The following is a 220,986-nucleotide window of genomic DNA, read 5'->3' as shown; positions in this document are numbered from 1 at the left end:
TGAGATGGCCTTATTCGACGGAATATGGCCATTCTACGAGAAATCATTGAATGGACAAGTTTTGCGTCTACGCCGTTGTTGACCGCACAAAGCATTGTGAGATCGCTTGGGGATCTCCACCTCCGAGTGGCCCTGCAGACGCCTAAAGTACCTGGAAATTCATACTCCGACATCCTGCGGGGCCACATTGCCGCCGTCAGACCCGGATTTGCTGGAATGAAAGGGTACCGGACGCCGCCATTGCCCATATCCACTCACATTTGACCCCAGGAGCCCTCACGAAGGCAGCCCCGGTCTCCCAATCCGGCTCACCTGCATTCCCAATCGATCTCACATTCATTCCCAACTGCTCTCACAGCGAATCCGGTAAGTGTCTGTCGGGATGGAGGAAAAAGGAATCTCAACTCTTCAATTCTCCAAGTGTTCAATGCAAACATACCAAGGCACGCGCATGATCCTCCTGTGAATTGACCAAATCACAATGTATAGGCATGATGTGAATCCACTTGATTGCCGCTCCACATCATGGTCGACGAAGCAGACTCACATTCGCGATCGCCGCCTCGTCAGCCGCCCACCGCAGAAGAACAGAGTGTCGCCAAGGCCAATGAGGCAATCGCGATTCGCCCCAAGCGGGGTCGCCTCACCCTGCTTTCCAGGCGAATCTATAACGCCTTGCTTTACCATTCCCAGCGCCAGGGCGTGGACGAGCCGGTGTACAGGCTCGCACTGAGCGAACTGATTGGGGACGCCCGTTTCAACTCCAACAACACCGAACTGCTGAAGTCCCATTTGCGCGACATGCAGGCGACAACCATCGAATGGTCGACCAGCAGCAGCTCGTTGAAGCGCTGGGTGTCCTCACAGCTGCTGGGCACTGTCACGATCGAGGAGCAGGGCAGGGGACGGCCATGCATAGTGACCTGGCGCTATCCGGACGAAATCAAGGAGCGACTCGTCAAGCCGCACCAGTACACACGTGTGCTGCTGGAGATGAGCAGTCAGATGCGAAGCTATTCGGCGGCCGTGCTTTACGAGATCGGTGCTCGGTATCTCACGTCGCCCGGGCGCCTGTCAATGCGCGAAGATGTGATCTGGTGGGCGGCCGTGCTGACGGGGCGCAGCGACATCAGGGAGGTTGACTACCGTTTTCTCAAACGCGACGTCATCAGCAAAGCGCTGGCTGAGATCGATGCGTTGTGCGAGGAGTTCGGGCTGGAGTTGATTGAACACAAACGCGGCCGCAAGATCGAGGAGATCCAATTCAGAGTTGTCCCCAAGGTCCAGCAGCGCTTGGGGGGCATCGACGCGCCGAACCGGAACGTCTTCGATCTTGAGCTGGTAGGGCGCCTGATTGCGCTGGGGCTCAAGCAGGACGAAGCGCAGGACCTCTACGCAACGACGGACGAAGGGCAGATTCGGGCCACCCTAGACCATGTTGATCAGCGTCTGCGCAACGCGTCGATGCCGGTGCTCAAGTCGCCGGCCGCGTACTTCAAGGACGCGCTGAAGAAGGGCTACGCCGGCGTTACGGCGGTGCCGCCCGTTGCAGGGCCGCCGCCGGCCGGCGCGCCGTCGGTTGCACTGCCGTCAGAGGCAGACCGGCTGCACCGCATCCGGGAGCTTTGGGAAAACGACCGGATGGGACAGGCCCGCGCGGTGTTCGCCGAGATGCTGGAGTCCATGAAGGTTGACGTGCGCGCGCGATTCGAAGCCGAGAAGCTCGATCAGGTGGCAGCGCCGATTGCGCGTGCTTGGCGGCGCGATGGCCCTGCGAGCCGGGTCGCAGCGACGACGTTTTTCAAATGGCTGGCGCAGGACACGTGGCCAGAAGAGCCGACCGACAAAGTGTTGCTGGACTTCGCGCTCAAGCGTGGCGTTGTTGGTGTCTAGGATTTAGGAGATTTGTGATAATAGTTGGCGCTTACTTAGATAGAAAATGTTGCTGACATTGTGCAGTTGCGCGACCAACAACATCAAAATCCGGAAGAGGGCGATTGGCAGGCTGCTTGCAGAGGCTGGCATCGGGAGTCGTAGATCCCCAGCCATCTTGCCGCGAGCAAGCTGGCATGAGTCGAGCTCAACGCTGGTCGATTGGTGCGCGCCCAGGTATGCCCCGGTTGATGAGGTCGCTCAATGACCAACATTCGCTCGCCGGCCATGCGGTATCTCGGGGATGTGTCCGAGATGGAGGTGGCTAGCTGTGAAGCGTCAAGAGGTTGTTTCTTGACGAGTTGAGTCTGGACATAGGCACGAGGCCTGCGATGCCGCTGTGTGGGCGATGCCAGTTGTAATGGTGCTGCCAGCTTGCCAGGGCATCGGTTCGATGGGCTGAGTTCAGGTAGGTCCAGCCATAGGCCCACTCACGCAACGCAGACTGGATGAACCTCTCGGCCTTGCCGTTGGTCTGTGGTCGGTAGGGCCGCGTGAAACTGTGCTTGATGCCCAGTTCAACGCAGCTCGCCCTGAACTCCCGCGAGCGGAACGCCGGACCGTTGTCCGTCAGCAGTCGCCGCACGATGCGCCCGAGCTTCTTGGTATCGATGTGCAGCAAATCGCCGGGAGCCTGATGCTCGTAGCGCACGACAGCTTCGACAGGCTCCAGGTCGCTCAACTTGGACATGCCCGCCCGCGCCAGAACGCGACTGACCGTGGACTCCGAGATCCCTACGCTGCGCGCGATGCGAGCCTGCAGCATTCGGCGCTTGCGCAGCTCGACGATAAGCAACGCCTTGCCTGTATCGATGAAGACCTGCCTCGGCCTGCCGCCGTGACCCAGAGTGACAACGATGCCCGGCTGGGGCTCGCCCTCGTCGAGCGCGGCACGGGCCAGAGCCTTGGAATGCTTCCCGCCGGGATCTACGTGAGGTCGGCCTCCGGATTCGCGCGGCTTGCTGGCCTGCGCTTCGACGACATGATCGTGGGTGTCAATGGGACGGCAGTCGCCAGTTTGAAGGACTTCGACTCCGCCCTCCAGGCCACGCAGGACGACGATGTCGTCGCCTTGCTGGTCAGGCGGGGCAAGCTGACCAACTTCATGCCGGTCCTGCGCCGCCCGCCCAAGACATAGGGTGCGGGACCAGCCTCCGCACTGCATCGCATCCACTCTCGAGTTCTGAAGGAGAACACCATGCAAACTCCGAAATCGATCCTGCTGCATCTGGACAGCTCGGCGCGAGTCGTCGAGCGGATCAAAGTTGCCCGGCAATTGGCCGAGACTTTCAATGCCGAAGTCACGGGTCTGCCATGCACGATGTCGGCGCTGATGCGCTACCCCTTCGCCTCCGGTCGGGCCGCAGGCGGGCGCTCGGCTCGGAATGTCTAGCAGGTCCAGCATGCTGCAGGTGACCATGAGCGGATGCGGCGGGCATCCCGGCACATGCAGGGTCGGCTTGAATTTCCCGAGGAAGCCAAGGTCCGTGGCGCAGGACCTTGCGCTTCCGAAATTGGCGCTGGCGCCAACCGCGATTACCGGCTATGGATCGAACATGGCGTCCCAGCACAGCTGCAGCGCGGGGGCCATGTTGCGGCTGATCGGCCAGATCAGCATCAGCCCGTCCGCAATTTGGCGTTCGATCAGTTGGTACCGACTTTGCCTTGCCAGCGCAACTCTTTTCCCCACCTGGCGTCATTCGCAGATCGAAGCGGCCATTTTGTCGACATGCAATCGCACGGAAATCTCCAGGCCCAACGACGCTGAGCGGCCGGCGACAACTCGGATCGCGATCCGAACATCGGGCCCCGCCAGCGCACTATGCCTTGCTGGTTTCGTCTTCTTCGTCGAGGCTGCCGCTGGGAACGAAGGTGACGCCATAGTGATTGAGGTAGTCCCGTATCAATCGGCGTACCACCTGCGACGGCGTCACGTCCTGCCGAGCGCAAAGCGACTCGAAGGCCCTCTTCTTCGAGGGGTCGATAAGCACCGTCAATCTGGCCGTCTTGAGTTCCATAAGTCCATCTCCGAATTAGCATGCAATGCTAATAATAATCTCATTCTATGCACCGAAGCGAACTATCCATTCATTACAGCCTCACCCTGCGGACGCGATGCCGGATGCCCGATGCCATCACGACCGCGCGAGCGTCGTGCCCGTACCATAAATGGTTTCCGTTGCACCAAACGCTGATTCGGAAGCTTGATGATGGATGGTGCTTGATGTTCATCGAATTCTGCGCAGCATGCTCCATGAGTTTCCGTTTTTACTGGTCGATCGCGTGCTCCGACTTGACAAGGGCGCGGCGATCCAGGCGCTGAAGAGTGTCACGGTCCCGAACCTTTCTATCAGGGTCACGTTCCGCATCGCCCCGTCATGCCGGGAGTTCTGGTACTGAAGGCGCTCGGACAGTCTGCCGCTCTGCTGGCGTTCGCATCGTTCGACGAAGTGCCGGACGAAACGAAATTCTATTATTTCGGCGCCATCGACGGGGGCGCGGTTCGAGTGACCCGTCGATGCCCGGCGAGCGGTTGATCATGGACGTGCGATTGGTGCGGCGAAAGGCGAGCGTCTTCAAGTTCGAAGCCATCGGCCCGGTCGACGGCGCGCTGGCGGTCAGGGCAGACCTCCTGTGCACCCACGTGACCTTGCCGTGAGCGTTGTTGGAGAGGAAGCGCGAGAGAGTCGAACGAAATCACCTCGACGGTCGCTCACTCGCCAAAGCACTGCAGCAGGCCTCGCCGGCAGCCTGTTCGCGTCGAACCCGTCGGCGACAATCACATCGCACCGTGCATTGCTGGTACGCACGAAATCGGCAGCATCCTCCAATAGCACATTGACGCGTTTGTCGTCGTCCGGCACTTCCAACTCGTGCCGCAGGGCGATCGCGTACGGGTTGATCTCCGCCACCTCGAGACGAACGGGCGTAGATGGGTGGAGGTGGAGGGGTTGCGGGTCATGTGAGTTGTGCATTGGGTGGTGACAAGAAGGAGGGCTGCATCAGAGCGCCTTGACTTGAATTAGGTGACGGTGAGCGCGAGCATGTTGAAGAGGCCCGCACTGTGGTTTGCGGCGTCATGGTGTGAACGGGATGCGCCGTGCCGGGCACGGATGGGCCCGATGGCCACGGCGCCGCCGAGACGGTCTTCAAAAGGCCGTACGAGATGAAGGCGGCGTCTTGGTTCGAGAGCACCGGCACCTGGCTGATGATGCCGAAGGCCGGCAAGATCATGATGTAGACCTCGGGGTGGCCGAAGAACCAGAAGATGTGCTGGTACATCACCGGGTCGCCGCCGCCGGCGGGATTGAAGAAGCTGGTGCCGAAGTGGCGATCGGTCAGCGTCATGGTGATCGCGCCGGCGAGCACCGGCATCACGGCGATCAGCAGGTAGGCGGTGATGAGCCAGGTCCAGCAGAACATCGGCATCTTCATCAGCGTCATGCCGGGTGCGCGCATGTTCAGGATCGTCACGATGATATTGATCGAACCCATGATCGACGACGCGCCCATGATGTGCATCGCGAAGATGCCGGCATCCATCGACGGGCCCATCTGCAGCGTGAGCGGCGCATAGAGCGTCCATCCCGCGGCCGGCGCACCGCCGGGCATGAAGAACGAGCCGACCAGCATCAGCGCCGCCGGGATCAGCAGCCAGAAGCTGAAGTTGTTCATCCGCGCGAAGGCCATGTCGGCCGCGCCGATCTGCATCGGGATCATCCAGTTCGCGAAGCCCACGAACGCCGGCATGATCGCGCCGAACACCATGATCAGGCCGTGCATGGTCGTGAACTGGTTGAACAGCTCGGGATTGACCAGCTGCAGGCCGGGCTGGAACAGCTCGGCGCGGATCAGCAGCGCGAGCACCCCGCCCGCCATCAGCATCGTGAAGGAGAACAGCAGGTACAGCGTGCCGATGTCCTTGTGATTCGTTGCAAACAGCCACCGCTGCCATCCCTGAGTTTTCCGTGACCATGCGCCGCGCGGAGAAGATCCGCATCGGGAACGGTAACTGCATTTATCGGTACACCTTTTAGGATAAACATGTGATCTGTATCATCACAATATAAACATGTGAGACGTATTGCGTATTCATGGCCGGCACGGTGGACCAAATTTCCGCTCTGAAGCAGGGGCAGGCGAATGGGTGGCGGCGCGCGGGGACGGCGGTGTGTCTCGGGGCCAGACACCCGGTCCGGGCCTTGGGTGCCAGGTGGGCCGCGGGCCATTTCATTTTGATCCCATGCCGATTGACGAGCCGCATCCTGTCGGCGGACCGAACCGGCCCTCTATTTGATTCGAGCTGGACCTGGCAGAGCGGTAGCAGGCGGCTCGATGCACCCGGGTAATCTCGAAGGTGCCTTGATCCGCACTTGCTTGTTGACGCTCTTTCGACCGAACACGACCTCGATGTCAGATCGCGACACGTCAAACTCGTCGGCCAGGAAACGCACCATGTGGTCCGTTGCGCGCCCCACGCGTGGCGGCTGGGTGACGCTGACTTTTAACTGATTGCCTCTGACCTTGCCGATGGCGTCCTTTGATGCGCCCGGCGTCCCGAGAATGTTGAGGACCAGGGTGTCCCCCTCCCACTTGTAGAACGAGCTCTTTTTCAACGGGTTATCGCGCGGTGGGTCAAGTGCACGACAGGCATCGACGCGTCACGCTATGACCACACGCGTGCACAGCAACTCGGCCTCAACGGCGAGGTGGCCGTCCACAAAGCCACCGCCTTTGAACTTGAAGACCCTCACCTTCCGGCGCACCAGTTGCGCGTCCATCATCAACTGATCCCCGGGTTCGACCCGTTTCTTAAATCACGCTGCATCGATTCCGCCGAAGTAGTACATCTTCGTGTCGTCAGGTGTTTCACCGAAAGTCTCGAATGCGATGCGGCCGTCTGCGCCAGAGCTTCTAGCAGCAACACGCCAGGCATTACGGGAAGGTGAGGAAAATGACCCTGAAACAACGCTTCATTGATCGTGACGTTCTTCAGCGCCTCGATCCGCTTGCCTGCCTCGAGCTTCAGGACGCGGTCCATCAACAGGAATGGATAGCGGTAGGGAAGCCTTCTCAGAATTTCGTGGATGTCTAGCTTCACGCAAGCCCCTCATCGTGGTATCGACGGCTCCTTTCGGCCAGATTCCAGCCATTTATTCTGCCACGCAGACACCCCAAACCACAGAAAGAACTCCACCGGCAACCCTCGAGGACGCTGAACTACTGGTGCTTGACCGCGAGGGGCGTGGCGCCGCGTGCCAAACATTCGAGCACCCTCTTCTATAGGGTTTCGTCAAACGCGTCGAAGGTGCGATGTTGGATGGGCACATGACATTTAGAGACGCCTGGATGGTATGTTAATCAGATGATCATTGCAATGATACGTCATGCGAACTATATTCGCGTTTCCGCCGCGGAGACTGACGAGCTTTCGACGACTCTTACCGTCCATGCGAGCGAACATTCTTCAAGAACTTTTCCAATTGGTCTGGACCCCACGAACAAGTCGCCAGCGCGGGAAGCGTGCTTGGGCTTACAGCCGGCGCTATCGCCGTCGCGGATGTGGGCGTTGCGGCGACAGTGCGCTTTGCGATCAAGCTGATGGCGTTAGATGCGCCGCCATGCTGCAGGACGTCAAGTCGATGAATGACAGATCTACAGGGGATGTTCCGTGAATGCCGCCGCAGGAACGAACCTTACCGTCAACCGGCGTATCAAGCTACTGCGCTACCAGCCTCCGTCGGGAGATGCAAGCCGTTCATTCGGTGTGGTTTGGCGACAGGGTGATGAAGTCCGGCGGGCGTCGCCGATCATACGGAGACTCGCCAACGTGTTGGACCCGGCGTTCTTCGTTGACCGGTTTCGGGAAGCGACATACGACTTTGATCACTTCTCAGGCGCCATCACGCTGTTGGCGTCGATTTGCAGCGGTGCGCGCGAACTGCTGGATGTTGCGCAGGCCTGCCAGGCAGAAGTGGGGCTGGGTTGAGCTTCGTTCTTTATGATGGTCCAGATCGCAGCGAGGAGCTCGCCAGCCTGCTGAAAGGAGAGAATCCAGCGCAGTTGTTGGATGTCGAGGTGCTTCGGGCCGTTGGGAGCCTGAGCTTGGAGTATCTCGTCAAGGAGCCTGCGGCTCTCAAGGGCCTTCCACTCGAGCTGATTTCTAACGCAGGTTCGAGCGAATGCGCGCGCCTCCTCCTTCCTGACGCTCAAGTAGTCCGCGTCTACTTCGGTCGCGATACTCGTCCGCCCTTTGTGATCCGCCAATTGCTCGCCGAGAGCGAACAACTCTTTCGCGTGCGCTCGGACTCGGAGGTTTCCTTCTTTGTATTCGCTCAGTTGAAGAGCGCCCTGCCTCTCCGGCTGACAAACCGAGTGCTTTCGACGGGGATGCGGCCGCCGCAAATCGCCAACGGCTTGGCCCAGCTGATGTGGGATACGCCACTGTCGTCATGAAGCTGCACAGACTTCAAAGACGAGTGCATTCGGTTGGTCGGGGAGCGCATCTCGGCTTTGAATCACAATCGGCTCTATCTTGCTTGGCGTAGCACGGTTCATTCATGTTTGACAGCCATTGGAAACGCTGGCGCTGCATCTTCAACACGACGGCGCTGAAAGCCGTCGTTCCAAATAGACAAGTTGTTCCCTCAAGGCTCCGGCGCGCGTCGGCCTCCACAGTTTTATCTCATTGAGTCATTGATGTCAGACCGCCTCGAATGCCATCGGCACCCGCGTCCTATTGTCGAGAGATCGCTGAGTTCGAAGACCTTGCGTTTTTCAATCTGCGACGTCCAAAGCCGAATGCAAGTTGGCCGGCCCCACGACCTCATGCTGGCGTATACGCGCCTCATGATGGGATTCCTGCTGTTTGCACCTGCGCCCCGGCGCATTGCCATGGTGGGTCTGGGCGGCGGGTCACTGGCGAAGTTCTGCTACCGATACCTACCAGATTCCCGCATCCAGGTGATCGAAATCAACCCCTTTGTCATCGCGCTTCGCGACGAGTTTGAGATACCTCGAGACGATCATCGATTTCATGTGTGCAAGGGGGATGCCGCCGACTATGTTCGTACCGTTCAGTCACGCTACGACGTCATCATGGCCGACGGATTCGATGCAGATGGGATACCGGCGGACCTTGGATCGCGCTCTTTCTACGACAATTGCTTTGATCTGCTGGAGGAGGCCGGTATTTTGGTCGTAAACCTCCACCTTCATCATGAATGCTTCCAAACTTACCTCGAGAGAATCAAAAGGAGCTTTGCCGGACATGTGCTCATGGTCAATGACTTTGACCTCAGCAATACCATTGTCTTCGCTTTCAAGCAAATGCCTACGGTATCGTTACTTACAAATCTAAAGCTTTGCGAAGACGCGCTGAACCCCGAAGCATGGCAACAACTGGCCCCCAGCTTCTCGCGGATCGTGCGATTCAGCAGATGGCATAGCCGAGTTTGATCGGGAAGGTCACATGGCATCTTTTCTCTCGCGGCTCCTGCGAGTGCGGCAGTAACCCTGATGCCTTGCACCGCCTGCTCCAGGAGTGGTTGCTCTAGTCGAAGAGTTCGACGCTAAGCCAACTTCCCCAGACGCGGAGCGCGGCGTAGCAACACCTAACAACGAAGGATCGAAATGGATGCGGAGAGTCTTCAGTCCTGAGTGTCGGCTGGAGTAAACCCCGGCAACTGGGCTACACCGGCAATGACGGGGGCAGACTGCGATCGGTCATGCGAGGCCTCGCAAATCGAACACGCTGCACGGGAAGGGCGACACGTTGCTCAGCAAGCGCGGCGGACGGCCCGGCCTCCCGTCGCCGCGAACGTGGCCCTATTCAATCAAACGCGCGCGTCTATAAATTGCGGTGTATCAGGAGGCGGCGCTTTGGAACACGCGCCAAAACCGGCGACATCCGGCGCGATGAGCACCGTTGCCGGGTGCCATATAGGCTGCTTTAAAGGTCATGTACGGGATGACCCGTGCATCCATGCAACGACGCACGGGGCGACGCGCTTTTGCAGCGGGCACCGGAATCCAGGGCTTGATGAGGAGTGGGTGGGCGGCCGGCGCAGGCGTAGCGCCGATCTCGGTGCCTTTCGCCGCAAGCAGGAACCCGTCGGCAATCTGCATGGCTAAGACTTGCCGGGCTGTGCCTGACGTTGTCGAACGGCGCTGAGGATCCCGCGCAGGATGTCGATCGGCGGCGGGGGACAGCCGGGAACCGCCACATCGACAGGAATCACGTTCGCAACCTTGCCACAGCTGGCATAGCTCTCACCGAAGATGCCGCCGGTGCAGCCGCAATCGCCAACGGCGACCACCAGCTTCGGATCCGGCGTGGCGTCATAGGTGCGCCGCAATGCCTCTTCCATGTTGCGCGACACCGGCCCGGTCACCAGCAGCATATCGGCGTGGCGCGGACTGGCGACGAACTTGATGCCGAGTCCCTCGATGTTGTAGTAAGGATTGTTCAGCGCTTGGATCTCGAGCTCGCAGCCATTGCATGAGCCGGCATCGACTTCGCGGATCGTCAGGGCCTGACCGAGGATGGCGAGGAGGTCGCTCTGGATTCGATCGACCGCCGCATATTCGGCATCGTCAACCTGCGGCGCTGGCTCGGTGACGATGCCGGTGCGCACGATCTGCTTGAGGATGTGCCACATCAGAGGTCGTGCCCCGAATAGCTCAGGTTGAAGGACTTGTTGATCAGCGGAAAGTCCGGAACGATGTTGCCGATGATGGCATGCTCGAGCACTGGCCAGTTCTGCCAGGACGGATCATGGCAATGACAGCGCATGATGCGGCCATCGCTCCCGATCTCCAGTGCGACGAAAACCTCGCCCCGCCAGCCTTCGACCCAGCCCGCACCCAGCGATGCCGACGCCTGAGGCTGCAGCTCGGCATGAGCGGCACCATCCGGCAAGCCAGAGCAGATGGCGCGGATGAGCCGCAGTGACTCGAATGCCTCTTCGAACCGCACCGTCACGCGCGCTGCGACATCGCCGTCGCGGTGCGTCGCGATCGCAACCTTGAGTCGGTCATAGGGCGGCCATGGGAAGTCGCAGCGCAGATCGGCCGTCTGCCCGCTGGCGCGTCCCGCAAGGCCCGTGAGGCCGAGTTGTGCGGCCAGTTGGGGCGTCACCCGCCCGGTACCCGCAAAGCGGTCCTGCAGGCCGGCATGTTCGTCGTACACACGCCGCAGCGCGCGCACCTCTCTCTCGATCACGTCGCACTGCATGCAAAGGTGATCCCGCATCGCTGGCGTCAGATCGATCGCCACGCCGCCGGGCACGACCGCGTCCATCATGAGGCGGTGGCCAAAAATCTCCTTGGACAGGCGCAGCCAGTCTTCACGCAAGCGCGAGAACTGCGCCAGACCAAAGGCCAAGGCCGCGTCGTTGCCCAGCGCGCCGAGGTCGCCCAGGTGATTGGCCACGCGCTCGCGCTCAAGCATCAGCGCACGCAGCCAGTTGGCGCGGTCCGGGACCTCGCCACCCGAGGCTGACTCCAGCGCCATGCAGTAGGCCCAGGCGTAGGCCACCGTCGTGTCGCCCGAGATGCGTCCCGCGAGGCGGTGCCCCTCGAGCGGCATCAGTTCCGTGAACCGGCGCTCGATGCCCTTGTGCGTGTACCCGAGGTGCTGTTCGAGCCTGAGCACCTTCTCGCCCACGACGGAGAACCGAAAGTGGCCGGGCTCGATGATGCTGGCATGCACAGGCCCGACGGCAATCTCGTGCACGCCGTCGCCGTCGACGCGCACGAAGGGGTAGTCGGCAGGAAGCGCGCTGGCGGCAGCCCCTTCGGGCTGGGGTTTCCGCTGCAGTGGCAGTGGTCCGGATGGCCACACCCCGTGGTCGAGCCAGGGGCGATCGTCACGACTACCCTCGGCTCGGATGCCTGACAGGTCGGCCACGGCGCGTTGCATGCGCTCCGCGCACGGGAATGCGACGACCAGATCAGGAAACCCTTGCGCTGCGCCGCCCAGCTTCAGTTCGAGCCAGGCCAGCCCCTCGGGGACCGCGTAGGCTGCACACACCGCCATTGCCTCGCCGGATGCGCTGCGATCAACGCCCCAGACTGAGATCAGGCGCCCACCCGTGTCCGCGATGCTGCGTGCCGCGGCACTCCAGGCGTCCCGACTCACCCACCCAAGCCAAATGGGAACCGGCGCAGACAGGCGCCGCAGATCGAGTCCGAGTTCCGGCAGCGCCATTTGATTAGTTCCCCAGCATCGCCGCCGCCTGGATGTACCAGGCGTTGAGATAGGGCGGGATGTAGACGCCGAGCATCAGGCCAAGCCCCAGATGGACGAACACCGGAACCAGGGCCGGCGGATGCGCCAGGGGCTTGACGTTGGTCTCGCCGAACACCATCGGCTGGATCTGGCTGAAGACGGATGCAAACGCCAGGCCCAGGGCGATCAGCAGGAACGGGGTCGCCCAGGGCTGCTCGCGCATCGCGGTCGTGACGATCAGGAATTCGCTCGCGAAGACGCCGAACGGGGGCATGCCGAGGATGGCGAGCGATCCGAGCATCAATCCCCAGGCGACTGTCGGACTGACCTTGATGAGCCCGCGGATATTTTCCATGATCTGGGTACCAGCCTTCTGCGTGGCATGACCGACGGCAAAGAAGATCGCGGATTTGATCAGAGAATGCACCGTCATGTGCAGCAGCCCGGCGTAGTTGGCGATCGGGCCGCCCATGCCGAAAGCGAAGGTCATCATCCCCATGTGCTCGATCGACGAGTAGGCGAACATGCGCTTCACATCCTTTTGCCGAATCATGAAGAACACTGCCGCCACCACCGACAGCAGGCCGAAGCCCATCATCAGCCGGCCAGCCAGAGGATAGTGCAGCGCGCCGTCGGTCAGGACCTTGCAGCGCAGGATTGCGTAGAGTGCGACGTTCAGCAGCAGGCCCGACAACACGGCCGACACCGGCGTTGGACCTTCGGCATGGGCGTCCGGCAGCCAATTGTGAATCGGCACCAGGCCGACCTTGGTACCGTAGCCGATGAACAGGAACGCGAACGCCAGCGTGATGATGTTCGGGTCGAGCTGCTCCTTCACCGCATCGAGGTTGGTCCAGAGCAAGGCGCCGCCTTCGGAGCCGATCACCTTCTCGGCCGCCATGTACAGCAACACCGTTCCGAACAGCGCCTGGGCGATGCCCACGCCGCACAGGATGAAGTATTTCCATGCGGCTTCGAGGCTGGCCGCGGTGCGGTAGACGCTGACCAGCAGCACGGTGGTCAGCGTGGCGGCCTCCATCGCGACCCAGATGATGCCCATGTTGTTGGTCGTCAGTGCCAGCAGCATCGTGAAGCTGAACAGCTGGTACATGCTGTGATACAGGCGCAGGCGCGGCGGCGTCATCTTGCCGTGGTCGCGCTCCACGCGCATGTAGGGGCGAGAGAAGATAGAAGTGGTCAGGCCAACGAACGCGGTCAGTGTGACGAGAAAGACGTTCAGCGGATCGATGTAGAACTCGCGGTCCCACACCAGCATCGGCCCGCTCTCGACGATCTGCGCTGTGAGCACGCAGGCGGCGACGAAAGTGCCCAGGCTGAAGGCGACATTGACGTCGCGCGCGTTGTCGCGATGGCCGACCAGCGCCAGCACCAGCCCGCCGGCCATCGGAGTTGCGAGGAGGAAGGCCAATGCAAGCAACTCAGTCTTCCTTCAGCTTCTCGAGGTGGCGGATGTCCAGGCTGTCGAACTGCTCGCGAATCTGGAACATGAAGACGCCCAGGATCAGCACGCCGATCAGCACGTCCAGCGCGATGCCCAACTCGACCACCATCGGCATGCCGTAAGTGGCCGATGTGGCGGCAAAGAACAGGCCGTTCTCCATCGCGAGGAAGCCGATCACCTGCGGAACCGCCTTCGCACGCGTGATCATCATCAGGAACGACAGCAGCACGCAGGCCAGCGCGATGCCCAGCGTGCCGCTCGCCAGCGCCGACGACAACTGGGAGATGGGTATCGCCAGATTGAACGCGAAGATCACGACCCCGATGCCGATCAGCATCGTTGTCGGGATATTGATCAGCGTCTCGACGTCCCAGCGGATGTCGAGACGGTCGATGACCCGGTGCAGGAGGTACGGGATCAACAGCACCTTGAGTACCAAGGTTAGCCCGGCCGACAGGTACAGGTGGTGCTGGTCGGTCGCATAGCCGACCACGGCGGTCGCGAGCGTCAGCGCTGCACCCTGCATCGTGAACAGGTGGATCAGGGTGAGGATGCGCCGCTGCGAGATCATCGCGAATGCGAGCATCAGCAGCACCGCGCCGAGCAGGTTGACAAGTTGGGTCAGGATGCTGCTGTTCATATCACTGGTTGAGCAGCACGTGCACCATCATGCCGATCACCGCAAGCAGGAAGGCGGTGGCCAGGAACTCGGGCACACGGAAGATGCGCATCTTGGCGCTCGCGGTCTCCAGCGCGGCAAGCAGAAAGCCGCCCACGGCGAGCTTGGCCACCAACACGGGCAGGGCCGGCAGCATCGCGAGCGGGGCCTGGGCCTCGGCAATGCCCCAAGGGAAGAACAGGGCCAAGCCAATGCACGAATAGGCAAACAGCTTCAGGCTGGCCGCCCATTCGATCAGCGCCAGGTGGCGGCCCGAGTACTCGAGGATGAGCGCCTCGTGAATCATCGTCAGCTCGAGATGCGTGGCCGGATTGTCGACCGGAACGCGTGCGTTCTCGGCCAGCGACACCATCGTGAATGCAACCCCGGCAAAAGCCAGGCCGGGATAAATCGCCAGTTCACGCTGAGTCAGCGTCTCGACAATCGTCGTGAGTGACGTCGACTGGGAAATCAGCGAGGCCGAGAACAACACCATTAACAGCGCAGGTTCGGCGAGGAAACCGACCAGCATCTCGCGCCGCGCAGCCATGGTGCCGAACGCGGTGCCGATGTCCATGGCGGCCAGCGAGATGAACACCCGCGCCAGGGCGAACAGGCCGACAAGTGCGATCGCATCAGCCGCTGGCGCCAACGGTAGATCGGTCGACAGCGTGGGGATGATGGCGCAAGCCAGCACCATGCAGCCGAACATCACATAGGGCGCGATGCGAAACAGTCGCGATGCATGGTCGGCAACCATCGACTCCTTGTTGAACAGCTTGTGCAGCATCCGGTAGGGTTGCCAGAGACTGGGCGCGGACTTGTTCTGAAGCCACGCGCGCCAAAGATTGATCCAGCCGGTGAGCAGGGGCGCAAGCCCGATCGCGATGACGATCTCCAGCAACTGCGACGTGAATCCGGCGAAGCTCATGCCGACCTCATCGCATCACCACGAGCAACGTGGCCACGAGCGTCAGGAAACTGTAGAGCAGGTACACCGAGATCCGCCCCTGCTGCATCAGGCCGATCAGTCGTGCGAGGTAAGCCGCCAGATCAGCGATGGGTACATAGAGCCAGCGCCAGAAGTGATCCTCAACCGTGACGCGATAGCGCGGTTTCGTATCGAAGGGCGTGGGCAGATCACGTTGCATTTGGAAGAAAGGCTCGAAGATCTGGCGGATCGGCTGGCCGAATCCTTCGGCGGTATCCTGCATGCGTGCTGTGCCCCATGGGAAGCCGCAGGCCCAGGGTAGGCCGCGACGCACGCGGCCGTGGTAAAGCTTCCGCACGAGCAGGAAGGCGAGCGCAAAGCTTCCCAGGATGCCGAGCAGGAAGATCACGGGGCCGTAACTGGCCTGCGCGAGACTGTTCGGCGCCAACAGCCAGCCGCTGGCTGCCGCCTTGGCGCCGAGACCCGATTCGACAAGCTGCTGCGTCACCGGATCGATCAACTGAATGAATTGTGTCGGGAGCAGCCCCAGCGCGATGCAGCCGAGCGCCAGCCACACCATGCCCGTGCGCTCCCAACGGCCCGCATCGTGGGCGTGGGCGAGCTTTTCCTCGCGCGGCTGTCCGAGGAAGACCACGCCGAAGAACTTGACCATCGTGTAGCCGGCCAGCGCGGCGACCAGGGCGATGAGCGCGGCGACGACCGGAATCAGCATGGTCAGCAAGGGCACCGGCAGCCCCGGCGTGAAGAGGAAGCTCTGCAGCAGCAGCCATTCCGACACGAAGCCCCCCAGCGGCGGCAGGCCCGCGCTGGTCAGCACGCCCAACAGGGTGAGCCAAGCGATCCAGGGCATGGTTCGGATCAGGCCCCCCAGCTTGCCGAGGTTTCTCTCGGAAGTGGCGTGAAGCACGCTGCCGGTGCCGAGAAAGAGCAGGCTCTTGAAGAAAGCATGGCTTGCCACGTGGTAGAGGGTCGCCGTCAACGCGAGCGCCGCCATCGGCTTCATGCCGTATGCCGAAAAAATCAAGGTCAGGCCCATGCCGACGAACAGCAGGCCCATGTTTTCGATCGACGAATAGGCCAGCAGCCGCTTCATGTCGGTCTGCACCGCCGCGAAGATCACACCGAACAGAGCTGTCGCCAATCCGACCGCCAGCAGCAGCCCGCCCCACCACCACAGTTGAGTGTGCAGGAGATCGAACGACACGCGCAACAAGCCGTAGATGGCCGTATTGAGCATGACCCCGCTCATCATGGCCGAGACGGGGGACGGCGCGGCGGGGTGGGCTTCTGGCAGCCATACATGCAGCGGTAGGATGCCGGCCTTGGCGCCGAAGCCGAACAAGGCCAGCAAGAAACCGGCCGAGGCCCAGAACGGAGTCAGTGCCTGAGCGCGCATGTTGGAAAAGGTGTAGTCGCCCGTATTGGCCTGCAGCACGCCGAAGCACAGCAGGACAGCGATCGCACCGATTCTCGCCATCGTGATGTAGAGATAGCCCGCGCTGCGCACTTCGGCCATGCGGTGGTTCGCGGTCACCAAGAAGAACGACGACAGCGCCATCGTCTCCCACATCACCATAAATGAATAGGCGTCGTCGGCGAGGATCACCCCCACCATGCTGACCAGAAACATGTGGTACTCCAGGCACAGCAGGCCGGGCGGCGTGCCTTCGCCCTTGCGGAAGTATCCGGCCGCAAATGTGGAGATCCCGGCCGAAGCGCCACCGATCACCATCAGGAAATAAGCGGACAGGCTGTCCAGGCGGAGATGGAAGGGCAGTGCCGGCAGCCCGATGGGCAACACGGCGACTTCGGGGCGATCGAGCAATGCGACGAGGGCCAGCCCGAAGAGCGCCAACCCGAGCAGTCCTCCGATGGGGAAGAGCACCAGGGACACTAGGCTGAACCGATGCAAGGCGAAGATACCGGCAGCCCCCACGATCAGCCAGGCAATCGTCACAACGAGTATCCAGTCGAGATGGATCCATTGCGCGACGGGGGGCACGCCGCTCATGACTCAGGTCTTGTGATGTAGGGCCCCCGCCTCGCGATCGAGGGAAGCAGTCTCCGGCGCGCCCGGCTTGGTTCGCGGCGCCGGAAGGTCGGAGGAAGCGGGAACTCGCTCACGCAACGCGCCAAGTACTGGACGCCGTGCTGCGAGAGGTAGTTGCGGGCAGGCTGCCGCACCACCTGCGACGCCGTCCGATCCTTGAGCGCACAAAGTCGCTCGAGGGCTTTCTTCCTATTCGAATCGATGAGCAGGGTCAACCGCGTATTTTTGAGCTCCATGGATCCTCAGCATGGCAATGCGATAAGTACCTGCAACACATAGTACATGAATGCCATGCAAACCACGCAGCCTAGATTCGTTGATCTTTCAGCACTGACGCGATCAGAGCAAACCCTGCGAGCAACTGGCTGGCGGCGCCTGCGTCGAGGTCTGGCGGCCTGCGAATCGCTCCCAAGCGGTACGTCAGGAGGGCATCATCTTTGCAGGCAAACACGATGCTATGACTCTCCTCGCCGTCATCGACCACAAGGACCGATCCATTGAAACTGCGACGGATTCGAGCGAGGTGCTCGTCGATTTCGGGGTCGCTATACTGCAAATTGACCACCATGATTCCATCGGGCCGGAGCGTCTCGCGGCAATCGTCGTAGAAGCTTTGAGAAGATAGCTGCGCAGGCAGTCCCTCAAGGTCATAGCCGTCGACGATCAACACGTCGAAACGACTTGGGCCACGGCGTACAAAATCCGCCCCATCGCTTTGAAAAACGATGAACCGCACCTCGTCGCGCGGTATATGGAACTCATCGCGCAACGCGATCACGAGCGGGTTGATCTCAGCGATCTGGATTCGGACTCGGCTCAAATAGTGGTAACAGAACTTGGCCAGTGACCCGCCACCCAAGCCGATCATCCCAATGCTCCGCGGTTTCGGCTTGAAAAGCAGGAAGCCCATCATGGTGCGCGTGTATTCGAGAGCGAGCGCGTATGGGTCATTGAGTCGCATGCTGCTTTGAATGTTGCTGATGCAGAAATGCAGCGTCTTGGAGTTGGGGGTTTCGTAGATGAAGGGTTTGATGTGCTGCACAGACGCTGGGCTATCGGACATGAGGCGAGGTCGGTCTTTTTGGGTTCTTGATTGAAGTCTCGGACTTCAGCGCTTGGTCATGTGTACCAGCGAGGTGCGAACGTGATCAGTGTCCATGTTGGTGATCACCACGCGCGGGGTGAGCAACGTCGGTTTCTTGATTTGGAGATTGGGCAATACAAGCAGGCACTGGGCCCGGGCATTGTTTGAGGAAATCATCCTGTGGTGAGCCAGGACCCCTTGACGCACGACGTCCGTCGAAGCGATGTTCGCGAGCAAGGTGACAACCACCGTTCGATCCAGCCCGAGGTCCAACGTCGCGACGTCGTCCCCCTTTTGAGAGGTCGATTCGATCTGTCCCGTCACCAGATCAAGGTCGTTCTTGAGGATCTGCCTGATCATTTCCAACAGACAATCGCGCATGAGCACCTCCGGGAACGGGTCGGCTGTCTCAGCAGCTTGAAAGAGGCCGGCCAGGCCCAACAGGTTGGCGTCGCTCCCCTCGTACCGCACGCACCGCAGTCGCCACTCGGGGTGCTCCTGACAGGCAGCATCAACCTCACGTGGATCGGCTGCGGCATAGCACGCTGCATCCAGCCAGGTCATGGTTTCCTCAAAAGTGTCGATCGAAGCTAAGGCGTCGGGAAACTGCCTTGCATAAGACTTTGGATCCCGAACGCCGCGGCGCGCACGCATGAGCGGCGATGCGAGGTGCACGTAGTTCCCCTCACGCCAGACTGCTGCACAAACCTGTGGTTTCCCCCCCGGTGGGAGGAATTGCACCAGTTTCAGGTGATGTGGGATTCCCGGCCGGCTAGCCGGCGATGGCATGTTGTAGTGGTGATGGGACATGGTGGCGCTTCAAACCCTTCGAACGACGTGGATCGGGGCCGTCTCCACAAGCACCGTGGACTAACTCGTTGTGCAACCGCCATCGTTGCCCGAACGACAACAAGAGCCAAATGATCGAACTCCACGGAATTAAGCCTCCGCAAAATAGATAGGAACGCGATTTCTCGATGCTGGGCTAGCAAACACACTCAAGGAAGCGTAAGATACAGACAAATGTAATGCGTTTGTCCTGCGGTTGCAATGATAATACGATTATCATATAGGATGGGACATCCTCGGGGATGCAGATGAGGGGCTGGCTGGGCCTCGGATCCCCACACCCTGAACAATCGGGAGTAGTGTTCGCTATCGAAGGAGATCTGCCATGTTTAAACGCATTCTTGTCGCGACCGACGGTTCCGCGCTGTCCGAACAAGCCGTCGCCAAAGCGATCGAACTGAGCTTGTTGACCGGAGCCGAGCTGCTCGCCGTCACTGTTGCTCACCTCGAAGCGCATAGCTATTTCGAAGGCTTGACTGTGTTGAATCAGCGGGAGACCGAAGAGGCGCAGCACCGGTTGACTGCCGCCGCCCAGAACACGGTGGACGCTGTCAAAGCCGCCGCCCTTGCCAAGGGGGTTTGCAATGCAGAGGCTGTGGTTATAAAGTCAAATTTGGTGGCCGAGTCCATCGTCGACCTCGCCAAGGCCCGCGCGTGCGACCTGATCGTGATGGCTTCGCGCGGGCGCCGGGGCGTCACGCGGCTGCTGATGGGCAGCGAGACGCTGCATGTCTTGACCCATACGCACACGCCCGTGCTGGTGCTGCGTTAGCCCTGCGCGGCAAATTGGTGGCTGCGAGAGCTTCCAGCACGTCTTACGAGACCGGCCCCGCGGATGCAGACCGTACCTCAACCAATGGCCGACCGCACTACGCAGAGGCCGCGGCGGCATGCATGGTCACACGCAAACAAGGCTCGGAATGCAGGATCTGGCGTTCGACCGTTTGAGAGAAGGACTGAGCGCATGATGTGCCTCGTAAAGGGGGCCTCCGCGCCGTCGTGTCCACCGCCAACCATTGTGAGCGGGTCGAACCGCAAGACTGCTGCGACGGTCAAGCGACCGCGAACATCCCGAGGCCGAACACAACAGCCACGCAAGCTATCGTCACGAGATAACCGGCAGCGACGGAGCGCACCTGCTGGAGGCTGCTCTTGAACGCAAACATCCGCTCTTGCGCCAGCGCGCACTGCCGCATGTGAGATGCAAGCGCTTCGACATCGCCACAGACCAAGTCGATCTGGGAGTGGGCGTGGGTGTGGGGGGAAGACATGGCGATGATTCCGGTAGACGACGCTCAAAACTGCCGTCCCCGTACGAGGGGCGAGAACTCGAAACGGGGCAAAAGGCATACTCCTCATCCGGGGTAACGTCCATTGCCGCCAATACTGTGGCACTGGCTGTCGGCGATATTCCTTAAGCCGCGAGTCAGCGAGGGATCTCAGCTCTTGATGCCCAGCAGATCAAGCACTCCGCAGACGAACGTGAGCGGGTGGGGCGGACATCCAGGCACGTATAGTGTGGGCTTGTATCGATCGAGGAAACTTCGCTCCAGGGCGGACGATCCCTCAAAAGGGCTGCTCGATATCGCGCAGGCTCCAACTGAGATCACGAGCTTGGGATCAGGCATGCCGTCCCAACATAGCTGTAGCGCCTCGGCCATGTTGCGCGTGATCGGCCCCGTCAACACCAGACCGTCTGCGTGCCGCGGAGATGCCACAATGTCGATGCCGTAGCGCCCGATGTCGAAGTTGACATTGGTGAGAGCGTTGACCTCGAGTTCGCAGCCGTTGCAGCCACCGGCCGAGACCGATCGGAGTTTGAGCGATCGACCAAAGCGCTTGCGTAGCGCTTCGGACACCTTGACGGGATCGGGCGCTGGCCGGGAGGCGCTGATGATCAGTCCGTCACGGTCGGTTGAGGCGAGCTTGAAGTCGTTCGTGAACGAGAGTTTGCCGCTTGGGCATGTGGGAGCACAGTCACCGCACATCACGCACCGCCCCAGGTCGATCTGCAACGGGTTGAGCGTGATCGCCTCGGTCGGACAGGCTTCCACGCAGGCTCCGCAACCCGTTTCGCAAGGGGCGGTACTGATGACAGGCTTGCCGCGGAATCCGACGGGATTTGCCCGGCGAGGATCGTCGATGTATTGCGTCCCCTGCGAGACCCTGACCCTGATCGATTTGAGCACCGGTGTTCCTAAAGATCGTTTCCACAATAGGAAAGATCAAAGCTCTTGTTGCAGAGGGGAAAGTCCGAGATCTCGTTGTCGCGCAGGGCGAGTGCGACTCCGAACCAATTCAACAGCGACGGATCCTGGACCTTGTAGTGGATGAGGTGCCCGTCGGTGCCCGTTTCCAAGGTTTGAACCACGGGTCCTCGAAAACCTTCGCGCACCGAGACGCACAGGGTGTCGGGCCATAACGGCCCCACCGGCACGGGCGTGATAGCCATTAGGTCAAGGTCCGGCGTCTCGAGGACCCGAGTCAACCAGCGGAGGGATTCGTCGATCTCACGCATGCGAAGCAGCAGCCGCGCCCAACAGTCGCCCGTCTCCTCTGTCAATAGCGCAACGGGATGGCCGGTGTACAGCCGCCCGGGCAGACTGACCCGCATGTCAACGGCAATGCCGCTGGCGCGACCCACCAGGCCTACAAGCCCGATATCCCGCGCCGCCCTGTTGCCGACGACACCCACTCCCTGGAAACGGGACTGGATGCTGCGCGCGCTGAGCATAAGGTCGTTGATCTCGGCAATGTCCTTCGCGGAGGCGGCGATAGTCTTGAGCAGATCCCGTCGCAGCTCGTCAGCGATCCCGAACCGCACACCGCCCGGTCGCAACCAACCCCGGCCGAAGCGACTGCCGCAGGCGCGCATGGATGCGTTAATGACCGCCGTGCGCAAGCGCCCATAGGTGGCGCCACCTTGCAAGAATGCAGTGTCAGTAGCTAGGCCGGTGAGGCCTGCAAGATGCATGGCCACGCGCTCGAGTTCCAACGCCACGCCGCGCACGAGATCGGACTCGATGGTCACCTGGGCACCAGACAGCGCTTCCACCGCGGCGCAATAGCCCCATGCATAGGCGACGCTGCTATCGCCAACGATGGACTCGACCAGCGACGCAAGCGCGAGAGGCGGGCGGCGCAACAGCAATGCCTCGACGCCGCGGTGCTGGTAGCCGAGCTGGATTTCCAAATGGTGTACCTGCTCGCCGTGGCACATGAAGCGGAAATGTCCCGGCTCGATCACGCTTGCGTGAATCGGGCCTACTCCCACTTCGTGAATTTCCTGCCCGCGCACCTTGAAAAATGGATGCTCGGTCATGTGCTGCTGGCGAAGCCCCTCGTAACGAACCGGCTTAAGCCAGGGATGCCCTACGGGCGTGAGTCCGGTTTGCTCCCACAACTCCCGCTCGAACATCTGCACGGCAGGATGTCGCGGAGTGAGCGACGGAAATGCTTCATGGCGCTTCGCTCGGCCGCGCACCACGCCGAGCCGCCCGGCGTCGCTTTGCAGAATCGCCGTGATGACAACCTCATCGTCCGCGTCAGGGCGGCCGAAGAGCGTGATCATGCGATCACCGGCGCCGAGAGCCTGCGCGCACTGGTCTGCCCACTCAGTCAAGCCGAGGGGCGCAATCTCGCGTGTCAGCACCATGGCGAGGGGCTTAGCGGGTCCCATCATTGGCCGCCTATCGATTGCGCCACTTGCAGCAGCAATTGGCTGATGGGGGCCGGCGTGTAGACGCCAAGCAGGACCAGGACAACGACGAAGCCGAGCTTGGGCACTGCAGTCAACCAGCTTTCGTTGATCAACGGACGTTGTCGATCGGACGGTCCCCACAGCATCGGAAAAATCGAGCGGCCGGTCGCGACGAAAATGATGGTCAGCATCGTACACATCATCGTGAACGCGATCAGGTTGCCCGACTGCACGATGCCCGACAGGATCAGCATCTCCGCCATGAAGCTGCCGAAGGGCGGGAAGCCCAGCAGGGCGAAAGTGCCCACCGCAAACAACAACCCTGAGAACGGTAGCACCCGGATCACCCCGCTCAGTGACTTGACTTCGTTGGTGCCGTAGACGGCTCGCAGCCGGCCCGCGGTGAGGAACAACAGCGCCTTGACGAAGGCGTTGCTGATGACATAGAGCAGCACGCCATACGTCGCCGCCTTGCCCACCGACAACCCGATCGCGATCACGCCGGACGAGCTGACGCACGCATAGGCAATCAGCCGCTTGTAGCTGCGCGCGGCCATGACCTGAATCGCTGCCACCACCAGCGACAGACAGCCCATGATCAGCAGCTGATGTGCCACGAAGCTGGTGTCCTGGGCACGAAAGACCTGCAGGATGCGAAACACCGCGACCACGCTGATGTTGAACTGCACAGCGGCCAGCAGGGCGCTAGTGCTGCTTGGCGCTGCTTCGTAAGTCTCCGGCATCCAGCCATAGAGTGGCGCGAGGCCGAGCTTGCTGCCCAGCCCGAACAGCATCAGACTCAGCCCAAGGTGCTGCCATGTGTCGCCGACGATCGATACGGCCGTCGCCATCTCGCCGAGCGCGAAATTGATCTTCACGCCCTGCAGATACGCCGACCGGGTGAGGCACATGATGCCCAGGAAAGTCAGCGCCAGTGACATGCTTGAGTACAGCAGGTAGTGCCACGCGACGCGACGCGGCGCCGACGCATTCCCCTGCGCGACCAGGGGTGCCAGGCACAAGGCGGTCAGTTCGATGAACGCCCACAGCAGCAGCAGGTTGTTGGCCATCACCCCCAGGTTCATCGCCACCATGAAAGCGAGCGTGAGCGAAACCCTGGACAACATGTCCCTGGCCAGCGAAGTCGACGTGCTGACGCGCGACGACATGTAGACGCTGATGCCAAGGAAGACGCTGTTGTTAACTAGCAGGAACAACATCGAGGTTGCATCAAGCACGAGATAGCGCTGCGCGAAGTAGCGAGGTAGCTCGGCGAGCGGCGTCACCACAAAGACGGTCGTCCAGAGCAACAGGCTGGCTAGCGCCACCGCAACCAGCGCCGGGCCCGCCCACGGATGGCGCGCAGGCGTGCGCGCATCCACCAAAATGAGCTCAGCTTGCGTCATGTGTGCGGTCTTCGCGTTGTGCGCAGTTCCTCCAAGCGTGAGCGGGATGGCGTCGAGAGTGCCGGGCGTCGGGCTCATGCGCGTTCCTCCGCCACTGGAGCTTCGGCGCTCGCCCCGCTCGAATCGGGCGTTCCGACAAGCCAGCCACCGACTCCGACCGTGAGCAGGTAGATGGCGCTCAAGGCAGCGTGGACCGGCAGCGGCCACGGCTCGGGAAGCAAGGATTCGAACAACGCGAGTGCGTTTTCCATGAAGAGCACGGAAACTAGCTGGGCTGGGGGCGAATTGTTGGTAGACAGCACCAACAGTGCCACGGCTACGGTGGCACCGACGACGCCAAGTGTGAGGGCGTGCTGGTCGGACATGGCAGGCGCGCCAAATTCGAACGCCAGCACGATGAGCGCGATGGCGATCGCCCAGGCAAAGAGGTTCGACGGCATCAAGTCCAGGTTCGGCTCGGCGCGCCGACGGATGGCCTGACGCAAGAGCAGGGGTGCGATGGTGCCGCGCGCGAGGATGACCTCGAATAGCGCCACGAGTGCATGGAAGGATAGCTCCCGATGATGCGCGATGCCGTCCCAGCCCAACGCCATGGCCTGCACCGCGAGCCAGACCGGCGCGGACCGGATCTTGCCGAGGAAGACCGGGATGACGGCGGCGACCAGGAAGACGACCAGTGGCAACGTCATCAGGATCTCGCCAGCCAGCCGGCGCCGACCAGGCACAGGGCGGCCATGGCTGACGCCAACATCAGGTACCTTGGCACCCAGCGTATGCGCAGCCGCGCGACCAGCGACTCGATGCATCCCACCGCCACTGCGACCCCGCCCATGATGAACAACGAGGCGAACACACAGGCGAGCGGCGCGCTCAGGGGGTCGAAGGGATTGAGCAGGGCTGCGATCAGGCCCGCATAGATGGTCATCTTAAGCGCCGCCGCGTACTGCATCGCAGCCAGGTCCGGACCACTGTGGTCTAGGACCATGACCTCGTGGATCATCGTCAGCTCCAGGTGCGTCAGCGGGTCGTCCACAGGCACCCGCGAGGCCTCGGCCTGCAGCAAGATAAAGAGAACGGCGATAGCGGGCACCACCAGCCAGCCGAACGACTCGGCCTGGTGCAGATGGCCGATCAGGCCGGCGAAGCTGGTGTGTCCGGTTGCCACGCTGGCAGCACCGATGAGCAGGAACAGGGCCGGTTCGACGAAGGCGGTGAACGATGCCTCGCGGGCGGCGCCCATGCCCTCAAAGGCGCTGCCGACATCCATGGCCGACAACATGAGAAAGAGGCGGGCGAGCGCGAGCGTATAGGCAAAGAAGATGAAGTCATGCTGAAACTCGAGCAGGGCGATACTGCCTAGAATCGGCGCAATCATCGCGGCGAGCACTGATGCCGCCAGTACTACCCAAGCGCCAAACTGAAACAGGGGCGTGGTGACGGCACTGAACACCGGCCGCTTGCGCAGCAGGCGCAGCAGGTCCCAGCCCAGTTGCATCAGACGCGGCCCCCTGCGCCCGGCCCACAGGGACTTGGTTCGATTCACGAGACCGATCATGAGCACTGGCATTCCGAGTGCGATCAACACGTGGGCGACTCCAAGCAGCGGCTTCATCGAAGCGGCCCGCTCGTCAGCACCAACACACCGGCGATCACGACGATGCCGATCAGAGCAGCCGCAAAGGCGACTCGCGGATCGTCTTCGCGCAACCTCCTGGACAGGTTGCCCGCCGACGCGTCTCCGTGACCGATGACGGAGAACAGCCGCCGCTCCACGGCGTCCACGCAGTCGGTGATCAGGTAGCTTTCGGTCGGAAAGTAGCCCGTTGGCGCCTTGTGCCGCCGCAGCATCACCATCATGCCGCGAAAGTGATGGCTGAAATCTGAAGAGAAACTGGAGCCGGTGTACTGCATGCGCGGGGTCGGCGCGCCATAGCCGCAGCCCCAAGTCAAATGGCTCGTGGCCAATTTGGAGGACGCAGCCCTCGACCGCATCCAGAGCAGCAGTTCAATCGCCAGGACCAGTCCACCGGAAATCGCGCCGATCCACATCAGGGTGTCGACGATTGGTTCTAGGGCACTGAGGGCCAGCGGCTTAGACAAAGACTCCAGCGCGATGACAGTCGAACCTTGCACCAGCTTGAAACCCAGCAACGGTATGATGCCGAGCACAATGACGCCCACCGCATGCACGCCCATGGGCACCAGCATCCAGCGGCTCACCTCGGCGGGCGGCGCCACACTGCTATCCCGCGGTACGCCAAGAAAGACCACGCCGAAGGCGCGCGTGATACTCAATGCGGAGACGGCGCCGACGAAGGCCAACAGTGCGCCGGCAACGCACAGCGCGACCTTGGCCCAGACGCCGATGGGCGCGTCACTGAACAGTCCCGAGTAGATGACGAACTCGCTGGTGAAGCCGTTGAGTGGCGGCAGCGCAGCGATCGCCACACCCCCAAGAATGAAGCTCAACGACGTCCAAGGCATCCAGCGCGATAGCCCTCCCAGTCTTTCCATGTCGACAGTGTGCGTTGCCTGGTAGACCGCGCCGGCAGCATAGAACAGTTGGCACTTGAAGAACGCATGGTTCAGCACGTGTAGCAGTCCACCAGCGAATCCGATCGCTACCAGCGATGCATTGCCCCAACTAAGCCCCAGGCAGCCGACACCGAAACCGATGCCGGCGATGCCCATGTTTTCGGTCGACGAGTAGCCCAGCAGGCGCTTGAGGTCACGCTGGCCCACCGTGTATAGGGCGCCGACCACCGCCGACAGACAGGAAAAACCGATCAGGAACCAGCCCATCCACTCGTCAGGCTTTCCGAGCAGGAAAACGAACCGTACCAGCGCGTAGAGACCTGCCTTGTGGATGACCCCCGACATCAACGCCGACACATGGGCCGGCGCCGCCGCATGGGCCCGTGGCAGCCATGAATGAAACGGAAAGAACGCGGATTTAAGACCGAAGCTCGTGACCAGCAGCAGGAAGACGAGATTGCGTTCCGAACCTGCGTTGTTGCGCAGCCATCGCCCGAAGCTTCCCAGGTCCCACGAGCCCGAGTGGGTGTACAGAATCATGAACGCTGCGACCAGGAAGATCAGGCCGATGTGCGTGGACACAAGGTAGTTGAATCCGGCGAAGCGAACTTTCTGGTTCGTGTAGTCCCAGATGACGAGTAGCCATGCGGCCAGAGCGGCGGTTTCCCAGCCAAGCAGGAAAATCAATGCATGATCCGCCGTGTAGACAAGCACGAACGACAAGGATGTCAGATTCAGCAGTGCGTAGTGGACCCCAAGATGCCGCGTCGATTTGAAGTGCGGCCGTAGATATCCGACCGCATAAATGCTGCCCAGCAGCGTCATCGGAAGCGACCAGGCGAGGAAGAAGGCACCCAGCGCGTCCAATCGCACTCGCAGCGTACCCACTGGATAGGCCCACGCGAGTTGGCCTACGACGGGCGCTCCACCGGCCAGAATGGGAGCCACCGTTGCCCACACCAACGCTGTGGCGACCACTTGCGAAAGTATTCCGATGCCAGCATGCGTGGCATTGCGCACGGGCAGTAGACAAGCTGCAGCTCCCACCAGCAAGACGAATACAGCAGCGCTGAGAGCCGTCATTGGAGTGCTATGGCAGTGGGCACCGCGAAACCAGGCACCTCCACCACGTCTCGAAAACGTCCGGTTACGCGCTTCGGTAACCCGGGTGGCCAAGCCAGGTGCGGCATGCAGGAATCAACGAGACAATGCAAATGAACGGCTCCAGGATCTCGGCCAAGCAGGATCGGACGCGCCCTGCTCAGTTTGCAATTCGATTGCGCTGGATGATACTGTTATTATCATGCAACCGACATAGGGATACCTCATGGAACTCAAGACAGCGCGCCTGACGGTGCTGGTCGATCCCTCGAAGAAGAAAGCCTTCGAGGCGCTTTGTGCCCGCCAGGACGTGACACCTTCGCAGGTTGTACGCCGTCTGATTCGCGACTACTTGGCGCAACACGGCGCCACCTTTGTTCCAAGCGGGTCGGAACAGGAAGAGGAACTGGCAACAAAGCTGTGAGGGACGCAGGCGCGAGCCCGGAGCCGGGGCGAACTTATGGACAGCGGCGTTAGTTCACGCGACTGGCCGTCCCACCGGTATCACCACACTTGCTTAGGGGAAGCGCCCGCCCGTTTTCAGGGGCCTGTCTTCCATCCAATATCAATGCCCCTGTTCGATACGTGCCGTCGGCCACAGAACCTGCGGACCCTCCCGGGCCGCTCGGCGGCGCTTAGTCGGCACCGAAGCCACTCAGCAATCATGACGGCTCGCTGCTTTCTGCGTGATGCCCACCATTGAAATCGCGAAGGCGCTGCAGGGGCCACCTCCGGCTGCGGTGACTCTTTGCGTTACCGGCTTACCGGGCATGAACCGCTCCTGCCGCACATTAGCGAACGCACAGACGTGAGTGACCACAATCCCTATAAGCTCACCGATGATCAATTAGCCGAGTTGGCTCGGGAATGGCGCAGTCGCGCTGCACGCGGAGATAAGCTTGCATTTGGGCTCGCACATGCTTTTGAGGCAGAACTACGCCGCCGCACGCGGGAGAGCGAAGGCGCGCCACTTGCGACACCGGAGGAAACGAACCGTCCTCGGCTGCGGCCGTGGTGGAAGTTCTGGTGAAGCACACCAGACGTATTTCCTTGTGCAGAGCCGCTCGCGCGAACAATGCTGTGCAGGCTGCCGTCCTGTATGGAGCCCGCTGATAGCCGTTTTCACGAAGCGAGCACCCTTGCTGCAACTCGCCCAAGTGAACGGCACGAACACGCGGCCGCGTGGATAGATCGGTTGCACAGTAGAACGGCACGCGCCACGAGTGGCCGTTGCCGGTGTCGACGGTGGCGGTTCTCTGGTTGATAAAACGGCTCTGGTGCAAATCGCGCCCCCGGTAGGCTGTGGCCCTTGAACAGTTCGTCCATGTTCTTCAGCCTGTGCGCCATCGGTCCCGCCTTCAGTTCAAAGACCACAGCTTACTGGAGGCTTGATTTGCACCGGAGCCCATGAGCCGGGCTTTTCGCCTAGCGGCGATCTTCCGGCACCGGCACGACGTGCTGCTTGGCCATGGGCACATAGCGCAGGTCCATTGTGCTCATCCCCAGAGGCGCCAGCCGGCCGCGGAACGCCGAGTCGAAGACCTGCGCGACATCCTCGAAGCGCCAGTCAGCGCGTTCGACGGCAGGGTGCATCACCGCCGGATGCGTCATGAGCTGCAGCGTGTTGCCGTGCACGCGAAGCACCTGGCCGGTGATATCGTGTGCGGCGTCGGAAAGCAGGAAGGCGATCGCCGGTGCATTGCAGCGGGGATCGACGGTCACGCGGGCGGCGGTCGATTGCCCGTGTTCGCGCATGTACGCATCTGTGCGGGCCGTGAGGGCAGTGGTCGCGATCGGCGATACGGCATTGACGCGCACGCCGTGCGGCGCGGCGTCGATGGCCCAGCAATAAGTCAGCGACGCCAGCCCGCCCTTGGCAGCGCCGTAGGCGGCGGCCGACCCGATGCCGGCCTGGGCGCCGGAGGTGATGTTGACGATAGCGCCGCGGCCGGCCTTGAACATGTGCTTCATCGCGTGGATGCCGGCGAAGTACGAGCCCATGAGGTTGACCTCGAACAGACGCCGCGAGCGCGCCTCGTCGTGCTCTTCGTCCGGCGCGCCGAAGTAGATGACGCCGGCGTTGTTGACCAGGCCGTCGATGCGCCCGTGAAGTTGGACGCAGCGCGCGATCAGCGTTTCGCAGGCCTGCCATGAGGAGACGTCGGCGACCTGCGCATCGGCCCGCGCGCCGGTGCGGGCGATCCCGGCCGCCACGCCATGCGCGGCGGCCTCGTCGATGTCCGACACCACGAGGCTCGCGCCGAGCTCGGCGAGGTAGTGTGCGCAGGCCGCGCCGATGCCCTGGCCTGCACCGGTGACGATGATGGCCTTGTCGGCGAGTGGCGTGGAAGCGGAGCGGCGCATACGGCGGGCCTTTGCAGGGGATGAAGGGCGCGATCTTGGACGCAGGGTCTGCGGCGCGGCAAGCGATCTCGGCGCCGACGCCGAATTCGGCATGTACATGATGCTTCGGCCAAGCCGGTTCCCTCCCGCAGCGCATCGGGCTACGCTTGTGCATTGCGGCACGGCCCCGAAGAACCAGGAGACCAGCGATGAGCGATTCGCCACATTCCGGATTGAGCGACGCGCAGGCGGCGGCGGTCCAGGCGGCCTGCGCCAGCGTGGTGGCGCGCTACTGCCATTGCGCCGATGCGCGCGAGCACGCGGCCTTCGCCGAACTGTTCGCACCCGACGGCGTGTGGACGCGCCCTGGCATGGCGATGCGAGGCCGCGACGAGATCCGGCGCTTCATGGATGCGCGGCCCACCGATCATGTCACTCGCCATGTCTGCGGCAGCATTCATGTCGAGGTGATCGATCAGGGCCATGCGCGCGGGCTCAGCTACACCACGGTGTACCGCGATCCGGCCTATGGCGGCACGGGGCCAGCGAAGCTCGTTCAACCGCAGATGGTCGTCGACTACCGTGACGAGTTCGTGCGCATCGACGGACGATGGCACATCGGCGCGCGGCATACCACGGTGGTGTTCTCGGACCAGGCATGACATACCCGGCTGCAATGACGGCCTGCAACCTCCAGGTACGGCTTCATTCGCTGCCGGACGGCGCGGTCGGCATCGGGAATTTCGAGCTGTCGCGCGCGCCGATGCCGGTGCCCGGTCCGGGGCAGGTCCTCACGCGGACCCTGTACCTGTCGCTCGATCCCTACATGCGCAAGCGGATGCAGGAGGCGCGGCAGGGCCGCGCCGCGCTGCGCCCCGGCGACCCCATGATCGGCCGCACGCTCGGCGTGGTCGAGGCCGGCGCGGCGGGCGGATTCGCCGCGGGCGACCTGGTGCTGGGATGGGCCGGCTGGCAATCCTTCGCCGCGCAAGACGCCGAGCGCCTCGTGCGCGTGACGCCGCTCGAGCCTTCCTCTTCGCCTTATCTCGGCGCGCTGGGGCGCCCCGGCATCACCGCATGGCTGGGGATGGTCCACCTCGGACAGGTGCGGCAGGGCGAGACGGTGCTGGTGTCCTCGGCGGCGGGTGCCGTCGGCAGCGTGGCGGCCCAGATCGCCCGCCGCTTCGGCGCCCGGGCGATCGGCATCGCCGGCGGCGCCGGCAAGTGCGCGTGGCTGAAGGGCGAGCTGGGCTTCGACGAAGCCGTCGACTACACGGCCTTCGACTTCGAGCGGCAATTGGAGCAGGCCACGCCGTCGGGTGTCGACCTGTGCTTCGAGTCGGTCGGCGCGGCCGTGCTCGACGCCGCTCTGTCGCGGATGAATCCGCGCGGCCGCATCGCGTTGTGCGGCCTGCTCGGACACTACCAATCCGATGCGGCGCACGCCTTCGCGAACTTCGCCCGCCTGCTCGATCGGGGACTGGCGCTGCAGGGCTTCCGGATCGACGACTTCGAGGCGCAGCATGCGCAGGCCGCTGCCGATCTGGCCCGGTGGTGGCACGAGGGCGCACTGCGCCAGCACGAAACCATGACCGAAGGGCTGGAGAACGCACCGGCCGCCTTCGTCGGCATGCTGGCCGGCCGAGGCTTCGGAAAGCACATCGTCCGGGTGTCCTGATCCGCCAGAGCCCGGCTGCGCAAGACCTGGCACCCAAACAATCACATGCATGTGATCTTCAGGCGATGTGCGCGTCAGGCGCAGGTCGCCGATAGACTTTTCGTGCACCAAGGAGACACCCATGCTCGCGACACGCGCCACGGCGCTCTTCGGCATCGCCGCGCCGATCTTCGCGTTCTCGCATGCGCGCGAGGTGGTGGCCGCGGTCAGCCGCGCCGGTGGCATGGGGATCTATGGTGCGAGCACCTTTTCTCCGGAGCGTGTGGATGCGGACCTGGCATGGATCGCGCACCATGTCGATGGCAAACCCTTCGGTGTCGACGTCATGATCCCGCTGAAGTCGGATGGCAAGGGCACCGGCACCGATGTCCGGACGCTCGAAGCCGCGCTCGAGCAATCGATCCCCCAGGACCACCGGGACTTCACGGAGAGCCTGCTTCAGCGTTTCGGTGTGCCGCTGCTCGCCGAGGCGCCGCCCAGGCCCGACGACGGCCGCCCGGGCGGGCCCGGCTGGCGCTCGTCCTGGTACGAATTCCGCCTGGGCGCCGTCGAAAGCGGCGCGCTGATGCATGTGGAGATCGCGCTGCGCCACCCGATCGCGCTGCTGGTCACCGCGCTCGGGCCGCCGCCGCCCGATGTGCGGGCGCGCGCACGCGAACGCGGCATCCGGCTCGGCGCGCTGGTCGGCAGTCCGCGCCATGCGCAGCAGCAGGTCGATGCCGGCGTCGATCTCATCATCGCGCAGGGCACCGAAGCGGCGGCGCACACGGGCGACATCTCGACCCTGGTGCTGGTGCCGGAAATCGTCGAGGCGGTGGCGCCGGTGCCGGTGCTGGCGGCCGGTGGCATCGGCTCCGGCGCACAGCTGGCCGCTGCGCTGGCGCTCGGTGCCGAAGGCGCATGGACCGGTTCCATCTGGCTCGCCTGCGCGGAAAGCGACGAGCCCGCCGCCGTCGTCGAGCGGCTGCTGGCCGCGCGTTCGACCGACACCCTGCGCTCGCGCTGCCGCACCGGCAAGCCGCTGCGGCAACTGCGTTCCGAATGGAGCGCCGCCTGGGAGGCGCCTGACGCGCCGCCGATGCTCGGGATGCCCAGCCAGCATCTGCTGACCGCGCAGGCCGAGGAGCGCATCCAGCGCCATGGCCGCGCAGACCTGACGACCATCCCGGTCGGGCAGGTCGTGGGCCGCATGAATCGCGTGCAGTCCGCAGCCCAGATCGTTTCGTCGATGGTCGAGGACTGCGAGTCCACGCTCGTGCGCATCCGGCGCATCAGCAGCAATTCCAACCAGGAGACTCCATGAGATTGAACAAGAGGCGCATCGTGATCACCGGCGCCGGCTCGGGCATCGGCCGCGAGACGGCGCGCGTTTTCATGCGCGAGGGTGCGCGCATCGCGATGCTCGACATCGACCTGCCCGCCATCCAGCAGCTGGCGGTGGACAACAGGGCCTGGGCCATCGGGACCGACGTGCGCGAAGAGGCGTCGGTGGCTGCGGCGATCGACCAGGCCGCCGAGGCGATGGGCGGCATCGACGGCGTGGTCAACTGCGCCGGCGTGGCCAATGGCCTGCCCTTCGAAAGCACCGACTATGCGTCTTGGAAGGCGCAGATCGACACCAATCTCAACGGCACCTTTCTCGTGTGCCGCGAGGCGACGCGGTGGATGCGCAAGGAAGAGACAGCTTCCATCGTCAACCTGGCATCGGCCCAGGCGCTGCTGCCGACTGGCAGCAGTTCGAGCTACACCGCCTCCAAGGGCGGCGTCGTCGCTTTCAGCAAGACGATCTCGTTCGAACTGGCGCCGAAGATCCGCGTCAACGTGGTGTGTCCTGGAACCACCGGCACACCGATGGTGCAGGCCATTCTGGACGGTCCCAATCCCGATGCCGTGAAGCGAAACATCGCCGCGGTGCCGATGGGCCGCCTTGCGGCGACCGCCGAGATCGCCGACCTGATCCTGTTCCTCATCGGGCCGGAGTCGACCTTCATCACGGGCACGGCGATCGCGGCGGACGGCGGGCGCACGCGCCACTGAAGCAGGCGCGGTCTCACGACGTTCCGGCAGCGCCGGCCGCCGCAGGGAGCCCTCGATGACCGCACAGCTCGATGAAGCGCTGCGCGGCCGGGTTCTCCATGCCTTCGATGTAGGCGAGCGCGAGCGTTGTCTCCATGGCCGGCGATGCCGCATCCAGGTCGAGATAGGCCACATGCTCCCCGCGGTGGCCGCGCATCACTTCAGGCACGAGCGCCACGCCCAGTCCGCTTTCGACGAGTGCGAGGACGGTGGCGATCTGGACCGCCTCCTGGCTGATGTCGGGAACGAAGCTGGCGGCCTGGCATGCGGCCATCGCCGAACCGTGCAGGCCCGGCGCGCCGGCGGCGCTGTACATGACGAAGCGCTCGCCGCGCAGCTCGGCCAGGGGCAGGCGCCGGCGCTGCGCCAGCGCATGGGTGCGAGGCAGCGCGGCGATGAAGCGGTCGCGCTGCAGGGCCACCAGGGTCGCCGCGCTCGGCTGCATCAGCGGCGCGCGCACCAGGCCGACGTCCAGTGCGTCCTCGTTCAACATCTGCACGATGCTCGTCGACGTGGCTTCGCGCAGGACCAGTTCGACGCCGGGATACTGGCCGCGAAAGAGCGGGATCAGGCTCGGGATCAGCTGGTAGATCGCCGAGCCCACGAAGCCGATGCGCAGGCGTCCGGAGGTCCCCTCGGCCGCCTCGCGTGCGGAGCGCGCCAGCTGTTCGCCCTGATAGAGCAGCCGGCGCGCCTCGGCCACCGCGGCTTCGCCGCTGGCTGTCAGCAGCACGCCGGTCGATGTGCGCTCGAACAGGCGGCTGCCCAGTTCGGTCTCCAGCTTCTGGATCGAAACGGACAGCGCGGGCTGCGCGATGTGCAGGCGCTCGGCGGCGCGGCTGACGTTGAGCGTTTCCGCCAGGACGACGAAATGTCGGACGCGTCGCAGGTCCATGTCGTGCTACTGCGGGAAGTACGCGGCCAGCGTCTCGCGCATCGTCACCACCAGTTCGGCGCGGCGCTTCTTCTGCACCTCGCTGATGCCGCCGAGGCCGATCACCAGCGCTTCGCCGCTGTCGGTGACCGGCAGTGGCATGGCCAGCACGGCACCGCCGGGCGTGACCAGGTCGGCGGTGAAGGCGTAGCCCAGGCGCCGGACTTCGCCCAGCGTGGCAAGCAGCCCTTCGGTGGCCACCGGTGCGATCGCGCCGGTGCGCGCCTCGGCATTGATGCGGTGTGCGATCTTCTTCACCTCGGTGTCCTCCATCGTGCCGAGCAGCGCGTAGCCAGTGCCCGATGCGGCGAGCGGGCGCAGCGCGCCGCGCGTCACCTGCAGGCGCGCCATGCTGGTGGCCTGCAGCACGTGGATGTACTGGGACCACACACCGTTGCGAATGGCCAGAACCACCGCGTCGCCGGTCTTGTGCTGCAGCTCCTCCATGCAGCGCAGGGCGGTGCCGCCGACGAACAGCGGGCTGTTGACCCAGTTGCCCAGCAATGCCACGCGGCAACTCGGCAGGTAGGTGCGCGCCGCGCGGTCGAAGTACAGGTAGCCCATCGCCACGAGGCTGCGCAGCAGGGCCGAACTGCTCGATTGCGGCAGCTTGAGGATGCCGGCGATCTCCACCACGTTGGCCGCACGCTGGATCTCGTCGAAGTATTCGAGGATGCGCAGCACGCGTCCCGCGGATTTGACGACCCCGTCGGGCAGCGGCGGCCGCGCGCCGACGACGTGCTTCGTCTCTGCAACCCATTTCTTTCGCATGCGGCGATGTTAGCGGCCGGGTGCGTGGCCCACCACACTTCGCATGGATGTGTTGATTGCGCGCGATGCGCCTGCCGACCTTGCCGCGCTGCGGCGCGCTGCCTACGATTTCGCCATGCCATTGAACGCCCAAGCCATCCTCGCGCATCCCTTCGCCGACATCGAGCAGGTGCTCGACGACAAGGCCTGCATGCTGTTCGCATTGTCCATCGGTGTCGGCAGCGATCCGACGGACCTTGCCGAGCTGCCGTACGTGTTCGAGGAAGAGCTCCAGGTGTTCCCGACACTGCCGATCGTGCTCGGCCATCCCGGTCCCTGGATGGCGAACCCTGCGATGGGCATCGATCGCCAGATGCTGGTCCACGGCACGCAGCGGCTGGAACTGCACGCGCCGCTGCGGCCGGGCGCGCCTTTCGTGGCGCGCAACCGCATCCTCGAGCTGGTCGACAAGGGCGCCGACAGTGGCGCGATCATCGTCACCGAGCGCACGCTGTGCGACAAGGCCAGCGGCGCGTTGCTCGCGCGCATCGAGTCGGGCACCTTCTGCCGCGCCGACGGCGGCTTCGGCGGACAGCGCGATCTCTCGCACGACTTCAAGCCCGTGCCCGATCGCGCCGCCGACCAGGAATGCCGCATGCCCACGCAGCCGAATCAGGCGCTTTGGTATCGGCTCAACGGCGACCGCAATCCGCTGCATGCGAGCCCCGCGTTCGCTGCCAGGGCCGGCTTCCCGCGGCCTATCCTTCACGGCCTGTGCACCTACTCCATCGCCGCTCACGCGCTCATGAAGATGGCCGGCGCCGCGGCCAGGCTGCGCTCGATCGAGAGCCGCTTCACCAAGCCTGTGTTCCCGGGCGAGACGATCCGCGTGCAAGCGTGGAACGAGCCGCACGGCATGGCGTTTCGTGCGCACGTGGATACGCGCCAGGCGATGGTGCTCGACCGCGGGCTCGCGACCTTCGCCTGAGCCCGCGTCGGCGAAGATCAGCCCTTCTTCGGCCGCAGCGCATCCCACTGTTCGGGCGTCCACTGCATCAGGTCGTCGACGCCGTTGGTGCGCAGGCCCTTGGCGCCGTCGATGGTGATGGCTTCGCCGGAAATGTAGGTCGCCAGGTCGGACATCAGGAATGCGTAGAGGTCGGCCAGTTCGCTGTGCCGGCCCACGCGGCCGAGTGGAATCATCGGGGCCGGATCCGCCGTGCGGCCGGTCTGCAGCTTCGCCGCCGCGCCGGGCGTGGGAAAGTTGCCCGGCGCCACGCCCACGGTGCGGATCTGCCTGGGTCCCCATTCGACTGCGAGCGTGCGCAGCAGCGTCAGCAGCCCGCCCTTGGCCAGCGTGAGCGGCAGCATGAAGGGTCGCCCGTCCTCGAAGCCCGCGGCCAGCGTGTACATCAGCAGGCCCGGCCGGCGGTCCGCGATCCAGCGCCTGCCGGCCTCGAGCGAGACGTAGGTCGCGCCGTGGAGCGACACGCGCAGCACCGCGTCCACCGCGCGCGAGGACAAGGTCTCGCTGCGCGCGAGCATGGTGCCGGCGGCGTTGTTGATGACCACGTCCTGCGGGCCGGCCTGCCACGCCTGGTCCATCATCTGCGCGACCGCCTCGCCTTCGCGGATGTCGCAGGCGATCGCCGTGGTCCTCTTTTGGCCCAGCGCGTCGAACTCCGCCGCCGTTTCGTTGAGCACCTCGGCGCGGCGGCCGACGATGGTGAGCTCGGCGCCCAGTTCGACCGCGCGCCGCCCGACCGTCTTGCCCAGGCCCGTGCCGCCGCCCGTGATCAGCACGCGTTTGCCCGCCAGCATGGATTCGCTGAACATCGATGTCTCCTTGAATGGGAATGCGGCGGCGGACTCAGCGCCCGCGAAAGACCGGCTTGCGGCGCTCGGCGAATGCGGAGCGCGCCTCGTGGTTGTCCTCGGTCATGGCCAGCAGCGGCTGCAGGCGCTGCTCTTCGGAGAAGGCCTGTTCCAGGCTGGCGCAGCTGCTGTTGGACAGCGACTTGATCGCCGCGAAAGCCAACGGCGCGATCTGCGCCAGGCGCTCGGCCTCGGCGCAGGCCATCGCGATGAGCTCGCCTTCGGGTGCCAGGCTGTCCACCAGGCCCGTGTCCAGCGCTTCGCCGGCCGGCACCACGCGCGCACTCAGCATCATGTGCTGCGCGCGCGCGGCGCCGACGCGGCGCGGCAGCGTGTAGAAGAGTCCGGCATCGGGGACCAGTCCCACCTTGCCGAAGGCGGCGCAGAACTGCGCGCCTTGCTGTGCGACGACGGCATCGCAGGCGGTCGCCAGCGACAGCCCGGCGCCGTAGGCCTTGCCATCCACGGCGGCCACCACGGGTTTGGGTGCATTGCAGATCACGCGCACCAACTCCTGCAGGCGGCCCAGCTTGTGGCGCAGCGTGCGCGCCAGCAACTCGGGTGCGGGTCGCGCGCTCTTGATGTCGCCGCCGGCGCTGAAGTTGCCGCCCGCGCCGGCCAGCACGACGGCGGAACACGCGTCGTCCAGGAAGCATTCGTGCAGCGATTCGATGAGCGCATTGCGCATCTCTAGAGAGACGGCATTCATCTTTTCGGGCGCGTTCATCGTGAGGACAGTGACACGGCCCAAGGCGGTCTTTGAAACGGGTTCGCTCATGAATTCATTGTAGGCAGGCACCTGCGCCGCAAAGGCCGATCCGAGGCGTGTGCGCGAGGGCGAAATGCCAATATGCACATATGTGATGAATAGCCGCGTGCGCTGCCGCAACCTCTGTTGCGTACGCTGCCCGATGCTCTAATCCCGACACCCATGGACCTGAACTTCAGCCCCGAGCACAACGCGTTCCGCGTCGACGTGCGGCGCTTTCTTGCCGACAGCCTTCCCGGCGACATTCGCGCGCGCACCCTGCGCGGCGAGAAGCTCTCCAAGGCCGACCACATCCGCTGGCAGCGCATCCTGGCGGCCAGGGGCTGGCTCGGCCACTGCTGGAGCAAGGCCTATGGCGGCACCGGCTGGGGCCCGATCGAGCGCTTCATCTGGGACGAAGAAGTGCACCTCAACGGCGCCCCGCGCGCCAACATCCCGGCCATCGACCTGCTCGGGCCGCTGATCATCCATTACGGCACCGAGGCGCAGAAGCAGCGCTTCCTGCCGCGCATCCTGGCCAGCGAGGACTGGTGGTGCCAGGGCTTCTCGGAGCCCGGCGCCGGCTCCGACCTCGCGGCCCTGAAGATGCGCGCGGTGCGCGCCGGCGACCACTACGTCGTCAACGGCACCAAGCTGTGGACCAGCTATGCGCACGATGCCAACTGGATCTTCTGCCTGGTGCGCACCTCGCTCGAGCAGAAGAAGCAGGCGGGCATCTCCTACCTGCTGATCGACATGGCGCAGCCCGGCGTGACGGTCTCGCCCATCATCACCGTCGGCGGCGTGCATGCCGTGAACCAGGTCACGATCGAGGACGTGCGCGTGCCGGCGGAGAACCTGCTGGGCCCCGAGGGCGATGCCTGGGCCATGACGCAGTACCTGCTGAGCTACGAGCGCATCGTCGGCGCGGGCCTGGGCGCGTCCACCCGCTACCTGGTCGAGGCGCGCGCGTTTGCCGAGCGCACGCTGCGCGGCGGCGTGCCGCTCGCGCGCATTCCGCGCACGGCGCAGAAGCTGGCGTCGCTCGAGGCCGACCTGATGGCGCTCAAGTTCACCGCCTACCGCGTGCTGGCCGACGAAGTGGCGGGCAAGGCCGAGGCCTCCATCGTCTCGGTGGTGAAACTGCGCGGCGCGCAACTGCAGCAGTCCATCACCGAGTTCATGATGGAAGAGGGCGGCCCGCTCTCGATCCCCGACGTGCAGACCTTGCCCGATGGCGGCCCGGTGATCCCAGAGGCCGATGCCTATCACGCGCAGCAGGCCATGGACCGGCGCAAGCTGACCATCTACGGCGGCAGCGCCGAGATCCAGAAGAACATCATCGCGCGGCGAATCCTGCGCATCTAGGCAACCGACGTGGATTTCAGCTATTCATCCGATCAGCAGATGCTGCGCGAGTCCGTGCAGCGCTATCTCCAGCAGGAGTACGACTACCAGCAGCGCGGCGCCATGCTGAAGGCCGGCGGCTTCAGCGCCAAGGCGTGGCGCGACTTCGCCGACTTCGGCTGGCTCGGTGCCGCGCTGCCCGAGGAAGCGGGCGGCTTCGGCGGCGGCGCTCTCGAGGCCGGCATCCTGATGGAGGCCTTCGGCCGGCGCCTGGTGCTGGAGCCCTACCTGTGGACCGTGGTGGTCGGCGGCGCACTGCTGCAGCATGGCCTGCAAGGCGCGACGCGCGATGCGCTGCTCGCGCAGATGGTGGCCGGCGAACTGCAGCTGGCGCTGGCCGCGCTGGAAGACGACGTGGGCCAGGACTTCGCGCGCGTCGACACCATCGCCGTCGCGAACGGCGAGAGCTGGGTGCTGAAGGGGCGCAAGCGCGTGGTGCCGAACGGCGCGATCGCGCACCGGTTCTTCGTCAGCGCGCGCAATGCCGAAGGCGTCAGCCTGTTCCTTGTGGCCAGGGACGCGCCCGGCCTGCGCATCCGCAGCTACCGCAGCAACGATGGCCAGACGGCCGCCGAACTGACGCTGGAGGACGTTCGGGTGCCGCGCTCGGACATCGTCGGCCGCCTCGGCGAGGCCGTGCCGCTGCTCACGCTCGCCGCCGATCACGGCAGCGCCGCACTGTGCGCCGAGGTGGTCGGCTCGACCGCCTACCTGGTGGACAGCACCTGCGAGTACCTCAAGACGCGCGAGCAGTACGGCGCGCCGCTGGCGAAGTTCCAGGTGCTGCAGCACCGGCTGGCCGACATGTACGTGGCGGTGGAACTGGCGCGCTCGATGGCCCTCGTCGCCGCGGCTGCGCTGACCGATGCCGGCAAGTCCGCGCGCGAGCGGATGCACGACATCTCCGCGGCGCGCGTGCAGGCCATCCGCTGCGCGCGCCTGGTGGGCCGCGATGCGGTGCAGATGCACGGCGGCATGGGCATGAGCGAGGAGCTCGATATCAGCGCGCATTTCAAGCGCCTCATGCTCGCCACGCTGCTGCTGGGCGACGAGGACTTTCATCTGGAGCGCATGGCCGCGCTCGTCTAGAGCGCGGGTTCGTCCTTGCTGTCGGGGGCCGCTGCGCGCGTCTCGGCATGCGCCTTCGCGATGTGCCGCGCCAGCGCCGGCAGCTTGTCGCTGCGGCGCAGGCGGTGGATGAAGTTGTCCGCGGCCGTCCATGCCGGAATCTCGGCAGCCGGCGCCTGCTCGCCCCAGAACTCGCGCCAAGCATCGAAGGGGTCGTGGAAGGGCGCGGCCGCGGGCGGCGTGTCCGGCCAGCGGTCCTTGAGCGGACCGGTGGGCGGATCTTCCAGCGCGGTGGCATAGAGGCGGTTCTGCACGCGGGCGCGGAAGTACCAGCGGCCTTTGTCGCGCCGGTAGCGGTCGTGGTAGAGGTTCTGCAGCACCACCCAGCGCGGCCCCTGCGTGGTCTGCACTTCGTGCTCGCAGCGGCAGGTGACCAGGCCCTGGGCGTTGTCGGCATCGTCGAACTCGATCACGTGGTTCTGCACCTGGTGCGAGGTGGTGGTGAAGCCGCGCAGCACGCGATCGAAGACGTCCTTGAGTGCGGCCCGCCCGCGCGGGCCGGGCCCGACGCGGATGTCCTCGACGTACAGGGATACCACGGCATCCAGGTCGCGCACGTCGATCGCCAGCGCGTACTTGCTGGCGAGCTGGCGGATGCTGTCGAGCGACTCCAGCCGGTCGAGGCGCGCCGCGAAACTTTCGCTCGGCGATGGATCCACGGAGGCTCTCCTGGTGTCTCTTCGGGTCGGTGCATTGTGCGCAGCGTCGCTGCGCGCAGCAACACAAGGAGCGCGCCGGCACCAATTCGACATGCATGTGATGAGTTGCCGCGCGCCCCTCGCGCCAGGCGCTCAAACAGGCGTGCTCTGTTAGCCTCGTTGCGTCCCGGCGCGCCCTCGGCGAGCCGCATGCACGCAGAGCGAATCCATTGAGTTCCACCATCATTCCTCCTTCCGCACCTTCCAGCCTCGACGCGCTCTTCGCGCCGCAATCGGTGGCCGTCGTCGGTGCATCGAACGACTGGCGCCGCTTCGGCGGGCGCGTGCTGCACTACCTGCGCCACGCCGGATTCGGCGGCCCGCTGTATCCGGTGAATCCCGGGCGCGACGAGGTGCAGGGCATCAAGGCCTACCCCAGCGTGAAGGCGATCGGCAAGCCCTTCGATTGCGCCATCCTTTCCATCACCGCCGAAGAGACCGTGCCGACCCTGCGCGATTGCGCGCAGACGGGCGTCAGGTCCGCCATCATCTACGGCGCAGGCTTCGCGGAGGTGGGCGGCGAAGGCCAGGCGCGGCAGGACGAGGTGGTGGCCATTGCACGCGCCAGCGGCATGCGCATCCTCGGCCCCAACTGCATGGGCCTGGTCAATGCCCGCGCCGGCTTCATCGCCACCTTCGCGTCGGCCTACGAACAAGGCCTGCCCGAGCCGGGCCGCATCGGCGTCGTCACGCAAAGCGGCGGCTACGGCGGCTACATCCTGCAGCACGCGCAACTGCGCAAGCTGGGCCTGGGCTATTTCGTCGCCACCGGCAACGAATGCGACGTCGACATGGGCGAGGCGCTGGACTGGGTGGCGCGGCGCGACGACGTGGACATCCTGCTGGGCTACCTGGAAGGCGTGCGTTCCCCGGCCCGGCTGCTGCAGGCGCTCGATACGGCGCGCAGCCGCCACAAGCCGGTGGTCATGATGAAGGTCGGCCGCACGCCCGAGGGCCGCGCCGCCGCCGCCTCGCACACCGCATCGCTCACCGGCGAGGACGCGGTCTACGACGCCATCTTCCGCGAGTACGGCGTGTACCGCGCGCGCACCACCGACGAGCTGCTGGACGTCGCCTACGCGCTGTCGCGCGGCAAGCGCCCGCACGGGCCGCGCACCGCCGTCATCAGCATCTCGGGCGGCGTCGGCGTGCAGATGGCCGACTTCATCGCCGACGCCGGCCTGCAGCTGGGCGAGGTGCCGGCAAGGACGCAGGCGCAGCTGCGCGAGATCGTTCCGTATTGCTCGCCGCACAACCCGATCGACATGACAGGCCTGGTCACGGCCAACCACGACATGCTGGGCCGCACGCTCGAGCGCGTGCTGGAGAGCGACGCCTTCGACGCCGTCATCCTGTTCCTCGGCATCGTCGGCATGGCGCCCAGCATGGCCGGCCCGATCTGCAACGTGCTCAAGGAAGTGGCGGACCATCACCCCGATCGCCTGCTGCTGCTGTCCGTCACCACGCCGCCGGATCTGCGCGAGACCTACCACGACGCCGGCTTCCTCGTGTACGAGGATCCGTCCGAGGCCGTGAAGGCGCTGGCGGCGCTGTACCGCTTCGAGCAGTTCTACCGCCGTCCGGCCGCGGCGGCCGAGACGCCGCCGTCCTTTGCGGCGGACCTGGTGCCCGCCGGCACCACGCCGCTCAACGAGGTCGAAGCAAAGCGCATCGTGGCCGCGTGCGGCATCCGCTCGCCCGACGAGATCGTCGTGCAGACCGCCGACGAAGCGGCTTCGGCGGCCGAGCGCATCGGCTTCCCCGTCGCGGTCAAGGTGGTGTCACCCGACATCCCGCACAAGACCGAGCACGGCGGCGTGGCCTTGCGCCTGGCCGATGGCCCCGCGGTGATCGACGCGGTGCGGCGGATGGCCGATGGCCTCGGCCGCGAGCTGCCGCAGGCGCGCATCGAAGGCTACCTGGTCTCCGAGATGGTGAGCGGCGGCACCGAATGCATCCTCGGCGTCGCGCCCGACCCGACCTTCGGCCCGGTCGTCACTTTCGGCCTCGGCGGCGTGGCGGTGGAACTGCTGCGCGACGTCGCGATACGGCTGGCGCCGGTGAGCGTGGCGCAGGCGCACGAGATGATGCGCGAGCTGCGCACCTGGCCGCTGCTCTCGGGTTGGCGCGGTGCGCCCGAGGGCGACATCGACGCCATGGCGCGGGCCATCTCCGCGCTGTCGCACCTGGCCGTATCGCGGCAGGACGACATCGGCGAGATCGAGGTCAACCCGGTGGTCGTGCGTGCGCGCGGACAGGGCGTCGTCGCACTGGACGCGGTCGTGCAGCGGCCCGCCCGCGCCAGGCACGAAGGCAATGAGAAGGAGCATCCATGACATCCAGCGCCGATTCGCCCGTGGTCACGTACGAGCGCGAAGGGCCGATCGTGGTGCTTGCGCTCAACCGGCCCGACACGCGCAACATGGTCAGCGCCGAGCTGACCGATGCATTGCTGGAGGCGCTGGGCCGCATCAACGCGGACGTGTCCATCAAGTGCGTCATCCTCACGGCCAACGGCAACGTGTTCTGCGCCGGCGGCAACCTGAAGGCGATGCGCGACAGGGAGCATCACTTCGCCGGCAGCCCGTCGGAGATCCGCCGCTACTACGACCGCGGCGTGCAGCGCCTGGCGCGGGGCTTCATGGCGGTGGAAGTGCCGGTCATCGCCGCGGTCAACGGACCGGCCATCGGCGCGGGGCTCGACATCGCGCTGATGTGCGACCTGCGCATCGCTTCCGAGAAGGCCCTCTTTGCCGAGAGCTTCATCCGGCTGGGCCTGGTCTCTGCTGCCGGCGGCAGCTGGCTGCTGCAGCGCGCAGTGGGTCCGGCCATCGCGGCGGAACTGACGTTGACCGGCGATGACTTCGACGCCCGCCGCGCGCTGGAACTCGGCGTGATCTCGCAGCTGCTGCCGCCGGACCAGCTGATGCCGCGCGCGCGCGCGCTTGCCGGGCGCATCGCGCGCCATCCCTCGCACGCGATCCGCATGAACAAGCGCTTGCTGCGCGATTCGGCCGAGCAGTCGCTCGAAGCCTCGCTCTCGCTCGCCGCCGGCCTGCAGGGCCTGGCCCAGCACACGGCCGATCACGCCGAGGCCGTGGCCGCGGCGCTGGACAAGCGCAAGCCGGTCTACACCGACAAGTAGCACCTGCGCCGACGACCCCTCGCAAAGGAAACGACGAATGATCAACCTGATGGACATGACCGGGCGCAACGTGATGGTGACTGGCGCCGCGCAAGGCATCGGCCTGCATGCGGCCAAACTGCTGCACGAACTCGGCGCCAATCTCACGCTGGTGGATACGAATGCGGGCACGCTGGCGCAGGCCACTGCCTCGCTCGATGCGCAGCGCGTGCTGGCCAAGGCCGGCAGCGTGACCGACCGCGGCTTCGTCGAAGCCGTCGTCAAGGAGGCCGCGGCGCGATTCGGCGGCGTGCATGCGCTGGTGAACAATGCCGGCATCACCCGCACCGCGATGATCTCCAAGATGACGCCCGAGCAATGGCAGGCCGTCATCGATGTCAACCTCACCGGCGTCTTCAACTGCCTGCAGATCGCCGGTGCCGACATGGTTCACCGCGCGGAGGCGGGCGACAAGGAGCCCGGCACCATCGTCAACATCTCGTCCGACGCCGGTCGCAAGGGCACGGTGGGGCAGATCAACTACGGCGCTGCCAAGAGCGGCGTGCTGGGCCTCACGATGAGCGCCGCGCGCGAGTGGGGCCGCCACGGCATCCGCGTGAACAGCATCGCCTACGGCGTGGTCGCCACCGAAATGACCGAAGTCGTGCGCAGCGAGAAGTTCCGCGACAAGTACCTGGCCAACATTCCGCTCGGCCGCTTCCTGGAGCCCGACGAAGCGGTCAAGGCCATCGCCTTCATGGTGTCGCCGGCCAGCAGCTTCATCACCGGACAGCATCTGTCGGTGAACGGCGGCTCGCACATCACCGCATGAACCCGCGCCTGCTTCATCCGCGTTCGGTGGCCGTCGTCGGCGCATCGCAGGACACCGGCAAGACACGCGGCAAGATGCTGCGCTGCGTGAAGGACGGCGGCTTCACCGGCCCGGTGTACCCGGTCAATCCCGGCGGCTACGCCACGATCCAGGGGCTGAAGGCCTACGCCTCGCTGGGCGCGTTGCCCGAAGTGCCGGACCTGCTGCTCATCGGCATTCCCGGCACCGGCGTGCCCGCGCTGATCGAGGAAGCCGCGGCCATGGGCTGCGCGGGCGCGATCGTCTTTTCGTCCGACGTTCCCGAGCCGGCGCTCGAGCGCGCAGTGCGGGCAGCGCGCGCCAAGGGTATGTCCATCCTCGGCCCCAACACGGAAGGGCTGTACCTGCCCGGGGCCGGCCTTGCCGCGACCTTCGCGCACGTGGTCGAGGAGTGCATCGACCATCCGCCGCGCCGCCATGCCTCGAAGCGGCCGGTGGCCGTGGTCTCGCAAAGCGGTGGCATCGGCTTCGCGCTGTTCGGACGCGCCCTGGCGGAGCACCTCGATGTCCACAGCGTGACGACCACCGGCAACGAGGCGGACCTCGAATGCCTGGATTTTGTCGAGCAGCTGGCCGATGGCGGCGAAGCCGGCGTGATCCTGCTGTTCATCGAGGGGTTGAAGAATCCGCGCCGCTTCGCCGCCGTCGCCGAGAAGGCGGCCCACCGCGAGATCCCGATCGTGGTCATGAAGATCGGCCGCTCCGAGGCCGGGCAGCGCGCCGCGGTGTCGCACACCGCGCACCTGGCCGGCGCCGATGCCGCCTACGACGCGGTGTTCGAGCGCCATGGCGTGATCCGCGTGTCGGACGCCGAGGAAATGCTGTCGGTCGCCGCGGCCTTCTCGCGCATGCCCTTGATGCGCGGCGGCCGCACCGCGGTGATCACCACCTCCGGCGGTGCGGGCGGCTGGGCGGCCGACCTGCTGTCGGCGCAGGGCCTCACGCTGCCACCGCTGAGCGCGCACGTGCAGCAGGAGATCAAGGCACTCGTGCCCGCGCTGTCGTCGGCCGCCAACCCGGTCGACACCACCGTCACCGCCACCGAGAACAAGGGGCGCGCGATGCTGGGCGTGATCGACGTGCTCGCGCGCTCCGGCGAGGTGGACGCGGTGCTGGTCAACATGGGCCTGTCGCCGCGCGGCCGCGTCCAGGGCATGGCGCCCGAGCTGAAACCCCTGCTCGAGCGCTGCGGCATCCCGGTGCTGTTCCATTCGCACATCGCGCCTTCGCAGGAAAACCTGCAGGCGCTGGCCGACATCGGCGCGCACGGCTTCGCGTCGTTTCGCGCCTGCGCCTGCGCGCTCGAGGCGCTGCGCCGCTATGGCAGTTTTCAGGCGCGCCGGTGCGAGGCCGCGGGCCGTCCGCAGGAGCAGGTGGCCGCGCCTTCATGGTTCCAGTCGAACGCGCTCGCCGCCGGCGTGCTGGGCGAGGCCGACACGCGCAGGCTCCTGGCCCACTACGCGATTCCCGTGCCGCCCGCCGCCGTGGCCACGAGTGCGGCGCAGGCATTGAAGCAAGCGCGCGAGATGGGCTTTCCCGTCGTGCTCAAGATCCAGTCACCGGACATCGCGCACAAGACGGAGGCCGGCGGCGTGGTGCTGGGCGTGGAAGAGCACGCGCTCGATGCGGCCTACGCGCGGCTGATGGGCAACGTGCGGCGCCACGCGCCGCAGGCCCGCATCGAGGGCGTGCAGGTGCAGAAGATGATGCCGCCCGGCCACGAGATGGTCGTGGGCATGGTTCACGATGCGGATTTCGGCCCGCTGGTGATGCTGGGCTTCGGCGGCATCTACGTCGAGGTGCTGAAGGACGTCGTGTTCGCGCCGCCGCCGATCTCGCGCGCGAACGCGCTGCGCATGATCGACGGCCTGAAGGCGGCGGCCATCCTCAAGGGTGCGCGCGGCCGTCCGCCGGCCGACCTCGACGCGCTGGCGAAGCTGCTGGGCGCCGTCGCGCGGCTGGCCGCGGAGGGCGAGGGCGTGGTGGACCAGATCGATTTCAATCCCGTGCTGGTCTATCCAGAAGGCCAGGGTGTGGTGGCCGTGGATTCGCTGATCGCGGTCCGGCCGCCGCAATGAAGAAGGAACAGACGATGAACCCAGAGAACGCCGCGCAGGCGCGCGCGCCGGCACGGACCGATGCGCAATTCCAGAAGCATCTCGACGAAGGCCGCTTCATGATCCAGCGGGCCGTCAAGTCGGGCCGCGCCTTCTTCTACCCGCGTGTGGCCGAACCGCTGAGCGGCGACACCGCGCTCGAATGGTTCGAGCCCAGCGGCCGCGGCATCGTGTACTCGACCACGGTCGTGCGCGTCAGGCCGCCGGCAGAGTCCTACAACGTCGCGCTGATCGACCTCGAGGAAGGTCCGCGCCTCACGAGCAGGGTGGTCGGCATCGCCGCTGCCGACGTGCGCATCGGCATGAGGGTGAAGGCGCGCATCGAGCCCGGCGACAAGGCGCTGCTGGTGTTCGAGCCGGTGGAAGGGGGCGCGGCATGAGCGGCCTGGGCTTTCCGCGCGGCAGGTCCGCCGTGGTGGGTGCGGCCACCTATGGCATGGGCTCCGCGCCCGGCAACGAGGCGATCGATCTCGCGGCGATGGCTGCGCTGCTGGCGCTGTCCGATGCCGGCCTCAAGCCGTCGGACGTCGATGGCCTGTTCACCACGCTGCCGCAGGACCCGCTGTCGTCGCTCACGATGGCCGAGTACTTCGGCATCCACCCCAAGGTCACGGACAACCTGCGCACCGGCGGCTCGTCGTTCCAGATCCAGGCCATGTGGGCCGCGCTGGCGCTCGATGCCGGGCTGTGCGACGTGGCGTTGATCACCTATGGCAGCAACCAGCGCTCCGCCGCGGGCGGCCTGGTCTCCGGCGGCGGCACGCCCGTCGTGTACGAGCACCGCTACAAGCCGATGAATCCGCCCTCGTCCTATGCGCTGGCCGCGGCGCGCCACATGCACGAATACGGCACCACGCGCCGCCAGCTGGCCGAGGTGGCCGTGGCTGCGCGCAGGTGGGCGCAGCTCAATCCCGACGCCTTCATGCGCGAGGACCTGAGCATCGACGACGTGTTGAATGCGCGCATGGTGTCGGATCCGCTGACGGTGCGCGACTGCTGTCTGGTGACCGATGGCGCGGCCGCGGTGGTCATGGTGCGCGCCGAGCGCGCGCGCGATTTTCCGCACCGGCCGGCCTACCTGCTGGCCTCCGCTTCGGCCACCTGGCATCGCTCGATCGCCAACATGCCGGACCTGTGCGTGACGGCCGCCACCGAGAGCGGCGCGCGTGCCTATGCCCAGGCCGGCCTGACGGCGAAGGACATCGACGTGGCCGAGCTGTACGACGCCTTCACCATCAACACCATCCTGTTCCTGGAGGACCTCGGCTTCTGCGCCAAGGGCGAAGGCGGCGCCTTCGTTGCCGACGGCGCCATCGCGCCCGGCGGGCGGCTGCCGGTCAACACGAACGGCGGCGGCCTGTCGTGCGTACATCCCGGCATGTACGGGCTCTTCACGATGGTCGAGGCCGTGCATCAGGTGCGCGGCACGGCGGGCGCGCGCCAGGTCGAGGGTGCGAAGGTCGCGATGGCCCATGGCAACGGCGGCGTGCTGTCGAGCCAGGCGACGGCGATCTTCGGGTCGGCGGACACGCTATAGCCGCCGCATGGTTGCACCAATGAATCACACATGTGCGCATTAGGTTTGTCCGGGGTATTCACGTTTGAAATGGCAAGAGCGCCCTTTTATCGTTGCAGATGAAATTCGCCACCACTCAAGATTCAGGAAACCTGATGTCCATGCATCTGAACCGATTGATCCTTAGGGCTGCCGCGCTTGCACTCGCCGCGGCTGCCGCCATGGCGGCTTGGCCGGCGGCAGCTCAGGACAACTATCCCAATCGCCCGATCAAGTTGGTCGTGCCCTACGGCGCCGGGGGAGGGACCGACCAGATCGCACGGTTGATGGCCGAGAAGCTTCAGCAGCGGCTCGGCCAGCCGGTGGTGGTCGACAACAAGCCGGGCGCCGGCACGGTGATCGGCTCCGAGTACGTCTCCAAGCAGCCGGCCGATGGCTATACGCTCCTGCTGACCACCTCGGGCCTGACCAGCGCGCCGGTCATGATGGCCAAGGTGCCTTTCGATCCGGTGAAGAGCTTCACCCCCATCGCACCGCTGGCCATCATGTTGATCTCGCTGACGGCTTCCAACGATGTGCCGGCATCGACGGTGCCGGAACTGATTGCCTACATGAAGGCCCATCCCGGCAAGCTCAACTACGCGTCGTATGGCGTGGCAACGACCAACAATCTGGCCATGACGCTGTTCAACCAGCGCGCGGGCGTGCAGTCGACACATGTCCCCTACAAGGCCGGTGCCCAGGCGCTTCCCGATCTGGTGTCCGGCCAGGTGCAGCTGATGTTCGATTCGATGCAGACATCCGGTCCGCTGATCAAGGCCGGCAAGCTCAAGACCCTCGCGCTGGCGACCTCCGCCCGCTCGCCGCTGATGCCCGACGTGCCGACGGTGGCAGAGGCTGGCCTGCCCGGCTTCGCGTTCGAACCCTGGTTCGGCCTGTTCGGGCCGGCCGGCTTGCCGGCGCCGATCGTCAACCGGCTCAACAAGGAGATCGATAGCGTCCTGAAAGAGCCGGAGGTGCTCCAGGCGATGCGCATCCAGTACCTGACGCCGATGCCCGGCAGTGCGGACAAGATGCGCGACCTGGTCCGAAAGGATTTGGCGTACTGGGCCGCCGCGGCCAAGGTGGCAGGTGTCCAGCCCGAATAAGGCCGGCATGGACATGAAGCGCGGCGCGAACGCAGACCGGCAACGCGCATGAGTCCTCGGATCGCATTGCCGCGCCGCATCTCCACCGGCCTGACGCTGGGCGACCTGATCGAGCGCAACGCGCGCTTCCTGCGCGACGGCGTGGCCTTCGACGACGGCACGCGCCGCCTGACGCATGGCCGCTACCACGAGCGGGTCTGCCGCCTGGCCGCGGCCCTGGAAGCGCGCGGCTGCGTGCACCAGGACCGCATCGCCATGCTGGCGATGAATTGCATCGAGTACTTCGAGTTCTATGGCGCCTGCGAGTACGCCGGCTTCATGGCGGCCACGGTCAACTATCGCCTCGCCGAGGCCGAGATGCTCGCCATCCTCCAGAGCGCGGCACCGGCTGCCTTCGTGTTCGAGAGCGAGTATGCGCAGCTGGTCGACCGCCTGCGCGAACAGCTGCCGCAGGTGCGCGCGTGGATCTGCATCGGCCCTGCGCCCGCCTGGGCCGAAGCGTACGAAACCGTGCTGGAGATTGCCATCGCGCAGGGGCCCGCGGGGCGTGCCGAGGAGGACGACATCGCCCACCTCATCTTCACCAGCGGCACCACCGGCAAGCCCAAGGGCTGCCTGCTGGCGCACCGCGACAGCGTCAACAAGGCGCAGATGCATGCGGCCGAGATGGGGATCTCGCCGGCCGACCGGATGCTGCTGGTCATGCCCTACTTCCACGTCGGCGCCAAGGGGCTGCAGATCGGCGCGCTGTGGCGCGGCGCCACGGTGCTGGTGCAGCGCCAGTTCGAGCCGGCGCGCGTGCTCGACGCGATCGAACGCGAGAAGGCCAGCATCCTGCACCTGGCGCCGACGATGGTGCAGTCGGTGCTCGACGAGCCGGACATCGCCCGGCGCGACCTTTCATCGGTGCGGGTGCTGTGCTATTCGGCCGCGCCGATGCCGATCCACGTGCTGCGCAAGGGCCTGGCCTTGATGGGCAATGTGTTCCACCAGGTCTACGGGCAGACCGAGGGCGCGGTCAGCGTGCTGTTGCGATCGCAGCATCGGCCGGACGGCAGCGCGCGCGAGCGTGCGCGCCTGGAGTCGGTGGGCCAGCCCTTGATCGGGACCGACGTCCGTCTCGTCGGCGAGGACGGCCGCGACGCAGCACCCGGCGAGGCCGGCGAGATCGTCTATCGCGGCGGCGTGATGTTCCGCGGCTACTGGAATGACATGCCGGCCACGCTGCAGGCCCTGCGCGGCGGCTGGATCCATTCGGGCGATGTCGGGCGTTTCGACGAGGACGGCTTCCTCTATATCGTCGACCGCAAGAAGGACATGGTGATCTCGGGCGGCGAGAACATCTACTCGCGCGAGGTCGAGCAGGCGCTGGTGCAGCACCCGGCGGTACGCGAGGCCGCGGTGATCGGCGTGCCCGACGCGCGCTGGGGCGAGGCGGTGCGCGCGGTCGTGGTGTTGCATGCCGGCGCCGGCGCCTCGGCGCAGGCGCTGATCGACCACTGCCGCACGCTCATCGCCAGCTACAAGAAGCCGCGCAGCGTGGTCTTCGCGACCGAGCTGCCCAAGCTGAACAACGGAAAGATCGACAAGAACCGAATCCGCGCGCTGCATGGCGCAGCCGCGCAAGACCCTGCGGAAAGCACTGCATGAACTACGACAAGTACCAGTACCTCCGGATCGAGATCGGCGACGACGGCGTCGCGATCCTGACCCTCGACCGCCCCGACACGCTCAACGCGGCGAGCGTGCCCATGCACCACGAACTCGAGCGCATCTGGCTCGACATCAACGACGACGAGCGCATCCGCGCCGTGGTGCTGACGGGCGCCGGCAAGGCCTTCTCGGCCGGCGGCGACCTCAAGGGCATGGCCCGGCGCGTGGGAACGAAGGACAACTTCCGCCACTCGCTGCGCGCGCCGGGCAACACACGCCGGCTCTGGCAGAACATGGTCGAGACCTCGCCGCCCGTGATCGCGGCCATCAACGGCGACGCCGCCGGCTTCGGCTGTTCGCTGGCGCTGTTCTGCGACATCACGGTCATGGCCGAGAACGCCCGCATCGGCGACAGCCACACCAAGGTCGGCCTCGTGGCCGGCGACGGCGGCGCGGTGGTGATGCCGCTGCTGATCGGCGATGCACGCGCCAAGGACCTGCTGATGCGCGGGCGTCTGATCACCGGGCGCGAGGCGCACGCGATGGGCCTCGTGACTCATGTATTCCCCCAGGAGCAGGTGCTGGCCGAAGCGACTGCCATCGCACGCGAACTCGCAGCGCTGCCGACGTGGGCCGTGCAGTGGACCAAGCTTTCGGTGAACAAGCGCGTGAAGGAGCAGCTCAATCTGGTGCTCGACACCTCCATCGCCTATGAGATGCTGACCATGAACAGCGGCGACCATGCGGCTGCGGTCACGGCCTTTGCGGAGAAGCGCAAGCCGGAGTTCAAGGGCGAATGAGCATGAACGAACAAGCGGCCGCCACGGATTGGAACGGCCTTGACGACGAGCACTTCCGGGCCCGCGCCGCCGCCTTCTTCGATGCGAATTGCCCGGCGGCGCTGCGGCACCGGCCGAAGCGGCTGCGCTGGCACTTGGTGAAGCCCTGGTTCATGACGCTCTCGCAACAGGGGTGGGTGGCGCCTTCGTGGCCCGTCGAATGGGGCGGCATGGGGCTGTCGCCGGTCAAGCAGCTGATCTACATCGAGGAGTACGAGCGCAGCGGCGCGCCGGTCATGCAGACCCAGTCGCTGACGAACTTCGGTCCGATCCTGATCGCGCGCGGCACCGAAGCGCAGCGCCGCAAATACCTGCCGCGCATTCTTTCGGGCGAGGACGTTTGGGTGCAGGGCTATTCCGAACCCAATGCGGGCTCCGACCTCGCCAGCCTGCGCACCGAGGCGCGGCTCGAAGGCGACGAGTTCATCATCAACGGCCAGAAGATCTGGACCACGATGGGTTTCGACGGCACCCACATGTTCGCGCTGGTGCGCACCGACAAGACGGTGCGCAAGCAGGCCGGCATCAGCTTCGTGCTGTTCCCCATGGACCAGCCCGGCATCACCGTGCGGCCCATCCGCGACATCTCGGGCGGCGAGGAATTCTGCGAGGTCTTCCTGGAGGATGTGCGCGCCCATCGCAGCGACGTGGTCGGCGAACTCCACGGCGGTTGGAACATCGCCAAGACGCTGCTCGGGTTCGAGCGCGTGTGGTCGGGCTCGCCTCGCCAGTCGCTGATCGCACTCGCGCGCCTGGAGAAGGTGGCGCGTGCCAACGGGGCCTGGACCGACCCGGTGTTCCAGGACCGCTACACGCAACTGCTCTTCGACGTGCGTGACCTGGCCGCGATGTACGAACGGCTCGTGCACTCGCTCTCGCTGGGCAAGGGCTTCGGTCTTGAATCCTCGCTGCTCAAGATGACCGCCACCGAAACCTGCCAGCGCGTGACCGAACTGCTGGTCGAAACCTCGGGGCAGGACGGTGCGACCGAAGGCGCGGTGGATGTGGGTGGCGAGTCCATCGACCTTCTCACGCCCTTCCTCGAGTCGCGCGGGCCGACGATCTACGGCGGCTCGAACCAGATCCAGCGCAACATCCTGGCCAGGCAGTGGCTGGAACTTCCGGAATGAAGGAGCCGCCGATGAACGCAGAAGATCAAGGCGGCGACATCGCGACCCTGCTGCGCGACAGCGCGCGCGACTTCGCGGCCGGCGAGCGCGACCATGGCGCCATGCGCGCACGCGCATGGCACCCGGCGCTGCCCGGCTTCGATGCGGCGGCCTTCGCGCAGATGCAGGCGCTGGGCTGGCGCGGCATGCTGGTCGCCGAGGCACAGGGCGGCGCAGGGCTCGGCCTGCGCGAGGCGGCAGCGGTCGCGCAGGAGCTGGGGCGCAGCCTGCTGGGCGAGCCCTTCGTGGCGACGGCCGTGCTGCCGGTCACCGCGTTGCTTCACGCCGCGGTGCAGCCGCAGGCCGGTGCGTTGCTCGGGGACGTGGCCTCGGGCGCCGCCACTCTCGCGCTGGCGTGGCAAGAACAGGCCGCATCGATTGCGGTCGATGCCATCCGCACCGAGGCCCGGCGCGAAGGGAACGGATTCGTGATCTCGGGCCGCAAGGGATGGGTGGCTGGCGGCGCGGCGGCCACGGCCTTCCTGGTGTCGGCGCGCATCGACGAGGGTGTCGGTGTGCTCCATGTGCCGCGTGATGCCCCGGGGGTGCACGTGTCGAATACCTGGCAGACCGATGGCACGCCTTCGATCGCGGTGGCGCTGGACCACGTGGCCGTCAAGGCCGACGCGCTCATGGCCGCGCCCGCGCACGGGCGTGCCGTGCTCGCGCAGGCGCTCGACGCGGCGACCGTGGCCGCGAGCGCCGAGCTGTTGGGCGTGGCGCACGAAGCCTTCGACATGACGCTGGCCTACATGCGCACGCGCGTGCAGTTCGGCCAGCCCATCGGCAGCTTCCAGGCGCTGCAGCACAAGGCGGTCGATCTGCTGGTGCAGCGCGAGCTCGCGGCTGCGGTGCTCGACGAGGCACTGGCCGCGTTCACGGACGACGCCTGCACGGGCCCCGAGCGCAGCCGCGTCGCGAGCCGATGCAAGGCACGTTGCAGCGATGCGGCACTGCGCATCACGCGCGAGTGCATCCAGTTGCATGGGGCCATCGGCTACACGCACGAATGCGATATCGGCCTTTACCTCAAGCGCGCCCTGGTGCTCTCGGCCTGGCTGGGCAATGCGGCCCAGCACCGCCGGCGTCATGTCGAACTGGCCGCTGCGGGCGAGTGAAGATCGTCGGGGCGGACCCGCGCGGCAAGGCCATTGCCCGGTCGACGCGCGGGCCTTGCGCGTCCCTCAAACGACCTTCGGCTGGCTGCGCCCGCGCGTCGGCCAGCCGATTTCCGCCAGCACTTCATCGGTGTGTTGCCCCAGCGTCGGCGGCGGCGAGGGCGTGCGCACCGGCGTACCGCTCATGCGCAGCGGCGAGCTGACCAGGCGGATGGAGCCGGCCGTCGGATGTTCCACCTCGCTCACCATGCCGCGCGCCTGCGCTTCCGGTGATTCGAGCGCCGCGCCGACGGTGCGCACGCGGCCGGTCGGAATGCCGGTGGTCGCCAGGCGCGCCTGCCAGTGCGCCGCATCCTGCGTGCGCAGGATGTCCGACAGCAGCGGCACCAGCGCCTCGCGGTGGCGCGCGCGGTCGGCATTGGCGCTGAAGCGCGGGTCGGCCGCGATGTCGGGACGTTCCAGCACCTGCTCGCAGAACAGCCGGAACTGCCGGTCGTTGCCGACCGCGACGACGATCTCGGCGTCGCGCGTGGGAAACACCTGATAGGGCACCACGGCCGGATGCCCGTTGCCGTAGCGCACGGGTTCCTTGCCCGAGACCAGGTACGAGCTGCCCACGTTGGCCAGCATGGTCAGCTGGCAGTCGAACAGCGCCATGTCGATCCGCTGGCCCAGGCCGTCGTTGCGCCGCGCGATGATGGCCGCCAGAATGGCCTGCACCGCGTACATGCCGGTGAACAGGTCGGCGACGGCCACGCCCACTTTCATCGGCTCGCCCTCGGCCTCGCCCGTGATGGACATCAGCCCGCCTTCGGCCTGCATGATGTAGTCGTAGCCGGCCCGGTCCGCCAGCGGCGAGCTGCGGCCGTAGCCGGAGATGGAGCAATAGATCAGGTCGGGCCGGCTCGCGCTCAGGCTTTCGTAGTCCAGTCCGTAGCGCTGGAGTGCGCCGGCGCGGAAGTTCTCCACCACCACGTCGCAATGCGCGAGCAGTTCGCGCACCAGCGCCTGGCCTTCGGGCTGGCTGATGTCGACCGCCACGCTGCGCTTGTTGCGGTTGGCGCAGAAGAAATAGGCCGACTCGCCGCCCACGTTGGGCGGACCCCAGCCGCGTGTGTCGTCGCCGCCGGCGGGGTTCTCGATCTTGATCACGTCCGCGCCCAGGTCGGCCAGCGTCATGGTGCACCAGGGACCCGCGAGCACACGCGACAGGTCGAGGATGCGGACGCCGGCGAGGGCGGGCTTGCGCGGCTGCGCGGGTTGCGCAGTGCTCATGGCGCCGTTCATTCGCCGGTGAAGCTCGGCTTGCGCTTTTCGATGAAGGCGCTCACGGCTTCCTGGTGGTCCTTGGTGATGTTGGACAGGCCCTCGTACGCCATGCCCACGTCCAGCGCGGCCTGCGCGGCCTGGCGCAGCGGCAGGTTGATGGTGATCTTGGTGCCGGCAATGGATTGCGTCGCGCCCTCGGCGAACTTCTGCGCCCACTCTTCGGTCAGGCGGTCCACCACGTCCATCGGTCCGGCTTCGGCGATGAGGCCGATCTCGGCGGCCAGCTTGCCGGTGATGAGATCCCCGCCCAGCAGGTACTTGCGCGCACGCGCATAGCCGATCAACTGCGGCCAGATCAGCGCGCCGCCATCGCCGGCCACCAGGCCCATGCGCACATGCGGGTCGCCGATCTTCGCGTCCTCGTTGGCGATCACCACGTCGCACAGCAGCGCGATGGTCGCGCCCAGGCCGATGGCGTGGCCGTTGACGCGGCAGACAACAGGCTTGGGACAGTCGAGCATGCTGAACACCAGCTGGCGCGAATGGATCACGCCTTTGTAGAACAGGCTGGGGTCGTCGATCTTGGTCTGCATGCCCACGATGTCGCCGCCGGCCGAGAAGCTGCCGCCCGCGCCGGTGAGCACGATCACGGCCACGCTGTCGTCGCTGGAGGCGGTCTGCACGGCACGGATCAGCTCCAGGCTCATGGGGCCGCCGACGATGTTGCGCTTCTCGGGCAGGTTGAGGGTGATGCGAAGGATCTTGCCGTCCTGCTGGATCAGCAGGCGTTCGTAACCGGAATAGCGGGACATGGTGCTCCTAGGGGGAAGTGGATGTGGGGGTGGTGCCGGCGGTGCCGATGGCGCGCACGAAATCCGCCGCCAGGGTGTGCGGGCTGTCGATCAGCAGGCGGCCGAGCACGCGGTTCCAGTGTGTCTCCGAACCGTGGGCCATGCGCCATTCGTGCAGGCGGCGGGTGTAGAGCTGCAGGTCGTATTCCTCGGTGATGCCGATCGCGCCGTGCAACGCGTGCGCGATCGAGGCCACCAGCTGCGCCGCCTCGCTGGTGCGGGCCTTGGCCATGGCACAGGCGCCATCGGCAGGGATGCGGGCCGCGCCCTGGAATGCGGCTTCGGCCGCGATGCAGCCGGCGGCCACGTGCTCCGCCATCACGCTCAACTGGTGCTGGACCGCCTGGAACTTGCCGATCGACTTGCCGAACTGCACGCGTTCGTTGCCGTAGGCCAGCGTCATGTCGAACACGCGCTTCATGGCACCGGCGAGCAGGCCGGCGTGCAGTGCGGCGGCCAGCGGCTGCAGGCCGGCGGCGGCGCCTGACGGCAATACGCGGCCTGCACCGGCGGGCCAGTGCAGCGATGCGGCGAGGCTGCCGTGCACGCCGGTCGGTACCCGCCGGGCGCCGGCCACGGGCAGCAGCCGCAGCGCATCGCCGTCGGCCGCGATCACATGCGCGGCGACGAGCGCGCACGGCACCGGCGCTGCGTGCAGCGCGCCGTCCGCGTCGCGTGCCAGCCCGGGCGCGAAGGTGATCAGGCCGTCGGGCAAGGCCTCGCGCGGCGCCAGCAGGCGCGCACCGAAGGTCTGCGCCAGCGGCAGCGGCACGGCATGCGCGCCGCACAGCGCGAGCACCGGATGGAAGTCGGACAGGCTGGCGCCCGCGCCGCCTTCTTCCTCGGCGGCCAGCAGTTCCAGAAAGCCGGCGTCGCTGATGGTCGCCAGCAGCGCGGCGTGGGAGCCGCCGGCTTCGATGGCGCGCACGTCGGCCGGCGTGCAGTGGTCACGGAGGATGGATGCGAGTGCTTCGGCGAACATGAAGGTCCTTCTGTTGTCAGCGCAGGCCGAGACCGCGCGCGATCATTCCGCGCAGGATCTCGCGGGTGCCGCCGCGCAGCGAGAAGGTGGGCGCCATCTGGCTCACGTAGGCCAGGGCGCGCAGCAGGTCGTCGTCGATCGCGGCGCCGGGGTCCGCGCCCAGCGCCGCCTCCAGGATCGCGGGGATGCTTTGTTCGAACTCGGTGGCGATGTCCTTCACCAACGCCGCTTCCACCACCGGGCTTTCGCCGGCCGCGAGCCGCGCCGTGACGGTGATGGACATGTGGCGCAGCGTGGCCAGGTGGGTGGCGAAGCGGCCCAGCGTTTCCAGGTGCGCGTCGGCGCCGCCTGTCTTGCGCAGCCATGCGATCCAGCGGTCGAGCAGGACGATGCTCGAGTAGATGCGCTCGGGCCCGCTGCGCTCGAAGGCCAGCTCGGCGGTCACCTGCTGCCAGCCCTGACCCTCGGCGCCGATCAGCGCGGCCTCGTCCAGCGCCACGTCGTCGAAGAACATCTCGCTGAAGTGCGCGTCGCCCGTCAGGTCGACGATCGGCCGGACGGTGACGCCGGGCAAGGACAGGTCGACGATGAACTGCGACAGCCCCGCGTGTCGGTCGGCGGCCGTGCCGGAAGAGCGCACCAGCGCGATCACGTAGTGGCAGCGGTGCCCGTTGGTCGTCCAGATCTTGCGGCCGTTCAGGCGCCAGCCGCGGCCGGTGCGGGTCGCGCGCGTGCCGACGGCTGCCAGGTCGGAGCCGGCGTTCGGCTCGCTCATGCCGATGCCGAAGAAGGCCTCGCCGCGGCAGATGCGCGGCAGGTAGAAGTTCTTTTGCGCTTCGCTGCCGTACTTGAGGATCAAGGGACCACTCTGGCGATCGGCGATCCAGTGTGCGCCCACGGGTGCACCGGCGGCCAGCAGCTCTTCCACCAGCACGAAGCGGCTGAAGGCGTCGAGGTCGGCGCCGCCATGGGCCTTCGGCAGCGTGACGCCGACCCAGCCCTGCGCCGCCAGCGCGCGGCTGAAGTCGGCGTCGAAGGCCAGCCATGAGCGCGAGCGCACGTCGGCCTGCGCGGGCGGCAGTTCGCGGCTCAGGAAGGTCTTGACCTTCGCCCTGAAGTTGTCGGCATGCGCGGGCAGCGTGGCCAGGCGCAGGTTGTCGAGAAGGTCTGCCATCGGGGCAGGTTATCGCCGGCCATGCGCACTGTCCAATAGCGAAGTGCAGCGGCGCCATATGAATACCGCATGGCCCGGCGGCCTTTGTGTATTGGACTTTTGGCGGCGTGCCCGCCAGACTCGCCGGCACCTGAGAGGACACCAGAGATGACAGACTTCTTGTTGTACGAGCAGACGGGCGCCATCGTCACGCTCACCATGAACCAGCCCGAGCAGCGCAACCCGCTGACCGGCAACACGGCGGTGGCGGAATTCCTGGTCGCGATCGATCGCATCCACGACGACCGCAGCGTGCGTGCCGTGATCCTGACCGGCAACGGGCCGTCGTTCTCGGCCGGCGGAGACATCCGCGAGATGCAGCGCCAGTCCACCGCCGAAGTGAGCGAGATGGACATCCGCCACGACTACCGCCGCGGCATCCAGCGCCTGACGCTGGCGCTGTTCAACCTCGAGGTGCCGGTGATCGCCGCGGTCAACGGCCATGCCATCGGCGCAGGCCTCGACCTGGCGTGCATGTGCGACATCCGCATCGCGTCCGACAAGGCGCGGTTCGCGGAGAGCTTCGTGAAGCTCGGCATCATCCCCGGCGACGGCGGCGCATGGCTGCTGCCGCGCACCGTGGGCCTGTCGCGCGCGGCCGAGATGGCCTTCACCGGCGACGCCATCGATGCCAGGCAGGCGCTCGAATGGAACCTGGTGTCGCGCGTCGTGCCGGCCGAAGAACTCATGCCCGCGGCACGCCAGCTTGCGGACCGCATCGCCGTCAACCCGTCGCACGGCGTGCGGCTGGCCAAGCGCCTCATGCGCGAAGCCATCCATTCGCGGCTGGACAGCATCCTCGAAATGTCCGCCGTGTTCCAGGCGGTCTCGCACAAGACCGACGACCATCGCGAGGCCGTGGCGGCCTTCCTCGAAAAGCGTCCGGCCAACTACGGCCGCTGAGGCCGCTGCACGCGCCCCTGCCGCTGGCCTACGGCGCGGCCATAGGCGATGGGCCAGGGCGCTGGTGCGCCGAGCGCCTCGGCCGCATGCACGGCCCAGAACGGATCGCGCAGCATGGCGCGGGCCAGGAACACGAGGTCGGCGCCGCCGCTTGCGATGATCTGTTCCGCCTGTGCGGCCTCGGTGATCTGGCCCACGGCGCCGGAGGCCACGCCGGCCTGCGCGCGCACACGGGCTGCGAAGGGCAACTGCATGATGGGACCGTCCGGCGGCATGGCGCCGGGAACGATGGCGCCGCTCGAACACACGACGAGGTCGACACCGGCTTCGCCCAGCAGCCCGGCCAGCCGCACGGCTTCGTCGGCCGTCCAGCCGCCCTCGACCCAGTCGGTGATCGACAGGCGTGCGGCCAGCGGCAGTTCGTCCGGCCAGGCCGCGCGCGCGGCCTTCGCCAGCGCGCGCGCGAAGCGCGTGCGGCCCTCGAAATCGCCGCCCCAGCCGTCGGTGCGCCGGTTGCTGAGCGGCGAGAGAAACTGGTGCGCCAGGTAGCCGTGGCCCAGGTGCAGTTCGAGGTACCGGAAGCCGGCCTCGAAGGCGAGGCCCGCCGCCGCGCCGAACTCGCCGATCGTGCGTGCGATGTCCGCCTCGCTCATCTCGCGCGGCATCGCGTTCAGCGGCGAAAAGAGAAGAGGCGAGGGCGCTTGCACCTGCCAGCCGCCTTCCGATTCGGGCACCGCATCGCGTCCGATCCAGGGGCTGCGCGTGCTGCCCTTGCGCCCGGCGTGCGCCAGCTGGATGCCGGGCACGCAGCCCTGGCCGGAGATGAATTGCGTGATCGGCGCGAGCGCGTCGGCATGCGCGCGCGACCACAGGCCGAGGTCCGCCGGCGAGATGCGCGCGTGCGGCGCGACGGCGGTGGCTTCCGCCACGACGAGCCCGGCGCCGCCCGGTGCGCGCATGCCCAGATGCACCATGTGCCAGGGCGTGGCCAGGCCGTCCGGGCCGCAGGCATACATGCACATGGGCGACACGCCGATGCGGTTGCGAAAGCGAACGCCGCGCAAGTCGAAAGGAGAGAAGAGCCGGGAAGCCGTGGGTTCCATCGGCCGACACTAGCCGACGGTCATGCGGCAGCACAAGCGGGCGCGGCGAAATATCACATGCATGTGCAATGCGCGGCGGGCTCGGCGCCGGCGTTGTCTCGTTCCGCCATGTGGCCATACTGGCGGCAAGGAATCCGGAAGGCAAGGCAAATGGAACGCATCGGTATCGTCGAAAGAAAGACCCGCACCCGCGTCTTCGATGAAGGCAACTTCCGCGGCTACACCGAGTACCTGATCGAGACCGAGGCCGGTCCGCGCCCCGCGCCGCAGGCCTTCCTGGTTCATCAGCAGCCCGGCTGGGTGCTACCCACGCACTTCCATCTCGAAGAGCAGTTCCAGGTGGTGACGCGCGGCGGCGGCACGCTGGGCGCGCATGCGCTCGACGCGGTGAGCATCCATTACGCTTCGCGCGAGGCCGGCTATGGCCCGCTCGTCGCCGGCCCCGAGGGCCTGGACTACCTCACGCTGCGCACCGTCACCGATCCGGGTGCGTGGTATCTGCCCGAGTCGCGCGAGAAGATGCGCAAGGGCCTGCGCAAGCGGCAGGAAAGCGTGGGCCCGATCCATGTGTCAACCTCGGCCTCGCTCGCCGGGCTGGCGCAGCCGATCACTGAAGTGCTGATCGCATCGGACGCCAGCGGCCTGGCCGCGTGGGTGGTGCGCGTGCCGCCGTGCGGCCGCGCCACCGCGCCTGCCCAGCGCGACAGCGGCGGGCGCTATCACGTGGTGGTGTCGGGCGCGCTCGTCGCGCACGGCGAAGCGCTGGGACCGCCGGCCTGTGTCTGGCATTCGGGGGACGAGGCGCCGATGGCGCTGCATGCCGGTGCCGCGGGCCTGGAAGTCCTGGTGTTGCAGTACCCGGCCTTCGCGCTCGACCCCGAGCCGCAGAGGATGCCGCGGCGCACGCCCGGCACCGGCGCCTGAGCCGCGGCCGCTCAGGCCTTCCGGCCGAAGCCCGCGAGCTGCCGCGAAGGGTCGGCCGCATAGCATTCGTGGATCGCGGCGAAGTCGCGCGATGCCTCGTCGCCCAGGCGCTGACGCTCCTTCAGGTCCACGCCCACGCAGAAGGCGCGCTCGCCGCAGGCGGTGAGCACGATGACGTCGATGCCCGCATCCGCCTCCATCGCACGGATGCCTTCGCGCAGCAGGCGGACACTGCGCATGTCCAGCGCGTTGAGCGCCGCGGGCCGGTCGAGCGTGACGAGGCCGACGCGGCCGGGCAGGGTTTCGAAATGCACAGGGTCTTCCATCCCCTCAGTGGGCCGCAAAGCGGGACGGCGCAAAAGCGTGGATGCGCGCACCGGCGCCATTCATCACATGCCTGTTGCTTTGCGCGCGCCGACGGCCCTTAGACTGAGGGCGGACCGGAGATCCCATGCCGCTTTCACACCCCCAGCCCCGCCAGCCGCTGAACGACCGCACCATCCGCTGCGAAGGCTTCCGGCGCGACGACGGCCTGTGGGAAGTGGAGGCCAGCCTGGTGGACACGCGCACCTACGAAAGCCCGACACCGTTTCGCCCCTCGGTACCGGCCGGCGGCAAATTCCACGAGATGTGGGTGCGCTTCGCGATGGACGATGCGCGCGCGCTGCGCGAGGTCGAGGTCCGCATCGACAGCCATCCCTTCCCCGAATGCCCCGGCGCCGTGCCGAATTTCCAGCGCCTGGTCGGGCTCAGGCTGGGCGCGGGCTTTCATCGTGAGCTGCAGGCGCGCGTCGGCGGCGAGGCCGGCTGCACGCATGTGCTGACGCTGTTCCAGACCATGGCGACGGTGGCCATCCAGACGCTGTCCAGCCAGATCCGATGGAACGATCGTGCCGCGGCCGAGCGCGTCTACGGCGTGCCGCCCGACGGCGGACCACCGCCGGTGGTCGGCGCCTGCCTGGGCTACGGCAAGAGCGGCGAGATGGTGCGCCGCATCTACCCCGAGCATTACGTCGCGCCGAAGGCCGGCGCACGGGATGCGGTCGGTGGGTGACGGCGGGTGAGGGCGCCGGTCAATCGTCCAGCTTGATGTTCGCACTCTTGATCACGCCCTGCCATTGCGCGATGTAGCGGCGCACGATGCGGTCCATCTCCGCCTGCGAGGAAGGCGCGGCTTCCATGCCCGCGCCGCGCAGCTTCTCGATCACGTCGGGCTCCCGCAGCGCGCGCCCCAGGTGTTCGTTGAGCTTCGCGGCCACCGGCGCAGGCACGCCGGCCGGCGCGAAGAAGGCGAACCAGGTGGTGATGTCGAAGTCCTTCATGCCCAGCTCGATCATCGTCGGCGTGTCGGGCAGCGCGGGCACGCGCCTGGCGCTGGTGACTGCCAGTGCGCGCAGCTTGCCCGACTTGATGTGCGGCAGCGGCCCGGCGATGCCGCTCATGGATACCTGGATCTGGTTGCCCAGCAGATCGGTCAGTATCTGCGCGGTGCCGCGGTAGGGGATGTGCACCAGGTGGATGTCCTGCGCCTGCTTGAACATCTCGAAGCTCAGGTGGGTGAGCGACGCCGTGCCGTCCGAACCGTAGCTGAGCTTGCCCGGGTTGGCCCTGGCATAGGCGATGAACTCCTTCATGGTCTTCGGCGGCAGCGCAACGTTCTCCACCACGACCAGCGGAATGTCGACGGCCTTGGAGAGCGGGATCAGGTCCTTGAGCGGATCGAAGCCGACGTCCTTGCGTACGTAGGGCGTCAGCGTGACGAGGCCGTTGCCGATCAGGCCGATGGTGTAGCCGTCGCCCTTCGATTGGGCCAGCGCCAGCGTGCCCAGCATGCCTGCCGCGCCGCCGCGGTTGTCCACGATGACCGGCTGGCCGAGCGAATGCGTGAGCTTCTCCGCCACCAGCCGCGCGGCCATGTCGGTCGGGCCGCCGACGGGGAAGGGGACGATCAGGTGGATCGGTTGTGCCGGCCATGCGGCCGGCTGCGCGAAGGCGAAGGGACTGACGGCAAGGGCCAGTGCGAGGCCCAGCAGATGGCGGCGAAGGGCACGCTGCGCGAAGGCGCCGCGCGGGATGGCTGGATTCATGGTCGTTTCCTCTGTGCGTGGGATCAGTCCCGTTGCGACGAATGCTACGGCCGCATGCGGCGTGTACCGTGCCGCGCACAGAGTCGGCGGCAATTCATCACGTATGTGGAAATCGTGCGCGGCAACTGGCGAATGCGAGGGCCCGGGCTTACGCTTCGCATCAATGAAACCTTCATCGATGTCGGACGCCGAATGGCAAGTGCGGCTGGACGTGGCCGCGTGCTACCGGCTGCTTGCGCACTACCGCATGACGGACCTGATCTACACGCACGTGTCGGGCCGCATTCCGGGCGAGGAGGAAGCCATCCTCATCAATCCCTACGGCCTGATGTTCCATGAGATCCGCGCCAGCGACCTGGTGCGGGTGGACCTCAGGGGCAATCCCGTCACGGAGATCAATGCGCCGATCAACCGCGCGGGCTTCTTCATCCACAGCGCAGTGCACGAGGCGCGACCGGACATCGCCTGCGTGATCCACACGCACACCACGGCGGGCATCGCCGTCGCGGCCCAGCAGGCGGGCCTGCGGATGATCAGCCAGCACGCGCTGCGCTTCCACGGCCGGCTGTCGTACCACGAGTACCTGGGCGTGGCCGACGACGATGCGGAACGCCGGCGCCTGGCGCACGACCTCGGCGACAACCTCTCGATGCTGCTGCGCAACCATGGCATCCTGGGTTGCGGGCGCAGCGTGGCCGAGGCCTTCATCGAGACGCACTACCTTGAGCGCGCCTGCCAGGTCCAGGTGGCCGCGCTCGCGGGCGGCACGCCGCTGTCGGTGCTGAGCGATGCCGTGTCCGCGACCACGGCCCAGCAATTCGATACCGCGCGCGACCGCCGCAAGACGCAGGACGGCCGCACCTTCACGCTGGAATGGACGGCGCTGCTGCGCATGCTCGACCAGATCGACAGCTCGTGGCGCGAATGAGCGTCGCATGGCGCGCCGTCGCGCCCGCACCTTCTCTTCTCGACCGTTCATGACCGTTTCTTCCCTGCACCTCGAACTGCCCGCGTTGCCCGGCGAGCTGATGGCGCTGCGCCGCGAGGTCCGCGGCTTCGTCGCCGCCGAGCGCGCCGCCGGCGGCCTGCCGTACCCCGACAAGGTCGGGCTCGGCTTCTCGCCCGAGGTCTCGCGCAGGATCGCCGCGCGGGGCTGGATCGGCATGACTTGGCCGCGCCGCTACGGCGGCCACGAGCGCACGGCGCTGGAGCGCTACGTGGTGACGGAGGAACTGCTGGCCGCCGGCGTGCCCGTCGGTGCGCACTGGATCTCGGACCGGCAGAGCGGACCGGTGCTGCTGAAGTTCGGCACCGAGGCGCAGAAGCAGGAATACCTGCCGCGCATCGCGCGCGGCGAACTGGCCTTCTGCATCGGCATGAGCGAACCCGACTCGGGTTCCGACCTGGCCTCGCTGCGCACCAGCGGCACGCGCGTCGACGGCGGCTGGCGCATCAACGGCGCCAAGCTCTGGACCACCAACGCGCACCGCGTCGACTACATGATCGCGTTGGTGCGCACGGCCAGGGCCGACGAAGGCAACCGGCAGTCGGGCCTCACGCAGATCCTCATCAAGCTGGACAGCCCGGGCGTGGCCATCCGCCCGATCCGCAGCATGGTGGGCGTGCAGGATTTCAACGAGGTGGTGTTCCAGGACGTGTTCGTGTCCGATGCCGACGTGGTGGGCCAGCCGGGCCATGGATGGAACCAGGTTAGCGCCGAGCTGGCCTACGAGCGCAGCGGCCCCGAACGCTGGCTCAGCAGCTTTCGCCTGCTGGCCGAGCTGGTGCAGGCCGCGGGCCCTCGTCCCTCGGACGCGAGTGCGATGGAGATCGGCCGGCTGTTCGGCCAGCTGATGGCCGTGCGGCAGATCTCGCTGTCGATCGCCAGCATGCTGCAGGCCGGCAAGACGCCGAACCTGGAGGCCTCGATCGCCAAGGACATCGGCACGCGGCTCGAGCAGGAGATCGTGCGCACGGTGCGCAGCATCGTCCATGCCGACGCGCTGTTCGAAGGCGCCGATCTGCCCGCGCTGCGGGCGCTGCTGGCCAGCGCGCAGCGCTATGCGCCGGCCTTCACCATCCGCGGCGGCACCGGCGAGATCCTGCGCGGCGTGATCGCGCGCGGACTGGGCCTGAGATGAACGACATGAGCCAGGACAACGACAACGATAACGATAACGACACGGCGCAGTTCGCCGACATGGCCGAGCGGCTGTTCGGCGACATCGCCATGCCGGCGCGCATCGAATCGGCCGAGGACGGCACGTTTCCGCAAGCGATCTGGACGGCGGTGGAGGAGGCCGGCATCGGCCTCGCGCTGGTGCCCGAGGACGCAGGCGGCATCGGCGCCGGGCTGGCCGGTGCCGCGGCGATCCTGCAGGCGGCCGGCCGGCATGCGCTGCCGGTACCGGTGCTGGAACTGATCATGGGCAACGCACTGCTGGCACTGGCCGGCCGCGAACCGGCGGCCGGGCCGCTGTGCCTCCTGTTCGCCGACGGCGAGGCCTTGCCGACGCGCATGCGTGGCGCGGCGTGGGCGGGTGCGTCGGCGCAGGTGCTGGTGGTCGCGCGCGCGGGCACCGGCGCCGGCGCACGGTTGGCCGTGCTGCCCACGTCCGGCCTGCGGCTGCAGGATTCGATCGCGGATGCGGCGGGCGAGCCCGCCTCCGATTTCGAGCTGCCGCCAGCCGTCGACTGGCTGCCGATCGACGGCATGGATTTCGATGCCTTGCTGCGCCGTGCGGCCCTGCTGCGTGGCGCGCAGATGATCGGTGCGATGCGCTGGTGCCTGGAGCGCACCACGGCCTACGCGCTGGAGCGCAAGCAGTTCGGCCGCGAGATCGGCAAGTTCCAGGTGGTGCAGCAGATGATCGCGGAACTGGCCTCGGCGGTGGTCGCCGCGCATGCGGTGCTGGATGCGGCGATCGCCGCCCCCGATGACCGGGTGATCGTGGCGGCGGCGCGCTCGCGCCTGGGCGATGCGGCCGACACCGTGTTCGCGCTGTCGCACCAGGTGCATGGCGCGATCGGCTTCAGCTACGAATACGTGCTGCACTTTCGCACCCGGCGCCTGATGGCCTGGCGCGACCAGTTCGGCAGCGTTCCCTACTGGCGGCGCCAGCTGGCCGCCGCGTTCGCCGGCTGTCAGGCGGACGAGGTCTGGCCCCTGCTGGCGGGGACGTGAAATGAATCTCAGCGGCCTTCGGCGCGGTGGGCTTCGCGCAGCGCCACCTTGCTCACCTTGCCGGTCGCCAGGCGCGGCAGCGCGTCGACGAAGACGAGTTGCTTCGGGCATTTGTAGCGGGCGATCTGCGTGGCGGCGAATTCGATCAGCTCGGCGGCACTGACGGCCGCGCCGGGCTTGCGCACCACGTAGGCCTTCACCGCTTCGCCCCAGCGCACGTCGGGGATGCCGATGACCGCCGACTCGGTCACGTCCGAGTGGCGGTGCAAGGCTTCCTCCACCTCGCGGCTGTAGATGTTCTCGCCGCCCGAGATGATCACGTCCTTCTTGCGATCGATCAGGAAGAGATAGCCCGCATCGTCGAGCACGCCGATGTCGCCGGTGCGCATCCAGCCGCCGGCGAGCGCCTCCAGCGTGGCCGCGGTGTTGTTCCAGTAGCCGTCCATCACCGATGCGTTGCGGAACCAGACCTCGCCGGGCAGGCCCGGTGCGCAATCGGCGCCGCGCTCGTCCACCACGCGCAGCTGGCCGTGCGGCAGCGAGTGGCCGACCGAGCCGATGCGCCGGATCTCCTCGGGCGTGCCGCGCGGGCGCAGCTCGTGGCGATAGAGGCTGGCGATCTGTCCTTCGGTCATGCCGTACTGGACCATGATGGCGCGGCCCATGCGCGCGATGGCGCGCTCCAGCAGCGGCACGGGGATCGGCGCGCCGGCCATGCCGACGGTGACGAGACTGCTCAGGTCGTGGCTGTCGATGTCGGGCTGGTCCAGCAGCATCTGCAGCTGGGCTGCGACGAGGAACATGGTGTTGATGCGCTCGCGCTGCACGAGGCCGGCCAGGCGCGACGCATCGAAGCCGCGCTCGATCACGCAGGTGCCGTAGCGCCAGGCCTGCGCCGCCCGCACATTCCTGGCGCCCACGTGGAAGAGCGGCGTGATCAGCAGCGAGCGACTGTGCGCCGCCATGTCCATCTCCTGCGCCAGCATTTCGGCCGTGGCCAGCACGGTGGCTTGCGTCGACAGCACGCCCTTGGGCCGGCCCGTGGTGCCGCTGGTGTAGATGAGCGAGGCGTAGTCGTCCGGCGTCGGCCCGAAAGGCGGGCCTGCCTCGTCGCCGCGGGCAAGCAGCGCCTCGCAGTCCTCGGCCCATGCCATGGCCTCGCCGATGCAGACGCAGCGCATGGCGGGCAGCGCAAGACGAAGCGTCGCCACCATCGGCGCGAAGGACGCCTCGAAGAACAGCACCGCGGGCGTGCTGTCGGCGAGGATCCATGCGATCTCGGGCGCGGCGAGCCGGAAATTCAGCGTGACGGCCATGAAGCCGGCCCATTCGCAGGCGCCGTAGATCTCGCAGTACGCGATCGAGTTCATCGAGAGCACGGCGACGCGGCCGTTGCGCGCGAGGCCTGTGGCGGCAAGCGCCGCGGCGAGCTTGCGCACGCGCTGCGCGTACTGGCGATGGGTGAGGACGCGCTCGCCCTGCACGTAGGCCTGGACGTCGGGGTACCAGCGCTCGTTGCGCTCGATGACAGTCTTGAGGGTCAGCATGAAGTGATGCCACTCTGAGGCGGCACGGGCCCGGCACGCAATGACGTTTGCCCTGCGAACGGCAATTCAGCACATACATGTTGAACGCAGCGCGTGCCGTCGAATGACGGCTGCGCGGCCTAAACTTTTGCGAGACTGAAGCGTGCCGCCGTGCGCGCGGCCCGGAGGTTTTTGTGAGGACAGTGCTGGACAAGTTGAGATTCCCCGAAGGGCCCGTCGTGCTGGACGACGGCAGCGTGCTGTGCGTGGAAGTCGGCGGCGGCGTGATCACCGGCATCGACGCGAAGGGCATGCGCCGCACCTGCGCCGAGACCGGCGGTGGGCCGAACGGCGCGGCGCTGGGTCCCGATGGCGCGCTCTACGTGTGCAACAACGGCGGGTTGAACTGGGTGCCGCGCGGCCGCTGGCTGCTGCCGCACGGCACCGCGCCTTCGTACGTCAGCGGATCGATCCAGCGTGTCGATCTGAAAACCGGCGCGTGCACCACGCTCTACGACAGCTGCAACGGCGTGCGGCTCAAGGGACCGAACGATCTCGTCTTCGACCACCACGGCGGCTTCTGGTTCACCGACCACGGCAAGGTGCGCGAGCGCGATACCGACCGCGGCAGCGTCTACTACGCGCGCGCCGACGGCAGCCTGATCCGCGAGGTCGTGTTTCCGCTCATCACGCCCAACGGCATCGGCCTCGCGCCCGACGGCAAGACCCTGTATGTCGCCGAGACCGACACAGCGCGGCTGTGGGCCTGGGCCATCGATGCGCCTGGCGAGATCGCGCCGATGCCCTGGCCGGCATCGCCCAACGGCGGGCGCCTGCTGCATGCCGCGTCCGAGTACATGCGCTTCGATTCGCTGGCGGTCGAGGCCGGCGGCAACGTCTGCATCGCCACCATCATCAAGGCCGGCATCACCGTCGTGTCGCCGCAAGGGCAGCGGATGGAACACGTGCCGATCGACGGCGAGACCTACGTGACCAACATCTGCTTCGGCGGTCCCGATCGGCGCACGGCCTACGTGACCCTGTCGGGCAACGGCGAGCTGGTGGCCCTCGACTGGCCGCGACCCGGCCTGGCGCTGGCCCACTGAATCAACTACCAGGAGACACCATGAAGAAATCCGCGACGAACCTCTCGCGCCGCGCCGGGCTTGCAAGCCTCGCCGGACTGGCGCTGGCCGCCGGCCTGTTCGCGCATGCGCCGGCATGGGCGCAAGCCCGCTTCACCAAGCCGATCCGTTTCATCGTGCCCTATCCGCCGGGCGGACCGACCGACCTCACGGGCCGCGTGTTCGCAGAAAGGCTCTCGACGATCCTCGGCACGCCGGTGATCGTGGAGAACAAGCCAGGGGCGCAGGGCGTGCCCGCCATGCAGCAGTTCCTGCAGATTCCGGCCGACGGGCATGCCATCTATTTCGGCACGCTGTCGACGCAGGTCGTGTTCCCGGTCATCAGCGCCTATCGCAAGCAAGCGTTGCCGTACGACGCGCGCAAGGATGTGGTGCCGGTCAGCCTGATGGGCGGCAGCGCGCTCGCCTTCGCCTCCAGCACCAAGGCCAACATCGGCAGCTTCAAGGAACTGATCGCTGCCGCCAAGGCGAACCCCGGCAAGCTCAACTTCGGCTCCGACGGCATCGGCAGCCTGACCCATCTGGGCGGCGAGATGCTCAACCAGATGGCCGGCATGCAGACCGTGCACATCCCTTACAAGGGCACGGCCGAGTTCACCCAGGCGCTGATCAGCGGCGACATCCAGTACGCATGCTCGGGCATCGTGGGCCTGTCCACGCTGCAGAAGTCGGGCAAGGCCAAGGTGCTTGCCATCGCCGGCGAGCACCGCAGCGACCTGTTCCCCGACGTGCCGACCACCGGCGAGCTGGGCTATCCGGGCCTGGACCTGACGTCCTGGTTCGGCGTGTTCATGAAGGCGGGAACCCCCAAGCCCTATGTGGATGCCGTCGCCAAGGCCATCGTGCAAGCCTCGCTCGAACCCGAAGTGATCCAGCGCCTGAGCGCGGCCGGCGTGACGATGGGCATGTCCGGCACGCCCGAGCAGTTCCAGACCCGGCTGGATACGGACTTCAAGCGCTGGAGCGGGGTGGTCGAGAAGGCCGCGATCAAGTTCGAGAACTGAACCCTTCAAGGAGCCCGACATGTCCGTGGCAACGTTGAACCCGGCCGAGCGCGACGCGATCTTCCATGTGCCCGAAGGCGCCTTCGACCGTGGGCTGGCAGAGGTGCCGCCCTGCCTCTTCGCCGACGAGCAGCGCAGGGCGCTCGGTCGCAACGCGCCGACCGGCCTGATCGCGATGGACCTGTCGTCCATGCTGGGTCTGGGCTGGCCGGCCACCACGCCGGCCATGCTGGCGCGCTATGTGGTGCTGCGTGGCGGCGATTCGATCTCGCATGCGTTCGAGGCCACGGGCGAGGTGTTCTACGTGATCCGCGGCGAGGGAGCGACGCAGGCCGGCGAGGCGCGCATCGAGTGGGCGGCGGGCGACCTGTTCGTGCTGCCCGGCGCCAGCGCCACGCAACACGAGGCCCGCGCGGACAGCGTGCTGTTCTGCGTCACCAACGAGCCCGAGATCTGCTATGGCGGCGTGCGGGCGCCCATGGCGGCCGACAACCAGGTCGTCGCGCCGGCGCTGTTCAGGTCCGCGAAGATCGATGAATCGCTGGGCGTCGTGCAGGCGCGCACCGGGCCGCAGCGCACGGCAGGCAAGTCGGTCATCTTCGCGACGACGCCGATGGCGCGCATGAAATCCATCCTGCCGACGATGACGGCCGCGGTGAACACGCTCGAGCCCGGCGGCAACCAGCGCCCGCACCTGCACAACGCCGCGGCGCTCACGCTGGCCATCGAGAGCGAAGGCGTGTACTCCATGGTGGCCGGCGAGCGCATCGACTGGATTCCCTTCGGCCTGATGGTCACGCCTGCGCGTGCGATGCACTCCCATCACAACCGCGGCGCGGGCATGATGAAGTCGCTGGTGCTGCAGGATGGCGCGCTCTACTACCAACTGAGGAATCCCGGCTTCGCCTGGACCGCCTGATCGCCGAGGCCCCAACAGAGAGAACGCAGCGACATGCACATGCCATTTCAAGTCAATCGCATACATCCGCTTTTCTTCGCCGAAGTGGTGGGATTGGATCTGCGCCAGGAGCTCAGCGAGGCCATGCGATCGGCCGTGACGGCGGCCATCGACACGCACGGCGTGCTGGTGTTCCGAGACCAGGCGATTGACGACGAGCAGCAGTTGCGCTTTTCCAGCTACTTTGGACAGCCTCAGCGCTCCATTACCTTGCAGCGCCAGAACCTCGAGCGACGCTTGCAAAGGGAAGAACTCAGCGACATCTCCAATGTGGACGAACACGGCTTTCCCCTGGGCGTCGATCATCCTCGCCGCCTCTACGCGCTGACGACCAAGCTCTGGCACACCGACAGTTCGTTCCGCAAGCCTTCGGGGAAGTACACATTCCTGTGCGCGAAAAGCCTCCCGGAGCAAGGAGGCAACACCGAGTTTGCCGACATGCGTGCGGCCTGGGATGCCCTGTCGCCGCAGAAGCAGCAGGTGCTTCGCACGCTGCAGGTGCAGCACTCGCTGGCCTTCTCGCGCAGCCTCATTCCCGGTTCGCCACCGCTGGACGAAGCCGAACGCAGAAGTTTCGTGCCGTGCGTTCAGCCGTTGGTGCGCGTCCATCCGGGCTCCGGTCGTCCCGGGCTCTACCTCGCCTCGCATGCCGAGCGCATCGTCGGTCTGCCTGACGACAAAAGCCGCCAGCTATTGGATGAGCTGATGGCCTTTGCCACTCGGCCAGAGTTCGTGCATGCGCACGTTTGGCGTCCAGGGGATCTGCTGATGTGGGACAACCGCTGCACCATGCATCGCGCCATGCCCTTCGACGAGACGAAATACGTGCGTGAACTCCGTCGCACCACCGTCGCGGAGGAGTTGCACGAACCTGGGACCTCGTAGGATGCCAGCCAGGTTCTGGTGCGAATTTCCAGCGATGTCGGACGACGTGTCGCGCCAGTCCAGCCGAAAGCACCGCGTTCCAGATCACGGGCGCAGCTTGGCTCGCAATGCGCAGTCGGTTGAGATTGCACTGGCCCTTGCGGATGCGATCTCAGCGGCGTGTCCTTCCAACCGGCGTTCTGCGCGGATAGTTCAATTCCCGCACGGCACGATGCGAGGCGGCGTAGCCGTCCAGCGTGATGCTCAGCCGGAAGTCGACGGTCTGACCTTCCCGATCGACGGCTCGGTAGAGATAGGTCCACTTGCCGCGGATCTTCACATAGGTCTCGTCGACGCGCCACGACCGACCGGCCTTGCGGGCAACGCGATTCCAACGCTTCTCTAATTCGGGCACGAAACGCTGGACCCAGCGCATGATCGTGGTGGGAGCGATGGCAAGGTCGCGCTCGGCCATCATCTCCACCAGGTCACGTAGGCTCAGCTTGTAGCGTAGGCATCCTTCTCCGGTTCCATCGTCAACATCCTCGATGCAAAGACGTCGACCTTCCTCCATCAACAATCCATTCGCAAGAACGCGGACGCTCGGACATTTACTTCGCACCAGAACCAGCCGCCGTCGAATCAGGAACCGACGGCGGCTTGCATCGATTCGCGGACGTGCGCCCGCTCAACGATCTGTTCGAAGTCGGCGGGCCGCGGATAGCGCCGATCAGCAGACCCTGCACGCCAGACCTGCCCGCGAATCTCGTGACCGACGATGCCGGGCAGTTCCGCCGCGCAATCGATGAGTGCCTGCAGATCGACGCCGGTATCGCAGCCGACCGCCTCGAGCATATGAACCAGGTCCTCGGTGCAGATGTTCCCGCTGGCGCCCGGCGCGAAGGGGCAGCCGCCCAGACCGCCCAGCGAGGCATCGAAGCGCGTAATGCCTGCCTCCAGCCCCGCCAGGGCATTGGCCAGACCCATGCCGCGCGTGTCGTGCAGATGCAGTGTGAGCGCAACACCGGGCCAGCGCCCGGCCAAACCGGCGCAGGCCTTGCGAACCTGCGCCGGGTCGGCCATGCCAGTGGTGTCGCACAGCGTGATTCCAGCAACGCCGCTGCCGACGAACTCGTCGGCAATGTCCAGCACGTCATCAAAGAGCACCGCGCCTTCCATCGGGCAGCCAAAGGCGGTGCCGATGGACAGCGCTACTTTGGCGTGCTCGCCCGCAAGCCGGCAGACCTCGCGCAGCGCATGGCGCGATTGCCGCCGCGTCATGCGCGTGTTGGCCAGGTTGTGGGTCTCGCTGGCCGAGACCACGAGGTTGAGTTCGTCGGCGCGCGCATCCAGGGCGCGCTGCGCACCGCGCAGATTGAGCACGAGGGCGGCATAGACGACGCCCGGCCGACGCTCGATGCGTTGCATCAGGGCATCGGCATCGCGCAACGCCGGGATGGCACTGGCGGAGGTGAAAGAGGTCACCTCGATCTTGGTCAGGCCGGTTCGCGAGAGCGCATCGACCATGCGCGCCTTCTCATCCGTCGGCACGAACACGGCCTCGTTCTGCAGACCGTCGCGCATGAAGACCTCGTGGACGTGTACCTTGCGCTTCGATTCGCTCACGCGATCACTCCTCGCGCGCGCAGGGCCTGCAATTCGACATCGCCGACGCCGGTCGCGCGCAGTACCGCATCGGTGTGTGCGCCTAGAGCGGGTCCGCCGCCGCTGAAGCCTCCTGGCGTATCGCTGAGCTTGGGCACTACCCCGGGCACGGTCAGCGCGCTGCCATCGGGCAATTGCAGCTTCTGCAGCATGCCGCGCGCCTGGTAGTGCGGGTCCCCGACGATGTCCTTCACGGTATAGGGCTTGCCCGCCGGGACTTTGGCGTCGGCCAGAGCGACGAGCGCCTCGTCCAGCGTCCGCGTTCGGGTCCAGGCGCCGATCGCCTCGTCGATCGTCTCCACGTGCTTCACGCGGCCCGGGTTTCCCACGAGCGCCGTGTCCCGGCCCAGGTCGTCGCGGCCGATCAGATCCATCAGCCGCTTGAAGATGCTGTCGCCGTTGCCGGCGATCAGCACGTAGCGGCCATCGGAACAGGGATAGGCATTGGTCGGCGCCACGCCGGCCAACGCGCTGCCCGCGGGCTCGCGCTGCAGGCCGTAGCGGTCGTATTCGGGAACGGCTCCCTCCATCATGTTGAAGACCGACTCGAAGAGCGCCACGTCGATGACCTGCCCGCGGCCGTCGCGCGTGCTGCGGTGATAGAGCGCGAGCAGAACCCCGATGACGCCGTGCAGTGCCGACAGCGAGTCGCCGATGCTCACGCCGGGCCGCACCGGCGGCTCGCCAGGCATTCCGGTGATGTGGCGCAGCCCGCCCATGGCCTCGGCGATCACGCCGAAGCCCGGCAGGTCACGCAAGGGACCGGTCTGGCCGTAGCCCGAGATCCGCAGCATGATCAGGCCCGGATTCACGGCAGAAAGGGCCTCGTAGCCCAGGCCCCAGCCTTCGAGCGTGCCGGGGCGGAAGTTCTCGACAAGCACGTCAGCCGTCTCGACCAACTTGCGGACCAGCGCCTGGCCCTCGGCCTGACGCAGGTCGACCGCAACCGACTTCTTGTCGCGCGACTGCACGTGCCACCAGACCGCCGTCTCGCCTTCGGGTGCACGCCAGACGCGCAGCGGATCGCCGGTGCCGGGTGGCTCGATCTTGATGACTTCGGCACCGAAGTCGGCAAGCGTCTTGGCCGCGAACGGCCCCGCGATGAGGCTTCCGAGTTCGACGACGCGGATGCCGTCGAGCGGTCGCGTGGCGGTCGTGTTTGCGGTGCTGCTCATGCTTCGAAGCGGCCTGCCCACGCGTCGATCAGGTTCACGGCATGGGTCAGATGTTCGGGCTGGCCCTGGAAATAGTGATTCGCACCCTGGATGCAATGCATCGTCTTGTCCTTGCTCGCGCAGGCACGAAACACGCGGCCAGTGTCGGGCTGGGGCACGGCGTCGTCGGCACTGTGCTCGATCGCCAGCAGCGGCACGCTCATGCGCGCGGCGCAGCGTTCGCTGTCGGCACGCGAATCGTCGATCGACCATTGCGATAGCCAGCCCCGCAGCGTGGAGAAACGCGCGAGGCCCACGGGGCCGGTGTTGGCGGTCTCCGGCACGCCGAGATAGCAGCGCCCGATCGGGCGGTCGTTTTGCTCGATGGTGCCGTCGAGGAAGCGCGGCTCGGCCAGCGTGCGATGGGTGACGAAGCCGCGCTCGAGCTCGGCGCCACCCCGCCGCCGCAGGTCCTCCAGGGTCTCGCGGACGCGGGCCGTGATGTTGCGCACGCGCTGCTCCTGCGCCTGCCGGTAGGCACGCAGCCAGTCGGCGGGGTAGGGCGGGCGCACGGGCAGATTCGGCGAGTACAGGTCGAACTCGGGGTTGCGATCGTCGGGGTTCGACTCGTCGCGCACCGACGGGTCGATCCAGTCGCACAAGGTTCGCGCGCGCGAAAGGTGAGCGGCCTCCACGATCACGCCATCCGCGGGCATCAGCTCGGCAACGGTCAGATCCACCGGATCGCCCGCCGGCGTCTGCTTGATGTCCGGACGCTCGGCCTGCGACTGGTAGAACAGCGCGAGCGATCCGCCGCCGGACCAGCCGAGCAGCACGACCTTGCGGTAGCCCAATCGCTCCTTCGCATGGCGCACGCAGGCGCCGAGATCGAGCGCGACCTTCTCGTAGATCAGCGGCGCATCGTTCTTCACGTAGCGGCTGCCCATGCACAGCACCGCGTGGCCGGCGCAAGCGAGCGCAGACGGCAATGGCAACAACTGCAGCGTGGTGCTCGGATGCATCAGCAGGAACAGCGTGCGGCTGTGCTCGCCGACCGGGCGGATCAGCACGCCCTCCAGGTTGACGGTGCCCTGGCTGCCGGCGAAGCCGTAGGTTTCGGTGAACTGGGTCTTCTCCTCGAAGGCTACGTGGATCCATTGATGTTCGATCGGTTGCATCGTCGTCCTCGCAGTCAGAAGTGCAGCATGGAGGCCACGCGATCCGCGTGGAAGTCGCAGTCGCCCAGCAGCGCGCCGGCCACGCGTGCCCGCTTGAGGAAGAGGCCGACGTCGAGTTCATCGGTCATGCCGACGCCGCCGTGCATCTGCACGGCCTCCTCGGTGACTCTGCGAGCCGCTTCGCCGGCCTTGCATTTCGCCACCGACGCGTGAAGGCCAGCACGCGGATCGCCATGGTCGCGCAGGCGCGCGGCCTGCATCACGGTCGATCGCGCCAGTTCGATCTGGCAATACAGATCCGCCGCGCGATGCTGCAGCGCCTGGAAGCTGCCGATCGGCTGGCCGAACTGCCGACGCTGCTTCAAGTAGTCTGTCGTGCGCAACAGAACTTCGTCGGCCATGCCTGCCAGCTCGGCCGCCAGTGCCAGGCGGCCGGCGTCCAGCACGTCTTCGAGCAGCGACCACGCCTGGTCGACTTTGCCGATCACGTCGTCCGGACCTGCGCGAACGCCGTCGAAAGCGACAGAGGCCGCGGCACGGCTGTCGATCATGTCCAGAGGCTGCACCGTAATGCCGGGCTGCCCGGCCTCGACCAGGAAAAGACTCAGGCCGTCTGTATCGCCCGCGCGCTTCGACGTCCTGGCCGCCACGACGAAGGCGTCGGCAGCCTGACCGTCGACGACGAAGCGCTTCTCGCCTCGCAAGATGAAGCCATCGCCATCGTGCGTTGCCGTGAGTGCGGTCCGGGTCGGTGCATGCTGCTGGCTTTCATCCACGGCCAAGGCGACGATGGCCTTGCCGTCGGCGATCCGTTGCAGCCAGCGATCGCGAAGGCTCGGCACCGCGCCTCGCATTGCGATCGCGCCCATCACCGCCGTCGATACGAATGGCGAGGCCGACAACTGCCGCCCCATCTCCATGCAGAGAAGGCTGCTGCCGAAATGGCCGAAGTCCGAGCCGCCATGCTGCTCATCCACCAGCATGCCGGCCCAGCCCATCGCAGCCATCTCCTGCCACACCTCGCCGCGGAACGCGGCCGCCACGCGCTCGTCGCGCAGGGCGCGCAAGTCCCGCGGCGAAGCGCGCCGCGCAAGAAACTCGCGCGCGCTCGCTGCCAGCATCGCCTCTTCATCTGTCGGTGTCAGTGACATCGTTTATCAACTCCCCGGAAGATCGAGCAGTCTCTTGGCCACGATGCCGAGCATGATTTCGGCCGTGCCGCCTTCGATCGAATTCGCTCTCGACCGAAGCCAGTCCTGCGCCACCGGACCGCCGTCGCGACGCGTGAAATCCCATCGCAACCCGTCCATCCCGGCCGCTTCGACGATAAGCCCCTGGCGGCGCTTGGCGATCTCGGCATTGCAATACTTGAGCACGGAAGAGCGATCGCCGATCTCCTGACCGCGGGCCGCTTCGTCGACGAAGCGCGCGATGGTCGCTTCGAGCGCCATGGCATCGATCTCCGCATGTGCGACGCGTGCGCGCAGTGCTGGATCGGCGATCCGGCCATCCTCGGCGCCCGTGAGTTCCTGCACGATGCTGCGCAGCGCGCGGCCGTCGTGCAGTCCGCGCGCACGGCCCGAGATCATCTCGCGCTCCTGCGTCAGCAGGTACTTGGCCACCGTCCACCCGCCGTGCAAGGGACCCACAAGGTTGTCCTTGGGCACGGCGACGTCGTCGAAGAAGGTCTCGCAGAAGGGCGACTTGCCCGATATCAGCTTGATCGGGCGCGTCGTCACGCCCGAGGTTGCCATGTCGAACATCAGGAAGGAGATGCCCCGGTGCTTCGGCGCAGCACTGTCGCTGCGCGCGAGGCAGAAGATCCAATCGGCCTGGTCGGCATAGCTGGTCCAGATCTTCTGGCCGTTGACGACGAAGTGCTCGCCGCGGTCTTCGGCCCGCGTGGACAGGGACGCGAGGTCCGATCCCGCCCCAGGCTCCGAATAGCCCTGGCACCAGCGGATCTCGCCCCTGGCGATGCGCGGCAGGTGCAGACGCTTCTGCGCTTCCGTGCCGAACTTCAGCAGCGCCGGCCCGAGCATCCAGATGCCGAAGCTCTCCAGCGGCGAGCGCGCATCGATGCGCATCATCTCTTCATCGAAAATGCGCAACTGCTCCGGCGAGAGACCGGCGCCGCCATAGGCGCGCGGCCAGCCCGGCACAGTGAAGCCGACGGCAGCCGCTCGCTCCATCCACAGGCGCTGCGCGTCGCAGCTGAAGACCCATCGCCGGCCGCCCCAGCAGATGTCGTCCTCGCCGAGCGGCGGGATGCGCATCTCCGGCGGGCAATTGCCCTGGAGCCAGTCGCGGATCTGTGCGCGGAACGCATCCGGCGCGTCTTCGAAGTTCATCGAGTCACCATGTCATAGACGACGCCGATCACGGCGCCTCCCTGCGGCTGGGTGAAGTCGCCTGCGAATTCGCCTGCCAGCGCGACCACCGATGTCGTCGTGACGCCGGCCGCGGCCAGGCGCCGGAATGCCGCGTCCTCGGACCGCGTGCTCAATCCGCCGCACGCATCCTCGACCACCAGTACGCGATAGCCGTTGGCAGCGGCCGAGAGGCTGAGCAGCTGCACCGCGATCTCCGTCGCGACGCCCGAGATCAGCAGCGTCTTGCGCCCGCTCTTCTCGATGGCCTGGCGGATGGCGTCGTTGGTCCAGGAGTCGGGCGCCGAGCGTTGCAAGGGCCGGTACTTCGCCACGACCTCGGCGAGTTCGGCGATCGGTTGGGCGGGGCCGCCACCGTGGTCGGGAATCACCGAGACGACCACCGGGATGTCCAGCGTCCTGGCCAACTTGGCGAGACCGCGCACGCCGCGGCGCAGGTCGTCCTTCTCGATGGTGAGTGGCAGGTCGACGATGCCGGCCTGCAGGTCGGCGAACACGATGAGCACGTCCGAAGGAGACAACTTGGGGTCTTTCATGGGCAGCGTTTGAGGTTGGTGGTTGTTGAGAGCGAGGGAGTCGATTCAGTGCTCGGCGGCGATCTCGCGCAGCCGGGTCTTGAGGACCTTGCCGCTCCCGTTCTTCGGCAGCTCGTCGACGAAGCGGACGACGCGCGGCACCTTGTAGTTGGCCATGCGCCCTCGCGCCCATTCGATGAGATCGGCCTCCGTCGGATCGGCAGCAGCGCGGCGCACGACGAAGGCCAGACCGACTTCGCCCAGGCGCTCGTCCGGGATGCCGATGACCGAGACTTCCGCCACGTCCTCGTGCTGCAGCAGCATGTTCTCGATCTCGGCCGGATAGGCATTGAAGCCGCCGGCAATGTACATGTCCTTGAGCCGGCCGACGATGCGCAGGTTGCCCTGCTCGTCCAGTGATCCGAGATCGCCGGTGAGCAGCCAGCCATCGGGCGTGAGCGTGCTCGTGGTCGCCTCGGGATCCTCGAAATAGCTGTCCATCACGACGTAGCCGCGCACGCGGATCTCGCCTGACTCGCCCGCGGGCAGTTGCCTGCCGTCGGTGGAGAAGATGGCGACCTCGCAATCGGGTATGGCGCGCCCGCTCGTCTCGCACAGGATGCGCGTCTCGTCGCCCGGCCGGGTCATGGTCGCGAGGCCGGAGCATTCGGTCAGACCATAGCCAGTCAACATGGTTTCGAAGCCGAAGGTGACGCGGATGCGGTCGATCAATGCTGGAGGCAAGGTGGTGGAACCGGTCACGCAGGCGCGCAACGAGCTCAGATCCGTCTGCGAGAGACCCGGCTCGGCCAGCAGTGCGAAATAGATCGTCGGCGGGCCCGGCAGGATCGTGATGCGCTCGCGCTCGACCAGCGACAGCACCTGCTTCGGATCGAAGACCGCCATCGGGTAAGTCACGGCACCCATCAGGATCGACAGCAGCCAACCCAGCTTGTAGCCCAGCGCGTGGAAGAAGGGATTGACCAGCATCAGCCGGTCGCCCTGCCGGAAGCCGCCGAGGCGGCCGAAATCGTGGAAGGCCCTGAGCACCTGACCGTGCCGGCCGACGACGCCCTTTGGATGGCCGGTGGTGCCCGAGGTGAACATGACGTCGCAGACGTCGTCGGCCTTCACGGCGCGGGCGATCGCCGTCACTTCTTCCGGGGATACGGACTCGCCGTCGGCCACGAGCTGCGACCAGCTGATGCCCTTGTCCAGCGGCACGTCGTCGAGGCTGACCACCTCGTACTGCAGGCCGGTGCAACCCTGGGTCAGCATGGCCTCGTAGTCGGTGTCGAGGAAATGCCGGTGCACGAACACCACCTTGGGCCGCGCGCGGCCGACGATGTAGCCGGCCTCGTCGGCGCGGAATCGCGTGTTGAGCGGGACGATGGCCGCACCCAGGCTCTGCGTTGCCAGTGCGGCGACGATCCAGCGCCATCCATTCGGCGCCCAGATCGCGACCCGATCGCCCGGTTGCACGCCGTGCGCGCGCAGGCCGCGCGCGGCGCGCTGCACCTGCTCGCCGAGGCCGGCATAGCTGAGGCGCAGATCGCCCTCGACCACGGCCAGCGCCGTGCCGTGGCGCTCGACCGCGTCTTCCAGCAGGTGCGGGATGCTGCGCCAGATGGCGCTAGCCGTCATACGCTCTCTCCGGCTGAGCGTCCCGCGGCTGCATGCAGGGTCACCATGCCATCGCCGAAAGGCTCGTCCCGGTTGCGCAGGGCCACCTTGAGCCCGTGCTGCGTGAGGTCGCTCGCGAACTGCGCGCGACGAGGGCCGTTGGCGGTGTGCGAGCGCGCGTTCATCTCGACGGCCATGCGCTGCAGCGACCGCGCACCGGCCAGCTCCATCGCGATGTTGACGATCCGCTTCTGCGTGGTCAGCAGCTCGTGGTCGACGAAGCCGAGGCGATTGGCGAGTTCGTCGACCGCCGCATCGAGCCTGTCGGCGGGCACCGCATCCATAACCAGGCCGATGCGCGCGGCATCGCGGCCCCAGACGCAGTCGCCGCTCAGCAACAGCCGCTTCGCCCACTGCGGACCCACGTGATAGAACCACATGTTGTTCGGCGCGGTGCCGTTGGCGCGCGTGGCCGGAAAGCCGATGCGCGCATCCTCGGACGCAATCACCATGTCGCACATCAAGGCCAGGTCGGTGCCGCCGGCCAGGCAGTTGCCGTGCACCTTCGCAATGACCGGCTTGTGGATGTCGAACAGCACCGCTGTGAGCGCCTGCGTGCGCTCGAGCTGCCAGGCATCGTCGTCCAGCGTATCGCCAACCGAGCGATAGCGTGCTGCCTCGGCCGCCTTGTCGGCATCGACGCCGCCGCTGTAGACGTTCGAGAAATCGTAGCCGGCGCAGAAGTCCTTGCCGGCACCGTCGAGCACGATGACATTCACGTCCACCAGATCGTCGGCCTCGAGCAACGCGGCATGCAGCTCGACCATCATCGGCTCATGCAGCGCGTTGCGCTTGTCCGGCCGGTTCAGCGTGATGCGCGCGACCTTGCGTTCGACCGCGAATGCGATGAAATCGGACGATTTGATCCATTTGGCCACTTTCAACTCCTTTTGAACGAGCCGGTGGCCTTCGCGATCCCGGTCGGGGTCCGCGGTGTCGCGGCGCGAGTGTCATCGGCGATGAACTGCGAGCGCAGGGTCACTTGGTGCGCGGCAGACAAATGGCTCCGCATGACCGAGCCTGCCCAACCCGGGTCGTGGCTGCGGAAGGCAGCCACCAGTTCGCGGTGATGGTCCATGCTGCGCATCAGCTCTTCACGGCTATAGGCTGCGAAGGTGCGCATGACCATCGACAGGTCGACCAGCGTCTTCACGATATTCGCCAATCGCGGCTGCCCGCACTCTTGCAGGATCAGGCGATGGAACTCCTCGTTGAGCGCCGTCAGCTTGTCGGACCGTCCGGCTGCCGATGCGGCGGCCACCCCGTCCATCGACGCGCACAGCGCCTGCATGCGGGCGATAGCCTCCGGCCCGATGCGCATGGCCGCGTGCTCGCAGGCGTGGCCTTCGAGCAGCACGCGCAGGTTGAACACCTCGTCCACATCGGTGCGGGTCCACGAGGCGACGAAAGCGCCGCGGTTGACATGCAGCTCGACCAAGCCTTCCGCCTGCAGCCGCCGCAGCGCGCCGCGTACGGGGGTGCGGCTCACGCCGAGCGAGCTCGCGAGAGACTCGGTCGACAAATGCGTGCCGCCCGGATATTCGCCATCGACGATCCGCTTGCGCACGCTGCGATAGACGAGCGACTCGGCGTCGCTCTCCTGCGCGCTCGCGGGAACCTTGTCGGGTCCCATCAGCGGATGACCTCGAAGTTGCCGTCGACGCTGATCGTCTGGCCGCTGATGTTGCGGCCGGCCGGCGACAACAGGTACACGGCGAGCGCCGCCACCTCCGAAGACTTCACCATCCGACGCAGCGAGATATCGGCGAGGAAGCCGGCTTCGATGTCGGCCTCGCTGCGACCGGTGGCCTGGGACCTCGCAGCGATCACCGAGCGGATGCGCGGACCTTCCACCAAGCCAGGCAGGATGGCGTTCACGCCGATGTCCGAAGGGCCCAGCTCCATCGCCCAAGTCTTGGTCAAACCGATCAAAGCCCATTTGGAACCCACATAGGCCGAACGCAGCGGAAAGCCGAGGCGCCCGGCGACCGAGGCGATGTTGACGAGCGAGCCGCCTCCGGCACGGCGCAGATGCGGGACCGCGGCACGCGTGCAGAAGAAGCTGCCGTGCACGTTGATGGCGTAGGTGCGCATCCAGTCGTCCGTGGGCGTGAGCTCGATCGGGGACGTGGGTCCGGAGATTCCGGCGTTGTTGACCAGCGCATCGACGCGGCCCAATCGCTCGGCCGCCTCGTCCACCATGCGCACGACTGCCGCCTCGTCCGCTACATCGCACAGGGACACGCCCACCGACGGATGCGCCGCGGCGAAGGCATCGAGCCGGCCGCGATCGATATCGCAGACGTGCACGGCCGCGCCCGCCTCGATCAGGGCTGAAGCGATTTCGGCGCCAATGCCGGAGGCGCCGGCTGTCACCACAACGCGCCGTCCGCTGCATTGGAAATTCATCGGGAAGACCTCTCGCTAGATGCCGGCCAAGGGCCTCTGAGCCGCTGCAGGAGCACTGCGGCAATGACGCGAGGTTCACATGGATTGGATGCAATGTCAATAAATGGATCCAAGATAAATTGCCAAAAATATAAAGTTCATAGGAGATACAGGGGAAACCCTGGATCTGGCCATCCGTAATTGGATACAAAATTGACCGCAGCTACGCGAGCGCCGCTCGTGGGCCCAGGCGCTTCCGGAGTGATGAAACATGGTGTTTGAGATGCGGACGTATTCCTTCCATCCGGGTGCGCTCCCGACCTATCTGCATCTCGCGCAGGTACTCGGCCGCCCGGTGCGGGGCAACGATTTCGGCATCTGCTGCGGCTACTGGATCGCCCAGACCGGCCGGCTCGATCAGGTCTGGCATCTGTGGAGCTACGACAGCCTCGACGAGCGCACGCGGCTTCGCGCTATCCTGATGCAGAACGATCGGTGGACGAAGGAATACGGCGGCGCCGTGCTTCCGCTTCTCCAGCGTCAGGACATCCGGCTCCTGGGTCCGGTGCGCCCGATGAGCGCACCCGAGACGGGCGGTCTGTTCGAGCTGCGCCTGCACCGGGCCCGTCCCGGCCACGCGAAGCCCTGGCTCGACGAAGCCCTGTCGCGCGAAGAGGCTGACACGGCTTCATCGTCGCGGACCGTTGGCCTGTGGACCGGCATTTCCCCGCAGCCGAACGAGGTCGTGCAACTGCTCAGCTTCTCGTCCTGCGACGACTGGCTGCGCGACCGCGCCGCGCATCAATTGCCTCGGGCCGAAGGCTCTTCCGAGCAAGCGCAGGAATCGAAGCTCGTTGAAGTCGAATCGATTCTCCTGAAGCCCACGCTCTTTTCACCCATGCAGTAGGACTGGCCTCAGTCCCGCATCCCCTCCATCGAACCCAACGGAGACATCACAGATGATGAGCTTGAAGAAACTCCTTCGCATCACGGCGACACTGCTGCCCACGCTCGGCGCGATCACGAGCGCCTGGGCGGTCGATCCGGGCACTTACAAGATCGGCTTCGTTGCCGACCGCACCGGCGTGGTGGCCTTCGCCGGCATCTCCTATGCGCAAGGCGCGCAACTGGCCGTCGAACAGATCAATGCCTCCGGCAGCATGGGCCAAGGCGCGAAGCTCGAGATCGTCGAGCGCGAAGGCGGCAGCGACGTAGCCAAGAGCATCCAGGGCTACAACCAGCTCATCGCGGACCGCAGCGTGATCGCCACGAGCTGCTGCATTTTCTCGAACATCGCTGGTGCACTGAAGGCCATCGCCGTGCCCAACAAGGTGCCGCTGGTCTTCTACGGCGCGACGATGCCGAACTTGCCGTCGCTGCCCTGGGCCTACAACGTCACGGGCCTGCCGGGGCTGCAGGAGATCGCGTTGTCGAAACACCTGGTCGAGGTCCTGAAGCCGAAGACCGTGGCCTACTTCGTTCTGTCCGACAACGATGCATTCCAGGCCCGCTACAAGGCCAGCCGGGAAATCTTCGAAGCCTCCGGCGCGAAGACCGTCGGCGTCGTCACCGCGCTCGGCGCGGACACCGACTTCACCGCGCAGGCCACCGAGGTGATCTCGTACAAGCCTGACTTGATCATGGTCTACGTGACGCAGATTCCGGCCTCGAGCTTCATCGCTGCGGTGCGCGCACGCGGCTGGGCCGGGCGCATGGCCACCAATGAAGCGGTCTCGCCGGCCGCGGTGTTCAAGAAGGTCGGTCCGGCCCTCGCGGGCGTCCCCTTCTCGGTCGGGTTCGCGTCCGACGTGGCGGACAGCGATGCCGGCAAGGCCTTCGTCTCCAGCTACAACAAGAAATTCGGGGCCGATCCCGACGTGTACGCCGCGCAGGGCTTCACCGCGATGCAGCTGATCGCGCAAGGCATGCAGACACTCTCCGGCAAGCCGACGCGCGAGCAGCTCGCCGAAGCCATGGCCAAGCTGCCGACGATCCGCGACGACGTCTACGGCGGCGTGAACCTGGTCAATGGCCAGGTCCAGACCAAGCAGAACCTCTTTCTCGCCTGGTCGCCCGAAGGCAAGATCGTGCGCTGGAAGCCCTGATCGATGGAGCTCTTTGCTTCTCAGCTCCTCAACGGCCTCGCACTGGGTTCGCTGTACGGCCTTTTCGGCATCGGCTTCGGGCTCGTGTTCGCCACGCTCGGCATCCTGAATGCAGCGCAGGGCTGCTACGCGAGCTGGGCCGCGATCGCGGGGCTGATCGCGGCCGAGCGCGCGGGTCTGCCCTTTCCGCTCATCATGCTCGCGGGCATGGGCGGCGCCGCTGCGGTGGCGGTGATCGTGGACCAGATGGGCTTCCAGCCGCTGCGCGCACGCGGCGCCGACATGTTGGGCGCATTGATCACGAGCATCGCGTTCTGGATGATCCTCGACAGCTTGGCCGGCTTCGCCACCGGACAACAGAGCCTGAGCTTCCCGCCTCAGAGCTACCCTGGCCAGATGCTGCTGACCCAGCCGGTGCCCCTGCCGGCGATGCAGCTCATCGCAATCCTGGCGCTGGTGGTGGTGGCCGTCGGCACGCATCTGCTCATGACGCGCTCGGCGGTCGGCTCGGCCATCCGCGCCGTCGGCTGGAACCCGGTTTCGGCCGCACTGAGCGGCGTCAACAGCCGCTACGTGATCGTGCTGACGGCTGCGCTCTCGGGCGCCATCTCGGGCACGGCGGGCATCCTGGGCGGCGTGCTCACGGCCAACGTGTCGTTCACGCTCGGGCAGGGGCTGATGCTCAAGGGGTTCGCGGCCGTCGTGGTCGGAGGCTATTCCGATGTGCGCGGCACGGCGATCGCCGGCGTGGTCCTGGGCATCCTCGAAGTGTTCGTCGGCCAGTACTTCTCGGCCAGCTACCGCGATGCCTTCACCTATTCGCTTCTTCTGATCTTCCTGCTGGTCAAGCCACAAGGGCTGTTCGGCAAGGGCAGCTTCGTGAGGGCCTGATCGAATGGACAACCTGAGCGATCTCTGGGCCGCGCATCGCAGCACTGTGGCCTTCGCCATGGTGAACGCGATGTTCGCGCTCAGCACCTACGTGGTCCTGTCCGCGGGATTCCTCAGCTTCAGCACCGTGGTGTTCGGCGCGATGGGCGGCTTCGTCGGCGCGCAGATGGTCATCAAGGGCCTGCCGCTCGCCGTCGTCTTCATCGTCTCGGGACTGGCGGGGCTGATCATTTCGCTGCTGGTCGCGGCCGTGTTCCTGCGGCTCAACAGCCACTGGATGGCGCTCGCCAGCCTGGCACTGGTGCTGATCACGCGCGTGGTCGTGCTGAATGCGACGACGCTGACCGGTGGGGTCAACGGCCTCAGCATTCCGATGGCGCTGCCGCTGGATTGGCTCACAGGCATCCTGGTGCTCACCGTGCTGGCTTTCTATGCGCTGTATCACTCCTGGTTCGGCATCGCCTCGCGCGTGCTGCGCGAGGACCCTTCGGTGGCCGCCTGCATGGGCGTGGACTTGCGCAAAGTGCAATTCATCGCCTTCGGCATCAGCGGCATCGTCGGCGGCGTCGGAGGTGCGGCGATGGCGATGCTGCTGCAGTACATCTCGCCGGACACCTTCTTCCTGGGCATCGCGTTCACGATGATCGCGGCGACCGTCCTTGGCGGCTCCTACCACTGGCTCGGCCCGGTGTTGGGCGCGGCGGTCTACACGGTGCTGCCCAGCGTCATGCAATTCATCGTGCCGAGCCTTCAGGATGTGGCCAACGGCGTCTTCCTGTTGCTGATCATGGTATTCCTGCCGCGCGGCCTGATCGACCCGCGGGCGATGCGAATGCGGCGATCTGCCAAGGGCCGGGCATCGTGAGCGCCATCCTCGAGCTCGACCGGGCGAGCAAGTCCTTCGGCGGCATCGCGGCGGTGAGCGAGCTCTCGTTCGCCGCGGGGCGCGGCAAGGTCACGGGACTGATGGGCCCGAATGGCGCCGGCAAGACGACGGTGATCAATCTCATCAGCGGTCTGCTGAAGTGCGACAGCGGAAGCATCCGTCTCGAGGGCACCGAAGTCAGCCGCGCGAAGCCGCACGATATCGGCGCGCTGGGCCTGGCGCGAACCTATCAGAACGTGCGGTTGATCTCGGGGCTGACGGCGCTCGAACAGGTGATCGCGGGCTCTTTCCTGAAGCGGGACACATCCTTCATCGCGAGCTTCCTGCACACGCCGGCCGCGCGGCGACGCATGCGCGCACTGCGAGACAAGGCCATGCATCTGCTCCAACGCGTGGGCATGGCGCATGCGGCCGACACGCTGGCCGAGACGCTCTCGTACGGCGAGCAGCGGCGCGTCGAGATCGCGCGCGCGCTGGGCGCCGACCCGGTGCTGCTGCTGCTCGACGAGCCGACGGCCGGCATGAATCCGCAGGAGTCCAACGAGATCGGGCAGCTGACCCATCGCCTGCGCGACGAAGGGCTCAGCATCCTGATGGTTGAGCACAACATGAAGCTGGTGGTCGACTTCTGCGATTCGGTCGTGGTGGTGAACTTCGGTCGCCGGATCGCCGTGGGCAAGCCGGTCGATTGCATCAGGGATTCCAAGGTACAGGAAGCTTATTTTGGCAAGCAACGAATCGATGCTGACGGTCTCGGGACTCTCGGCTAGCTACGGGGCGATCAGAGCGGTCGAAGACGTCAGCCTGGAAGTTCCGGTCGGCGGCTTCGCGGCCCTGCTCGGCGCCAACGGCGCAGGCAAGTCCACTACTCTGCGCAGCATCATGGGGCTGCACCGCCCGATCAAGGGCTCGGTCAAGCTGCGCGACGTCGAGCTGTCGCGGTTGTCCCTGCACCGCGTAGTGCGCCTCGGCATGGCCTTCGTACCGGAAGGGCGGATGGTTGCGGCGCCGCTGACGGTGGAGGAGAACCTGCGTCTGTCGGTCTACGCGGGCCGCCACCACATCGCGAAACATCTCGACCGCGTCTACCAGCTCTTCCCGCGTCTGAAGGAACGCCGCACGCAGACGGCGGGCCTGATGAGCGGTGGCGAACAGCAGATGCTCGCCATCGGCCGCGCGATGATGAGCGGGCCCGACGTGCTCGTGCTGGATGAGCCGTCGATGGGTCTGGCACCGGCCATCGTCGATCTCGTCTTCGAAGCCATCGTCGCCCTGCATGCCCAAGGCCAAACGGTGCTCCTGGTCGAGCAGAACGCGGCCGTGGCGATGTCGGTGGTGCAGTACGCCTACTTCCTGAAGCGCGGTCGGATCGTGCTGCAAGGCAAGCCGAGCGAACTGCGGAATTCACCGGAGGTGATGGAGGCGTATTTGGGGTAGCGCTGGCGACGGCTTTGTCACGTTAGCGATGGCGGGTTGAAAAAGGTCTGGAGATGGATCTCTCAGAAGGCGGCGCACGGAGTTTGACGTATTGCGAGCCGCGATCCGAGTGACAAATCAAGCTGCCATCGCGCTCGGGTTGACGCTCGTACAGCGCTTGCTCCAACGCATCGAGCACGAAGTCCGTGCGCATCGAACTGCGGACCCGCCAGCCCACGATGCGCCTGGACGCATCGCCAAGAATTCAGTTGGCGGTGATCTTGCGGTCGCGCACGATTGCGCTCCACTTAGCGTCTTCCTTTTTCATGAAGTCGGTGAGCTCGGCGCGGGTGGTCGGCTGCGGCGTCAGGCCGTGCTTGTTCAGAGCCTCCTTCACGCCGGGATCGGCCAGCACCCTGACGATGGCTTGGTTCCAGCGCTCCAGGATGGCCACAGGCGTCCTGCCGGATGCCACGAAGGCGTACCAGTTAAGGGCTTCGAAGCCCGGGTAACCAGACTCGGCCACCGTCGGGATGTTGGGCATGTAGGCCGGGCGGGTCAGGCCGGTGGTAGCCAGCGGGATCAACTTGCCGGCTTCGATGTGCGGCAGCGCCGTGGGCGGCGCCGAGAAATACGAGGCGATGCGTTCGCCCAGCAAGTCCTGCAGGGCCGGGGCGCCGCCCTTGTAGGGCACGTGCACCATGTCGATGCCGGCGCGCTGGTTAAACAGCTCCCCGGCCAGGTGCGAAGCCGAGCCGGCACCGGTGGAGGCGAAGTCGACGCTGCCCGGTTTCTTCTTCGCCAGGGCCACGAACTCGGCCAGGGTCTTCACGCCCAGGCCTTTGTGCACCACCAGCACATTGGGGAAGTTCACCCCGCCCGAGATCGCGGCCAGGTCCTTGAACGGGTCGTAGCTGACCTTCATCACATGCGGTGCGATGGTCAGCGGGCCGATGGAGCCGAACAACAGCATCGAGCCGTCGGCCGGCCCGTTGGCCACCTGCTGGTGGGCGATGTTGCCGCCGGCGCCGGCCTTGTTTTCGACGATCACGGTCTGGCCAATGTCCTCGCCGAGTTTCCGGGCGATCAGTCGTGCCGCCGCGTCGGCTGCGCCACCGGCGGCGAAGCCCACCACCAGGGTGACGGGTTTCTTCGGCGGGAAATCCTGGGCCTGCGCGTGGCAGGCCAAGCAGAGAGCCGCGCCGGCCAGGGATATGGCGCGCAGAAGTTGTCGTTTGTTCATCGCAGTCTTCTTGGGGTTGTCGTGTTGGGTGGTTCAGTCCGCACCAAGGCCGATAGGGTTGGGCTGGCGCTTCTCCACGGCATGGCGCAGCAGCGCAGCGCTGCGGAAGATGCCATGGCCAAACTTGCCGTAGGGCATCGTGACAAACAGGGCCATCACCGCGCCCAGGTGCAGGCACAGCAGTAGAGTCAGGGCGGGTGTGCCGCGGCCGAGCCACAGGGCCAGGCCGCTGGCGCTGGTGAGGAACAGCAGGGCGATGAAGCCGAGGTCCATCGGCTTTTGGGCTGGGTCCCCATGCAGCGGATGGCGCTTGCGGTTCAGCCGCCACAGGCCGGCGGTGCCGAGCATCAGGCTGATGCCACCGACCACGCCGAGCAGCTTGGGCACGCTGGGCAGGGCGTAGGGCGCGGCCCAGCCGAAGGCGTAGTGGTAGAGCGTAGCCACGCTGGTGGCGGCGAAACACAGTAGGAAGCCATAGAAGGTGAGATGGTGGAAGCGCCTGCGTGCCAGCGTGTAGGCATCGTCTTCGTTGTGGCAGCCGTCGCCATGGCCGCCGTCGAGGTACCTGAGACGCAGCACAGCGTCGCTGGCTTCGGCCGCGGCGTACGCATTCAGCGGCGCGCCGCTGGTGGCGGGCGTGATTTCGCGCCAGAAGCGCCGCACGCCCATGGCCAACGCCAGCGTGGCGAACAGGAACACGGGGGCGAACAGACTCACCAGCAGGTTGTGAGGAAATACGCTGTAGAAGTTGTCGCCTGGCGCCGCGCCCCACAGGCTGCCTTTGAGCAGCGCGGCGAGTGCCAAGAACAACGCCAGCGCCGCGGCGAGGGCTAGCGACAGCGTCAGCCCGTTGCGCTGGTAGAGCACCCCGAGTGCGGGTGGCCAGGCGTAGTCCACATAGGTCTGTCCGCGCACCTCGGACATAGCCTGAGGCACGTTAACGGCAAACTCATGCGGCGGCGCATACTGGCAGGCATGCAGGCAGGCGCCGCAGTTGTGGCAGAGGTTGGCCAGGAAGTGGATGTCGGCCTTGCCGAATTCGAGCCGGCGGGTCATGGCCGGGAACACGGCGCAGAAGCCCTCGCAGTAGCGGCAGGCATTGCAGATTTGCATCTGCCTGCCGACCTCGGTCTCAGCGGCCGAAGGAATGGGAATGACGCGGCGCGGACCACCTGCGAGTGACACGGCCTCGCGTGCCAAGGCTTCAAGCGATTGCATGTTTCTGCTTCAGGACGGCGGCCGCGGCCTGGGTGCCGGCGATGCGGCCAAAGGCGGTGCCGATGCTCATGCCCACGCCGGCGGCGTAGCCCTTGCCGAGCACGTTGCCGGCCATCATTTCGCCGGCCACGAAGAGGTTGGGGCTGGGCCGGCCGCCGAAGCGCACGGCCGTGGTTTCGTCCACCTTCAGGCCGAGGTAGGTGAAGGTGATGCCGGGCCGCAGCGGATACGCGTAGAAGGGTGCGGTGTCGATGGGCCGGGCCCAGTGGGTCTTGGCCGGTGAGAGGCCTTCGGTGTGGCAGTCGTCAAGCGCGGTGTGGTCGAAGCGGCCAACGCGGCAGGCGGCGTTGTAGTCGGCGATGGTGCGCAGGAAAGTCGCCTCGTCCAGTCCGAGCTGGCGTGCCAGGTCGGGCAGCGTATCTGCGATGGTGCCGGGAAACACTGGCGGCATGAAGCGGCCCATGGCCTTCTGGTCGATGATGGAGTAACCCACCTGGCCCGGCTGCTGCGCCACCAGCCGGCCCCAGATGGCGTAGCGCTTGGGCCAGAAGTCTTCGCCTTCGTCGTAAAAGCGGTGGGCCTCGCGGTTGACCACCACGCCCAACGACACGCAATCAATGCGGGTGCAGATGCCGCCGTCGTAGAGCGGGGCGCGGGCGTCGATGGCCACCATGTGGCCCTGCGACGGATCACCAATAGCGTCTGCACCGGCATCAATCATCTGTTTCAGCAACACACCCTGGTTGAAACGTGTGCCGCGGATCAGGAAGTTGTCGGTCGGCCATTCGCCGCGCTCGTTCTGGCCCCAGGCCTCGCGCAGCCATTCGCGGTTTGACTCGAAGCCGCCAGCCGCGAGCACGCAGCTTTTGGCGGTGATACGTTCGCCGGCCTCGGTGCGAACCACTTTGAAGCGGTCGCCGTCGAGTTCCACCGAAGCCACCGGCGTCTCGTAACGAATCTGCACGCCGAGGCGTTCGGCGCTGCGGTAATAGGCATTCACCAGCGCCTTGCCGCCGCCCATGAAGAAGGCGTTGGTGCGGGCCACATGCAGCGCGCCGGAGAGCGGCGGCTGGAAGTGCACACCGTGGCCGCGCATCCAGTCACGGCAGTTTGACGAGGCGCGGATCACCAGCCGGGCCAAATGTTCGTCGGTCAGGCCGCCGGTCACCTTGAGGAGGTCCTGCCAGTATTCTTCCTCTAGGTAGGTCTCGACGAGCACGTCCTGCGGCGCGTTGTGCATGCAGCGCAGGTTGCGGGTGTGCTGTGAATTGCCGCCGCGCCAGGCCTTGGGCGCGGCTTCGAGCAGCAGCACGCTGGCGCCGGCCTCGCGCGCCATCAGCGCGGCGCAAAGCGCGGCATTGCCGCCACCTATGACCAGTACGTCGATCTTTGCCTCGGCTTGTTCATCGCTCACTTCTTGTCTCCTTGTGCGTCAGAAGACTTTAGGCCGGGGGTCCCTCAGGCGAAAGGCCGAATCGGGCAACAGGTGTTCAGTTTTTGAGAAGACTTGCGCCGGCCCAGCGGCCCTCGCGCACCAGCGTGCGCGCGGTGTCGGCCATCACCACCCGGGTGGCCAGCGCGGCCGGCGACAGTTCGTCGTCCGACAGGCTGACCAATAGGTTGCGCCGGCCCACATGGGCGTCGGTGATCTGGCTGCTAAGCACATTGTCCGCCGGCTGGCGTGCGACAGCGGCGCCAGGTTGGATCGTGGCGCCCAAGCCGGCGCGGACGGCGTCCATCAGCAGCGCCAGGCCGTCGATCTCGGCCACAACGTCGGGCACGATGCGCGCGCGGGCAAAGGCGGCGGTGAGGGTGGCGCGCAAGCCATGGCCGGCGCTGGGCATGATCAACGGTACGCCGGCGAGCTGGGACAGACGCACACGCAGGCCAGCAGGCCGCTGCGCCAGCGTGGCGGCGGCGATGAGGAACAGCTTTTCGTCGAGCAAGGGCTCGATGCTCCAGCGGCGCGGTGTGGCGGCTTCGAACAGCACGGCAAGATCGAGTTGGCGTGCCTGCAGCATGCTGGCGAGGTTGCCCGACAGCGACTCCACCAAGTGCAGCCGTACGTCCGGGTAACGGGCACGCATCGCCTGCATCAGCGGCAGGCCGAGCACCGAGGCTGTGGTCGGCGCCAGGCCCACGCTCACATGGCCGGACAAGCGCGCCTGCTGCGCCGCGCGCACCGCCTCGTCAGCATGGCGCAGCGTGAGCTGGGCCTGCTGCAGGAAGGCCACGCCCGCGTCCGTGGGGCTGACGCCGGTGCTGCCACGCTGCAGCAGTCGAGTACTGAGTTCGCTCTCCAGGCGGTTGATCTGCTGGCTCAAGGCCGAAGTCACCACGCCGAGCTCAATGGCGGCGCGGCCCATGCTGCGCAGGTCGCAGACCTTCACGAAATAACGGAGTTGGCGGAGTTCCATAAGTGGCGCGCTGGAGTAGGCGGCAGGCCATCGTAGTGGGTTGTCCCATCGTATACGCAAGGGCAAAGCGCAGACATTCCAAAATGGTCGAGCAGGACCATCGCGGCGTGAAGTCGCGCACCAAGCCCATGCTCGGCTTTCGGCCTGACCGTCGCAACGCACTCAGGAAGTTGTTCGGCCGAGCGGAGAACTTGCAACAGAGCCAGCGCAACGGCGTACAGGCCGTCGCTCATGATTGCTCTCCGTCTTCGTCGTCGTCCCCGGTGGGCGCAGTGTAAGTTCAGCCGTCTGTGACGTCCGACGCCTTCGAGAACCGGGGCACGGGCGCGGTTTGCAGCAACCCCTGCCCCTCAACAAAGCTGCCCCGCGCGATCAGGTGCGGATCGGACGCAAGCTCCGCCAGCGACAGCACGGGCGTCACGCACGCTTCGGTCCCCGCGAAGACGCTTACCCAATGTTGTCGCGGGTGCGATGCGAAGGCTTGCGCGAAAGACTCGTGCAGCTGCGGCCACTGGGCGCGGTCGTTCTGCTCCGGGAGCGTGGCGGCGTCAAGGGTGAGGCCCTTCAGCAGCGCGGCGTAAAAGCGCGGCTCGATCGAGCCCACCGCAACGAATTTGTCGTCGGATGTCCGGTACGTGCGATAAAACGGTGCGCCGCCGTCGACCAAGTTGCTTTCGCGCGCGTCAATCCAGTGGCCCTGCTGGAAGCGGGCGAATGTCGAAGCCATCAGCGCGAGCGTACCGTCCACCATCGCGGCATCGACGACGCTGCCTTCGCCGCCGGGCGCTCGTGCCGGGTTGAGCGCCGAAAGGACGCCGACGAGCAGGAGCATCGCGCCACCGCCGAAGTCGCCGACAAGATTGAGCGGCACCGCGGGCGCATCGCGGGGGCCGATGGCATGCAGCGCGCCCGTGAGCGCAAGAAAGTTGATGTCGTGTCCCACCACCTGTGCGAACGGCCCTGTCTGGCCCCAGCCGGTCATGCGGCCATAGACGAGTCGCGGCTGCTGCGCGAAGCATTCCTTCGGCCCGAGGCCGAGACGTTCCATCACGCCCGGCCGCAGGCCTTCGAGCAGGATGTCGGATTGAGCCACGATGCGCAGCGCGTCGTCGCGCTGCGCTGCATCTTTCAGGTCGGCCGCAACGTTCGTGCGGCCGCGCAGCAGCGGCTCGGCCCGTTGCCCGCCCGACGACGGACGCGCGATGCGCGTGACCTGCGCGCCCAGGTCGGACAGCATCATTCCCGCCCACGTCACCGGCCCGGGTGCTTCGAATTCGACGACGCGAACATCTTGCAGCGGCTTCATGCGGCAAGCTCCAACACGCCTTGGTCGATCGCGACGACGTCGCGCTGCGGCACCCGTACCCGGAACGAACCGTCGTCCCACGCTTCGACGAGCAGCCGATTGCCGGGAAACACAGGCGCGGAAAAACGTAGGCTCACCCGGCGGAATCGGCGAGGCTCGCCTTTCGCGAGCGTGCGCAGCAGCACCTGCATCGCAATTCCCGCCGTGCACATGCCGTGCAGCAAGGGCCGTTCGAAGCCGGCATCGTGCGCGCGTTGCGGGCTGCTGTGTAGCGCAAAGAGATCGCCGTTCAATCGGTAGAGCAGCGCCTGTTCGGGGCGCGTGTCGACGTGCACTTCGACTGCCGGCGCCGCGTCGGGAACATTGCGCGTGACAGGCTTCGGCGGCGGCTCTCCACCAAAGCCTCCGCCCTGGCGCAGCAGGTGCGTTTGCGCAAGCGTTGCCAGCGCCGCTCCCGAGGCGTCGTGCAGCACCCGCTCCGAGCGAATGAAGACGTGACCGCCGGCGCCCTTGTCGTAGATGCCGGTGACGCACGTCGTGCTCGTCACGCGGCCCGACGTGGCGATGGGCGCGTGCCATTCGATCTGTTGCTCGACGTGCATGAGGCGGGCGGGGTCAGCCGTGGTGCCCGGCCGCGCGAGCCAGAAGCCCGGGTACGCCAGCACGAGCGCCATCGAGGGCAGCGCGGCATGGTCTCTGCGTGTTTCGTCGGCAAAGCGAAGCTGCGATTCATCGAGCGGGTCATGGCCCATGCCGCACGAGACGGCATAGAGCGCGCAGTCGCGGGGACACCATTCGTGCTCGACGCGCTCGATGTCGAACCGACGCAGCGCCCCGGGGTCGAATGTGGTCACGGCGCTTCGAGGATCGTTACCGCGCACACGGCTTCTTCGACGCCGTAGAAGCCGCCGCCATTCTCGGCCAGGCCCAGACGCGCGCCACTCACCTGTGCCGCGCCCGCTTCGCCGCGCAACTGGCGGACCAGGTCGTGAATCATCAATGCCCCCGTGGCGCCGATGGGGTGGCCCTTGGACAAGAGGCCGCCCGATACGTTGATCGGCAGGCGCCCGCCGAGGTGTGTCGCGCCGCTTTCCACCAACGCGCCGCCCGAGCCCGTGTCGCAGAAGCCGACATGCTCGATGTGGATGATCTCGGCGATGGCCGATGCGTCGTGCATCTCGGCCAGCGAAATGTCCGATGGCCCCACGCCCGCGCGCTCGTAGGCCTGCATGGCGGCCAGATGGGTGATGTGATGTTCGTCGTCGTCCGGCGCGCGCGCCATACCCGATGCGATCGCGATGCCGCGAATGCGAACCGCCCGCTTCGTGGCGCCCAGGCGCTGGACGGCTTTCTCGCTCGCGACGACCAGTGCGCCCGCACCGTCGCTCATCGGCGCGCACATCGAGCGAGTCATGGGCCAGCTGATCATCTTGTCGGCGAGCACTTCGTCCACCGTCATCGGCGTGCGGTACTGCGCGAGCGGGTTCCACTGCGAATGCCAGTGGTTCTTGGCGGCGACGCTCGCGATCTGCCGTGGCGTGGTGCCGAAGCGCCGCATGTGAAAGCGCGCCTGCGCGGCGTAGATGTCCATGAAGACCGAGCGCTCGGGCGCGGATTCGACACCCGCCGGCACATCCAGGCCTTCGCCGAGCGCCAGCAGCGCGGCGAGGTGTGCGTCGGCGAGGTCGCGGTCCCAGCTGCCCTTGAATGCCTCGAACATCTCCTTGCGGCGCTCGGGGTAGTTCATCTTTTCCGCGCCGACGACGAGCGCGATGTCGGCCAGGCCCGCGCGGACGGCGGCATAGGCCTGGTACAGCCCGGCCGTCGAACTCGCGCAGGCGTTGTCGATGTTGAAGATCGCCAGGCGCTCGAACCCGTCGGCCCGCAGGGAGCACTGGCCCCGGATGCCGTGTTGACCCTCCAGCACGCCCTGGCGCGTGTTGCAGAACCACGCGGCTTCGATGTCGCGGCGCTCGACGCCCGCATCGGCGAGCGCGTCCGCGACAGCCTGCGCGCTCAACGATTTCACCGTGCGGTCCAGGTGTTTGCCCAGCGGCGTCGCCGCCGCGCCGATGACGAATACATCGCCCATCCTTCGCCTTCCTTGCTCTTTAGTTTCGCCCTGCGGTTTCCGCTGCGGGCGCCGTGGCGCGAGGATGCGATGCTGGCCGCCCGCGCGGGAACCGCAGGGCGAAACACAACGGCGAGCAAGCGCCGATTTCACTGGAAGAAGCGATGGACCTGGGGCTGAAGAACAAGGTGGCGCTCGTCACGGGCGCGGGCAACGGCATCGGCGCGGCCATCGCACGGGCGCTGGCGGCTGAAGGTGCCCACGTGGCCGTGGTGGACATCAACATCGAGGCGGCGGAGCGCGTGACAAGTCAGCTGCGCGAGCGCGGCACCGCCATCCGCTGCGACATCACCGATGAGGCGCAGGTCGCCGCAATGGCCGAGTCGGCCGCTTCGCTCGGCCCGGTGGGCATCCTCGTGAACAACGCGGGCTTCACACGCGACACGCGCATCACCAAGATGACGCTGGGCGAGTGGGACGCGGTGGTCGACGTGATCCTCAAAGGCGCGTTCCTGTGCACGCGCGCGCTGATGCCGGCAATGATCGAAGCGGGCTGGGGCCGCGTCATCAATATCTCATCGCGTGCGCACCTGGGCAATCGCGGGCAGGCCAATTACTCGGCGGCCAAGGCGGGCCTGATTGGGTTTACCCGCGCCCTGTCGTTGGAAAACGCGAGACACGGAGTGACGGTAAACGCCGTCGCGCCGGGACTGATCGACACAGAGATGGTGCGAGCGCTTCCCCACTACGAAAGCGTGCGTTCCAGCGTGGAGAAGAATACGCCCATCCCGCGCATGGGCCGGCCCGAGGACGTGGCGGATCTCGTCGTCTTCCTGGCCTCCGAACGCGCGAGTTACGTCACCGGCGACCTGATGCACGTGAGCGGCGGGCGCTATTGAGCGTTTCGATGTGCGGAACCGCCGCGCCTGTGTTGCTGCCTAGGATGGTTGGGAACATCCAACAGGAGACATCGCCATGCTGAATTTCAACGCGCGCCGGCTCGCGCTGGCGTTGCCGGTCATCGCTCTCTCGATGGCGCTTTTCGGGGCGATGCCGGCGACGGCCGCGGGCGAATTCCCCACCAAGCGCATCACCATGCTCGTGGGCTACCCGCCTGGCGGCACGGCGGACCGCACGGCGCGCGTGCTGGGCGAGATGATGGGCAAGGACCTGGGCCAGCCCGTCATCGTGGAGAACAAGTCCGGCGCGAGCCAGACCATCGCGGGCACGGCGCTGCTCGCAGCAGAGCCCGACGGGCACACGATGCTGGTGGTCGCCGAGATCGATTTCGTCTCGGCCGTCGTCACTGCGAAGGGGCTGGCGTACAAGCTGTCCGATTTCAAAACGGTGTGCGGCACAGCCACCACGCCCTACCTCGGCCTCGTCGTGAAGGCCGACTCGCGCTTCAAGACGGTGGACGACGTTGTCGCCGAAGCGAAGGCCAAGCCGGGCTCGCTCTCGTGGGGTACTGCGGGTCTGGGGACGGGCCACTTCTGGACGATGGAGCTGTTTCGCCGTGAAGCCGGCGTGGAGATCCTGCATGTGCCCTACCAGGGCGGCGGCCCCGCCATCACCGCGCTGCTCGGCGGGCAGGTGGACCTGATGGGCGGCTCGTACGCGCTGTGGCGCCCGCAATTGCAGGCGGGCAAGGTGCGCGTACTTTTGATCCAGGGACCGAACCGCCTGGCGGATCTGCCCGGCATCCCCAGCTACAAGGACAAAGGCTGGCTGCCCGCGCTCAAGCAGGGATGGATGCGCGTGCTCGTCTCGAAGCGCACGCCCGATGCGGTGGTGGAGCGCCTGTCGAAATCGTGCGAGCTGATCAAGACCGATGCGCACGCGCAGAAGATTCTTCGCGATGGTGGCGCCGAGCCGGTGTTCTTCAGTGCAGCGGAGGCGACCAAGCTGGCGCAAGAGGACGAGAACGAGATCATCCCGCTCGCGAAAACCGCGCAGATGCAGTGACGGCGGCGCCCATGACGACGAACGATGCAGGCGAAATGCCGTGGGGCTTTCAGTTTCCCGCTGACGTGGAAGCACTGCGCGCGCGCGTTCGCGAATTCGCGCACGCTGAGATCGCGCCCGTCGCGGCTCCCAACGACGCCAAAGAGGTCTTTCCGATCGAGACGCTTCGCAAGATGGCCCGCATCGGGCTTCTGGGCGTGATCTCGCCCAAAGCGCTGGGCGGCCTGGGCACGAGCAATGTCGCGCTCGGCGCGGCGGTCGAGGAGATTGCGAAGGTCGATTTGAGCTGCGCCATCATCTGCTCGATGCAGAACACGCTCGGCAACTTGCTGCACGGCTGGGGCGACGGGCTGCGCGCTTCGGTGAATCGCGCCGAAGACATCATCGGACTTGCAACATCGGAGCCGGACTCGGGCTCGGACATCTCGCAGATCCGCACGACGGCGGTCAAGGACGGCGACGAGCTCGTCATCAACGGCACCAAGCGCCACGTGAGCCTGGTGCCCGGCGCCACGGTGCTGGCGGTGAGCGCGACGATGGAAGTCGAGCCCGGCCGAGATGCCACGACGCTCATCAAGGTGGAGGCGAATCGCCCCGGTGTGAGCTGGGAGGAGATTCCCGAGATGGGTCAGCGTGCCCACCAGCTCGCGGAAGTCTATTTCCGTGACGTGCGCGTGCCGATCTCGAACGTGATGGGCGAAGAAGGCCAAGGCATGGCGATGAACTTCGTGCGCTGGAACGTCTCGCGCGCGGTCAGTGCGTTGATCTCGCTGGGCACCGCCACGGGTGCGCTCGACCTGGCGACCGAATACGCGAAAAAGCGCGTCGTGTTCGGCAAGCCCATCGCGCGCTTCGAGGCCGTGCAGTTCCCAATCGTGGAGCAGTACACACGCATCGAAGCGGGCCGGTGGCTGGCGTACCGCGCGCTCTGGGGCGCGGACAACGGCATCGCTTCGGCCAAGGAAGCCTCGATGGCCAAGCTGTATGGCGCGCGCACGGCCTTCGAGGCTTGCGACGTGGCGCTGCAGACGCACGGCGCCGACGGCTACACGCGCGAGCTGCCGCTGGAGCGCATGCTGCGCGACGTGCGCGGCATGTATTTCTCGGGCGGCACGCCGCAGATCCACTCGATCAACATCGGGCGCGAAATCTTCGGCAAAGGCTACGCGCCGCACAGGAACTGACCGGGTGCACGCGCAGGCGCTTTCGCTCTCGCCCGATGCGCTGCACGAGCTGCGCATGCGCAAGCTGCAAAAGCAGATTGCCTATTGCTGGGAGCGTTCGCCCCTCTATCGCGCGAGCTTGCAGGCAGCGGGCGCGCAGCCCGGCGACATCCGCGAGTGGAGCGACTTCCGGTGCCTGCCGGTGCTGATGAACAAGCAGATCGAGCGCGAGAGCCAGGAAGAATCGCAAGCGAAGCTCGGGCATCCGCTGGGCATGCACCTGTGCGCCGACCCGGCGGATGTCGCGTGCATCTGCGGCACCTCGGGCTCCACCGGGCAGCCGACTTTCACTTACCTCTACACGCGCGAGGACCTGAAGGATGTGCGCATGCTGTGGGGCCGCATGCTCGCGTGGATGGGCATGAAGCCCGGCGAGCGCGTGCTGCACGGCTTCGGCATGAGCATGTGGGCCATGGGTGCACCGCTGACGAGTGCCCTCCTGGACAACGGCTACAACCTCATTCCCGCAGGAGCCGAAGCAGGCGCCGAGCGCATGTTGAAATTCGCCGAGCTCTTTCGCCCGCGCCTTCTCATGGGCACGCCGTCGCTGGTGGAGCACCTGATCGAGCGCGCACCGCAGGTGCTCGGCAAACCCGTGAGCGAGCTGGGTATCGAACGCATCTACTGCAGCGGCGAGCCGGGCGCGAGCATCCCGGCCGTGCGCAAACGCGTGCAGGACGCGTATGGCGCGCAGCTTTTCGACGGCATGGGCGGCGGGTGGGCGCGCGCGGCGATCTCCTGCGCGGGCGAGCATTCGCACGGCCTGCACGAGCTCACGCCCGACTACATGATCTGGGGCGACGACCTCGTCGATCCGCAGACGCACGCGCCGATGGAGGTGACCGAAGGCGCCATCGGCAAGGTGCTGACCACGGCGCTGGAGCACCGCGCGCGGCCCGTGCTGAAGTACGACACGGGCGATGTCGCGCAGGTGTACACCGCGCGCTGCGAATGCGGCTTCGAAGGTCGGCGCGTGCGCATCATCGGCCGAGCGGACGACATGGTGATCGTGCGCGGCGTGAACGTGTACCCGGCGGCGGTGCGCAGCGTGGTTGCCTCGTTCGTGCCGCGCTGCACGGGGATGATGCGCATCGTGCTCAAGGAGCCGCCGCCCCGCGCCGCGTCGCCGCTGGACATCAAGGTGGAGCACGACGCGGCGCTCGGCGAGGGCGAGCTCATCGCGCTGAAGGAAGAGCTGGCTACCGAGATCCGCTCGCGCCTGCGTTTCACGGCCAATGTGCTGCTGGTGAAACCTGGCGAACTGAAAGTCACCGACAAGGGCAAGAGCCCGCTGGTCGAACGCGCCTACTGAACTTGTCGAACAAAAGCCCATGGCCTTCCCACGCTCCATCACCGCGCCGGAACTGAAGGCGCTCACGATCGACCACGCCTTGCTGGACATTCGCGACCTTGGCGAATACGAGAAAGCGCATCTGGGCGGCGCGACGCCGCTGCCGCGCGCGCGCATCGAGAGCGATCTGGCGGCGATCGTGCCGGACACGTCGGCCTGCGTGGTTCTGTACGGCGAGGACGATGCGCGCGCACGCCTGGCCGCCCAGACGGCGCAGTCGCTCGGCTACACGGACGTGCGCGTGCTCGAAGGTGGCATCGCGGCATGGCAGACGGCGGGCGGCGCGGTGCACAGCGGCACCAACGTGCCCAGCAAGGTGTTCGGCGAAAGCCTGTTGCATGAAGATGGTGTGCCCGAAGTGACGGCGCAGGAACTGGCGCGCGAGCTGGAAGACGCGGGCCTTGTGCCGCTCGTCATCGACGTGCGCACTGGCGCGGAATTCCTGCGCGGGTGCATTCCGGGCGCGGTGAACCTGCCGGGCGGCGACCTCGTGCGTGCCGCCAGCGAATTGAAGGCCACGGGCCGCCCCATCGTCACGCATTGCGCGGGCCGCACGCGCAGCCTGGTGGCGGCCGCCACGCTGCGCAAGCTCGGGGTCGACAACGTGCGCGCGCTGCGCAACGGCACGATGGGCTGGCTGCTCGATGGCAAACAGGTGGAGACGCCTGCGAAGCTGCGCCGCTTCGAGTGGCGGGACGTTCCGTCCACCGATGCGGCCACGCCGTCGCCGTTCGAATCGGCCGGTGCCACGTCACACGAGCTGCATGAACGGATGGCGCACCTGCCGCGCGACTTCTATCTATTCGACGTGCGCGGCACCGCCGAATTCGAGGCGGCGCACGTGCCAGGCGCGAAGCACGTGCCCGGCGGGCAGCTCGTGCAATGCGCCGACGACCACATCGCGCTGCACCGTGCCGACATCATCGTCGTCAGCCTGCGCGCAGAGCGCGCTGCTGTGACGGCTTCCTGGCTGCGCCGCATGGGTTACTCGCGGGCGCAGGTGTTGCAAGGGGGCATCGCCGCATGGCAAGCAGCGGGCTATGGCGTGGAAAAAGGCGCGGCCGCGACGCTGCACGTGCCCGATCGCGCGCCGTACGTCGATGCCGCAACGCTCGCGCGTGAAATCGAAAGCGACGCGCAGCCCGTCGTCCTCGACCTGGGCTCCAGCATCCGGTTCGACAAGCGCCACATCCCCGGTGCGCACTGGATCAGCCGCGGCTGGCTCGAGATCGAGATGCCCCAGCGCATTGCCGTTCGCGGCACGCCCATCGTGGTCAGCGGCACGTCGCACGAGCAGGCGCAACTAGCCGCGCGGACGCTGCAGGGCCTGGGTTACACGCACATCCGCGTGCTGCACGAATCCATCGATGAATGGCGCGAGGCGAAGCATCCGCTCGAAGCCGGCCGTACCAGCGCCTGGAGCCGCGTGAAGGACCTGGCCAATCTCGCGATCCTCAATCGCGACGTCGAGGCCATGCAGCACTACCTGGATTGGGAAGTGGCGCTGGCGGGCAAGCACCGCGGCTGAATCGCGAAAAGCCGCAGTGAGTTTCAACGTGCGGAACCGCATCCGCACACCGCCTGCCTACGATGGACTCACATCAAGGTACACGCCACAAGGAGAGCCATCTTGGATTTCAGTTTCACTCCCCAGCAGCAGAAGGTCTACGATACCGTGGGGGCCCTGGGCCGCGAACGTTTCGCGCCACGCGCGGCGGAACATGACCAGGCCGCGACGCTGCCGGTCGAGAACATGACCGACCTGAAGGACGCGGGCCTGCTCAAGCTCACCGTGTCGGAAGACCTGGGCGGCATGGGCAGTGGCACGGCCGGCACCGACCCGCTGATGTACCTGGTGGCGGTCGAGCAGACCGCGCGCTATTGCATGTCGACCGCGCAGTGCCTGCACATCCACTGCCACGGGTCGCACTTCATCGACAAGGCAGGCAGCAAGTACCTGCGCGAGCTCGTGGGCAACGACGTGGTTAAAAAGGGCGCGACGGTGAGTTTCACCGGCAGCGAGCCTGGGCGCACCTCGCGCGGCCTGTACACGCTGCTGACCACAGCCGAGCGCGTGCCCGGCGGCTTCAAGGTGAACGGCGTCAAGAACTACGCGACGCTCGTCGACATGGCCGACTACAACATCGTCGCGGCAGGCATCCCCGACGTGCCGCCGGCCGAAGGCCACGTGAACCTCGTGATCCCCAAGCGCACCGAGGGCCTGTCGATCGTGAAGGGTTCGTGGAACCCGATCGGCATGCGCGGCGCGGTGAGCCCCGTCATGCAGCTGCAGGACTGTTTCGTGCCGGACGAAATGTTGCTGGGCGATCCCGGCATCTTCCCGCGCGAGCGCTGGCAGGCACGCTTTCACCTCAGTTTCGCGGCGCAATACCTGGGCGGCTGCGAAGGCATCTTCGACCTGCTCAAGGAATACATCCCGCATCGCGGCACTGCGGACGATCCGTACGCGCAGCTGCGCATGGGAGAGATCCGCGTGGGCATCGACTCGGTGCGCTGGCTCATCTACCGCGCTGCGTGGCTCTGGACGCAGGGCGACCGCGTGAAGGCCGAACTGGAGTCGATGGGCGCCAAGCACCGGGCAATCGAAAACGCCGTGATGGTGATGGACAAGGCCGCGCAGATCGCGGGCTCCAGCGCCTTCTGGGCCGACAGCGTGCTCTCGCGCTTCGTGCGCGACCTGCGCATCCACACGCTGCACGAAAACCTCGACAAGAGCGCTGCGACACTGGGCAAGTTCAACCTGGGCCAGGCATTCGACACCACGGCGCGCCTGTAAGGACCGCAACGTGAAAGGCCGCGTCGTCTGGATCGTCGGCGCCACGGGCGTGGTGGGGGCGGCGCTTGCGCCATTGCTCGCCTCGCGCGGTGCGGTGCTCGCGCTGACCGGCCGCAAGCAAGAGCAGTTGGCCGAGATCGCCAAGGCCGTCGCGGATGCGGGTGGCACCGCGCACACCTATGCGCTGGACATTTCAGACGACAAGGCGATCCGCGAGATCGCCGAGCGCATCGCAGCGGACTGCGGCGGCATCGACGCGCTGGTCAACACGGTCGCCGCGCGCACCTTCGGCGACTTCATGAAACTCACCGACAGCGACTGGCAAGAGGTGCTGGATACCAAGCTCATGGGCTACATCCGCACCATGCGCGCTTCGATCCCGCACATGCAGCGGCGCGGCGGCGGCAGCATCGTCAACGTGTCCGGGCGTGGTGGGCGCCAGCCCACGCCCGCGCACCTGCCGGGCGGATGCGCGAACGCGGCGGTCAATCTTCTGTCGAAAGGCGTGGCCGACGTCGTGCGCGCCGACGGCATCCGCATCAACGTCGTTGCGCCGGGTCCCATCGAGTCCGACCGGTTCAAGCTCATCGAGCGCAGCAATGTCGCGGCCTGGGGCGGCGACAACAAGCGCGCGGCCATGGACCACATGGCGCAGCCGCTGGATATCGCGAACGCCATCGCCTTTCTTCTGGGCGATGCGGCGCGCCACATCACCGGGACCGTGCTCGCGGTCGATGGGGGCGGAACTGCAACGGTCTAAACTGGCGGACGCGCCGTCTGCTGGGTCTGTGTTCCGGCACCTGAGCGCCTTCGCCATGGATACGCCGGATGCCCCCGACGCGGCGGCAGAGGACAAGGACCGCCAGTTCGCCACCTCGCTTGCACGCGGCCTCGACGTGCTGCGCTGCTTCAGCGCGCGCCAGCCCGTGCTGGGCAACGGCGAAATCGCGGAGATCACGGGCCTGTACAAGTCCACCGTCTCGCGCCTGACCTACACGCTGACGCAGCTGGGTTACTTGCGCAAAGTGGCCGACAGCGCCAAGTACGAGCTGGGCCCCGCCGTCGTGTCGCTGGCCTATCCGCTGGTCGCAAGCATCCAGATCTACCGCGTGGCCGTGCCGCAAATGCGCGAGCTCGCCGACTACGCGCGCGGATGGGTCTCGATCGGCGTGCGCGAACGCACCAACATCGTCTACATGGAGACGGTGAGCTTCGATGCGCAAGCGCTTTCCAAGCGCGACATCGGCCTCACCTTCCCGATCATCTCGTCGGCCATCGGGCATGCCTATTTGGCCGCGCTGGACGAAGGCGAGCGTACGAAGCTCTTGAACCAGATTCGCCTCAAGACGCCGCAGGACTGGACGCGCTATTCGCAAGGCGCGGCCGATGCGCTGGCCGAATTCGCGCATCGCGGCTTCTGCCTGCGCCGCGGCGGCTACAACCCCGACGTGCACACGGTGGCCGTGCCGCTGCGGCTGCAGGACGAGACCGTGGTGTTCAACTGCGCGGTGCCCGCGCGGTCGCTGTCACCGGGCCAGCTGGAGATGGACATCGGTCTGCGCCTGGTGGAGCTGGTGCGCAGCGTGCACGAGCGGCTGTCGTCCGATCCGGAAGCGGCCTGAGGCCGGCCGCTTCTTTCGCGCTTTATTGCACCTGCACCTTCGCGGCCTTCGCCACGTGGGTCCACTTCTCCGTCTCCGCCGCCAGGTACTGCTCGAACGCATCGGGCGTGCTGCCCACGGGGATCAGCGAGTTCTTCTCGAACTTCTCGACGACCTCAGGCATGCGGATCACTTCGGCGATCACCGTGCTCAGTTTGTCGACGGTGGCCTTGGGCGTGCCGGCGGGCGCGACCACGCCATACCACGAGCGCAAATCGAAGTTGTCCAGTCCGGCTTCGGTCAAGGTCGGCACGTCGGGGCTCGTCGCGAGCCGCTTGACACCGCCGTAGGCGAGCATGCGGATGCGGCCGCTTTGCACCTGCGGGCCCGCGCTGGCGACGGTGTCGAACATCGCGCTCACGTTGCCGCTCAGAAGGTCGGTCATCGCGGCCGAGCTGCCCTTGTAGACGACGGTGGGCATGTCGACGCCGGTGCGCTGCTTGAAGAGCTCGGTGGCCAGATGCCCTACGCTCGCCAGTGCATTCACACCGAGCGCGTAGCGCCCGGGCGATGCTTTCGCGGTGTCGATCAGCTCCTTCACGTTGCGCGCGGGCACGGCCGCGTTCACGTACAAACCCATGGGCACGTCGGCCACGAGCGAGACGGTGGCCAGCTCGCGCAAGGTGTCGAACGGCATCTTCTGCATCACCGCCGGATTGACCGCGAGGCCTGAGTACGCCATCGCCAGTGTGTAGCCGTCGGCCGGCGCGCGTGCGGCCGCGAGATTCGCGATGTTGCCGCCCGCGCCGGGACGGTTCTCGACGACGACAGCCTGCCCGAGCTTCTTCGTGAGTTCGGTCGCGACGATGCGCGCGACCAGGTCCGAGCCGCCGCCGGCGGTGGCGCCGACGAGCAGGTGAATCGGCCGGCTCGGGTATGCGTCCTGCGCTTGGGCAGTGGGTACGACGGCCGCCACCGATGCGATGGCGGAAAAGAGGATCGAAGCGAATTTCATGTCATTTCTTCTTCAGTCTGCTTTCACGCCGGTCTTCTTGACGATCTCTGCCCAGCGCACGGTTTCGCTGCGGATCTTGTCGGCGGCCTGCTGCGGCGTGCCCGGCACGGCGTTGGCGCCTTGCTTGGCGAGCCATTCCTTCGCATCGGGCTCGGCGAGCGATGCGTTCACGGCCTGGTTCAACTTGCCGACGATGGCAGCGGGCGTGTTCGCGGGCGCGACCAGGGCGAACCACGGCGCGGCGACGAACTCCGGGTAGCCGAGCTCCTTGAACGTGGGCACGTCGGGCAGCTGCGGGGCACGCTCGGCACCCAGGGTTGCAATGGCGCGCAGCTTGCCCAGCTTCACGTATTCGGCCACAGCCGGCAGGTTCTCCACGTCGAGGTCGATGTGGCCGGCGAGCATGTCCATGATCGCGGGGCCCGAGCCGCGGTAGGGCACCATCGTGAACTTCGTGCCGTTGTGCGTGGCGAACATCTCGGTCATCAGGTGGTGCATCGAGCCGGTCGCGTTGATGGCGGCGCGCACTTCCATCGGCTTGGCCTTCGACAGATCAACCAGTTCCTTCAGCGTATGCGCCTTGAATTCGGGGTTGCTCACCAGCACCATCTGCGCTTCGGCCACCACGGCGACCGGGGCGAAATCCTTCAGGATGTCGTAGGGCACTTTCGGATACAGCGCCAGCGCCACGCCCAGCGGTCCAGCCGAGGACATGAGCAACGTGTAGCCGTCGGGCGCTGCCTTGGCGACGAAGTCGGCGCCGATCAGGCCGCCCGCGCCGCTCTTGTTTTCGACCACCACGGCCTTGCCCAGGTGCGTGGACAGGCTCTGCGCCAGGAAGCGACCCAGGATGTCGGCCGTGCCGCCGGGCGGGAAGGGCACGATCATCTTGACGGGGCGGTCGGGCCACGAGCTCGCCTGCGCGAGGGCCGCGGGCAGGGTCAGGGCGAACACGGCCGCGGCGAGCAGGCCCTTCAAATAGCGCATCGCTTGTCTCCTGTGTACTTCTGATCAGAAAGCCAAGGCCAGTCTAGGAGCAGGCGCGCGCGCGAAGAATTCGCTCTGCGAAACATTGGGCCGTGCCGCGCTGCCACCATTGCATGGCATCAAGGAGAGCACCCCGATGGCACTGGATTATTCGTTTTCGCAAGAGCATGAGTCGTTTCGCGCTTTCGTCCGTGGCTTCGCGCGGGAGGCGATCCAGCCTTACGTGGTGGAGTGCGACGAGAAGGAACGGTTTCCGGTGGAGGCCATCCGCCACATGGGCAAGACGGGCCTTCTGGGCATCATCGCGCCCAAGCGCCTGGGCGGCATGGAAGGCGACTACATCATGCTGGGCATCGCGGTCGAGGAGATCGCGCGCGTGGACAACAGCTGCGCCATGATCTGCTCGATGCAGAACACGCTGCCCAACCTCGTGCCCGGGTGGGGCGAGGAGGCCGCGCGCGGCGTGATCAGCGGCGAGCGGCTGGTGTGCATCGCAACATCCGAGACGGAAGCGGGCTCGGACCTGTCGAACATGTCGACCACCGCGTGCGTGGAAGACGGCCACTTCGTCATCAATGGCGAGAAGATCCACGTGAGCCTCATGCCCGGCGCCGCGCTGATGGGCGTCACCGCGAAGGTGCAGCAGCCCGACGGCAGCTCGCGCATCACGTTCATCCGCGTGCCGGCCGACGCGCCCGGCGTGAGCTGCGAGCTCATGCCCGAGATGGGGCTGCGCTCGCACCAGCTCGGCATCGTGCGCCTGAAGGACGTGCGCGTGCCGGTGGAACACACGCTCGGCGGCGAAGGGCAGGGCAAAGCCGTGCTCTATGCGCGGTGGAACGTGTCGCGGTGCCTGTCCGCGCTCAACGCACTGGGCGCCGCGCAGCAGGTGCTCGACGACACGATCGAGTTCGTCAAGAAAAAAGAGGTGTACGGCAAGGCCATCGGCCACTACCAGGCGATCAGCTTTCCGCTGGTGGAGCACTCCACGCGTGTGGAGGCGGGCCGCATGCTGGCCTACCGCGGGCTGTGGATGAACACGCGCGGCGAAAACGCGGCGCGCATCGCCGGCATGGCCAAGTGGAGCGGCATCACTGATTCGATCGCCGCCATCCAGGACTGCCTGCAGATGTTCGGCGCCAGCGGCTACCTCAAGGCACTGCCGCTGGAGCGGCGGCTGCGCGACGTCCTGGGGCTTACGTTCACCGGCGGCACGATCAACGTGATGAAGCTCACCGTGGTCAAGGAGCTCCTGGGCGCGAGCTTCATGGACATTTCCGGCTGACCGGCTTCGGGTAAATCCCCGGTCCCGCAGCCGCTGGGTTTCACTCCGCAGAAATGCACGCTGCGGCGCGGGGACGTACGATGGCGCGTGACCCGAAACCCGCCCGATCTTCCGGAAGAGCCGTTCGACGAGGCCGGCGGCGCGCATGTGGGCGACCGCCAGTTCGCCATCACGCTCGCGCGCGGCCTGGACGTGCTGCGCGCGTTCAGCGCCGAAGCGCCCGTGCTCGGCAACAAGGAAATCAGCCAGCGCACGGGCCTGCCCAAGGCCACCGTCTCGCGGCTGACCTACACGCTCACCAGCCTGGGTTTCCTGCATTTCCTGCCCGAGGCGGGCAAGTACGGCAAGTACGTGCTCGGCCGTGCGGTCCTGTCGATGGCGCATCCGCTTCTGGCCAACATCAAGCTGCGGCAGGCGGCCCGCACACCGATGCGCGAACTGGCCGACGCGGTGGGCGGCGCGGTGTCGCTCGGCGTGCGCGACGGCCTGAACATGGTCTACGTGCACACGGCCAAGCGCGTCGAATCGGCAGGCTGGATCTCGGACATCGGCAAGACGTTCGCGCTCGGGCGCTCGTGCATGGGCGATGCGTTCCTTGCCGCGTTGCCGCAGGGCACGCGCGAGTCGCTGCTGTCGGACATCCGCACATCGATGCCCGACGAATGGGAGGCGACGGCGAGCCGCATCGAGCGCTCGCGCGAACAGGTCGCGCGCCTGGGCTTTTGCGTGCACGAAGGGCTCGTGCGACCCAGCGTGCATGTGGTGGCCGCACCCATCCACTTGCCCGACCAGGGCGAGCCCTACGTCTTCAATTGCGCGATCACCGCGGAAGCGTCGTCGCACGCTCGCTTGTTCGACGACATCGGCCCGCGCCTGGCGGAGCTGGTGGCGCAGATGAAAGAGCGGCTGGCCAACGCCGAGGCCGAGCCCCCGCAGCCGCTGCCCGACGCGTGGGCGCGGCGGCACTGAACGCGGCTTGCCCGCAGTTCAGGACTCCACGACGATCAGCTTCGCCTTGCTTTCCGTGCGGTCGAGCGAGCAGGTCGCGACGCATTCCACGCGCACGCGCACATTGAGCTGCTCGCGGCATGCGTTCTCGAAGGCCGCTTTCAATGTCTCGAGGCTGGCGCCGTCGATGCCCGCGCTCACCTCGGCGCGCACGTGCAGCGGTGGCTCCACTTTCGGCCCTTTGGCTTTCAACACGATTTGCATCGGCCCCGCCAGCTGTGGCTCGAACTGGTTGACGACCGCCTGCACCGCGGACGGATAGAGGTTCACGCCGCGCACGATCAGCATGTCGTCGGTGCGGCCGACGATGTCCATTCGAAAGCCCGTGCGCCCGCAGGCGCAATCGCCCACGCGCACCTTCAGCACGTCCCCGCTGCGGTAGCGCACCAGCCCGCAGGCGTGGCGGCTGAGGTGCGTGAAGATGTACTCGCCCTCGGCGCCGTCTTCCAGGGGCAGCAGCGTGCCGGCTGCAGGATCGATGAGTTGCACCAGCGCCATGTCGGGCGTGGTCTGGTGCTTGCCCTCGCGCACGTGGCAGTGCGAGAAGTTGTTGGGCTGCGCATCCGACGACGAGGCGAAGTCGTACACGTGCGGCGTGCCCCAGGCCTCCTCGATGCGGCGGCGAAACTCCGGCACCTCGAAACCCGACTCGCCCCCGCCGCAGATCACGCGCACGCCGAGATCGGCCGGGTCCATGCCCAGCACGTCGCGGCAACGCTCGGTCAGGTAGGCCATGAACGAGGGCGTTCCGATCCACGCCGTGGCGCGGATCTCCTTCATCATCCTCAGCATGCCTTCGGCGCGCTTTTCTGCGCCCACCGGAATGCTGTTGGCGCCCAGATGTTCGATCGACGTGCAGATCGGCACGCCCGCGTTGAACATGCTCAGCGCAAAGCCGTTGACCACGCGGTCGCCGGGCCGGACCCCGAAGGACCACAGCGCCCGCGCGATGCTCTCGCTTCGCATCAGCACGTCGTGGCGCGTGTACGCCTGGAACACCGGCTTGCCCGTGGTGCCTGACGTGGCAGTGGTGCGGATGATCTCGCTGTCGGCCGCGGCCTGGTGCAGGCCGAACGGCGGGTGCGATTCCTGCCCCGCGCGCAACTCGGCCTTCGTGGTGAAGGGCAACTGCGCGAGTTCGTCGATGGTCTGGAGGTCCTTCGCACGAAAGCCCGCCTGCGCGAACTTGCGCTGGTACAGGGCCGAGTGGCTTTCCAGGTAGTCGAGCTGCACGCGCAGCTTTTGCAACTGCACTTCGCGCATGAGCCCGGCGGGCATGGCCTCGCGCTTGGTATTCCAGTAGGGGCGCCCCAGGTCGTCGCCGGGCTGTGCGAAGTGAACGTCGGGCCCGAAACCGGCACCAGGATCGATTGGCATGGACCGACGATAGCGTGCGGTGCGCCGCTTGCGGTTTCGCAGGGCGGAACGCGCGCGGGCAGGCGCTGGTTACGATGGCGAGGATCAGGACCGGACATGACCGACACACTCGCCCAGGCCCTCTCGCGGCACGTCGCCATGCGGCGATTCGAGGACTTGCCACCGGACGCCATCCAGGCCACGCGCCTGCTGCTGCGCGACACGCTGGCCGTCGGCTGGGCGGGCTCGGCGTTTGCCGGGCTGGAGGCGATGCGGGGCGGCACGCTGGGCGGCGCTGCCCTGGGTCCATGCGATGTCTGGGGAACGGGCGGGCGGGCTCGCGCGCTCGACGCCGTCTTCCTCAACGGTGTGGCCGCTGCCGCGCTGGAATTCGATTCGCTGCACGACGCCGGGCTGGTGCATGCGGACCTGGTGTGTGTGCCGGCGGTCTTCGCATTCGCGCAGGAGCGCCACGCCAGCGGCCGCGAGCTCATTGCGGCAACGGCGCTCGCCTGCGATGTGACCTGCCGCCTCGCACTCGGCGCAGCGGAGCACACGGGCTGGTGGCACAGCTCGATCTATGGCGTGTTCGGCGCTGCCGCCGGTTGCGCACGCCTTCTCGGGCTGGACGAACACGGCATTGCGCAATCGCTGGGCATTGCGCTCGGACACACGGGCGGCACGCAGCAGGCGATCGTCGAGCAGACGGGGCTCAAGCGCGTGCAGTCCGCCATCGCCGCGCGCGGTGGGGCGCATTCGGCGCTCCTTGCCGCGTGGGGTGTTAGCGCGCCGACCGAACCTTTCGCGGGGCGCCACGGCCTGTACGCGCGCTTCGAACGCGGCGGCGACGAAAAAATCGTGCTCGATGGACTGGGCAGGCGCTTCGAAGGCATGCTGTCGAGCTACAAGAAATTCCCCACCTGCGGCTGCGGCCACGCGGCCACGGAAGCGGCGCTGCAACTGGCAGTCGAGCATGCGCTGGACGAGTCGATGATCGAAAGCGCGGTGATCCGCATCTCGCCCTACATGAACGGCATCGTCGGCGCGCCGTATTCGCCCGCGGACAACCCTACCGTCGCCGCGCAGTTCAGCGTGCGCTATTGCGTGGCGAGCGCCGTGGCCCGCAAGCGCGTGGGGCTGCAAGAGATCGAGCCGGCCAGTGCACTCGATCCAAGGCTCCTTGCGTTCGCGAACCGCATCGCCATCGAGGTGGACGAGACGAACTCCGGCAAGCTCGCGCCCGCCGAAGTGCGTCTCACCCTGCGGGACGGCCGCGTGCTCGCCCGCCGCGTGGAGGAGGTGCCCGGTACCCGCGCGAACCCCATGACCGAATCGGACTTGCGGGCCAAAGCGCGCGACTGCCTCGTACGCGGCACACGGCCCCTCGATGCCGCGCAGTGCGATGAGTGGCTGGGGCGCCTCGATGCGCTGGAGATCTGCGCCGACGCGGCGGATCTTTTCGCTCCGTTTCACTCTGCCGAACCGGGCGGCATCCGGCAGGAATAGGATGGCCCCATGGACATGAAGGCGCTGCGCAACTCCCTCGGGCGTGTGCCCACGTGCGTGTGCGTGGTGACGACGGTCGCTGTCGATGGCACGCCCGTGTGCATGACTGCCAACTCGGTGCTGCCGGTGATGTCGGCACAGCCCTGCATCATCTGGAGCCTGGGCCGCTCATCGCGGTCGCGACCGGCTTTCGAAGCCGCGGGACGCTTCGGCGTGTCGCTGCTTGCCGAACACCAGCAGGCGATTTCGACGCAAATGGCGTCGCCAGTGGCGGACCGGCTTGCCGGCGTCGACTGGCATCGCGGCGCTGCAATCGGCATGCCGCTCATTGTGGGCAGCATGGCGCGATTCGAATGCTCGAACATCATCGTGCGCGAGATCGGCGATCACGTCGCGTTCATCGGCGACGTGGTGGCGTGGGACGCGGACGCGAACTTGCGGCCGCTGCTCTACGTGGATGGCCGCTACGCCGCGATCGAGCGCATGGCGTTGGATGCGCAGGCCTCGCGCGCCGCCTTGGCCGAGGGCCTCGCCGCATGAACGCCATGCCCATCCTTGCGCCTTGCCCGCCGCTGCCGCAGGGCCTTTTCGCCACGGGCCGGGTTCTGATCTCGCTGCGCGGCGACAACGGGCGGCCGCGCGCGACGCAGGCGCTTGCCTTCAACTCCGTGTCGCTCACGCCTGCCATCGTCGTGTGGGTGCTGGGCAAGGACGAGGAACTGCACTTCAGCCTCGACCAGGCGTGCGGTGTGAGCGTGCTCGCGGGCAGACAGCCGCCCAGCCTGCTGCACTGGCAGCCGGGCGAGGAACTCGGCGCGCCACTGGCGACAGATTCGCTCGCAAGCTTCGAGGCGGTGGTGTTCGACCGCATCGACTGCGGTGACGAGGTCGTGCATTTCGCGCAGCTCGCAAGCTTCCGCCGTGGTACCGGCGAGACCGGTGACGTGGCCTTGCGCGGGCAGGTGCACGGCTGCCGTGCGCTCTGAGCCCGTCGCTGGGCCATGTATCGCCGCCACGCGGCGGCGAAGGCGGGCGCAGCCCTCTCGGCTTTGTCACGTTAGCGATGGCGGGTTGAAAAAGGTCTGGAGATGGATCTCTCAGAAGGCGGCGCACGGCGTTTGGGCGACGTCGGTGAAAGGGCGCTAGGCGTCGAAGCGCGCGGCCAGTTGTTTGCGGTAGAGCGAGGCGCGCAACAGATGGTGCTTGAGCGCGAAGTGCTGGTGGATAGAACCGAAGCTCGATAGAAAGTTCTGCGAGCGCTCGGGCCGGCGAAAGCCTCCCATGCGCCGCTCGCGCTCGCGAGGGCTGATGGCTGTTTTCGGCGCGGTTGTTCACGCGCGCACAGGCCTTCACGAACACGTGCCGCACGGCCGCAAGCTCAGGAATCTCGGCCTTGGCAGCTGGACAGCTTTGCAGCTGGTTGGGACGATCTTGCGTGGCGCCTCTGGGCAAGTGGCGAGCACGCGCTTCGCGGCTTGGCCCGCAGGGCGCAGTCGACCGGGCTTGAACTGACCTTTGCGAATGCGATGCAGCAGCTCGATGCCAGCGATTGTTACCGCCGCGCGATCGAAGACCTTGAAGCCGAGCATGGGCTTGGTGCGCGACTTCACGTCTCGACTCGATCGGCAGCCCGGTATACGGTATAGATAGGTCCATCTGCCGCGGATTCTCACGTAGGTTTCGTCGACGCGCCGCGAACGACCGGCCTTGCGAGCAAATCGATTCCAGCGCTTCTCGAACTCGGGCACGAATCGTTGCACCCCGCGCATGATCGGGGTGTGGGCCAATACCAGGCCGCGCTCGGTCATCATCTCCACGAGGTCGCGAAGGCTCAGCTTGAAGCGCTGGTACCAGCGAACGCACAACACGTGATCTCTCTCTCGAAGTGCCGCCCTTTGAACAGCTCGCCCACGCTTTGCAGCCTCTGCGCCATCGCGATCCTCCCTCGGTTCAAAGACCCCCAGCTCGTGAGCGGATCGCCGGCCGGAGGCTGCCGGGCACCTGCCTACGGCTTACCTCGAGCAGCGGATGGCCCCAGCAGCGCGAAGCCCAGAGGCGTGCGGCATTTGTCGAGGCACCGGTACTTGAGCCGGCTGAACTGGAAGGCGCCGGCCAGCGCGATGACGGCCGCGCCGATCAGCCAGCCATGCCAGGCCAGCGTGGGTGATTTCGCGAGCACGGACAGCAGCGCCGTGTGCAGCCCATGGGCCAGCAGCCCGAAGGCGCCCCACGCCGCCATGTAGCCGAGACCGAGCAGCAGCATCAGGCGGCGATGGTCCGCGCGCCGCGCGGTCATCCGGTCGAACACGTCGAACAGGGGCAAGGTGGTGGGCAGCATCATGGCAGCGGTCATCAGTACCCAGGCAAGGGCATAGAGCAATCCGGGCAGCCACCATTCGCCGGCGGGCAGGGCGCGGCACAGGAAGGCGGCCGGGCCTGAGGCCATCCAGTCCCCGTGCTCGAGGTAGCGTCCCCAGGGGCTGCGCGCCCAGGCCCACAGCACCACCCACGCCAGCACGACCAGCGCAGCCAGCAGCGGCAGAAACACTCGGCGGTGGCGCGCGGGGCCGGCCAGCGGTACCGCACGCGCGGCGGCGGGCATGGCGGGGCGCTCAAGCGTCGAACACGAAGGTGCTTTGCAGCGCGTTGTGGTTCTTGATGTCCAGGTCGATGCCCAGGGCGGCGTTCTTCGAGCGGTAGGTCGGCGCCTTGCCGACGAAGACCGGCGCGCCCGGCACGGTCGAGAACACGGTGTCGGACAGCACGGTCTGGCCGCCGGTCGCGCCGCGGTAGGGCTCCAGTTCGGCGTAGTAGTCGCTGCCGATCGACAGCTTGCCGCTGCCCTCGTTCACGTGAAAGTCGATCTTGGCGCGCTCCACCGACACCACGGTGCCGATCAGCTTGGCGAGATCGGCGATCGGCCCGCCGGCCTGGCCGGTGTAGACCTTGAGCAGCATCTCTTCCTGCTCCTTGGAGGCGTTGTCGTCCACGAAGATCGCGGCCGTCCAGTTGCCCTGCAGGATGTTGCCGGGCACATGGGCCACGGCGGCGATGGTGTTGCCGCCGACGTCGAGGCCATCGACCGTGCCCTTGTCGATGCGCCAGGCGACGATGGTGTCGCAGGTCCCGTTGTCCGGATCCTCTCCGATCCAGCACGGACACAGGACATTGCAGTTGCAGACCTCCAGCAGACGACCTTCCAGGTGATAGCTCATAGCAAGCTCCTTGTGCGTTGAATGGCCAGCCTCACTGACTCGGAACTTGTCGCCGCGGCTGAGGCGGCAAGGAGAAAAATGCTACGCCGCCGCGCGGGGCGCGTCCATGTGCCAGATGGCCGAGGCCCCCGGGGCTCAGCGCCGCCCGAGCAGCCGCGTCAGCAGCTCCTCGGGCATCCTGCCTGCATGAGTGCTGCGCGATGTCTATGAGCGCCTGGCACCGGGAAGCAAGGCCTTTGCGGCTTCTATCCGCAAAGCCAGAGGCGCCGTCTCGTCGTTCATGACGCCTCTCAGAAAACGTACCGGATCGGCGTCCGTTTGCTCGCACGCCCGCACTTCGGTCGGCCCGGGTGCCGTCGAGGCAGCGGGTGCGCCGGACTCGCCCCCTTCGATGGCACCCAGCTGGCTCAACGCGGCTTCGAACGCACCCTGTTGCATGGGTTCGAGCGCGCGCAGAAGCGTCGCCTGGCCTTCGCCGTTGGGAGGAAAGTCCAGCCACGGCGTATCGCTGAATACCGATGCCAGATCGGGGGCGACGAAAGCCGACCAGCGATCCGGGCTGATCTCGACCGGCGGCGCAGCAGGGAATTCGGCCGTGTCGGCCATCAAATGGACGTGCGCCGACCCGAGGTCCGACAGGTACCGTGCACGGAGGCCCTGCAGAAAGCGTTCGCCCGCGCGCGGCGAAATCGGCGAAGCCAGGGAGAACCACAGCTGCAGTCCGTCGACGCCCGAGACCGCGATGGCAGGGGCGGGAAGGCCGAGATCCGATTGGACACCCTGCCAGACCGAGGAGATCTGTCGCCCACCCGCCGGTAGCGCCAACTCCAGCACCAGGGCCCGGACGCCGCGCTGGCGCCCTTCATCTCCAGCGCCCGGGGCGGCGCCATCCGCGGCGCTCGCGCCCAGGCCATACAGGCGATCGAGTTCGAACTGCAACAGGTTCATGCCGACCATGCTAGTCGACGATGAACGCCACGTTTGGCGATGGTCGGACAGGGTCAGTTGAGTCGTCCGCCGCTGGCCGCGTCGAACAGGTGCGCGCGCGCGGCCAGCGGTCGCAGCGAGAGCCGGTCGCCGGGACGTGCTGCGATGCGGTCGCGGAATGCGGCAATCACGGTCTGCCCGGCCAGTTGCACGGCGACCTGGGTCTCCGAGCCGGTCGGCTCCACCACGACGACCTCGGCCGCCAGGCCGCGCCCCTCGTCGATCGCGAAGTCTTCCGGCCGCGTGCCGTAGATCACCCGGTCGCCGTGCGCGCCGTGAGGGGTGCGCGCCAGCGGCAGATGAAGGCCGTCGTCGGTCACCACGTGCGGCACGCCATCGAGCTGCAACCGGCCCGGCACGAAGTTCATCGCCGGCGAGCCGATGAAGCCGGCGACGAAGGCGTTGCGGGGCTGGTCGTAGAGTTCGAGCGGCGCGCCGATCTGCTCTACGAGGCCGTCCTTCAGCACGACGATGCGGTCGGCCATGGTCATCGCCTCGACCTGGTCGTGCGTCACGTAGACCGTGGTGGTGCCCAGGCGCTGGTGCAGGGCCTTGATCTCGGTGCGCATCTGCACGCGCAGCTTGGCATCGAGATTGGACAGCGGCTCGTCGAACAGGAAGGCTTGCGGCTGCCGCATGATCGCGCGCCCCATCGCGACGCGCTGGCGCTGGCCGCCGGAGAGTTGGCGCGGATAGCGGTGCAGCAGCTGCTCGAGGCCGAGCGTCTCGGCCGCCTGCCGCACGCGGCGGTCGATCTCCTGCCGGTCGCTGCGCCGGACCTGCAGCGCGAAGCCAAGGTTCTGCGCGACGGTCATGTGCGGATAAAGGGCGTAGTTCTGGAACACCATCGCGACGTTGCGATCGCGCGGCGCGAGCTCGTTGATGCGCCGGCCGTCGAGCTGGATCTCGCCGTCGGTCACCGATTCGAGCCCGGCGATCATGCGCAGCAGCGTCGACTTGCCGCAGCCCGAGGGCCCGACCAGCGCGAGGAATTCGCCGTCGCGGATGTCGATGTCGATGCCGCGGATGACCGGCGTGGACGCGAAGTTCTTGACGAGTTGACGAACGGCGATGGCAGCCATGGCAAATCACTTTCTGCCCCGCGGGGCGAGGTACTTGTCAGTCCTTGATGCCGCCGGCACTGAGGCCCCGGACCAGGTAGGTGCGCACGAGCACGGTGAAGATGACGACCGGGAACATCACCAGCGTGCCGCTGGCGGCGATCTTGGCCCACTCCCAGCCTTCGTATTGCAGGAAGTTGACGATCGCGACGGGCGCCGTGATCGCGTTCGTGCGCGTGAGGATCAGGGCGTAGAAGAAGTCGTTCCACGAAAAGATGAAGCACAGCACGGCGGTGGCCGCCAGCCCCGGCGCGCTGAGCGGCAGCGTGATGCGCCAGAAGGCACGCCAGACCCCGCAACCGTCGATCCATGCCGCCTCTTCGAGCGAGGCGGGCACGGCCTCGAAGAAGGTCTGCATCAGCCAGATCACGATCGCGAGGTTGAAGGTCAGGTAGACGATCGCCAGGCCGAGGATGGTGTCCTGAAGACCGAGCCACTGGTAGGCCAGGAAGAAGGGAATGGTGAAGGCGATCGGCGGCGCCATGCGCGTCACGAGGATCCACAGCGCGACGTGCCGGCGGCCCTTGAATTTCCAGCGCGTCAGCGCATAGGCCGCGGGCACGCCGATCAGCAGCGAGAACGTGGTCGAGAGCGTGCTGACCGCCAGGCTGTTCCAGAACGACTTCAGGAAGTTGCCCTGCAGCAGGCTCGCGAAGCCTTCGAGCGTGGGCCTGAACAGCAGTCCGTCGTCGAACATCTCGACCGCTGGCCGGAAGGCCAGCTGCACCAGCCACAGGAAGGGCGACAGCACGACGACGAGCAGCAGGATGGCGGCGATCGGCCGTGCATGTGCGGCCAGCCATGACGGCCTGGTGCGCGCGCGGGGACGCGCGGCCGCCGCATCGCGCAGCGGGACACCGTGCGGATGCGTGGCGCCGACGGCGGCGTTCTCGATGGTCTGGCTAGCGCTCGTCATGGTCGTTGCTCCATCCCAGTTTGCCCACCAGCCAGCTCAGCACGAACACGCCGGCCAGGATCACCGTCGCGATGGCGCTGCCGTAGCCCCAGTAGGAGAAGTTGAAGGCTTCGATGAAGCCGTAGTAGTTGGTGACCTCGGTCACGCTGCCCGGGCCGCCGTTGGTCAGCACGTAGATCAGCGGAAAGGCCTTGAAGCTGTCGATGAGCCGGAACAGGCCGCACACCACGAGCACCGGCCGGATGTAGGGGAACACGATGTAGCGCAGCACCTGCCAGCGGTTCGCGCCGTCCAGGCGCGCGGCTTCGAGCGGATCGTCCGGAATCATCTGCAGCGATGCCAGCACCATCAGCATCGTGAAGGGAAACCACTGCCAGGTGTCGGCCAGCGCGATGGCCCACAGCGCCGTCCGGGGATTGGAGATCAGCGAATGGACGGGCAGTCCGATGGCTTCGAGCGCCTGATGGATCGGACTCACGTCGGGGCTGTACATGATCTTCCAGATCAGCGCGACGACGATCGGCGGCAGCACCATCGGGATCAGGAAGGCGGTGCGCACGCCGTCGAGCACGAGCGACTTGCCGTTGAGCAGCAGCGCGAGGCCGAGGCCCATCAGCAGCTGGAGCACGACGCTCACCACCGACAGCTTGAGCTGCACGTCGATCGACGAGAGAAAGCGGCCGTCGTGCAGCAGCTGCCGGTAGTTGACCAGCGGATCGTCGAAGCGGAAAGTGCCGGCCGGGTCGGTCAGGCTGAGCGGCGTGAGGCTCGCCACCAGCAGGGCCAGCGCCGGCAGCAGCGTGATGACGAGCAGCACCGCGAGCGCGGGCGAGAGCCCGAACAGGAACGCACGGCTGCGTTCGGCCTGCCAGTCGGCGGCGTGAATCGCGAACGTCATGTGCGCCGGGTCTCAGAGTTTGGTGCCCGCGCGCTTGAGCTCGGCGATCGATGCGGCCTGGGCCTGCTGGAACGCCTGCTTCGCCGACAGCTGACCGGTCGCGATCGATTCGATCGCCTTGTTGAGCTGCTGGTCGATCTGCGGGTAGACCGACACGGTGCGGTACTTCATGTGGCCTGTCTTTGCCGCGATCTCGAACGACGCCAGCGCCAGCTGCGTCAGGTCACTGCCGTTGATCAGCTGGCGAGCGCGATACTCCTTCGAGTCGATGTCGGAGCGCCGGGCCGGCGAGCCGTAGCCCGCGAGCACCGCGCGCCGCGTGGTGGGCTTGGACAGCGCCCATTGGATGAAGGCCCATGCCGCCTCCTTGTTCTTCGAGCCGGCGGGAATGCCCAGTCCGTGCACGGAGGTGCCGGGGAAGCAGCCCGCGGGGCCCTTGGGCACGAGGCCGAACTTCACGGTCTTCAAGGTCTTGCTGGTGGCCGGGTCGCCCAGTTGCGCCAGATACAGTTGGCCGATGTCGGTGAAGTTCACGCGGCCGAGCTTGAGCGACTGGATCACCTGGTCGGGCTGGTACGTCACCGCGCCATCGGGGCCGAACTCGCGCAGCAGGCCGGCGTAGTACTCGCCGGCGGCGATCACCTCGGGCGTGTCGAGGGTGGGGAACAGATCGTCCGGCGCCTTGCGGAAGATGTCGCCGCCGAAGGCCTGCAGGTAGGGCACGAAGGTCCAGCCGTAGTGGTTGTCGGCCACGAAGCCGGCCACGCGCTCCTTCTTGTTGACGGCGCGCAGCACCTTCACGAGATCGTCGGTGGTGTCGGGGAATTGCAGGCCGGCCTTCTCCACCAGGTCGAAGCGCGAGGAGGCCGTGAGCAGCGCCTCGGCGTTCCATGGAATGCCGTAGAGCTTGCCGTCGCGGCCGGACTCCGCCGTGCGGGCGCCGGGAAGAAAGTCGTCGAGGTCGAAGTCCGCGGGCGTGAGCTGCGGGTTCTTGATGAAATCATCGAGCGGCGTGAACCAGCCGGAGTTGATCCAGCGGCTGCTGTAGATGAAGGTGACGTTGAGCACGTCGTAGGCCGAGCCCTTGGTCGAGAGTTCCAGATCCGCGCGCTGGTTGTAGACCGGGAACGAGGGCGCGTCGTAGTTCACCTTGGCGCCGGTCAGCGCTTCGAATTCGGGCAGCCACTGCTGCAGCAGCTTGGAGTACGTGGAGCCGAAGGTCGAGACGTTCAGCGTCACGCCGGCGAACTTCTTCGCGCCGCCCTGGGCCCTCGCGAGAGGGGGAAGGGACGCGGCCGTGCCGAGCGCGGTGATCGTCTTGAGCAGCCGGCGGCGCTGGCCGTCGGCTGGAGGAGTCGGGTTCATGGTGTGTCCGTATGAATTGCGAGGGCGGTCAGGCGGTCGCCGCGATGACCGCATCGATCTGTGCATCGTTGGTCGCCTCGGGGCGGCTGCGCGTGATGCTGCGGCGGCCGTCGACCGACACGGCGGCCTCGCCCTGCACCGTCACGCGGCGCACCAGGCGCGGCTGGTTGCCGTAGTCGTTGATCGCGAAATGCTGCGTCGCGCGGTTGTCCCAGATCGCCACGTCGTCCTGCTTCCAGCGCCAGCGCACCGTGTTCTCGAGCCGCGTCACGCGGTTCTGCAGGATCTCGAAGATGCGTGCCGATTCGCTGCTCGACAGGCCGACGATCTTCTTGACGAAGTGGCCCAGCAGCAGCGCGCGCTCGCCCGACACCGGATGCACGTGCACGATCGGATGTTCGGCCTCGTAGATCGAGGAGATGAACACCTGCTGGTGGTGCCGCAGGCGCTGCGCGTCGACCTGCACGCGCTCGGCGCCGTAGTCGTAGTCGTTGCTGTGGACCGCCCAGAGCCGGTCGGCCAGGCGCTTGAGATCCTCGGGCAGCCGTTCGTAGGCGATGGCGGTGTTGGCCCACACCGTGTCGCCGCCGTAGGCCGGGATCTTCACGCCGCGCAGTACCGAGAACTTCGGAAAGGCGTCGAGAAAGGTGACGTCGGTGTGCCATGCATCCGCGCGGCCACCGCCCTTCGAAGCGTCGAGTTCGAACAGGCGCGTGCCCTGCGGCGAGGGCACGGTCGGGTGCGGGACGATCCGGCCGAGCCGGGCGCCGAATTTCTGGTGCTCGTCGTCGTCGAGGTGGTCCTGGCGGCGGAAGAACAGCACCTTGTGCCTGACCAGCGCTCGGGTCAGCTGCGCGATGGCGTCCTCGTCCAGGCTGCTGCGCAGCCTGAAGTCCAGCACCTCGCCGCCGATGTGGCCGGCCAAGCGCCGGATGCGCAGGTTGCCGATGCTGTCGTCGATATCGACGTCGGTGGATGAAACGGTGTCATGGCTCATCGGGAAAATCTCCTGTCGGTGTGGAAGTCGTGAATCGGAACGGGCGCCGTCGTCGAGCGAAGGCGGCCGCCACGGGCCGTCCGCGGTGGGCGGCGCGACCCGGCTGCTCAGTGCCGGGCAGCGGACGCGCCGCCAGCGTTCGGCGCGTGCGCGAGCAGCTGGGCCAGCGCCGAGTCGGGGAGCGGATCGCTCGCCTCGGCAGCGCCGCCGCCGAGCGCTTCTTCCACGGCCGGGCGTGTCAGGGTCGGCGCGAAGGCTTCGATGAAGGCGTAGACGTACGCGCGCAGATAGGCGCCGCGCCGCACGGCCAGCTTCGTCAGGTTGATGCCGAAGAGCTGCCCCGCATCGACGGCGCGCAGCCGGGTGTCGCGCTCCGCTTCGAAGGCGATGCCGGCGACGATCCCCACGCCCATGCCGAGCTCGACATAGGTCTTGATGACGTCGGCGTCCATCGCGGTGATGGCCAGGTCGGGCTGGAGGCCGGCTTCGGCAAAGGCCTGGTCGATGCGCGTGCGTCCGGTGAAGCCGCTGTCGTAGGTGACGAGCGGATAACCGGCGAGCCGCTCGATCGTCAGCGGTCCGTCGAGCAGGGGATGGCCCGGCGGCGCGATCACCGAATGGGTCCAGCGAAAGCAGGGCAGCGCCACGAGCTGCGGATAGTCGCCGAGCGCTTCGGTGGCGATGCCGACATCGGCCTCGCCGTCGAGCAGCATCTGGGCGATCTGCTTGGGCGAGCCCTGGCGCAGGTGCAGCTGCACATGCGGAAACCGGGTGCGGAATTCCTGCACGGCGATCGGCAGCGCGTAGCGTGCCTGCGAGTGCGTCGCGGCGATGGAGAGCAGCCCGTTCTCCTGGGCCAGGAACTCCTGCCCGGCCTGGCGCAGGTTGCGGCTTTCGAGCAGCACGCGTTCGATGATCGGCAGCAGGTGATCGCCCGGCGCCGTCAGGCCTGTCAGCCGCTTGCCGGCGCGCGCGAACAGCGCGATGCCGAGTTCGTCTTCGAGCTCGCGGATCTGCCGGCTGACGCCCGGCTGCGAAGTGTGCAGCGCATGCGCGGCTTCGGTGAGGTTGAAGCCGCATCGAACGGCTTCGCGCACGGAGCGCAACTGTTGGAAATTCATGGAGCCCAAACGAGAAAGCAGTGCCAGTCGGCACTCGGCAACCGATTCTGCGAGCGGGCTCTTGAATTGCGAACTACCGAATCGTTGCTTTCAAATAAGGGAATGATCTGAGCGCGGCGGGAAGAACCGGTTGGCCGGCCGCGAGAGGCCGAGGTTCTCGCGCAGCGTCGCGCCTTCGTACTCGCGCCGGAAGATGCCGCGCCGCTGCAGCTCGGGCACCACCTTGTCGGCGAAGGCATCGAGCCCGCCGGGCAGCCACGGGAACATGATGTTGAAGCCGTCCGAGCCTTCGGTGGCTAGCCATTCCTGCATCTCGTCGGCGATGGTCCGTGCGGTGCCGACGAAGGCCAGTCCGCCGTAGCCGCCGAGGCGCTGCGCGAGCTGCCGCACGGTGAAGCCTTCGCGCCGCGCCAGCGCGATCACGCGCTCGCGGCTGCTCTTGCTGGCGTTGGTTTCGGGCACTTCGGGCAAGGGCTTGTCGGGATCGAAGCGCGATGCGTCATGGCCCAGTGCGATGGACAGCGACGCGATCGCGCTCTCGTAGTGCACCAGACTGTCGAGCCGGGCGCGAATGGCCTGCGCTTCTTCCACCGTGTCGCCGACCACGACGAAGGCCGCCGGCAGGATCTTCAGATGGTCGCGCTCACGCCCGAGTGCGGCGAGGCGTCCCTTCACGTCGGCATAGAAGCGCTGGCCTTCGGCCAGGGTTCCATGCGCGGCGAAGATCACTTCGGCCGTCTCGGCGGCCAGCTGGCGCCCCGGCTCGGATGCGCCGGCCTGCACGATCACGGGCCAGCCCTGCACCGGCCGTGCGATGTGCAGCGGGCCGCGCACCGAGAGGTAGCTGCCCTTGTGGTCGAGCACATGCAGTTTCGTCGGATCGAAATAGAGGCCGCTGCCGGCATCGCGAACGAAGGCATCGTCGGCCCAGCTGTCCCACAGTCCGGTGACCACATCGTAGAACTCGCGTGCGCGGGCGTAGCGCTCGTCGTGCGGCATGTGGTCCTCGCGGCCGAAGTTGAGCGCCGCGTCGGGGTTGGAGGTGGTCACGATGTTCCAGCCCGCGCGGCCATGGCTGAGGTGGTCGAGCGAGGCGAAGCGCCGTGCGATGTGGAAGGGTTCGTCGAAGGTGGTCGATGCCGTCGCGACCAGCCCGATGTGTTCGGTGGCCTGGCTCAGGGCCGACAGCAGCGTGAAGGGCTCGAAGGAACTGACGGTGTGGCTGCGCTTCAATGCCTCGATCGGCATGTTGAGCACCGCGAGGTGATCGGCCATGAAGAAGGCGTCGAAGCGCGCGCGCTCCAGCGTCTGCGCGAAGCGCTTGAGGTGCGCGAAGTTGAAGTTGGCGTCGGCGAAGGCACCGGGATAGCGCCAGGCGCCGGTGTGGATGCTGACGGGGCGCATGAAGGCGCCCAGCTTGAGTTGGCGGGTCGAGGACATGGCCGTTCTTGTACGCCATTGCCGCTACCGCCGCCAAAGACCGATTGCTTCGATGCTTATGCAGCGGCCTCGGATCCAACGCAAAACGCATCAGCAAACTCGTATTCCTTCGTTGGCTGCCGGGCGGTGTGTCCGCAGAATCCGCCGGGTCGGCGCAGTGCGCCCCGTTTCCTTGACCCTCCCGGAATCCCCGATGTCTCCCTTTCTCACCGATCACTTCGATCCCGATCCGCCGGGCCGATCCTTCTGGCAGGCCCTGCGCGACCTCGCGCTCGGCGCGGTGGTCGTAGGTGCCGTTGCGCTGTGAAGCCGGTCACGCCCGCCGTGGCAGCCGAGCAGCAGAAGATCGCCGACACTTTCTTCGAACTCAAGCTCATTCCCAAGAAGATCAAGGTGCTCGACGCTCTCGCGGCGGGTGCCCCTTGAGGCTGAGGTTCGCGATGGCACGCATTGCCGAAGGGACACCCGCCGAACAGGCCCGGCGCGTGATCGCACGAACGACCTCGGTCTGGCAGATCGCACCGGCCTCGCCGCGCGAAGTGGCTCGCCGTGCGCCGCATGGCTATGTGCCGGCCCGGGTCATGCGGCGCATCCGCACGGCGGCACTTGCCTGGGCTGTCTGACAGCGCCTTCCAAACCCAATCTCTCTTCGGTAACCAACGATGTCGAACAACTGGAAATTCGAAACCCTGTCGGTCCATGCCGGCTATTCGCCCGAGCCCACCACGCGCGCCGTCGCGCCGCCGATCTACCAGACGGTGGCCTATGCCTTCGACAGCGCGCAGCATGGTGCGGATCTGTTCGACCTGAAGGTGCCGGGCAACATCTACACCCGCATCAACAACCCGACGCAGGATGTGCTGGAGCAGCGCGTGGCGGCGCTCGAAGGCGGTATCGCCGCACTCGCGCTCGCCTCGGGCCAGGCGGCCGTGACCTATGCGATCCAGACCATCGCCGAGGCGGGCGACAACATCGTCAGCAGCACCGCGCTCTACGGCGGCACCTACAACCTGTTCGCGCACACGCTGCCGCAGTTCGGCATCACCACGCGCTTCGCCGACCACCGAGCCCCGCAGAGCTTCGAGCCGCTGATCGATGCGAAGACCAAGGCGGTGTTCGTCGAATCGCTCGGCAACCCGGCCGGCAACATCACCGACATTGCAGCCATTGCCGAGATCGCACACCGCCATGGCGTGCCGCTGATCGTCGACAACACGGTGCCGTCGCCCTATCTCAGCCGGCCGATCGAGCACGGCGCGGACATCGTCGTGCATTCGCTCACCAAGTACCTCGGCGGCCATGGCACCAGCATCGGCGGCGCGATCGTCGACTCTGGCAAGTTTCCGTGGGCCGAACACAGGCAGCGCTTCCGGCGCCTGAATGAACCCGACGTGAGTTACCACGGCGTGGTCTACACCGAGGCGCTGGGCCCGGCCGCCTACATCGGCCGTGCGCGTGTCGTGCCGTTGCGCAACACGGGTGCGGCCATTTCACCGTTCAATGCCTTCCTGATCCTGCAGGGCATCGAGACGCTGGCGCTGCGCGTGGACCGCATCAGCAGCAACGCGCTGGCGGTGGCGCGGCACCTGAAGAAGAGCGAGGCCGTGAAGTGGGTCAACTACGCGGCGCTCGAAGACCACCCCGACCATGCGCTGGCGCAGAAGTACCTCGGCGGCAAGGCCAGCGGCGTGCTGACCTTCGGCATCGGCAGCGGCCGCGAGGGCGGCGCGAAGTTCCTCGATGCGCTGAAGCTGTTCACGCGCCTGGTCAACATCGGCGACGTGCGCTCGCTGGCCACGCACCCGGCCTCGACCACGCATCGGCAGCTGTCGCCGGACGAACTCGCGCGTGCGGGCGTGACCGAGGACACGGTGCGCCTGTCGGTCGGCATCGAGCACATCGACGATCTGCTGGCCGATCTCGATCAGGCACTTGCGGCCGCATGAAGGAAGAGACATGGGCGCCCTTGCGATTTCATCGAACGCACCGGGTACGTTGAATGCGTGGCCCGGGGCCGCGAACGTCTCGGCCGTGATGGCGGAGCTCAATTACCTGGCGCCGGGCGTGAGTCGCCCGGTGAGCTACACCTTCGAGCCACCCGCCGGCGTGCCGTGGAACACCGGCGAGCTGGCGCCCGAGTGGGTGATGATCCACGATGGCCGCGCACTGGCTGCGTTGGGCGAACTGTCGCTCGACCGCAGCGGCTTCGCGCAGCTCTCCCATCGCAGCGCCCTGAGCGACTTCTCCGACGACGCGGCCATCCGCGATGTGTACTACGCCGAATCGGCGCAGCTGCTGCGTGCCGCCACGGGGGCCGAGAAGGTCGTCGTGTTCGATCACACCCTGCGCGACAGCGCGAAGGGCTCGCGCGCCACGAAGACGCTGCGGGAGCCGGTGCGACGCGTGCACAACGACCAGACCTTCGTCTCGGCCCCGCGCCGCGTGCGCGACCATCTGCCGCCCGGGGAGGCGGCCGACCGGCTGAAGCATCGCTTCGCGATCATCAACCTCTGGCGGCCGCTGGCGACCGTGGAGCAGCTGCCGCTGGCGATGTGCGATGCGCGCTCCATCGCGCCCGGGGATCTCGTGCCCAGCGACCTGGTCTACCCCGACAAGGTCGGCGAGACCTGCTCGTTCCTGCACAACCCCGAGCACCGCTGGTACTGGTTTCCGCGCCTGCGCAGCGACGAGCCGCTGCTGCTGAAGATCTACGACTCGCGCGCGGACGGCACGGCGCGGCTGACGGCGCACAGCGCCTTCGTTCATCCGGACACCTCGCCCGAGGCGCCGCCGCGGCGCAGCATCGAACTGCGTGCGCTGGTGTTCTGGCCGGCTTCCTGACGTGCCCGGCGCATAGATCAAATGGTTGTTAGGAATTGACTTATCGGTCGTTGGTGCTGGCCGTCGTCCGGCCTAAAGTGGGCTATCGCCATCAGGGCGAGATGGGCAATCCCTCAAACCACGGAGCATTTCTTTCATGTCATCTGACGTCGAGACCCTCGCACTCCCGCGAGCGCTGGAGCAGGCACAAGCCGCAGCGGCGCAACAGCATCTGCCCTATGCCGGCGGTGTCGCGCCTCCGGTCGCGTGGCAGCTCGTCCAACAGCGCGAAGCGGTTCTGGTCGACGTGCGCTCGGGCGAAGAGCGCAAGTTCGTGGGCCATGTGCCCGACAGCCTGCACGTGCCGTGGGCCACGGGCACGGCGCTCACGCGCAACCCCCGCTTCGTGCGCGAACTGGAAGCCAGGCTGGCCAGGGACGGTGGCAAGGACGCGGTGGTGCTGCTGCTGTGCCGCAGCGGCAAGCGTTCGGCGCTTGCGGCCGAAGCGGCGACCAAGGCCGGCTTCAGCCATGTCTTCAACGTGCTGGAAGGTTTCGAAGGCGAGATCGATGCCGCGCAGCATCGTGGTGCCGCCGACGGTTGGCGCTTCCACCAGCTGCCCTGGGTTCAGGACTGACGCGGGACGCGCACCACGAAAAAAACGAGAAGAGCGCGCGCCCGGGCACGCCGCATCAAGGAGGAAAAATCATGAGCGGATTCGACGTCGGCCAGTGGGTCGGCGAGCTGCGCGGTGTGCGCAATGAATGGCGCGAGGCGCAGAAGCGCCAGCGCGAGCCCGCGGGCCGGGAGTTTCCGTCACGCGAGGCATTGGCCGGCGTGGCCGAGCAACTCAAGGGCGTGCTCTTTCCGATGCGCCTCGGCCCCTTCGATCTGCGCCAGGACAGCGAGGACTTCTATGTCGCGCACACGCTGGACGCTGCCTTGCATGCGCTGCTGGCGCAGGCGCGGCTGGAACTTCACTACGTGGCACGGCATGCGCCGCGCCCGGCGGCAGAGATCGATGCCGAGGCGCGCGAGGCCGTGCGCGCTTTCGGCGCAGCCTTGCCGGGCATTCGCCGGCTGCTCGACAGCGACGTCGTCGCGGCCTACCAGGGCGACCCGGCCGCGCACAGCGTCGACGAGGTGCTGTTGTGCTATCCGGGCGTGCTGGCCATGATCTACCACCGGCTTGCGCACCGGCTCTATCGATTGCAGTTGCCGCTGCTCGCGCGCATCGTGGCCGAGCTGGCCCACGGGCAGACCGGCATCGACATCCACCCCGGCGCGCAGATCGGCCGTGGCTTCTTCATCGACCATGGCACGGGCGTCGTGATCGGCGAGACCGCGGTCATCGGCCAGCGCGTGCGGATCTACCAGGCCGTGACGCTCGGTGCCAAGCGCTTCCCCGTCGACGGCCACGGCCTGCTTCAGAAAGGCCTGCCGCGCCATCCGGTCGTCGAGGACGAGGTGGTGATCTATGCCGGCGCCACGATCCTGGGCCGCGTCACGATCGGCCGCGGCGCGGTCATCGGCGGCAACGTCTGGCTGACGGCCGATGTGCCGCCCGGCGCCAGCGTCACGCAGGCCGGCGTGCAGAACGCGGCGGCGTCCGGCGAGGTGCTGTCGGCGGCTGCGCAGTGATGACGGGACTGGTGGAATGCTTCGGCGTGGCAGTGCGCCAGCTGCGCGTGCGCAACGGCTGGTCGCAGGGCCAGTTGGCCGAACGCTCGGACCTCGATCGTTCCTACGTCGGCGAGATCGAGCGCGGGCGCGTCATCGCCTCGATCGTCACGGCCGAGAAGCTCGCGCTCGCGCTGCAGCTCGACGTGGCCGCGCTGCTCGCGCACTGCGAGCAGCTTGCCGAGCGGCGTGCCGGCCAGCTCATCAACTTGGCGGCTATAGCCCGTTGAGGGGAAACCCGAAGCCTTCGACACTTCCCGCAGTCCCTCTTCCCGAACCACGGAGTCTCCCCTCATGACAGCCACAGTCGGCGGAACGCACGCCCTCGGCGACAGCGCCGCGCGCCAGCTAGCCAATGCCACCAAGACGGTTCCCCAGCTCGAAACCATCAGTCCACGCTGGTTGACGCACCTGCTGCAGTGGGTGCCCGTGGAGGCCGGCATCTACCGCCTCAACAAGGTGAAGAATCCGGAGTCGATCCAGGTCACGTGCACCGCGCGCGAAAGCGAGAACCAGTTGCCGCGCACCTGGGTCGACTACGAGGAGCAGCCGCGCGAGTATTTCCTCAACGCCGTGAGCACCGTGCTGGACGTGCATACGCGCATCTCCGACCTCTACAGCAGTCCGCACGACCAGATCAAGGAGCAATTGCGCCTCACGATCGAGACGATCAAGGAGAACCAGGAAAGCGAGCTCATCAACAATCCGGACTACGGCCTGCTGTCGCAGGTGACGGACGAGCAGCGCATCTTCCCGCTGACCGGCGCGCCGACGCCGGACGATCTCGACGAACTCCTGACCAAGGTCTGGAAAGAGCCCGCGTTCTTCCTCACCCATCCGCTGGCCATCGCTGCCTTCGGCCGCGAAGCCACCCGCCGCGGTGTGCCGCCGCCCACCGTGAGCCTGTTCGGCTCGCAGTTCATCACCTGGCGCGGCATCCCGCTGATCCCGTCCAACAAGGTGCCGCTGGCCGATGGCAAGAGCAAGATCCTGCTGCTGCGCGTGGGCGACAAGCGCCAGGGCGTGGTCGGCCTGTTCCAGCCGGGCCTGACCGGTGAACAGAGCCCGGGGCTGTCGGTGCGCTTCATGGGAATCAACAACCACGCGATCGCCTCCTACCTGATTTCGCTGTATTGCTCGCTGGCGGTCCTGACGCCGGATGCGCTGGCCGTGCTCGACGATGTCGAGATCGGCAAGTACCACGACTACCCCGACACCTACAAGTAAGACGCCGAGCGTGAGCACGTCTCTTTCTCCACCTGGCCTGCCGTCGATCCCGCAGCAGGCCGAGGCGCCGTTCGACCCGGTCGTGCTCGCGCGCATGGCGAGCCAGCTTTTCGCCGCGCTGCCGGGCCAGGCCCTGCCGCCCGGCGTGCAGGCGCCTTCGCAGTTGGCGCCGCCCGGCTCGCCGCTGGTGAGCCCGGCCGGCTTCGGCCCCAGCGTGCCGGGCACGCCGATCCCGCAAGGACAGGTGCCGGGCGCCAATCTCATTCCCGCGTCGCCGACCCAGGTGCTGTCGATCGGCAACCGGGCCCCATCCCTGCTGCCGCATGCGGTGGCAGGCAATGGCGTGCCTGACTCGCTGCAGAGCGCCTTGCCTGCGCACGAGCCGCGGCTCGGTGACGCGGTGCTCGGCGTGCACGACGGGTTTGCGAGCTATCCCTTCGCGCAGCCCGAAGGCGGCGATGTCCGGCGCCTGCTGACGAAGCCGCCCGAACAGGCCCCGGACCTTGCGCCTTCGACCGAGCCGCAGTACTACTTCGTCGACTCGGTGCGATTGACCAGCGGCTACGTCACGCCCGCCAAGCCATCACCGCATGGCGACGTGCCGGTGGCCACCGCAGGCCAGCGGCAGCCCTTCGACGTGCATGCCGTGCGGCGCGATTTCCCGATCCTGCAGGAGCGTGTGAACGGTCGGTCGCTGGTCTGGTTCGACAACGCCGCCACCACCCACAAGCCGCAGCCGGTGATCGACCGCGTCTCGTACTTCTACGAACACGAGAACTCGAACATCCACCGCGCCGCGCACGAACTCGCCGCGCGCGCCACCGATGCCTACGAGGGCGCGCGCGAACGCGTGCGCTTGTTTCTCAACGCGCCCGACGTGAACGAGGTGATCTTCGTGCGCGGCACCACCGAGGCGATCAACCTGGTCGCCAAGAGCTGGGGCGGCCAGCACGTGGGCGAGGGCGACGAGATCATCGTCTCGCATCTCGAGCATCACGCCAACATCGTGCCCTGGCAGCAGCTCGCCTCGGCCAGGGGCGCGACGCTGCGCGTGATCCCGGTCGACGATTCGGGCCAGGTGCTGCTCGACGAGTACCGCAAGCTGCTGAACGACCGCACGAAGATCGTCGCCGTCACGCAGGTCTCGAACGCCCTCGGCACGGTGGTGCCGGTGAAGGAGATCGTCGCGCTCGCACACCGCGCCGGCGCTCGGGCGTTGGTCGACGGCGCGCAGTCGGTCTCGCACATGCGGGTCGACGTGCAGGACATCGGCGCCGACTTTTTCGTGTTCTCCGGCCACAAGGTGTTCGGACCGACCGGCATCGGCGTGGTCTGGGGCAAGCGCGAAGTGCTGGAGGACATGCCGCCCTGGCAGGGCGGCGGCAACATGATCGCCGATGTCACTTTCGAGAAGACGGTGTTCCAGCCGATCCCGAACAAGTTCGAAGCCGGCACCGGCAACATCGCCGACGCGGTGGGCCTCGGTGCCGCGATCGACTACGTGAACCAGATCGGCATCGAGACCATCGCGCGCTACGAGCACGAGCTGCTGGTCTACGGCATGCAGCAACTGGGCGCGGTCCAAGGCGTGCGGCTGATCGGTACCGCCGCCGACAAGGCCAGCGTGATGTCCTTCGTTCTCGACGGCTACAGCACCGAGGAAGTGGGCCACGCACTCAACGACGAAGGCATCGCGGTGCGCACCGGACACCATTGCGCGCAACCGATCCTGCGCCGCTTCGGCGTCGAGACGACGGTGCGGCCGTCGCTGGCCTTCTACAACACCTTCGACGAGATCGACCGGCTGGTGGCGGTGGTGCGCCGGCTCGCGGGGCAGCGCCGCGCGGGTTGAGCGTCGTCAGGCGGCGAGCCGTTGCGCCGGTTCGGCGTTTGCGGTGTCGCGTGTGCGTCTGGCTTCGTAGCTGCGCAGCTGGGCATAGGCCAGGGGCAGCAGCACCGTGTCGGCGGTCGACCAGCGTCCGCGGCGCAGCAAGTCGCCGAGGATGTGATCGCCTTCGGTCGGTGCGCCGCGCTCGATGTCCGTCAGCAGGGAGGCGGTGAGGGACGAACCCGGCGCTGTCACGGCCGCGCGGGTTCGGCCCAGCGCTTCGGGACTTGGCGCGAAGCCGTTGTGCGCGGCGATGCGGCTGCACTCGTTGAGCAGCTCGAGGGCCACGCCCTGCGCCCCGGCGCGGACGATGTCGCCCACGCTCGCGCGCATCAGGCTGGTGGCGCCGGCCAGCGTCGCGACGTGCACCCACTTCTCCCACAGGGCCTGCATGATCCGGTCGCTCGGCTGGCTGTCGAAGCGGGCCGATGCGAACGCGGCGGCGATCGCATCGACCCGCGGGCTGTGCACGCCATCGAGTTCACCGAAGGCCAGCGTGTGCTCGCGGCCGAGGTGCAGCACGGCGCCGCTCTCATCGAGCGCAGCGGAGATCGCGCCGAGTCCGCCGAGCACCTTGCGAAAGCCGAAGCGCTCCGTCAGCCGGTCGATATGGCGCAGTCCGTTCTGCAGCGGCAGGATCGTGGTCTCGGGACCGACCGCGGGGGCGAATGCAGCGATCGTTCCTTCGAGGTCGTAGGCCTTGCAGGCCACGATGACGAGGTCGGCGGGCGCTTTGAACTGATGCGCGAGCACGGTCGGCGCCGACGCCAGATGCGCATCGCCCCACGGGCTGTGGATGACCAGGCCGCTCGCCGCCAGTTGGGCCGCGCGCGAGGGGCGCGCCAGGAAGGTCACGTCCTGCCCGGCCTGCAGCAGCCTGCCGCCGAAGTAGCCGCCCAGGGCGCCAGCGCCCGCCACGAGAATTTTCATGGATCGTTCTTTCAGGTTCGTCGCAGCGTAGGCTGTCGCGCGCCGCTTGACCACGAAGCTTTCGGCATGTGCTCATGCGAAAACCGAAGTCTTCGTGGCCGGCCTGCACGGGCAGGCCGAGTTCGCTGCCTTCTACGCCCGCGGCCTGGCGCGCGCGAACGGCCCGACCCGCCTGCTCGAAGCAGTCGCTGCCGAAGCCGCGCAAGCCGCTGCACACGGTCCGTACGGCCGCTTTCCCGTGGGCCCGTTGAGCATCGAGGACGCGCCCGGACCTGTTCATGCGATTGGCGACGCGCACCGTGCCGTGCTCGGTGCGCGGCTGTCGGCCGCGCTGGTGCATGCCCACCTGCTGGTGCTGCATCCGCGCGACGCGAAGGCCGCGGACCTGCAGGCGCTGCTTGATGCGGGCTGGTCCACCACCGACATCGTCACGCTGTCGCAGCTGGTGGCCTTCCTGTCCTTCCAGATCCGCGTGGTCGCCGGCCTGCGTGCGCTCGCGGCCCGCCCTGCATCTTCCGTCACTGCCTGATCGGGTCACCTCATGAGCCATCCAACCCTCTCGCATCCCGACAACGTCCCGCCCGACGCGTTCACCCAGGCGGTGCTCGACTGGCTGCCCTGGCTCGAGCCGCTGCCCGAGTCCGAGCTGACGGAGCGCCATCGGACGGGCCTGGTCGACGCGTCGCGCGCCAAGTCGCCGTACTTCATGCTTCTCGCGCGTGACCCCGACATCCTCGGCGCGCGCACTCGCACCGACAAGGACATCTTCTACAACCCCGATGCCGGCCTGCCGCGTGCCGAGCGTGAACTCTCGGCCGCAGCGACCTCGCGCTACAACGGCTGCATCTATTGCGCGTCGGTGCATGCGCGCTTCGCCTCGCATTTCTCGCCGTGGGCCTCGACGATCTCGCGATCGCCGACGTGATCCATGGCGCGGCCTTCTTCAACTGGGCCAACCGGTTGATGCTGTCACTGGGCGAGCCGCACGCGCCGGCGCAGGCCTGAGCGACCGGGTCGGCGCGAGCGAAACCAGCGTTCAGAAGAGCCGAAAGCGCACCGTGGGATCGCGCACCACGCGTGCGCTCAGGCCGCGCTCCCACACGAGGTAGTCGGTCCATGCGCGGTCGCGATGCGAGGCCGGCACCCGCATCACCGAACCCCAGTCGTCCTCGAAGGGCGTGAGGCGTTGGGCGGGTTCCCAAACCTGCTCGGTCGGCCGCCCGGCGGCCCGCCATGCATCGGTGCCGCCCTGAAGCCACTCGGCATGGCAGTCGGGCCAGCGTTCGCGGACCTCGGCCGTGACCCACCGGGCGGCCCGGCCGTCGGGCGAAGTGAAGACGATGGCGAGGCCGGGCCGTTGCAGTGCGGCGACCGGCTCGAGCGTGTAGGGCAACAGGTAGTCCGCGCCTGGAAGGTGTGCGCGCTCGAAATCGGCGCTCGGACCGACGTCGATCACGCGGATGCGCGCCGGCGCGGAACGCAACAGCGCGGCCAGTTGGGCTGGCGAGAGCCCTTCGCCGGCGGATGCCGTCAGGTCTTCGCCGCTGTCGCGCCCTGCGATCCACGAAGCGGGCAATTCGCCGTCCAGGATGAACACCTCGGCCTGGTTCAATTGCAGCAGCCAGAAGGCAGTGACGGCTGCGCGAAGGCGATGCGGTTCATCCAGCAGCACGATGCGCGCGCCGCGAGTGCCGATCAGGTTCTCGAAGTGCATGAGCAACTGGCCACCGGCAACGGCGCCCACACCGGGCGGGGTGCCGTCGACGACGGCGCCCGGCCGCAGATCGAAAAGGTAGAGCGTCCTGTCGGCCTCGGCCTGCCGGCGCAAGAGCAGGTCCGGGTGCAGCAGCGGCAGGTCGTGGCGCGCGATCAGGTCGTCGGCCCGGCGGCGAAGGGCTTCATCGGACGCTGCAGGCAGATCGACAGCCGGCAAAGCGTCCTGCAAGACGGGCGCGCCTTCGAGCGCCCACTGCATGACGCCGTCCTCGAGGAAGTGCACATCGGGATGACCGAGCAGGCGCAAGCTGGTGCTGCCGATGATGCCGCGCGTGCGGCTGAAGCAGTGGACGACCCAGGGGCCGGCTTGCGCATCGACGGGCCATTGGCGCAGCGCGAGTTCGCAGCCCGGGTGATTGCCGGCGCCTGGAAGCGACAGGAACGCATATTCGTCTGCGGGCCGCGCGTCGATCAGGGTCACCGGCGTACCGGCCGTCCGGTGCGCCCGCAATGCATCGCCCTGCCAGGTGGGCGTCGCATGGTGGGCCAGCACCTGGCCTCCGAATGCCTTGACGAGCGTGCCATAGCCGTCGATCAGCGCAAAGCCCGCCGCCTGCCAGGCGACCGTGCCGCCGGCCAGCGTGCGCACATCGGTGTAGCCGAGCCGGGCCAGCAGCTTTGCCGCACGCGGCGCCGGGCCGTGCGGGTCGCCGGCATCGACGAGCACCACCGGCGTGCCGAGACGCGGCACCAGCGCGCGCACGTCGAGCGGCAGGCAGGAGAGCGGGGCGAGCCGCGCGAGGTTCAGATGGCCGCCCACATACGCGCGTGCCTCGCGCACGTCGAGAAGGGCGAGTTCCTGGTCGTCCAGCAGCAGGCCGTGAAGCGCCTGGGGCGTGATGGACGATGGCAAGGACGGACGGGCCATGAAGGAAGGACTGTAGGCGCATGGGCCGCTGTGACCGGAAAGATTTTGTGCATGTGCTCATGCGCAATGGGAGCAAGCGAATGCCTCGGCCCCAGGCAAGATTCCTTGTCGTTCCCTCGACATGCCCGCATGACCACGCTCGCTCGCACCCTCTCGTCGAACGCCGCCGCTGCGCCGCGCTGGTGGCGGCGTTGCGAAGCCCCGACCTGGGTTCTCGCGATATTCGTCTATCTGGCCTGGGCGGCGCTGGTCCTCGCACATGCGGCCGTCCCTGGCGTGCTGTTGTTCGTGCTGGGCGGTTGCATCGGGCAACTGCACGCTTCGCTGCAGCACGAAGCCATCCACGCCATGCGCCGCATTCCGAAGCTCGTTCGATGGGCACTGGTCTGGCCCCCGCTCAATCTCTGGCTTCCCTATCCGCTCTATCACCGCAGCCACAGCGCCCACCACGTCAACTTCCATCTCACCCATCCGCAGAAGGATTCGGAGAGCGTCTACCACTCGGCCGCCGCATGGGATGGCTACGGCCCGGTGCAGCGGGCGGTCATCGCTGCCAACCAGACGCTCGCGTTCCGGCTGATCGGGGGGCCCTGCCTTTGTCTTGGCAACATGCTGCGCGCGGAGCTGGGCCGACTGGCCGCAGGCGACTTCTCGCACGTTGGCATCTGGCTCGTGCACGCGTTGAGCGCCGCGCCCGTCCTCTGGTACGTGACCCGGGTTTCGGGCATGGGCCTGGGCGAGTACCTGCTGTGCTTCGTCTACCCGGGCATGATGCTGGGCGCCCTGCGTTCCTTCACCGAACACCGCTGGGACGATTCGCCCCACGAGCGGGTCGCGATCGTCGAGTCGAATGCCGTGTTCGGGCTGCTCTTCCTCAACAACAACCTGCACCATGTGCACCATCGGTGCCCGACGATGCCGTGGTACGAGATGCCCGGGTATTTCCACCGCAACCGTCGCGCGGTGCTCGAGGCCAACGGCAACTTCTACTACAGCGGCTACGGCCAGATCGCCAGACGGTATCTGTGGCGGCCGATCTTCCGGCCGGTTCATCCCCACTGGTGACTTCGCGGCCGCGCGCAGGAGGGGGCTGCGCGCCTCGTGCGCGCTTCAGCCAGACATCGCGAGACGACGCCGGGCGGTAGTCTGTCAGCCGCCCGCGATGCATTTCCTTTTGGCCCCTGCGTTTGCCATTCGAGAAAGCGAGAATCGTGTCCGCGCGCATGGGGAAGGCACCTACAGCTGGAAGCCGCCGAACGACGCGATTGCTCGTCATGGCACGACCTGCGTCGTTCGGATGCCGCTGTACACCGCGCGCTGGAGCTGATGCCCCGATTCGCCCCGGTTCAGTCGCGTGTGGATCTCGCGCCGGAAGTCCTCGATGGCGATGTAGTCGCACAGGAAGACAGTGCGCAGCAGCCGTCCCAAGGTTCAGCTGCCCGATGCAGGGGTCGCCTTGCGCGGCCGAGCCGAAGCGCTGTAGGGCCGGAGTGGCTGACACACGCCCGGATCGAATGGACGCCGCCAAGCGCAGGAGCTCGTCCCAGCCGCACTCGATTGCGCTCAGCGAGACGCTTCTCGCGGTGACTGCTTCGAGGCCTTTCGGAACTTGGAAGACGCGCGGCAGATGCAGCTTTCGCTCCGCCAAGTAGTCATCACACCGCCGCACGTTCGAAGAACTTGAAGCCGAGCATGGGCCTGATGCGCGACTTCACGCCTCGGCGGTCCGGTTCTGGTGCGAACTTTCCGCGCAGCCGAACGTCTTCCTGCGACCCTCGTGAGAAATGGCTGGCCGCTGCGTGCGTCAGACGCACGCAGCGCTGCCGATCAGAGTGCCGCGTCCTTCAGTTTCTTCAGCGCGCGGGCTTTGATGCGCACCGTGGCGGGCTTGGCAGGGAACTCGCGCTCGACTTTCGTGAACGGGTCAATGCCACGCCGCTTCTTCTTGGCGGGCACCTTCAGCACACCGATCTTGAGCAGACCCGGCAGCGTGAATTCGCCCGCGCCCTTCTTGTTGATCGAGCCAAGAATGGCTGTTTCCAACGCGGCGAGTACGGCCTTCACGGCCTTGGGTTCGACGCCGGACTGTTCGGCCAGATGGCTCGCCAGTCCCGATTTCGTGAACGTTTCCTTGACCGGCTTGACAGCGGCGGGTGCGGTCTTCGCGGCCGGGACGGCCTTCTTGAGAGGTGCCGTCTTTGCGGTCTTCTTTGCAGTTGCCATGATTCTTCTATGTTGATGGATGAAGGGGAAGGGCGAATGCCCGGCGCATTGCGCGCCCCTCGATTCTATTTGAGGACCTTGAGCTGGCCTCATGGCGTCCGCCGCAAGGCGGGAGAAGGGCGACGCCAGACTCGCGATAAACGAAGTCGACGCGCCGATTCCTCGCTCTGGTTTCTTCGTCGCCGCCGAGCAGGCCGCCATCTGAACGTGCCCCGCCAAGCCTTCGCATGCCACGCGCACGGAGCGGTGCATCAAAGTCGTTCGAATGCGCTCAACAGTGCCGCGCCCGCGACATCGAGTGTGCCGTCGTTGCGAATCACGATCGCGTGTGCCGGCGCCTGATAGGCGAGCGCGCGCCGCACGCGTGCTTCGACCGCCTCGGGTGTTTCGCGACTGCGCGTGAGCAGGCGGTGGCGCAGCGTCTCGACGCTCGCCGTGATCTGCACCACCGCCAGCTCCGGAAACCTGTCCAGCGCCTGCGGCAGGTAGGCCCGCGAGCCGCTGACGATGACCCGGTGGCCGGCCGCGAGCGGCGCGAGCTCGACGTGCTGCACGCCGTAATGCAGTCCGTTGGCCTGCCAGTGGAACGCGAAGGCCTGCGCGTCGCGCAAACGCCGGAACGCATCGGCATCCACGCTGTGATGCTGCTCGTCGCCGGGCCGCACCGGTCGCGTGATCGTGCGGCGCGCCCAATGCACATCGGCCTGCGGCGGCAGCTTTGCCTTCAGCCAGGCCAGCAGGCTGTCCTTGCCGGCACCCGAAGGACCCATCACGTAGATGAGCCGACCCTTTCCCTTGCCGCCGTTCATGCGCCGAGCCGGAAGTGCTCGACCAGCACGAAGTCCGCGCCGGGCTGCGCCTCCGCGAAGAGCGCGATCGATTGGAAGCGGCATGCCGGCATGTCGCCGAACCATGCCGAGGCCGTGCGCTCCAGCGCCTCGGTGATGGACGGCTCGGCGTCGCCCAACGCGCCGGTCAGCGACAGGTGGAAGCGAAAGCGCTCGAGCACGAACGGGTAGCCCCAGCGCAGCAGCAGCGCATCCTCGAGCGGTGTGAGGCCCGCGGCGCGGCGGCGCGCCAGCTCGGCCGGCGGCAGCGGCGCGGCCAGCGGCTGCAGGCCCTTCACGCACGCAGCGGCGATCGCATCGATCGCCGGGTTCATCGGCCTGGGCACCAGCGCCAGAAAGTCGTCGAGCCGGCAGACCTCGAGCGGCGGCAAGGTGAAAGGCTCGAAGCCGGCGGCAAGCGCTCGCATGCGCTCGCGCAACGCGCCCGCGTCGACGCCGGGCGCCAGCCTGAACGGTGCCTTCAGCGTGGCATGCCAGCCATAGCGCCGCGGCGCCTGCGTGAGCCGAGCCTGCACCGCGTCGGCAATGCCGGGCACCGGAGGCTGCGGCAGCGCGTGGCGTTGCGCCGCATCGCGGCCCAGCCATCGGCTGCCCGCGCGCCACCACGCATCGTCGACCGCCGGCGCGAAGTACGCCGCATAGCGATGGTTGTCACGCATCGTGCGCCACCGTGAGCGTGACGCGGTCGCCCGCGAACCAGGCCAGCGCGAATTCGATCGGCACGCCGGCCGTGTCGACATTGATGCTCTCGACCGCGAGCACCGGCCGCGTCGCGGTCTGCCGCAGATGGGCCGCCACCGCGGCCTCGGGCATCTGCGCCGTGATGCGACTTTCCAGCCGCGTGTAGTCCGCCACGCCGCGCGCTTCGAAGCCCGCGGTGATCGAGCCGGTCTCGCGCACCACATCGTCGAGACCCGCGAAGCGCGGCAGCGGAAAGCAGCGCTCGCCGACATGCAGCGGCTGGCCCTCCGCCTCGCCGAGCACGTGCAGGCACAGCACCGGGCTTCGCGCCGGCACACGCAGCGCACGCGCCTGCGCCGCGGTGGCACGCACGTTGCGCGCGTCGAGCACGCGCAACGCGCCGCGCAGTCCTGCCTGCGCCATGTTCTGGTGATGGCGCGTGCGCCTGGTGAGCACGAGGTCGACCGCAAAGTCCTCGACATAGGTGCCGCTGCCCTGGGTCGCGCGCAGCAGGCCCTGGCTGCACAGGCTCGCGAGCGAACGGCGAATGGTGTGGCGGTTGACGCCGAACTGCTCGGCCAGCGCATGTTCCGAAGGCAGCCGCTGGCCCGGCGGATAGATGCCGCGTGCGATTGATTCGGCCAGCTCGGCCGCGATGCGGATCCAGAAGCTGTCGCGCACGGCGGGCGCGGAAAGGGCGGCGGAAGAAGATGCGGAGAGTGAGGTGATGGCTGTCATGAAAGCTACATGGCCCGGTTCTAAGCTCGCGGCTGTTGTTCGATTTGTCTATACAACTTTCGCAGAGTACCACCTCCATGTTTCATGCCTTTGACAGCCATCCGGCCGACCGGCCGCCGCAGCGCGCGCAGTGGATGGCCTTGCTGGCGCGCGCGCCGATGGCGCTGCTCGAACCCGCGCTCTGCGCGCACGCACGCAAGACGCCGCGCTGGCTGCGCGCGCCGGAGACCGGGCTGATGATGGTCCAGGGCCGCGCCGGCGGCACCGGCGAGCGCTTCAATCTCGGCGAAGTCACCGTCACGCGCTGCGCGCTCCGGCTGGCCGAGCCCTTGCAGCACGAGGCGCCGGTCGGCGTTGCCTATGTGCTCGGCCGCTCGCACCGGCATGCCCAACTGGCCGCGACGGCCGATGCGCTGCTGCAGGATCCGGCACAGCATGCCGTGCTCGACGCCAGTCTGCTGGCGCCGGTGCGCGCGCACCTGGCCCGCGAACGCATGGCGCGACGTGCGCGCGCCCAGGCCAGCAAGGTCGAGTTCTTCACCGTGGCGCGCGAATCCGGCAGCGCGGGCGAGGACGAGGAGGAGGGCGCATGACCCCCAGCGAACTCGCCGCCATCGGCGCCGGTTTCTCCGACCCGGCGCTCGGCAGCCAGGCCGTGTTCCGCGCGGCGTTGCAGGCGCTGTCGCATCCTGGCCGGCCGGTCGACGTGCCGCACGATGCCGAGGTGCCCGCGCGCGGTCATGCGGCGGCCGCGGCCCTGCTGCTGGCGCTGCTCGATCCCGATTGCAGGCTCTGGCTGTCGCCTTCGCTGGCCGGCAGCGACGCGGCGGCGTGGCTGCGCTTTCACTGCGGCTGCGTGCTGGTCGACGAACCGGCGCAGGCGCAGTTCGCGTGGGTCGCAGCCGGTGACGAGATGCCCGCGCTCGACGGCTTCGCCCAGGGCAGCGACACCTACCCCGACCAATCGGCGACCTGCGTGCTCGAAGTGCCGGCCTTCGCCGACGCGGCGGCCGGCGGCGCGGCCTGGCAACTGCATGGCCCCGGCATCCGCGGCCAGGTGCGGCTGACGGTCGGCCTCGCGCCGCAGGCCGCCCACGCGCTGGTGGCGCAGCGCGCCGCCGAGCACGCGGCCTTCCCGTGCGGCATCGACCTGTTCCTCGCCACCGAGCGGCAGATCGTCGGGCTCCCGCGCACCACGCGCATCCGGATGGAGAACTGAGATGTACGTTGCCGTCAAGGGCGGAGAAGCCGCCATCCTCGCCAGCTACCGCCTGCTCGCCGAACAGCGCCGCGGTGCCGGCACGACGCCCGAGCTCGGCGTCGCGCAGATCCGCGAGCAGCTCAAGCTCGCGGTCGACCGCGTGATGACCGAGGGCTCGGTGTACGACCCCGAACTCGCGGCACTGGCGATCAAGCAGGCCGCGGGCGATCTGGTCGAGGCGATCTTCCTGCTGCGCGCCTACCGCGCCACGCTGCCGCGCCTGGGCACCAGCGTGCCGCTGGCCACCGCGCGCATGGAACTGGACCGCCGCATCTCCGCCACCTTCAAGGACCTGCCGGGCGGACAGGTGCTCGGCCCGACCTACGACTACACGCAGCGGCTGCTCGACTTCTCGCTGCTGGCCGCCGGCCAGGAGCCCGCGCGCAAAGATCAGATGCACGCGGCCAACGACGCCGCGCCTGCCGAGGTGCCGCGCGTGGTCGACCTGCTCGACCACGAAGGCCTGATCGAGAAGCGGCCCGTGCCGCCCGGCGATCCGGCGCCGGTGGACCTCACACGCGAACCGCTGCGCTTTCCGGCCGACCGCGCGACGCGGCTGCAGAACCTCGCGCGCGGCGACGAGGGCTTCCTGCTCGCGATGGCCTATTCGACGCAGCGCGGCTACGCGGGCAGCCATCCCTTCGTCGGGGAGATCCGCTTCGGCAGTGCGGCGCTCGAGATCGAGCCCGAAGAGCTCGGCTTCGCGATCTCGATCGGCGACATGGAGATCACCGAGTGCGAGATGGTCAACCAGTTCGCCGGCAGCAAGACCGAGCCGCCGCAGTTCACGCGCGGCTACGGGCTCACGTTCGGCCATTGCGAGCGCAAGGCGATGGCGATGAGCCTGGTCGACCGCGCACTGCGCGCCGACGAACTCGGCGAGGCGGTCAAGGCGCCGGCGCAGATGCAGGAGTTCGTGCTCTCGCACAGCGACAGCCTCGAGGCCTCGGGCTTCGTGCAGCACCTGAAGCTGCCGCACTACGTGGACTTCCAGGCCGAGCTCGAACTGGTGCGCCGCATGCGCGCCGCGACGCCCGCTGCCGTCGGAGATGAAGAATGAATGACGAGAATTTCAACTTCGCCTACCTTGACGAGCGCACCAAGCGCATGATCCGCCGCGCCATCCTCAAGGCAGTCGCGATCCCCGGCTACCAGGTGCCCTTCGGCTCGCGCGAGATGCCGCTGCCCTATGGCTGGGGCACCGGCGGGATCCAGGTGACGGCCGCGGTGATCGGTCCGCGCGAGGTGCTCAAGGTGATCGACCAGGGCTCGGACGACACCGTCAATGCGGTCAACATCCGCCGCTTCTTCGAGCGGACCACCGGCGTGCGCACCACCACGCGCACCACCGAGGCGACGTTGATCCAGACCCGCCACCGCATTCCCGAGGCGCCGCTCGCCGAGGGCCAGGTGCTGGTCTACCAGGTGCCGGTGCCCGAGCCGATGCAGCGCCTGGAGCCGCGCGAGCGAAGCACCCGCACGCTGCACGCACTGGCCGAGTACGGGCTGATGCACGTGAAGCTCTACGAGGACATCGCACGCTTCGGCCACATCGCGACCACCTACGACTACCCGGTGCTGGTCAACGGCCGCTACGTGATGTCGCCGTCGCCGATCCCGAAATTCGACAACCCGAAGATGCACATGAACCCTGCACTGCAACTCTTCGGCGCCGGCCGCGAGAAACGCATCTATGCCGTGCCGCCCTACACGCCGGTCGAAAGCCTGAGCTTCGAGGACCATCCCTTCGAGGTGCAGCGCTGGGATGCGCCGTGCGCGCTGTGCGGCGCGACCGACAGCTTCCTCGACGAGATCATCACCGACGACCGCGGCACGCGCATGCACGTGTGCTCCGACTCCGACCATTGCCGAACGCGCCAGGCCGAGGCGGCCGTCGAGGTCGGTCCGCTGGAGGAGGTCGCGTCATGAGCCGCCCGGCCGTTCCGAAGGCGAATACCGCAGCGCTGCTGCGCGAAGGTACTCCAGTGAGCCATCCCCTCTTGCGCGTGCGCGGCATCGGCAAGCGCTATGGCGAGCGCGTCGCGGTCGAGAACGCCTCTTTCGATCTCTGGCCCGGCGAGGTGCTCGCGGTGGTCGGCGAATCGGGTTCCGGCAAGACCACGCTGCTCGATGCGGTCGCGGCGCGCAGCCGGCCCGACAGCGGCAGCGTCGAATTCCTCACGCGCGACGGCCGCCTCGAGGACGTGTTCGCGATGAGCGAAGCTTCGCAGCGGCTGCTCGCGCGCACCGACTGGGGCTTCGTGCACCAGAACGCGGCCGACGGCCTGCGCATGGACGTCTCGGCCGGCGCCAACGTCGGCGAGCGCCTGATGGGCCTCGGCCATCGGCACTACGGGCGCCTGCGCGCAACGGCCGGCGAATGGCTGCAGCGCGTGGAGATCGACCCGCGCCGCATCGACGATGCGCCGCGCACCTTCTCCGGCGGCATGCGCCAGCGGCTGCAGATCGCGCGCAACCTGGTCACCGCACCGCGCCTGATGTTCATGGACGAACCGACCTCGGGCCTCGACGTGTCGGTGCAGGCGCGCCTGCTCGACCTGCTGCGCCAGCTCACGCGGCAGATGCAGCTCGCGGCCATCGTCGTCACCCACGACCTCGCGGTGGCGCGGCTGCTCGCGCACCGCATGATGGTGATGCACAAGGGCCGCGTGGTCGAAGCCGGCCTCACCGACCAGCTGCTCGACGATCCGCAGCATCCCTACACCCAGCTTCTCGTTTCCTCGGTGCTCCAGCCATGAACCCGCCCCTGCTGCAACTGCGCGGCGTCGCCAAGCGCTTCACCCTGCATCATCAGAACCGGCTCGAACTCTCGGTGTTCGACGGCATCGACCTCGATGTCGCGGCCGGCGAATGCGTGGTGCTCGACGGCGCCTCCGGCCTCGGCAAGAGCACGCTGCTCAAGCTCGTCTATGCGAACTACCGTGCGAGCGCGGGCCGCATCACGGTGCGGCCCGCGGGCGGCGAAGCGGTCGAAGTGACCGAGGTCGCGCCGCGCGAGCTGGTGCGCCTGCGGCGCGACACCATCGGCTACGTGAGCCAGTTCCTGCGCGTGATCCCGCGCGTGGCGGCGCTCGACGTGGTGGCCGAGCCGCTGGCCGAGGACGCGGGCGACGACGCCGGCGCGATCGAGGCCGCGCGCGAGACCGCGCGCGCCTGGCTCGCGCGCCTTCGCATCCCCGAGCGCCTGTGGGAGCTGCCGCCGGCCACCTTCTCGGGCGGCGAACAGCAACGCATCAACATCGCGCGCAACATGATCAAGCCCAAGCCGCTGCTGCTGCTGGACGAACCCACGGCCTCGCTCGATGCCGCCAACACGCAGACCGTGATCGAACTGATCCGCGAGGCGACTGCGCGCGGCGCGGCCATGGTCGGCATCTTCCACGACGCGGAGGTCGGCGCCGCCGTCGCCACGCGCCGCGTCAACGTCGCAGACTTCAAGAGGATCCGATGAACGCCAACGCAGTTTTCAGCAACGCCTGCATCGTGCTGCCGCAGGAGATGGTCCGGGGCAGTGTGTCGGTGGTCGACGGCCGCATCGCGCGGCTCGACCACGGCCACACCGCCGTCGCGTCGGCGATCGACATGGAGGGCGACTACTTGCTGCCCGGACTGGTCGAGGTCCACACCGACAACTTCGAGCGCCACCTGATGCCGCGGCCGAAGGTGCAGTGGGCCGAGCTGCCGGCGCTGCTCGCGCACGATGCCGAGGTCGCCGCGGCCGGCATCACGACCGTGTTCGACGCGCTGGGCGTCGGCGAGGCCGATACCGAAAGCCTGCGCGGCAGCACCTGGGACAAGGTGCTCGGCACGCTCGACACCTGCATCGTGCAGGACCTGCTGCGCGCCGACCACCGGCTGCACGTGCGCTGCGAGCTGCCGGCGCCCAACACGGTCGCGCTGTTCGAGCCCTTCCATGCGCACCCGCGGCTGTCGATGCTCTCGCTGATGGACCATACGCCGGGCCAGCGCCAGTGGGAGAACATCGACATCGCGCGCATCTACTACACCGGCAAGAAGGGCTGGAGCCACGAGAAATTCGAGCGCCGCGTGGCTGAGGCCGGGGAGCAGCAGGCGCGCTATGCCGAGCCGCACCGCCGCCACTTCGTCGATTACTGCCGCACGCACGGTATCGCGCTCGCGAGCCACGACGACACCACGGTCGCGCATGTCGAGCAGGCGCATGCGGAAGGCGCCAGCATGTCGGAATTCCCGACCACGATGGCGGCCGCGCGGGCGGCGCGCGAGCGCGGGCTCTCGACCATCATGGGCGGGCCGAACGTGGTGCGCGGCGGCTCGCATTCGGGCAACGTCGCGGCCGCCGAACTGGCACGCCACGGATTGCTCGACATCCTGTCCTCCGACTACGTGCCGAGCAGCCTGCTGAGCGCGGTGATGCGGCTGGTGGACGACGGCATCTACACACTGCCGCAGGCGGTGGCGACAGTCACGAGCGCGCCGGCGCGCGCCACCGGCCTGCCCGACCGCGGCGCGATCGCGCCCGGCCTGCGCGCCGACCTCGTGCAGGTGCGCATGACCGAGCTTCCGGGCGGCGCGCGCCACGCCGTGGTGCGCAGCGTCTGGCGCGAAGGGCGGCGCGTGCTCTGAGCGCCGCGCGCTGACATCTGCACGTCGCCGTCCTGTCAACGGGCGGTCATGCCTTTTCTTCAGACTCCTGTTGTCTAGACGACTTGGGAATTCCATGGAAACCATCCTGCGCATCCGCCAGCTCAACAAGCATTTCGCCAACGGCCGGCACGCACTGCGCGACGTCAATCTCAATGTGCAGCGTGGCGAGATGGTGGCGCTGATCGGCGCCTCGGGCTCCGGCAAGTCCACGCTGCTGCGCCATCTCGCCGGCCTGGTGACCGCGGACGGCGGGAGCGAGTCGCTGGTCGAGATCGACGGCCGCCGCGTGCAGCAGGGCGGGCGCATCCACCGCGACATCCGCAAGGTGCGCGCGCAGGTCGGCTTCGTGTTCCAGCAGTTCAACCTGGTGGCGCGGCTGCCGGTGCTGGTGAACGTGCTGGTCGGCTCGCTGCACCGCACGCCGTGGTGGCGCGGCTGGCTGCGCGCGTTCACGGCCGAGGAGCGCGTCCGCGCGCTCGAAGCGCTGACGCGTGTCGGCATCGCCGACTGCCATGCGCAGCGCGCCTCGACGCTGTCGGGCGGACAGCAGCAGCGCGCCGCGATCGCCCGCGCGCTGGTGCAGGGCGCCCGGGTGGTGCTGGCCGACGAGCCGATCGCTTCGCTCGACCCCGAGTCCTCGCGCAACGTGATGGAGATCCTCGCGCGCATCAACCGCGAAGACCGCTGCACCGTGATCGTCTCGCTGCACCAGGTCGACATGGCGATGAAGTACTGCCCGCGCGTCGTCGCACTCAACCAGGGCCAGGTGGTGTTCGACGGGGCCTCCTCGGCGCTGACGCCGGCGCTGCTGCACAAGCTCTACGGCGTGCAGGCCGAAGAACTGCTCGCGCCGCCGATGCGGCCGCAGGACGGCGCCAATGTGCACGTGCTGCCGTCGGCACTGCGCCCGATGCCCGCGGCCCAGGCCGCCTGATTTTTCCTACCCAACCTTCGGAGTTTTCCATGATCAAGAAACTGTGCGCGGCCGTGGCCATCGGCTTTTGCATGACAGGCGCTTTCGCGCAGGCCGACAGCATCAACTTCAGCATCATCTCGACCGAGACCTCGCAAAGCCTCAAGCAGGTCTGGCAGCCGCTGCTCGACGACATGAGCAGGCAGACCGGCCTGAAGGTCACGCCCTTCTTCGCATCGGACTATGCCGGCGTGATCGAGGCGATGCGTTTCAACAAGGTGCAGCTCGGCTGGTTCGGCAACAAGTCGGCCATGGAAGCGGTGGACCGCGCCAATGGCGAGGTGTTCGCGCAGATGGTCAATGCCGACGGCACCGAGGGCTACTACTCGCACCTGATCGTCAACCGCGACAGCCCGCTCAACACGCTCGACGACGTGCTCAAGAACGCCAAGAACCTGAGCTTCGGCAACGGCGATCCGAACTCGACCTCGGGCTACCTCGTTCCGGGCTACTACGTGTTCGCCAAGAACCACCTCGACGCCAAGACCCTCTTCAAGGTCACGCGCAGCTCCAACCACGAAGCCAACGCGCTGGCCGTGGCCAACAAGCAGGTCGACGTGGCGACCAACAACAGCGAGAACATGGAGAAGATCAAGGAGCACTTCCCCGAGAAGTTCAAGGACATCAAGATCGTCTGGACCTCGCCGCTGATCCCCCTGGACCCGCTGGTCATGCGCAAGGATGTGCCCGAGGCGACCAAGACCAAGATCAAGAACTTCTTCTACAACTACGGCAAGACCGACGCGCATGAGAAGGAAGTGCTGATGAAACTGTCGAAGCTCTCGGGCTTCAAGGCTTCCAGCGACAAGCAACTGCTGCCGATCCGCCAGCTCGACCTGTTCGGCCAGCGCACCAAGCTCGAAGTCGACGCGGCCGTGAGCGAGGACGACAAGAAGGCGCGCATCGCCGAGATCGACAAGAAGCTCGCCGCCCTGAACTGAGCCACGCACGCCGCACCGCACGACCGCAGCCATCGCCATGCAACCGACCGTTCTCACCCCGCGTCCCGCGCTCGCGGTCATGGCGGCGCCGCGGCGCAGCCTGGCCGCGCAGTTCGGCTGGGCCATCCTGCTGGCGCTGCTGGTTGCATCGTGGAAGGGCGCCGACATGCGGCCGCTCGACCTCTGGCGCGACTCGGGCAACATGGCGACCTACGCGGCCGAGTTCTTTCCGCCCAACTTCACGCAGTGGCGGATGTACGTGGAAGAGATGGTGGTCACGCTGGAGATCGCGCTCTGGGGCACGGCGCTCGCGGTCGTCACCGCGGTGCCGATGGCGCTGCTGGCCTCGGCCAACATCGTGCCGTGGTGGGTCTACCAGCCGATGCGCCGCCTGATGGACAACTGCCGCGCCATCAACGAGATGGTGTTCGCGATGCTGTTCGTGGTCGCCGTCGGCCTGGGCCCGTTCGCCGGCGTGCTGGCGCTGTGGGTGCACACCACCGGCGTGCTGGCCAAGCTCTTCGCCGAGGCCGTGGAGGCGATCGATCCGCAGCCGGTCGAGGGCATCCGCTCGACCGGCGCCAGCGCGCTGCACGAGATCATCTACGGCGTGATCCCGCAGGTGATTCCGCTGTGGATCTCGTATGCGCTGTACCGCTTCGAGTCGAACGTGCGCTCGGCCACCGTGGTGGGCATGGTCGGCGCGGGCGGCATCGGTGTCGTGCTGTGGGAAATCATCCGCGGCTTCCAGTACGCCGAAACCTGCGCGGTGATGATCATCGTGGTCGTCACCGTGAGCGCGATCGACCTCGTGTCCGCGCGCATCCGAAAGCTTTTCATCTGAGAGAGATCCGCCCGTGCCTTTGACCGTCGACGAAATCGCCAGCCTGCTCGGCACACGCGGCCAGCGCCAGTACGGCCGCGAAGCGGTCAGCCAGCTCGACCATGCGCTGCAGTGCGCGCAGCTCGCCGAGGCGAACGGCGAAACGCCCGAGACCGTCGTCGCGGCCTTGCTGCATGACCTCGGCCATCTGCTGGCGGCCGAGCCGGATCGGCCCGCGCCGCCGGCGCGCGACGACCTGCACCAGTACATCGCGCTGCCTTTTCTTCGCCACCTGCTGCCGGCCGCGGTGCTGGAGCCGATCGGCCTGCACGTCGACGCCAAGCGCTACCTTTGCGCGGTGGATCCCGGCTACCACGGCACGCTGTCGCCCGCCTCGCAGCGCAGCCTCGAACTGCAGGGCGGCGTCTATTCGGCCGAGGAAGCGGTCCGCTTCATCGAGAAGCCCTTTGCCGCCGAGGCGGTGCGGCTGCGGCGCTACGACGACGGGGCCAAGGTGCCGCGCAGGCCGACGCCGGAACTACCGCACTTCATCCGAACCCTGGCGCGCGTCTCGTTGCGCTGACACGGCGAATCCGGGCCGCCGTGCCCGAGAGTAGTGGGCCGAAAAAGATGGCATGTCATCAATTGATGTACCATCCAATGCATGGCGCTGCGCCCCGACCAGGTCCGAAACTCCTTCCCCACCGCCGTCTCTCAACTGGCACGCCTGTGGCGCCGCGCGCTGGATGTCGAGCTGCAGCCGCTCGGCATGACCGAGGCCACCTGGCTCGCATTGCTGCATGTCTCGCGGGCGAAAGAGCCGCTGCGCCAGAAGGACCTGGCCCTGTCGCTCGGGCTGGACAGTTCCTCGGTCGTGCGCCTGCTGGATCTCCTGCAGACGGCCGCCTACATCGAGCGGCAGGAGGGCGCGGATCGCCGTGCCAAGACGATCACGCTGACGCCGCGCGGCAAGGTGGTGGTGGCGCAAGTGGAGAAGGTCGCCATTGACGCGCGCCGGCGGCTGCTCAGTGTCATTCCGGCTGCGGAACTCGAAGCGGCGCTCGCGGTGATCGTGCGGATTTCCGAGGCGGTCTCGGAGTCGATAGAGGCGTCGGTATGACCTTCGCCCCGGCGAAGCGCCCGCCGCTCTGGCTTCTGGTCATCATCACCATCAGCGGGACGATGGCCATGCACATGTTCGTGCCGGCGCTGCCCTACGCAACGGCAGACCTTCGCGCGCCGGTCGGCCAGATGCAGATGACGGTCAGCTTCTACATCATCGGACTGGCCGTCGGACAGCTCTTCTACGGCCCGATGTCCGACAGCCTCGGCAGGCGGCCGATGCTGATCGCGGGGCTCGCGCTGTACACGGCCGGCGGCCTGGCCGCGGCGCTGGCGCCCGGCGTCTACACGCTGGTGGGCGCGCGGCTGGTCCAGGCGTTCGGGGGCTGCGCGGGCCTGGCGCTGGGCCGGGCGATCGTGCGCGATTCGACGCACTCGGAGGACATGGTGCGCCAGCTGGCGCTCATGAATCTGATGATCATGGTCAGTCCCGGACTGTCGCCGATGGTCGGCGGCGTCGTCTCGACGGCGCTGGGATGGCGCGCCATCTTCTGGCTCACTGCGGCGCTGGGCGCAGCGACACTGGTCATCACCTGGAAGCTGCTGCCGGAAACTGCGCCGCCCGGGCGCTCGCTGAGCATCGGAACGCTGGCGAGCGACTACCGCGCGCTGCTGCGCTCGCGCCGCTTCGTCGGCCTCGCGCTCGGAGGAGGGTGCGCGACGACGGCCGTCTATGCCTTCATCGCCGCGGCACCTTTCATCTTCGTCACCGACCTGCATCGGCCGGTGCACGAGGTCGGCCTGTACCTCGGCCTGCTCATCTTCGGGATGAGCTTCGGCAACGCGTTCACCGGTCGCATGGTCGGAAAGATCGGGGTCGAGCGCCTGATGCTGGCCGGCAATGTGCTGAGCATCGTCAGCGCTGCCGGGTTGCTGGCCACGGTCCTGCTGGGGCGGCTCGACGTGGCCGGCACCCTGGTGTGGATGTTCCTGTTCACGTTGGGAACCGGGATCACCAGCCCGGCTGCATTGACCAAGGCCATCAGCGTGAACCCGCAGCTGACGGGATCGGCGGCCGGCCTCTACGGCTTCGCGCAGATGGCGACCGGCGCCGTCTGCACCTTGCTGGTCGCGTTGGGCGACGATCCGGCGCGCTCGGCCACGACCGTGCTGCTGGCGGCCGCGCTGACGGCGTTCGTGGCGTTCAGGGTGGCCCTGGGCGGCAAGTCCGAGCTGGTCTCGACGTAGGCGGGCGCACCCGCGCCTAGCGCCCTCTACTCGGCTTCGATGCCCGCGGCCGTCACGATGCGGCCCCACTTCTGCGATTCGGCGGTCTGGAACTTCGCCAGTTCTTCGGGCGAGGTGGTGTACACCTCGGTGCCGGTCGGCTCGTAGAAGCCGGTCCGGGCGGCGTCGCTCCTTGCGGCCTTGACCAGCAGCTCGTTCAGCCGCTTCACCATCGCGGGCGGCGTCCGCGCAGGCGCGTAGGCGGCGAACCAGTAGCCCATCTCGTAGCCCTTGACGCCGGCCTCCGAGATCGTCGGCACGTCGGGCGCGAGCGGCGATCGCCTGGCGCTGGACATGCCGAGCGCGCGCAGCTTGCCGGCCTTGACCTGCGGCAGGCCGGTCGCGGTGTCGGTGATCATCATGCTGATCTGGCCGCCCAGCAGGTCGGTCACGGCCAGCGTGTTGCTCTTGTACGGGACGTGCAGCAGCTTGATGCCGGCCATCTGCTGCAGCAGTTCGCCCGCCATCCGGCTCGATGAGCTGCCGCTGCCGAAGCTGTACTTGCCCGGCTCCTTCTTCGCGAGCGCGACGAACTCGGCCACGGTCTTTGCCGGAAACGATGGGCTCACCACCATGATCTGCCCGCCCTTGCCGAGCGCCGTGATCGGTGCGAAATCCTTCACCGGATCGTAGGGCAGCTTCTTGAACAGGTGCTCGTTCGCCGCGTGCGTGGTGTTGGTCGTGATGAGCACCGTGTAGCCGTCGGGCGCGGCCTTGGCGACGTTCTGCGAGGCGATGAAGCCGCTGGCCCCGGCCTTGTTGTCGACGATGACCGGCTGCCTGGTCTCGGCCCCGACGCCGTTGGCCAGGGTGCGCGCGATCTGGTCGGTCGCGGTGCCGGCTGCGAAGGGCACCACGAAGGTGATGGCCTTGTCGGGAAAGCCCTGTGCCTGCACCAGCAGGGGTCCTGCGGATGCCAGGATGGCGGTGGCCATTGCCAGCGAGCGGTAGCGGATCATGGGGGTGTCTCCTGATGGAATGAGGCAAGAAAAGAATCAGCGCCCGGCGGGTCCGGCGAGCAGGTGTTCGAGATCGCGCGGCACATCGATCGGCAGATCGAGCAGCAGGAAGGACAGCGCCTTGCCGTGCGTGTCGAGGTTGAGCGCGTCGTTGACGCCGCCGTCGAGCACCGCATCGAGAACGAAGTTCATGGCGTGCAGCTTCGGCAGCAGGAAGCGCTGCACCCGGCTGGGCATGCGGTAGCGGAACTGGTCGGCGACGACGTCGGGCGTCAGTTGCGCGACCAGCAGCGGATAGAGCGCCGGATGCCAGGCGATCACGCTGATGTTGGAGCGATCGCCCTTGTCGCCGGTGCGTCCGTGCGCGGCGCGAAAGAGCGGGACGGTGTGGGCCATGGTCATCCCTCCACCATCTCGAAACGCGCCGGCACCGCGTCGCGCGGCAGCAGGCACGAGATCGTGCTGAGCCGGGGCGTGAGCATGCTGCGCACACCGCCGCCGCCGGCGGGCCCGCAGGTGTAGAGCGCCGTGACTTCGCGCCCGAGCCGTTCGGCCTCGCCGCGGTCGGCATGCGTCGCGGCAACGCGCAGCCGCACGTCGCGCGCGCCCGAGTCCGGCATCGCCGCCAGCGCGCGCCCGGCATCGTCGCCGAAGAGGCTGAGCGCGCCGACCAGGTCCACGCGCAAGCGGAAGCCGGGCAGGCGGCTGCGCAGGATGTCGGCCGCGAGCCTCGCGCGCGCTTCGGCGCGGGCGCCGGCATAGGAGATCTCGCTCTCCGCGAGCCAGCCGCCTTCGTGGCAGACGTTCACCTTGTAGTGGCTCGGCCTGGCATGCCCCTGCACCCCGGCGAGGCGAACGCGATCGTCGCCTTGCGTCTGCACCTCGGCCTCGCTGATGTCGGCCACCACGTCGGGCGTCAGGTAGGCGGCCGGGTCGTGCACCTCGTACAGCAGTTGTTCCTTGACCGTCGCGGCGCTGACCAGACCGCCGGTGCCGTCGGCCTTGCCGATCACGCACTGGCCGTCGGCCTCGATCTCGGCGATGGGGAAGCCCACGCGCGCCAGGCCCGGCACGTCCTTGAAGCCGGGGTCCGCGAAATAGCCGCCGCACACCTGCACACCGCATTCGAGCAGGTGGCCCGCCATGGTGGCGCGGCCGAGCGAGGTCCAGTCGTCGCTTCGCCAGCCGAAGTGCGACATCGCCGGGCCGACCGTGAGCGACGGGTCGGCCACGCGGCCGCACACCACGATCTGCGCGCCGGCGTCCAGTGCGGCCGCGATCGGCTCGGCGCCGATGTACGCGTTGGCGCTCACGATGCGCAAGCCGTCGAGCCGATCGCCGAGCTGATCGTGCAGCAGTGCGCGCTGCGCCGGCGACGCGAGGTCGTCGCCTTCGACGACGGCGATCCGGGGCACGGCATGCCCGAGCTCGCGAGCGATGCGCGCGATGTGGCGCGCCGCGGCGCGCGGATGGGCGGCGCCGAAGTTGCTCACGATGCGGATGCCGTGCGCCAGGCAGCGCCCGAGCACCGGCCGCAGCATGTCGTCGAGCAGGGGCTCGTAGCCCGATTCGGGATCGGCGCGCCGGCGCAACTGCGCCAGCGCCAGCGTGCGCTCGGCCAGCGTCTCGAAGATGAGAAAGGCGCGTTGTGCGGCGGGGCCTTGGGCCAGCCGCGCGATCAGCGTGTCGACCACCGGGCCGGCGGCGTCGGTCCGGTCGCCGGAGAAGCCGGCCGCGCAGCCGATGAGCAACGGGGGTCGCTGGGGCGTGTTCATGCGCGGACTGTAGGCGCCCGAGGCCGATCCGTAAAATCGAAACTTCGGATCGACTGATCCAAAGCACGGATAAGCAACCACGACCGCCATGAAGCATCCCGACCTCTCCGCCCGGCAGCTTCGCGCCTTCGTTGCACTGGCCGATCAGCGCAGCTTCACGCGCGCCGCACAGACCTGCCACCTGTCGCAGCCCGCGTTCAGCGCGCTCATTCGGGCCCTCGAGGAAACGATGGGCGCCCGCCTGTTCGACCGCGACACGCGCAGCGTGCACCTCACGCCGGAGGGTTCCCTGTTCGAGGATTCCGCGCGCCGGCTGCTGGAGGACATGGGCAGCGCATTCGAAAGCCTGGCGAGCCACGTCGAACTTCGCAAGGGCCGCGTGCGGGTGGCGGCCTTGCCCTCGCTGGCAGCCGGCTGGCTGCCGGCGGTGTTCGCCGAGTTCATGACGGCGTGGCCGGGCATCACGCTCGACCTGCGCGACGCGCTGTCCGACGCCTGCGTCGCCATGGTGCGCAACGGCGAGGTGGACTTTGCGCTGGCCGCGTCGGGCGCCACTGCGGCGGCCAGCGATCTGCGCAGCCGCAAGCTGTGCTCGGACCGCTTTCATCTGGTTTGCCGGGTCGACCATCCGCTGGCGAAAGAGACGCGCCTCACGATGAAGAAGATCGCGCCCTGGCCGTTCATCCAGATGGCGCGCCACAGCAGCGTGCGCCAGTCGCTGGATGCCGCGCTGCATCCGCTGCGGCTCAACGCGGTGTTCGAAGTCGAGCATCTGGCGACGGTCATGGGCCTGGTCGAAGCGGGCCTCGGCATCAGCGTGGTGCCGGCCCTGACGCTGTTTCACTTCCGTCGCGAAACGTTGGCGACGCGGCCGCTTCCGCTGCCCTCGCTCACCCGCACCGTGCACCTGGTGAGGCGGCGGGATGGCAGCCTCTCGCTGGCGGCGCAGGCACTGCACGACCTGATCGTTGCGCGCATCGGCAAGCTGGCATTGGGCTGAACGCCCGGCCTCGTTGGCGAACCCGCCGCTGCCGCGTTCGCCGAGAATCCTGCCATGAAAAAACCCACTTCACCGGCTCTTGCGGACGCGACGGCCAGCCCGCCGGGTTCTGCGCATTCGAGCCTGTCGCTGGCGCGCAGGCTTCGCCTGCAGCAGCTGGTGCTGTTCGAAAGGGTCGTGGAGACAGGCTCCATTCTCGCGGCGTCGCGCGAGCTGGCATTGACGCAGCCGGCCGTCAGCAAATCCATCCATCAGCTCGAGCAGCAACTGAACGGGCTTCTGTTCGTGCGCAGCAAGCGCGGCGTGGTGCTGACGGAGTTCGGCAGCCTGTTCGAGCGCCACACGAAGACCGTGCTGGCCGAGCTGCGCTACATGGCACAGGACCTGAACGGCTGGCAGACGGGAAGCTCGGGCCACGTCGTCGTCGGAACGCTGATCGTCGCTTCGGCGACGCTGCTGCCCGAGGCGATCACGCGGCTGCGGAAAGCGGTGCCCGACGTGGTGATCACGGTGCGCGTCGGACCGAACTCGACCCTGTTTCCGGCGCTGGCGCGCGGCGAACTGGACGTCGTGGTCGGCGTGCTGCCCGACGGCGCGTCCACCTTGCTGCGCGACGAGATCGAACGCACGCGACTCACGCATGTACCGCTCTACGAGGAAGCCATGTGCGTGGTGGTCGGAAAGGGCAACGCGCTGATGCGCCGGCGCAAGCTGCGCCTGGCCGACCTGCACGCGCTCGAATGGATCGTGCCGACGCAGGAGTCGGTGGCCTATGCGTCCGTCCGGTCCTTCTTCGAGAAAGAAGGGCTGGCCATGCCGCGGCGCGTGGTCGAGTCGGTGTCGATCCTGACCAACCTCGGGCTCCTCGCGAGCAGCTCGGTGGTCGCGCTGATGCCGCAATCGGCCGCCGAGCGCTTCGCGCAGGCCGGGCTGCTCGGCATCCTGCCGCTGGAGGGTCCGGGTCCGTTCTGCGAAGTCGGCTACACGATCCGCTCCGACCGTGCGCCGAGCGCGGCCACGCAGCGCCTCCTGGCCGTGCTGCACGATGCCGGCCAGCGATTCCATCGCTCGCACTGAGCCGGACTGGCTTCGCGGGCAAAGGGCCCATGTATTCCGGACGGCTATATCGGAGGAAGAACAAATCATTATTCAAGAATAGATCGACTGCCTAGACTTCGGCGACCTGCTTGTCGGAGTCTGTCGTGACCACACCCTTTTCCCTGCCACCTGCGCTGAGTTCCCTGCGCAACTACGTCGATGGCGAATTCGTTTCCACCGGCAAGCGCTTCGACAACGTCAGTCCCCTGCACGGCAAGGTGCTGGCCCAGGTGCACGAGGCCGATGCGGCGCTGGTCGATCGGGCGGTCAGGGCCGCGCGCAAGGCGCTGGCCGGCCCCTGGGGCCGCATGAGCGTCGAGGAGCGCGCCGGGATGCTGCATCGCGTGGCCGATGTCATCGAGCGGCGCTTCGACGAGTTCGTCGCCGCCGAGGTGGCCGACACCGGGCGGCCGGTCGAGCAGGCCAGGGCGCTGGATGTCTACCGGGGCGTCGCCAACCTGCGCACCTTCGCCGACCTCGGCAAGGTGGCGCATGGCGACTACTTCGAAACCCGTCTCGCCAGCGGCCAGAACCTGATGAACTACACCGTGCGCAAGCCGCTCGGCGTGATCGCCAGCATCTGCCCGTGGAACCTGCCGCTGCTGTCGATGACCTGGAAGGCAGGCCCGGCGCTCATCTGCGGCAACACCATGGTCGTCAAGCCGTCGGAAGAAACGCCTTCGTCGGCGACCCTGCTGGCCGAGGCCTTCCACGAAGCCGGCATGCCGCCCGGCGTCTTCAATCTCGTGCACGGCTTCGGCCCCGGTTCGGCCGGCGAGGCGATGACCCGGCATCCCGATGTCGATGCAGTCACCTTCACCGGCGAGTCGCGCACCGGTGCCGCCATCATGAAGGCGGTGGCCGATGGCGTGAAGGACATCTCCTTCGAGCTCGGCGGCAAGAACGCCGCGGTGGTGTTTGCCGACGCCGACTTCGACGCCGCCGTGGAGGGCGTCGTGCGCTCGAGCTTCTCCAACTCGGGCCAGGTGTGCCTGTGCTCGGAACGCGTCTATGTCGAGCGCCCGATCTTCGAGAAGTTCGTCGCCGCGATGAAGGCCCGGACCGAGGCGCTGAAGATCGGCTGGCCCGACGAGCCCGGCGTCTTCATGGGTTCGCTGATCTCGCACGAGCACCGCGACAAGGTGCTCTCGTACTACGCGCTGGCGGTGCGGGAAGGCGCGACGGTGGTGACCGGCGGCGGTGTGCCGAAGTTCGGCGACGAGCGCGACAACGGCGCCTTCGTGCAGCCGACGATCTGGACCGGCCTGGCCGACGACGCGCGCTGCGTGCGCGAGGAAGTGTTCGGGCCGGTGTGCCACATCGCGCCCTTCGACAGCGAGGACGAGGTGATCGGCCGGGTCAACGGTACGCCGTACGGACTCGCGGGCTGCGTGTGGACCACCGACCTGTCGCGTGCGCACCGCGTCTCGCGCCGCTTCCATGTCGGCATCGTGTGGATCAACACCTGGTTCTCGCGCGACCTGCGCACGCCGTTCGGCGGCTCCAAGCTGTCGGGCATCGGGCGCGAAGGCGGACGCCACTCGCTCGACTTCTATTCCGAGACGACCAACATCTGCGTGGCGGTCTGAGCCGCGCCCGGATCGAGATTCTTTCATTCATGCCCCGAGGAGTTGTGCCGTGGACCCGCATCTGACATCGATCGCCGACCAGCTCTGGCAGGCGGAACTCACCCGCGAACCCATCGCGCCGGTGCGCGACCGGCTCGCGGAACTGGCGGCGGGCGCGGACCTGCTCACGGCTGCCTACCAGGTCCAGCAATTCAACACGCAGCGCCGCATCGAGGGCGGCGCGCGGCTGGTGGGTCGCAAGATCGGCCTGACCTCCGTCGCGGTGCAGCGCCAGCTCGGCGTCGATTCGCCCGACTTCGGCGCGCTGTTCGCCGACATGGCGGTGGGCGACGGCGAGGAGATCGCGGCGTCGCGGCTGATGCAGCCCAAGGCGGAGGCCGAGATCGCGCTGGTGCTCGAACGCGATCTGCCGCACGGCAAGCACACGGTGGCCGACCTGATCGCCGCGACGGCCTATGCGCTGCCGGCCATCGAGGTGGTGGGCAGCCGCATCGCCAACTGGGACATCCGGCTGGCCGACACCGTGGCGGACAACGCGTCGTCGGGCCTGTTCGTCCTCGGCACGCGGCCGGTGTCGCTCGGCCGGCTCGATCTGGCCGGCTGCGGCATGACGATGGAGCGCCGCGGCGAACCGGTGTCGGTCGGTGCCGGCGCGGCCTGCCTGGGCAACCCGTTGAACGCCGCCGTCTGGCTCGCGGACACCCTGGCGCGGCTCGGCACGCCCCTGCGTGCGGGCGACGTGCTGATGACCGGCGCGCTGGGCCCGATGGTGGCCGTGCAGCCCGGCGATGTCTTCACGGCGCAGATCGAAGGCCTCGGCGCGGTCAGCGCGGTCTTCGGCCACTGATTCGCAACTTCCGGACGCTTCCATGAACCCCGACTCCCGCATCCCGGTCGCCATCATCGGCTCCGGCAACATCGGCACCGATCTGATGATCAAGGTGCTGCGCAACGCACGCCATCTGTCCATGCAGGCCATGGTCGGCATCGACCCGCAGTCCGACGGCCTGGCGCGCGCGCAGCGCATGGGCGTGGCCACCACCGCCGAAGGCCTGGACGGCCTGCTGAAGCTGCCCGGCTTCAAGGACATCGGCATCGTCTTCGACGCCACCAGCGCCGGCGCGCATGCGCGCCACGATGCTGCGCTGCAGTCGCACGGCGTGCAGGTGATCGACCTCACGCCCGCCGCCATCGGCCCCTATGTCGTGCCGGTGGTCAATCTCGAGCAGCACCTGGACGCGCCCAACGTCAACATGGTCACCTGCGGCGGCCAGGCGACCATCCCGGTGGTGCGCGCGGTCTCGCGCGTCGCGCCCGTGCACTACGCCGAGATCGTCGCTTCCATCGCCAGCAAGTCCGCCGGCCCCGGCACGCGCGCCAACATCGACGAGTTCACCGAGACCACGTCCAGGGCGATCGTCGAAGTCGGCGGCGCGGCGCACGGCAAGGCCATCATCGTGCTCAACCCCGCCGAGCCGCCGCTGATGATGCGCGACACGGTGTACTGCCTGACCGATCTGGCCGCGGACGAGGACGCCATCGCGGCGTCGGTGCGGCAGATGGTGGCCGACGTGGCCGCCTACGTGCCCGGCTACCGGCTCAAGCAGCACGTGCAGTTCGAACGCATCGACGGCGATCGCCGCATCAACGTGCCCGGCCTCGGCCTCTCGCAAGGCCTCAAGGTCACGGTGCTGCTCGAAGTCGAGGGCGCCGCCCACTACCTGCCGGCCTATTCCGGCAACCTGGACATCATGACCAGCGCCGCGCTGGCCACCGCCGAACGCATGGCGGCCCGCCGGCTGGCCGCACACGTCGCCGCATGAAGAAGGGGAACACCATGAGCACATCCGACAAGAAAATCTACGTGTCCGACGTCACGCTGCGCGACGGCATGCACGCGATCCGCCACCAGTACTCGCTGGAGCAGGCGCGCCGCATCGCGCGCGCGCTCGACGAAGCCCGCGTCGACAGCATCGAGGTGGCGCACGGCGACGGCCTGCGCGGCTCGAGCTTCAACTACGGCTTCGGCGCCCACAGCGACATCGAGTGGATCGAGGCGGTCGCCGGCGTGCTCAGGCATGCGAAGGTCGCGACGCTGCTGCTGCCGGGCATCGGCACCTTGCACGACCTGCGCGCCGCCTACGACGCCGGTGCGCGCATCGTGCGCGTGGCCACGCACTGCACCGAGGCCGACATCTCGAGGCAGCACATCGCCTACGCCCGCGAACTCGGCATGGACACGGTCGGCTTCCTGATGATGAGCCACATGAACACGCCGGCCGGCCTCGCGCAGCAAGCCAAGCTGATGGAGAGCTACGGCGCGCAGTGCGTGTACGTGGTCGACTCCGGCGGTGCGATGAACATGAACGACATCGCCGAGCGCTTCAAGGCCTTCAAGGACGTGCTGAAGCCCGAGACACAGACCGGCATCCATGCGCACCACAACCTGAGCCTGGGCGTCGCCAACAGCATGGTGGCGCTGGAACACGGCTGCGACCGCGTCGATGCCAGCCTCACCGGCATGGGCGCGGGCGCGGGCAATGCGCCGCTGGAGGTGTTCATCGCCGCGGTGGACCGCATGGGCCTGAACCATGGCTGCGATGTGCGCCGGCTGATCGACGCGGCCGAGGACATCGTGCGCCCGCTGCAGGTGCGGCCGGTGCGGGTGGACCGCGAGACGCTGGCGCTCGGCTACGCGGGCGTGTACTCGAGCTTCCTGCTGCACAGCGAGGCGGCGGCGCAGCGCTATGGCCTGTCGGCCTTCGACATCCTGGTGGAGCTCGGTCGGCGCCGCATGGTGGGCGGGCAGGAAGACATGATCGTCGACGTGGCGCTGGACCTGCTCGACAAGGCTGCGCACCAGCACACGCATGCAGAACCCACAATGAGCGAGGCGGCATGATGACCACCGTCCAGGAAGCGGCCGCGTTGCTCGATGGCGCCGCGCATGCGCGGCACGATGTCGAACAGTTTCCGTCCGGGCAATTCACGCTGGCCCGCGCCTACGAGATCCAGCGCGCCTCGATCCAGCGGCGCATCGAGCGCGGCGAGCGCCACAAGGGCATCAAGCTCGGCTTCACGAGCCGCGCCAAGATGATCCAGATGGGCGTCGACAGCCTCATCTGGGGTCTGCTCACGGACGCGATGGTCGAGGAGGACGGCGGCGTCGTGGACCTCGGCCGCTACATCCATCCGCGGGTCGAACCCGAAGTGTGCTTCGTGACCCGCAGGACCATCGACGCGCCGCTCACCGCGCTGGAGGCGGCCGATTGCATCGAGGCCGTCGCGCCGGCGATGGAGATCATCGACTCGCGCTATCGCAACTTCAAGTTCAGCCTCGAGGACGTGGTGGCGGACAACTGTTCGTCGGCCGGCCTCGTGGTCGGCGCCTGGTCGCGCAACTTCGACGCCCTGGCCAATGCGGGCGTGCGCATGCAGTTCGACGGCCGCGATGTGCAGGTGGGTTCGACCGCGGCCATCCTCGGCCATCCGCTGCGCTCGATCGTGCAGGCCTCGCGCCTGCTGCATGGCGCGCAGATGAGCCTGCCCGCAGGCTCGCTGATCATGGCCGGCGCCGCCACCGCGGCCGAGGCGCTGCGGCCCGGCGTTCATGTGCAGTGCCGCATCGGCAGCGGCACCGGCGCGCTCGCAAGCGTGGCTTTCCATGTGGCCGGCTGAGCCGGCTCCTCTCCCCCATTCATTGAAGGTTCTCTCATGACATCGTTCTCGATATCGCGTCGTCGCGCACTCGTGGTGGCCGGGCTGGCCGCGGCGCTGGCCACCAGCGCGCTGGCCGAAACCTATCCCGCCCGCCCGCTCACCCTGATCGTCCCCGGTCCGGCCGGCGGCACGCCGGACATCGTCGCGCGGCAGGTCGGCCAGCAGCTTCGAAGCGCGCTGGGACAGAGCGTCATCGTCGAGAACCGCGCCGGCGCGAGCGGCAACATCGGCGTCAGCGCGGCGGCGCGGGCGGCGCCGGACGGCTATACGCTGCTGATGGGCTTTGCCCAGACCATGGCGATGAATCCGGTGGTGTTCAAGAAGCTGCCCTACGACCCGGTGGCCGACTTCGTGCCCATCGCACGGCTGGTCGAGTTCGAACTGGCGCTGACGGTGCCGGCATCGGTGCCGGCAACGAACATGGCCGAGCTGCTGGCCTGGCTGAAGGCCCACGCGGACAAGTCGGCCTTCGGATCCTTCGGTGCCGGCACGCCGTCGCAGTTCGCCGGCGAGATGTTCAACCGCAAGGCCGGGCTGAAGATGGTGCACGTGCCTTACAAGGGATCGGCGCCGCTGGTGACCGACCTCATCGGCGGGCAGGTGCAGCTCGGCTTCGTGGTGCCGCAGGTCGCGATGCCGCACGTGAAGAACGGCACGCTGCGCATCATCGCGGTGACCGGCGCGCATCGCGACCCGAGCATGCCGTCGGTGCCGACCATGAAGGAGCTGGGATACGAGAACGTCGTCGCCGGCGGCTGGTACGGCCTGTTCGCTCCCAAGGGGACGCCGGCCGATGTCGTCGCTCGCCTCGAGAAGGCCGTTGCCCAGGCGATGAAGTCGCCCGAGCTGACCAAGTTCATGGCCGAGCAGGACCTCAGCCCCGCCTACCAGGGCGGGCGCGACTTCGCTGCATTCCAGCAGTCGGAGATCGCACGCTGGCGCGCGGTGGCGGCCCAGACCCACTTCAAGGCCGAAGAGTGAACCCGCTGACCCAGGAGACGCCATGACATCCCAGGACAAGCCCGCCGGCGAAGCCCGCGTCGTGGCCGGCAAGGCCACCCCGCGCGGGCGCTTTCCGCACCTCAAGCGCGCAGGCGACTTCCTGTTCGTCTCCGGCACCAGCTCGCGCCGGCCCGACAACAGCTTTGCCGGCGTCGCGGTCGACGCGATGGGCGTGACCGCGCTCGACATCCGGGCGCAGGCGCGCGCCGTGATCGAGAACATCCGCGACATCCTGCAGAGCGCCGGCGCGGACCTGTCCGATCTGGTCGAGACCCAGGCCTTCCTCGTCAACATGAACGACTTCGGCGGCTACAACGAAGTGTGGGCCGAGTTCTTCGACTACGACGGCCCGACCCGCACCACGGTGGCCGTGCATCAGCTGCCGCATCCCCATCTGCTGATCGAGATCAAGGGCGTGGCCTACAAGCCGCAGAAAGCCCGGGATTGACGATCACCGCTGTCAAAGGAGTTCCTCATGCTCAAGTACGGATACCCACTCAACTTCCAGCGCTGGCTGGACGACAACGCGCACCTGCTGAAGCCGCCGGTGGGCAACCAGCAGATCTGGAAGGACGGCGACTTCATGGTCACCGTGGTCGGCGGCCCCAACGGCCGCAGCGACTTCCATGACGATCCGGTCGAGGAGTTCTTCTACCAGTTCAAGGGCAACGCCTATCTGCTGCTCTGGGACCAGGACCGCTACGAACGCGTCGATCTCAGGGAAGGCGACATCTTCCTCATGCCGCCGCACACCCTTCATTCGCCGCAGCGGCCCGAGGCCGGCAGCCTGTGCCTGGTCGTCGAGCGCCAGCGTCCGGCGGGCGAAGTCGACGCCTTTCAGTGGAGCTGCGCGCACTGCGGGCACCTGATCCAGCGCCACGAGGTGCTGCTGCAGAGCATCGTCGACGACCTGCCGCCGCTGTACGAGCGCTTCTACGCCAGCAGCGAGGCAGCGCGCCGCTGCACGCATTGCGGCGAGGTGCACCCCGGCCGCGATTTCCAGGCCTGGCACCGTGGCCTGCCATCGATGGGAAGCGCGTCATGATCGACATGCACTCGCACTTCCTTCCCGCGATCAGGCGGGAAGAGGCCCACGCGTTCGATGCCGAGCGCGCGCCCTGGCTCGCCGTCGAGGCGGGCAGTTCGCAAGGGCAGATCATGGTCGGGGACCGGCCCTTCAGGCCGGTCTACCAGGCCTTGTGGGATCCGGACTTTCGCGTCGCCGAACTGGACCAGCAGGGCGTCGAGACGCAGATCGTCTGCGCGACCCCGGTGATGTTCGGCTACGCCTGGGAGGCCCGCAAGGCCGCCGATTGGGCGGCGCGCATGAACGACCGCGCGATCGCTTTCTGCGCCGCGCATCCGCAGCGCCTCAAGGCGCTGGCCCAGGTGCCGTTGCAGGATCTGGCGCTCGCCTGCGCCGAGGCTTCGCGTGCCAAGGCCGCGGGCTGCATCGGCGTGCAGATCGGCAACCACCTCGGCGACAAGGACCTGGACCACGAGCAGCTGGTCGACTTCCTGATCCATTGCGCCGAACAATCGATCCCGGTGCTGGTGCATCCGTGGGACATGATGGGCGGCAACCGCATGAAAAAGTGGATGCTGCCGTGGCTGGTGGCGATGCCCGCGGAGACGCAGCTGGGCATGCTGTCGCTGATCCTGTCGGGTGCGATGGAGCGCATCCCCGAATCGCTCAGGATCTGCTTCGCGCACGGCGGCGGCGGGTTCGCGTTCCTGCTCGGGCGCGTCGACAACGCATGGCGGCATCGCGACATCGTGCGCCAGGATTGCCCGCGCTTGCCGTCCGAATACGCGCGCCGCTTCCATGTCGATTGCGCGGTGTTCGATCCGGGCGCACTGCGCCTCTTGACCGACGTGATGGGCACCGACCGCGTGATGCTGGGCTCGGACTATCCGTTCCCGCTCGGCGAACAGCGCATCGGCCAGCTGATTCGCGACGCCGACTTCCTTGGCGAGGACGACCGGCAGCGTCTGCTGCGGGGCAACGCGCAGGCGTTCTTCGGCATCTGACGGCGGCGCCTCCGGCGCGTGCCTGTTCCCTGCGTGACGGTGTCGCCCGGGTTTCTACCTATGCCTGCCCCGGGCAGCCCGGCGAATCATGCCCCTTGGCGTTCCGCTGGTGAACGCGCCGAAGGCTTCGCATGGTTTCCATCCAATCGCGTCACATCGACAACGTCTACGCCGTCGCCACGCAGACGGCGCAGCAGGCGTCGCCGGACAGCCTGGTTCATCGATCGTGGGCCCGGTGCGTGCGCGACCACGGACTGGACCCCTCCAGGCCGACGCCGGCGCGGATCCTTCCGGCCCCGGAGCTGCGCGCGCACCAGGAGCAGCTCGCGCATTTCCTGCGCGCCGCGCGTGCGGGCATGGAAGATATCTACCGGCGCGTCGCCGACCTCGGCTACATGGTGCTGCTGACCGACGCCGAAGGCATCACGGTCGACTACATCGGCCATCCTGCATGGGACGACCAGCTGCGCAAGGCCGGCCTGTACCTCGGCGCCGACTGGAACGAAGCCCACGCGGGCACCTGCGGCGTCGGCACCTGCCTGATCGAGCAGGTGCCGCTGACCTGCCACCAGACCGAGCATTTCGACGCGACGCATATCGCACTGACCTGCACCACGGCGCCGCTGTTCGACCACAGCGGCCGGCTGACCGCGATCCTCGACGTGTCCGCGCTGCGCTCGCCCAATGCGCGCGAGAGCCAGCACCTGGTGCGTCATCTGGTGTCGATCTATGCGCGGATGATCGAGGACGCGGACTTCCTGCGGCACTTCCGCGGCCACTGGATCCTCCGGCTCGGCCGTGCCTACGGCCTGGTCGACGTGGCCGGGGAGGTCATGGTCGCGTTCGACGAATCCGGCACGGTCGTGGGTGCCAACGGCGGCGCGCGGGACGCCTTCGCCCAGGCGAAGGACGCGCCACGCCAACTGGCCGGCAGCACGATCGCCGATTGGCTGGGCATGCCGATGGAGGCGATCTGGCGTCTGGGCGCAGGCGCATCGGCCATGCCGTTCGCGCACACGGTGCTGCTGCCCGGCGGTGAATACCACGCATCGCTGCTGGCACCGCGCATGCGGCGCGCGATGCCAGCGGCGGCGGCCCTGTCCGCACCGGGCCGGCCGGATGCATCGCTCGACCGCCTGGCCGGCGACGATCCCGCGATGCAGGCGCTGCTGGCGCGCGCCCGGCGCCTGGTCGACCGCGGCATCCACGTGCTGGTCGAAGGCGAGACGGGCAGCGGCAAGGAGGTGCTCGCCAAGGCCTTGCACCACGCGAGCCGCCGCAGCGCGATGCCCTTCGTGGCCGTCAACTGCGCGTCCATTCCCGAGTCGTTGATCGAGAGCGAGCTGTTCGGCTACATGCCGGGGAGCTTCACCGGCGGCCGCAGCAAGGGCATGAAGGGCCTGATCGCACAGGCCGATCGCGGCACCTTGTTCCTCGACGAGATCGGCGACATGCCGATGGCCTTGCAGACGCGTCTGCTGCGTGTGCTGGCGGAAGGCGAACTGATGCCGCTGGGCGCGGAGGCGGCCCAGCACGTGGACATCGCGGTGGTCGCCGCGACGCACCGGCACCTGCCCGAACTGGTGGCGGCAGGGCGCTTCCGCGAAGACCTCTACTACCGCCTGTGCGGTGCGCTCCTGCGCTTGCCGCCGCTGCGCGAGCGTCGCGACATGCGGCACGTGATCGCGCGCGTGTTCGACGAGGAGCGTTCGGCCGCCGGGCATGCGGCGACCCTGTCCGAGGCGGCGTTGCAGCGCCTGCTGAGCCACGGCTGGCCCGGCAATATCCGCGAACTGCGCAATGTGCTGCGGCTGTCCCTGGCGCTGTGCGGCGAAGAGACTGTCGAGGTCGAGCACCTCCAGTTGCAGGAGCAGGCCGTGCGCAGGATGCCGCCGGCACCGGCACCGATGGCGGTCGACGGCGACACCGGCGCGCAGCACCTGCTCGATGCGCTGCGCCGTCATCGCTGGCACGTTGCCCGGGCTGCGCAGGAACTCGGCATTTCGCGCGCGACGGTCTATCGGCACATGAAGCGCCACGGCATCGCCGCGCCGGCGCGCTTCTGAGCGCGCGGCAGCTGTGCCATATCGCCACGGCTGAGACAGCTGGCGCAGGGGCTGCGACAACTGCGACAAAAGCAGCGCCAAGTCCTTGATCCACCGTGATCGGGTCGCGGGCATGGAAGCTGCGGAACCGGGCGTGCGCACTCGGCGCTCCCTCAACGTCACGGAGACATTCAATGACTGAAACCCCCATCGACCCGACACGGGCCGCCACCGAATGGCTGAACGCCTTTGCCGGCGCGCTCGCAGCCCGGGACATCGACACCGCCGTCCGGCTGTTCGAAGCCGACGGCTACTGGCGCGACCTGGTCGCGTTCACCTGGAACATCCGCACGCAGGAAGGCGCCGAGGCGATCCGCGCGATGCTGTCGGCGCGTCTGGCCGACACCGCACCGACCGGCTTCGCCATCGAGGGCGAGCCGAGCGCGGCGGATGGCGTGGTCGACGCCTGGTTCAGCTTCGAGACCCGCGTCGCGCGCGGGCGCGGCCATCTGCGCCTGCGCAACGGCCGTGCCTGGACCTTGCTCACGACGATGACCGAACTCAAGGGCTTCGAGGAAAAGAAGGGCGACCGGCGCATCAAGGGCGCCGAGCACGGCGTGCAGCGCGGCCGCAAGAACTGGCTCGAGCGGCGCCGCGAGGAAGAAGAGGCGCTCGGCCATTCCGAGCAGCCCGAGGTGCTGATCATCGGCGGCGGGCAGGGCGGTATCGCGCTCGGCGCGCGGCTGCGCCGGCTCGGCGTGCCGACCCTCATCGTGGAGCGCAATGCCAAGGCCGGCGATTCCTGGCGCAAGCGCTACAAGTCGCTGTGCCTGCACGATCCGGTGTGGTACGACCACCTGCCGTACATGCCGTTTCCGGACGACTGGCCCGTGTTCGCGCCCAAGGACAAGATCGGCGACTGGCTGGAGATGTACACCAGGATCATGGAGCTCAACTACTGGAGCTCGACCACCGCGAAGAAGGCGCGCTTCGACGAGGCGAAGCAGGAATGGGAGGTGACGGTCGAGCGCGAGGGCAGGGAGATCGTGCTGCGGCCGAAGCAGCTCGTGTTCGCGCTCGGCGTCTCGGGCTATCCGAACACACCGCAGATCGCCGGTGCCGAGAACTTCCAGGGCGACCAGCACCATTCGAGCCAGCATCCCGGGCCCGAAGCCTATGCCGGCAAGAAATGCGTGGTGCTGGGCTCGAACAACTCGGCGCACGACATCTGCGCCGCGCTGTGGGAGCACGGCGCCGACGTGACGATGATCCAGCGCTCGTCGACCCACATCGCGCCATCGAACTCCCTGATGGAACTGGCGCTCGGCGGCCTCTATTCGGAGCAGGCGGTGAAGAACGGCATCGACCACCACAGGGCCGACCTGATCTTCGCCTCGGTGCCCTACAGGATCATGCACACCTTCCACATCCCGGTGTACGAGGAGATGAAGCGGCGCGATGCCGAGCTCTACAGCCGGCTCGAGAAGGCGGGCTTCCTGCTGGACTTCGGCGTGGACGGCTCGGGGCTCTTCATGAAGTACCTGCGGCGCGGCTCGGGCTACTACATCGATGTCGGCGCCTCGGAGCTGGTGGCCAACGGCAGCATCAAGCTCAAGAGCGGCGTCAACATCGAGCGGGTCAACGAACGCTCGGTCACGCTGACCGACGGCACCGAGCTGCCGGCCGACCTGCTGGTCTACGCGACGGGCTATGGCTCGATGAACGGCTGGCTGGCCGATCTCATCTCGCCCGAGATCGCCGACAAGGTCGGCAAGTGCTGGGGCCTGGGCTCCGACACGCCGAAGGATCCCGGCCCATGGGAAGGCGAACTGCGCAACATGTGGAAGCCGACGCAGGTGCCGCAGCTCTGGTTCCATGGCGGCAACCTGCACCAGTCGCGCCACTACTCGCAGTTCCTCGCGCTGCAGCTGAAGGCGCGCATGGAAGGCATCGACACGCCGGTGTACGAACTCGCGCCGTCGCATCATCGGCGCTGAGGACGCGGGGATCCTGCGTCCCTGATCCGCGCCCCGCCGAGTCCCTGCGCATGCAGGGACTTGGGGGACGCCCGAGATCCCATCCTGTCGCGTGGTGGCACACTCCGGTTCCGGCGCCGTGCCGCATTTTTTTCGCCGGCGTCACCTCAACACGCAAGGGACACCCATGACTGCCGCGAAATCCAGGATCATCTACACCCTCACCGACGAAGCGCCGCTGCTGGCGACCGCCTCGCTGCTCCCCGTCATCAAGGCCTTCGCGGCGCCGGCCGGCATCGACATCGTGACCAGCGACGTCTCGGTCGCGGCGCGGATCCTGGCCGAGTTTCCCGAGCGCCTCGCCGAGGCGCAGCGCGTGCCCGACAACCTGGCCGAGCTCGGACGCCTGACCCAGTTCCCGGACACCAACATCATCAAGCTGCCCAACATCAGCGCCTCGGTGCCGCAGCTGGTGGCGGCCATCCGCGAGCTGCAGGGCAAGGGCTACAAGGTGCCCGATTTTCCGGAAGACCCCAAGACCGATGAAGACAGGGAGATCCTCTCGCACTATGCCAAGGTGCTGGGCAGCGCGGTGAACCCGGTGCTGCGCGAGGGCAATTCGGACCGCCGCGCACCGGCGGCCGTCAAGCGCAACGCGCGCAAGCACCCGCACTCGATGAGCAAGTGGAGCCCGGCCTCGCGCACGCACGTCTCGCACATGCACGGCGGCGATTTCTATGCCGGCGAGAAGTCGATCACGCTCGACCGTGCACGCGACGTCAAGATGGACCTGGTCACCAAGAGCGGCCAGACCATCCTGCTCAAGAAGAAGGTGGCGCTGCTCGACGCCGAAGTCATCGACAGCATGTTCATGAGCAAGGACGCGCTGTGCAAGTTCTACGAAGAAGCGATGGAAGACGCGCGCGAGACCGGCGTGATGTTCTCGCTGCACGTCAAGGCGACGATGATGAAGGTCTCGCACCCCATCGTCTTCGGCCATGCGGTGAAGATCTTCTACAAGGACGCCTTCGCCAAGCACGGCAAGCTGTTCGACGAGCTCGGCGTCAACGTCAACAACGGCCTGAGCAGCATCTACGAGAAGATCGAGAGCCTGCCGACGTCCAAGCGCGACGAGATCATCAAGGACCTGCACGCCTGCCACGAGCACCGCCCCGAACTCGCGATGGTGGACTCGGCCAAGGGCATCACCAACCTGAATGCGCCGAACGACGTGATCGTCGACGCCTCGATGCCCGCGATGATCCGCCAGGGCGGCAAGATGTGGGGCGCCGACGGCCGCCTGAAGGACACCAAGGCCGTGATGCCCGAAAGCACCTTCGCCCGCATCTACCAGGAGATGATCAACTTCTGCAAGACCCACGGCGCCTTCGATCCCGTCACCATGGGCACCGTGCCCAACGTTGGCCTGATGGCGCAGAAGGCCGAGGAATACGGCTCGCACGACAAGACCTTCGAGATCCCCGAGGCCGGCGTGGCCCGCATCGTCGACCTCGCGACCGGCGAGGTGCTGCTCGAGCAGAACGTGGAGCAGGGCGACATCTGGCGCATGTGCCAGACCAAGGACGCGCCGATCCGCGACTGGGTCAAGCTGGCCGTGAACCGCGCGCGCCTGTCGGGCATGCCGGCGGTGTTCTGGCTCGACGAATACCGCCCGCACGAGGCCGAGCTGATCAGGAAGGTCGAGACCTACCTGAAGGACTACGACCTGAGCGGCCTCGACATCCAGATCATGTCGCAGGTGCGCGCCATGCGCTACACGCTGGAGCGCGTGATCCGCGGCAAGGACACCATCTCGGTCACCGGCAACATCCTGCGCGACTACCTGACCGACCTGTTCCCGATCATGGAACTGGGCACCAGCGCCAAGATGCTCTCCATCGTGCCGCTGATGGCCGGCGGCGCGATGTTCGAGACCGGCGCGGGCGGCTCGGCACCCAAGCACGTCAAGCAGCTCGTCGAGGAGAACCACCTGCGCTGGGATTCGCTGGGCGAGTTCCTGGCCCTGGCCGTGTCGCTGGAAGACCTCGGCATCAAGACCGGCAACCGGAAGGCCAAGATCCTGGCGGCCACGCTGGACACCGCCACCGGCATGCTGCTCGACAACAACAAGGGTCCATCGCCGCGCACCGGCGAGCTCGACAATCGCGGCAGCCATTTCTACCTGGCGCTGTACTGGGCACAGGCGCTGGCCGAGCAGACAGAGGACAAGGAACTGCAGGCCCGCTTCGCGCCGCTGGCCAAGTCGCTGGCCGCCAGCGAGCAGAAGATCGTCGGCGAACTCAATGCCGTGCAAGGCAAGCCGGTCGACATCGGCGGCTACAACTTGCTGGACGCGGCGAAGACCGAGGCCGTCATGCGGCCGAGCGCGACCTTCAATGCGGCGCTGAAGGAATTCGTCGCCTGACGGACCGAGGCGCCGGCCTCAGAGAACCGAGAACGAAAACGACTTCTCGACATCGGCGCGGATATGTTGAATCCGCTCCCGGTTCAACTGCTCCGCGGCCTGCGCCTCTCCGGCCTCGATGGCCTGCAGCAGTTTCTTGTGCTCGGAAATCGCGGCCTGCATGCGTCCCGGAATCAATGCGGTCCGGTTGCCCACCAGCCGCAGGCGGTTCTCGATGCCCATGACGTACTGGGTGAGCGTCTCGCTGCGCGAGCATTCGACGAGGATCCTGCGAAACGCCAGCGCCTCGTCCAGGTACTGCACCACGTTGCCGCTCTTGGCGGACGCCGTCATTCGGTCGAAAGTCTTGCGCAGCCGCGTGCGCTGCTCGGGCTGAAGCTCTTTCGCGGCCAGCCGCGCGACCAGGCCTTCGAGCACCTCGCGGATGTCGAGCAGCTCGATGATCTCGGAAGGCCGCAGCTGCGTCACGGTCACGCCCACGAACGGTGTGCGCGAGACGAGGCGCTCCACCTCGAGCTGCCGGATGGCCTCGCGGATCGGCGTGCGGCTGACGCGGTATTCCGCCGCCAGGTCCTGCTCGGTCAGCTTGTCGCCGGGGCGCAGCTTGCCGCTCAGAATGGCAGTGCGGATCTTGTCGCACACCTGTTCGACGGAAAGTGCGGGGGCGTCCCTCTTCTTGGATGTTCTGGCGGTCGACGTCGGCATGCCATCGTTATACCGCACGGCCTGCGCGGCCTCGCCTTCCGCTTCAAGCACAGTATTCCGCGGCCTTGGCGGGCATCTGCAGGACGAGGACCTGCAGGCCTCGCGGACCGGCCTCGAGCCGGCACGAAGGCTCGCGCGCGCTGAGGTAGCGGCTCTCCCAGCCGCCGAGCCACGCCTGGCCATGCCGCAGACTGCCGGCCATCGCAAAGTGGAACTGGCCGCCGGGCGCGGGCGGCGGCGCATCGATGCGGGTGTGCGGCGGCAGATACCAGACGCATGCTTCGAGCCGGTCGGGCTGCGGCGCAATGAGGTGCATGCTGCGCGGCGCCGGCAATGCGGCCAGCTCGCCGTCGGACGCGGCCGGCAGCGGCGGCCCCTGCACGTGGCACTTCGGACCGCGGACCATCTTGTCGCGCGCGTTCTCGATGAAGTTCGCACCGGTCTCGAGCACGGCGCGAACCGTGAAGTAGCTCAGCCCTTCGGGACCGGCCACCACCGGCCCGTAGCCGGTGAACGCGCCCGCATAGTGCACCGAGCCCTGCGCGACCTCGTGCGCGCCCAGCCTGCCGTGGCCCGCCATGACGATCTGGAACTGATTCTGCATGTGGAAGTGCGGGGCGAGCACCGCGCCGGCGGGTTGTTCCACCAGGAAGACGGTCGGCGACAGCGACGCATCGTCGCCGCCTTCTATCCATTCGCTGCGGTGGAACGAGAACCCGTTGGCCAGCGTTCTCGCGTGCCGCGTCGCGCGCGCCCGCTCGGAGGAAGCGATCAGGATCATTCGCTCACTCCAGCTTCGCGCCCGAGGTCTTGATCACGCCGGACCAGCGCGTGACTTCGCTGCGCAGGAAGCTGCGGAACTCGGCCGCCGGTGCGGTGCGCGGGCGCCCGCCGAGCGAGACCACGCGTTGGGAGAAGTCCTCCGATTGCACGATCTTGCCAAGTTCGACGCTGAGCTTGTCGACGGCATCCCGGGGCGTGCCGGCCGGCGCCAGCAGGCCGACCCAGGGCACCATGTCGAAGCCTTCGATGCCGCTTTCGGACACGGTCGGAATGTCGGGAAGCACCGCAACGCGTTCCTTCGAGCTGATCGCGATCGCCCGGATCTTGCCCGAGGCGAGGAAGGGCTGCGCCGCCGCGATCGCGTCGAACGAGACCTGCACCTGGCCGCCCGCCAGATCGGCCAGCGACTTCGATGCGCCCTGGTAGGGCACGTGCGTCATCGACGTTCCGCTGCGCCGAAGCAGCTCGCTCATCGCCAGGTGCGAGACTGAGCCATTGCCCGGCGACGAGTAGCTGAGCTGGCCGGGATGGGCGCGCAGATAGGCCAGCAATTCCGGCAGCGACTTGACGGGCAGCGCGGCATTGACCAGCAGCAGCAAGGGCGCGTCGTACATCAGGCCGATCGGCTCGAAATCCTTGATGGGGTCGTACCTCACGTTCGTGTAGAGGAAGGGATTGCCCGCCAGCGCCGCCGATGCCGACAGCGTCATCACGCTGCCGTCCGCGGGCATGCGCGCGACGGCCGCCAGCGCGATGCTGCCGGACTGGCCCGGCATGCTTTCGACGATCCACTTGCGCTCCGTCGTCTGGCTCAAGCGGTCGGCCAGCAGGCGGCCGATGATGTCGACGGACTGGCCGGGCGGATAGCCGATGATGAGCTTGCCCGGACCGGCGGCATGGGCGATGCCAAGGCCTGCGTGCAGCAGGCCCAGGCACAGTGCGAAGCTGAAGAAGGCGCGTGCGATGCGGTTCATGGCGTGGTTCCTCGCGCTGCGCTCAGACGGCCGCCCGGGCCGGGCGGTCGTCCATCATCTGGATGATCGACGAGAAATCCAGGCGCCGCTTTCCGGCCTGGCAGTGCATGGCATACAGCGAGGCCGCGGCGCCGCCCAGCAGCGCGGGTGCGCCGCTGGCGATCGCGGCCTGTTCGGCCAGCCGCAGATCCTTGAGCATGAGTTCCGATGCGAAGCCGCCTTCGTAGCCGCGGTTCGAAGGCGAGCTGGCGACCAGTCCGGGCTCGGGCGAATAGCTCGTCAAGGACCAGCATTGACCCGAGGAGGTGGAGGCGATGTCGAAGAACTTGCGCAGGTCGAGTCCCAGCCGCTTCGCCAGGCTCAGCGCCTCCGCGACCGCCACCATCGAAATGCCGGTGATCATGTTGTTGCAGATCTTGGCCGCCTGTCCCGCGCCGGCGTCTCCGGCATGGATCACGTTCTTGCCCATGCGCTGGAGCAGGGGCAGCGCGCGTGCGAAGGCTTCTTCGGTGCCGCCGACCATGAAGGTGAGCGCGCCCGCGGCAGCGCCCGTCACGCCGCCGGACACCGGCGCATCGAGCGTGGCGATGCCGCGCCGCGACAAGGCCTGGTGAAACGCCGCGCACGAGGCGATGTCGATGGTCGAGCAGTCGATGACCACGCAGCCCGGCGCGTAGGGCAGCTCCTGCGGCGTCACCAGCACGTCGAGCACATGCCGGCCGCTCGGCAGCATGGACACCACGCACTGCGCGCCCTCGATCGCCGCGGCGACGCTGGTGCACGGCGACATCCCGCGTTCGGCCGCCTCGGCGAGTGCCGCGGCACTGGTGTCGAAGCAGCGGACCTCATGGCCCGCACGGTGCAAGTTCGACGCCATGGGCATGCCCATGTTGCCGAGTCCGATGAATCCGATGGTCGTCATGGTCTTGTCTCCTTGTTTGTATGCGCAAGGGCTGCGCTATTGCATGTTGAAGATCACGGTCTTCTTGTGGGTGAAGTGGTCCAGCATCGCTTCGAGCGAGGCCTCGCGTCCGAGCCCCGACTGCTTCACGCCGCCGTAGGACAGGCCGGGCTGCACGACGATGTTCTGGTTGATCTGGACGAAGCCCGCCTGCAGCCGGCGGCTCGCATCGAGCGCGGTCTTCAGGTCGCGCGTCCAGATCGTGGCGGCCAGGCCGAAGTCGCTGTCGTTCGCCTGGGCCAGCGCCTCTTCGTAGTGCGAGAACTTGATGAAGCAGGTCACCGGCCCGAAGATCTCCTCGCGCGCCAGCCGGCTGTCGTTGCCCAGGCCGGTGAACAGCACGGGCCGCACGAAGAGCCCGTCGCGCAGCGCATCGTCCGCCGGCAGGGCCGAGCATTCGATGGCCGATGCGCCGGCGCTGACGCGGCCCGCTTCGACGTAGCCCAGCACCTTGTCGCGCTGCTCCCTGGAGATGAGGGTGCCGATGTCGGTCGCCTCGTCGAGCGGGTCGCCCATCTTCATGGCATCCACCTTCGCGCGGACCTTGGCCACGAATTCGTCGTGCACGCGCTCGTGCACGAAGATGCGGCTGGCCGCGGTGCAGCTCTGGCCCTGGCGCGTGAAGCGCATGCCGGCCACCGCACCCGCCACGGCGCGGTCGAGGTCCGCATCGTCCATCACGATCATCGGACTCTTGCCGCCGAGTTCGAGCGTCACGGGAATGAGCTTGTCGCCGGCCGCCTTCGCGATCAGCCGGCCGGTTTCGACCGAGCCGGTGAAGGTGATCTTGCCCACGCCGGGATGCGACACGAGCGGCGCGCCGCACTCGGGGCCGAAGCCCGAAACGATGTTGAGCACGCCCTGGGGCAGCAGCTGATTGAGGATCTGGCAGACCCGCAGCACGGCCAGCGGCGCTTCCTCCGCGGACTTCACCACGACGCAGTTGCCGGCGACGATCGCGGGTGCGATCTTGAGCGCCATCAGCATCATCGGCGCGTTCCACGGAATGATGACGCCGACCACGCCGATCGCCTCGCGCGTCGTCACGGTGAGCATCTCGGGACTGAAGGGCACCGACTCGCCCTTGAGTTCCGAGCCGAGCCCGCCATAGAACTGGAGCGCATCGGCGACCACCGAGGCTTCGACGCGGCTTTCCGTGCGAAGGGCCTTGCCGGTTTCCAGCGCGACCAGGCGCCCCAGTTCCTCCACGTGGGCATTCAGGAGGCGCGCGCATTCCGCGACGAGCATGCCGCGCTTGCGCGCAGCGATGGCCGCCCATGCGGGTTGCGCGCGCTGCGCCGCCTCGACGGCGAGGGCGATGTCCTTCGCATCGCTCGATGCGGCCGTGCCGATCTGCAGTCCGGTCGCCGGATTGACGACGGGGAAGGTCCGGCCCGAACAGGCGCGAACCAGCTTGCCGTCGATCAGGTTGAATCCGCTGAGCGCGTGAGCGAGCTGCTTGGGATCGGTGTCGGGATGGAGGGTCTCTGTGTCCATGAGGGGCTCCTTGCTGGCGATCAACTGCCGATGTCCGTCACCACGGGCCAGCGCTTCTTCACCTTGATGATCCGTGCGCTGCCGCGGCGCACGAAGCGCTTCGTGTCGTCGACGCTGGCCTGGTAGTCCCAGACCGGCTGGATGGCATCGGGCAGGTCCTTGATGAACTGGCGGCGCGCCTGGCTGGCCAGCACGCGGCGCTTGATGTCGTCCGCATCCCAGCGCGCGAAGACCTGGGCCTTCAGGCCCGCGGTGAGTTCGGGCGAGGTCGTGGCGATGTTCCGCAGCTCCTTGGGATCGGCCGTCATGTCGTACAGCTGGTCCGGATAGCCATGCGTGTAGACGTACTTGTACCGGCCGCGCCGCAGCATGCAGCAGGGACCGGTCACGCCCTCGGCGGTGTACTCGACGAAGGCGCTCGCATCGTCGCGCTCGCTCTCGCCTTCGATCAGCGGCCGCAGGCTCCTGCCGTCGACGGGTTCCACCCACTCGGGCGTCTTGCCGTCCGCGGCGAAGTCCATCAGCGTCGGCAGCAGGTCGACGTGCGACACCGGCTCGGCGATGCGGCGGCCGCCGGCGTTGCCGGGCTGCCGCACGATCATCGGCACTTTGGCCGACCAGTCGAAGAACACGCGCTTGAACCACATGCCGCGCTCGCCCAGCATGTCGCCGTGGTCGGAGGTGAAGACGACGATCGTGTTGTCGTCGAAGCCGGTGCGCTGGAGCGTCTCCAGCAGCTTGCCCACCTTGTCGTCGATGTAGCTGACCATCGCGTAGTAGGCATGGCGCGCGCGCAGGATCTGTTCCTCGCTCGCGGTCTGCTTGTCCAGGCCGTGGGAAAACTGGATCCAGCGGCTGAGCATGTCGCGCTCTTCCATCGGGATGTCGCCGACCGTCGGCAGATTGATCTCCTCGCGCTTGTACCTCGCCAGGTACTCGGGAAGGATGTGAAAGGGCGGATGCGGATGCGTGTACGACACGCACATGAAGAAGGGCTGCTCGTCGTCGCGCGCCAGGTCGTACAGGCGCTGGACGGATTTCGCTTCCACTTCCTCGTCGTAGTCCAGCTGCAGGCTGCGAAAGCATTCGCCGCTCTCGTCGACCGTGCTCAGGTTGTGGCCGGGCGAATAGAAGCTGAACTCGCCTTCCTTCCAGTCGGCCGCCCAGCCGAAGTCGGCCGGGTAGATGTCGGTGGTCAGCCGTTCCTGGAAGCCATGCTTCTGGTCCGGCCCGACGAAGTGCATCTTGCCGGCGAGGATCGTCTTGTACCCCTGGGCGCCGAGGTAGTAGGGCAGCGTCGGCGTCGAGGCCTCGAACTCGCACGCATTGTCGAAGGCGCCGATGCGCGTGGCGAACTGTCCGGCCAGCAGCGAAAAGCGCGCCGGCGCGCACAGCGGGAAGTTGCAGTAGGCGTTGTCGAACACGGTCGAGCGCTCGGCCAGCGCCTGCAGATGCGGTGCCTTGACGGCCGTGTTGCCGTGGAAGGGGAGGACCGGTGCCGAGAGCTGGTCGGCCATGATCATGAGGATGTTGGGCTTTTTCATTGGACTCCAATATTGCATAACGGTTGTATGCAATATAGACTCGAGCGCGTTCGAATACAAGTCTTTTTCAGGAGACCCGCATGGCTTCAGCCCAACTTCCGCTCGCCGGCATCCGCGTGCTCGACCTGACCCGCGCCCTGGCCGGGCCCTTCTGCACGATGATCCTTGCCGACCTCGGTGCCGACGTCATCAAGGTGGAGCCGCTGGCCGGCGACATGATCCGCAACTGGGGTCCTTTCGATCGCGGCACGAGTGCCTACTATCTGAGCGGCAATCGCAACAAGCGCGGCATCGCGCTCAATTTCCGCGACCCTCGCGCGCTGCAGCTGCTGCGCCGGCTGGCCAGCCGGTCCGATGTCATCGCCGAGAACTTCCGCGTCGGCGCGATGGAGTCGATGGGGCTCGACTACGACAGCCTGGTCGAAGACAACCCCGGCCTCATCTACGCCGGCATCACCGGCTTCGGCCGCACCGGCCCCGCGGGACAGCGGCCCGGCTTCGACCAGATCGCGCAGGGCTACTCGGGCCTCATGAGCGTCACGGGTTCCGAAGAGTCCGGCCCGATGCGCGTCGGTGTGGCCATCGGCGACCAGACGGCCGGCATGTGGTGCGCCATGGGCGTGCTCGCCGCACTCAACGAACGCCAACGCACCGGCCGCGGCCAGCGCGTGGAGACCTCGCTGCTGGCCGGGCTGGTGGGCCTCTTGAGCGTGCAGGGACAACGCTTTCTGAGCCTCGGCGAAGTGCCCAAGCTGGCCGGCAACACGCATCCGGTGATCTCGCCCTACGGCGTGTTCGAGGCGGCGGACGGCCCCTTGAACATCGCGCCCGCCACGACCGACATGTGGCGCAAACTCTGCGCGCTGCTCGATCTGGCTGCGCTGGTCGACGACCCGCGCTTTGCCAGCAACGCGGCCCGGATCGGGCATCGCAACGAACTGAAGCGGCTGATCGAAGACAAGCTCAAGACCCGCACCCGCGCGGCATGGACCCGGATGCTCATCGATGCCGACATTCCCGCGGGTCCGATCAACGACCTGTCCGATGTGTTCGCCGACGAGCAGGTGCAGCATTGCGGCTTCGTCGAGGAGGTCGAGCATCCCGAGCTCGGCACGCTGCGCCAGGTGGGCTCGCCGATCCGGCTGGAGGCGATGCAGGGCCGGTCGATCCGCAGCGCGCCGCCGCTGCTGGGACAGCACACCTTCGAGGTGCTGCGCGAGTACGGCTACGACCAGGCCGAGATCGACGCGCTGGCGCGCGAGGGCGTCGTCGCGCAAGACGCCGGCAAGGGGGCGGCATGAGCGGTGCCGGCAGTCCGACGCTGTCCATCGAGGGCAAGGTGGCGACCCTCACATTGCGCCGTCCCGACGAACACAACCGCATCGATGCCGACGATCCGCAAGCCGTGTCGCAGCATCTGCAGGAGATCGTCAAGCATCCCGACGTTGCCGTGCTGGTCCTCACCGGCACCGGCGAGAAGACCTTCTGCGCCGGCTACACGCTGACGCAGATCAGCTCGCGGCTCGACCAGCGCTTCGAAGACATGCTGGACCAGATCGAACACCTGCCCATTCCCACCATCTGTGCCATGAACGGCAGCGCGTATGGCGGCGGCACGGACCTGGCGATGAGCTGCGATTTCCGCATCGGCGTGCACGGCAGCCGGCTCTTCATGCCGGCCGCGAAGTTCGGCCTGCACTACTATCCCGGCGGCCTGCGCCGCTTCGTCGAGCGCATCGGACCCGCGGCGACGAAGAAGATCTTCCTGACGGCCCAATCGATCGATGCCGAGGAGCTGCTGCGCATCGGCTACCTCACGGAGCTGGTCGAGCGCGAAGCGCTGGACGGCAAGGTTCGGGCCTACGTCGAATCGATCCTGCTGTGCGAGCGCGACGCCGTGAAATCCATGAAGCAGCACATCGACGCGCTGGCGCTCGGCACCTGGTCGGAAGCCGCGGGCCGCGCGGCCTACGAGGCCTCGCTGCAGTCGACGGCGACCGCCGAACGGCTGACGGCACTGAACCGCGCACGCGAGGCCTAGCGCGCGGCGCGCCGAGCTTCAGCCCCGGTAGGAACTCCCGCGCTCGCGCTCGAGCTTGCGCAGCAGACCGGGCCATTCGAACTTGCCGCATTCGAGGAAGCCGCCGCTGGCCAGCATCCTGCGGCCCTGCGCGCGCGTGTGTGCGATGGTCGCTTCCGACAGTTCATGCAGCGCGACGCCGCCGGCGAGCCCGTCGATCTGGTACTTGCAGGCCGTCTCCAGCCGGTGCATCCAGCAGAAGGCCTCGCCCACGCTGCGGCCCACGGTCAGCGCGCCGTGATTGCGCAGGATCAGCACCCGGCCCTCGGGTCCCAGATCCCTGACGAGCCGGTCGCGCTCGTCTTCGTCCAGCGCCGCGCCTTCGTAGTCGTGGTAGCCGAGGAAGTCGAGCATCACGCAGGCCTTCTGGCTGAGCGGGCGCAGGCCCTGGGCCTGCATCGCCACCGCGTTGTTGGCACGCGTATGCGAATGCATGACGCACACCAGATCGGTCTGGGCCCGGTGGATCGCGCTGTGGATGATGAAGCCGGCCGGGTTGAGCGCGCTCGCATCGCCTTCGACGACCCGTCCTTCGAAGTCCACCTTGAGCAAGGCAGAGGCGCTCATCTCGTCGAAGAAAGTCCCCAGCGGATTGACCAGGAAATGGTGCTGCGGTCCGGGCAGGGCGACCGAGATGTGCGTGGACGCCAGGTCCGACATGCCATAGAGATCGGTCAGCTGGCAACAGGCCGCGAGCTCGCATCGCAGGCGCCACTCGTCGGCGGACATGCCGGACGGGGCAGGGCGCGCGCGTTCGTCTTGAGGCTTGGCACTCTTCATTTCATTCCTTTTCCTTGGGAGGTGGTTTCCGCCGCCGAGACCTTCGACATCATCGCGATCCATCTGGAGAGATCGCTCCTGACGAAAGTCAGCGTCTCGGCCGGCGATGCGGTCTGCGTGATCAGGCCGATCTCGGCGAGGCCGGCCTGCATCTGCTGCGTGGCCAGTGCGTCGTTCAGGCTCTTCGCCAGCAGCGCCACGACATCGGGCGGAAGATGGTCGGGCCCGAGCAGGGCGAACCAGTTCGAGATGCCGAGATCCGGCATGCCCTGTTCGTAGACGGTGGGCACGTCGGGCAATGCCTGGACCCGCGTCCTGGAGGTGACGGCCAGCGCCTTCATCTTGCCCTTCTGCACATTCGCCACCACCAGCGGCACGGTGACCGACGTGAGGGCCAGGTCGCCGCGCATCAGGTCGACCATCACGTCGGGCTGCCCGCGGTAGGCGATGTGGGTCATCGCGAGACCCTGCTGGCTCTTGAGCAGCTCCATGGTGAAGAAGGGCGTGGTGCCCAGGCCGGGCGAGCCGTAGTTGATGCGGTCGCCCTGCTGCCTGGCGTAGGGCACGAATTCCCGCAGGTCGTGCGCAGGCACCGCAGGGCTCGCCACGATGGCTTGCGGGATGGTGCCGATCATGCCGATCGCGCTGAAGCTGGTCAGCGGATTCCAGCCCAGCGCGCTGTCGTTCGGCGGCGCCATGGTGGTCGGTCCGCTGGCGAGCACGAGGGTGTAGCCGTCGGGGTTGGCGCGGGCGGCGTAGGCATAGCCGATGCTGCCGGCCGCACCCGTCCTGTTCTCGACGATGAACGGTTGGCCGAGGCGCTCCGAAAGGCTCTGCGCGATGCGCCGCGCAATGATGTCGACGATGCCGCCGGGCGGGAAGGCGGAGATGAGGGTGACCGCATGCGCCGGATAGGGCGCCGCGCTCGCCTGCAGCATGCACAGCCACGACACTGCGATGCCTGCAAGGACGCGTCGCGCCGCGCGGCGCCAGCGCGCGCTGTGCGGCCCGCGAGCCGGCGCCGATCGGATGGGGTTGTGTGCATTCGACATCGCGTAGCTCCTTTGGGGATGGACAAGGGACCGGTCAGTCGTCGCTCTTGAAGCCGGACGATTCGACGATCGGACGCCAGAAGACGCGCTCCGCGCGAATCGAGCTGGCCAGCGCGGCGCCGGGCAGCCCCACCGGCTCGAGCCCGATGCGCGCGAGCTGCGCCTGGACCTGCGGGTTGCCGACCGCCGCAATCAACAGGTGCTCGAGGCGTTCGACCACCTCGCGCGGCGTGCCCGCCGGCACGTAGGCGCCGTAGGACGCATTGGCATGGTCGAAGGCATCGATGCCCGACTCCTTCAGCGTCGGCACCTCCGGCAGCCAGCGATTGCGCCGCAGGCCCGACACGCCCAGGATGCGGAGCTTGCCCGCGCGGTGGAGTTCGAGCTGGCTGGCCAGGGCGTCGGTGCCGATGGGAATCTGGCCGCCGATGATGTCGGTCGCCAGCGGCGCGCCGCCCTTGTAGGGCACGGCGACGAGCGGCACGCCGATCGCCCTGGACATGCCCAGCACCGAGAAGTGCAGGGCGCCGCCCAGCGAGGTCATGCCGAAGCTGCCTTGACCGGGATGGCTGCGGACCCAGGCCACGTACTCGGGCAGCGTCTTGTAGGGCTGGTCCGAGGCCGTCGAGACCACGGTCGGCACATCCACCAGCTGGGCGACCGGAATGAAGTCGCGGTCGACGTCGTAGTTCAGGTGCCGGTAGGTCATCGGGAAGATCACGAAGGGCGCACTCGAAGCCAGCAGGAGGGTTCGGCCGTCGGGGCTGGCGCGCTTCACGGCTTCGATGGCGATGCGTGTCGATGCGCCGGGCCGGTTCTCGACCAGCACCGGCTCGCCGCTGGCGATGCGCATCTGCTCCGCGATCGCCCGCGCCAGGATGTCGAGCGCGCCGCCGGGCGGGAAGCCGACCACCAGCTTGACGGGCATGTTGGCCGCTGCTTCGGCCGGGCCGGGCGACGTCAGCGCGGCGGCCAGCATGCAGACGATGCCGAAGGATCTGAATGCAGTGAAGGTGCGATGTCTCATGGTCACCCCAGGTCCGGCCGGCGCGACAGCAAGCCCTGGGCTGCCTCCAGCAACGAAGCCGCCCGCAACAGCTCGGGCTCGCGACGGAAGCGCCCCGCGAGCTGGATGCCGATCGGCAGCCCGCCCTGGCCGAAGCCGCTGGGCAGGCTGATCGCGGGATGCCCGGTGAGGTTGAAGGGCATGGTCCACGGGAACCAGTTGGCCCGGACCTCGGGGAAGATCCGGCCATCGATGTCGATCGTGCCGAACAGGTCCTGGTCGATCGGCAGCGCGGTGCGCGACAGGGTCGGCATGGCGAGAAAGTCGTTGTCGCGCAGAAGTGCCTGCACACGGCGGAACAGCTGCGTTCGCGCGAACATCGCGCGCTGGTAGTCGGCACCGCTCACCGCGCTGGCGAGCGCCAGCTGCTGCAGCAGCGACGGGCTGAGCCGCTCGGGGCAGGCCTCGGCCATCTCGGTGAACCTGGCGCGCCACACCGTGTGGTTGATGGTGCGCCAGAGCGGCTCGATGTTGAAATTCGTCGGCGGCATCTCGATCAGTTCCGCGCCGAGTTCGCGCAGATGCGCCAGCGAAGCCTCGAAGGCCGCGCCGACCTCGGCCGAGACGATGCGGCCTTCGGGCGCGGCGCTGAACAGCACGCGCTTGCCGCGAAGATCGCCATCGAGCTTGACCGCTTTCCGGTAATCGGGCACCGGCACGCCGATCGACCACGGGTCCGACGCGTCCTCGCCGGCCATGGCCTCCAGCATCAGTGCCGTGTCGGCCACATCGCGCGTCATCGGCGTCACGTAGGTCAGGTTGCCGAACACATCCTCGACCTGGCTGTGGGGAACGATGCCGTTGCTCTGCTTCAGGCCGACCACGCCGTTGCAGGAGGCCGGGATGCGCGTCGAGCCGCCGCCGTCCGTGGCGATGCCGATGGGCGCGATCCCCGCGGCGACCGCGACCGCAGCACCGCCGCTCGAGCCGCCGCTGGTGTGGGCGGCGCTCCAGGCATTGCGCGTGCGGCCGAACAACGGCGCGTCGGTCAGGCACTTCGCACCGAACTCCGAGGTGGTGGTCTTGCCCACGAGGATCGCGCCTTGCCGCCGCAGGCGCGCGATCGCCTCGGCATCCCGGGTCGGCACGTTGTGCTCGAACAGGAGGGAGCCGAAGGTGGTGCGAACGCCGCGCGTGTTGACCAGGTCCTTGCAGGTGAAGGGAACACCGTGCAGAAGACCGAGAGCGTCCCCGCGCATCACGGCCTTTTCGGCGCTGCGGGCCTGGGCCATGGCCTCGTCGCCGCACAGGGTGATGAAGCAATTGAGCACCGGCTGAAGGCGTTCGGCACGTTCGAGCACGGCCCGGGTCACCTCGACCGGCGAGAGCTCGCGGCGCGCGATGCGTTCGCGCAGGGTGGTCGCGGACAGGAAACACAACTCTTCGCTCATGCGCATTCATCCTTGCTGCTGCGGCCCGGCCATCGGTCCGCACGGATCGCAGATTGGCACGGGCGATGGCTGCGGTCCAATACTCATATACAACAAACGCATATGAAATTAGTATGGGTCGATGGACCTGCGCAGCCTTCGCTATTTCGTCGCCGTGGCCGATGCGCGCAGCGTCGGCAAGGCGGCGCAGCGCCTTCACATGGCGCAGCCGCCGTTGTCGGTGCAGATCCGCAACCTGGAATCGCAGCTCGGCGCGCAGCTGTTCCGGCGCGTGTCCGGCGGCATGCAGCTGACCGACGCAGGAAGCGCCTTGCTGGCGCGCGCGAGAGAAGCCCTGGCGCTGGCGCACGACGGCTTCGAGGCCGCGCGGGCGGTGGCCGCGGGACGCCGCGGCCGGCTCACCGTGGGCTACATGTTCGCGCTGGGTTATGCGCTGTTGCCGCAGCTGGTGCCGAAACTGCGGCGTGCCATGCCCGAGGTCGAGCTCCAGTTCGTCGAGATGAGCACGCTCACCTACGAGGCCTTGATCGCGGAGCTGAAAGTGACGGTGGCCTTGTGCATGCCGCCGATCCAGCGCGCCGGCATCGCCGCATCGGTGGTGGGAACGCAGCCCTTGCGTGTCGCGATGCCGGCACGATCACCGATGGCGCGGCTGCGCGCCATACCGCTCGCGAAGCTGCAGGGCGGCACGCTCATCAGCCTGCCGACCTTCGCCGAGAGCGCGGACAGCTCGGTCGTCGCGACGCTCCTGAGGCGCCATCACGTCACGATGCAGATCGCGCACCGCGTCGAGACCGTGCACTCGGCGCTCGCACTGGTGATGGCGGGCGAAGGGATGGCCATCCTGCCGGCCTGCGCCGCGCTGGGAAGCCCGCCGGGACTGGTGTTCAAGCCGCTGCTCGACGTGAAGGACGGCTTCGACGTCGCGGTCTGCTGGCGCAGCGATCTCGACAGCCCGCTGCTCGCGCCCTTCATCGACTGCGTGCGGGCGTCCATGGCGCAATGAGCGCGCAGTTCTTCCTGCAGCCGGACCTTGATCGAGTCCAGCAGATGCCGAGGCAGGCGCAGCGAAATCGTTCGGGGGGTGGGTTTCAGGTTCTCTTCTTGGCGGCGCGGCGCATGGCGGTCAGGTCCCCACTTCGCGCAGCGGCTCGGGGAGGATCGCGCTCAGTGCGAAGTCGACGAGATGGAGCCAGGTCGCTTCGAGGCCCATGATGCCGCGGTGGTCGGAGCCGGCGATCGTCTGCACGCAGATCGGCGTGGGCCACGCATCGATCAGTTTTTGCGAGCGCTCTGGAAGCACGACATCGTCCTGTTCGGCCAGCAGCACCTGGGTCTTCGCCGCCACGTCCTGGCAGTGGGCCAGCGAGTTGAACTGATGCCGCAGCAAAAGGGACAACGGGACCAGCGGAAAGCGCCGCTTGGCGACCTCCAGCATCGAGTCGTAGGGCGTGACCAACTGCAGGCTCGCGAAGTCCTGTCGCGCGACGAGCTGGATGGCCACGCCCGTCCCCAGGCTCCGGCCGACCACATGCAGCCGCGCCTGCGGGAAGGCCCGGCGCAAGTGACTGGCAAGCTGGCGCGCATCCGTGACGGAGGCCAGCTCGGAGGGATGGCCTTCGGAGTCGGCCACGCCGCGGTAGTTGACCGCAGCGAAGCCGAAACCCTCCGGCAGCCAGTGCAGCGCCTGGGCCGTGGCGCGCACGTCCTCGCCCCGGCCCGCGAAATAGATGAAGAGGTCCTGCAGCGCGTCCTCGCCTTGCGGGTGGTAGACATAGCCGCGCACCATCCCGCCCGGCACCGCGTGGGAGTAGGTGGAGAAGTCGTCGGACAGATGGACGACGGGATGCTTGCGCGCGTCGAACAGGATCTGTCCCTGGCGTGTCGCAAGAAGCGTCCAGTAGGCCGCGATGCTCCCGAGGGCAGCGGCCGAAACAGAAAGTGCGACGCGGGCGGCTTTGGATGACAAGGAGGGCTCCGTTGAAAGGCCAGTCTTCGGCCGATGGGTGAAATTCATCAGCGCATCTCCTCCGCGCCGGCGCGCAATGGCCGCACGGGAGACAGCTCGCGCAATCGCCGGTGCGCGGTGTCGTCCCACGCAACGGGCTGCTGGTTCTTCGCATGCAGATAGTGGTGCGTGAATACCGCGAGGTAGGCCTCCAGCGTCTGCTCGGCCGCATGTTCGCCCGCCAGGTTCATGCACAGCGCGGCCACCTCGCTGGTGCAGAAGTGATCGTCGCGGCGGGAGCGGCGCAGCTTGTACTGCGATGTCTGCTCGGGCTGCAGGCTCAGCACCGGCAGTGCGTCCAGATAGGGGCTCCTTCGGAACATCTTGCGCGCCTCGGTCCAGGTCGCGTCCAGCAGGATGAACAGCGGGCGCTTCGCCGCCCCGCCGCAAGAGGCTTCGGCCGGTTCAATCGTGCGCACCACCCGCTCGGGCGCCGCATACTCGCCCGGAAACACCACATAGGCTTGCCACTGCGGATCGGCCAGCAGGGCCAGAAGTGCGGGGTCGGTGTCGGTGCGCGCCCAGCCGAAGGCAAAGGTATCGGCCACCACGTCGGCGACCAGCCAGCCCGTGTTGGTGGGCTTGAGCGCCTCGATGTCGGCCATGATCAGGCACACGCCCGCGCGTGTGGCCACCGACGGGCGCAAGGCACACATGCAGTGGCTGGGAACGAGCCGGCAGCCCGCGCAGCGCTCGCGCTTGAAGCCGCCGCGGGCGAGAAAGGGTTTGGCGCTGCGTGCCAGTCGGGCGGTGCGCAGAAGCGAGACGGCGTGAGGCATGCAGGGATTCTCGGGCATGCCGCTTCGACCGCATCACTCTCGCTAGACTCGTCCGGATGAGCCGTTCCCCTCCGCTGCATCGCGCGCCAGCGCGCCTGGTGTCCCACTTCCGCAGCGGTGATGCCATCCGCAGCCGCAGCGTGAGCGATGCCGTGCGGTCGGGCAGCCTCGACGTGCCTGCGCCCCCTGCGAGGCTCACGGCGGATTGGGAAAGAGAGACATCGTTGCACCTGGCCCTGGAACCCGGTGATGTCGAGGCATTGCCCCTGGCACGCGCGCGTGCGCGCTGGCCGGACTACGGACGCTGCGTGCAGGCGATGGCCGACTGGACGCGCGCACTCGGTCTGCAGGATGTGCTCGCCGACTGCGATGCAGCGCTGATGGTCTGCCGCGGCGCGAGGTACCACCATGACGGCGCGCAGTATGGCGGCGCGGCCTTCTGCAATCTCTTCGTGAGCGAGGACCGCGGGCTGGACGTGCATTTCCCTTCGACCGGCCATCGAATCCCCCTGGCGAGAGGCACGGCCCTGCTGTTCGATACGGCCCAGCCGCATGCCGTCATCCGGCGCGGCAGCAGCGGCTTCGATGTGGCCGACTTCGCGGCCGGACAGGACTGCACGCAGGTCTTCCTGAGCTGGGAGCTTCCGATCGAAAACGCCGACGTGGCCCGCGCACTGCGCATCGCCTTCGACATCGATCCCTCGACCGCCTCGCAGCTGGAGGAAGAGCAGGTCTGGCTGGACGGCGCACGCGCCGCCGTGTGCCCGGATTCGGGCCGGTGGCGCAGTGCCGGCTGACATGCCGGGGGATGACGACGGATGCGGCATACTGCCAAGCCCCAACTCGCCGGAAGCCCGCTGAATGGACAAGGAAGTCGACCCCCAGGTACTCGCCGTCATCAATGAGAAGCGCCTGTCGGGGCCCCGGCTCGCGCCGGTGGAGATCGTCGCCAAGATGGGCGTGTTCGACGCGCGCGACAAGCCCTACGAGTACGCCTGGCTGGCGACGGGCGACAACGTCATCGCCACCATCTGGGCCGAGTACGTCAGTGTCGGTTCCGGCGGACGGTGGTTCTACCTCGAGTCGCTGGACACGCAGCGCCGCGCGGGCGGCGGCGCGCGCACGCCCAACCAGATCCAGCGCGTCAAGGACCGCCTCGCATTGCTCAAGCGGAGCTTCGACGCCGGCCAGGGCTTCCGGGCCGTTCTGCAGACCAACCGCGTCGCCATCGTCGAGCTGGAGAGCAACAAGAGCGCGAAGGTGTCGACCCGCGTGCGCGATGACGACGAATGGCACGTCGCCACCTGGGAGCCCGAGCGGCAGCTGGCCCTTCTGGTCCGCGGCCCGCGCGGCTGGGTTCCGACCGAGGCCGACATGCAGGCCGCCGCAGCGCGGGCGGGCGTTCGGCAAGAGGCCGAGCCGGACCTCGCGGCGGCCCCTCAGGCTTCGCGGGAAGAGGTCGAGGCCGCCGCGATCGCCTACGTGACGCGCCACTTCACGGGCTACGGCTACAAGGCCGAGAACGTGGTGGGTCAGCAGCTCGGCTACGACATCGAGGTGTCGAACGCGAAGGGCGCGACGCTCCTCAAGGTCGCGGTGAAGGGCACCTCGGCAGGCGTGCCCGGATTTCAGCTGACGAGCGACGAGCGCGCATGCTCGGCGCGCGAGCCGCTCTGGCGTCTTCTGGTGGTCACGGACGCGCTCGGTCCCGCGGCGCAGCACACCATCTACAAACCCTCCGAGATGGACCAGGCCCCCGGCTACGACCCGCTGGGCTAACGCGCGGCGGCGTCGCGCTTGATCTTCTTGGCCAGCGACCACTTGTGCACTTCGGTCGGACCATCGTAGATGCGGAAGGCGCGGATCTCGCGGAACACCTGTTCCACGATGCTGTCACGCGAAACGCCGCTGCCACCCATCACCTGCACACAGCGATCGGCCACTCGGAACAGCGCATCGGACACGGCCACCTTGGTCATGGAGCTTTCCGTGGTGGCCTGCGAGCCGCCGTCGAGCACGCCGGCGCACCAGTCGATCATCAATGCGGCCTGCTGCAGATCGATCAGGTTGTCGGCCAGCATGAAGCCGACGCCCTCGTGATCCACCAGGAGCTTGCCGAAGGCCTTGCGCGTGGTGGCATAGCGGGTGGCAATCTCATGCGCGCGGGCGGTCGCGCCCAGCCAGCGCATGCAGTGCGAAAGGCGCGCCGGCGACAGACGGATCTGCGCATAGCGGAAGCCTTCGTCCACGGCGCCCAGCACCTGGCTGTCCGGTACGCGCAGGCCGTCGATCGCGATCAACGCATGGCCGCCCGGCATCGAGCTGTCGATGGTGTCGAGCACCCGCTCGATGCGAACCGCCGGGTGCGGCAGGTCCACCAGGAACATGGTGGACTGCGCATGTTCGCCGCTGCCGGTGCGCGCCATCACGATGCCCACCGCCGCACCGTCGGCGCCCGTGATGAAAGTCTTGCGCCCGTTGATCACCCATTCGCCGGCGTCGCGCACGGCAGTGGTCTGCAGCATGGACGGGTCCGAGCCCGCGCCACCTTCGACTGCCGGCTCGGTCATGAAGAAGGCCGATCGGGCCCGGCCTTCGACCAGCGGTTCGAGAAAGCGCTGCTTCTGCGCGGACGTTCCGATCCTGCCGAGCAGGAACATGTTGCCTTCATCCGGCGCCATGGTGTTCAAGGCCACCGGACCCAGCGGCGACAGACCCGAGCGCTTCAGCACCGCGGCGGTTTCCAGTTGGGTGAGGTGACTCCCGTCGGGCAGGATGTGCGGCGTCATGAGGCCGGCGTCGCGCGCCATGCCGCGCAGCTCGGACACCAGTTCGGCCGTGGGTCCGTGAGGGGTGCAGCGCGGATCGGCTTCATACGGAATGACGACCTTGCGCACGAAGGCCTCGACGCGGTCGGCCAGGATGCGACTGCGGTCGGTGGGGCTGGGGGTCAGCATGAGTGTCTCCAGGGTTGCGTTCAAAGGCGAACAGATCGCCGGGATCGATCTTCTCAGGTCGGCAGCCCTGATGGAAGCTCACAAGTACCTGGCAAACCACTGCAGCGCTGTCCGTGCTGCCGCAGCATCCGGCCCGGCGGCTCCCGCATCGCGCGATGGCTCGAGCCCGGTCATGCCGCCGCCTTGTCTGCGAAGCGCGCCATGAGCCCTGCCGTTCGGGCCCGGACCTCGGGCGAGGCCAGACAGGTGGCGACCGCCTCGTAGCCGGGCGCGCCGGGGTAGGGCGCCACCTGCGTCGGCGGGCTGTGATTCGCGGGGCAAAGAATGATGGCTTCATCCGGACCGACAGCGGTCACATCGAGGATCGCGCACGAGCGCGTGAGCAGGAAGATCGGACGCGCGCCGGCGCCGCGCCGGTGCAGCAGCGCCATCAGGGCCTCCTGCGTCGCCGGGTCCAGCCCTTCTTCGATCAGGTCCACCACCAGCGTTTCGGGGCCGTCGGCTTCCAGGCCGGCGAGCAGCGCGACCAGCGCATCCGAGGGCGTGGCGCCGTCCTCCGCCAGCCATGCCATCGCTTGATCGACCTTCGATGCGAGCGCGGGGTCGACAGCGAGCCGTGCGCGTGCGGCCGCGCCGCCCTGGGCGAGTCGATCGAGACCGAGCCACGCGGCGTTGGGCAGCGTTTCGGCGAGGCGTTGCGCCAGCCGGGTCTTGCCGCTGCCGAGCGGGCCGACGATGTAGTTCAGCGACCGGATGCCGCGCAGCTCGAATCGCTCGCCGCCCCAGGGCCACGGCAGATCGAATGCCACGCTGACCTGGGCGGCGGGCGCCAGCAGGCCGGTCAGTTCGGCCAGCGTCGGCGTGCGGCCCTGCGCCACGTCGCTACGCAGGCCGCGAATTTTCTCGACCGTGTGCGCGAGGCGATGAAGCTGTCCTTCGAGCGTCTTCTGGTGCGCGGCGAGCGTGTGTTCCAGGCCCTGGGAATTGCCGTCCACCAGGCGCCCCACCTGGGCCAGGCTGAGGCCGAGCGTGCGCAGGCCGACGATCTCCGCGGCACGGGCCATCTCGTGCGGACCGTAGGCGCGCCACCCGGCAGCCGTCCGCCTGGGATTCAACAGGCCGCGCTGCTCGTAGAGCCGCAGCGCCTTGGCCGATACGCCGAGATGCCGCGCGGCTTCGGACGGATTCAGGGACGGGGCCGAGGATGGCATGGACAATTCCTTTCGTTGGGGTCTTCCCTTTTTAAAGGGTGCCCCTGGGGCCGGGTCAAGCGCCGGGCCTTGTGCGGCCCCGCCGCTTGCAGGATCGTTGAAGATGTTTGCATGATTCTCCGGCAGCATCGCAAGCATGGAGACAAGGCGCTGCGAGATGCATAAGCTTCGGTCCATGCTCACATCCATCCCCAACGCACGGCTCGACGATCGCCCCGTCGATCAACTGCAGGCCACCGTCATGCGGGCCGAACTCGCCGCGATGATCGAGCGGCTCACCGGCACCGACGGCGCCCATGCGACCGCGATCCCGCGCTTCGTGCTGGCCCGGGTCTCGCACATGCAGCAGCATCCGGTCCACGCGGTGCACGAGCCGGCCTTCTGCGTGGTGGCGCAAGGGACCAAGCGGGTGCTGCTCAGCGACGAGGTCTACGTCTACGACAGCAGCCAGTACCTCATGGTGGCGCAGAACCTGCCCGTGTCCGGCCAGGTGGTCGATGCGTCGCCCGAGGCCCCCTACCTGGGGCTGCGGCTGAGCTTCGACGTCAAGGACATCACGGCGCTCGCGCTGGATCTCCGGCTCGGCGAGACGCTGCCGAAGCGGGCTTCGCAGCGCGGCCTCTTCACCGGCGAGCTGTCGGGCACGCTGCTCGATCCGCTGCTGCGACTGACCCGGTTGCTGGATGCGCCCGAAGACGTGCCGGCCCTCGCGCCGCTGATCATCCGCGAAATCCTCTACCGCCTGCTCCGCTCGCCCGACGGCTGGCGGCTGGCCCAGATGGCGGTGGTCGACAGCCACAGCCAGCGCATCGCGCAGGCCATCGGCGTGCTCTCGCGGCGCTTCCAGGAACCGCTGCGGGTCGAGGAACTGGCGGACGAGGTTCACATGAGCGTGTCTTCGCTGCACCAGCACTTCAAGGCCGTCACCGCGATGAGCCCGCTGCAGTTCCAGAAGCAGCTGCGCCTGCAGGAGTCGCGGCGCATCATGATCAGCGAACACGCGGATGCCGCCACCGCGGGGCACCGCGTGGGCTACGAGAGCCAGTCGCAGTTCAACCGCGAATACAGCCGCTTCTTCGGCTTGCCGCCGGCACGCGACGTCAAGCGCCTGCGTGAACTTCAGCTGGGCCGCACGAGCCCCTGACGAAGCCATCGGCCCGCTGCGCATCGGCAGCGGCCCGACCCGTATTCCCAATCGCACATGTCGGTGGCGCCGCTCGGCGGTGCACCGCAGAGGGCGTTCGTCGCCTCGATGAACGCCGCGCCGGAGGTCCATCATGAAAATCCATCTGAAACTGAATGGCAAGGTCTTTGCGGCCACGCTGGCGCGCAGCAGGACGGCGCGGGAACTGGCCGCCATGCTGCCGCTGACGATCACCCTGCACGATCTCTTTCGCCGAGAGAAATTCGGTCCGCTCCCCAGGCCCATCTCGGGCAAGGGCACGCGCACGCGCGCCTACGAAGTCGGCGACCTGGTCTGCTGGGGGCCGGGTCCCGATCTGTCGATCTTCTATCGCCATGACGGCCAGACGATCAGCGGCGGCATCCACGTGATCGGCAAGCTCGATGCCGGTGCCGAGGCCTTCGATGTGCCCGGCCCGTTGAACGTGACCCTCGAATGGCCGGCGAGCGACATCGCGCGGCCTGCCGTCGCCATGCGCCCGCCACGGCCCGTGCCTTCGGCCTTGCTGCCATCGCGGGAGTCCATGCCGCCGGTGTAGCCTGTCGGCATGGATTCCTTGATCGCCGCCTCCGCGCGTGCCCTTGCCGCCGGCGATGCCATCGGTGCCCTCCAGCGCATCGCGCTGCGCGAAGACCCGCCGGCGCTGGCCCTGCGTGGCATCGCGATGGCCCAGCTCGGCGAGCATCTGCGCGCCCGTGAATTGTTGCGGCGCGCCGCCCGCGGCTTCGGTGCGCACGAGGAGCTGGCGCGTGCGCGCTGTGTCGTGGCCGAGGCCGAGGTGGCGCTGGCCATGCGCGACCTCGGCGGTTTGCCGCGCACCTTGACGGCGGCGGCCGCCACGCTCGAGGCCCGCGCCGATCATGCCAACGCGCTGCAGGCACGGCTGATCGCGGTGCGCCGGCTGCTGCTGCTCGGCCGCCTCGACGAGGCCGCGGCCGCGCTGGCGCGGCTCGATGCACGCGGCCTGCCGCCGGCGCTGGCGGCAGTGGCCGAGCTGACCGCGGCCGAGCTCGCGCTGCGCTCGCTGCACATCGGCCCGGCGCAAGCGGCGCTCGCCCGCGCGCACGAGGCCGCCGATCGCGCACGCGTGCCGGCATTGCGGGCCGAAGTGGCGGAGGCGCGCGCCGTGCTCGATCGTCCTGCCGCGCGCTGCTTCGCCGCGGGCAGCGCGCAGAGCTTGCGCCTCGACGAGGTCGCAGCGCTGCTGGTTTCGGGCGCGCTGGTGATCGATGCCTGCCGCCGCGGGCTGCGCGCCGGCGACGCATGGCAGCCGCTGGCGCGCCGGCCGGTGCTGTTCGCATTGGTGCGCGCGCTCGCCGAGGGCTGGCCCGGCGATGTCGATCGCGAGGCGCTGATCGCGTGCGCCTTCCACACCCGCGATCCCGACGAGACGCATCGGGCACGGCTGCGCGTCGAGATCGGCCGCCTGCGCGCGCTCGTCGCGACGCTGGCGTCGATCGAGGCCACCGGGCAAGGCTTCGTTCTCAGGCCGCACGCGGCGCGCGAGGTGGTCGTTCTGGCGCCGCCCATCGACGGCGAGCAGGCCTCGCTGGTGGCGCTGCTCTCCGATGGCGCGGCCTGGTCGACCTCGGCCCTGGCATTGGCGCTGGGTGCCAGCCAGCGCACCGTCCAGCGCGCGCTGGTCGAACTCGAGGCCGAGGGCCGGGTGCGCGCGATCGGACGGGCGCGCGCGCAGCGCTGGCTGTCGCCGCCGCTGGCCGGCTTCACGACCCTCCTGCTGCTGCCGGCTGCGCTCCCGCTTGAGTAATCTGGCAAGAAGCCTGAGGCCATTGCTTGCCCGAACAGGACGCAGTGCATAGACTCGATGCCATGTCGACCGCCCTGCTTGCCCTGACCCACACCGCCGCCGCGGCGCTGCTCCTTGCAGCGACGTGCCTGCGTGCACGCAAGGTCCTGAAGGTGCGTCGCAAGCAGCCGCCTGCACAGCTCTAAGCCCGGCGGTCCGCTCCTTTCCTCTTCAGCGCAACCTTCCACCGCCGGGCACGAGCCCCGCGCGTCCGCGGTCGCCTTCGATCGAAGGCGGTCCGCATGAATGGAGTGCGTCGATCCCTCGTGTCTGCAGGGTCGCGCTCGTCTCCAGGAAAGTTAGCTCTGCCATGACGCCTCGATCCATCCTTGCCGTGACCGACCTGAGCGTGCGCGCGGACCTCGCCCTCTCCCGCGCGGCGCTTCTGGCCGTCGAGCACGACACCACACTCAAGCTGCTCTATGCGACGCCGGCCGGCGTGTCCCCGCGCGCCGATGCGGCGTGCCGCCTGGCCCATCAGGCGCTGCAGCTGGGCCAGCGCCACGGCCTTTGCGTGCGGCCGCTGAGTCAGACCATGAACACGCTTGAGGACGTGGCGAGCGAAGCGCGCTGTGCCGACCTCGTGGTCATGGGCGCGATGCCGGAATGCAGCCTGCGCTCATTGCTCTGCGGCCAGCCGGTGGAGCGGCTCCTGCGCATGGCGCGCCGGCCCATCCTCGTCACGCGCCAGAAAGCCGAAGCGCCTTACCGGCGGCTGCTGGTCGCGGTGGACTTCTCGGACGCCTCGCGCAAGCTGGTCGAGTTCGCCTTCGCACTCAACCAGTCCGCGCAGGTCGAGCTCTTTCATGCGCTCAGCACCGCCAACGAGGGAAAGCTTCGCTGCGCGGAAGTCTCCGAGCATGCGGTCAAGGCCTACCGGCACGCATGCCGGCGCTACGCACAGGACCGGATGTTCTGGCTGACCGATTCCTCGGACGCGCGCCGGAACCGCGTCTATTCGGCCATCGGCCATGGCGACCCCGCGCGCCAGACGGTGGTGCAGCAGCAGCACGGCGGCGCCGAGCTCATCGTGGTCGGCAAGCACCCGGCCTCTGCCGTGTCCGATTTCGTCTTCGGAAGCGTCGCCCGGCGCGTGCTGCGCCACGCCACCGCGGACGTCCTGGTGGTGCCGCACGACGTGCAGCCTGCGTCCAGGGCCGCAGCCGTTCGTCGGCTCGACAGCGAGCCGAGGGCGAACCGGCGCGTGCGTGCAGGCGCTGCGTGTTCGAGCGCCGTCAATGCGCGGTGATCCAGGCCGCGATACGGCCCACCACGTCGGCCTCCACGCCGTTGTAGCCGTGATAGGCCGCGGCCTCGCACGGGTCGCCCCTGCTGATGCCACCGCTGACCGCGATGAGTTCCTTGCGCGGTGCGGCCGTGAACTTCTCCATGAGGCCCGGCGTCAGTGCGAAGGCGCACAGCGCGCAACCGTCCTGCTGGTGGTGCACCACCAGCACCGGCACCGCGACGCGCTCCAGGGGCATCGCCGGCACCGCGCGGCTGCGCGGGTCGCTCAGGATGGTGGAGGTCAGCACCAGGCCGTCCGGTCCGCCATCGGCACGCGGCAATTGCGTGGCAGCCCAGGCCGCCGACTGCGTGCCGCGGCTGGTGCCCACCAGCCAGACGGGTACGCCGGTCTGGTCGCGCAGCCAGGCGATCACCGCCTTGAGATCCGCCACATGCTCGGGCGTCTGGCGAAAGCCGCTGAGGAAGGGCGCCGACTGCCGGTCCGATGGCGCATCGACGACCGCCACCACGAGCCCCTGCTGCGCGAACAGCTCGCGCGTGCGCACGAGGAAGTTGCCGTCGCCCCATCCGAAACTGCCGTTGGGAAATATCCGCAGGCCGCCATGGCCGCCCGCCAGAAGAATCACCGCGGCGCGCGGCTTGTCGGGCGCGAGATGGACGAAGCGCTGCGTCACGCCCGGCCGGGTCGGAATGTCCACCACCTGGGCCGCGGTCTGCGCCCTGAGCGGCAGGAGCGCGACGGACAACAGCACGAACAGGAGCAGGCGCCAGCGGTGGGTCGCGGTCACGCAGCGCATCGCGGTTCTTTCGCGGCTACCCGGCCTCGGCCAGATGGGTCTTGAAGAAGGCGATCGTTCGCGTCCACGCCAGCTTCGCCGCGGCCGCGTCGTAGCGCGGCGTCGTGTCGTTGTTGAAGCCGTGCTGCGTGCCCGGGTACTGGTACGCGGTGAAGCTGACACCCGCGGCCTTGAGCGCCGCTTCGTAGGCCGGCCATGCGGCATTGATGCGTTCGTCGATGGCGGCGCGCTGCACCAGCAGCGGCGTCCTGACCTTGGCGGCTTCCGACGGTGCCGGCGTGTTGCCGTAGAAGGGCACGCCGGCGCTGAGGTCGGGCACATGCGTGGTCAGCAGATGGACCATGCCGCCGCCCCAGCAGAAGCCCACCGCGCCGATCTTCCCGTTGGTGTCCGGGCGCGCCTTCAGCCACGCGACCGCCGCGATGAAGTCCTGCAAGGCCAGCGCCTGGTCCAGCCTGGCGAAGGCTTCGCGCGCCTTGTCTTCGTCGCCGGGATAGCCGCCCAGCGGGGTCAAGGCATCGGGCGCGAAAGCCATGAAGCCATCGAGCGCCAGGCGCCGCGCGATGTCCTCGATGTGCGGGTTGAGCCCGCGGTTCTCATGAATCACCAGCACGGTCGGCAGGCGCCGCGTGCCGGCGTCGGCAGGCCGCGCCAGGTAGCCCTTGACCGTGCCGGTGCCGGCTGGAGAGGGGTAGCTGATGTGTTCGGTCCTGAGCTTGGGATCGCCAGGCGCCACCTGCTGGCCCGCCGCGAAGTTGGGGCTCAACGCCGCAAGCAGGCTCGCCGCCGTCGCGCCGGCCTTGGCGAACTTCTGCGCCTGCATGAGAAAGCCTCGGCGGTCGAGCTTGCCATGCACATAGGCGTCGAAAAGAACGAGCAGATCCTGGTCGAAATCCTGGGCTGTGAGGCGAGGCGGCATCGGTGCTCCTTGATGAGGGTCGGACAGCATATGCCTGAAATCCGGAAGGCATGCACCGCGGTTGAAATGGGGCATCGCGTGACTAAACTTCATGTCCCCAGTTCAGCATGGAGGACGCGAAATGAGCACCCCGACCGAAGTCGTCCAACAGGCCTACGCCGCTTTCGGACGCCGCGACATCCCGGGCATTCTGGCCACGCTCACCGACGACGTCGACTGGCGCTTCCACGCCAGCCCCGCCACCGGCATCCCGTACGGAGGCAAGTTCACCGGCAAGAAAGAAGTGGAGGCCTGGTTCGCCACGCTCGCCCAGAACGACGACATCCAGCAGTTCGAGCCGCGTGAATTCCTGGAAGGGCCGAATCACGTCACGGTGCTGGGATGGGAACGCGGGAGGCCGCTGCCGAACGGCAACGTGTTCGACAGCGAGTGGGTCCACGTGTTCACGATGAAGGGCGGCAAGATCAGCCGCTGGATCGGCACGGCGGATACGGCTGCGAGGCAGGCGGCTGCGAAGTAAGGGGCCGGCCGGCGATCTGGCGCGAAGCCGGGGGGCATCCTCTCGGCGAAGATCGATCGATCGGTCGCGCCTCGTCGCCCAGAAGAGCGAGCTTCTTCACCACGGCGGGCGTTGCCAATTTGTCTCCGATGCGAACGCCATGCGCGTCGCTGAGGCGCTGTCCTGCCTGTTTCGTGGATCTGCACGGCATCGGTTTCCTCCTATGCTCCGGCATGTCGATTTGGCGAAGGCTCATTCGACGTGTCCGTGGAGGGTCATCCTCTGCACTTCAGGAGAACACCCGCATGGCTACCCATACCGTCCGTCTGCACCGCGTGCTGCGCACCCCACCGGAGCGGCTCTACCGGGCCTTCGTCGAACCCGGCGCTTTCGAGCGCTGGCTGCCGCCGTTCGGATTTACCGGCCGCGTCCACAACATGGAGCCTGTGGTCGGCGGCGCCTGGCGCATGTCATTCACCAACTTTGCGACCGGCCACGGCCATTCGTTCGGCGGGAAATACCTGGAACTCGTTCCCGGCCAGCGCATTGCCTACGACGCGACCTTCGACGACCCGAACCTGCCCGGCACCATGAAGACCACCGTGACCCTGACCCCGGTGTCCTGCGGCACCGAAATGAACGTCGTGCAGGAAGGCATCCCCGAGGTGATTCCTGTCGAGATGTGCTATCTGGGCTGGCAGGAGTCGCTTCTTGCGCTGGCCCAGTTGGTCGAGCCGAATGTTCCTTCGATGACGTAGAACACATCGTCTTCCGGATGCGAGCGCGGCCCCCGGCCCCTGCGTGTGCGGCTCAAGCCACCATTCGGAGATCGCGCAGCGGGATTGCGGCGGCATTGTTCATCGCATGCTGCATCTTCACCTCCAGGAGTTTGGACAGGGCTGCGCTGCCGCGGCGCAGCACCATCCAGCATGCCCTCGGCCGCCCCCGCGACGCGCCCATCGCGGCACAATGGCATCGACCCTCGACCACCCTTGCAAAGGATCCGACATGGCCGGCCCCACGCCCGCGTTCTGGCAGGAGCGCTTCGACAAGAAGGAAACCGGCTGGGACCGCGGAGGCCCGAGCCCCCGGTTGCTGGCCTGGCTGGAGGAGGGCGCCCTGCAACCCTGCCGCATCGCGGTGCCGGGTTGCGGCCGCGGCTGGGAAGTGGCCGAGCTCGCGCAGCGCGGCTTCGAGGTCACGGCGATCGACTACACGCCGGCCGCGGTGCAGCAGACGCGTGCGCTGCTCGATGCGCGGGCGCTCGAGGCGACAGTCGTTCAGGCCGACGTGCTGAGCTACCGGCCCGACGCCGTCTTCGATGCCATCTACGAGCAGACCTGCCTGTGCGCGCTGCATCCGGACCACTGGTTCGCGTATGCGCAGCAATTGCACCGCTGGCTGAAGCCGGGCGCGGCGCTCTGGGTGATGTTCATGCAGGCGATTCGCCCTGCCGCCACCGAGACGGGCCTGATCGAGGGGCCGCCCTACCATTGCGACATCAATGCGATGCGTGCACTGTTCACTGCACGCGATTGGGAATGGCCCAAGCCGCCCTATGCCAAGGTGCCGCATTCGAATGCCCTGCACGAACTCGGGCTGCGGCTGATCCGCTGCTGAACACGGCCTGCCGGCGCATACACTGATCCTCACGACCCCCACAGGAGACTCTCATGAAAGCTCGTACGATCCTCGCCGCCGCGGCCTTGCTGGCCGTCGCGCACATGGCTTCTGCGCAGAATCAGATGCTCGACAAGCTCAAGAACGAGCTGGGCGGCGCCAAGACGGAATCCAGCACGGGCGCGGCCGGCAATGGCGGCGGCCTCGGCGGCACAGGCGCGGCGCTCGCGGCGGGCATGGGCATGTCCATGCCGGCGATCGGCACCAGCACCATGGGCAATGCGGCCGGCGTGCTTCAGTACTGCATCAAGAACAACTACCTGAGCGCCGATGCCGCCGGCGGCGTCAAGGACAAGCTGCTGGGCATGGTGACGGGCAAGAAGGCGCAGCAGACCGGCTTCTCCAACGGCAGCAAGGGCCTGCTGCAGGGCAGCGACGGCCATTCGTTCAACCTCAAGAACGTCGGCGGCAAGCTCAAGACCAAGGCGTGCGACTACGTGCTCCACAACGCGAAGTCGCTGATCTGACGTACTGCTAGCATCCGCCGGGATGTCGCGCGCAGTGCGCGAACCACAGGAGACCACGGTGGGGGAACTTCTTTCTCTCCTGCGCTTCAGCGCCGGCTCGGGCCACATCTGGCTGGACGAGCAGCGCATGTTGCTCATGCACGCACGCGCGCTGGCCGAACTGCGCAAGGAGTTGCTCGATTCGCTGGGCATCGAGCGCGCGCGCGGCCTGCTCGTGCGCATGGGCTTCGTCTCCGGACAGCGGGACGGCGAAGTCGCGGTGCGCGAGCGCCAGGCCGGGCTGCGCGCCGAGGACGCGTTCATGCTGGGGCCGCGCCTGCATTCGATCGAGGGCATCGTCTCGGTCCAGAAGGTCCAGCTCGACTTCGACATCGCCAGCAAGCACTTCTATGGCGAATTCCTGTGGGAGAACTCGTGGGAGTGCGAGGCGCACGTCGCGGAATTCGGCTGCGGCGAAGACCCGCAGTGCTGGTCGCAGATCGGCTATGCATCCGGCTACACCAGCGCCTTCATGGGGCGGCTCATCGTCTTCAAGGAGGTCGAGTGCACGAGCATGGGCGACAGCCGCTGCCGCATCGTGGCCCACCCGGCGGAAGACTGGCAGGACGAGCACTACCTCGAGTATTTCCGCCAGCACCACGTGGCCGAAAAGCTCATCGAGTTCAACCTCGGCTTGCAGCACATCCGGCGCCTGCAGCCGCGGCGCGAATACGACCAGAAGCTGGTCGGCGTGTCCGCGGGCTTCCGGGCGGCCTTCGAGCTGATGCGCAATGCGGTGGACAGCGCGATCACCGTGCTGCTGCTCGGCGAGACGGGCGTCGGCAAGGAGGTCTTCGCGCGCTGGCTGCATGACAACGGGCCGCGCGCCAAGCAAGCCTTCATCGCCGTCAACTGCGCGGCGATCCCGGCCGATCTGATCGAGGCCGAGCTTTTCGGTGTCGAGAAGGGCGCCTACACCGGCGCCCACAACGCGCGCGCGGGCCGCTTCGAGCGGGCGCACGGCGGCACCCTGTTTCTCGATGAAGTGGGCGACCTGCCGCTGGCCGCGCAGGTCAAGCTGCTGCGCGTGCTGCAGACCGGCGAGATCGAGCGGCTCGGTGCCGAGCAGGCCATCCGGATCGACGTGCGGATCGTCGCCGCGACCAACGTGAACCTGCAGCAGGCGATGCAGGCAGGGCGCTTTCGCAGCGACCTGTTCTACCGCCTCAACACCTTTCCGGTCAGCATTCCGCCGCTGCGCGAGCGCACCGCCGACATCCCGGCGCTGGTGCTGCGCTTCGTCGAGAAATACAGCGCGCTGTACGGCAAGAAGCTGCGCGGGCTGACCGACAAGGCGACGCGCGATGTGCAGCGGCATGTGTGGCCGGGCAACATCCGCGAGCTCGAGAACGTGATCGAGCGGGCCGTCCTGCTGGCCCCCGACCAGGGCTACATCGAGGCGACCCACCTGTGGATGTCGCCGCCGGTGCCGGGCACCGACGGGCAGGTCGACGCGAGCGGCCATATCGGCGCTTCGCCCGGTGCGAACGGCGACGAACTCGACGCCATGTGCGACCGCGTGCTGGCGCAGAACATCAGCATCGCGTCGCTGGAGCAGCGGCTGATGCAGACGGCCATGCAGCGCGCCAAGGGCAACCTGTCTCAGGCTGCGCGCCTGTTGGGCATCACACGGCCGCAACTGGCCTATCGGCTCAAGAAGGAAGGCTTGCCGGCCTCCTGACCGGCGCCTTTCACCATTTGATCAAGCTGCACCGCAGCAAATGATCAACCCATCATCCGGGACAACCCGCAGCTTCCGGCCCCCGTCGCGGCGGGGCCCATACGAATCAATCACTTAGCCGAGCTGGCACGTCCGTTGCCCTTGTAGGAGCGTGTGGCGCTGTTGCCACCGCCCGAGTGACGGATTGAACAAGTGACGCTTTCGACCCCATCGACCCACGCAGGCAGCGCCAGCCGGATGACCGGCCAGCCGTGCTTCGTGCGCGTGACCGGCACGCGGGACGCGCGCTTCGTCGAGTTCGAGTTCGCCATCGGCGATCCCGAGCTGGCGGTCGAACTCGTCCTGCAGTTCGACCAGTTCCGCGAATTCTGTGCCCGCCACGAGGTGCGTCACCTGACGACCGAAGAGGGCGCCCGGCTCGACTTCGAGCGCATGAAGTGGCGCTACGGCGCGCCGGGCATCGATCACTGAGCAGAGAGACAGACCCACCGACCCCATCCCGAGGAGACACGCAGTGCAAGTCGACATCAAGACATCCGACATCCGCCCGATCCGGCAGACCTTCTCGCACGTCGCGCGGCGGCTCGGCGACAAGCCGGCCTCGCGCTACCAGGAGGCCACGCTGGACATGCAGCCGACGGCCAACTTCCACTACCGGCCGCTGTGGGCGCCGCAGTACGAGCTCTACGACAAGCGGCGCACCGCCATCGTGATGGCCGACTGGTACAGCTTCAAGGATCCGCGCCACTACTACTACGGCATCTACACGATGACGCGCGCGCGCCAGCAGGAAGGCGCCGACCGGCAGTTCGACTTCGCCGACAAGCGCCAGTTGCTCGCGCAGGCCGATGCGGGCACCCGCGAGTCGCTGCAGCAGGTGCTGGTGCCGCTGCGCCACTACGAGTGGGGCGCGAACATGAACCACAGCTACTGCTGCGGCTACGGCTACGGCACCGCGATCACGCAGCCCTTCATCTTCGCCGCGATGGACCGGCTGGGCATCGCGCAATACCTGTCGCGCGTCGGCCTGCAGCTCGACGGCAATTCGGGCAAGGCGCTCGACGCCGGCAAGGAAGCGTGGCTCGCGCACCCGGCCTGGCAGGGCGTGCGCCGCACGATGGAAAAGCTGTTCGTCACGAAGGACTGGTTCGAGGTCTTCGTCGCGCAGAACCTGGTGTTCGACGGCCTGCTCTATCCGCTGGTCTACCGCCGCTACGTGAATGCGCGCAGCGCCGCCACCGGCAACGCGCTGGCCATGCTGACCGAGTTCCAGAACGACTGGTACGACGAGACCGCGCGCTGGGTCGACGCGACGCTGAAGACCGCGGCCGAGGAGTCGCCCGCCAACGCGGCGCAGCTGGCCCGCTGGTACGTCGCCTGGCGCAGCGAGATCGCCGGCGCGCTCGCGCCGCTGGCCGCGCTCGCGCTCGGCAATGACGGCGCCGATGCGCTGCAGGCCATCGGCGCCGATCTCGACACCCGCGCCGCGCGCCTCGGCATCGCGGCCTGATGCAAACCCCCCAGGAGCCACGCATGACGTCCACCGCCACCGCAGAGATTTCCCGCCCGCCCGTCTTCATCGCGCTGCAGACCAGCGAGACCGCGCGCGCCATCGTCGACGCCATCGTCGCCGACAACCCCGAGGCCACCGTCAGCGACTACCCGGCGATGGTGAAGGTCGACTCGCCCGGCCGCCTCGTGATCCGGCGCGCCAGCGTCGAGGCGCTGATCGGCCGGCGCTGGGACATGCAGGAGATCCACCTGAGCCTGATCTCGCTGTCCGGAAGCATCGAAGAGACCGACGACGAATTCATCCTCCACTGGGGCGCCTGAGCGCACCGCCCATTGCCCATTCCGCCAAGAGCACAGGACACGCCATGACCCAAGCAGCCACCCCGCGCCCCGCCGCCCGCCTCGGCCTCAAGGAACGCTACGCGATGATGACCCGCGGCCTCGGCTGGGACACCACCTACCAGTCGATGGACGAGGTCTTTCCCTTCGACAAGTTCGAGGGCATCAAGATCCACGACTGGGACAAATGGGAAGACCCGTTCCGCCTCACGATGGACGCCTACTGGAAGTTCCAGGGCGAGAAGGAGAAGAAGCTCTACGCCATCATCGATGCGTTCCAGCAGAACAACGGCCAGTTCAACATCAGCGATCCGCGCTACCTGAACACGCTCAAGCTGTTCCTCACCGGCGTGTCGCCGCTCGAGTACGCGGCGCACCGCGGCTACGCGATGAACGGGCGCGCATTCCGCGGCGTCGGCGCGCGCGTGGCCTGCCAGATGCAGTCGATCGACGAGCTGCGCCATGCGCAGACGCAGTTCCACACCATCAGCCACTTCAACAAGTACTTCAACGGGCTGCACGATCCGCAGCACATGCACGACCGCGTGTGGTACCTCTCGGTGCCCAAGAGCTACTTCGAGGACGCGATGAGCGCGGGCCCCTTCGAGTTCGTCACCGCGATCTCGTTCTCGTTCGAATACGTGCTGACCAACCTGCTCTTCATGCCCTTCATGAGCGGCGCCGCCTACAACGGCGACATGGCCACCGTGACCTTCGGCTTCTCGGCGCAGAGCGACGAATCGCGCCACATGACGCTCGGCCTCGAAGTGGTGAAGTTCATCCTCGAACAGGATCCGGACAACGTGCCCATCGTGCAGAAGTGGGTCGACAAGTGGTTCTGGCGCGGCTATCGCCTGCTCACGCTGGTCGCGATGATGATGGACTACATGCTGCCCAAGCGCGTGATGAGCTGGTCGGAAGCCTGGGAGATGTACTTCGAGAAGAACGGCGGCGCGCTGTTCCAGGATCTCGCGCGCTACGGCATCCGCATGCCCAAGTACCACGAGGTCGCGACCAAGGAGAAGAGCCGCCTCTCGCACGAGGCATGGGCCACCTTCAACAACTACGGCCATGCGGCGGACTTCAACGTCTGGGTGCCGAAGCCCGACGAGATGCAGTGGCTGGCCGAGAAGTACCCCGAGACCTTCGACACCCTGTACCGCCCGCGCTTCGAGTGGCTGGCCGAGCAGGAGAAGCAGGGCAAGCGCTGGTTCAACAACACGCTGCCGATGCTGTGCCAGACCTGCCAGGTGCCGATGTTCTTCACCGAGCCCGACGACCCGACCAGGATCTGCTACCGCGAGAGCACCTACCACGGCATGAAGCATCACTTCTGCTCGGACGGCTGCAAGGACATCTTCGACGGCGAGCCCGAGAAGTACGTGCAGGCCTGGCTGCCGGTGCACCAGATCTACCAGGGCAACTGCTTCCCCGAAGGCACCGACCCGACCGTGCCCGGCTTCAACCCGCTGGCGGCGGTGCTGAAGTATTACCACATCGAAGACGGCGCCGACAACGGCGAATTCAACACCTCGCCGGACAAGGCGAACTGGGAGCGCTGGACCGGCCAGGACCTGTCCGCGCAGAAGGCGGCGTGAGCCCCATCGACCTGACAAGGAGAACGATATGTCTGTTGTTGCACTCGCCCCCGGCTACACCGGCACCGTCGCCGACAGCGAAGACCGCTTCCATGGCAAGCGCCTGCTCTACATCGGCTGGGACGACCACCTGCTGTTCTGCGCGCCCGTGTGCCTGCCGCTGCCCGCGGCGATGCCCTTCGGCGCACTCCTCAGCGACGTGCTGCCCGGCGTCTACGGCAGCCATCCCGACTTCGAGAAGATCGACTGGACCCAGGCCCAGTGGTTCGATTCGGGCAAGCCCTTCAAGCCCGACACCGCCAAGTCGCTGGCCGACAACGGCCTGGTCCACAAGTCGGTGATCCGCTTCCGCGTGCCCGGCCTGAAGGGCATCCGCGGCTCGTGCAGCTGAACGCGCGAGGCACACGGCCATGAGCTTCCAGATCATGATCGAGCCGCTCGGCCAGGGCGTCCCGGCCCGCGACGGCCAGACGGTGCTCGACGCCTGCCTGCGCGCCGGCGTGTGGCTGCCGCATGCCTGCGGCCATGGCGTCTGCGGCACCTGCAAGGTCCAGCTGCTCGAAGGCGAATGCGAGCACGGCGACGCATCGAACTTCGCGCTGATGGACTTCGAGCGCGACGAGGGCAAGATCCTCGCCTGCTGCGCGATGGCGCAGGCCGACCTCGTGATCGAGGCCGAGATCGACGAAGACCCGGACGCGCAATTCCTGCCGCTCGAGGACTTCGATGCCGAGCTGGTCGAGGCGCGGATGCTCACGCCCACCATCCGCGGCCTCTGGCTGCGCACCGCGCGACGCGCGCCCTTCCAGGCCGGCCAGTACCTGATGCTGCATGTGCCGGGCGTCGATGGCGCGCGTGCCTTCTCGATCGCCAATGCGCCGGATGAGGACCTGATCGAGCTGCACGTGCGCCGCGTGCCGCAGGGCCGCGCCACCGGCTGGCTGCACGACGAGCTGCAGGTCGGCCAGCGCCTGCGCTTCACGGCGCCCAACGGCCGCTTCTTCGTGCGCAAGTCGGCCGCGTTGCCGATGATCTTCGTGGCCGGCGGCTCCGGGCTGTCGAGCCCGAAGTCGATGGTGCTCGACCTGCTCGGCGAAGGCTGCACGCTGCCCATCACGCTGATTCAGGGCGCGCGCAACCTCGACGAGCTGTACTTCCACGAGCTCTTCGAATCGCTCGCCGAGAAGCATCCGAACTTCAGCTATGTGCCCGTGCTGTCCGACCTGCCGCCGGATGCCGGCTGGCGCGGCGCGCGCGGCTTCGCGCACGAGGCGCTGAAGGCACAGTTCGCCAACGACTTCCGCGGCCACAAGGCCTACCTGTGCGGACCGCCGCCGATGACCGAGGCCTGTATCGCGACCTTGATGCAGGGCCGCCTCTTCGAGCGCGACATCTACACCGAGAAGTTCTTCACCGCCGCCGATGCGGCCTCTGCGGCCCCGCGCAGCCCGTTGTTCAAGGCCCTCTGACATGGACCCGATCTATTCCATCGCGATCGGCAACACGAACGAGCAGTACGCCTGCCGCGCCGGCCAGACGCTGCTGGGCGGCATGGAACAGCTCGGCCGCAAGGGCATCCCGGTCGGCTGCCGCGGCGGCGGCTGCGGCGTGTGCAAGGTGCGCATCGAGTCGGGCCGCGCGCGCTGCGAACGCATGAGCCGCGGCCACGTCAGCGCCGCCGAAGAAGCGCAGGGCTACGTGCTGGCCTGCCGCGCCTATCCGCAGAGCGATCTGCAGCTGCGCGCCGTCGAGCGGATGGCGCGCTGCATCGAGCGTCATCTCGCGACTTCCCGTTCCCCCACCTGAATTCCACTCACCGAAGGAGACTCTCATGGCACTCACTGGCGTACTCAGACCCGGCCACGTTCAACTGCGCGTGCTCGACATCGAGACCGCGCTCAAGCACTACCGCGACGTGCTCGGCCTGATCGAGACCGCGCGCGACGCGCAAGGCCGCATCTATCTGAAAGCCTGGGACGAGCACGATCACCACAGCGTGGTGCTGCGCGAGGCCGACACGGCCGGCATGGACTTCATGGGCTTTCGTGTCGACTCGCCGGCCACGCTCGACAAGCTGGCCGCCGACCTCCAGGCCAGCGGCCTGGCCACCGACATGCAATGGATCGCGGCCGGCGAGCACCCGAAGACCGGCAAGCGCTTTCGCTTCACCGTGCCGACCGGCCATTCGATCGAGCTCTTCGCCGAGAAGGAGAAGGTCGGCAACGGCATGCCCTACGAGAACCCCGAGATCTCGCCGGACGACCTGAAGGGCATGGCACCCTCGCGCTTCGACCACTGCCTCCTGTACGGCGACGACCTCGACGGCACGATCAAGCTGTTCACCGAAGTGCTGGGCTTCTCGATGGCGGAAAGCGTGGTCGCCGGCCCCGAGCGCATGCCCATCGCGGCCTTCCTGACCTGCTCGACCAAGCCGCACGACATCGCCTTCATCCGCCATCCGGAGAAGAACAAGTTCCACCACGCCTCCTTCCTGCTCGACAACTGGGGCGAGGTGCTGAAGGCGGCCGACATCATCACGAAGAGGCGCGTCTCGCTCGACATCGGCCCGACGCGCCACGGCATCACGCGCGGCGAGACGATCTACTTCTTCGACCCGAGCGGCAACCGCAACGAGGTCTTCTCGGGCGGCTACATCTTCTACCCGGACAAGCCGCCGCTGACCTGGACGGATGACGAACTCGGGCGCGCGATCTTCTACCACGACCGCAAGCTCAACGAAGCCTTCCTCTCGGTGCTGACTTGAAAGCAGTCTCGGCCATGAAGCAGTTCCTCAACTTCATCGGTGGCGAGTTCGTCGCCACCGGCAAGACCTTCGACAACCGCGCGCCGGTCGACAACCGGCTGATCGGCCAGGTGCACGAGGCCGGCGCGGCCGAGGTCGACGCCGCCGTGCGCGCGGCGCGTGCGGCCCTGCAAGGCGAGTGGGGCCGCATGAGCGTGGCCCGTCGCGTCGCGCTGCTGCACGCGGTGGCCGACGAGATCGACCGCCGCTTCGACGACTTCCTGCAGGCCGAGATGGCCGACACCGGCAAGCCGCATGCACTGGCCTCGCACGTCGACATCCCGCGCGGCGCGGCCAACTTCAAGGCCTTTGCCGACATCGTGAAGAACGTGCCGGCCGAGAGCTTCGAGATGGCGACGCCGGACGGCGGCCATGCGCTCAATTACGCCGTGCGTTCGCCGGTGGGCGTGATCGGCGTGGTGTGTCCGTGGAACCTGCCGCTGCTGCTGATGACGTGGAAGGTCGCGCCGGCGCTGGCCTGCGGCAACACGGTGGTCGTGAAGCCGTCCGAAGAAACGCCGGCCACCGCGACGCTGCTCGGCGAGGTGATGAACGCGGTCGGCATTCCGCCCGGCGTCTACAACGTGGTGCACGGCTTCGGCCCCGGCTCGGCGGGCGAATTCCTCACCCGGCATCCGGGCGTGAACGGCATCACCTTCACCGGCGAGACGCGCACCGGCGAGGCCATCATGGCCGCGGCGGCGAAGGGCGTGCGGCCGGTGTCCTTCGAACTCGGCGGCAAGAACGCCGGCATCGTGTTCGCCGATGCCGACTTCGACCGCGCCGTCGCCGGCATCGCGCGCGCGGCCTTCGAGAACTGCGGCCAGGTGTGCCTGGGCACGGAGCGCGTGTATGTCCAGCGGCCGATCTTCGACAAGTTCGTCGCTGCGCTGAAGGCCAGGGCCGAGGCGCTGAAGACCGGGCCGTCCGAGGAGCCGGACGTGAACCTCGGGCCGCTGATCTCGCGCGAGCACCAACAGAAGGTGCTGTCGTACTACAAGAAGGCGATGGACGAGGGCGCGACGCTGGTCACCGGCGGCGGCGTGCCGCCGATGAAGGGCATGCTGGCCGAAGGCCACTGGGTGCAGCCGACGATCTGGACCGGGCTGCCCGAGACGGCCGCGGTGATCCGCGAGGAGATCTTCGGGCCGTGCTGCCACATCGCGCCCTTCGACACCGAGGAAGAAGCGGTGGCGCTCGCGAACGCCACCGACTACGGCCTGGCCACGACGGTATGGACCGAGAACCTCGGCCGCGCGCACCGCGTCGCCCGGCAGGTCGAGGTCGGCATCTGCTGGGTCAACAGCTGGTTCCTGCGCGACCTGCGCACCGCCTTCGGCGGCGCCAAGGCCTCGGGCATCGGCCGCGAAGGCGGCGTGCACTCGCTCGAGTTCTACACCGAGCTGCGCAACGTCTGCATCAGGCTCTGAGGTATCGACGGCCATGGCCAATCCCGAAATCGCAAGCCGCATCCGCACCGGCGCCTTTCACACCAACGTGCACGACCTGGGGCAGGGCGCGCCGGTGCTCTTCATCCACGGCTCCGGCCCCGGCGTCAGCGCGTGGGCCAACTGGCGGCTCGCGATGCCGGTGCTCGCGCGCACGCGCCGCGTCATCGCGCCGGACATGGCGGGCTTCGGCTTCACCGATCGGCCGCCCGGCATCGCCTACACGATGGACACCTGGGTGCAGCAGGCCATCGACCTGCTCGACGCGCTCGACATCGAACGCGCCGACGTGGTCGGCAACTCCTTCGGCGGCGCGCTCTCGCTCGCGCTGGCGATCCGCGCGCCGCAGCGCGTGCGCCGCCTGGTGCTGATGGGCAGCGTCGGCGTGCCCTTCCCGATCACGCCGGGGCTCGATGCGGTGTGGGGCTACACGCCCTCGTTCGCCAACATGCGCCGCATCATGGACGTGTTCGCGCACGACCGCACGCTGGTCACCGACGAGCTGGCGCAGCTGCGCTACGAGGCCAGCATCCAGCCGGGCTTCCAGGAGTCCTTCGGCGCGATGTTTCCCGCACCGCGCCAGCGCTGGGTCGACGCGATGGCGAGCCCGCAAGCCGCGATCCGCGCGCTGCCGCACGAGACGCTGCTGTTGCACGGGCGCGAGGACCAGGTGATCCCGCTCGCCACCTCGCTGACGCTCGCGCAATGGATCCCGCGCAGCCAGCTGCATGTCTTCGGCCGCTGCGGCCACTGGACGCAGATCGAGCACAGCGCCCGCTTCGCGCGGCTGGTCGGCGACTTCCTCGCCGAGGCCGACTGATTTCCACGCACCGACAGAGAAGGCCCTCATGGACAACACCCTGATCCAGCAGCTCGGCGACGAGCTCTACGCCGCGCTGCGCGACCGCCAGGTCGTGGCACCGCTCACCGAGCGCCACAAGGACATCGGCATCGACGACGCCTACGGCGTGCAGCAGCGCATGATCGCGCGCCGCCTCGAGGCCGGCGAGCGCATCGTCGGCAAGAAGATCGGCGTCACCTCGCGCGCGGTCATGGCCATGCTCGGCGTCTGGCAGCCCGACTTCGGCTACCTGCTCGACGGCATGATCGTGAACGAAGGCGAATCGATCGGCCGCAGCACGCTGATCCAGCCCAAGGCCGAGGGCGAGATCGCCTTCATCCTGAAGCGCGACCTGATGGGGCCGGGCATCGGCAACGCCGACGTGCTGGCCGCGACCGAATGCGTGATGCCCTGCTTCGAGATCGTCGACTCGCGCATCCGCGACTGGAAGATCGGGATCGCCGACACCGTCGCCGACAACGCGTCGTGCGGCGTCTTCGTGCTGGGCGACAGCGCGGTCGATCCGCGCCGCGTCGACCTCGCCACCTGCGGCATGGTGCTGGAGAAGAACGGCGAGATCATCGCCACCGGCGCCGGTGCCGCGGCGCTCGGATCGCCGGTCAATGCGGTCGCCTGGCTGGCCAACACGCTCGGCAGGCTGGGCATCGGGCTGAAGGCCGGCGAGGTCGTGCTGTCGGGCGCGCTGGCCGCCATGTTCCCGGCCGCGGCCGGCGACAACTTCCGCGTTTCCATCGGCGGCCTCGGCGGCTGCTCGGTGCGCTTTCACTGACGAAAAGAGAAGTCACGCCATGACGAAGAAAATCAAATGCGCCCTCATCGGGCCCGGCAACATCGGCACCGACCTGCTGGCCAAGCTGCAACGCAGTGCGGTGCTCGAACCCGTGTGGATGGTCGGCATCGACCCCGCGTCCGACGGCCTGCAGCGCGCCCGCGCGATGGGCCTGAAGACCACCGCCGAAGGCGTCGACGGCCTGCTGCCGCACGTCGAGGCCGACGGCGTGCGGATCGCGTTCGACGCCACCAGCGCCTACGTGCATGCCGAGAACAGCGCGAAGCTCAATGCGCTCGGCGTGATGATGATCGACCTCACGCCCGCGGCCATCGGCCCCTACTGCGTGCCGCCGGTCAACCTGAAGGCGCAGCTCGCGGCGCCGGGCGGGCGGCCGATGAACCTCAACATGGTCACCTGCGGCGGCCAGGCCACGATCCCGATGGTGGCGGCCGTCTCGCGCGTGCAGCCCGTGGCCTACGGCGAGATCGTGGCGACGGTGTCGAGCCGCTCGGTCGGGCCGGGCACGCGCAAGAACATCGACGAGTTCACGCGCACCACGGCCGGCGCGGTAGAGCGCGTGGGCGGCGCGGCGAAGGGCAAGGCGATCATCATCGTCAACCCGGCGGAGCCGCCGCTCATCATGCGCGACACCGTGCATTGCCTGACCGAGGACGCACCGGACCAGGCGCGCATCACCGCGTCGGTGCACGAGATGATCGCGGAAGTCCGCCAGTACGTGCCGGGCTACAGGCTGGTGAACGGGCCGGTGTTCGACGGCCGGCGCGTGTCGATCTACCTCGAGGTCGAAGGCCTCGGCGACTACCTGCCGAAGTACGCCGGCAATCTCGACATCATGACCGCCGCCGCGGCGCGCACGGCGGAGATGTTCGCCGAAGCGATGCTCGCCGGTGAAGTTCAAACCGAAGCCGCCACGGCTTGAGGACCCCACCATGAATCTCCAGGGCCGACACATCACCGTGCACGACATGACGCTGCGCGACGGCATGCATCCCAAGCGCCACCAGATGACGCTGGACCAGATGAAGGACATCGCCGCCGGGCTCGACGAAGCCGGCGTGCCGCTGATCGAGGTGACCCACGGCGATGGCCTGGGCGGCAGCTCCGTCAACTACGGATTTCCGGCGCACAGCGACGAGGACTACCTCGGCGCGGTGATCCCGCTGATGCGCAGGGCCAAGGTCTCGGCCCTGCTGATCCCCGGCATCGGCACCGTCGACCATCTGCGCATGGCGCACGGGATCGGCGTGCACACGGTGCGCGTCGCCACGCACTGCACCGAGGCCGACGTCTCGGAGCAGCACATCGCGATGGCGCGCCGGCTCGGGATGGACACCGTCGGCTTCCTGATGATGGCGCACATGGCCCCGCCGGAGAAGCTGGTGAGTCAGGCGCTGCTGATGGAAGGCTATGGCGCCAACTGCGTCTACGTCACCGACTCGGCCGGCCACATGCTGCCCGATGACGTGAAGGCGCGCATCGGCGCGGTGCGTGCGGCGTTGAAGGCCGACACCGAGCTGGGCTTCCACGGCCATCACAACCTCGCGATGGGCGTCGCCAATTCGATCGCCGCGGTGGAGGCCGGCGCCAACCGCATCGACGCCGCGGCCGCGGGCCTCGGCGCGGGCGCGGGCAACACGCCGATGGAAGTCTTCGTCGCGGTGTGCGAGCGCATGGGCATCGAGACCGGCGTCGATGTCTTCAGGATCCAGGACGTGGCCGAGGACCGCGTGGTGCCGGTCATGGACCACGTCATCCGCGTCGACCGCGACGCGCTGACGCTGGGCTACGCGGGCGTGTACTCGTCCTTCCTGCTGTTCGCCAAGCGCGCCGAGAAGAAGTACGGCGTGCCGGCGCGCGAGATCCTGGTCGAGCTCGGACGGCGCGGCATGGTGGGCGGCCAGGAAGACATGATCGAGGACACCGCGATCACGCTGGCGCGTGCACGCCAGGCGGCGCAGGAGGTGGCGGCATGAAGCTCGACCCACGCACCATCGCCGCGCTCGCCGAGCACCTGGAAAGCTGCGAACGCGAGGCGCGCGACACGCCGAAGATCACCGACGAATACCCGCAGATGGACTGGGACGATGCCTATGCGATCCAGAACGAGATCCGCCGCCGCAAGATCGCGCGCGGCCATCGCGTGATCGGCCTCAAGGCCGGCCTCACCTCGCACGCGAAGATGAAGCAGATGGGCGTGACCACGCCGGTGTTCGGCTTCATGGCCGACAACCATGCCGTGCCCGAAGGCGGCGAATGCAGGCTCGCCGAGCTGATCCATCCGAAGGTGGAGCCCGAGATCGCCTTCGTCACGCGCAGCGCGCTCAGGGGTCCGGGCTGCCACATCGGCGCGGTGCTCGCCGCGACCGACTTCGTGCTGCCCGGCATCGAGGTCATCGACAGCCGCTACCGGGATTTCAAGTTCGACCTGAAGAGCGTGGTGGCCGACAACACCTCGGCCGCGCGCTTCGTGATCGGCGGCCGCGCGCGGCCGGCGTCCGAGGTCGACTTGCGCACCGTGGGCGTGGTGCTGGAGAAGAACGGCGAGCCGGTGGCCTTCGGCGCCGGCGCGGCGGTGCTCGGCCATCCCGCCGCGGCGATCGCGATGCTGGCCAACCATCTCGGTGCGCACGGCGAAGAGATCCCGGCCGGCACGCTGATCCTGTCGGGCGGCATCACCGAGGCGGTGGCGGTGAAGGCGGGCGATGCGGTCACGCTGAAGGTGCAGGGGATGGGCAGCGTCGGGTTGCGTTTCGTCTAGAAGGAGAGAGCGGGCACGCCAAGACCGCTTCTTGAGGAAGGTCTTGATACGAAGCTAAACTGCGAAGCCAAACTTCATATCCGGGACTTGCCGACGTGGAAGCTGAAAGCCCTGAAGCCGCGCGCCTGATGAGCGCCGCCGTGGACCTGCGCGTGTTCGTCGGCAAGCTGCGAAGGCGGCTGCGGGACGAAGCCCCGGCCGGGCATCTGACCGAACCGCAGCGCCATGTGCTCGGTCGGCTGGAGCGCGACGGTCCCTCGACCGTGACTGCGCTGGCCCGGGCCGAAGGCATGCGCTCGCAGTCGATGGGCGCCACGATCGCCGCGCTCGTCGATGCAGGCTTCCTGAAAGCGACACCGGATCCGAAGGACGGACGCCAGACCATCCTGTCGCTGACGGCGACGGCCCGCAAGGCGTTCAAGGCGGTCCGCGCAGCCCGCGAGGACTGGCTGCTGGCTTCCATGCAAAGCCGGTTCTCGCAGGCCGAACAGCGCCAGCTGATGACCGGCATCGAACTCCTCCAACGTCTTGTCGACTGACTCCTCCTGAAAGAGCCGCCATGCCCATCAGCACGCTCGATCCCACATCCGCACTCGTCGTCATCGACCTTCAGAAGGGCATCGTGGCCCGGCCGGCCGTGCATCCGATCGACGAGATCGTGCGGCATGCCGTTTCGCTCGCCGATGCGTTCCGCCGCCATGGCCTGCCGGTGGTTCTCGTCAACGTGGCGGGCTTCGCGCCCGGACGCAACGAGCAGCCCCGCGGCCCCGGCGAGCTGCCGGCGGACTGGGCCGAGCTGATACCCGCGCTGGGACAGCAGCCCACCGACCTGCGGGTCACGAAGCGGACCTGGGGTGCCTTCACCGGCACCGGCCTCGAGAAGTCCCTGCGCGGCCTGGGCGTGACCCAGATCGTGCTGGCCGGCGTGGCCACCAGCATCGGCGTGGAGTCGACCGCGCGGCAGGCGAGCGAGCTCGGGTTCCACGTCACGCTCGCGGTCGATGCGATGACCGACACGAACGCGGACGCCCATGCGAACAGCATCGCGCGGATCTTCCCGAGGCTGGGCGAAACGGGTACGACGCAGGACATCCTCCGGTTGCTGGATGCGCATCGGAACTGATCGGGCCGGCAGCGGCCATCCTTTGGCGGGTTGAACCGCAGTGGCCGGAACCTTCCGCTCGCTGAGCGGCTTCAACTACCGCCTCTGGGCCATCGGCGCGCTGGTCTCCAACATCGGGACATGGATGCAGCGCACGGCCCAGGACTGGCTCGTGCTCGCCCACCTCACCCATCGCAACGCGACGGCCGTGGGCATCGTCATGGCGCTGCAGTTCGGCCCCCAGCTGCTGTTGCTGCCATTCACCGGCCTGGCCGCCGACCGGCTCGATCGGCGCAAGCTGCTTCTTGTGACACAGGCCGTGATGGGCGCGCTGGCGCTGGGACTGGGCCTGCTGACGCTCGCAGGCGTTGTCCGGCTCTGGCATGTGTACGCGTTCGCGTTCGCGCTGGGGTGCACGGCGGCCTTCGATGCACCTGCGCGTCAGACCTTCGTCTCCGATCTCGTGGCGCCGGCCGATCTCTCGAACGCGGTGGCGCTCAATTCCACGTCCTTCAACGCCGCCAGGATGATCGGGCCGGCCGTCGCAGGCGTGGTGATCGCGGCCGCCGGCGTCGGCTGGGTGTTCCTCCTCAACGCGGTCTCTTTTCTCGCCGTGCTGGGTTCGCTGTTCGGACTGCGGCGCGCCGAGCTCCAGCCGAGGATGGCCTTGCCTCGAACGCACGGCGGACTGGCCGAAGGGCTCCGGTATGTCTGGCATCGGCCGGATCTCAAGGCGGCGCTGCTGATGCTGCTGCTGGTGGGCACCTTCGGGCTCAACTTCCCGATCTTCATCTCGACGATGTCCCTCAGCGCGTTCCACGGCGGGGCCGGGCAGTACGGCCTGCTGTCCTCGGCCATGGCGGTCGGCTCCGTGACCGGCGCCTTGCTCGCCGCCAGGCGCGGCCGGCCGCGCATGACGATGCTGCTGTATGGCGCCGCGCTCTTCGGGCTGGGCTGCGCGATCGCGGCGGTGATGCCGAACCCGGTCTTCTTCGCGATGGCGCTGGTGCTCATCGGCCTGGCCGCGCAGACATTGACGACCTCGACGAACAGCCTCGTGCAGCTGTCGACCGATCCGGCGCTGCGCGGCCGCGTGATCGCGATTCTGCTGGCGGTGGCGCTCGGCAGCACGCCGATCGGCGCGCCCATCGTCGGATGGATCGCGGACACCTTCGGCCCGCGCTGGGCCCTGGCCGTCGGCGCGGCCTCCGGATTCGCCGCGGCGCTGGTGGCGATCCGCTATCTTGCGAGGCTGCGAGCCGAGGCGCGATCGAAGATTCGTCGACCGGCGAGCGACGCGCTGGCCGGTGCGAAGGGGGGCGGCCGCAGCGGCACGTAGCCGTCCGGCTCAGCACTCGACGATGTTGACCGCCAGCCCGCCGCGCGAGGTTTCCTTGTACTTGGTCATCATGTCCGCGCCGGTCTCGCGCATCGTCTTGATGACCTTGTCGAGGCTCACATGGTGCGTGCCGTCGCCGTGCAGCGCCATGCGCGCCGCGTTCACCGCCTTCACCGAGGCGATGGCGTTGCGCTCGATGCAGGGAATCTGCACCAGGCCGCCGACCGGATCGCAGGTCAGGCCGAGGTGGTGTTCCATGCCGATCTCGGCGGCGTTCTCGACCTGCTCGGGCGTGCCGCCGAGCACCGCGCAGAACGCGGCCGAAGCCATCGAACAGGCCACGCCGACCTCGCCCTGGCAGCCCACCTCGGCGCCCGAGATCGACGCGTTTTCCTTGTAGAGAATGCCGATCGCGCCGGCGGTGAGAAGGAAGTCGACGATGCCCGCGCGGTCCGCACCCGGCACGAAATCGACGTAGTAGTGCAGCACCGACGGAATGATGCCCGCGGCGCCGTTGGTGGGTGCGGTCACGACGCGGCCGCCCGCCGCGTTCTCTTCGTTGACGGCCAGCGCATAGAGGTTCAGCCAGTCCATCACTTTCAGCGGATCGTCGATGGCGCCGGGCTTCGCCGCGGCCGTCAGCGTGCGGTGCAGCGCGGCGGCACGGCGCTTGACCTTGAAGGCGCCGGGCAGCACGCCTTCGGTCCTGCAGCCGCGTGCGACGCAGCCTTGCATCACGGCCCAGATCTTCAACAGCCCGGCCTCGATCTCGTCGTCGGCGCGCCAGTGGCGCTCGTTGCGCCGCATCACCTCGGCGATGCTGCAGCCGTGCTGCCGCGTCAGCGCCAGCAGCTCGTCGCCGCTGTGGAAGGGCAGCGGCAACACGGTGGTGTCGGGCGCGATGACCTTCTGGCGCCGACCGTCCTCGGCCACCTGCTCGCTGACGACGAAGCCGCCGCCGACCGAGTAGTAGGTCTGCGTGCACAGCGCAGCGCCCGCCGCATCGAAGGCACTGAACTTCATGCCGTTGGCGTGGAACGGGAGCGTCTCGCTGCGGTAGAAGAGCACGTCGCTTTTCTCGTCGAGCGCGATCCGGTGGGTGCCGAGCAAGGCGATCGCGCGCTCGCTGCGGATGAGGTCGAGCAGCGCGGCGATCTGGTCCGGATCGACCGTGTCGGGCTCGTGCCCGGCCAGGCCCAGCAGCACCGCGCGGTCGGTGCCGTGCCCCTTGCCGGTGGCGCCGAGCGAGCCGTACAGCTCGGACCGGATCCGCGCCACCGCGCTCAACAGGCCTTCGTTGGAAAGCCGCGAGGTGAACAGGCGTGCCGCCCGCATCGGCCCCACGGTGTGCGAACTGGAAGGCCCGATGCCGACCTTGAACAAATCGAAAACGCTGACTGCCAAAACGGTTCTCCGATGCGTGAAGGCCCGAGCGGCGGCCTTTGCGTCATTCTCGACGATCGGGATGACGAAGTGGCGTGCATCAGGTCGCAGGCATGCCTTCGAGCGTGTTCACGGCCGACTGCAGGCCGCCCAGCACGCGCTCGGCCACGAGCGGTGAGAAATCCTTCGGCAACTGTTCCCGCACTTCCCTGATCGCGCCGGGCGTCCGAACAATCAGCGCCTGGATGACGGCTTCTGCGTCATGGCCGAATCCCACCTGCTGCGCGGTGCTGTTGAAGTGCCGGCGTTGAATGCCGGCCATGGCGTAGTGCCGGTTCTTGCCGAGCAGCGCCATCGCCAGCTTGACGTCGCGCGGCGCCCATTGGCTGCGGCCCTTGCCAAGGATGGGATAGGCCGACATGACGTCATACATCTTCGTGAGCCGGAACGCACCGCCGGCCAGCAGGTGAATGCTGAAATTCTTCGCGTGGCCGTCCGGCGCGCGGAGCAGCCAGAACAGGACCTGCGAAGCCATCAAGGTGCGCATGTCATCCGCCGCGGTCGCGGACTGCTGCAAGAGTGAAAAGAGCTTCTGCAGACCCGGGCCGCCCTCGTTCTCGTATTTCACCAGGGGCGAGGTTCCCGTGGCCTGGCAGAAGTCCTCTTGGGGCAGCCGCAGGAGCCGGCCGCTCGCAACGCGCCGGTCGAAGCGCTCGACCACCAGCACGCGCTGCTTGCCGAACGATGCGATCGTCGCATCGGCAGTGGGCAATCCATAGGCCTGAAGCAGTTTCAGGCACAGCCACTCGTTGTCCACGGAGGTCGAGAAATCTGCCTGGCGACCGCCGATCAGGCCCAGGGGGAGCTTGAAGATGTGCGTGGTGGGCGTGGTGCCACGGGGCTTGTGCCAGGCACCGTTCCACCAGAGGTAGGCGTCCTTTTCCTGGGCGCCGGCGAGCGAGATGCGGAAATCGTCGTCGGGGTCTATCGAGGCATCGAACTTGTCAGGGCTCGTGATGTTCAGCAGGTGGCGCTCGATGGACTCGTCGTCCAGCCGCACGGCTTCCACCTTGTCGACCGCCGTGGGGGCGTCGGCCTCGTCGAGCAGCTGAATGGCGCCCACACAGTCGCGCCCAATGGCGGCCAGCAGGTCGAACGCATCGATCGAGCCCGTCTTGAAGCGCGCCGCCACGCGCTTGCGAATGGCCGTGCTGTCGGGAAGCAGGTTGTCGAAATAGTGCTCGACGGCAGAACCCTGGAGGGGTTCGTTGTAGGGATTGAAGGGCAGCGACAGCGACAGCGGGCGGCCGACGTCCGAGCGGACCCAGGCTTCGTCGTAGTGCAGCTCCATCGCCCCGCGCGCGGGGATCGTCCAGCGGCCGACGCGCTCGCCGTTGGACCAGAGGCCGAGGGACTGGCTGCGGGATCGACGGCCCACTTCACCACTCCGTCGTGCCGGGCTTGACCTTCAACGGGCCTCGCGCGCTCAGCTTCAGCTCGAGGCCGAGCACCGAGCACCAGCTCAGCAGTTGCCTGAAGCTCAACTCATCGGGATGGAGTTCGAGGTAGGAAACCCGGTTCTGGCTGAGGTTCAGCCTGGCGCCGATGGCAGCCTGGTTCAGTTTCAACCGGCGGCGCGTGCTGCGCAGCAGCTGCCCCAGCTGATCGCCGGACACGAGAGCTTGGGCTGGGAGTGCACCCATGGCGGTAGCTGTATTCATGCTAATTTCAATTTATCTGTATTGCAGCTAACCGTCAAGTAGCTGGAAAGCAGATCAACGCGGCATAGCTCCCGTGCAGCTTTTCGTGCCGGGCGCCTGCTGCTCGGCGCGGGCTTCGCTGGCCTCAGTCAGAACCCGGCAGCGCGCGCAGCTTCTCGATCAGCTCCGCAGTCGGCAGCACGTCCGCGTACTTCTGCCCGAGGTCGAACAGGTTGACCTTGTGCGAGGTGATGCTGCGATCGAAGGAGCACTCCTGCGGGATCGACACCTTGAAGTTGTACGAGAAGGCGTCCACCGCGGTGCCGCGCACGCAGCCGCTGGTGCTGCAGCCGACGACGATCACGGTATCGACCTGCAGGTCGACCAGGTGGCTGCACAGCGCGGTCGCGAAGAAGGCGCTCGGGTGCTTCTTCGGCAAGAGCACGTCGCCGGGGCGCGGCGCGAGTTCCTGCACGATCTCGTAGCCCTTGGCCGCGATGTTCATGATGGCCGGGATCTTCTCGGCCAGCCGTCCGCCCTCGTGCGCGACCTTGGGCGCGACGTGCGGGTAGAGCACCGGCCAGTTGCGCTCGCGGAACAGCGCGAGCAGCGGCACGATGGCGTCCACCGCGGCCCAGCCGACCTCGCCGCAGGAGGTCGGGAATTCCTCGATGGCTTCCCAGAAGGGCAGGCGCTTGGTGCCGACGGTGCGGTACTGCACGTCGATGATGAGCAGGCCGGGCCGCTTGCCGAGGCCGCTCGGGCGGCCGAAGCCGACGGCGTTGTAGGCGCGCTGTTCTTCGGCGCTGATGACGTCGTCCCAGGGATGGGTGGTGGAGGTCATGGATGTCTTTCGGTGAATGAAGGGACCGCGCGTCAGGCGCTTGCCGCGCCGGCGCGCGTGCGGAAGATGTACTGGCCATGGCCCGGCGCGCCGACCAGCTTGCCGTCCTGCATGACGGTCTCGCCGCGAACGATGGTCTCGGTCGCCCAGCCCTTGAAGGTCCAGCCGTCGTAGATGCTGTAGTCGGAGTAGGACAGCAGATCCTCGTGCCGCACCACGCGCTCGAGGTTCAGGTCGACCAGCGTGATGTCGGCATCGG

General features: G+C 67.4%; 218 protein-coding genes and 10 pseudogenes (1 of these 228 only partly in view). 128 read left to right on the top strand and 100 right to left on the bottom strand.

Annotation, left to right across the window (positions count from 1 at the left end; genetic code table 11):
* The first annotated feature begins 510 nt into the window (after positions 1 to 510).
* A complete protein-coding gene (locus tag WDLP6_RS34610) occupies positions 511 to 1,893 on the top strand; it encodes a replication initiation protein (RefSeq protein ID WP_232077731.1) in 1,383 nt (460 codons plus the stop codon).
* Between the two features lie 304 nt (positions 1,894 to 2,197).
* Here the strand turns inward: WDLP6_RS34610 and WDLP6_RS34605 are convergent.
* Positions 2,198 to 2,836 (bottom strand): annotated as a pseudogene (locus WDLP6_RS34605) (integrase core domain-containing protein); the annotation flags it as partial.
* A gap of 6 nt (positions 2,837 to 2,842) precedes the next feature.
* On the opposite strand from WDLP6_RS34605, the gene WDLP6_RS34600 reads away from it, so the two are divergent.
* On the top strand, positions 2,843 to 3,070 hold the full coding sequence (locus WDLP6_RS34600; RefSeq protein ID WP_162595818.1) for a PDZ domain-containing protein: 228 nt from the start codon (positions 2,843 to 2,845) through the stop codon (positions 3,068 to 3,070).
* 60 nt (positions 3,071 to 3,130) lie between these two features.
* Positions 3,131 to 3,325 carry a hypothetical protein gene (locus WDLP6_RS34595; protein WP_232077730.1) on the top strand — a complete coding sequence of 65 codons (195 nt, stop codon included), beginning with the start codon at positions 3,131 to 3,133 and terminating at the stop codon, positions 3,323 to 3,325.
* Positions 3,326 to 3,752: 427 nt separating this feature from the next.
* Here the strand turns inward: WDLP6_RS34595 and WDLP6_RS34590 are convergent, their stop codons facing one another.
* Positions 3,753 to 3,950, bottom strand: coding sequence for a ribbon-helix-helix protein, CopG family (locus tag WDLP6_RS34590; RefSeq protein ID WP_162595784.1), 198 nt, complete (start codon positions 3,948 to 3,950; stop codon positions 3,753 to 3,755).
* 360 nt (positions 3,951 to 4,310) lie between these two features.
* Here WDLP6_RS34590 and WDLP6_RS35470 point away from each other — a divergent pair, with 360 nt between their 5' ends.
* Entirely contained in the window at positions 4,311 to 4,469 is a 159-nt protein-coding gene (locus WDLP6_RS35470; RefSeq protein WP_332106274.1) for a hypothetical protein, read from the top strand.
* A 643-nt stretch (positions 4,470 to 5,112) separates the two neighbouring features.
* Here the strand turns inward: WDLP6_RS35470 and WDLP6_RS34580 are convergent.
* From WDLP6_RS34580 to fabZ, 3 genes and pseudogenes are all read right to left on the bottom strand, one after another.
* Positions 5,113 to 5,889: pseudogene (locus tag WDLP6_RS34580) on the bottom strand (cbb3-type cytochrome c oxidase subunit I); the annotation flags it as partial.
* 332 nt (positions 5,890 to 6,221) lie between these two features.
* Positions 6,222 to 6,548, bottom strand: coding sequence for a DUF167 domain-containing protein (locus WDLP6_RS34575; RefSeq protein WP_162595783.1), 327 nt, complete (start codon positions 6,546 to 6,548; stop codon positions 6,222 to 6,224).
* A 45-nt stretch (positions 6,549 to 6,593) separates the two neighbouring features.
* A pseudogene (fabZ, locus tag WDLP6_RS34570) lies at positions 6,594 to 6,973 on the bottom strand (3-hydroxyacyl-ACP dehydratase FabZ).
* A gap of 630 nt (positions 6,974 to 7,603) precedes the next feature.
* Here fabZ and WDLP6_RS34565 point away from each other — a divergent pair.
* The 3 genes from WDLP6_RS34565 to WDLP6_RS34555 all read left to right on the top strand — a co-directional run bounded on the left by WDLP6_RS34565 (position 7,604) and on the right by WDLP6_RS34555 (position 9,390).
* Positions 7,604 to 7,921: a hypothetical protein gene (locus WDLP6_RS34565; RefSeq protein WP_162595782.1), complete on the top strand. Its 318-nt coding sequence runs from the start codon at positions 7,604 to 7,606 to the stop codon at positions 7,919 to 7,921.
* Positions 7,918 to 8,388, top strand: a complete 471-nt coding sequence (locus WDLP6_RS34560) for a hypothetical protein (RefSeq protein ID WP_162595781.1) — start codon at positions 7,918 to 7,920, stop codon at positions 8,386 to 8,388. Before WDLP6_RS34565 ends, WDLP6_RS34560 begins: the two co-directional genes overlap by 4 nt.
* A gap of 243 nt (positions 8,389 to 8,631) precedes the next feature.
* A complete protein-coding gene (locus WDLP6_RS34555) occupies positions 8,632 to 9,390 on the top strand; it encodes a fused MFS/spermidine synthase (RefSeq protein WP_162595780.1) in 759 nt (252 codons plus the stop codon).
* Between the two features lie 408 nt (positions 9,391 to 9,798).
* Here the strand turns inward: WDLP6_RS34555 and WDLP6_RS34550 are convergent, their stop codons facing one another.
* The 10 genes from WDLP6_RS34550 to WDLP6_RS34510 form a co-directional block, all read right to left on the bottom strand.
* Complete coding sequence (locus WDLP6_RS34550) at positions 9,799 to 10,059, bottom strand: hypothetical protein (protein WP_162595779.1); 261 nt, start codon at positions 10,057 to 10,059, stop codon at positions 9,799 to 9,801.
* A 2-nt stretch (positions 10,060 to 10,061) separates the two neighbouring features.
* Complete coding sequence (locus WDLP6_RS34545; protein WP_162595778.1) at positions 10,062 to 10,592, bottom strand: NADH-quinone oxidoreductase subunit B family protein; 531 nt, start codon at positions 10,590 to 10,592, stop codon at positions 10,062 to 10,064.
* Complete coding sequence (locus tag WDLP6_RS34540; RefSeq protein ID WP_162595777.1) at positions 10,592 to 12,142, bottom strand: hydrogenase large subunit; 1,551 nt, start codon at positions 12,140 to 12,142, stop codon at positions 10,592 to 10,594. Before WDLP6_RS34540 ends, WDLP6_RS34545 begins: the two co-directional genes overlap by 1 nt.
* A 4-nt stretch (positions 12,143 to 12,146) precedes the next feature.
* On the bottom strand, positions 12,147 to 13,601 hold the full coding sequence (locus tag WDLP6_RS34535) for a hydrogenase 4 subunit F (RefSeq protein WP_162595776.1): 1,455 nt from the start codon (positions 13,599 to 13,601) through the stop codon (positions 12,147 to 12,149).
* A 1-nt stretch (position 13,602) separates the two neighbouring features.
* The gene (locus WDLP6_RS34530) at positions 13,603 to 14,265 is read right to left on the bottom strand and encodes a formate hydrogenlyase (RefSeq protein WP_162595775.1); all 663 of its coding nucleotides are present in this window, start codon (positions 14,263 to 14,265) and stop codon (positions 13,603 to 13,605) included.
* 1 nt (position 14,266) lies between these two features.
* The gene (locus WDLP6_RS34525; RefSeq protein ID WP_162595774.1) at positions 14,267 to 15,214 is read right to left on the bottom strand and encodes a respiratory chain complex I subunit 1 family protein; all 948 of its coding nucleotides are present in this window, start codon (positions 15,212 to 15,214) and stop codon (positions 14,267 to 14,269) included.
* A gap of 7 nt (positions 15,215 to 15,221) precedes the next feature.
* On the bottom strand, positions 15,222 to 17,246 hold the full coding sequence (hyfB, locus tag WDLP6_RS34520; RefSeq protein WP_162595773.1) for a hydrogenase 4 subunit B: 2,025 nt from the start codon (positions 17,244 to 17,246) through the stop codon (positions 15,222 to 15,224).
* Positions 17,243 to 17,521, bottom strand: a complete 279-nt coding sequence (locus WDLP6_RS35595; protein WP_443083491.1) for a ribbon-helix-helix protein, CopG family — start codon at positions 17,519 to 17,521, stop codon at positions 17,243 to 17,245. The genes hyfB and WDLP6_RS35595 overlap by 4 nt, the downstream gene beginning before the upstream one ends.
* Positions 17,522 to 17,592: 71 nt before the next feature.
* Positions 17,593 to 18,327, bottom strand: a complete 735-nt coding sequence (locus WDLP6_RS34515) for a fused MFS/spermidine synthase (RefSeq protein ID WP_232077727.1) — start codon at positions 18,325 to 18,327, stop codon at positions 17,593 to 17,595.
* A gap of 66 nt (positions 18,328 to 18,393) precedes the next feature.
* Entirely contained in the window at positions 18,394 to 18,933 is a 540-nt protein-coding gene (locus tag WDLP6_RS34510) for a hypothetical protein (RefSeq protein ID WP_162595771.1), read from the bottom strand.
* Between the two features lie 610 nt (positions 18,934 to 19,543).
* On the opposite strand from WDLP6_RS34510, the gene WDLP6_RS34505 reads away from it, so the two are divergent.
* Positions 19,544 to 19,990: a universal stress protein gene (locus WDLP6_RS34505; RefSeq protein WP_162595770.1), complete on the top strand. Its 447-nt coding sequence runs from the start codon at positions 19,544 to 19,546 to the stop codon at positions 19,988 to 19,990.
* Positions 19,991 to 20,270: 280 nt separating this feature from the next.
* Here the strand turns inward: WDLP6_RS34505 and WDLP6_RS34500 are convergent, their stop codons facing one another.
* From WDLP6_RS34500 to WDLP6_RS34470, 7 genes are all read right to left on the bottom strand, one after another.
* A complete protein-coding gene (locus WDLP6_RS34500; protein WP_162595769.1) occupies positions 20,271 to 20,489 on the bottom strand; it encodes a hypothetical protein in 219 nt (72 codons plus the stop codon).
* 168 nt (positions 20,490 to 20,657) lie between these two features.
* A complete protein-coding gene (locus WDLP6_RS34495; protein ID WP_162595768.1) occupies positions 20,658 to 21,407 on the bottom strand; it encodes a 4Fe-4S binding protein in 750 nt (249 codons plus the stop codon).
* Positions 21,408 to 21,415: 8 nt separating this feature from the next.
* Positions 21,416 to 22,873, bottom strand: a complete 1,458-nt coding sequence (locus WDLP6_RS34490; RefSeq protein ID WP_162595767.1) for a hydrogenase large subunit — start codon at positions 22,871 to 22,873, stop codon at positions 21,416 to 21,418.
* Positions 22,874 to 22,896: 23 nt separating this feature from the next.
* Positions 22,897 to 24,402 (bottom strand): complex I subunit 5 family protein, encoded by a 1,506-nt coding sequence (locus WDLP6_RS34485; RefSeq protein WP_162595766.1) that lies wholly within the window; start codon positions 24,400 to 24,402, stop codon positions 22,897 to 22,899.
* Positions 24,399 to 25,013, bottom strand: coding sequence for a hypothetical protein (locus WDLP6_RS34480; RefSeq protein ID WP_162595765.1), 615 nt, complete (start codon positions 25,011 to 25,013; stop codon positions 24,399 to 24,401). Before WDLP6_RS34480 ends, WDLP6_RS34485 begins: the two co-directional genes overlap by 4 nt.
* Positions 25,013 to 25,936 (bottom strand): respiratory chain complex I subunit 1 family protein, encoded by a 924-nt coding sequence (locus tag WDLP6_RS34475; protein WP_162595764.1) that lies wholly within the window; start codon positions 25,934 to 25,936, stop codon positions 25,013 to 25,015. The genes WDLP6_RS34480 and WDLP6_RS34475 overlap by 1 nt, the downstream gene beginning before the upstream one ends.
* On the bottom strand, positions 25,933 to 27,942 hold the full coding sequence (locus tag WDLP6_RS34470) for a proton-conducting transporter transmembrane domain-containing protein (protein WP_162595763.1): 2,010 nt from the start codon (positions 27,940 to 27,942) through the stop codon (positions 25,933 to 25,935). Before WDLP6_RS34470 ends, WDLP6_RS34475 begins: the two co-directional genes overlap by 4 nt.
* 244 nt (positions 27,943 to 28,186) lie before the next feature.
* Between WDLP6_RS34470 and WDLP6_RS34465 the strand changes: the two genes are divergently transcribed.
* Complete coding sequence (locus WDLP6_RS34465) at positions 28,187 to 28,384, top strand: ribbon-helix-helix protein, CopG family (protein ID WP_162595762.1); 198 nt, start codon at positions 28,187 to 28,189, stop codon at positions 28,382 to 28,384.
* 1,001 nt (positions 28,385 to 29,385) lie between these two features.
* On the opposite strand, the gene WDLP6_RS34460 is transcribed toward WDLP6_RS34465, so the two are convergent.
* Positions 29,386 to 30,324, bottom strand: a complete 939-nt coding sequence (locus tag WDLP6_RS34460) for an SDR family NAD(P)-dependent oxidoreductase (protein WP_162595761.1) — start codon at positions 30,322 to 30,324, stop codon at positions 29,386 to 29,388.
* A gap of 188 nt (positions 30,325 to 30,512) precedes the next feature.
* Between WDLP6_RS34460 and WDLP6_RS34455 the strand changes: the two genes are divergently transcribed.
* From WDLP6_RS34455 to WDLP6_RS34440, 4 genes are all read left to right on the top strand, one after another.
* On the top strand, positions 30,513 to 30,965 hold the full coding sequence (locus WDLP6_RS34455) for a nuclear transport factor 2 family protein (protein WP_162595760.1): 453 nt from the start codon (positions 30,513 to 30,515) through the stop codon (positions 30,963 to 30,965).
* A gap of 14 nt (positions 30,966 to 30,979) precedes the next feature.
* Entirely contained in the window at positions 30,980 to 31,981 is a 1,002-nt protein-coding gene (locus tag WDLP6_RS34450; protein WP_232077725.1) for an MDR family NADP-dependent oxidoreductase, read from the top strand.
* Positions 31,982 to 32,102: 121 nt separating this feature from the next.
* A complete protein-coding gene (locus tag WDLP6_RS34445; RefSeq protein WP_162595758.1) occupies positions 32,103 to 33,284 on the top strand; it encodes an NAD(P)H-dependent flavin oxidoreductase in 1,182 nt (393 codons plus the stop codon).
* Positions 33,281 to 34,018: an SDR family NAD(P)-dependent oxidoreductase gene (locus WDLP6_RS34440; protein ID WP_162595757.1), complete on the top strand. Its 738-nt coding sequence runs from the start codon at positions 33,281 to 33,283 to the stop codon at positions 34,016 to 34,018. Before WDLP6_RS34445 ends, WDLP6_RS34440 begins: the two co-directional genes overlap by 4 nt.
* Before the next feature lie 13 nt (positions 34,019 to 34,031).
* Here the strand turns inward: WDLP6_RS34440 and WDLP6_RS34435 are convergent, their stop codons facing one another.
* The gene (locus tag WDLP6_RS34435) at positions 34,032 to 34,952 is read right to left on the bottom strand and encodes a LysR family transcriptional regulator (protein ID WP_162595756.1); all 921 of its coding nucleotides are present in this window, start codon (positions 34,950 to 34,952) and stop codon (positions 34,032 to 34,034) included.
* A 6-nt stretch (positions 34,953 to 34,958) separates the two neighbouring features.
* Positions 34,959 to 35,762 (bottom strand): IclR family transcriptional regulator, encoded by an 804-nt coding sequence (locus tag WDLP6_RS34430; protein ID WP_162595755.1) that lies wholly within the window; start codon positions 35,760 to 35,762, stop codon positions 34,959 to 34,961.
* A gap of 115 nt (positions 35,763 to 35,877) precedes the next feature.
* Between WDLP6_RS34430 and WDLP6_RS34425 the strand changes: the two genes are divergently transcribed.
* Positions 35,878 to 36,729 (top strand): MaoC/PaaZ C-terminal domain-containing protein, encoded by an 852-nt coding sequence (locus WDLP6_RS34425; RefSeq protein ID WP_232077723.1) that lies wholly within the window; start codon positions 35,878 to 35,880, stop codon positions 36,727 to 36,729.
* Between the two features lie 17 nt (positions 36,730 to 36,746).
* On the opposite strand, the gene WDLP6_RS34420 is transcribed toward WDLP6_RS34425, so the two are convergent.
* Positions 36,747 to 37,577 carry an SDR family oxidoreductase gene (locus WDLP6_RS34420; RefSeq protein WP_162595753.1) on the bottom strand — a complete coding sequence of 277 codons (831 nt, stop codon included), beginning with the start codon at positions 37,575 to 37,577 and terminating at the stop codon, positions 36,747 to 36,749.
* 34 nt (positions 37,578 to 37,611) lie between these two features.
* Complete coding sequence (locus WDLP6_RS34415) at positions 37,612 to 38,394, bottom strand: enoyl-CoA hydratase/isomerase family protein (RefSeq protein ID WP_162595752.1); 783 nt, start codon at positions 38,392 to 38,394, stop codon at positions 37,612 to 37,614.
* A gap of 153 nt (positions 38,395 to 38,547) precedes the next feature.
* Between WDLP6_RS34415 and WDLP6_RS34410 the strand changes: the two genes are divergently transcribed.
* A complete protein-coding gene (locus tag WDLP6_RS34410; RefSeq protein WP_162595751.1) occupies positions 38,548 to 39,732 on the top strand; it encodes an acyl-CoA dehydrogenase family protein in 1,185 nt (394 codons plus the stop codon).
* Between the two features lie 9 nt (positions 39,733 to 39,741).
* A complete protein-coding gene (locus WDLP6_RS34405) occupies positions 39,742 to 40,860 on the top strand; it encodes an acyl-CoA dehydrogenase family protein (protein ID WP_162595750.1) in 1,119 nt (372 codons plus the stop codon).
* Here the strand turns inward: WDLP6_RS34405 and WDLP6_RS34400 are convergent.
* Entirely contained in the window at positions 40,857 to 41,558 is a 702-nt protein-coding gene (locus tag WDLP6_RS34400; RefSeq protein WP_162595749.1) for a nuclear transport factor 2 family protein, read from the bottom strand. The genes WDLP6_RS34405 and WDLP6_RS34400 overlap by 4 nt on opposite strands.
* 209 nt (positions 41,559 to 41,767) lie before the next feature.
* Between WDLP6_RS34400 and WDLP6_RS34395 the strand changes: the two genes are divergently transcribed.
* From WDLP6_RS34395 to WDLP6_RS34345, 11 genes are all read left to right on the top strand, one after another.
* On the top strand, positions 41,768 to 43,933 hold the full coding sequence (locus WDLP6_RS34395) for an acetate--CoA ligase family protein (RefSeq protein WP_162595748.1): 2,166 nt from the start codon (positions 41,768 to 41,770) through the stop codon (positions 43,931 to 43,933).
* Positions 43,930 to 44,742 (top strand): enoyl-CoA hydratase-related protein, encoded by an 813-nt coding sequence (locus tag WDLP6_RS34390; RefSeq protein WP_162595747.1) that lies wholly within the window; start codon positions 43,930 to 43,932, stop codon positions 44,740 to 44,742. The genes WDLP6_RS34395 and WDLP6_RS34390 overlap by 4 nt, the downstream gene beginning before the upstream one ends.
* Before the next feature lie 37 nt (positions 44,743 to 44,779).
* Complete coding sequence (locus tag WDLP6_RS34385) at positions 44,780 to 45,553, top strand: SDR family NAD(P)-dependent oxidoreductase (protein WP_162595746.1); 774 nt, start codon at positions 44,780 to 44,782, stop codon at positions 45,551 to 45,553.
* On the top strand, positions 45,550 to 47,670 hold the full coding sequence (locus tag WDLP6_RS34380; protein WP_162595745.1) for an acetate--CoA ligase family protein: 2,121 nt from the start codon (positions 45,550 to 45,552) through the stop codon (positions 47,668 to 47,670). The genes WDLP6_RS34385 and WDLP6_RS34380 overlap by 4 nt, the downstream gene beginning before the upstream one ends.
* A gap of 14 nt (positions 47,671 to 47,684) precedes the next feature.
* A complete protein-coding gene (locus tag WDLP6_RS34375) occupies positions 47,685 to 48,089 on the top strand; it encodes a Zn-ribbon domain-containing OB-fold protein (RefSeq protein WP_162595744.1) in 405 nt (134 codons plus the stop codon).
* On the top strand, positions 48,086 to 49,246 hold the full coding sequence (locus WDLP6_RS34370; RefSeq protein WP_162595743.1) for a thiolase: 1,161 nt from the start codon (positions 48,086 to 48,088) through the stop codon (positions 49,244 to 49,246). Before WDLP6_RS34375 ends, WDLP6_RS34370 begins: the two co-directional genes overlap by 4 nt.
* A gap of 134 nt (positions 49,247 to 49,380) precedes the next feature.
* On the top strand, positions 49,381 to 50,373 hold the full coding sequence (locus WDLP6_RS34365; RefSeq protein WP_162595742.1) for a tripartite tricarboxylate transporter substrate binding protein: 993 nt from the start codon (positions 49,381 to 49,383) through the stop codon (positions 50,371 to 50,373).
* A 48-nt stretch (positions 50,374 to 50,421) separates the two neighbouring features.
* Entirely contained in the window at positions 50,422 to 52,023 is a 1,602-nt protein-coding gene (locus WDLP6_RS34360) for an AMP-binding protein (protein WP_162595741.1), read from the top strand.
* The gene (locus WDLP6_RS34355; RefSeq protein ID WP_162595740.1) at positions 52,020 to 52,826 is read left to right on the top strand and encodes an enoyl-CoA hydratase/isomerase family protein; all 807 of its coding nucleotides are present in this window, start codon (positions 52,020 to 52,022) and stop codon (positions 52,824 to 52,826) included. The genes WDLP6_RS34360 and WDLP6_RS34355 overlap by 4 nt, the downstream gene beginning before the upstream one ends.
* A 2-nt stretch (positions 52,827 to 52,828) precedes the next feature.
* A complete protein-coding gene (locus tag WDLP6_RS34350) occupies positions 52,829 to 53,995 on the top strand; it encodes an acyl-CoA dehydrogenase family protein (protein WP_162595739.1) in 1,167 nt (388 codons plus the stop codon).
* Between the two features lie 11 nt (positions 53,996 to 54,006).
* The gene (locus tag WDLP6_RS34345; RefSeq protein WP_162595738.1) at positions 54,007 to 55,152 is read left to right on the top strand and encodes an acyl-CoA dehydrogenase family protein; all 1,146 of its coding nucleotides are present in this window, start codon (positions 54,007 to 54,009) and stop codon (positions 55,150 to 55,152) included.
* A gap of 66 nt (positions 55,153 to 55,218) precedes the next feature.
* On the opposite strand, the gene WDLP6_RS34340 is transcribed toward WDLP6_RS34345, so the two are convergent.
* From WDLP6_RS34340 to WDLP6_RS34325, 4 genes are read right to left on the bottom strand one after another with little or no spacing between them, the layout of a single operon-like run.
* Positions 55,219 to 56,427 (bottom strand): CaiB/BaiF CoA transferase family protein, encoded by a 1,209-nt coding sequence (locus WDLP6_RS34340; protein ID WP_162595737.1) that lies wholly within the window; start codon positions 56,425 to 56,427, stop codon positions 55,219 to 55,221.
* A gap of 8 nt (positions 56,428 to 56,435) precedes the next feature.
* Positions 56,436 to 57,233, bottom strand: coding sequence for an enoyl-CoA hydratase/isomerase family protein (locus WDLP6_RS34335; RefSeq protein ID WP_162595736.1), 798 nt, complete (start codon positions 57,231 to 57,233; stop codon positions 56,436 to 56,438).
* Between the two features lie 7 nt (positions 57,234 to 57,240).
* Complete coding sequence (locus WDLP6_RS34330; RefSeq protein ID WP_162595735.1) at positions 57,241 to 58,254, bottom strand: acyl-CoA dehydrogenase family protein; 1,014 nt, start codon at positions 58,252 to 58,254, stop codon at positions 57,241 to 57,243.
* A gap of 16 nt (positions 58,255 to 58,270) precedes the next feature.
* The gene (locus WDLP6_RS34325; RefSeq protein WP_162595734.1) at positions 58,271 to 59,428 is read right to left on the bottom strand and encodes an acyl-CoA dehydrogenase family protein; all 1,158 of its coding nucleotides are present in this window, start codon (positions 59,426 to 59,428) and stop codon (positions 58,271 to 58,273) included.
* A 147-nt stretch (positions 59,429 to 59,575) separates the two neighbouring features.
* Here WDLP6_RS34325 and WDLP6_RS34320 point away from each other — a divergent pair, with 147 nt between their 5' ends.
* The gene (locus WDLP6_RS34320) at positions 59,576 to 60,370 is read left to right on the top strand and encodes a crotonase/enoyl-CoA hydratase family protein (RefSeq protein WP_162595733.1); all 795 of its coding nucleotides are present in this window, start codon (positions 59,576 to 59,578) and stop codon (positions 60,368 to 60,370) included.
* Here the strand turns inward: WDLP6_RS34320 and WDLP6_RS34315 are convergent.
* Complete coding sequence (locus tag WDLP6_RS34315) at positions 60,358 to 61,473, bottom strand: NADH:flavin oxidoreductase/NADH oxidase (RefSeq protein ID WP_162595732.1); 1,116 nt, start codon at positions 61,471 to 61,473, stop codon at positions 60,358 to 60,360. The genes WDLP6_RS34320 and WDLP6_RS34315 overlap by 13 nt on opposite strands.
* A gap of 150 nt (positions 61,474 to 61,623) precedes the next feature.
* On the opposite strand from WDLP6_RS34315, the gene WDLP6_RS34310 reads away from it, so the two are divergent.
* The gene (locus tag WDLP6_RS34310) at positions 61,624 to 62,397 is read left to right on the top strand and encodes a hypothetical protein (protein ID WP_162595731.1); all 774 of its coding nucleotides are present in this window, start codon (positions 61,624 to 61,626) and stop codon (positions 62,395 to 62,397) included.
* Positions 62,398 to 62,408: 11 nt separating this feature from the next.
* Here WDLP6_RS34310 and WDLP6_RS34305 read toward each other — a convergent pair whose 3' ends face one another.
* Positions 62,409 to 62,711 carry an enoyl-CoA hydratase/isomerase family protein gene (locus WDLP6_RS34305; RefSeq protein ID WP_162595730.1) on the bottom strand — a complete coding sequence of 101 codons (303 nt, stop codon included), beginning with the start codon at positions 62,709 to 62,711 and terminating at the stop codon, positions 62,409 to 62,411.
* A 137-nt stretch (positions 62,712 to 62,848) separates the two neighbouring features.
* On the opposite strand from WDLP6_RS34305, the gene WDLP6_RS34300 reads away from it, so the two are divergent.
* On the top strand, positions 62,849 to 63,451 hold the full coding sequence (locus WDLP6_RS34300; protein WP_162595729.1) for a DUF2889 domain-containing protein: 603 nt from the start codon (positions 62,849 to 62,851) through the stop codon (positions 63,449 to 63,451).
* Between the two features lie 19 nt (positions 63,452 to 63,470).
* Here the strand turns inward: WDLP6_RS34300 and WDLP6_RS34295 are convergent, their stop codons facing one another.
* Positions 63,471 to 64,484: a Bug family tripartite tricarboxylate transporter substrate binding protein gene (locus tag WDLP6_RS34295; RefSeq protein ID WP_162595728.1), complete on the bottom strand. Its 1,014-nt coding sequence runs from the start codon at positions 64,482 to 64,484 to the stop codon at positions 63,471 to 63,473.
* 163 nt (positions 64,485 to 64,647) lie between these two features.
* On the opposite strand from WDLP6_RS34295, the gene WDLP6_RS34290 reads away from it, so the two are divergent.
* The 3 genes from WDLP6_RS34290 to WDLP6_RS34280 are packed head-to-tail and all read left to right on the top strand — an operon-like array spanning position 64,648 to position 67,668.
* Entirely contained in the window at positions 64,648 to 65,412 is a 765-nt protein-coding gene (locus WDLP6_RS34290) for a class II aldolase/adducin family protein (protein ID WP_162595727.1), read from the top strand.
* A 49-nt stretch (positions 65,413 to 65,461) separates the two neighbouring features.
* Complete coding sequence (locus WDLP6_RS34285) at positions 65,462 to 66,625, top strand: acyl-CoA dehydrogenase family protein (RefSeq protein WP_162595726.1); 1,164 nt, start codon at positions 65,462 to 65,464, stop codon at positions 66,623 to 66,625.
* A 5-nt stretch (positions 66,626 to 66,630) separates the two neighbouring features.
* A complete protein-coding gene (locus tag WDLP6_RS34280) occupies positions 66,631 to 67,668 on the top strand; it encodes an acyl-CoA dehydrogenase family protein (RefSeq protein WP_162595725.1) in 1,038 nt (345 codons plus the stop codon).
* 8 nt (positions 67,669 to 67,676) lie between these two features.
* Here WDLP6_RS34280 and WDLP6_RS34275 read toward each other — a convergent pair whose 3' ends face one another.
* Positions 67,677 to 69,215 (bottom strand): class I adenylate-forming enzyme family protein, encoded by a 1,539-nt coding sequence (locus tag WDLP6_RS34275; RefSeq protein WP_162595724.1) that lies wholly within the window; start codon positions 69,213 to 69,215, stop codon positions 67,677 to 67,679.
* Between the two features lie 173 nt (positions 69,216 to 69,388).
* Between WDLP6_RS34275 and WDLP6_RS34270 the strand changes: the two genes are divergently transcribed.
* The 4 genes from WDLP6_RS34270 to WDLP6_RS34255 are packed head-to-tail and all read left to right on the top strand — an operon-like array spanning position 69,389 to position 73,186.
* Entirely contained in the window at positions 69,389 to 70,300 is a 912-nt protein-coding gene (locus tag WDLP6_RS34270; protein ID WP_162595723.1) for an SMP-30/gluconolactonase/LRE family protein, read from the top strand.
* Between the two features lie 20 nt (positions 70,301 to 70,320).
* Positions 70,321 to 71,343 carry a Bug family tripartite tricarboxylate transporter substrate binding protein gene (locus WDLP6_RS34265; RefSeq protein ID WP_162595722.1) on the top strand — a complete coding sequence of 341 codons (1,023 nt, stop codon included), beginning with the start codon at positions 70,321 to 70,323 and terminating at the stop codon, positions 71,341 to 71,343.
* A gap of 19 nt (positions 71,344 to 71,362) precedes the next feature.
* Positions 71,363 to 72,262 carry a hypothetical protein gene (locus WDLP6_RS34260; protein ID WP_162595721.1) on the top strand — a complete coding sequence of 300 codons (900 nt, stop codon included), beginning with the start codon at positions 71,363 to 71,365 and terminating at the stop codon, positions 72,260 to 72,262.
* Positions 72,263 to 72,301: 39 nt separating this feature from the next.
* Complete coding sequence (locus WDLP6_RS34255; protein WP_162595720.1) at positions 72,302 to 73,186, top strand: TauD/TfdA dioxygenase family protein; 885 nt, start codon at positions 72,302 to 72,304, stop codon at positions 73,184 to 73,186.
* Between the two features lie 211 nt (positions 73,187 to 73,397).
* Here WDLP6_RS34255 and WDLP6_RS34250 read toward each other — a convergent pair.
* The 11 genes and pseudogenes from WDLP6_RS34250 to WDLP6_RS34200 form a co-directional block, all read right to left on the bottom strand.
* A pseudogene (locus WDLP6_RS34250) lies at positions 73,398 to 73,679 on the bottom strand (DDE-type integrase/transposase/recombinase); the annotation flags it as partial.
* A 128-nt stretch (positions 73,680 to 73,807) separates the two neighbouring features.
* Positions 73,808 to 74,791 (bottom strand): hydroxymethylglutaryl-CoA lyase, encoded by a 984-nt coding sequence (locus WDLP6_RS34245; protein WP_269475614.1) that lies wholly within the window; start codon positions 74,789 to 74,791, stop codon positions 73,808 to 73,810.
* Positions 74,788 to 76,005: a CaiB/BaiF CoA transferase family protein gene (locus tag WDLP6_RS34240; protein WP_162595718.1), complete on the bottom strand. Its 1,218-nt coding sequence runs from the start codon at positions 76,003 to 76,005 to the stop codon at positions 74,788 to 74,790. Before WDLP6_RS34240 ends, WDLP6_RS34245 begins: the two co-directional genes overlap by 4 nt.
* The gene (locus WDLP6_RS34235; protein ID WP_162595717.1) at positions 76,002 to 77,162 is read right to left on the bottom strand and encodes an alpha/beta fold hydrolase; all 1,161 of its coding nucleotides are present in this window, start codon (positions 77,160 to 77,162) and stop codon (positions 76,002 to 76,004) included. The genes WDLP6_RS34240 and WDLP6_RS34235 overlap by 4 nt, the downstream gene beginning before the upstream one ends.
* Before the next feature lie 14 nt (positions 77,163 to 77,176).
* Positions 77,177 to 78,313, bottom strand: coding sequence for an acyl-CoA dehydrogenase family protein (locus tag WDLP6_RS34230; RefSeq protein WP_162595716.1), 1,137 nt, complete (start codon positions 78,311 to 78,313; stop codon positions 77,177 to 77,179).
* A 6-nt stretch (positions 78,314 to 78,319) separates the two neighbouring features.
* Positions 78,320 to 79,513, bottom strand: a complete 1,194-nt coding sequence (locus WDLP6_RS34225) for an acyl-CoA dehydrogenase family protein (protein ID WP_162595715.1) — start codon at positions 79,511 to 79,513, stop codon at positions 78,320 to 78,322.
* Complete coding sequence (locus tag WDLP6_RS34220) at positions 79,510 to 80,088, bottom strand: isochorismatase family protein (protein WP_162595714.1); 579 nt, start codon at positions 80,086 to 80,088, stop codon at positions 79,510 to 79,512. Before WDLP6_RS34220 ends, WDLP6_RS34225 begins: the two co-directional genes overlap by 4 nt.
* Positions 80,089 to 80,133: 45 nt before the next feature.
* Positions 80,134 to 81,711, bottom strand: a complete 1,578-nt coding sequence (locus WDLP6_RS34215; protein WP_162595713.1) for a FadD3 family acyl-CoA ligase — start codon at positions 81,709 to 81,711, stop codon at positions 80,134 to 80,136.
* Positions 81,708 to 82,628: a crotonase/enoyl-CoA hydratase family protein gene (locus tag WDLP6_RS34210; RefSeq protein ID WP_162595712.1), complete on the bottom strand. Its 921-nt coding sequence runs from the start codon at positions 82,626 to 82,628 to the stop codon at positions 81,708 to 81,710. Before WDLP6_RS34210 ends, WDLP6_RS34215 begins: the two co-directional genes overlap by 4 nt.
* 2 nt (positions 82,629 to 82,630) lie before the next feature.
* The gene (locus WDLP6_RS34205) at positions 82,631 to 83,383 is read right to left on the bottom strand and encodes a GntR family transcriptional regulator (protein WP_162595711.1); all 753 of its coding nucleotides are present in this window, start codon (positions 83,381 to 83,383) and stop codon (positions 82,631 to 82,633) included.
* Positions 83,383 to 84,159, bottom strand: coding sequence for an SDR family oxidoreductase (locus tag WDLP6_RS34200; protein WP_162595710.1), 777 nt, complete (start codon positions 84,157 to 84,159; stop codon positions 83,383 to 83,385). Before WDLP6_RS34200 ends, WDLP6_RS34205 begins: the two co-directional genes overlap by 1 nt.
* A gap of 262 nt (positions 84,160 to 84,421) precedes the next feature.
* Here WDLP6_RS34200 and WDLP6_RS34195 point away from each other — a divergent pair, with 262 nt between their 5' ends.
* From WDLP6_RS34195 to WDLP6_RS34170, 6 genes are all read left to right on the top strand, one after another.
* Complete coding sequence (locus WDLP6_RS34195; RefSeq protein ID WP_162595709.1) at positions 84,422 to 85,045, top strand: NIPSNAP family protein; 624 nt, start codon at positions 84,422 to 84,424, stop codon at positions 85,043 to 85,045.
* A 61-nt stretch (positions 85,046 to 85,106) separates the two neighbouring features.
* Complete coding sequence (locus WDLP6_RS34190) at positions 85,107 to 86,243, top strand: ABC transporter substrate-binding protein (RefSeq protein WP_162595708.1); 1,137 nt, start codon at positions 85,107 to 85,109, stop codon at positions 86,241 to 86,243.
* A gap of 3 nt (positions 86,244 to 86,246) precedes the next feature.
* The gene (locus tag WDLP6_RS34185) at positions 86,247 to 87,134 is read left to right on the top strand and encodes a branched-chain amino acid ABC transporter permease (RefSeq protein ID WP_162595707.1); all 888 of its coding nucleotides are present in this window, start codon (positions 86,247 to 86,249) and stop codon (positions 87,132 to 87,134) included.
* Positions 87,135 to 87,138: 4 nt separating this feature from the next.
* Complete coding sequence (locus WDLP6_RS34180) at positions 87,139 to 87,999, top strand: branched-chain amino acid ABC transporter permease (protein WP_162595706.1); 861 nt, start codon at positions 87,139 to 87,141, stop codon at positions 87,997 to 87,999.
* Positions 87,996 to 88,790 carry an ABC transporter ATP-binding protein gene (locus tag WDLP6_RS34175; RefSeq protein WP_162595705.1) on the top strand — a complete coding sequence of 265 codons (795 nt, stop codon included), beginning with the start codon at positions 87,996 to 87,998 and terminating at the stop codon, positions 88,788 to 88,790. The genes WDLP6_RS34180 and WDLP6_RS34175 overlap by 4 nt, the downstream gene beginning before the upstream one ends.
* Entirely contained in the window at positions 88,762 to 89,457 is a 696-nt protein-coding gene (locus WDLP6_RS34170; protein ID WP_162595704.1) for an ABC transporter ATP-binding protein, read from the top strand. The genes WDLP6_RS34175 and WDLP6_RS34170 overlap by 29 nt, the downstream gene beginning before the upstream one ends.
* Before the next feature lie 76 nt (positions 89,458 to 89,533).
* Here WDLP6_RS34170 and WDLP6_RS34165 read toward each other — a convergent pair.
* The 8 genes and pseudogenes from WDLP6_RS34165 to WDLP6_RS34130 form a co-directional block, all read right to left on the bottom strand.
* Positions 89,534 to 89,686, bottom strand: a pseudogene (locus WDLP6_RS34165) (DDE-type integrase/transposase/recombinase); the annotation flags it as partial.
* A 15-nt stretch (positions 89,687 to 89,701) separates the two neighbouring features.
* Positions 89,702 to 90,679 (bottom strand): Bug family tripartite tricarboxylate transporter substrate binding protein, encoded by a 978-nt coding sequence (locus tag WDLP6_RS34160; protein WP_162595703.1) that lies wholly within the window; start codon positions 90,677 to 90,679, stop codon positions 89,702 to 89,704.
* Positions 90,680 to 90,712: 33 nt separating this feature from the next.
* On the bottom strand, positions 90,713 to 91,897 hold the full coding sequence (gene tcuB, locus WDLP6_RS34155; RefSeq protein WP_162595702.1) for a tricarballylate utilization 4Fe-4S protein TcuB: 1,185 nt from the start codon (positions 91,895 to 91,897) through the stop codon (positions 90,713 to 90,715).
* Positions 91,884 to 93,284, bottom strand: coding sequence for an FAD-dependent tricarballylate dehydrogenase TcuA (gene tcuA / locus WDLP6_RS34150; RefSeq protein ID WP_162595817.1), 1,401 nt, complete (start codon positions 93,282 to 93,284; stop codon positions 91,884 to 91,886). Before tcuA ends, tcuB begins: the two co-directional genes overlap by 14 nt.
* 103 nt (positions 93,285 to 93,387) lie before the next feature.
* Entirely contained in the window at positions 93,388 to 94,314 is a 927-nt protein-coding gene (locus WDLP6_RS34145) for a LysR substrate-binding domain-containing protein (protein ID WP_162595701.1), read from the bottom strand.
* Positions 94,315 to 94,594: 280 nt separating this feature from the next.
* Positions 94,595 to 95,620 (bottom strand): CaiB/BaiF CoA transferase family protein, encoded by a 1,026-nt coding sequence (locus WDLP6_RS34140; protein ID WP_162595700.1) that lies wholly within the window; start codon positions 95,618 to 95,620, stop codon positions 94,595 to 94,597.
* Positions 95,617 to 96,474 (bottom strand): MaoC/PaaZ C-terminal domain-containing protein, encoded by an 858-nt coding sequence (locus tag WDLP6_RS34135; RefSeq protein ID WP_232077716.1) that lies wholly within the window; start codon positions 96,472 to 96,474, stop codon positions 95,617 to 95,619. Before WDLP6_RS34135 ends, WDLP6_RS34140 begins: the two co-directional genes overlap by 4 nt.
* On the bottom strand, positions 96,471 to 97,712 hold the full coding sequence (locus tag WDLP6_RS34130) for a thiolase family protein (protein ID WP_162595699.1): 1,242 nt from the start codon (positions 97,710 to 97,712) through the stop codon (positions 96,471 to 96,473). Before WDLP6_RS34130 ends, WDLP6_RS34135 begins: the two co-directional genes overlap by 4 nt.
* 143 nt (positions 97,713 to 97,855) lie before the next feature.
* Between WDLP6_RS34130 and WDLP6_RS34125 the strand changes: the two genes are divergently transcribed.
* From WDLP6_RS34125 to WDLP6_RS34090, 8 genes are all read left to right on the top strand, one after another.
* On the top strand, positions 97,856 to 98,590 hold the full coding sequence (locus WDLP6_RS34125; RefSeq protein ID WP_162595698.1) for an SDR family oxidoreductase: 735 nt from the start codon (positions 97,856 to 97,858) through the stop codon (positions 98,588 to 98,590).
* A 76-nt stretch (positions 98,591 to 98,666) separates the two neighbouring features.
* The gene (locus tag WDLP6_RS34120; RefSeq protein ID WP_162595697.1) at positions 98,667 to 99,656 is read left to right on the top strand and encodes a Bug family tripartite tricarboxylate transporter substrate binding protein; all 990 of its coding nucleotides are present in this window, start codon (positions 98,667 to 98,669) and stop codon (positions 99,654 to 99,656) included.
* A gap of 11 nt (positions 99,657 to 99,667) precedes the next feature.
* Positions 99,668 to 100,840 carry an acyl-CoA dehydrogenase family protein gene (locus WDLP6_RS34115; protein ID WP_162595696.1) on the top strand — a complete coding sequence of 391 codons (1,173 nt, stop codon included), beginning with the start codon at positions 99,668 to 99,670 and terminating at the stop codon, positions 100,838 to 100,840.
* A 4-nt stretch (positions 100,841 to 100,844) separates the two neighbouring features.
* On the top strand, positions 100,845 to 102,191 hold the full coding sequence (locus WDLP6_RS34110) for a phenylacetate--CoA ligase family protein (protein ID WP_162595695.1): 1,347 nt from the start codon (positions 100,845 to 100,847) through the stop codon (positions 102,189 to 102,191).
* A 19-nt stretch (positions 102,192 to 102,210) separates the two neighbouring features.
* On the top strand, positions 102,211 to 103,758 hold the full coding sequence (locus WDLP6_RS34105; protein ID WP_162595694.1) for a rhodanese-like domain-containing protein: 1,548 nt from the start codon (positions 102,211 to 102,213) through the stop codon (positions 103,756 to 103,758).
* Between the two features lie 102 nt (positions 103,759 to 103,860).
* On the top strand, positions 103,861 to 105,027 hold the full coding sequence (locus tag WDLP6_RS34100; protein ID WP_162571671.1) for an acyl-CoA dehydrogenase family protein: 1,167 nt from the start codon (positions 103,861 to 103,863) through the stop codon (positions 105,025 to 105,027).
* 10 nt (positions 105,028 to 105,037) lie between these two features.
* On the top strand, positions 105,038 to 105,787 hold the full coding sequence (locus tag WDLP6_RS34095) for an SDR family NAD(P)-dependent oxidoreductase (protein ID WP_162595693.1): 750 nt from the start codon (positions 105,038 to 105,040) through the stop codon (positions 105,785 to 105,787).
* A gap of 55 nt (positions 105,788 to 105,842) precedes the next feature.
* Positions 105,843 to 106,649: an IclR family transcriptional regulator gene (locus WDLP6_RS34090; RefSeq protein WP_162595692.1), complete on the top strand. Its 807-nt coding sequence runs from the start codon at positions 105,843 to 105,845 to the stop codon at positions 106,647 to 106,649.
* A gap of 22 nt (positions 106,650 to 106,671) precedes the next feature.
* On the opposite strand, the gene WDLP6_RS34085 is transcribed toward WDLP6_RS34090, so the two are convergent.
* The gene (locus WDLP6_RS34085; RefSeq protein ID WP_162595691.1) at positions 106,672 to 107,643 is read right to left on the bottom strand and encodes a Bug family tripartite tricarboxylate transporter substrate binding protein; all 972 of its coding nucleotides are present in this window, start codon (positions 107,641 to 107,643) and stop codon (positions 106,672 to 106,674) included.
* Positions 107,644 to 107,655: 12 nt separating this feature from the next.
* Positions 107,656 to 108,630, bottom strand: coding sequence for a Bug family tripartite tricarboxylate transporter substrate binding protein (locus WDLP6_RS34080; RefSeq protein ID WP_162595690.1), 975 nt, complete (start codon positions 108,628 to 108,630; stop codon positions 107,656 to 107,658).
* A 136-nt stretch (positions 108,631 to 108,766) separates the two neighbouring features.
* Between WDLP6_RS34080 and WDLP6_RS34075 the strand changes: the two genes are divergently transcribed.
* Both WDLP6_RS34075 and WDLP6_RS34070 read left to right on the top strand, forming a co-directional pair.
* Positions 108,767 to 109,915, top strand: coding sequence for an acyl-CoA dehydrogenase family protein (locus WDLP6_RS34075; RefSeq protein WP_162595689.1), 1,149 nt, complete (start codon positions 108,767 to 108,769; stop codon positions 109,913 to 109,915).
* Positions 109,916 to 110,002: 87 nt separating this feature from the next.
* Positions 110,003 to 110,884 (top strand): IclR family transcriptional regulator, encoded by an 882-nt coding sequence (locus WDLP6_RS34070; protein WP_162595688.1) that lies wholly within the window; start codon positions 110,003 to 110,005, stop codon positions 110,882 to 110,884.
* Between the two features lie 18 nt (positions 110,885 to 110,902).
* On the opposite strand, the gene WDLP6_RS34065 is transcribed toward WDLP6_RS34070, so the two are convergent.
* Positions 110,903 to 112,300: a phenylacetate--CoA ligase family protein gene (locus WDLP6_RS34065; protein WP_162595687.1), complete on the bottom strand. Its 1,398-nt coding sequence runs from the start codon at positions 112,298 to 112,300 to the stop codon at positions 110,903 to 110,905.
* A gap of 96 nt (positions 112,301 to 112,396) precedes the next feature.
* Between WDLP6_RS34065 and WDLP6_RS34060 the strand changes: the two genes are divergently transcribed.
* Genes WDLP6_RS34060 through WDLP6_RS34050 form a run of 3 tightly spaced genes read left to right on the top strand, consistent with a single transcriptional unit; the run spans position 112,397 to position 114,771 of the window.
* A complete protein-coding gene (locus WDLP6_RS34060) occupies positions 112,397 to 113,785 on the top strand; it encodes an MmgE/PrpD family protein (RefSeq protein WP_162595686.1) in 1,389 nt (462 codons plus the stop codon).
* A gap of 9 nt (positions 113,786 to 113,794) precedes the next feature.
* Positions 113,795 to 114,325: a flavin reductase family protein gene (locus WDLP6_RS34055; RefSeq protein ID WP_162595685.1), complete on the top strand. Its 531-nt coding sequence runs from the start codon at positions 113,795 to 113,797 to the stop codon at positions 114,323 to 114,325.
* A complete protein-coding gene (locus WDLP6_RS34050; RefSeq protein ID WP_162595684.1) occupies positions 114,322 to 114,771 on the top strand; it encodes a flavin reductase family protein in 450 nt (149 codons plus the stop codon). Before WDLP6_RS34055 ends, WDLP6_RS34050 begins: the two co-directional genes overlap by 4 nt.
* A 156-nt stretch (positions 114,772 to 114,927) precedes the next feature.
* Here the strand turns inward: WDLP6_RS34050 and WDLP6_RS35590 are convergent.
* The 11 genes and pseudogenes from WDLP6_RS35590 to WDLP6_RS33995 form a co-directional block, all read right to left on the bottom strand.
* A pseudogene (locus WDLP6_RS35590) lies at positions 114,928 to 115,718 on the bottom strand (IS6 family transposase).
* Positions 115,719 to 115,823: 105 nt separating this feature from the next.
* A pseudogene (locus WDLP6_RS34040) lies at positions 115,824 to 116,387 on the bottom strand (DUF2182 domain-containing protein); the annotation flags it as partial.
* A gap of 10 nt (positions 116,388 to 116,397) precedes the next feature.
* Entirely contained in the window at positions 116,398 to 117,000 is a 603-nt protein-coding gene (locus tag WDLP6_RS34035; RefSeq protein ID WP_162594678.1) for a DUF1326 domain-containing protein, read from the bottom strand.
* Between the two features lie 204 nt (positions 117,001 to 117,204).
* Complete coding sequence (locus tag WDLP6_RS34030; RefSeq protein ID WP_162595683.1) at positions 117,205 to 117,948, bottom strand: hypothetical protein; 744 nt, start codon at positions 117,946 to 117,948, stop codon at positions 117,205 to 117,207.
* A 53-nt stretch (positions 117,949 to 118,001) separates the two neighbouring features.
* The gene (locus WDLP6_RS34025; RefSeq protein WP_162595682.1) at positions 118,002 to 119,069 is read right to left on the bottom strand and encodes an ABC transporter ATP-binding protein; all 1,068 of its coding nucleotides are present in this window, start codon (positions 119,067 to 119,069) and stop codon (positions 118,002 to 118,004) included.
* A 37-nt stretch (positions 119,070 to 119,106) separates the two neighbouring features.
* A complete protein-coding gene (locus tag WDLP6_RS34020) occupies positions 119,107 to 120,024 on the bottom strand; it encodes a carbohydrate ABC transporter permease (RefSeq protein ID WP_162595681.1) in 918 nt (305 codons plus the stop codon).
* Complete coding sequence (locus WDLP6_RS34015) at positions 120,011 to 120,922, bottom strand: carbohydrate ABC transporter permease (RefSeq protein WP_162595680.1); 912 nt, start codon at positions 120,920 to 120,922, stop codon at positions 120,011 to 120,013. The genes WDLP6_RS34020 and WDLP6_RS34015 overlap by 14 nt, the downstream gene beginning before the upstream one ends.
* Before the next feature lie 12 nt (positions 120,923 to 120,934).
* Positions 120,935 to 122,287 carry an ABC transporter substrate-binding protein gene (locus tag WDLP6_RS34010; protein WP_162595679.1) on the bottom strand — a complete coding sequence of 451 codons (1,353 nt, stop codon included), beginning with the start codon at positions 122,285 to 122,287 and terminating at the stop codon, positions 120,935 to 120,937.
* Positions 122,288 to 122,315: 28 nt separating this feature from the next.
* Positions 122,316 to 123,284 carry a TauD/TfdA dioxygenase family protein gene (locus tag WDLP6_RS34005; RefSeq protein ID WP_162595678.1) on the bottom strand — a complete coding sequence of 323 codons (969 nt, stop codon included), beginning with the start codon at positions 123,282 to 123,284 and terminating at the stop codon, positions 122,316 to 122,318.
* 107 nt (positions 123,285 to 123,391) lie between these two features.
* Positions 123,392 to 124,405: a CysB family HTH-type transcriptional regulator gene (locus WDLP6_RS34000; RefSeq protein WP_162595677.1), complete on the bottom strand. Its 1,014-nt coding sequence runs from the start codon at positions 124,403 to 124,405 to the stop codon at positions 123,392 to 123,394.
* Between the two features lie 90 nt (positions 124,406 to 124,495).
* Entirely contained in the window at positions 124,496 to 125,845 is a 1,350-nt protein-coding gene (locus WDLP6_RS33995) for an LLM class flavin-dependent oxidoreductase (protein WP_162595676.1), read from the bottom strand.
* A 303-nt stretch (positions 125,846 to 126,148) separates the two neighbouring features.
* On the opposite strand from WDLP6_RS33995, the gene WDLP6_RS35435 reads away from it, so the two are divergent.
* The 9 genes from WDLP6_RS35435 to WDLP6_RS33950 all read left to right on the top strand — a co-directional run bounded on the left by WDLP6_RS35435 (position 126,149) and on the right by WDLP6_RS33950 (position 133,424).
* Positions 126,149 to 126,271, top strand: coding sequence for a hypothetical protein (locus WDLP6_RS35435; RefSeq protein WP_269475613.1), 123 nt, complete (start codon positions 126,149 to 126,151; stop codon positions 126,269 to 126,271).
* Between the two features lie 14 nt (positions 126,272 to 126,285).
* Positions 126,286 to 126,468, top strand: a complete 183-nt coding sequence (locus WDLP6_RS33985; protein WP_162595675.1) for a hypothetical protein — start codon at positions 126,286 to 126,288, stop codon at positions 126,466 to 126,468.
* 39 nt (positions 126,469 to 126,507) lie between these two features.
* On the top strand, positions 126,508 to 127,791 hold the full coding sequence (locus WDLP6_RS33980) for an O-acetylhomoserine aminocarboxypropyltransferase/cysteine synthase family protein (RefSeq protein ID WP_162595674.1): 1,284 nt from the start codon (positions 126,508 to 126,510) through the stop codon (positions 127,789 to 127,791).
* A gap of 88 nt (positions 127,792 to 127,879) precedes the next feature.
* Positions 127,880 to 128,686 (top strand): CmcJ/NvfI family oxidoreductase, encoded by an 807-nt coding sequence (locus WDLP6_RS33975; RefSeq protein WP_162595815.1) that lies wholly within the window; start codon positions 127,880 to 127,882, stop codon positions 128,684 to 128,686.
* Positions 128,687 to 128,822: 136 nt separating this feature from the next.
* Entirely contained in the window at positions 128,823 to 129,302 is a 480-nt protein-coding gene (locus WDLP6_RS33970) for a rhodanese-like domain-containing protein (protein WP_162595673.1), read from the top strand.
* A 71-nt stretch (positions 129,303 to 129,373) separates the two neighbouring features.
* A complete protein-coding gene (gene epsC / locus WDLP6_RS33965) occupies positions 129,374 to 130,306 on the top strand; it encodes a serine O-acetyltransferase EpsC (protein WP_162595672.1) in 933 nt (310 codons plus the stop codon).
* Positions 130,306 to 130,575 carry a helix-turn-helix domain-containing protein gene (locus WDLP6_RS33960; protein ID WP_162595671.1) on the top strand — a complete coding sequence of 90 codons (270 nt, stop codon included), beginning with the start codon at positions 130,306 to 130,308 and terminating at the stop codon, positions 130,573 to 130,575. The genes epsC and WDLP6_RS33960 overlap by 1 nt, the downstream gene beginning before the upstream one ends.
* A 64-nt stretch (positions 130,576 to 130,639) precedes the next feature.
* A complete protein-coding gene (locus tag WDLP6_RS33955) occupies positions 130,640 to 131,572 on the top strand; it encodes a family 2A encapsulin nanocompartment shell protein (protein WP_162595670.1) in 933 nt (310 codons plus the stop codon).
* A gap of 94 nt (positions 131,573 to 131,666) precedes the next feature.
* Positions 131,667 to 133,424, top strand: coding sequence for a family 2A encapsulin nanocompartment cargo protein cysteine desulfurase (locus tag WDLP6_RS33950; RefSeq protein ID WP_162595814.1), 1,758 nt, complete (start codon positions 131,667 to 131,669; stop codon positions 133,422 to 133,424).
* A 6-nt stretch (positions 133,425 to 133,430) separates the two neighbouring features.
* Here the strand turns inward: WDLP6_RS33950 and WDLP6_RS33945 are convergent, their stop codons facing one another.
* Positions 133,431 to 134,390, bottom strand: coding sequence for a ketopantoate reductase family protein (locus tag WDLP6_RS33945; protein WP_162595669.1), 960 nt, complete (start codon positions 134,388 to 134,390; stop codon positions 133,431 to 133,433).
* A 46-nt stretch (positions 134,391 to 134,436) separates the two neighbouring features.
* On the opposite strand from WDLP6_RS33945, the gene WDLP6_RS33940 reads away from it, so the two are divergent.
* The 3 genes and pseudogenes from WDLP6_RS33940 to WDLP6_RS35585 form a co-directional block, all read left to right on the top strand.
* Complete coding sequence (locus tag WDLP6_RS33940; protein WP_162595668.1) at positions 134,437 to 134,919, top strand: CMD domain protein; 483 nt, start codon at positions 134,437 to 134,439, stop codon at positions 134,917 to 134,919.
* Between the two features lie 12 nt (positions 134,920 to 134,931).
* Positions 134,932 to 135,279 (top strand): annotated as a pseudogene (locus WDLP6_RS33935) (carboxymuconolactone decarboxylase family protein); the annotation flags it as partial.
* Between the two features lie 2 nt (positions 135,280 to 135,281).
* A pseudogene (locus WDLP6_RS35585) lies at positions 135,282 to 135,395 on the top strand (alkylhydroperoxidase domain protein); the annotation flags it as partial.
* Positions 135,396 to 135,426: 31 nt separating this feature from the next.
* Here the strand turns inward: WDLP6_RS35585 and WDLP6_RS33930 are convergent.
* Complete coding sequence (locus WDLP6_RS33930; protein ID WP_162595667.1) at positions 135,427 to 137,034, bottom strand: rhodanese-like domain-containing protein; 1,608 nt, start codon at positions 137,032 to 137,034, stop codon at positions 135,427 to 135,429.
* 129 nt (positions 137,035 to 137,163) lie between these two features.
* Between WDLP6_RS33930 and WDLP6_RS33925 the strand changes: the two genes are divergently transcribed.
* Positions 137,164 to 138,099, top strand: coding sequence for a fatty acid desaturase (locus WDLP6_RS33925; RefSeq protein ID WP_162595666.1), 936 nt, complete (start codon positions 137,164 to 137,166; stop codon positions 138,097 to 138,099).
* A 234-nt stretch (positions 138,100 to 138,333) separates the two neighbouring features.
* Here WDLP6_RS33925 and WDLP6_RS33920 read toward each other — a convergent pair.
* The 5 genes and pseudogenes from WDLP6_RS33920 to phnF form a co-directional block, all read right to left on the bottom strand.
* A pseudogene (locus tag WDLP6_RS33920) lies at positions 138,334 to 138,682 on the bottom strand (Tn3 family transposase); the annotation flags it as partial.
* Positions 138,683 to 138,861: 179 nt separating this feature from the next.
* Positions 138,862 to 139,257: an HU family DNA-binding protein gene (locus WDLP6_RS33915; RefSeq protein WP_162572149.1), complete on the bottom strand. Its 396-nt coding sequence runs from the start codon at positions 139,255 to 139,257 to the stop codon at positions 138,862 to 138,864.
* Positions 139,258 to 139,508: 251 nt separating this feature from the next.
* Positions 139,509 to 140,066: a phosphonate metabolism protein/1,5-bisphosphokinase (PRPP-forming) PhnN gene (gene phnN / locus WDLP6_RS33910; RefSeq protein WP_162595665.1), complete on the bottom strand. Its 558-nt coding sequence runs from the start codon at positions 140,064 to 140,066 to the stop codon at positions 139,509 to 139,511.
* The gene (locus WDLP6_RS33905; RefSeq protein WP_162595664.1) at positions 140,063 to 140,764 is read right to left on the bottom strand and encodes a DUF1045 domain-containing protein; all 702 of its coding nucleotides are present in this window, start codon (positions 140,762 to 140,764) and stop codon (positions 140,063 to 140,065) included. Before WDLP6_RS33905 ends, phnN begins: the two co-directional genes overlap by 4 nt.
* Positions 140,757 to 141,524, bottom strand: coding sequence for a phosphonate metabolism transcriptional regulator PhnF (phnF, locus tag WDLP6_RS33900; protein WP_162595663.1), 768 nt, complete (start codon positions 141,522 to 141,524; stop codon positions 140,757 to 140,759). Before phnF ends, WDLP6_RS33905 begins: the two co-directional genes overlap by 8 nt.
* Positions 141,525 to 141,601: 77 nt before the next feature.
* On the opposite strand from phnF, the gene phnG reads away from it, so the two are divergent.
* The 13 genes from phnG to WDLP6_RS33835 all read left to right on the top strand — a co-directional run bounded on the left by phnG (position 141,602) and on the right by WDLP6_RS33835 (position 152,479).
* Positions 141,602 to 142,117, top strand: coding sequence for a phosphonate C-P lyase system protein PhnG (gene phnG / locus WDLP6_RS33895; RefSeq protein ID WP_162595662.1), 516 nt, complete (start codon positions 141,602 to 141,604; stop codon positions 142,115 to 142,117).
* Entirely contained in the window at positions 142,114 to 142,743 is a 630-nt protein-coding gene (phnH, locus tag WDLP6_RS33890; protein ID WP_162595661.1) for a phosphonate C-P lyase system protein PhnH, read from the top strand. The genes phnG and phnH overlap by 4 nt, the downstream gene beginning before the upstream one ends.
* Position 142,744: 1 nt before the next feature.
* Complete coding sequence (locus WDLP6_RS33885) at positions 142,745 to 143,845, top strand: carbon-phosphorus lyase complex subunit PhnI (RefSeq protein WP_162595660.1); 1,101 nt, start codon at positions 142,745 to 142,747, stop codon at positions 143,843 to 143,845.
* On the top strand, positions 143,842 to 144,714 hold the full coding sequence (locus WDLP6_RS33880; protein WP_162595659.1) for an alpha-D-ribose 1-methylphosphonate 5-phosphate C-P-lyase PhnJ: 873 nt from the start codon (positions 143,842 to 143,844) through the stop codon (positions 144,712 to 144,714). Before WDLP6_RS33885 ends, WDLP6_RS33880 begins: the two co-directional genes overlap by 4 nt.
* A complete protein-coding gene (gene phnK / locus WDLP6_RS33875; protein WP_162595658.1) occupies positions 144,711 to 145,544 on the top strand; it encodes a phosphonate C-P lyase system protein PhnK in 834 nt (277 codons plus the stop codon). Before WDLP6_RS33880 ends, phnK begins: the two co-directional genes overlap by 4 nt.
* Positions 145,541 to 146,257 (top strand): phosphonate C-P lyase system protein PhnL, encoded by a 717-nt coding sequence (gene phnL, locus WDLP6_RS33870; RefSeq protein ID WP_162595657.1) that lies wholly within the window; start codon positions 145,541 to 145,543, stop codon positions 146,255 to 146,257. The genes phnK and phnL overlap by 4 nt, the downstream gene beginning before the upstream one ends.
* Positions 146,254 to 147,411 (top strand): alpha-D-ribose 1-methylphosphonate 5-triphosphate diphosphatase, encoded by a 1,158-nt coding sequence (locus WDLP6_RS33865; RefSeq protein ID WP_162595656.1) that lies wholly within the window; start codon positions 146,254 to 146,256, stop codon positions 147,409 to 147,411. The genes phnL and WDLP6_RS33865 overlap by 4 nt, the downstream gene beginning before the upstream one ends.
* 94 nt (positions 147,412 to 147,505) lie before the next feature.
* Positions 147,506 to 148,366 carry a phosphonate ABC transporter ATP-binding protein gene (gene phnC / locus WDLP6_RS33860; protein WP_162595655.1) on the top strand — a complete coding sequence of 287 codons (861 nt, stop codon included), beginning with the start codon at positions 147,506 to 147,508 and terminating at the stop codon, positions 148,364 to 148,366.
* A 29-nt stretch (positions 148,367 to 148,395) separates the two neighbouring features.
* On the top strand, positions 148,396 to 149,346 hold the full coding sequence (phnD, locus tag WDLP6_RS33855; protein WP_162595654.1) for a phosphonate ABC transporter substrate-binding protein: 951 nt from the start codon (positions 148,396 to 148,398) through the stop codon (positions 149,344 to 149,346).
* Between the two features lie 37 nt (positions 149,347 to 149,383).
* Positions 149,384 to 150,190, top strand: a complete 807-nt coding sequence (phnE, locus tag WDLP6_RS33850) for a phosphonate ABC transporter, permease protein PhnE (RefSeq protein ID WP_162595653.1) — start codon at positions 149,384 to 149,386, stop codon at positions 150,188 to 150,190.
* A gap of 13 nt (positions 150,191 to 150,203) precedes the next feature.
* A complete protein-coding gene (locus WDLP6_RS33845) occupies positions 150,204 to 150,752 on the top strand; it encodes a phosphonate degradation HD-domain oxygenase (protein ID WP_162572075.1) in 549 nt (182 codons plus the stop codon).
* An 81-nt stretch (positions 150,753 to 150,833) separates the two neighbouring features.
* The gene (locus tag WDLP6_RS33840) at positions 150,834 to 151,289 is read left to right on the top strand and encodes a MarR family winged helix-turn-helix transcriptional regulator (RefSeq protein ID WP_162572074.1); all 456 of its coding nucleotides are present in this window, start codon (positions 150,834 to 150,836) and stop codon (positions 151,287 to 151,289) included.
* Positions 151,286 to 152,479, top strand: coding sequence for a multidrug effflux MFS transporter (locus WDLP6_RS33835; protein WP_162595652.1), 1,194 nt, complete (start codon positions 151,286 to 151,288; stop codon positions 152,477 to 152,479). Before WDLP6_RS33840 ends, WDLP6_RS33835 begins: the two co-directional genes overlap by 4 nt.
* 26 nt (positions 152,480 to 152,505) lie before the next feature.
* On the opposite strand, the gene WDLP6_RS33830 is transcribed toward WDLP6_RS33835, so the two are convergent.
* From WDLP6_RS33830 to WDLP6_RS33820, 3 genes are read right to left on the bottom strand one after another with little or no spacing between them, the layout of a single operon-like run.
* On the bottom strand, positions 152,506 to 153,477 hold the full coding sequence (locus tag WDLP6_RS33830) for a Bug family tripartite tricarboxylate transporter substrate binding protein (protein WP_162595651.1): 972 nt from the start codon (positions 153,475 to 153,477) through the stop codon (positions 152,506 to 152,508).
* A 36-nt stretch (positions 153,478 to 153,513) separates the two neighbouring features.
* On the bottom strand, positions 153,514 to 153,873 hold the full coding sequence (locus WDLP6_RS33825; protein WP_232077712.1) for an AtuA-related protein: 360 nt from the start codon (positions 153,871 to 153,873) through the stop codon (positions 153,514 to 153,516).
* 2 nt (positions 153,874 to 153,875) lie between these two features.
* Positions 153,876 to 155,252: an acyclic terpene utilization AtuA family protein gene (locus tag WDLP6_RS33820; protein WP_162595649.1), complete on the bottom strand. Its 1,377-nt coding sequence runs from the start codon at positions 155,250 to 155,252 to the stop codon at positions 153,876 to 153,878.
* An 88-nt stretch (positions 155,253 to 155,340) separates the two neighbouring features.
* Here WDLP6_RS33820 and WDLP6_RS33815 point away from each other — a divergent pair, with 88 nt between their 5' ends.
* The 14 genes from WDLP6_RS33815 (at position 155,341) to WDLP6_RS33750 (ending at position 172,138) form a co-directional block, all read left to right on the top strand.
* Complete coding sequence (locus WDLP6_RS33815) at positions 155,341 to 156,252, top strand: LysR family transcriptional regulator (RefSeq protein WP_162595648.1); 912 nt, start codon at positions 155,341 to 155,343, stop codon at positions 156,250 to 156,252.
* A gap of 54 nt (positions 156,253 to 156,306) precedes the next feature.
* Positions 156,307 to 157,329 carry a LysR family transcriptional regulator gene (locus WDLP6_RS33810; RefSeq protein WP_162595647.1) on the top strand — a complete coding sequence of 341 codons (1,023 nt, stop codon included), beginning with the start codon at positions 156,307 to 156,309 and terminating at the stop codon, positions 157,327 to 157,329.
* A 125-nt stretch (positions 157,330 to 157,454) separates the two neighbouring features.
* A complete protein-coding gene (locus tag WDLP6_RS33805; RefSeq protein ID WP_232077711.1) occupies positions 157,455 to 158,939 on the top strand; it encodes a 2-hydroxymuconic semialdehyde dehydrogenase in 1,485 nt (494 codons plus the stop codon).
* Positions 158,940 to 158,988: 49 nt separating this feature from the next.
* Entirely contained in the window at positions 158,989 to 159,786 is a 798-nt protein-coding gene (locus WDLP6_RS33800; protein ID WP_232077709.1) for a 2-keto-4-pentenoate hydratase, read from the top strand.
* A 22-nt stretch (positions 159,787 to 159,808) separates the two neighbouring features.
* The gene (locus WDLP6_RS33795) at positions 159,809 to 160,762 is read left to right on the top strand and encodes an acetaldehyde dehydrogenase (acetylating) (protein ID WP_162595646.1); all 954 of its coding nucleotides are present in this window, start codon (positions 159,809 to 159,811) and stop codon (positions 160,760 to 160,762) included.
* Positions 160,763 to 160,776: 14 nt separating this feature from the next.
* Complete coding sequence (gene dmpG / locus WDLP6_RS33790) at positions 160,777 to 161,841, top strand: 4-hydroxy-2-oxovalerate aldolase (protein WP_162595645.1); 1,065 nt, start codon at positions 160,777 to 160,779, stop codon at positions 161,839 to 161,841.
* Complete coding sequence (locus tag WDLP6_RS33785; RefSeq protein WP_443083490.1) at positions 161,838 to 162,617, top strand: 2-keto-4-pentenoate hydratase; 780 nt, start codon at positions 161,838 to 161,840, stop codon at positions 162,615 to 162,617. Before dmpG (WDLP6_RS33790) ends, WDLP6_RS33785 begins: the two co-directional genes overlap by 4 nt.
* Before the next feature lie 36 nt (positions 162,618 to 162,653).
* On the top strand, positions 162,654 to 163,640 hold the full coding sequence (locus WDLP6_RS33780; RefSeq protein WP_162595643.1) for a Bug family tripartite tricarboxylate transporter substrate binding protein: 987 nt from the start codon (positions 162,654 to 162,656) through the stop codon (positions 163,638 to 163,640).
* A gap of 22 nt (positions 163,641 to 163,662) precedes the next feature.
* Complete coding sequence (locus tag WDLP6_RS33775; RefSeq protein WP_162595642.1) at positions 163,663 to 164,109, top strand: RidA family protein; 447 nt, start codon at positions 163,663 to 163,665, stop codon at positions 164,107 to 164,109.
* 27 nt (positions 164,110 to 164,136) lie between these two features.
* Positions 164,137 to 164,706, top strand: coding sequence for a 3-hydroxyanthranilate 3,4-dioxygenase (locus WDLP6_RS33770; RefSeq protein WP_162595641.1), 570 nt, complete (start codon positions 164,137 to 164,139; stop codon positions 164,704 to 164,706).
* Positions 164,703 to 165,692 carry an amidohydrolase family protein gene (locus WDLP6_RS33765; RefSeq protein ID WP_162595640.1) on the top strand — a complete coding sequence of 330 codons (990 nt, stop codon included), beginning with the start codon at positions 164,703 to 164,705 and terminating at the stop codon, positions 165,690 to 165,692. The genes WDLP6_RS33770 and WDLP6_RS33765 overlap by 4 nt, the downstream gene beginning before the upstream one ends.
* A gap of 131 nt (positions 165,693 to 165,823) precedes the next feature.
* Entirely contained in the window at positions 165,824 to 167,758 is a 1,935-nt protein-coding gene (locus WDLP6_RS33760) for a sigma-54-dependent Fis family transcriptional regulator (RefSeq protein WP_162595639.1), read from the top strand.
* A 173-nt stretch (positions 167,759 to 167,931) separates the two neighbouring features.
* Positions 167,932 to 169,734 (top strand): NAD(P)/FAD-dependent oxidoreductase, encoded by a 1,803-nt coding sequence (locus WDLP6_RS33755; RefSeq protein WP_162595638.1) that lies wholly within the window; start codon positions 167,932 to 167,934, stop codon positions 169,732 to 169,734.
* Positions 169,735 to 169,900: 166 nt separating this feature from the next.
* Positions 169,901 to 172,138: an NADP-dependent isocitrate dehydrogenase gene (locus WDLP6_RS33750; protein WP_162595637.1), complete on the top strand. Its 2,238-nt coding sequence runs from the start codon at positions 169,901 to 169,903 to the stop codon at positions 172,136 to 172,138.
* 18 nt (positions 172,139 to 172,156) lie between these two features.
* Here WDLP6_RS33750 and WDLP6_RS33745 read toward each other — a convergent pair whose 3' ends face one another.
* Genes WDLP6_RS33745 through betC form a run of 6 tightly spaced genes read right to left on the bottom strand, consistent with a single transcriptional unit; the run spans position 172,157 to position 178,602 of the window.
* Complete coding sequence (locus WDLP6_RS33745) at positions 172,157 to 172,843, bottom strand: GntR family transcriptional regulator (RefSeq protein WP_162595636.1); 687 nt, start codon at positions 172,841 to 172,843, stop codon at positions 172,157 to 172,159.
* A 43-nt stretch (positions 172,844 to 172,886) separates the two neighbouring features.
* Positions 172,887 to 173,624, bottom strand: coding sequence for a hypothetical protein (locus WDLP6_RS33740; RefSeq protein ID WP_162595635.1), 738 nt, complete (start codon positions 173,622 to 173,624; stop codon positions 172,887 to 172,889).
* 4 nt (positions 173,625 to 173,628) lie between these two features.
* Complete coding sequence (locus WDLP6_RS33735; protein ID WP_162595634.1) at positions 173,629 to 174,600, bottom strand: Bug family tripartite tricarboxylate transporter substrate binding protein; 972 nt, start codon at positions 174,598 to 174,600, stop codon at positions 173,629 to 173,631.
* 22 nt (positions 174,601 to 174,622) lie between these two features.
* On the bottom strand, positions 174,623 to 175,522 hold the full coding sequence (gene mmsB / locus WDLP6_RS33730) for a 3-hydroxyisobutyrate dehydrogenase (protein ID WP_162595633.1): 900 nt from the start codon (positions 175,520 to 175,522) through the stop codon (positions 174,623 to 174,625).
* A gap of 36 nt (positions 175,523 to 175,558) precedes the next feature.
* On the bottom strand, positions 175,559 to 177,058 hold the full coding sequence (locus tag WDLP6_RS33725; RefSeq protein WP_162595632.1) for an aldehyde dehydrogenase family protein: 1,500 nt from the start codon (positions 177,056 to 177,058) through the stop codon (positions 175,559 to 175,561).
* 20 nt (positions 177,059 to 177,078) lie between these two features.
* A complete protein-coding gene (gene betC / locus WDLP6_RS33720; protein ID WP_162595631.1) occupies positions 177,079 to 178,602 on the bottom strand; it encodes a choline-sulfatase in 1,524 nt (507 codons plus the stop codon).
* An 80-nt stretch (positions 178,603 to 178,682) separates the two neighbouring features.
* Between betC and WDLP6_RS33715 the strand changes: the two genes are divergently transcribed.
* Both WDLP6_RS33715 and WDLP6_RS33710 read left to right on the top strand, forming a co-directional pair.
* Positions 178,683 to 179,903, top strand: a complete 1,221-nt coding sequence (locus WDLP6_RS33715; RefSeq protein ID WP_162595630.1) for a CaiB/BaiF CoA transferase family protein — start codon at positions 178,683 to 178,685, stop codon at positions 179,901 to 179,903.
* Positions 179,900 to 180,643 (top strand): enoyl-CoA hydratase/isomerase family protein, encoded by a 744-nt coding sequence (locus WDLP6_RS33710; protein WP_162595629.1) that lies wholly within the window; start codon positions 179,900 to 179,902, stop codon positions 180,641 to 180,643. Before WDLP6_RS33715 ends, WDLP6_RS33710 begins: the two co-directional genes overlap by 4 nt.
* Before the next feature lie 18 nt (positions 180,644 to 180,661).
* Here WDLP6_RS33710 and WDLP6_RS33705 read toward each other — a convergent pair whose 3' ends face one another.
* The 4 genes from WDLP6_RS33705 to WDLP6_RS33690 are packed head-to-tail and all read right to left on the bottom strand — an operon-like array spanning position 180,662 to position 184,971.
* On the bottom strand, positions 180,662 to 181,462 hold the full coding sequence (locus WDLP6_RS33705) for a class II aldolase/adducin family protein (RefSeq protein ID WP_162595628.1): 801 nt from the start codon (positions 181,460 to 181,462) through the stop codon (positions 180,662 to 180,664).
* A complete protein-coding gene (locus tag WDLP6_RS33700) occupies positions 181,459 to 182,514 on the bottom strand; it encodes a Bug family tripartite tricarboxylate transporter substrate binding protein (RefSeq protein WP_162595627.1) in 1,056 nt (351 codons plus the stop codon). Before WDLP6_RS33700 ends, WDLP6_RS33705 begins: the two co-directional genes overlap by 4 nt.
* Positions 182,515 to 182,548: 34 nt before the next feature.
* Positions 182,549 to 183,541 carry a tripartite tricarboxylate transporter substrate-binding protein gene (locus tag WDLP6_RS33695; RefSeq protein ID WP_232077701.1) on the bottom strand — a complete coding sequence of 331 codons (993 nt, stop codon included), beginning with the start codon at positions 183,539 to 183,541 and terminating at the stop codon, positions 182,549 to 182,551.
* Positions 183,542 to 183,543: 2 nt separating this feature from the next.
* Positions 183,544 to 184,971, bottom strand: a complete 1,428-nt coding sequence (locus tag WDLP6_RS33690) for an amidase (RefSeq protein WP_162595626.1) — start codon at positions 184,969 to 184,971, stop codon at positions 183,544 to 183,546.
* A gap of 121 nt (positions 184,972 to 185,092) precedes the next feature.
* Here WDLP6_RS33690 and WDLP6_RS33685 point away from each other — a divergent pair, with 121 nt between their 5' ends.
* Entirely contained in the window at positions 185,093 to 185,977 is an 885-nt protein-coding gene (locus tag WDLP6_RS33685; protein WP_162595625.1) for a LysR family transcriptional regulator, read from the top strand.
* A gap of 120 nt (positions 185,978 to 186,097) precedes the next feature.
* Here the strand turns inward: WDLP6_RS33685 and WDLP6_RS33680 are convergent, their stop codons facing one another.
* Complete coding sequence (locus WDLP6_RS33680; RefSeq protein ID WP_232077699.1) at positions 186,098 to 186,940, bottom strand: alpha/beta hydrolase; 843 nt, start codon at positions 186,938 to 186,940, stop codon at positions 186,098 to 186,100.
* Between the two features lie 47 nt (positions 186,941 to 186,987).
* Positions 186,988 to 187,758 carry a tRNA-uridine aminocarboxypropyltransferase gene (locus WDLP6_RS33675; protein WP_162572021.1) on the bottom strand — a complete coding sequence of 257 codons (771 nt, stop codon included), beginning with the start codon at positions 187,756 to 187,758 and terminating at the stop codon, positions 186,988 to 186,990.
* Positions 187,759 to 187,814: 56 nt separating this feature from the next.
* On the opposite strand from WDLP6_RS33675, the gene WDLP6_RS33670 reads away from it, so the two are divergent.
* Entirely contained in the window at positions 187,815 to 188,555 is a 741-nt protein-coding gene (locus WDLP6_RS33670; protein ID WP_162595624.1) for a hypothetical protein, read from the top strand.
* Positions 188,556 to 188,619: 64 nt separating this feature from the next.
* Positions 188,620 to 189,537, top strand: a complete 918-nt coding sequence (locus tag WDLP6_RS33665) for a protein NO VEIN domain-containing protein (protein WP_162595623.1) — start codon at positions 188,620 to 188,622, stop codon at positions 189,535 to 189,537.
* Here the strand turns inward: WDLP6_RS33665 and WDLP6_RS33660 are convergent.
* Together WDLP6_RS33660 and WDLP6_RS33655 are read right to left on the bottom strand one after the other, a co-directional pair.
* Positions 189,534 to 190,715 (bottom strand): acyl-CoA dehydrogenase family protein, encoded by a 1,182-nt coding sequence (locus tag WDLP6_RS33660; protein WP_162595622.1) that lies wholly within the window; start codon positions 190,713 to 190,715, stop codon positions 189,534 to 189,536. The two genes, WDLP6_RS33665 and WDLP6_RS33660, sit on opposite strands and share 4 nt — an antisense overlap.
* Before the next feature lie 170 nt (positions 190,716 to 190,885).
* Positions 190,886 to 191,926, bottom strand: coding sequence for a MerR family transcriptional regulator (locus WDLP6_RS33655; RefSeq protein WP_162595621.1), 1,041 nt, complete (start codon positions 191,924 to 191,926; stop codon positions 190,886 to 190,888).
* A gap of 175 nt (positions 191,927 to 192,101) precedes the next feature.
* Here WDLP6_RS33655 and WDLP6_RS33650 point away from each other — a divergent pair, with 175 nt between their 5' ends.
* The 5 genes from WDLP6_RS33650 (at position 192,102) to WDLP6_RS33635 (ending at position 196,165) form a co-directional block, all read left to right on the top strand.
* Entirely contained in the window at positions 192,102 to 193,070 is a 969-nt protein-coding gene (locus tag WDLP6_RS33650; protein WP_162595620.1) for an AraC family transcriptional regulator, read from the top strand.
* A gap of 133 nt (positions 193,071 to 193,203) precedes the next feature.
* On the top strand, positions 193,204 to 193,647 hold the full coding sequence (locus WDLP6_RS33645; protein WP_162595619.1) for a cyclophilin-like fold protein: 444 nt from the start codon (positions 193,204 to 193,206) through the stop codon (positions 193,645 to 193,647).
* A 9-nt stretch (positions 193,648 to 193,656) separates the two neighbouring features.
* On the top strand, positions 193,657 to 194,877 hold the full coding sequence (locus WDLP6_RS33640) for a helix-turn-helix domain-containing protein (RefSeq protein WP_162595618.1): 1,221 nt from the start codon (positions 193,657 to 193,659) through the stop codon (positions 194,875 to 194,877).
* A 62-nt stretch (positions 194,878 to 194,939) separates the two neighbouring features.
* Positions 194,940 to 195,062 (top strand): hypothetical protein, encoded by a 123-nt coding sequence (locus WDLP6_RS35430; protein ID WP_269475611.1) that lies wholly within the window; start codon positions 194,940 to 194,942, stop codon positions 195,060 to 195,062.
* Between the two features lie 164 nt (positions 195,063 to 195,226).
* Entirely contained in the window at positions 195,227 to 196,165 is a 939-nt protein-coding gene (locus tag WDLP6_RS33635) for a universal stress protein (RefSeq protein ID WP_162595617.1), read from the top strand.
* Here WDLP6_RS33635 and WDLP6_RS33630 read toward each other — a convergent pair.
* Positions 196,152 to 196,952, bottom strand: a complete 801-nt coding sequence (locus WDLP6_RS33630) for an alpha/beta hydrolase (RefSeq protein WP_443083489.1) — start codon at positions 196,950 to 196,952, stop codon at positions 196,152 to 196,154. The two genes, WDLP6_RS33635 and WDLP6_RS33630, sit on opposite strands and share 14 nt — an antisense overlap.
* 25 nt (positions 196,953 to 196,977) lie before the next feature.
* Positions 196,978 to 197,880, bottom strand: a complete 903-nt coding sequence (locus WDLP6_RS33625; RefSeq protein WP_162595615.1) for a dienelactone hydrolase family protein — start codon at positions 197,878 to 197,880, stop codon at positions 196,978 to 196,980.
* 121 nt (positions 197,881 to 198,001) lie between these two features.
* On the opposite strand from WDLP6_RS33625, the gene WDLP6_RS33620 reads away from it, so the two are divergent.
* The 22 genes from WDLP6_RS33620 (at position 198,002) to WDLP6_RS33515 (ending at position 216,800) form a co-directional block, all read left to right on the top strand.
* A complete protein-coding gene (locus WDLP6_RS33620; protein ID WP_162595614.1) occupies positions 198,002 to 198,400 on the top strand; it encodes a nuclear transport factor 2 family protein in 399 nt (132 codons plus the stop codon).
* Positions 198,401 to 198,684: 284 nt separating this feature from the next.
* Entirely contained in the window at positions 198,685 to 199,137 is a 453-nt protein-coding gene (locus WDLP6_RS33615; RefSeq protein WP_162595613.1) for an SRPBCC family protein, read from the top strand.
* Between the two features lie 250 nt (positions 199,138 to 199,387).
* Positions 199,388 to 199,999, top strand: a complete 612-nt coding sequence (locus WDLP6_RS33610; protein ID WP_162595612.1) for a methyltransferase domain-containing protein — start codon at positions 199,388 to 199,390, stop codon at positions 199,997 to 199,999.
* A gap of 53 nt (positions 200,000 to 200,052) precedes the next feature.
* Entirely contained in the window at positions 200,053 to 200,526 is a 474-nt protein-coding gene (locus tag WDLP6_RS33605; protein ID WP_162595611.1) for a DUF2501 domain-containing protein, read from the top strand.
* A 22-nt stretch (positions 200,527 to 200,548) separates the two neighbouring features.
* Positions 200,549 to 202,246, top strand: a complete 1,698-nt coding sequence (locus WDLP6_RS33600) for a sigma-54-dependent Fis family transcriptional regulator (RefSeq protein ID WP_162595610.1) — start codon at positions 200,549 to 200,551, stop codon at positions 202,244 to 202,246.
* A 192-nt stretch (positions 202,247 to 202,438) separates the two neighbouring features.
* Positions 202,439 to 202,717, top strand: a complete 279-nt coding sequence (locus WDLP6_RS33595; RefSeq protein WP_443083488.1) for a phenol hydroxylase subunit — start codon at positions 202,439 to 202,441, stop codon at positions 202,715 to 202,717.
* 43 nt (positions 202,718 to 202,760) lie between these two features.
* Positions 202,761 to 203,756 carry an aromatic/alkene monooxygenase hydroxylase subunit beta gene (locus WDLP6_RS33590; RefSeq protein ID WP_162595609.1) on the top strand — a complete coding sequence of 332 codons (996 nt, stop codon included), beginning with the start codon at positions 202,761 to 202,763 and terminating at the stop codon, positions 203,754 to 203,756.
* Positions 203,757 to 203,779: 23 nt separating this feature from the next.
* Positions 203,780 to 204,079, top strand: coding sequence for an MmoB/DmpM family protein (locus tag WDLP6_RS33585; RefSeq protein WP_162571986.1), 300 nt, complete (start codon positions 203,780 to 203,782; stop codon positions 204,077 to 204,079).
* A gap of 44 nt (positions 204,080 to 204,123) precedes the next feature.
* Positions 204,124 to 205,695, top strand: a complete 1,572-nt coding sequence (locus WDLP6_RS33580) for an aromatic/alkene/methane monooxygenase hydroxylase/oxygenase subunit alpha (protein ID WP_162571985.1) — start codon at positions 204,124 to 204,126, stop codon at positions 205,693 to 205,695.
* Between the two features lie 28 nt (positions 205,696 to 205,723).
* Positions 205,724 to 206,086 carry a phenol hydroxylase subunit P4 gene (locus tag WDLP6_RS33575; RefSeq protein ID WP_162571984.1) on the top strand — a complete coding sequence of 121 codons (363 nt, stop codon included), beginning with the start codon at positions 205,724 to 205,726 and terminating at the stop codon, positions 206,084 to 206,086.
* A gap of 19 nt (positions 206,087 to 206,105) precedes the next feature.
* Positions 206,106 to 207,164: an NADH:ubiquinone reductase (Na(+)-transporting) subunit F gene (locus tag WDLP6_RS33570; protein ID WP_162595608.1), complete on the top strand. Its 1,059-nt coding sequence runs from the start codon at positions 206,106 to 206,108 to the stop codon at positions 207,162 to 207,164.
* 1 nt (position 207,165) lies between these two features.
* Positions 207,166 to 207,501 carry a 2Fe-2S iron-sulfur cluster binding domain-containing protein gene (locus WDLP6_RS33565; RefSeq protein ID WP_162595607.1) on the top strand — a complete coding sequence of 112 codons (336 nt, stop codon included), beginning with the start codon at positions 207,166 to 207,168 and terminating at the stop codon, positions 207,499 to 207,501.
* A 25-nt stretch (positions 207,502 to 207,526) separates the two neighbouring features.
* On the top strand, positions 207,527 to 208,459 hold the full coding sequence (locus WDLP6_RS33560) for a catechol 2,3-dioxygenase (RefSeq protein WP_162595606.1): 933 nt from the start codon (positions 207,527 to 207,529) through the stop codon (positions 208,457 to 208,459).
* 14 nt (positions 208,460 to 208,473) lie between these two features.
* Positions 208,474 to 209,928 (top strand): 2-hydroxymuconic semialdehyde dehydrogenase, encoded by a 1,455-nt coding sequence (locus WDLP6_RS33555; protein WP_162595605.1) that lies wholly within the window; start codon positions 208,474 to 208,476, stop codon positions 209,926 to 209,928.
* 13 nt (positions 209,929 to 209,941) lie between these two features.
* Positions 209,942 to 210,766, top strand: coding sequence for an alpha/beta fold hydrolase (locus WDLP6_RS33550; protein WP_162595604.1), 825 nt, complete (start codon positions 209,942 to 209,944; stop codon positions 210,764 to 210,766).
* A gap of 28 nt (positions 210,767 to 210,794) precedes the next feature.
* A complete protein-coding gene (dmpE, locus tag WDLP6_RS33545; protein WP_162595603.1) occupies positions 210,795 to 211,577 on the top strand; it encodes a 2-oxopent-4-enoate hydratase in 783 nt (260 codons plus the stop codon).
* Positions 211,578 to 211,596: 19 nt separating this feature from the next.
* Positions 211,597 to 212,520, top strand: a complete 924-nt coding sequence (locus tag WDLP6_RS33540; RefSeq protein WP_162595602.1) for an acetaldehyde dehydrogenase (acetylating) — start codon at positions 211,597 to 211,599, stop codon at positions 212,518 to 212,520.
* Positions 212,521 to 212,530: 10 nt separating this feature from the next.
* Positions 212,531 to 213,574, top strand: a complete 1,044-nt coding sequence (gene dmpG, locus WDLP6_RS33535) for a 4-hydroxy-2-oxovalerate aldolase (protein WP_162595601.1) — start codon at positions 212,531 to 212,533, stop codon at positions 213,572 to 213,574.
* A complete protein-coding gene (dmpH, locus tag WDLP6_RS33530) occupies positions 213,571 to 214,359 on the top strand; it encodes a 2-oxo-3-hexenedioate decarboxylase (RefSeq protein ID WP_162595600.1) in 789 nt (262 codons plus the stop codon). The genes dmpG (WDLP6_RS33535) and dmpH overlap by 4 nt, the downstream gene beginning before the upstream one ends.
* A 128-nt stretch (positions 214,360 to 214,487) precedes the next feature.
* A complete protein-coding gene (locus tag WDLP6_RS33525; protein WP_162571972.1) occupies positions 214,488 to 214,898 on the top strand; it encodes a MarR family winged helix-turn-helix transcriptional regulator in 411 nt (136 codons plus the stop codon).
* Between the two features lie 20 nt (positions 214,899 to 214,918).
* Positions 214,919 to 215,482 carry an isochorismatase family protein gene (locus tag WDLP6_RS33520; protein WP_162595599.1) on the top strand — a complete coding sequence of 188 codons (564 nt, stop codon included), beginning with the start codon at positions 214,919 to 214,921 and terminating at the stop codon, positions 215,480 to 215,482.
* A 40-nt stretch (positions 215,483 to 215,522) separates the two neighbouring features.
* Positions 215,523 to 216,800 carry an MFS transporter gene (locus WDLP6_RS33515; RefSeq protein WP_162595598.1) on the top strand — a complete coding sequence of 426 codons (1,278 nt, stop codon included), beginning with the start codon at positions 215,523 to 215,525 and terminating at the stop codon, positions 216,798 to 216,800.
* Positions 216,801 to 216,809: 9 nt separating this feature from the next.
* On the opposite strand, the gene WDLP6_RS33510 is transcribed toward WDLP6_RS33515, so the two are convergent.
* The 5 genes from WDLP6_RS33510 to WDLP6_RS33490 all read right to left on the bottom strand — a co-directional run.
* Complete coding sequence (locus WDLP6_RS33510; protein WP_162595597.1) at positions 216,810 to 218,204, bottom strand: L-serine ammonia-lyase; 1,395 nt, start codon at positions 218,202 to 218,204, stop codon at positions 216,810 to 216,812.
* Between the two features lie 79 nt (positions 218,205 to 218,283).
* On the bottom strand, positions 218,284 to 219,621 hold the full coding sequence (locus WDLP6_RS33505; RefSeq protein ID WP_162595596.1) for a type II toxin-antitoxin system HipA family toxin: 1,338 nt from the start codon (positions 219,619 to 219,621) through the stop codon (positions 218,284 to 218,286).
* A 1-nt stretch (position 219,622) separates the two neighbouring features.
* Positions 219,623 to 219,904: a transcriptional regulator gene (locus WDLP6_RS33500; protein ID WP_443083487.1), complete on the bottom strand. Its 282-nt coding sequence runs from the start codon at positions 219,902 to 219,904 to the stop codon at positions 219,623 to 219,625.
* Between the two features lie 124 nt (positions 219,905 to 220,028).
* Positions 220,029 to 220,727: an isochorismatase family protein gene (locus tag WDLP6_RS33495; protein WP_162595595.1), complete on the bottom strand. Its 699-nt coding sequence runs from the start codon at positions 220,725 to 220,727 to the stop codon at positions 220,029 to 220,031.
* A 32-nt stretch (positions 220,728 to 220,759) separates the two neighbouring features.
* A protein-coding gene (locus WDLP6_RS33490) for a dihydroorotase (RefSeq protein WP_162595594.1) crosses the window boundary here: on the bottom strand, positions 220,760 to 220,986 show its end. It continues 1,153 nt past the right edge of the window; only the last 227 of its 1,380 coding nucleotides appear in the window; its start codon lies beyond the right edge, outside the window; the stop codon is at positions 220,760 to 220,762.

Source organism: Variovorax sp. PBL-E5, from assembly GCF_901827185.1.
In the GTDB taxonomy this organism is placed as follows: domain Bacteria; phylum Pseudomonadota; class Gammaproteobacteria; order Burkholderiales; family Burkholderiaceae_C; genus Variovorax.
The sequence above is the reverse complement of the archived record's forward strand: the minus strand, read 5'-3'. Positions and strand labels throughout refer to the sequence as shown.

Excerpts from the sequence above, each read along its gene's own strand:
- WDLP6_RS34600 (WP_162595818.1), top strand. The coding sequence starts at position 2,843 with ATGCTTCCCGCCGGGATCTACGTGAGGTCGGCCTCCGGATTCGCGCGG.
- WDLP6_RS34595 (WP_232077730.1), top strand. The coding sequence starts at position 3,131 with ATGCAAACTCCGAAATCGATCCTGCTGCATCTGGACAGCTCGGCGCGA.
- WDLP6_RS34590 (WP_162595784.1), bottom strand. The coding sequence starts at position 3,950 with ATGGAACTCAAGACGGCCAGATTGACGGTGCTTATCGACCCCTCGAAG.
- WDLP6_RS35470 (WP_332106274.1), top strand. The coding sequence starts at position 4,311 with ATGCCGGGAGTTCTGGTACTGAAGGCGCTCGGACAGTCTGCCGCTCTG.
- WDLP6_RS34555 (WP_162595780.1), top strand. The coding sequence starts at position 8,632 with ATGTCAGACCGCCTCGAATGCCATCGGCACCCGCGTCCTATTGTCGAG.
- WDLP6_RS34550 (WP_162595779.1), bottom strand. The coding sequence starts at position 10,059 with ATGCAGATTGCCGACGGGTTCCTGCTTGCGGCGAAAGGCACCGAGATC.
- WDLP6_RS34545 (WP_162595778.1), bottom strand. The coding sequence starts at position 10,592 with ATGTGGCACATCCTCAAGCAGATCGTGCGCACCGGCATCGTCACCGAG.
- WDLP6_RS34540 (WP_162595777.1), bottom strand. The coding sequence starts at position 12,142 with ATGGCGCTGCCGGAACTCGGACTCGATCTGCGGCGCCTGTCTGCGCCG.
- WDLP6_RS34530 (WP_162595775.1), bottom strand. The coding sequence starts at position 14,265 with ATGAACAGCAGCATCCTGACCCAACTTGTCAACCTGCTCGGCGCGGTG.
- WDLP6_RS34525 (WP_162595774.1), bottom strand. The coding sequence starts at position 15,214 with ATGAGCTTCGCCGGATTCACGTCGCAGTTGCTGGAGATCGTCATCGCG.
- hyfB (WP_162595773.1), bottom strand. The coding sequence starts at position 17,246 with ATGAGCGGCGTGCCCCCCGTCGCGCAATGGATCCATCTCGACTGGATA.
- WDLP6_RS35595 (WP_443083491.1), bottom strand. The coding sequence starts at position 17,521 with ATGGAGCTCAAAAATACGCGGTTGACCCTGCTCATCGATTCGAATAGG.
- WDLP6_RS34510 (WP_162595771.1), bottom strand. The coding sequence starts at position 18,933 with ATGACCTGGCTGGATGCAGCGTGCTATGCCGCAGCCGATCCACGTGAG.
- WDLP6_RS34505 (WP_162595770.1), top strand. The coding sequence starts at position 19,544 with ATGTTTAAACGCATTCTTGTCGCGACCGACGGTTCCGCGCTGTCCGAA.
- WDLP6_RS34500 (WP_162595769.1), bottom strand. The coding sequence starts at position 20,489 with ATGTCTTCCCCCCACACCCACGCCCACTCCCAGATCGACTTGGTCTGT.
- WDLP6_RS34490 (WP_162595767.1), bottom strand. The coding sequence starts at position 22,873 with ATGGTGCTGACACGCGAGATTGCGCCCCTCGGCTTGACTGAGTGGGCA.
- WDLP6_RS34485 (WP_162595766.1), bottom strand. The coding sequence starts at position 24,402 with ATGAGCCCGACGCCCGGCACTCTCGACGCCATCCCGCTCACGCTTGGA.
- WDLP6_RS34480 (WP_162595765.1), bottom strand. The coding sequence starts at position 25,013 with ATGACGTTGCCACTGGTCGTCTTCCTGGTCGCCGCCGTCATCCCGGTC.
- WDLP6_RS34475 (WP_162595764.1), bottom strand. The coding sequence starts at position 25,936 with ATGAAGCCGCTGCTTGGAGTCGCCCACGTGTTGATCGCACTCGGAATG.
- WDLP6_RS34470 (WP_162595763.1), bottom strand. The coding sequence starts at position 27,942 with ATGACGGCTCTCAGCGCTGCTGTATTCGTCTTGCTGGTGGGAGCTGCA.
- WDLP6_RS34465 (WP_162595762.1), top strand. The coding sequence starts at position 28,187 with ATGGAACTCAAGACAGCGCGCCTGACGGTGCTGGTCGATCCCTCGAAG.
- WDLP6_RS34460 (WP_162595761.1), bottom strand. The coding sequence starts at position 30,324 with ATGCGCCGCTCCGCTTCCACGCCACTCGCCGACAAGGCCATCATCGTC.
- WDLP6_RS34455 (WP_162595760.1), top strand. The coding sequence starts at position 30,513 with ATGAGCGATTCGCCACATTCCGGATTGAGCGACGCGCAGGCGGCGGCG.
- WDLP6_RS34450 (WP_232077725.1), top strand. The coding sequence starts at position 30,980 with ATGACGGCCTGCAACCTCCAGGTACGGCTTCATTCGCTGCCGGACGGC.
- WDLP6_RS34445 (WP_162595758.1), top strand. The coding sequence starts at position 32,103 with ATGCTCGCGACACGCGCCACGGCGCTCTTCGGCATCGCCGCGCCGATC.
- WDLP6_RS34440 (WP_162595757.1), top strand. The coding sequence starts at position 33,281 with ATGAGATTGAACAAGAGGCGCATCGTGATCACCGGCGCCGGCTCGGGC.
- WDLP6_RS34435 (WP_162595756.1), bottom strand. The coding sequence starts at position 34,952 with ATGGACCTGCGACGCGTCCGACATTTCGTCGTCCTGGCGGAAACGCTC.
- WDLP6_RS34430 (WP_162595755.1), bottom strand. The coding sequence starts at position 35,762 with ATGCGAAAGAAATGGGTTGCAGAGACGAAGCACGTCGTCGGCGCGCGG.
- WDLP6_RS34425 (WP_232077723.1), top strand. The coding sequence starts at position 35,878 with ATGCCATTGAACGCCCAAGCCATCCTCGCGCATCCCTTCGCCGACATC.
- WDLP6_RS34420 (WP_162595753.1), bottom strand. The coding sequence starts at position 37,577 with ATGTTCAGCGAATCCATGCTGGCGGGCAAACGCGTGCTGATCACGGGC.
- WDLP6_RS34415 (WP_162595752.1), bottom strand. The coding sequence starts at position 38,394 with ATGAGCGAACCCGTTTCAAAGACCGCCTTGGGCCGTGTCACTGTCCTC.
- WDLP6_RS34410 (WP_162595751.1), top strand. The coding sequence starts at position 38,548 with ATGGACCTGAACTTCAGCCCCGAGCACAACGCGTTCCGCGTCGACGTG.
- WDLP6_RS34390 (WP_162595747.1), top strand. The coding sequence starts at position 43,930 with ATGACATCCAGCGCCGATTCGCCCGTGGTCACGTACGAGCGCGAAGGG.
- WDLP6_RS34385 (WP_162595746.1), top strand. The coding sequence starts at position 44,780 with ATGATCAACCTGATGGACATGACCGGGCGCAACGTGATGGTGACTGGC.
- WDLP6_RS34380 (WP_162595745.1), top strand. The coding sequence starts at position 45,550 with ATGAACCCGCGCCTGCTTCATCCGCGTTCGGTGGCCGTCGTCGGCGCA.
- WDLP6_RS34375 (WP_162595744.1), top strand. The coding sequence starts at position 47,685 with ATGAACCCAGAGAACGCCGCGCAGGCGCGCGCGCCGGCACGGACCGAT.
- WDLP6_RS34370 (WP_162595743.1), top strand. The coding sequence starts at position 48,086 with ATGAGCGGCCTGGGCTTTCCGCGCGGCAGGTCCGCCGTGGTGGGTGCG.
- WDLP6_RS34365 (WP_162595742.1), top strand. The coding sequence starts at position 49,381 with ATGTCCATGCATCTGAACCGATTGATCCTTAGGGCTGCCGCGCTTGCA.
- WDLP6_RS34360 (WP_162595741.1), top strand. The coding sequence starts at position 50,422 with ATGAGTCCTCGGATCGCATTGCCGCGCCGCATCTCCACCGGCCTGACG.
- WDLP6_RS34355 (WP_162595740.1), top strand. The coding sequence starts at position 52,020 with ATGAACTACGACAAGTACCAGTACCTCCGGATCGAGATCGGCGACGAC.
- WDLP6_RS34350 (WP_162595739.1), top strand. The coding sequence starts at position 52,829 with ATGAACGAACAAGCGGCCGCCACGGATTGGAACGGCCTTGACGACGAG.
- WDLP6_RS34345 (WP_162595738.1), top strand. The coding sequence starts at position 54,007 with ATGAACGCAGAAGATCAAGGCGGCGACATCGCGACCCTGCTGCGCGAC.
- WDLP6_RS34340 (WP_162595737.1), bottom strand. The coding sequence starts at position 56,427 with ATGAGCACTGCGCAACCCGCGCAGCCGCGCAAGCCCGCCCTCGCCGGC.
- WDLP6_RS34335 (WP_162595736.1), bottom strand. The coding sequence starts at position 57,233 with ATGTCCCGCTATTCCGGTTACGAACGCCTGCTGATCCAGCAGGACGGC.
- WDLP6_RS34330 (WP_162595735.1), bottom strand. The coding sequence starts at position 58,254 with ATGTTCGCCGAAGCACTCGCATCCATCCTCCGTGACCACTGCACGCCG.
- WDLP6_RS34325 (WP_162595734.1), bottom strand. The coding sequence starts at position 59,428 with ATGGCAGACCTTCTCGACAACCTGCGCCTGGCCACGCTGCCCGCGCAT.
- WDLP6_RS34320 (WP_162595733.1), top strand. The coding sequence starts at position 59,576 with ATGACAGACTTCTTGTTGTACGAGCAGACGGGCGCCATCGTCACGCTC.
- WDLP6_RS34315 (WP_162595732.1), bottom strand. The coding sequence starts at position 61,473 with ATGGAACCCACGGCTTCCCGGCTCTTCTCTCCTTTCGACTTGCGCGGC.
- WDLP6_RS34310 (WP_162595731.1), top strand. The coding sequence starts at position 61,624 with ATGGAACGCATCGGTATCGTCGAAAGAAAGACCCGCACCCGCGTCTTC.
- WDLP6_RS34300 (WP_162595729.1), top strand. The coding sequence starts at position 62,849 with ATGCCGCTTTCACACCCCCAGCCCCGCCAGCCGCTGAACGACCGCACC.
- WDLP6_RS34295 (WP_162595728.1), bottom strand. The coding sequence starts at position 64,484 with ATGAATCCAGCCATCCCGCGCGGCGCCTTCGCGCAGCGTGCCCTTCGC.
- WDLP6_RS34290 (WP_162595727.1), top strand. The coding sequence starts at position 64,648 with ATGAAACCTTCATCGATGTCGGACGCCGAATGGCAAGTGCGGCTGGAC.
- WDLP6_RS34285 (WP_162595726.1), top strand. The coding sequence starts at position 65,462 with ATGACCGTTTCTTCCCTGCACCTCGAACTGCCCGCGTTGCCCGGCGAG.
- WDLP6_RS34280 (WP_162595725.1), top strand. The coding sequence starts at position 66,631 with ATGAGCCAGGACAACGACAACGATAACGATAACGACACGGCGCAGTTC.
- WDLP6_RS34275 (WP_162595724.1), bottom strand. The coding sequence starts at position 69,215 with ATGCTGACCCTCAAGACTGTCATCGAGCGCAACGAGCGCTGGTACCCC.
- WDLP6_RS34265 (WP_162595722.1), top strand. The coding sequence starts at position 70,321 with ATGAAGAAATCCGCGACGAACCTCTCGCGCCGCGCCGGGCTTGCAAGC.
- WDLP6_RS34260 (WP_162595721.1), top strand. The coding sequence starts at position 71,363 with ATGTCCGTGGCAACGTTGAACCCGGCCGAGCGCGACGCGATCTTCCAT.
- WDLP6_RS34255 (WP_162595720.1), top strand. The coding sequence starts at position 72,302 with ATGCCATTTCAAGTCAATCGCATACATCCGCTTTTCTTCGCCGAAGTG.
- WDLP6_RS34240 (WP_162595718.1), bottom strand. The coding sequence starts at position 76,005 with ATGAGCAGCACCGCAAACACGACCGCCACGCGACCGCTCGACGGCATC.
- WDLP6_RS34235 (WP_162595717.1), bottom strand. The coding sequence starts at position 77,162 with ATGCAACCGATCGAACATCAATGGATCCACGTAGCCTTCGAGGAGAAG.
- WDLP6_RS34230 (WP_162595716.1), bottom strand. The coding sequence starts at position 78,313 with ATGTCACTGACACCGACAGATGAAGAGGCGATGCTGGCAGCGAGCGCG.
- WDLP6_RS34225 (WP_162595715.1), bottom strand. The coding sequence starts at position 79,513 with ATGAACTTCGAAGACGCGCCGGATGCGTTCCGCGCACAGATCCGCGAC.
- WDLP6_RS34220 (WP_162595714.1), bottom strand. The coding sequence starts at position 80,088 with ATGAAAGACCCCAAGTTGTCTCCTTCGGACGTGCTCATCGTGTTCGCC.
- WDLP6_RS34215 (WP_162595713.1), bottom strand. The coding sequence starts at position 81,711 with ATGACGGCTAGCGCCATCTGGCGCAGCATCCCGCACCTGCTGGAAGAC.
- WDLP6_RS34205 (WP_162595711.1), bottom strand. The coding sequence starts at position 83,383 with ATGGGACCCGACAAGGTTCCCGCGAGCGCGCAGGAGAGCGACGCCGAG.
- WDLP6_RS34200 (WP_162595710.1), bottom strand. The coding sequence starts at position 84,159 with ATGAATTTCCAATGCAGCGGACGGCGCGTTGTGGTGACAGCCGGCGCC.
- WDLP6_RS34195 (WP_162595709.1), top strand. The coding sequence starts at position 84,422 with ATGCGGACGTATTCCTTCCATCCGGGTGCGCTCCCGACCTATCTGCAT.
- WDLP6_RS34185 (WP_162595707.1), top strand. The coding sequence starts at position 86,247 with ATGGAGCTCTTTGCTTCTCAGCTCCTCAACGGCCTCGCACTGGGTTCG.
- WDLP6_RS34180 (WP_162595706.1), top strand. The coding sequence starts at position 87,139 with ATGGACAACCTGAGCGATCTCTGGGCCGCGCATCGCAGCACTGTGGCC.
- WDLP6_RS34170 (WP_162595704.1), top strand. The coding sequence starts at position 88,762 with ATGCTGACGGTCTCGGGACTCTCGGCTAGCTACGGGGCGATCAGAGCG.
- WDLP6_RS34160 (WP_162595703.1), bottom strand. The coding sequence starts at position 90,679 with ATGAACAAACGACAACTTCTGCGCGCCATATCCCTGGCCGGCGCGGCT.
- tcuB (WP_162595702.1), bottom strand. The coding sequence starts at position 91,897 with ATGCAATCGCTTGAAGCCTTGGCACGCGAGGCCGTGTCACTCGCAGGT.
- WDLP6_RS34145 (WP_162595701.1), bottom strand. The coding sequence starts at position 94,314 with ATGGAACTCCGCCAACTCCGTTATTTCGTGAAGGTCTGCGACCTGCGC.
- WDLP6_RS34140 (WP_162595700.1), bottom strand. The coding sequence starts at position 95,620 with ATGAAGCCGCTGCAAGATGTTCGCGTCGTCGAATTCGAAGCACCCGGG.
- WDLP6_RS34130 (WP_162595699.1), bottom strand. The coding sequence starts at position 97,712 with ATGGGCGATGTATTCGTCATCGGCGCGGCGGCGACGCCGCTGGGCAAA.
- WDLP6_RS34125 (WP_162595698.1), top strand. The coding sequence starts at position 97,856 with ATGGACCTGGGGCTGAAGAACAAGGTGGCGCTCGTCACGGGCGCGGGC.
- WDLP6_RS34120 (WP_162595697.1), top strand. The coding sequence starts at position 98,667 with ATGCTGAATTTCAACGCGCGCCGGCTCGCGCTGGCGTTGCCGGTCATC.
- WDLP6_RS34115 (WP_162595696.1), top strand. The coding sequence starts at position 99,668 with ATGACGACGAACGATGCAGGCGAAATGCCGTGGGGCTTTCAGTTTCCC.
- WDLP6_RS34105 (WP_162595694.1), top strand. The coding sequence starts at position 102,211 with ATGGCCTTCCCACGCTCCATCACCGCGCCGGAACTGAAGGCGCTCACG.
- WDLP6_RS34090 (WP_162595692.1), top strand. The coding sequence starts at position 105,843 with ATGGATACGCCGGATGCCCCCGACGCGGCGGCAGAGGACAAGGACCGC.
- WDLP6_RS34085 (WP_162595691.1), bottom strand. The coding sequence starts at position 107,643 with ATGAAATTCGCTTCGATCCTCTTTTCCGCCATCGCATCGGTGGCGGCC.
- WDLP6_RS34080 (WP_162595690.1), bottom strand. The coding sequence starts at position 108,630 with ATGCGCTATTTGAAGGGCCTGCTCGCCGCGGCCGTGTTCGCCCTGACC.
- WDLP6_RS34075 (WP_162595689.1), top strand. The coding sequence starts at position 108,767 with ATGGCACTGGATTATTCGTTTTCGCAAGAGCATGAGTCGTTTCGCGCT.
- WDLP6_RS34065 (WP_162595687.1), bottom strand. The coding sequence starts at position 112,300 with ATGCCAATCGATCCTGGTGCCGGTTTCGGGCCCGACGTTCACTTCGCA.
- WDLP6_RS34060 (WP_162595686.1), top strand. The coding sequence starts at position 112,397 with ATGACCGACACACTCGCCCAGGCCCTCTCGCGGCACGTCGCCATGCGG.
- WDLP6_RS34055 (WP_162595685.1), top strand. The coding sequence starts at position 113,795 with ATGGACATGAAGGCGCTGCGCAACTCCCTCGGGCGTGTGCCCACGTGC.
- WDLP6_RS34050 (WP_162595684.1), top strand. The coding sequence starts at position 114,322 with ATGAACGCCATGCCCATCCTTGCGCCTTGCCCGCCGCTGCCGCAGGGC.
- WDLP6_RS34035 (WP_162594678.1), bottom strand. The coding sequence starts at position 117,000 with ATGAGCTATCACCTGGAAGGTCGTCTGCTGGAGGTCTGCAACTGCAAT.
- WDLP6_RS34030 (WP_162595683.1), bottom strand. The coding sequence starts at position 117,948 with ATGAACCTGTTGCAGTTCGAACTCGATCGCCTGTATGGCCTGGGCGCG.
- WDLP6_RS34025 (WP_162595682.1), bottom strand. The coding sequence starts at position 119,069 with ATGGCTGCCATCGCCGTTCGTCAACTCGTCAAGAACTTCGCGTCCACG.
- WDLP6_RS34020 (WP_162595681.1), bottom strand. The coding sequence starts at position 120,024 with ATGACGAGCGCTAGCCAGACCATCGAGAACGCCGCCGTCGGCGCCACG.
- WDLP6_RS34015 (WP_162595680.1), bottom strand. The coding sequence starts at position 120,922 with ATGACGTTCGCGATTCACGCCGCCGACTGGCAGGCCGAACGCAGCCGT.
- WDLP6_RS34010 (WP_162595679.1), bottom strand. The coding sequence starts at position 122,287 with ATGAACCCGACTCCTCCAGCCGACGGCCAGCGCCGCCGGCTGCTCAAG.
- WDLP6_RS34005 (WP_162595678.1), bottom strand. The coding sequence starts at position 123,284 with ATGAGCCATGACACCGTTTCATCCACCGACGTCGATATCGACGACAGC.
- WDLP6_RS34000 (WP_162595677.1), bottom strand. The coding sequence starts at position 124,405 with ATGAATTTCCAACAGTTGCGCTCCGTGCGCGAAGCCGTTCGATGCGGC.
- WDLP6_RS33995 (WP_162595676.1), bottom strand. The coding sequence starts at position 125,845 with ATGTCCTCGACCCGCCAACTCAAGCTGGGCGCCTTCATGCGCCCCGTC.
- WDLP6_RS33985 (WP_162595675.1), top strand. The coding sequence starts at position 126,286 with ATGGCACGCATTGCCGAAGGGACACCCGCCGAACAGGCCCGGCGCGTG.
- WDLP6_RS33980 (WP_162595674.1), top strand. The coding sequence starts at position 126,508 with ATGTCGAACAACTGGAAATTCGAAACCCTGTCGGTCCATGCCGGCTAT.
- WDLP6_RS33975 (WP_162595815.1), top strand. The coding sequence starts at position 127,880 with ATGGCGGAGCTCAATTACCTGGCGCCGGGCGTGAGTCGCCCGGTGAGC.
- WDLP6_RS33970 (WP_162595673.1), top strand. The coding sequence starts at position 128,823 with ATGTCATCTGACGTCGAGACCCTCGCACTCCCGCGAGCGCTGGAGCAG.
- epsC (WP_162595672.1), top strand. The coding sequence starts at position 129,374 with ATGAGCGGATTCGACGTCGGCCAGTGGGTCGGCGAGCTGCGCGGTGTG.
- WDLP6_RS33960 (WP_162595671.1), top strand. The coding sequence starts at position 130,306 with ATGACGGGACTGGTGGAATGCTTCGGCGTGGCAGTGCGCCAGCTGCGC.
- WDLP6_RS33955 (WP_162595670.1), top strand. The coding sequence starts at position 130,640 with ATGACAGCCACAGTCGGCGGAACGCACGCCCTCGGCGACAGCGCCGCG.
- WDLP6_RS33950 (WP_162595814.1), top strand. The coding sequence starts at position 131,667 with ATGGCGAGCCAGCTTTTCGCCGCGCTGCCGGGCCAGGCCCTGCCGCCC.
- WDLP6_RS33945 (WP_162595669.1), bottom strand. The coding sequence starts at position 134,390 with ATGAAAATTCTCGTGGCGGGCGCTGGCGCCCTGGGCGGCTACTTCGGC.
- WDLP6_RS33930 (WP_162595667.1), bottom strand. The coding sequence starts at position 137,034 with ATGGCCCGTCCGTCCTTGCCATCGTCCATCACGCCCCAGGCGCTTCAC.
- WDLP6_RS33925 (WP_162595666.1), top strand. The coding sequence starts at position 137,164 with ATGACCACGCTCGCTCGCACCCTCTCGTCGAACGCCGCCGCTGCGCCG.
- WDLP6_RS33915 (WP_162572149.1), bottom strand. The coding sequence starts at position 139,257 with ATGGCAACTGCAAAGAAGACCGCAAAGACGGCACCTCTCAAGAAGGCC.
- phnN (WP_162595665.1), bottom strand. The coding sequence starts at position 140,066 with ATGAACGGCGGCAAGGGAAAGGGTCGGCTCATCTACGTGATGGGTCCT.
- WDLP6_RS33905 (WP_162595664.1), bottom strand. The coding sequence starts at position 140,764 with ATGCGTGACAACCATCGCTATGCGGCGTACTTCGCGCCGGCGGTCGAC.
- phnF (WP_162595663.1), bottom strand. The coding sequence starts at position 141,524 with ATGACAGCCATCACCTCACTCTCCGCATCTTCTTCCGCCGCCCTTTCC.
- phnG (WP_162595662.1), top strand. The coding sequence starts at position 141,602 with ATGTTTCATGCCTTTGACAGCCATCCGGCCGACCGGCCGCCGCAGCGC.
- phnH (WP_162595661.1), top strand. The coding sequence starts at position 142,114 with ATGACCCCCAGCGAACTCGCCGCCATCGGCGCCGGTTTCTCCGACCCG.
- WDLP6_RS33885 (WP_162595660.1), top strand. The coding sequence starts at position 142,745 with ATGTACGTTGCCGTCAAGGGCGGAGAAGCCGCCATCCTCGCCAGCTAC.
- WDLP6_RS33880 (WP_162595659.1), top strand. The coding sequence starts at position 143,842 with ATGAATGACGAGAATTTCAACTTCGCCTACCTTGACGAGCGCACCAAG.
- phnK (WP_162595658.1), top strand. The coding sequence starts at position 144,711 with ATGAGCCGCCCGGCCGTTCCGAAGGCGAATACCGCAGCGCTGCTGCGC.
- phnL (WP_162595657.1), top strand. The coding sequence starts at position 145,541 with ATGAACCCGCCCCTGCTGCAACTGCGCGGCGTCGCCAAGCGCTTCACC.
- WDLP6_RS33865 (WP_162595656.1), top strand. The coding sequence starts at position 146,254 with ATGAACGCCAACGCAGTTTTCAGCAACGCCTGCATCGTGCTGCCGCAG.
- phnC (WP_162595655.1), top strand. The coding sequence starts at position 147,506 with ATGGAAACCATCCTGCGCATCCGCCAGCTCAACAAGCATTTCGCCAAC.
- phnD (WP_162595654.1), top strand. The coding sequence starts at position 148,396 with ATGATCAAGAAACTGTGCGCGGCCGTGGCCATCGGCTTTTGCATGACA.
- phnE (WP_162595653.1), top strand. The coding sequence starts at position 149,384 with ATGCAACCGACCGTTCTCACCCCGCGTCCCGCGCTCGCGGTCATGGCG.
- WDLP6_RS33840 (WP_162572074.1), top strand. The coding sequence starts at position 150,834 with ATGGCGCTGCGCCCCGACCAGGTCCGAAACTCCTTCCCCACCGCCGTC.
- WDLP6_RS33835 (WP_162595652.1), top strand. The coding sequence starts at position 151,286 with ATGACCTTCGCCCCGGCGAAGCGCCCGCCGCTCTGGCTTCTGGTCATC.
- WDLP6_RS33830 (WP_162595651.1), bottom strand. The coding sequence starts at position 153,477 with ATGATCCGCTACCGCTCGCTGGCAATGGCCACCGCCATCCTGGCATCC.
- WDLP6_RS33825 (WP_232077712.1), bottom strand. The coding sequence starts at position 153,873 with ATGGCCCACACCGTCCCGCTCTTTCGCGCCGCGCACGGACGCACCGGC.
- WDLP6_RS33820 (WP_162595649.1), bottom strand. The coding sequence starts at position 155,252 with ATGAACACGCCCCAGCGACCCCCGTTGCTCATCGGCTGCGCGGCCGGC.
- WDLP6_RS33815 (WP_162595648.1), top strand. The coding sequence starts at position 155,341 with ATGAAGCATCCCGACCTCTCCGCCCGGCAGCTTCGCGCCTTCGTTGCA.
- WDLP6_RS33810 (WP_162595647.1), top strand. The coding sequence starts at position 156,307 with ATGAAAAAACCCACTTCACCGGCTCTTGCGGACGCGACGGCCAGCCCG.
- WDLP6_RS33795 (WP_162595646.1), top strand. The coding sequence starts at position 159,809 with ATGAACCCCGACTCCCGCATCCCGGTCGCCATCATCGGCTCCGGCAAC.
- dmpG (WP_162595645.1), top strand. The coding sequence starts at position 160,777 with ATGAGCACATCCGACAAGAAAATCTACGTGTCCGACGTCACGCTGCGC.
- WDLP6_RS33785 (WP_443083490.1), top strand. The coding sequence starts at position 161,838 with ATGATGACCACCGTCCAGGAAGCGGCCGCGTTGCTCGATGGCGCCGCG.
- WDLP6_RS33780 (WP_162595643.1), top strand. The coding sequence starts at position 162,654 with ATGACATCGTTCTCGATATCGCGTCGTCGCGCACTCGTGGTGGCCGGG.
- WDLP6_RS33775 (WP_162595642.1), top strand. The coding sequence starts at position 163,663 with ATGACATCCCAGGACAAGCCCGCCGGCGAAGCCCGCGTCGTGGCCGGC.
- WDLP6_RS33770 (WP_162595641.1), top strand. The coding sequence starts at position 164,137 with ATGCTCAAGTACGGATACCCACTCAACTTCCAGCGCTGGCTGGACGAC.
- WDLP6_RS33765 (WP_162595640.1), top strand. The coding sequence starts at position 164,703 with ATGATCGACATGCACTCGCACTTCCTTCCCGCGATCAGGCGGGAAGAG.
- WDLP6_RS33760 (WP_162595639.1), top strand. The coding sequence starts at position 165,824 with ATGGTTTCCATCCAATCGCGTCACATCGACAACGTCTACGCCGTCGCC.
- WDLP6_RS33755 (WP_162595638.1), top strand. The coding sequence starts at position 167,932 with ATGACTGAAACCCCCATCGACCCGACACGGGCCGCCACCGAATGGCTG.
- WDLP6_RS33750 (WP_162595637.1), top strand. The coding sequence starts at position 169,901 with ATGACTGCCGCGAAATCCAGGATCATCTACACCCTCACCGACGAAGCG.
- WDLP6_RS33745 (WP_162595636.1), bottom strand. The coding sequence starts at position 172,843 with ATGCCGACGTCGACCGCCAGAACATCCAAGAAGAGGGACGCCCCCGCA.
- WDLP6_RS33740 (WP_162595635.1), bottom strand. The coding sequence starts at position 173,624 with ATGATCCTGATCGCTTCCTCCGAGCGGGCGCGCGCGACGCGGCACGCG.
- WDLP6_RS33735 (WP_162595634.1), bottom strand. The coding sequence starts at position 174,600 with ATGAACCGCATCGCACGCGCCTTCTTCAGCTTCGCACTGTGCCTGGGC.
- mmsB (WP_162595633.1), bottom strand. The coding sequence starts at position 175,522 with ATGACGACCATCGGATTCATCGGACTCGGCAACATGGGCATGCCCATG.
- WDLP6_RS33725 (WP_162595632.1), bottom strand. The coding sequence starts at position 177,058 with ATGGACACAGAGACCCTCCATCCCGACACCGATCCCAAGCAGCTCGCT.
- betC (WP_162595631.1), bottom strand. The coding sequence starts at position 178,602 with ATGAAAAAGCCCAACATCCTCATGATCATGGCCGACCAGCTCTCGGCA.
- WDLP6_RS33715 (WP_162595630.1), top strand. The coding sequence starts at position 178,683 with ATGGCTTCAGCCCAACTTCCGCTCGCCGGCATCCGCGTGCTCGACCTG.
- WDLP6_RS33710 (WP_162595629.1), top strand. The coding sequence starts at position 179,900 with ATGAGCGGTGCCGGCAGTCCGACGCTGTCCATCGAGGGCAAGGTGGCG.
- WDLP6_RS33705 (WP_162595628.1), bottom strand. The coding sequence starts at position 181,462 with ATGAAGAGTGCCAAGCCTCAAGACGAACGCGCGCGCCCTGCCCCGTCC.
- WDLP6_RS33700 (WP_162595627.1), bottom strand. The coding sequence starts at position 182,514 with ATGTCGAATGCACACAACCCCATCCGATCGGCGCCGGCTCGCGGGCCG.
- WDLP6_RS33695 (WP_232077701.1), bottom strand. The coding sequence starts at position 183,541 with ATGAGACATCGCACCTTCACTGCATTCAGATCCTTCGGCATCGTCTGC.
- WDLP6_RS33690 (WP_162595626.1), bottom strand. The coding sequence starts at position 184,971 with ATGAGCGAAGAGTTGTGTTTCCTGTCCGCGACCACCCTGCGCGAACGC.
- WDLP6_RS33685 (WP_162595625.1), top strand. The coding sequence starts at position 185,093 with ATGGACCTGCGCAGCCTTCGCTATTTCGTCGCCGTGGCCGATGCGCGC.
- WDLP6_RS33675 (WP_162572021.1), bottom strand. The coding sequence starts at position 187,758 with ATGCCTCACGCCGTCTCGCTTCTGCGCACCGCCCGACTGGCACGCAGC.
- WDLP6_RS33670 (WP_162595624.1), top strand. The coding sequence starts at position 187,815 with ATGAGCCGTTCCCCTCCGCTGCATCGCGCGCCAGCGCGCCTGGTGTCC.
- WDLP6_RS33665 (WP_162595623.1), top strand. The coding sequence starts at position 188,620 with ATGGACAAGGAAGTCGACCCCCAGGTACTCGCCGTCATCAATGAGAAG.
- WDLP6_RS33660 (WP_162595622.1), bottom strand. The coding sequence starts at position 190,715 with ATGCTGACCCCCAGCCCCACCGACCGCAGTCGCATCCTGGCCGACCGC.
- WDLP6_RS33655 (WP_162595621.1), bottom strand. The coding sequence starts at position 191,926 with ATGCCATCCTCGGCCCCGTCCCTGAATCCGTCCGAAGCCGCGCGGCAT.
- WDLP6_RS33650 (WP_162595620.1), top strand. The coding sequence starts at position 192,102 with ATGCTCACATCCATCCCCAACGCACGGCTCGACGATCGCCCCGTCGAT.
- WDLP6_RS33645 (WP_162595619.1), top strand. The coding sequence starts at position 193,204 with ATGAAAATCCATCTGAAACTGAATGGCAAGGTCTTTGCGGCCACGCTG.
- WDLP6_RS33640 (WP_162595618.1), top strand. The coding sequence starts at position 193,657 with ATGGATTCCTTGATCGCCGCCTCCGCGCGTGCCCTTGCCGCCGGCGAT.
- WDLP6_RS35430 (WP_269475611.1), top strand. The coding sequence starts at position 194,940 with ATGTCGACCGCCCTGCTTGCCCTGACCCACACCGCCGCCGCGGCGCTG.
- WDLP6_RS33635 (WP_162595617.1), top strand. The coding sequence starts at position 195,227 with ATGACGCCTCGATCCATCCTTGCCGTGACCGACCTGAGCGTGCGCGCG.
- WDLP6_RS33625 (WP_162595615.1), bottom strand. The coding sequence starts at position 197,880 with ATGCCGCCTCGCCTCACAGCCCAGGATTTCGACCAGGATCTGCTCGTT.
- WDLP6_RS33620 (WP_162595614.1), top strand. The coding sequence starts at position 198,002 with ATGAGCACCCCGACCGAAGTCGTCCAACAGGCCTACGCCGCTTTCGGA.
- WDLP6_RS33615 (WP_162595613.1), top strand. The coding sequence starts at position 198,685 with ATGGCTACCCATACCGTCCGTCTGCACCGCGTGCTGCGCACCCCACCG.
- WDLP6_RS33610 (WP_162595612.1), top strand. The coding sequence starts at position 199,388 with ATGGCCGGCCCCACGCCCGCGTTCTGGCAGGAGCGCTTCGACAAGAAG.
- WDLP6_RS33605 (WP_162595611.1), top strand. The coding sequence starts at position 200,053 with ATGAAAGCTCGTACGATCCTCGCCGCCGCGGCCTTGCTGGCCGTCGCG.
- WDLP6_RS33600 (WP_162595610.1), top strand. The coding sequence starts at position 200,549 with ATGTCGCGCGCAGTGCGCGAACCACAGGAGACCACGGTGGGGGAACTT.
- WDLP6_RS33585 (WP_162571986.1), top strand. The coding sequence starts at position 203,780 with ATGACGTCCACCGCCACCGCAGAGATTTCCCGCCCGCCCGTCTTCATC.
- WDLP6_RS33580 (WP_162571985.1), top strand. The coding sequence starts at position 204,124 with ATGACCCAAGCAGCCACCCCGCGCCCCGCCGCCCGCCTCGGCCTCAAG.
- WDLP6_RS33575 (WP_162571984.1), top strand. The coding sequence starts at position 205,724 with ATGTCTGTTGTTGCACTCGCCCCCGGCTACACCGGCACCGTCGCCGAC.
- WDLP6_RS33570 (WP_162595608.1), top strand. The coding sequence starts at position 206,106 with ATGAGCTTCCAGATCATGATCGAGCCGCTCGGCCAGGGCGTCCCGGCC.
- WDLP6_RS33565 (WP_162595607.1), top strand. The coding sequence starts at position 207,166 with ATGGACCCGATCTATTCCATCGCGATCGGCAACACGAACGAGCAGTAC.
- WDLP6_RS33560 (WP_162595606.1), top strand. The coding sequence starts at position 207,527 with ATGGCACTCACTGGCGTACTCAGACCCGGCCACGTTCAACTGCGCGTG.
- WDLP6_RS33555 (WP_162595605.1), top strand. The coding sequence starts at position 208,474 with ATGAAGCAGTTCCTCAACTTCATCGGTGGCGAGTTCGTCGCCACCGGC.
- WDLP6_RS33550 (WP_162595604.1), top strand. The coding sequence starts at position 209,942 with ATGGCCAATCCCGAAATCGCAAGCCGCATCCGCACCGGCGCCTTTCAC.
- dmpE (WP_162595603.1), top strand. The coding sequence starts at position 210,795 with ATGGACAACACCCTGATCCAGCAGCTCGGCGACGAGCTCTACGCCGCG.
- WDLP6_RS33540 (WP_162595602.1), top strand. The coding sequence starts at position 211,597 with ATGACGAAGAAAATCAAATGCGCCCTCATCGGGCCCGGCAACATCGGC.
- dmpG (WP_162595601.1), top strand. The coding sequence starts at position 212,531 with ATGAATCTCCAGGGCCGACACATCACCGTGCACGACATGACGCTGCGC.
- dmpH (WP_162595600.1), top strand. The coding sequence starts at position 213,571 with ATGAAGCTCGACCCACGCACCATCGCCGCGCTCGCCGAGCACCTGGAA.
- WDLP6_RS33525 (WP_162571972.1), top strand. The coding sequence starts at position 214,488 with ATGAGCGCCGCCGTGGACCTGCGCGTGTTCGTCGGCAAGCTGCGAAGG.
- WDLP6_RS33520 (WP_162595599.1), top strand. The coding sequence starts at position 214,919 with ATGCCCATCAGCACGCTCGATCCCACATCCGCACTCGTCGTCATCGAC.
- WDLP6_RS33500 (WP_443083487.1), bottom strand. The coding sequence starts at position 219,904 with ATGAATACAGCTACCGCCATGGGTGCACTCCCAGCCCAAGCTCTCGTG.
- WDLP6_RS33495 (WP_162595595.1), bottom strand. The coding sequence starts at position 220,727 with ATGACCTCCACCACCCATCCCTGGGACGACGTCATCAGCGCCGAAGAA.